Below are 229379 nucleotides of genomic sequence, written 5' to 3'. Positions count from 1 at the left end.
ACCCGGTGTCATGTTCCGTGACATCACGACCTTGCTCGGCAATGCACGTGCGTTTCGCCGTGCGGTCGACGAGCTTGTTCATCCCTATGCGGGGGGCAAGGTCGACAAGGTGGCCGGTATCGAAGCGCGCGGCTTTATCATTGGCGGCGCGATGGCTCATCAATTGTCTTCCGGCTTTGTGCCGATCCGCAAGAAGGGCAAGCTGCCGCACGATACGGTGCGGATCGCCTACAGCCTTGAATATGGCGTGGACGAGATGGAGATGCACCGTGATGCCATCATCCCGGGTGAGAAGGTTATTCTGGTTGATGATTTGATTGCCACGGGCGGCACAGCAGAAGGCGCAGTGAAGCTGTTGCAGCAGATGGGCGCGGATATTGTCGGGGCTTGCTTTATCATCGATCTGCCCGAGCTGGGTGGTCGCAAGAAGCTCGAAGCGCTCGGGGTGAATGTCCGGACGCTTATTTCCTTCGACGGCCACTGAGCGCCCGTTACGGCGCTCTATGCTGACAGCAGGATCAGTGCGGCGCTGTTGAACTCCAGAACCTTCTCGTTTTTCTGGTTATAGGCTGCCGATGACATCTGCATCATCGCCCAGCCGGGCCGTGACTGCAGTTCGCGAAACCCGTTCAAGGTGCGGGTAAAACGGATCGTATCGTTCACGTAGACGGGCTTCAGCCATTTCAGATCTTCAAAGCCGGGTGAGGGGCCAAATTGCGGTGGGGTCTCGCCTCGCTCCATAGCTGCACGGACCTGACGTTTCATGTCTTCCACATTCAGCCGCATCCACATCGCTGTCGTATGCCAACCGGAGGCGCAGAGCGCACCGAAATTACTCTTCTCAGCGGCTTCCGGGTCCACATGGAAACGCTGCGGATCGTATTTTTTAGCAAAGGTGACGATCTCGTCGGCGGTGAATGTGTGCGTGCCGAGATCGCGTTCGATCCCGATCAATGCGTCGAGTGCGGTGCTCATGCTGCTACAGGCTCCCGCAGGGTAAACATGCCGGTGTTCTGCAGCTCGCAGACAACCACGCCGTGCTGATTGTAGATTTCATGATGGAGCGTGACAAAGCCCAGAGAAGGCTTGGATTTTGACACGCGGCAGGCAAGCACCGTGCTCTTACCGGTCAGGGTATCACCGGCCAGAACAGGCTTTTTCCACTTGGCAAAATCGATGCCGGGTGCACCTTGCGATGTCGAGTCGAGAAGATAAGCGTCGCACATCATGCGCATGAACATGGAGACCGTATGCCAGCCGGAGGCGGCGAGGCCGCCGAGAATGCTGGCCTTTCCGGCAGCCTCATCCAGATGAAAGGGCTGCGGGTCAAACTGACTGGCGAAATCGATGATTTCGCTGGCTTCAACGGATTTCGCAGGCAGCGGCCATTCGCTACCGACTGTGAAATCCTCGTAAGCATATCGGGGGTTGTATTGGCTCATGCGCCCATAATAGGCATGAGCGGTTCTGGTTCAAGAGGTCGATTGCATCTGTCTTGTGCGTGGTTCGACAAGCTCACCATGAGGGAGATTGTTGGCTGCAAATCCAATTGGAAAGATTGCAGACCATAGATCCCTGCAATCCTCACTCTCCCTCATGGTGAGCTTGTCGAACCACGCACCATTTTGCTGCCAATTGGAACAGGACAGACCTAACGCAGCCTGCCGTTACGTATTGAACCTGAACAGCATGATATCGCCGTCCTGCACCACATATTCCTTGCCTTCGTCGCGCGCCTTGCCGGCTTCCTTTGCCGGCACTTCGCCGCCGAGGGTGACATAGTCATTATAGGCAATTGTCTGGGCGCGAATGAAACCGCGCTCGAAATCCGTATGAATGACGCCCGCTGCCTGCGGTGCCTTGGAACCGCGTTCAACTGTCCAGGCGCGTGCTTCCTTCGGGCCGACGGTGAAATAAGTGATAAGGTGCAGGAGCTTGTATCCGGCGCGGATCAGGCGGTCGAGGCCCGGCTCGTCCAGATTCATCGCATCCAGATATTCCTTGGCTTCCTCATCCGGCAGTTGCGCAACTTCAGCTTCAATCGCTGCTGAGATCGTTACGGTTTCCGCACCCTGTGCCGTCGCCATTTCTTCGACAGCTTCAGTGTGTTCATTGCCGGTTGCAGCATCGCTTTCTGCGACATTGCACACGTAAAGAACGGGCTTCGATGTCAGAAGATTGAGGTCCTGCAGGATCTGCAGCTCGTCGGCAGCAATTCCGTTGAGCAGGAAGCGAACAGGCTTGCCGTTCTGCAACAGAGTCAAAGCCTGTTCCATAACCGGAAGAACGGCCATGGCTTCCTTGTCCTTGACGCCGGCACGCTTGCGGAACTGCACGATGCGGCGCTCAAGACTATCAAGGTCGGAAAGCATCAGCTCGGTCTCGACCGTCTCCGCGTCGGAGACTGGATCGATGCGGCCTTCCACGTGGGTAATATCATCGTCTTCAAAGCAGCGCAGAACATGGACCACGGCGTCAACTTCGCGGATATTGGCCAGGAACTGATTGCCGAGGCCTTCGCCCTTGGACGCCCCGCGCACGAGACCGGCAATATCAACAAAGCTGATACGTGTTGGCACGATGTTGGCAGATTTGCCGATCTTGGCAATCGCCTGCAGGCGCGCGTCCGGCACCGCAACTTCACCGGTGTTTGGTTCAATGGTGCAGAACGGATAATTCGCAGCCTGCGCGGCAGCGGTTCTGGTCAGCGCGTTGAAGAGCGTCGATTTGCCGACGTTGGGCAAGCCAACGATGCCGCATTTGAAACCCATAATCTGCGATCCTTATTCTTTCTTGCCGAAGAGCTTGTTCAGCATGTCGGCCATCGGGCCGGATTTTGGAATATTGACGGTTGGCTTTGCCTGACGCGCCTGCCGGATATGGCTTTGGCCTGCCGGTTTTGCAACAGGATTCGCCTCGGCCTTTGCTTCGGTCCTGTTGCCGCTGCCGGTGACCAGAGCCACGCGATTCATGAAACCGGTATCGTCATGCTTGGCCAGATAGCCCGCATTGTCGGCAACAGCGCCAAGCAGAGGCTCAATCCACTCAGCATCCGCCTTGGCAAAATTGCCAAGTACGTAGCCTGTCACCAGTTCCTTGACGCCGGGATGACCGATGCCGATGCGAATGCGCCGGTAGTCCTTGCCGCTATGCGCGTCGATGGACTTGATACCGTTATGTCCGCCGGAGCCGCCGCCAGTCTTCACACGCAACTTGCCCGGAGGCAGATCAAGCTCGTCATAAATGACAACGAGATCGTCCAGTGCCAGTTTGTAGAAGCGCATGGCTTCGCCAACGGACTGACCCGACAGGTTCATGAAGGTCTGGGGTTTGATCAGGATGGTCTTTTCGCCGTCGATGATACCGTCAGCGATCAGTGCCTTGAATTTTTTGGCCCAGGGAGAAAAGCGATGGCGACGGTGTATTTCATCCGCCGCCATAAAACCGATATTATGCCGGTTTGCAGCATATTGGGAGCCCGGATTACCAAGACCTGCGATAAGCAGCACTTTGCCAAAGCTCCCAATAGAGACGATTACTCGCCTTCTTTTTCTGCCGTTTCAGTTGTCTCAGCAGCAGCTTCAACAGTCTCGTCTTCAGCAGCGAGAACAGCCGGAGCGGCAATCGTAGCAATGGTGAAGTCACGATCGTGGATAACCGATGTTACGCCCTTTGGCAGGGTAACAGCGGAAATGTGGATCGAGTCACCAATCTGCAAGCCGGTAAGATCGATTTCGATCGCATCCGGAATAGCATTTGCCGGGGCATGCAATTCAACATCGTGACGAACGATGTTGAGAACGCCGCCGCGCTTGATGCCTGGGGACAGTTCTTCGTTGAGGAAGTGAACAGGTACGTTCACATTCACAACCGACTTGGCCGACACGCGCAGGAAGTCCACATGGACAGGCTTGTCGCTGACCGGATCAAGCTGGTAGTCCTTTGGAAGGACCTGAATGGACTTGCCATCCAGCTGGATGTTCGCGATCGTCGTCTTGAAGCCGCCGCCGTGAATCTTGTAGTACAGTGTCTTGTAGTCGAGGGTAATCGAGATTGGCGCCTGCTTGTCACCATAGATGACTGCTGGCACTTTACCGTTGCGGCGAATTTCCCGGGAGGACCCCTTACCAACCCGTTCGCGCGCCTCGGCCTTGAGCTCGTATGCTTCGCTCATGGCATTTCCTTTCGAGGTTCAAATCTGGAGTGTTTTCCGGGTCACCAATATGGGTAGCCTAAAAAACATGAAGCGGTCGCATGGTCATCCGGAACCGGATGAAATGACCGCCCCATTCCGCGTTGCCTCCAAGGGTGTCTACGCGGATGGCGGCTCTATAACGGAAAGATAGCCAATGTGCAAGTTTGTTGCTTGACCAAAGCCGGGCGAAAGTCTGTCATCGCTCTGTCATGCCAGCTGTTTACCGCGGCAGAGCAAAACAAGAGGGAACAATGGCCGGGGCTATAGCATTGGACGGACAAAAAATCGAGGCCAGAGAGGCTTTCCAGACGTTTGGAAAGATAGGGCTTCTGTCTTTTGGCGGTCCCGCCGGACAGATCGCCATGATGCACCGCGTGCTGGTCGATGAAAAGAAATGGATCAGCGAGGAGCGTTTCCTGCATGCGCTGAATTTCTGCATGCTGTTGCCGGGTCCGGAGGCCATGCAGCTTGCGACCTACCTCGGCTGGCTTTTCCACGGGGTAAAGGGCGGGGTGATTGCTGGGCTCCTGTTCATCCTGCCGGGTGCTTGCGTCATGCTGGCGCTGTCGGCGCTTTATGTCAGCTTTGGGCAGGTTCCACTGGTTGAAGGGCTTCTGTTCGGGCTCAAGGCGGCTGTGCTGGCAATTGTGCTGGAAGCATTGATCAAAGTCAGCAAACGCGCGCTGACCGATCGCAGCGCCTATGGCATTGCCGTCTGTGCGTTTATCGCGATTGCCCTGTTGAAACTGCCATTTCCTCTGGTCATTCTGGTTGCGGGAATTTTCGGGTATCTGCGCTACAGAATTACACATGTGGTCCCGTTGGCACCGACGGACACGCTCGATGAGCCTGCGGAACGGGGCGCTCTGCAGTCTGCCGCAGTGTGGCTGGTGCTCTGGCTTGGACCCCTCGCTGTTCTGGTACTCGCCCTCGGACACGCCAATATCTTTGCCGCACAGGCCGAATTCTTTTCCAAGATGGCTGTGGTGACGTTCGGTGGAGCCTATGCCGTACTTGCCTATGTGGCGCAGCAGGCGGTCGATTATTATGGCTGGTTGAAACCTGATGAAATGTTGACCGGGCTCGGTCTGGCTGAAACGACGCCGGGATCGCTCATTCTGGTGCTGGCCTTCGTGGGCTTTGTCGGAGGCTCGCGCCTGTCCGGTTTCGACCCGATCACCGGCGGGCTGTTGGGCGGTCTGACGGCGTTGTGGTTCACGTTTGCGCCTTGCTTTTTATGGATCTTTGCCGGTGCGCCGTTCGTTGAACGTCTGCGTCACGTGGGCTGGCTCAAGGCGTCTCTTGCGGCAATTACCGCTGCCGTGGTCGGGGTGATCGCCAATCTGGCCGTCTGGTTCGGCCTGCACGTGCTGTTTGGGGCATTTCAGGAGACGCTGTTCGGGCCTGTGCATCTGCCAGTACTTGATCTCTCCGCCTTTGACTGGGCGGCAGCAATCATAGCCGTGAGCGCAGCAATTGCGCTCATCGGTTTGCGGATCAATATGCTGATCGTGCTTGGTCTGGCGGCGATAGCCGGAATTCTGCTGGGTTTGATTTAATCGAACAGGCTTGAAACAGATTCTTCCGAGGCCGTGCGCGAGATCGCTTCGCCGATCAGATCGGAAATCGACAGGACACGGATATTGTGCGCCGCCTCGATGGCAGCCGTCGGCTGAATGGAATCGGTAATCACGAGTTCCTTCAGCTTGGAACCTGTGATGCGGGCAACGGCGCCACCGGAGAGAACGCCATGTGTGATATAGGCGGTGACACTGGTTGCGCCCTTGGCGAGCAAGGCTTCGGCCGCATTGCACAGCGTGCCACCGGAATCGACGATATCGTCAAACAGCAGACAATCCTTACCGCTGACATCACCGATAACATTCATGACTTCAGACTCGCCTGGACGATCACGGCGCTTGTCGACGATTGCCAGCTGCGCGTCGATGCGTTTGGCCAGCGAGCGGGCGCGGACCACGCCGCCAACGTCCGGCGAGACAACCATCGTGTTCGATGTGCCGTAATGAGCGCGCACGTCACTGGCGATAACGGGAACGGCGTAGAGATTGTCGGTCGGAATATCGAAGAAGCCCTGGATCTGACCCGCATGCAGGTCAAGTGTCAGTACGCGGTTCGCACCGGCTTCGGTGATCAGATTGGCAACCAGCTTGGCAGAGATCGGGGTGCGTGGACCGGCCTTGCGGTCCTGACGGGCGTAACCGAAATAGGGAAGAACGGCGGTGATGCGTTTTGCCGAAGAACGACGGAATGCATCGATCATGATGAGCAGTTCCATCAGGTGATCGTTCGCCGGGAAAGATGTTGACTGCATGACGAAGACATCTTCGCCGCGAACATTTTCCTGAATCTCGACGAATATCTCCTGGTCGGCGAAGCGGCGGACGCTGGCCTTTCCGAGTGGAATGTTGAGATATTTGGCGACAGATTCAGCGAGAACGCGATTGGAATTGCCCGCGAATAGTTTCATGCCCGTATTTTCCCCGGTGCCAGCCAAGTGAAGGATATGGCGGGCCTTGTACTGTGCCTGACGCACATTGCAAGCGGGCAGGGCAGATTCATGCACAATTCCTCGCTAATATCGCGTCAAACGCGTAAATATGTCACGTCTTGGCGCCGGATACCCATTGCAGATAGCCATCGATAGCCTTGTCGGCGATTGATTCCATCACCTTGGGCGGGACGGTGCTCCATGGATCAGTACCATTGCCGGGCACCACTTCCTGCCCCTGTATGCGATGCAGCCGCGTACCTGCTGGATCCAAGACATCCCAAACATAGATGATGGTCGTCTTGTTGCCGTCGGGCAGGGCAGAAAAGTAGCCCTTCATGATGTGCGTGTTATCCGTGTCGGCGGCTGTTCCAAGAACGATGCCTTTGGCCTTGGCCAAGGCCGAGAGGCGCTGCGACAAAGGCGTGGCGGCTGCAATCGGTGCGCCGACGATGGGTGCGAACCGCAATTTTGCCGTCCGGGCAACGCCGGGCTGGGCGGCTCCTGACGCGACGGTCGCGCCTGCAGGTGCCGGGGTGCCAGGTTGTGCAGGTGTTGCCGGGCCGGTGGCAGTTGCGGTCGGTGTTGTTGTGGTGGCTGTTGCCGATGCGCCGGGAGCAACCGTTCCCGGCGTTGCGGGATTGGTTTGTGCCGCAGGCAGGTCCGACTTCGTCACTGCAATCGGCGTTTCCGCACTGTTGCAGGCGCTGAGGCCGAGAGCCGCCAGCGCCACGCAGGCATGGGTTAGTGATTTGCGAGATATCATTTTTGGTCGAACCCCATCATGAGCCATATTCGTGCCATCTCGAAAAAACGAAAGCTGACAAAAGTTTTATTTTACGATCAAGTCAAGAGGTTGGCGGGAAAGTGGCTCCGCAGCACCGTTGGTTGTCAGGTAAGTCCGGCCCAAGGTCATTGCTGTTCCGCTGTCGGAATCCATGATGATCATATGGGCAAACAGTGTCATGTCAGGCTGAATTCGCTCAGGATTGCCGGAATAGAACATCGGCATATCCATCCATGACGGTGTGAACCGTGCGCCTTGCGAATAACCACAGGCATTGAGCCGGTGGCGTGTCAGATCATGGGCTTCCATCACGCGGGAATGCGCATCGAAGACATCGCCGAATGTTGAAGCAGGTGTCATGGCCTCTTCGACGGCTTCCAGTGCTTCACGCGCGGCGTCATAAAGTTCCTGATGGCGCTTCGACGCCTTGCCGGTCAGCACGGTGCGCATCATTGCAGCATGGTAATGGCGGTAAACACCGGCCCATTCCAGCGTCAGTTGATCGTTCTTGGTCAGCTTGCGCCGTCCAGCCTTGTAACGGCATAGCAGCGCATCTTCACCCGAGCCGATAATGAACTCATTGGCCGGATAGTCGCCGCCGCCGGCAAAAATGGCACCTTGCATGGCGGCCAGGATCGCGCCTTCATCGGCTCCGGCCTTGATCAATTTCAGCGCCGCATCGAGCGCTTCGTCACCCAGTTCGGCGGCTTTGCGGCTGTAGACGATTTCCGCCGGGCTTTTCAGCACGCGCAGCTTGTCGACAAGTCCGGACGCATCGACGATTTGACCAAAGGCGGCCAATTGCTCATCAAGCTTGCGTCCGTTCGCGGCGGTCAAGCCGTGCGTCTGGTATTCGATGCCGATACGCTTGCCGAGCAGATCGAGATCGTTGAGCAGTTCGCGCAAATCCGCTGCCGGATTGGCGTTGTCGCGATCGGCCCAAACAATGATGTTCTCGATATTGGACGTCTGGCGCGCTTGCCGCAGATCGGCGGAGCGGGTCATCAAAACTTTGCTGCCATCGGATTTCACCACAAGGCACTGGAAGAAACAGAAGCCGAACGTGTCATAGCCCGTGAGCCAATACATGCTCTCCTGGGCGAAGAGCAGGATGGCGTCCAGTTTCTGCTCTGCCATCACCAGCATTAGCCGGTCCTGACGCGCGGCAAATTCCTCGGGCTCGAAATGAAGGGCCATAAATTAATCCTCTAGAATAGTGATCGCCGAAATCTGGCGGCCATAGTCTGGTTCTTTGCGATGGGTGGTGCGCCTGTAGGAGAAAAACTGATCTTCCTCGGCGTAGGTGCATTTTTCCAGTGCGGATGCATTGACGCCCGCCTGACTGAGCCGCTCGAGAATGAAGGCCCAAAGATTGAACATCTTGTGATTTTCATTGACCGAGTCGCGGAAGAAGCGGCTGTAGGACGGGTCCGCTCCCGTGAACTGGGCGTAGAATTCCGCGCCCACTTCGTAATTGTCCGGCCCGATTGTCGGTCCAAGCACCGCTTGAATGTTTCCGCGCTTTGCGCCAAGGGCGACCATGGCATCAATCGTGTTTTCCAGCACACCGCCAATTGCACCGCGCCAGCCGGCATGGGCAGAGCCGATCACTTTGGCTTCCGTGTCGGTAAAGAGGATAGGACCGCAATCGGCGGACAGGGCGCCAAGGACAATACCGGGCGTCGTGGTGACCATCGCATCCGCTTTCGGGCGGTCCCCGCTAAAAGGAGCAGTCACGGTGAGCACGTCGGGCGAATGCACCTGATGCACGGTGAGAAGCCGCGACAGCGGTGCGCCGAGTGATTGCGCCACACGGCGGCGATTTTCGGTCACATGATCCTGATTGTCATTGGATCCGCTGCCAACATTCAGCCCCTCGTAGATACCGGTCGAGACCCCGCCAATGCGGGTAAAGAACCCGTGGGCGATTCGATCTTTCTCGGGTGATCCCAGCAGAGAGGAATGCAGCGCTACTGGTTTTTCAGACGTGATCATGCCGGATTGCTCTTTCTCAAGGCTGCGGATGGTGGTTGAGCATCGACGCGAAGTCAATTGCCTGTTCATCTGTATTGAAATGGGAATGAATGTGTCGCGGGATCAGTGGCACATAGCACCTTGAAGAGGGTGCCCATCTGATCGGGACCTGCCAGCCTTTCAACATCGGCCCGAATTTGTTCCTGAAACTCGGCTGGTTTGCCGCTCCCCAAAGCTCCGGCACGGTCCAGCAATCCCATGGCGATCAGAAAATCGCCCTGGCTCATGGCGCTGGTTTGGCACCCTTCCGCATGGGCAGCTTTGGCCAGACTGTCAAAGTCCACATGTGTGGTCAGATCGGCTAGGCCCGGCTCCGCCAGAACATCCGCCGATTTATGGCGGCTGAGGGCTTGCAGCGTATCGCCCAAGCCTTGCTGCAGATGACCGTAATCGATCAGCAGGGCAGCGCCGCGCTCGCGGTTTATGCGTTCGGCAATGTCCTGCATCAGGGCACTGCGGGCAGGAGCGATCTCGAAAATACTGCCGTCGGGGGCTGTATCGTGTTCAGGCGGCAAGAGCGCGGTATCGATCGATCCCGTTCCAGCGGCAAATACCAAATTACCATTCGGATCGAGTGTGACCATGCGCTCAACAAACCGTCCGCCTGATTTGACATATTGGCGAACAGGAATTGCATCGAACAGTTCATTGGCAAAGAGGAGCAAAGGACCGGACGGAATATCGCTGAATTGTTCATGCCACTGGATAGGCAGGCCGCATGTGGCCAACTTCACTTTCTGAAGTTCGGCAAGCCTGCCGCTAATCTCAATCATGCGAATATCAGCTGCGGCTGCAAAATCCGGTGCGATTTTCACCAGCGTCCGCAGCACGTCTTTCATCAGAGTACCACGTCCCGGACCCATTTCGCACAGGATGAACTGTGCTGGTGACCCCATCGCCTGCCACGCGCCGACGCACCAGACGCCAATGAGCTCGCCGAACATCTGGCTGACCTCCGGCGCGGTGATGAAATCGCCGTCCCGGCCGAAGGGCTCGCGCGTTGTATAGTAACCATTCTCCGGGTCGAACAGGCACAGAGCCATGTAATCCGCGACACTGATCGGACCAGTCGCCTCAATCTGCCAGATAATGCGCTGTTTCAGCTTCATCGTCCGGTGGAAACTTCCGGATTGCGTGCTCTGAGAAGCACCAGCAGACCGATCACCACCATGGGAATCGACAAGATCATTCCCATTGTTAGCCAGCCGCCATAGAGGTAGCCAAGCTGGGCATCCGGCTCACGGAAAAACTCCACGAAAATACGGGACAGACCGTAACCGGTAATGAAGGCACCGCCGATAAAGCCGGGGCTTTTCAGCTTGCGGCCGTAGAAAATCAAAAGCGCCAGCACGGTGAAGAGGAGAATGCCCTCGAGCGCAGCTTCGTAAAGCTGGCTTGGATGGCGGACGAACGGTCCGCCAGTCGGGAAAATCATGCCCCATGGCACGTCGGTGATGCGGCCCCACAATTCGCCATTGATAAAATTGGCGACACGCACAAGGCCGAGACCGACGGGCACACCTGCCGCGATTGTATCAATCATGCTGAAAACTTTGATCTTGCGTGAGCGGGCGAACAGAATCATGGCGAGCGTAGTGCCGAGCAGGCCGCCATGGAACGACATACCGCCTTCCCAGACTTTAAAAATATCAAGGGGATGGTTGATGTAGCGGCCCAGATCGTAAAACAGGATATAGCCGATACGCCCGCCGAGAACGACACCAAGGGCAGCCCACAGCACGAAATCGTCGAGATCATTCGCCTTCATGGGCGGCGTATTGTTGGCCCAAAGGCGCGGCTTGCTGATCAGCTTTTTGCCATACCACCAGGCAAAGAGAATGCCGACGACGTAGCCCAGCCCATACCAGTGCACGGAGAATGGTCCGAGTGAAAAGATCACCGGATCAATGTCAGGGAAGGCAATAGCGGCCATCGCCGGGGCAAGAATTTCGCTCACAAGAAGCACTCCGTCGTCAGTATGGATTATCGGCGCGGACCATGCGCGAGGGCAGGAACAGCGTCAAGTCGCCTGTCCGGTAACATTTTTGCTTGTTCATCGGCTGCAGACTGGACGGTGCGTGGTTCGACGGGCTCACCATGAGGGAGATGGGTGGGCTGCTGGGAGCTATGTTCTGCAACGCCTCCGATTGGCTTTGCAATGCTTACTCTCCCTCACGATGAGCCCGTCGAACCACGCAAATTGGCGCTGCCATCCGCAGATAATACTCCTTTGCTTGCAATCGTCTGCTGTGGCGATTATTTGATGGGGAAAGCAACAGAGGTATCTGCCATGACCAATGGATCAAACCGCGTTCTTGATGAACTGGCCAAGCTCGTGACTGACGCTGCGGGAGCAGCACAGGGCCTACGCCGCGAAGTCGAAACGGCTTTCCGCGGGCAGGCCGAACGGCTGCTCAACACAATGGACGTTGTGCAGCGCGAAGATTTTGAAGCTGTGCGTGAAATGGCTATCCGGGCCCGTGCTGAAAACACGGCACTTCTCGCCCGCATCGAAGCGCTTGAAGCGCTGGTTGGCCAAAAGGGTAAAGATGCGGGTGATACGGCCAAGGCGGCAAAGCCGGCATCTGCCAGCACCCGAGCCAAGAAAGACTGATTGCCTTTGATCTGGAATTAAAAAAGCCCCGCCAAGTGCGGGGCTTTTTCATAGTTGTATATCCCTAGACTTCGTCGCTTTCAGCCAGTTCTTCTTCACCGGCTGCAATTGCTTCTTCTTCGGTTTCATAAGGGCCGACTTTGTCACCCGCTACGTCATCAATGGTGATGACATAAAACCATTGTCCGTCATCGTTCTTCTGGGTTGCGGTAACTGTCACGTTTGGCTCTGTGGACATTGCCGTCTCCTGTTGAGTGAAACACATTTGGCAGTCTAGGCAGGGAGCGTATCGGCAATATGACGTGGCTTTATCCCGTGTATATCGACTCGGTCCTGATCGCCTACCAGCCCCGGTTTCTTCATGCCGAATGAGGTGGCTTTTTGCACTGCTGACTCGGCTTTGCGAAATAAGGTGAGGGACGTCCTCATCCCGGAGGCAGTTTTTGCTGTATTTTTGTGTTCACAACAGCTGTCCCCAAAATAAATCTTAAGAAATTATCAACAGGTGGAAATCGCCGAAAATCGTTTTCTTAGAGTCAGTTAAAGGCTGCTCGTGAATCTTTTTCATAACATCTGTCCACACCCATTCTCGCCATTTAGCCAAAAGGGGACTGGCGCTCGGACTCAGCATCAATACACTGAAATTACAGCATGATTCGTTTCGACGGTCATGCAGCGGGTAACAAGTTCATATCCGTGGTCCGGCTGGTGCGTTCTGCCTGCCGGTGAGTTTTCAAGCGTTAAGTGTCCTTTGGGTGGGTGCGCTGTGCTCCCGCAGCGTCAGATGAGATTCGATTGAGCAGGAAATGGCGATGAGCCTTCTGGAAATAGAGATTGCGCGTGATTTGCATCCGGTTGATGTGATTGAACACGTTGCCCATGCCAACGAATGGGCTTTCGAGCGCACCGGGGAAGATGAAATCGCCATCACGGTCGAGGGAAACTGGACCGACTACCAGATATCCTTCTCGTGGATGGAAGACTTCGAGGCGCTGCATCTCGCCTGCGCCTTTGACATTGCGGTCAGCGAACCGCGCGTCAATGAAGTGATGCGTCTGCTGTCGCTGATCAACGAACAGCTCCTGATGGGCCATTTCGATCTGTGGCGGCAGGAAGGCGCGGTGATGTATCGCCAGTCGCTGCTGTTATCTGGCGGTGCGGAACCCACGAGCAAGCAGGTGGAAGTGCTTCTATCCAGTGCGCTCGATGCTTGCGAGACCTATTTTCAGGCATTCCAGTTCGTCGTCTGGTCCGGCTCGACAGCACGGGAATCGCTCGATAGCATCCTGTTCGAGACGGTCGGTTCGGCCTGATCCAAAAATTTGACTTGAGTTCAGGACGATGACGATCAGTTTTGATGATTTTGAGAAAGTGGAAATCCGTGTCGGTACGATTATCGAGGCGGAGACTTTCCCCGAGGCGCGTAAACCGGCCTTCAAACTGAAGATTGATTTCGGGCCTGACATCGGCATCAAGAAATCTTCCGCGCAGATCACCAAACATCACACGCTGGATGAGCTGAAGGGCCGTCAGGTCATGGCAGTGGTCAATTTTCCGCCACGACAAATCGGTCCGTTCATGTCGGAAGTGCTGACGCTGGGTTTCCCGGACGAAGAAGGCGGCGTTGTTCTTGCCGCTATCAGCAAGCCAGTGCCAAACGGCGGCAAGCTGTTCTAGGCGGCATGAAGAGCCTTCTCGACCGCTGCCGGAGATTCCTCGATAACTTTTAGAAGCAATCGCCCCGCCGGGTCAGGCTTGCGGCGGCCCTGTTCCCAGTTGTTCATGGTTGCAGCGGGGATACCAAAGCGGCGTTCAAAATCCTTTGTGGACTTTGAATAACGCTTGCGAATTTCCTTGATCCGTTCGGGCGGCATGGGGTCGATATTAACGGTTTCGAGGGCAATTTCGCCGCGCTTCCAAGCGAGGGCTTCTTCCAATCCCTGCAAAATGCCTTCACCAAACTCAGTCTTTTTATCAGTCATTTTTGAGCTCCCTTAGCATTATCAGCGCCGCCTTGCGTTGATCCGGTGTGAGGTCGGCCTGTTCCGATTTTCGATAGGCAAAAATCATGATGGCCAGATCATCCGAGATCATCAAATAATAGATGGCTCGCCCACCACCGCTTTTGCCCTTATTGCCAATGGAAAACCGTATTTTCCGCAAACCTTCAAGGCCTTGTATGACATCCCCCGCAAAGGGATCCACAGCGATTGAATGCTCCAACTTGTTGACGTCTGCATCGGAGACGCCAAGTCTTTTCAGATCTTTGAGATAGCGTTTGGTGCGAACGATTTTCATGTCCGTATATACGCCAATGGCGTAATTTCTGCAAGAGAAAATACGCCATTGGCAGTATGAGAATTCACCGTGCGATATGCTATGCCAGAATAATACTATGCCGGAATACGAACAACCGCGCGCAGGCCACCCATCGGGCTTTCATCCAGTGTGATATCGCCACCATGGCTGCGGGCGATGTCGAGCGCAATGGCGAGGCCAAGCCCTGTTCCACTCGCATCCTGATTGCGTGCTTCGTCCAGCCGGAAAAATGGCTTGAACACTTCGTCGCGCATATCTTTGGGGATGCCAGAGCCATCGTCATCGATTGTGATGCTCAGCCAACCTTCGCGGTGATCGGCAGCGACGGCGACGTTCCTGGCATAGCGGAATGAATTCGACACCAGATTGGAGACAAGTCGCGAAAACGCGTTGGGCCGGACCTGAATTTCCGGTTCGCCGCGAATGCTTGATTTGAAGCCGCGCTCCAGCAACAGGCCTTCTTCCTTCAGCTTGGCGAACAGACGTTCGAGATTGAACGTGCCGGTTTCTTCCTCCGCCTCGCTGCGGGCAAAGGCCAGATAGCCCTCCAGCATGGATTGCATGTCGTCAATGTCCTGCTCCATCGCATCCGTGTCCACCTTGTGGCCGACCAGTGCGAGCTGCAGCTTGAACCGGGTCAGAATGGTGCGCAGGTCATGACTGACGCCGCTGAGCATGGTCGTACGCTGTTCGATCTGACGCTCGATGCGTTCGCGCATGACAATGAAGGCGGCGCCTGCACGGCGCACTTCTTCGGCGCCACGCGGTTTAAAGTCTGGCGGCGGGGCACGGCCCTTGCCGAAACTGTCTGCTGCGGCAGCCAATTGCTGGATCGGCTTGATCTGGTTGCGTAGGAACAGAATCGCGATGGCAAGTAGGACCAGCGCGGAGCCAGACATCCAAACGAGCAGAATGAGGGTGTTCGAGGCATACGCCTGACTGCGCCGGGCAAACACCCGCAAGACTTTGCCCTCTAGCTGGATGCGGATTTCCAGCAAGTCGGAATCGCCGATTGTATCTATCCAGAACGGCCGGTTGATCTGCCGGGTGATCTCCGCACTCAAAGGTTCGTCCAGAACAGAGAAAAACGGTTTTGGTCCCGGGGCGGGCAGCGGATCAGGCGGTAGAATGGAAATGTTGAGGGACAACCGTTCGCGTGAAATGCGTATGAGGTTCTCGTAACCCGGATCCTGCGGATAGGTGTCCATCATGTCGATGATGCCGGAAATGTCCCGGACAACCGCCGTGGACAGGCGCTGGGTTACCGTCTGCCAGTACCGTTCCATGAAGACGAAGGCGATCACCGATTGCAGCAGCACCATCGGGGCGATGATGATAATCAGGGAGCGGGCATAAAGCCTTTTAGGCATCCGCTGGGCCAGCCAGCGGGAGAACTTGCGCCAGGGGCCGAGCAGCGTGCTTCGCCTGCGCCGCCAATGCCGCTGCCTGACTGCCAATGCGCGTTTTGCACTGTCGGTTTGTGCCATGTGATCAGTGCCCGCTCGCGCATCGTGGTTGCTGTCCGGTGCAGCGCCCGGATCAATGAATACCGAACGCTACTCCACGCTCAGTTTATAGCCGACGCCACGCACCGTCTGCAACCAAACCGGATTGGCCGGGTCGTTCTCGATCTTGCGGCGCAGTCGGTTGATCTGCACGTCGATGGTTCGCTCGCCAACATCGCCTTCCTGGCCGGTCAGTTCATGACGCGGCACGGTTTCACCGGCACGCGCGGCAAAGATAGCCATGATATCCTGCTCGCGGTCGGTCAGGCGAATAAGCTCGCCCGAACGCTTCAGTTCACGCTTGGCAATGACAAATGTATAGGGGCCAAAAACGATCTGTTCGATCTTGGCCTGTGTTGCCGGGGCGCCGCGCCGCAGAATGTTGTTGATACGCAGGATCAATTCACGCGGGTCGAACGGCTTGGGCAGATAATCATCGGCGCCAGCTTCGAGACCGGTAATGCGGCTGTCGGTTTCCGATAGCGCCGTCAGCATGAGGATAGGCACGTTCTTTTCCTGACGCAGCGACTGGGTCAGAGCCACGCCGCTTTCGCCGGGCATCATGACGTCAAGGATCAGAAGATCATAGTCAATGCCGGCAAGCTTGCGCCGTGCCTCGTCCGCATTGGCAGCCACCGTAATACGAAAACCGCTGCCCGTCAGATATTGCGACAGTAGATTGCGAATTCGGGTGTCGTCATCGACAATGAGCAGGTGTGGCGCATCGTCTGAAAGCGGAAGTTCTTCACTCACCAAAATCTTTCCTTCTCTCTCCGGGCATTTGCGCCCGCCCTAAAATATCCCCGGACGTCCCGATCCGTATGCGGCTAAAGTCTAGCCTGCCTGTGGCAGGCTGTCGATCTGTTGCCACTGGCCGGGATTGACCATCGCCTTGAGGAAACGTTCAATCATTGCCCGGTCAGCTGGACCGATTTGCTCCAATGCACTGCCAATGCGGCGTGATTGCGGTGCGGCAAGCTCAAGTGCAAGTTCGCGGCCTTTCATCGTGGGGTAGAGTTCGCGCTGCCGCCGGTCGCGCGGTCCGGGTATCTGTACCACGTGATCCGTATCGATCAATTGCTTGAGAACGCGCGCCAGGCTTTGCTTGGTGATCTGCAGCACGTCGAGAAGTTCCGCTACGGTCATCCCGGGTTTGCGGTTGATGAAATAGAGGACACGGTGGTGCGCCCGGCCAAAGGCAAGCTTTTCCAGAATCAGATCCGGATCGGCGGTGAAGTCGCGATAGGCAAAGAAAAACAGCTCGATGATGTCCAGTTCACGCGCGTCTTCCTTGGTCAGGGCTGTCTCAATGTGCCGATCTGGTGTATAAGATTTCATACAGGGCTCCCGCTCTCAAACATGTGTGCTGAAAATTATGTCAGCTTTGTTGACTTAATTTTAGACTGCTGATAATTTTTGGCAAGCTGTTGGCCACATTTTGAATGAAACGAAAAGCCAATAAGTGTTTCTGGGACATTTTTCCTCATTGAAACGCATATTGCCGTTCGCACAACTCCGCAAAGGGTTGGGCGTTTGTTCAGAATGTACAGCGTCTCTTGCACGTTCAGACGAAGGTGCGGCGCTGTAGCGGGCCATGGTCCACCAATTGTAAAACGGGAACAATTGGCGTCGTCTCAAACCCGTTCGAATTATCAGGAATCAAACGCCTGGAGGAAAACATGGCATCCGTTCCATTTGATCAGCTTGAAGGTTACATCTGGATGAACGGTGAATTCGTTCAATGGGCAGATGCGAAGGTTCACGTGCTGACTCATGGCCTGCATTATGCAAGCTCCGTCTTTGAAGGTGAGCGCGCCTATGGCGGCGAAATTTTCAAGCTCAACGAACATACGGAACGCCTGCACGAATCAGCACGCATTCTTGGCTTCACGGTGCCTTATTCGGTAGAAGAGCTGAATGATGCTTGCCGCAAGCTTTTGGCCAAGCAGGGCTTTCAGGATGCCTATGTGCGTCCGATCGCTTGGCGCGGCAGTGAATCGATGGGCGTTTCGGCCCAGAACAACAGGATCAATGTCGCCATCGCGATCTGGCAGTGGCCGAGTTATTTTGATCCTGCGCAAAAGCTCAAAGGTATTCGTCTCGATATGGCCGAGTATCGCCGTCCGGACCCGAAGACCGCTCCTTCCAAGTCGAAGGCCGCCGGACTTTATATGATCTGCACCATTTCCAAGCATGCAGCCGAAGCCAAGGGCTATGCGGATGCGCTGATGCTCGATTGGCGTGGTCAGGTTGCCGAAGCCACGGGTGCCAACGTGTTTTTCGTGAAAGATGGTGTCATTCACACACCGAAGCCGGATTGTTTCCTGGATGGTATCACACGCCGCACGGTTATCGATCTGGCCAAGCGCCGGGGCTATGAAGTCGTTGAACGCGTCATCATGCCGGAAGAGCTGGAAGGCTTCGAACAATGCTTCCTGACAGGTACAGCTGCTGAAGTGACGCCTGTTTCGGAGATCGGACCCTACCGCTTCACGGTTGGCGAGATCGCCATCAACTTGATGAATGACTATGCGTCCGAAGTAACTCCCAAGAAAGCGGCAGCTGAATAACTCCGGGCATTGGACAGCAAATAGAGCGCGTTCTGTCCGATACTCCAAGCTTGCCAATGAAAACAATCGGTTGATACCTCTTTATTGAGGTGTCAACTGGTTTGACATTGCCTAAAACTTAGTCAACATGCCAATGGTCAGGCATGAGTCTGGCGCGAAACGTTGACGGGGTGTCAATTATGGGTGCGCTTCTTCCTCTTATCATCCAACTTATATCAGGGGCTGTCGGCGGCAATATTGTCGGCGGTATTCTAAAAAACCTGACACTAGGCCCTACCGGCAATACAATTGCTGGCGGTGTTGGTGGACTAGTAGGTGGTTTCTTGTTGCCATATCTTGGCGCTACTGGCGCTACAGCTGTAACAGACGCGGTAAACTCATCAGGACTCGATATCGGTACGATCATCTCCAACGTTGCCGGTGGCGGTGTTGGCGGTCTCATCCTTACAGCGATTGTTGGTGCGATCAAAAACGCGCTGGCAAAGACCTGATCTGGACCTGATACACATGATTTCGAGGGCGGTCCCATTGGCCGCCCTTTTTATTTGGGTTAAAGCCTTATCCATATCACGTGACGAAAGCATAAGGTTTGAGTGAAATGGGACAATTGCAGGCCGGTATTATCCCCGTTACGGCCTTTCAGCAGAACTGCACAATCCTCTTTGACAGCGATGACAAGCACGGTGTGCTGATTGATCCCGGTGGGGACAATGAGCAGGTGCTCGGCGCAATCCGCACGAACGGCATCACCATTGATGCGATCTGGATTACACATGGCCATATCGACCATGCAGCCGGCGCCATGGATATGAAAGAGGCGCTTGGTGTCGATATTATCGGCCCGCATGAGGCTGATAAATTCCTGCTCGACAGCTTGGAAGCCAAGGCCGCGCAATATGGCATTGAAGGAAGTGGTGTTCGCAATTGTACGCCTGACCGCTGGTTGAAGGACGGCGATACGGTTTCCTTTGGCTCACATGTCTTTGAGGTCCTGCATTGTCCGGGCCATGCGCCGGGGCATGTGGTCTATTATAACCGCGCAGCCAAATTCGCGCATGTGGGTGATGTGTTGTTCAATGGCTCGGTCGGACGAACAGATTTACCCGGCGGCGATCACGAGACGCTTATGAACTCGATCAAAAACAAGCTTTTGCCGCTTGGTGACGATATCGGGTTCATCTGCGGGCATGGCCCGGGTGGCCGTTTCGGTGAAGAGCGCCGCACCAATCCGTTTCTCGAGGAATAAGGAAAAGGCCGCCGGATTACTCCGGCGGCCTTTTGAATTTGCAGATTGATCTCTGAAGATCAGTTGACGGTGCAGAAGTAGTCGCGTCCATCATAGCCACGGAATGTACCCGTGCCTGGATTGAACGAACGGTAGCGGTCAGCACAATAACGGTACCATCCCGGTGACCAGGGACGGGCGCCGCCATAATAGGCTGGCCGTACTTCGCGATAAACGCGAACCGGGGCGCGATAAACGGGGCGATCATCATAGTCGCGATAGATCACCTCGGGTTCGCGTGGCTGGGCCAATGCGCCGCCGATCAGAGCACCGGCAGCCAGACCAATGGCGCCTGCGGCCAGAGCGTCACCGCCGCCGCGCCGATGGTGGCGATAGTAGCCGCGATCGCCGCGATAACCGTCGTAATAGCCACCATGCCGGCGCCAGCCCCAGTCATCAGCCGATGCCGATGTAGCGAGTGGAACGGCAATCGTCGCAAAAGCGGCCGTTGCGAGAATGGCAATTTTCATACCTTTAATCATTTGTGCCTCCTTTGAAGCATCCTTGGCGAAACTTTATCGAACCGCCTGATCGTGTTGGGCTGGACTTTCAAGTGGGGGCGCCAGCCGTGAATGTAAATTTAAACTTCCCAGAATGAATGCAACCTGAACGAAACATATGCGGTTTCGTTCCCGCCATTCCGGCAAGAGACATCCACATTACAATATAAAATATCAGCAAATCAAAGGCAGGACGCAAGCGTAAGCGCGTCGGAAGGCGGTCATTTCAGGAAAAACGCCGCACAATATGGCAAAGTTGCGGAGAAGCGGCCTTTCAGGCAGCCGGTTCGTTTCGTATCGCCATGGAGAAACCCCCGATTTTGGCCGGGGGTTCTTGCTTATTCCGAAACCGTGATGTTGACGGCTTTCGGGCCCTTGCCGCGGCGGTCTGGCTCGGTATCGAAGGAAACCTTCTGATTGTCTGCGAGACCTGTGAGGCCAGATGCCTGGACTGCGGAAATATGGACAAAAATGTCCGCCGCGCCATCATCCGGTTTGATAAAGCCAAAGCCTTTTTCACTGTTGAAGAATTTGACCGTACCGGTCTGTGCCATGCTCCGTTCCTTTTCCTTACTTACCGCGTTCCCCTCCGGGTTTGCGGGATTGGTAGTACCGTCTTTTGTAAAATACATCCGACGGAAATCATGCAGGCAGTTCTCGAATTCAGGAAAGGAGCCGATCATTGCCGGGATTTCTCCCGACCCGGTATTCTTGCGGTTCCGGCGCGCCGTTCTTCCAGTCTTCCAGTGTTCGCAGATGCCCGAACGCATTGAGACTGCTAGAATAAGTGTTTTTTGGCAAGCAAAAGTTTTTCTATCATTTAGGCGACTATATCGAACAGCTGTGCAGCCGACATACTTGCCTGCGCAAATTTATTGCCGGACGCTCGTGTATTGGTTGTGTCAGACACTGCATATCGCGCCCGTCAGTTGTCCGAATCCGAGTAAAACTGTCCAAATGGTCAAATATCAACGGTTGCGCAGCACAATACATGCGCCGCCAGCGCCGTGCAGCTGGGCGCAGATGGTATTGGCTTCGCCGCGTGTATCGGCACCGATGCGTACCGCGTAGATGCCGCGCCGGCCCATGGGCGTGCGATAGCGGCTGATGACGGGCTCATGCTGGTTCAAAATAGCCGGAAAAGCCCGCCGCAGCCGTTCCATTTGATTGACGGCAGCAGAACGGCGGAAATTACCGGCAATCTGAATGCCCCAAGGTTTGGGCTTGATCTGGGCCATGGAAATGGTCGCCGAACGAATGATTGGCAGTTCGCGGCAGGCAGCGTCGAAACTCAGTTTGGCATTGAGCGGCGCTGCGGAAATCTCGGCTCCAGCGGCAAAGTCATCGGCGGGACGCCCCGTAATATCAAGGACATAGTCCTCGGTTTCGAGTGGCAGAAAGCCGCCACTCGACATCCATTTGGAGACACGGGTTGGACCGGCATTGTAGGCGGCCGCAGCCAATCCCCAATTGCCAAAGGCGGTGCGCAGGTCTTTGAGCAGCGCGGCAGAAGCGGGCAAGGCTTTGGCAAAATCGAACGGGTCGTCGAGTTGCCGCTCCTTGGCGGTGCCCGGCATAAACTGGGCGATGCCCTGAGCGCCAACGGGACTTAGTGCCTGATCATCGAACCGGCTTTCCTTCCAGATCAGCCGGGCGAAGAAGTCGCGGGGCACACCGTGGCCGTCGGCCTGGGTGGCGATGGCAGCGCAGATCTGGCTGATTGTTGGTGCAGGCGGTTTGACTGGAACGGAAACTGACGGGTTGTCAGCCGCCAGGGCTGGGGAGGCCAGCGCAAGGAATGATGCAATCAGACCGATCTTCCCCAACCAGTTCACTCAAGCCTCATTTTCCATTTTTGATACTGCGTGAGTAGCATAAAGCGCGCGGGAATTTTGCAGGAAAGTTATGCGGAAAATGGTGAATTCTCTGATTTCAGAGTCCGGCATCCGGAGCTCAGGTCGCTGCTTGGGCCGAACTTTTTACAGCGGCTGGCTTCGGCGCAAACACAGTAATCGCCTTTTCGCGGATACGAAAATGCGCTGGTGTCCACGTGGTGAGATCGCCGTCCGTATTTACGGCGCGAGGCTTATTGGTTTTGATGGTGACTTCCGTCGTCTGAAAGGCCCGCACATCATCCCATCGCCCCTGCGTTCCCTTGCGCAGGCTGGGCAAAAGACCCAGCAATCGCCACCAGTGATCTACTTCAAGGCTGTAGAAGTCGAGCCGCCCGTCGTCGGCAGTGGCGGTTTCCTCCACAGTCATGCCGCCGCCATAATGACGCCCATTGCCGACTGAAACCTGCATTGTCTTGATCTTTTCCACCGCGCCATCATGCTCGACATAGGCGGTGAACAGGCGCGAACGTGCCAGAAGCCGCGCTGCAACGATGGCATAGCCGAGCTTGCCCCACCGCTTTTTGGCTTTTTCGGTGAGCTCTGCTGCCAGTTCGGCGCTGAAGCCGATGCTGGCAACGTTGAAGAACAGGTTGCCGTTGACTTCACCCAGATCGATTGGTCGCGGCTTCGTTGAGAGGATCAATTCGGCGGCTTTGAGGGGAAGGGGCGGAATACCGATAGTGCGGGCAAAATCATTGGCGGTTCCCAAGGGCAGCACGCCGAGCGGTAGACCCGTCTCGACGAGGCCAGCCGCTGCCGAATTCAATGTACCGTCGCCGCCGCCGATAATCACGAGATCGCATTGGTCCTTCATGCGGCGGATCACGTCAGAAATGGATTCGTCCTTTGCCGGAGCCGCATCGACAAGGGTCAATCCGCCATTTTCGAGCACGCTGCGGATGGGATTGATTGGCTTTTTGCCGCTGCGCGCGTTGGGATTGACAATGAAGAGGGCGCGTTTCGGCTTTTTGGCTGCGGTCAATGCATCAGTACTCCGGGTTGTTCGTCCGCCGCAGGTGGGGTTCCGTTTGTGGCGAAACAAGACAAGCACGCATAACAGCGGGTGGATTTTGCCCGAAGGCGGAGTTACACAGGTCGCGACATCTGTTCAGCAAGCCATGAGTTCAGAGACATGCCAGATAAATCCTCCCTTACAACAATCGGTTTTGATGCAGACGATACTCTTTGGGAAAATGAACAGTTCTTCCGCCTTTCGGAAAAGCATTTCGAGGCGCTCCTTGCCCCTTATACGGATGTGCCTGACCTTTCCGACCGGCTCCTCGAAGTTGAAAAGCGCAATCTCGATCTTTACGGATTCGGCATCAAGGGATTTACACTGTCGCTGATCGAGACGGCGCTGGAAGTTACGAATGGCGATATACCATCAACCGTTCTTGGCGAGATTCTCGCGGCCGGCCGCGAAATGCTGACCCATCCCATCGAAACGTTGCCGCATGTACAGCAGACGCTGGAACAACTGGCAGACCGGTATCGGCTGGTGCTGATCACCAAGGGTGACCTGTTCGACCAGGAGCGCAAGCTGGCGCAATCCGGTCTTGGTGATTTCTTCGATGCGGTGGAAATCGTCAGCAACAAGGACAAGGCAACGTATGAGCGTATTTTCAGCCGTCATGGTGATGGCCCGGCGCAGAGCATGATGATCGGCAATTCGCTGAAATCTGATGTGGTTCCGGCGATCCAGGCTGGCGGGTGGGGCGTCTATATCCCGCACGGTTTGACATGGGTGTTCGAGCACGTGGATGCGCCTGTTGCCGAGCCGCGTTTCCGGGAGATCAAACATCTAGGCGAGCTGGCAGGGTTGCTGGCGGATATCGACTGACTATTCAGCAGCTTCCTGCGCGCCGTCGTCTGGCCCATTGGGATCACCGGCTGTTGTCTCACAGCCAAGGTCGGGGAAGGCAACCACGCGGTTGCCGGCAAAATCCGTACGCACGACAACCAATCCCTGTTCTTCGAAATAGGTCAGCAGCCGCCGCGCGCGGCGGGCAGAATGGGTGCCATAAGCGCGCGCCAGCGTTGCATCTGACGGGCATGGATTTCCGGTAACAGCCGCCTGCGCCACGATGAAGAACACGCCTTGCACATCGTCCGGCAGGCTCTTGGAAAGTTCGAGTGCCTGTTGCCACGGCTCGCTTTGCGCTGTCTCGCCATCGATGCCTGCACGGGCGACCGCGAGCTTGCGGCGGAAAGCGGGAAGCGACAGTGCTTCGCCTGGCACCCGCCGGATACGGCAGCGCACCAGAAAATCCTGATAGAGAACCGCATCCGTGCGGAAACCGGCATCGGGATCGCCGAGAATTTCCTGCATCACGCCGTCAATCAGACCATTGCGCTCGGCCTGATCGATTTCCGGAAACAATGACATCGCCGGAGCCTCTGCCTCGGACATTGTTTTGGCCTGGGTCAACTGCGCCAGAATATCTGCGGTCGGGGTTGGTTGCGGTGGCGGCGGCGTGCGGCGAACGACAGGGCGGCGTTCTTCTGGTGCGGGCGTAAAAATCAGATCGCGCGCATCATCCGCCTGTTGCGGCAGCGGTGTCAGCTTCGGGCTGGACGAGCGGGCGGATGTTTCCACAGCGCCGATTGTGACCGGCAGGGGACGGCGCGACAGGGCAGGTCCCAGCGCCACGAAATGCCCGCGCGCCAGATCGCGAAACTGTTCAGCCTGCCGCCGGTCCATACCAAGAAGATCAGAGGCGCGGGCCATATCAATATCGAGGAACGTACGACCCATCAGGAAGTTGGAAGCTTCAGCCGCAACGTTCTTGGCCAGTTTGGCGAGCCGCTGTGTGGCGATCACGCCTGCCAAGCCGCGTTTGCGGCCACGGCACATCAGGTTGGTCATGGCACCGAGCGATAGCTTGCGTGCCTCATCCGAGACTTCGCCCGCAACCGCTGGGGCAAAGAGCTGGGCTTCATCCACCACAACAAGCATCGGATACCAGTAATCGCGCTCCGCATCGAAAAGGCCGCCAAGAAACGCTGCGGCGCAGCGCATCTGCTGCTCGACATCGAGACCCTCAAGGTCAAGCACCACGGAAACCCTGTGCTGGCGAATGCGCGCAGCAATACGTGTCAGTTCATTTTCCGTGCGGGCGCCGTCAACAATCACATGGCCGTATTTATCAGCGAGCGTAACGAAATCGCCTTCGGGATCAATCACGCATTGCTGCACCCATTGGGCGCTCTGTTCGAGCAGGCGGCGAAGCAGGTGAGATTTCCCGGAGCCGGAATTGCCCTGTACCAGCAGACGGGTTGCCAGAAGCTCTTCCAGATCGAGCATGGCTTTTGCGCCTGCGGGCGCCGCTCCCATGTCGATATCGACCTTCATTGCTTCTCCAGACAGGTGGGTGATTCCGCGCGAGGATAGCGCGCGCGGAACTCCTTAGCATCCCTTTTCGCTTATGCGCGAGTGATATGTCGCTTCTCCCCGGAAACCCACAGATGGTTTGTTGCATTGTCCTGTTTGAACACCGTACCGAACTCTTTCATCCGGCCAATCACATAGTCCGCGTCGATCAGTGTGTCGGGGAAATAGAGGCCTGGAGCGACCTTTTCGCCCCCGGCAAGGCCAAGCAGACGCTCGATTCCAAGCGCCACGAGCAGTGCTGTAAGCGGGGCCTGGCCCTGCGGGTGCACAATATCGAGACGGGTTTTTGCCGGTTCGCCGGATTTCAGTTCACCGCTGATTTCAATGATGATCTCAGTTGAGAAAGCTTCGCCGCGGCGACGGCTCGCCGATTCACCATAGACCAGATCAAAGCGAATGGATTTTGCATCGGTGGCCACACCAAGGCCAAGCACGTCAAGCGGAGAATAGGCGCTGGCTTCCGCCTCAACGCCATCGATATCGATAATGCGACGATTGATTTCCTCGTCCTTGATCCAATGCCATTTGCCATTCTTGAATATAAGCGGGTTGGGCGCGGACTGGGTAAGCCGCTCAAAGTCGGCAAAGGCTGCTGGCCCGCCCATATCCTGTTCGTCCAGCACAACGGCGATGGAGATGTCATCAATGCTGCGAAATTCTTTGGCCGCATGCAGGGCGGGAAAAAGCGCCGCGCCGGAAAGCCATGTGCTGGCCATAAGAATGGGCGAACTCCCGGGATTGCGAATGTAATATGCCATTTCGGGACCCACTTCGAACACGCCGCTGGAAACGCTCAGGTAGGGCAGTTTGTATGCCTGCGCATATTTCAGGCTGTTCAGCGTCGCGTCTTTCACAAACAGGACGAGGGCGCTGTAGGCCTCGGCATCAGGCAGACCGAGATCAGCGCGGTCGAGATCAATCACCACCGCCTCGGCATTGCCAATGGCTGCGGCAACGCTTTTTGCCTTGTCGATATCACGCCCGCCAATGGCTATGGGTAAATCTGGATGCAACCGGCGTAATGTCTGTGCCGCTTGGGCACCGACGATCCCTGATCCGCCGATGATCAGGACCGGGTTTTTGATGGCTGTAGACATGGTCAATCTCCTCTATAAAGCTAGGCAACAGCGATCCCGAAAGGCGATTCCTTCGAAGATCAAATTTACTACTATTAGTAAGTTACTAATGGTAATATGATGATGCGAGATTGCAAGTCAAGGGCTGCCATTGCTATTCTTGACGAAAAGGAAAATGCCGCATGAGCCACGCCACAGCGAAGAAAATGCCGAAAGCCCAGCGGCGGGATCAGCTTATGGAAACTGCGCTCGGCATCATCCGTGAGCAGGGTACCGATGCGTTGACGCTGGGTTATCTGGCGGAACGGGCCGGGGTCAGCAAGCCGATAGCCTATGAACATTTTGGCACGCGCGCTGGCCTGCTCATCGCGCTCTACCAGCAATTGGATCAACGGCAGGTTGATGACCTGCTCGTGGCACTTGAGCAATCCCCTAAGCAATTGAGCACAGCAGCCAAGGTTGTCAGCGAGGCCTACATGGCCTGCTATCGGCTGATCGGGCAGGAATGGCATGCGATTTCGGCCGCGCTCAAGGGCGATGAAGAAATGGAAGCGTTTCAAAGGGGCTGATCGACAGCTATGTCGATCTTTATTGCAAGGCGCTGGCACCCTATTCAGCATTATCAGCTGATGATCTGAGATTGCGCTGTGTCGGTATCATTGGTGCGGCGGAAGCCATCTCGCGGGATATGACCTGCGGTTGCGTGGACGAGCAAACCGCTTCGGCTGCATTGGGCTCGCTGATTTTGAGATGGGTGGCTGATTGAGCATTACAGGCTAAACCTTGATCCTATCGAAAACGAACCATGTCTAGCGCCGCTACTATTGTAGCTGACTTCTCCCTCCGTCATCTTCGGGTCAAGCCCGAGGATGACGGAGAGGGAGGTGCCGGTGTTCTCCCCACAGGGGAATAACGCGTTCAAGCAATTAGCGTCCGTTCAAGAAATTCCCGCATTAGCTCCGCCACTTCCTCGGCATGATCTTCCAGCAGGAAATGCCCGCCATTGAAAACATGCAATTCGGCTTCGGGCAGTTGCTTGGCATAGGCGTTGGCACCAGCAAGAGCGAAGAATGGATCATGCTTGCCCCATGTGATCAGCATGGGTGGTTGATGCTTGGTGAAATAGGCCTGAAAATGCGGGTACTGCTTGAGGTTTGACTGATAATCATAAAGCAGGTCGATCTGGGCGTCGGCAATTCCCGGACGGTCTAGGCCATCTTGTGCGTGCGTCCACGCATCGGGGTTGATTCTTGCGGGATCTTTGGCACCGAACAGGTATTGACCCCTCGTGTCCTCAATCACGAGATGGCGGCGCATAGCGGCTTCGGTTTCCGCATTGCGGTTGGCCCACAGGCGCCGCGCAGTATCAAAGCCCTCGGACAGGCCTTCTTCATGCGCCACGGCATTCTGCACGAAAATCGCCGTCACCCGTTCCGGATGGCGGGTAGCGAGGCGGAATCCGACCGGACCGCCAAAATCCTGCGAATACAGCGCGTAGCGCTTAAGGCCGAGCTTTTGTGTGAAAGCGTCTATGATGTCGGCCAGATGGTCGAATGTGTATGCAAACTCCTTGTTCGACGGTGCGTCGCTATAACCGGAGCCGGGATAATCGGGCGAAACCACGTGATAGCGATCGGCCAACAGCGGAATCAGATCGCGAAACATATGCGATGACGTGGGAAATCCGTGCAGAAGCAGAAGCGTCGGCGCATCTTGAGGCCCGGCCTCGCGGTAAAAAATGTTTAATCCTTCGACTTCCTGCATCCGGTAGCTGATCACTGGACGTGCATGTCCGTTCGACTTTGACATCACTTTGACTCCTGGCTTGATTGTCTTTCACCGTCTAAATTACATTTTGATGGTTACTCGCATAGAAGTAACTTGTCAAATCGTATTTTGATGGTTACTTCTTAAGAAATGGAAGGAAGCACCATGTCGTTCATTTTTTTGGGCAATGCCCTGTGGCTGGATTTCGTCAACACGCAGATTATCGATGGCGAGCTTGTTGATCTGCTCGCTGGCGGCGACGCCTTTATGGATTGGGCAAGGGCGACTGATCTTCCGACTGGCGAAAGCGGCGCGAAGGCGTTTGACACAGCATTGATCGAGACGAGATCGTTTCGTGCGCAGTTGCGCGAGGCAGCAAACGGTCTTGCTGCGGGAACGGCGCTCAATCCTGATTTCATCGCCGATATCAACCGGCGGATGGCGGAGCATCCCGTTGCGACCATTCTGGAAAATTCAGGCAGCGGATGGGCCACCCGCGCCAAGCCGGTGACCACAGGACCGGATCGCGTTCTGGCGGATATCGCCCATGATTTTGCCCGGTTCGTTGCCACTGAAGGGACGAATGTTCGAAAATGCAGCAATGAACGCTGTTGCGTCGTGTTTTATGACACGAGCAAAAACCACACGCGCCGCTGGTGCAGTATGGAAGCGTGCGGCAACCGGGCAAAAGCTGCCGGCCGCCGCGCGCGTATCGCTCAATAGTTTACTCTCGCTGTTCCAGCCGCAGACGCTTTGCTGCCTCGACCAGGTTGATCAAAGCAGGTTTCACCTCATCCCATTTCAGTGAGCCAGAGCCGGTTCGCCCACGGCACCATCCTTGCTCTTTTTGGCTATGGTCAATGCGAGAAGCGCTCCAATCAGGCAAAGGATACCGGCGGTAAAGAATGCGGGCAGGTAGCTGGCATATTCGGTGCGGGCAAAGCCGCCGCCATAGGCTGCCGATGCGGCACCAAGCTGGTGACCGGCGAAGATCCAGCCAAACACCATGCCCGCCTTTTCACGGCCGAAACGGTCGGTTGCCAATTTGACTGTCGGCGGCACGGTGGCAATCCAGTCGAGGCCATAGAACATGGCAAACAACGACAGGCCATAGATGGAGAAATTGCTGTAGGGCAGGAAGAGCAGCGACGCACCCCGCAGGCCATAATACCAGAACAGGAGCCAGCGATTGTCGACACGATCGGACAGCCAGCCGGAGCCGATCGTACCGAAGAAATCAAAGAAGCCCATCATTGCCAGCACACTCGCAGCGGTAACAGCGGCCAGACCATAATCACCGCAGAGCGAAACGAAATGTGTCTGAATCAGTCCGTTCGTGCTGGCGCCGCATATATAAAACGTAGCGAACAGAACCCAGAACGTGCTGCTGCGGGAAATTTCCCTGAGAACCTGCAACGGCATGAGGATCAGTGTCAGGAGTCCGCCTGTCACTGGCGCGGTATTTGTAACCTCATCCTCGCCATAGGCTGGCAGGCCAACATCGGAAGGCCGGTCGCGCATCAAGAGAAAAACAGCAATGGCGGCAATGATCAGCAGACCGCACACCATCATTGTTGCCGCGCGCCAGCCAAAGTTTTCGCTGATCCAGGCCATGAGCGGCATGAAGGCCAGCTGTCCGGTTGCCGAGCTTGCCGTCAGCATACCGAGCACCAGTCCGCGTCGGTTGGTAAACCACCGGGTGGCGACGGTCGCACCGAGGACCATGGCAGTCAGTCCGGTACCAAAGCCGATCACGACGCCCCAGAGCAGGATAAGTTGCCATACCTGCGTCATTGCCAGCGATACAAAGGAACCACCCGCAATCAATGCCAGCGCCACGCAAACAACCTTGCGCACGCCGAAATAGTTCATGAAAGCCGCAGCAAACGGGCCCATGAGGCCAAAGAGCAACAGGCGGATGGAAAAGGCGGTGGCAATCTGTTCGGTGGTCCAGCCGAACTCTTTTTCCAGCGGGACGATAAGAACGCCGGGCGCACCAACCGCTGCGGCGGTGACCAGCATGGTTAGGAAGGTAACGGCAACGACGACCCAGCCGTAGTGCACATTGCGCCGGGCGAGGGCGGCGGCGAGAGGAGAAGAAATCATGTTCGTTTTCCGTGTAGGGCGGTTGAGTGAATCCGCCTCAGGCTGGCCGATAAGTGATTTAGATGACGATCATCATATTTGACTATTGATGACGATCATCATATAAATTGTCAACTCAGTTTTTTTGAAGGGATGTTTCATGCGCGTGAGCAGGGAGCAGGCAGCAGAAAACCGCACACGGATTATCGACATTGCCGGTCAGCAGTTTCGTGAGAAGGGCTTTGACGGCATCGGCGTTGCCGATGTCATGAAGAGCGCCGGTCTCACCCATGGTGGGTTTTACGGACATTTTGAGTCGAAGGAAGATTTGATTGCCGAGGCCTGCGCTGCCGCCATGGCTGTGTCCGTGCGCAGATGGACCAGCCTCGCCCAAGAGTTTCCCGACGATACGCTGGCAGCCATCACGAAGTCCTATTTGAGCGGCGATTCGCATGGCGAAGGTAAAATGAGCGGTTGCATGATGGCGGCGCTGGCACCGGATGTTGCACGGCGCGGTGGTGCGGTGCGGTCACGGTTCACCGAGGGTACAAAGTCGCTTCTGGGTATTCTGGTGAATGCTGTGACTGCCCGCTCGAAAGCCCGTCAGCGTGAAAAAGCGATTGCGATCATGGCCGGTCTGGTGGGGACGGTTGTCCTTTCGCGGGCTGTGGATGACCCGGAATTTTCTGCCGAGATTAAACGGGTGGGGCAGCAGGTGTTTGGAGAGCAGGAGGGGTAAGTGTTTTCGTATGCCTCAGCTTTCCCACGCCTGTGCGGGCGGGAAGAGAGCTGTCAAGATACACAAGGTCTGTGGTGATTAGTGTTTCACCCCCCTCTGCCCTGTCGGGCATCTCCCCCACAAGGGGGGAGATCACTTCGACATCAAGAATCTTGCTCAATTTTCAACATTGAAGGTTGTCTGAAACAGCCATGAAGGCTGATCTCCCCCTTGTGGGGGAGATGCCCGACAGGGCAGAAGGGGGTGAAAACAATCAACCTATTGCTTTCAAATACAATCCTCGCAATCCTCACTCTCCCTCATGGTACGACCCGGATTACCGCCCGGGTCGTCCTGTCTTGCCGGGCCGGCGCTTCTTGCGGGCATCGTTCGAATCTTCATACGATCCGATACCGCTGCGCTCCCGCCTGATGATCGTCTCATCGTTGCGGTTGGTGGCGGTTGAAGTGGGTTTATCCGGCAGGATGCCCGGAACCGGCTTTTCCGTCCGGCCCACCGTCATCTCGTCCAGCGTATTCTTGCGGAACTTGCCCGCACCCAACGGCCGCGTGGTATCGCCGCCCATCTCATCCAGATGCGGTTTGCGGAACAGCGGCGAATTCGGATCGCTGTTCTCGTCCGTCACCACGCGATGCATGGCGCGTCCTGCATTGTGCCTGCCCTTGGTGCGGCCGCTGACAGGACTTTCCAGTTCGACTTCGCGCGCCATCGGATCATCGGATATGGCCAGTTCCGTCTCGCGCAGCCGCTTGATTTCGTCGCGCAGTCTCGCGGCGACTTCGAAGTCGAGATCGTCGGCAGCCACCCGCATCTGCTTCTCCAGATGTTCGAGATGCGACTTGAGATTGTTGCCCATCATCGCGCCGGATTCGGCAAAGCCCGAAATATCCGCACGCACGTGATCGCGTTCATAATGGCTGTTGAGAATATCGCCGATATTCTTCTTGATACTGGCAGGCGTGATGCCGTGTGCGGTGTTGTAGGCCTCCTGCTTTTCACGGCGGCGGCTGGTTTCCGCCATCGCCCGTTCCATCGAACCGGTGATGTGATCGGCATAGAGAATGACCTTGCCGTCAATGTTACGCGCGGCACGGCCAATTGTCTGGATCAGCGATGTTTCCGAACGCAGGAACCCTTCCTTGTCCGCATCGAGAATGGCAACGAAACCGCATTCCGGAATATCCAGACCCTCGCGCAGCAGGTTAATGCCGACGAGCACATCAAACGCCCCAAGGCGCAGATCACGCAGGATCTCAATGCGCTCCAGCGTGTCGATATCCGAGTGCATGTAGCGCACGCGAATGCCCTGCTCATGCAGGTATTCGGTGAGATCTTCCGCCATGCGCTTCGTGAGCACCGTTACCAATGTGCGGTAACCCTTGGCCGATGTCTCGCGAATTTCGCCCAGAACATCATCCACCTGCGATTTGGCCGGGCGGACCTCGACCGGCGGGTCGATCAGACCGGTGGGGCGAATAACCTGTTCGGCAAAGACGCCGCCGGATTCTTCCATTTCCCAGTTGCTGGGCGTGGCGGATACCGCAACGGTTTGCGGACGCATGGCGTCCCATTCCTCGAAACGCAACGGGCGGTTGTCGAGGCAGGATGGCAAGCGGAAGCCATATTCGGCCAGCGTTGCCTTGCGGCGGAAATCGCCCTTGTACATCGCGCCGATCTGCGGAACGGTGACGTGGCTCTCGTCGATGAACACCAGCGCATTGTCCGGGATATATTCGAACAATGTGGGTGGCGGCTCGCCCGGTTTGCGGCCGGTGAGATAGCGCGAATAGTTTTCGATACCCGCGCAGGAGCCGGTGGCCTCGAGCATTTCGAGATCAAAGGTACAACGCTGTTCAAGCCGCTGGGCTTCAAGCAAACGGCCAGCCTCATTCAATTCGACCAGACGATGCTTCAGCTCTTCCTTGATCGACTTGATCGCCTGATTGAGCGTCGGACGCGGTGTCACATAGTGCGAATTGGCGTAAATCTTGACCTGACTGAGATCACCGGTTTTCTGGCCGGTCAGCGGATCAAACTCAGTGATCGTCTCTATCTCGTCGCCGAACATGGAGATGCGCCAGGCGCGGTCCTCAAGGTGGGCCGGAAACAGTTCGATCGTGTCACCACGTACCCGGAATGAGCCACGGGTAAAATCCATATCGCGGCGTTTGTACTGCTGTGCCACGAGATCGGCGAGCAGCGCCCGCTGGTCCAGCTTGTCACCGATCTTCATTTCGAAGGTCATGGCGGTATAGGTTTCGACCGAGCCGATACCGTAAATGCAGGACACCGATGCAACGATGATCACGTCATCGCGTTCGAGCAGCGAGCGGGTGGCCGAGTGGCGCATCCGGTCAATCTGTTCGTTGATCGACGATTCCTTTTCGATGAACGTATCCGAGCGCGGCACATAGGCTTCCGGCTGGTAATAATCGTAGTAGGAAACGAAGTACTCGACGGCATTGTTGGGGAAGAATGATTTGAATTCCCCGTAAAGCTGTGCTGCCAGCGTCTTGTTTGGTGCGAGGATCAGCGCCGGACGCTGGGTCTCCTCGATAACCTTGGCCATCGTGAATGTTTTACCGGAACCGGTAACACCAAGCAGAACCTGCGTCTTGTCATTGTCGCTGATGCCGGAAACAAGATCGCGAATAGCCGTTGGTTGGTCGCCGGATGGTGTAAACTCGGTTTCCATCTGGATGGCGATGCCGCCTTCGGATTTCGAAGGCCGGGCGGGGCGGTGCGGCTGCCACGCCATACCATTCTTGAATAGCGGATTGCCGCTTTCAATAAGTGCGGAAAGAGCGGCCACGGTCGCGGTTGCCCCGCCGGCAGGCAAACTGCCGACATCTTCCAGCGCAATGTCCATACCCGCTACCGGATTGAGACCTGCAGCTGCACGGGTTTTCGGATCGTTCGATCCGCCGATGGAGGTGCCGCGCGAGGTCCGCGAACTGCTGGTTTCCTTCGCGGCAGTTTTCTTCGGTTTAGCGGGTTTGGGCTGTGCTTTGGCCGTTTCCTCGGAAATCTGCTTGGCCCAATCGCTGATCGAGCCGGAAAGCGGTGCGCCTTCCAGTTCAGACTGCGGCGCTTCGCCGAAACCGTCCGCGTTATATTTGTCAGGAGATTTAACCATAGGTTGAATATGGTGGGAGTCAGGCAAAATGGAAAGAGCCAAGTCAGGAAAAGTCACGTTTCGCGGCAGGCTACTGACATAAGGTTGTCAGGAGCCTTGTCAGCATGGCAGCTATCTAAACCGTCTTGATCAGCGTTAGCGCTGTACAAAAATATGCGCCCGATGATAGCGCAGAAACTCCGGGCGAGGCTGGAAATCACGATTCTTCGGTACAGAAATATACCCGGATTTATGAAAGAGGGCATCGAGACCCCGGGCGCCGGTGTGTCTGGATTTCAAAATCTTGTAATCCTCTCCGATAGAGACGAGGCCATTGTCAAACATCCAATGCACGGAACGTGACAGTGCAATGCCGTTGCGCACGGAGTCCGGTCCCGCATGCACCACCGGCATGATATGTGCGCATTCAATCTCGTGCCGTCCGTCCGCAGTTCGCAAGGAAACGCCAGTCATGGCGCATCGCAGTCCATAGGCATTGCTGACCACATGCCGGAAGATGCGGTCGCGCAAAGGCCGTGACAACAGGATGCGTGTCCTTTCAGCGGAAGCTGGCGGGTCTTCGGCAAAACCGGATCCCCGCTCTTCATCCGGTATCCGGTTCCAGATATGGCCGCCGACACCCGCCTCCAGGATGCGTTGGTAGTTCAAGTCGGAAATAGCCCGCACCTCCTGCTGAACGCGGGAGGAGTTCACCGAGCCGTCGCTGTCCTGCATGCCGTCTTCAAAATAGCGGCTGGTTCCCGAGGCAGGGTCGTGCATGCCCAGCGGAACGGCAACGCGAAATTCGATGAACTGGTCGAGCTCTGCACAGGAATAGCCCTGCCGCTCCGGAAAGATGCCGGTAATCCGCGCTGCTGCGAAATAGCCGCTGCGACGGAACAGAACCGAGCCGGGCGGTGGCTTCGGCTGATAATAAATGATCCAGTCGTTCAGATTATCCCGGACAATATCGAGAAATTTGTTGCGGAAGGGAAAGCGGCGTTCAAGCAGTTCGGATTGATAAGCATATGCCTTGACATGAAATACCGCTGCCATCCCGTCCTAGCCCACCTGTTCTGGAGAAAGTCGGGTTTAGAATGCCTGCTGGAATATCGAAGGAAAACCTATGTAGAATTGTATTTTTAGCCAGCTGTTTCAATCTGCAATGGCAGGACGGCGCGTAGTCTCAGCCGAAGCGCAGCTTAAGCCCAAGAATGGTCAGTATGAGCAACAGCGTAACGCCATTTGCCGCCATGACCGGCCATGAGCTGATCATGATGCCGTAGAACAGCCAGAGCAGAACCCCAAGTGCCAGAGATACGTTGCTGATGAGCGAAATACTGCCAGTATCCCGATGCCGAACGATCTTGATGATCTGCGGAACCCAGCACAGGGTGGTGATCAGGGCAGCCAGGCTGCCGACAAGCTCGATATGGAGTGGCACGGAGTGATCTTTCAGAAAAAGAGACGATTGATATATGAGCGGATTCTTCCAAAAAATACAGCGGAATCATGACGTAAGTGTTGAACGGCGATAAATATTTATGTCGCTTCGCAGTGTTCTCGTGTGTGCGAAGCGCGTTCTTAGCGGATAGCGCCCAGAAGCCTGGAAGGCAGATAAATCACAAGGGATGCAGCGCCTGTTATAACGGATGAACCGTCAGCCAGAACGGACTGTCCGGCGGGTGTCTCGTCGCCATCCAGAACCTTCTGGGACAGTTGGCCGCTGCGGACCATGCTCATCAATGTCGGTGAACTGGCGAATACCCCATGGGAGCCGCCATCAAGATCCGATGCATCGAGAACGACAACCCCAAGCTTTTGCAACATGGCAATGCTGGTGCCATCGCCGACACGCGGATGGCCGCCGGTGATGCGCCCCGAGAAATTCAAAGCGGTATCGGCACGGGAAACAAGAATAGTGAACGGTTTTGGAAGTTGGCCAATATCGGCGACCTGTCCCTGAAAGACGTCAACATCGATATCAGGCGCTGCAAGCATCACGCCTGAAAAACGTTTGAAGACATCGCGATGTCCGGTCTGCGCCAGTTTGCTCAAGGCCTCCATCACAACGAATGACCCCATGGAGTGGCCGACAAGCAGGATCTTCGTCGCCTTGGTGGCTGCGACAAGTTCAAGCAGTTCCGCTAGCCCGTCACGGCCATAGGTTGCACTGTCACGATCATAGACATAAAGCCCCAAAGAACCGGCCGAGGGCCAGGAATAATGTACTGCAACGGCGGGAAGGCCGTAATCGTAGGCAAACTGGGCCTGGCGGAAAACACTGTCGGCGAAATTGTTGTTGTAGCCGTGGACGAAGACAAAGATTTCGCGCTTGTCGGCCGGACGCTTGGCCAGTTCCGCGTTGATCTTCTCAACAAAGATTTGCTTGTTGTCATAGGGCTGGAACGCTGTCGCAGCAAAATCTCGTGCCGGATTGGGCTTGCTGCTGCTCTTTTCTACCTCACCGCTTTTGTGATTGGGTGGAATGCCGACATCAACCCGGGCAAAATTCACGGTTGGAGACCGTTTGGCCGAATAGGGCAGGGACAGATTGTCCGAACGCTCGCGGCTGGTCGCTACGAAAATCGGAATGACAGCCTTTGGACCGGTTTTGTCGTTGAGAACCGGTGCAGGAACCGCCGCATTGGCCTTGATGACACCTTGTTGGGTGAGGCCGAGAACAGCCCGGCCGCCGCAGCCTGTCAGAACAAGCATAACCAACAGGAATGCTGACAAGCGGGAAACGGTCATGATCGTACTCCGAAATGCACTTCGAGAGTTAGAACCAGTATTCCGCACATACCGCAACCGAAAAGCGCGTGTCAGGCCGGTTTCGTGATGCTGATGACTGGCCGGCGTGACAATTTTCCAACAATTGTTTGGGCTGTTTTATCAGACGATCAGTGGATCACGCCCCATGTTCAGGTGCAGTTCGTTGCCGTGATAGGCATGTGCTTCGGCGACCTCTTCGTTCAATTCCACACCTAGCCCCGGCGCCGTAGGCGGAATGATGTAACCGTTCTCCCATTCAAGCGGCTTGTTGAGAAGTTCGGCATGAAAACCGCCAAACGCTTGAATGCACTCAAGAATGAGGAAATTCGGGCTGCACGTGGAAAGCTGGATATTGGCAGCACCGACAATTGGACCACAATAGAGATGAGGGGCGATCTGCGCATGAAAGGTTTCGGCCATTCCGGCAATTTTCTTGGCTTCAAGAATGCCGCCGACACGGCCAAGGTTCATTTGCAGGATGTTTGCGGCGCGATTCACCAGCAAGCGCTGAAATTCGTATTTTGTCGTCAGGCGTTCACCGGCGGCAACCGGGATGGATGTGTGCTGCTGCACATAGGCCATATTTTCGGGCATGTCTGGTGGGACCGGTTCTTCCAGCCAGAGCGGATCGTAGGGCTCGAGCCGTTTTGCCAGCCGCACGGCGCTGGTGGGCGTCATCTGACCATGGGTGCCAAAGAGAAGATCGGCCTTGGAGCCAACAGCCTCGCGGACAAGACGAACGAATTTCTCACCAAGATCGAGTTGTTCAAGCGAAAGCTGGCGCGGATCAAACGATGTATAGGGCGCAACCGGATCGAATTTAACCGCTGTATATCCCTGTGCCACATATTCGGCGGCGCGTTCTGCCGATGCTTCGGCATTCCAGTAAATCGCCGAGGTCTCGCCCAGCTCGGGTTTCGGGTAGAGATAGGTATAGCTGCGCAGGCGATCATGCACCCTGCCGCCCAGCAGTTCATAAACCGGTTTGTCGGCCTCTTTGCCGATAATATCCCAGCAGGCCATTTCCAGCGCAGAGACTGCGCCCATGATGGTCACATCAGGGCGCTGGGTGAAGCCGCCGGAATAGGCGCGGCGGAAAAAGCGCTCGATATGATGCGGGTCTTCACCGATCAGCCAGCGTTCCGCGACGTCTTCGACCACCTTGCGCATGATCTGCGGACTGACTGTAGAATTGTAGGCTTCACCATAACCGACCACGCCGGAATCAGTGGTGAGCCGGACAAAGAGGAACCACGTGCCGCCAAACGATGGGGGCGGATTGCCCACCACAAAGGTTTTTACATCGGTGATTTTCATGGCTCACTCCGGTCATGCATTGTGTGGCCGAGCCTACGGGACGGCAGGGCTTGAGCAAAAACCGTGCAACGACCCCCTATGTCGGCTTTCCGACAGTTCTTGCACAGAAGCCCTTTCCATTCCCGTTGTTGCACTGCATCATGGCATTGAAATGCAATGGACTATGGAGACCGGAATTGACTGAAGAGACAAAACCAATCGGCGAACTGACGCTGCGCACGCTTGCCATGCCCGCCGATGCCAACGCGGCTGGCGATATTTTTGGCGGCTGGGTTATGGCGCAGATGGATTTGTCCTGTGGTATCCGGGCGGCAGAACGGGCGCGTGGCCGTGTCGTGACTGCGGCGGTAAAGGAAATGGCCTTCGCCAAGCCGGTGAAGATTGGTGATACTTTGTGCGTCTATACGCATATCGAACATGTGGGCCGCACGTCGATCACATTGAAAGTTGAAGCATGGGCCCAGCGCTATCTGTCAGACCTGATGGAGCGCGTTACCCATGCCGATTTTGTCATGGTGGCACTCGACAAGGACGGTAAGCCCACGCCAGTGCCACCGGAAACCAGGGTTTAAGCCTGGCTGCCAATCATATATTTGTCCCAGAACCCGGCTTCCGGCTCGATCTGTTCGACAATGTCGATCCAGAGGTCTGACGGGTCGTGAAAGCCGAAACGGCGCTGGCCAAAAGGCTCGTCTGTCAGCGGATACTCGATCTGAAGACCGAGTGCGGACAGCTTTTCGAAGGCCGCTTTTGCATCATCGACCTGTAGCTCAAAGCACATGCCTTTGCCGCCGAAGCTCTCCGGGCCGGGAGGCGCCGATGGATGATCGGGTGTCATGAAGGCAATGGAGGCTGATTGATCCTCCCCCGAAAGCCAGCAAAACCATGTGCTGTCAAACCCGCTGGTGAAACCCAGATAGCGGATCCAGAAATCGCGGCACGCTTCTTTTCGTTCGGTCACGATAATCGGATAGCGGTCGGTAAAACGCATGGTAAGCCTTTCCTGACGGTGATGTATGCACCCATTAGAAGGATAGGCGGCATCGATGACAAGGGCATTTTGTCAGGAGTGTTTACCCGAGCACATCGGTTGCCCTGTGATCCGCTGAAGTCCCATCGATCAAGAAAATCGCGCCTTCGGAATTATCTGACCGGAACGACAGGATGTCCTGATAGGCGGGTGATTGATACCAATCACGCACCTGTTCCAGGCCCGGAAATTCGATAATGATCAGATCACCAGCCCATTGACCTTCTTTGACCTCAGGCGATCCGCCGTGAATGATGAAGCGCCCGCCAAATGGCGCGAGCGTGGCATCGATTCCCTTGAGATAGGCAACAATACCGGGACCCATAGTGACCGCGCGCAGATGGCCGATTGCGTAGGCTGACATTTTTTATTCTCCCCAAGAAACTGAATTCTGAGAGATGATGCCAATACTAAAGTCCCATGGCGATTACGTTGCAGGTAAGTAGAGTACGCTGGTCAGAATCCTGAGGGGCTTGGATTTGCGTTGTCAATGAGGCACCCTGATACTCGGATTTGATAGGGAAGGGCGGCGCATGGCATTATCTGGAGCGATCCGGAACTATTCACGTAAACGGAACGAAGGCGATAGCGCGAAAGTTGATTTCGTCGAGTTGTTTTTCGATCTCGTTTTCGTTTTCGCGATTACCCAGATTTCGCATTTTCTGCTGCATGATCTCAGTTTGAAAGGCCTTGGCGAAAGCACCCTTCTGCTCGCTGCCATCTGGTGGGTTTGGGTGTACACAGCCTGGGTCACCAACTGGCTCGATCCGACAAAACCGCCTGTGCGGACCATGTTGTTCGTGCTGATGCTGGCTGGGCTGGTTCTTTCCACATCCATACCAACGGCATTCGCCGGGCGCGGACTGGTCTTTGCCCTTGCCTTTGTCGCCATGCAACTCGGCCGGTCGCTGTTCATGATGTGGGCCATGCGCCACCATAATCCAGCGAATTACTGGAATTTCGTGCGTATTTCGATCTGGCTTTCCCTATCGGCAGTGTTCTGGATCAGCGGCGGATTAGCGGAACCGGAAAACCGCGTGTTCTTCTGGCTGATCGCTTTGCTGATCGAGCTTGCCGGTCCTGCGATGGGCTTCCGTACGCCGGGTCTTGGCGCATCAACCACGACAGATTGGGATGTTGACGGTGAGCATATGGCCGAGCGGGCGGCATTGTTCATCATCATAGCTCTGGGCGAATCCATCCTTGTATCCGGCGCAACATTTGCCGAGCAAGAGTGGACATTTATTTCATTTTCAGCATTCCTGACGACCTTCGTCGCTTCAGTTGCCATGTGGTTGATCTACTTCAATGTCGGGCAATCGAGAGCACACCACAAGATCGCTTCCACCGATGATCCGGGCAAGATCGCACGCGTGGCTTATACTTACATCCACGTGTTGCTCGTGGCGGGGATTATCGTTGTTGCCGTTTCCGACGAATTGATACTGGCGCATCCAACCGGTCATTCCAACTCCTCGGTGCTTTGGACATCAATTGGCGGAACGGCGCTTTATCTGATCGGAAATCTGCTGTTCAAGGGTTACGTTGAAGGCAGGCCGCCGCTTTCGCATATCGCTGGACTGGTTCTGTGTGCGGCGTTGGCATTCGGCGGCTCGGAATTGTCTCCGCTTATACTCGGCGCTGCCACAACCTTTATCCTGATTATCGTGACCGTCTGGGAATATATCGGTCGCGTCAAAGAACCCAACCATCATTAGAGCGAGTTTGTTCAAGCAGACCTGGCTCTATGTTGCCTAGCGGCAGGCGCGGTGACTGCTGCGCCGCTGCATCAGGTCGAAGTGAAAATGGTCCTTGTGGAAAATATCGTAGCCGGGCCCGAGAACCGTGGTGAAATAATCACAGGCGTCGGAGCGGACATTGTTGAGCAAACCGCGCTGACGGAAGGCAAAGAAGCCAGGCTTTTGAACTTTGATATCGGTACCGTTGTTCAGGGTGATCTTGGCGATATCCAGTGCATTGCCTTTGGAATGTTCTGACATGTTCGCACCGCGCCGGTTGCTCATGGTGCGGCAGGAATAGCTCGATGCCTGATGAATGGTGTTGACCCCGGAGAGATAGCGCAGGCGTGTTGACGGTGACAGATCGCCCTTGACCCAGCGGGCAAAGGCCAAAGTCATCTGGCAGTTGAGCGTCGCACTTGGTTTCAGCCTGATATTGCCGCTGGCAAAGCCGCTGACAGTCAACGGATTGTCGATGCGGCAAACACCGCCGTCGTTGATTGGTGCCCGCTCCTGAAAGACAACGCCAAGTTGCTTGAGTTGTGTCCGGCAAGCGATTTCGCTGCCGGGCATACCGTAGTTGCTTTGCCCGCGTGCAATGGGGTCGCTGATACCGACCGCATAGCCGTAGTTTTGTTCCTGCGTTGTCAGGCTGCGGCTTTCTTCTGTCACCACGGGCTGGCTCGCCTCGGGTGCTGCCGGTTCAACCGCGTCGTTCGTGGCGATCTGTTCTTCCTCACCTGCCAGCGAACTATCCGCCATGGACTGATCGACCGGAGGGTTTTCGGCTATGGGAGGGACGACAATGGTATTGTCAGCTACCGAGACGTTTGAGCCATTACCAACATCTGTCTGTGGGCGCCTGACGTCGCCCATGCCACAGGCGCTGAGCGTTGTTGAAGTGCACAGGATGACAACGGTAGATATGCGCCTCAAGGGCGCAGCGGTCGACAACGCAAAACTCATGTCACCACATCCTCTTTCGCTGGAAACCAAGCGCGGATGCTGGATAAACTAAAGCCAAAACGTAAAGGAAAGGTCAGCGGGCAGGTTAACGCCTGCGTCGAGAATAAGGCTCAGGACGTGGCGTCGGCGCGTTCGCGCATCGCCGGGATGACTTCAACGCTGATCATGGCCGCAAAGATCAGGGCACAGCCAATCATACCGTGGACAGTCATGCGCTCGCCAAGAAGGATTGCGCCGAACAAGGCCGCAAAGAGTGCTTCGGATGACAGCATGATCGCTGCCTGCGGCGCGCTTGTGTAGCGCTGTCCGACAGCCTGCAGAGTAAAGGCGATACCGCAGGAGAACACGCCGCCGAACAGGATCGCCGGCCACGAAAGCATGACCGTCGACCAGTTGAACGGTTCGGTGGCCAGCGCAACCGTAAAGCCGAAAACGGCGCATGTGAGAAACTGCACCAGCGAAAGCATATAGGGCCGGCCATTTTCCCGTGCGAGACGGTTGATGAAAATGATCTGCAAAGCCCAGAAGACGGCGCAGGCGATCGTCAGCCAGTCGCCAGTTGTCAGACTGTTAAGCTGTCCACCGGCCAGCAGATAAATACCGCCCAGCGCCGTAAGAGCACAGGGCCAGACAATGGGGCTCGGCCAATTGCGGAACAGGACGACGCCAAGAATGGGCACCATCACCACATAAAGGCCAGTCAAAAAGCCGGAATTTGTGACCGTCGTTGTGGCAAGGCCGATTTGCTGCAGAACTGATCCGATGGACAGGAACAGCCCGATAAAGATGAAGCCACTGTAGTCCTGAAAGGAAAGCTTGTGTCTGGCTTGCCGTGCTTCCCGCCAAGCAAGTGGTGCCACTGTGACGCTGGCGAGCAAAAACCGCAGTCCTATGAATAGAAATGCCCCGACATTCCCCACTGCACTTGCCTGCGCAACAAAGCCAAGGCCCCAGATGGCACCGGCAAACAGCAACAGGAGATTGGCACGACCGCGTGTCATAGGAAAATTCCGTAGAGTGATCTGCGGTCATCAACGGGCCGCACATTGCTCTACCGATAGCAATGTGCGGCCGCAAGAGTGTTCAAAGGGGTTTTTCATGCACGGGTTAGCCGGATGATCTTGCCATCGCTCTCATCGGTCAGGAGATAGATCGATCCATCCGGGGCGACGCGAACATCGCGAATACGGCCAAATTCACCATCGAACATGCGCTCTTCGCCTTTGATGGTACCTTTTTCGTCGCGGTCAACACGCACGAGCAATTGAAATTTTAGGGCACCGACGAGCAGGTCTCCCTGCCATTCCGGGAACATCGCACCCTGATAGACCGCCAGTCCCGATGGTGCGATGGATGGATCCCAGTAATATTCCGGCTGCTCGAAACCCGCCGCTTTGTTGCCTTTACCGATCTTCGCCCCGGTATAGTGCCTGCCAAAGGAAATGATTGGCCAGCCGTAATTCTTCCCGGCCTCCGGCCGGTTGATCTCATCGCCGCCCATTGCTCCATGTTCGACTGTAATCAGCGACTTGGTGACCGGGTCCCATGCAGCGCCTTGCGGATTACGGTGGCCCTTTGACCAGATTTCCGGAAGCGCTTTTGAGCCGTCGGCAAAGGGGTTTTCGCTGGGGATGCTGCCGTCAGCGTTGATGTGTAGGACGGAACCCGCATGATCCTGGAAGTCCTGCGCGCGGTCCTGTTCGCCGCGCTCTCCCATGGTGACGAAGAGTTTGCCATCCGGTGCAACGACAATCCTTGAGCCGAAATGCTGGCCTTTGGTGGTCTTTTTGTTCATCGACACGAGTATTTTGGTGTCTTCAAGTGTATTGCCGTTATCACTGCGTTTCAGCTTGGCGCTTGCCAGTGCCGTTCCTGCGCCGCCGCTGCCGGGCTGCGAAAACGTGAAGTAAATTGTGCTGCTCGTGGTGAAGTCGGGAGCAAGTGCGATATCGAGCAGGCCGCCTTGGCCGACAACGGCGACTTCTGGAACATTGGCAACCGGGTCGGATGTCTTGCCATCCTTGATGATGCGCAACGTTCCAGTGCGTTCGGTCACAAGCAAGGCTCCGTTAGGCAGAAAGGCCAGCGCCCAGGGATGCTCCAGGTTATCGGCGATGGTTTGCGCTGTAATCGTCACCTTGTCCGTTTTAAATTCAGCGGCGAATGACCAGGAGCCCATCGCAATCAGGCCAAACAGACTGGCCGATAGTAAACCAAATTGATGTCGCATCACTCGCTCCCTGTTTAAATTCGCGTTCCGGCTCGTTGCATAGTGGGTTATTCCACCGTCGCGGTCGTCTCACGCTGCATCACAGTCGCGTGATGGTCGTGTTTGCCTTTTTCTAGAGTTCACAAACGAAGGGTCTGCGACATTTTCCACTTTCTTCGTGAAATCGCCGGAAACAATGCTATATTAAACGACGAATGACTGAACGGTTCCGAAGTCTTGAGCTTCGGGGACCGTTTTCTTTTTGTGTCGCGCGGCCTTTGCGGGGCGCATTTGACACTGACTGCGAAAGGAGAGGGCATGGAAAAGGTCCCGATGACTCAAGGCGGATTTGACAAGCTCAAGGAAGAGCTGCGCTGGCGCCAGCAAGAAGAGCGGCCGCGTATCATTCTGGCAATTTCGGAAGCGCGCGCCCATGGCGACCTTTCGGAAAATGCCGAATATCATGCCGCCAAGGAAGCGCAGAGCCACAATGAAGGCCGCGTTGGTGAGCTCGAAGGCTATATTGGACATGCCGAAATCATCGATATTTCGAAGTTGTCAGGCGACAAGATCAAGTTTGGCGCTACGGTTCAGCTGATCGATGAAGATACGGAAGACAAGAAAATCTATCAGATCGTTGGCGATCAGGAAGCCGATCCCAAGGCTGGCCGGATTTCCATTTCTTCGCCTATTGCCCGTGCCTTGATCGGCAAAAGCGAAGGCGACACGATCGAGGTCAACGCACCGGGCGGTGCCCGTTCGTATGAAATCGTCGGATTCAAGTTCGCCTGATATCGTGCCAGACCCGGTAAGCAACGTTGAGGTGATCGCTCCGAATTTCAAGCGCAAGCTTTCCGGGGTCACCTCAACTATCGTGCAGCTCATTCCGCTGCAAAGAGCCAATGGCCTGAACATCGTTGCCATGGGACCGGGTCTGCCGGATAGCTTGCCAAAACTCGGCTGGTGTTCGCTGCCCGGTTTATGGCTCAAGCCCAGCACCAAACCCTTCCGAATCTGGCATGCCCGCCGCAACAACGAAATGGTTGCGGGTATTCTTATGCGCCATGTTCTGCGCATGAAGCTGCGGCTGCTGTTTACCTCGGCGGCGCAGCGTGACCACAAGCCCTTTACGAAATGGCTGATCCGGCAAATGAATGCCGTGATTGCCACCAGTGCCAAGTCCGGCAGCTATCTCAAGGTGCCGCATACGGTGATCATGCACGGTGTGGACACCGACATGTTTCATCCACCGGTGGATGAAAATGACAGGTTTGCCGCTTCCGGTTTGCCGGGCCAATATCTCGTTGGCTGTTCAGGTCGCATCAGACCGTCCAAAGGCACCGATCTTTTTGTCGATGCGATGATCAGTCTTCTGCCACGCTATCCGGAATGGACGGCTGTCATGACCGGCCGCACGACGGTTGAGTTTAAAAGCTTTGAACAGGCGTTGCGGGAAAAGATCGCCTTGGCAGGCTTGCAGGACCGTATTGTGTTTCTGGGCGAAGTGCCGGACGTGCGCCTTTGGTACCGCCGTATGACACTCTACGTGGCACCCTCGCGCAATGAAGGTTTCGGGCTCACCCCGCTTGAGGCTATGGCATCGCAGACTGCAGTCGTTACCAGCGATGCCGGCGCCTATGCGGAGATGGTGAACCGCGCTGCGGGAATGGTGGTGCCGGCCGGTGATGGTTTGGCGCTGGAACAGGCGATTGAACGCTATCTCGCCGACCCGCAGAAATGCGCAGAGGCGGGGAAGGCAGGCCTCGACCATGTGCGGGCAAACTTTCCCCTGCAAAATGAAGCGGCCAAAATTCTCAGCGTCTATGAACGCCTGTTTGCAACCGATGTCAGGACCAGGTCGTGAACGTCTCGGCTTTCATCATTCATCTGGCGCGTGCTGAAAAGCGCGGCGAACATGTCAGAGCGTTTATGCAGCGCTTGCCGGTCAAGGCAGAAATCCTTGATGCGGTTGATGCGCAGAATTTGACCCCATCGGATGCGGCGGTTGTGTACAGCCGCAAGCCGCTGCATTTTCCTCCCTATCCATTTGAGCTTCGGATCACGGAAATTGCCTGCTTTCTGTCACATCGAAAGGCGTGGCAGGCGATTGTTGATGGCGGCCTTGATGCGGGTCTGATCATTGAGGACGATGTTGATATCGATGATGCAGCTTTCGCCGTCCAGTTAAAGCTGGCGATGAGCGCCTTGCAGCCTGCAGATTACATTCGTTTCCCCCGGTGGTCTCGCGGCGAAGCAGGGCCAGAGATCGCCCGAAGCGAAGACATATCGATTATTCAACCCAAGCTGCCCGGCCTTGGCATGCAGATGCAGCTGGTCGGGCGTGAGGCCGCGATTGCGCTGCTTGCCGCCACAGCGAAATTTGACCGGCCGGTCGATACCACGCTGCAGATGCGCTGGTTGCATGCGGTTCGAGTGTTGTCCGCGCGCCCGATCACCATTCGCGAGATTGATTTCGATCTTGGCGGTACTGTTGTGCAGGGCAAGAAGACCCTGTCGGACAAGCTCAAGCGGGAAGTGCTGCGCCCTTACTATCGCGTCCTGCTGTTTCTCTATTCAAAAATCAGAGGCTAAAGCACCATTAAAGGTTCGTTCTTTACCGAGCGGATCGTCAATGACGTGCGGACGGAATCGACATTGGGTGTTGCCGTCAAATCCTCGATAACAAAATTCTGGAAAATGCTGATATCGCTGGCGACGCAGTGCAGCAGGAAATCGGACTCGCCCGAAACCATCCATGCACGGCGCACAATGGTCCAGCTTTTGGTCTTTTCAGCAAAGCTCTTCAGATCGGCATCGGACTGGCGATGCAGCCGGATCATACAGAAGGCAACAATATCCTGACCGAGAATCGAGCCATTCAAAATGGCGCGGTAGCCCTGAATGATGCCGCTCTCTTCGAGCTTGCGCACACGGCGCAGGCACGGTGGCGCGGATATGCCGACACGTTCGGCCAGTTCCACATTGGTAATGCGACCATTGTCCTGAAGCTGTTTCAGGATTTTCCAGTCGATCTCGTCCAAGTCCGCCTTCAAAGGCATGGTCTGATTCTATCCCTGTCAAAAAGGCTTACGCAGGACACCATAGGCGATTCCTGTCGCTGTGTAATGCATCCGCATCCGGTTACAAACAGCTTCGGTGTGTAGCATGGCTTACCGGCTCCAGAAACTGCGGGTGAACAGGATGACAACGGTGATGATTTCCAGTCGCCCGGCCAGCATCAGATAGCTGAGAACCATCAGGGAAGGATCGCCAAGGGTAGAGAAATTACCCACGGGGCCGATCGTGTCACCAAAGCCGGGTCCGACATTGGAGAGCGCGGTGAGGGCGCCGGTAATGGATGTTCCCAGATCATTGCCAAGCATTGCAAGGACGGTGGCGCCGGCGACCAGTGAGGACATATAAAGGAAAATGAACAGAAGCGCTGATTGTGCGACATCCTGGGTAATTTCCGAGCGGCCATAGCGCATTTTCACGATGGCATTCGGCAAAATCAGGCGGGTAAGGCTGGCCGATGCCAATTGCCAAAGAATAATCAGACGATTGAGCTTGATGCCGCCGGAGGTGGAACCTGCACAGCCGCCGATGAAGGTCACAATGAAAAAGATGCCAAGTGCTTCAGATCCCCAGCGCGTATAATCTTCCGTGGCGAAACCGGTCGTGGAAATGACTGATACGAGATTGAACGATGCGGCGATCAAGGCATCGCCAAAACCAAGGCCGGTTTCCAGCGTCAGCCCAACGGCCAGGAAAAAGCTCAAACCGATGACGATGATGAAGAACAACGTCACCTGCGGATCGGCGAGTGAGGTCAGGCGCTGCGGCATCACGGCTTTGATGTAGAGCACGAATGGCAATGCGCCAAGAATCATAAAAATCGTGGCGATGACAAGAATGGCACGGTTATGGGCATAAAAGCCCAGCGATGAATCATGGGTGGAAAAACCAGCCGTCGCGACGGTTGTCATGCCGTGATTGACTGCGTCGAATATGCCCATACCAGCAACAAAATAGAGCACGGTACATGCCACTGTCAGGCTGACATAGGCGATGATAATGCCCATGGCGATCTGGTGAATACGCGGCAGGATTTTTTCTGACTTATCCGAAGATTCCATGTGCAGAAGCTGAATGCCGCCGACGCGCAGGGATGGCAAAAGCAGCAATCCCAAACCGACGAAGCCGAAGCCGCCGAGCCAGCACAGCAAGGAGCGCCACATGAGGATGCCTCGAGGCATTGTATCGAGGCCGGTCAAAACCGTTGCGCCGGTTGAGGTGATGCCAGACATGGATTCGAAAAATGCTTTGGCAAAACTGATGGGCAACCGCGAAAAATACAAGGGCAACGAGCCCAGCAATGCCGCTGTGATCCAGACCGCGACAATCAGCAGAAAGCCAAGGCGGGGGGTAAACCGGATGTCGGGATTGTTTGTTGCCAGAGCGATCAACCCGCAAAGGACGCCGGTAAAGAGTGCCGATTGAACGAAAGTAACCCAGTCCTGGCTGCCCGCATGCAGGTCCACGGCGGCAGGAATCAGCATGGCAGCTGCCATAACCAGACCAAATCGCGCGCAAATATTGATGATGGTGCGAAAAATGGGGCAGACCTCAGCATTGCGATATGGACACCGGATGTTTCATAACCGGTTACCTCAGGCGGTACAATGCGCTGGAAACGGCAAATCACCACCTACAAGCTGTGGCTAACCCAGCTATATCAAGCTCAGACCTTGCAACAGAGGGGGCTGACCCACTACCTTATACCGATGAAGATAGGCGAAAGCCTGTTCTTAAGGTTTCTGGCTGAACTTCTGTTTTTATAGGTTTTATTATGACACAACGCCACGTGCCCGTTCTCATTATCGGTTCCGGTCCCGCCGGTTATACCGCGGCGATCTATGCTGCCCGTGCCAATCTTAAGCCTGTCATTGTTGCCGGTTTGCAGCAAGGCGGCCAGTTGATGATTACGACCGACGTCGAGAATTATCCTGGCTATGCTGATCCGGTGAAGGGCCCTTGGATGATGGACCAGATGCGTATTCAGGCAGAACATGTCGGCGCAGAGATCATCCATGACATTATCACAGAGGTTGATATCTCTGCCCGGCCATTCCGCCTTATCGGTGACGGAGGCACGCAGTACACATGCGATGCGCTGATCATTGCGACCGGTGCGCAGGCCAAATGGCTGGGTATTCCGACCGAACAGGCCTTCATGGGTTTTGGCGTTTCGGCATGCGCCACATGCGATGGCTTCTTCTATCGCAACAAGGACGTTGTGGTCGTCGGTGGCGGTAACACAGCCGTCGAGGAAGCGCTCTATCTTGCCAATCTGGCGAAGTCCGTCACGGTCGTGCATCGCCGCGATCATTTCCGTGCCGAAAAAATTCTGCAGGACCGGCTTTTTAACCGCGAAAATGTCAAAGTCATTTGGGACAACGTGATTGATGAGATTACCGGAACCGAAGCCAAGCCGCCAATGCCATCATCTGTATCAGGCGTGCGGCTGAAGAACGTGCAGACAGGCGAGACGACGGACATTGCGACAGATGGCGTTTTTGTTGCCATTGGCCACGCACCGGCTGTTGAACTGTTCAAGGGGAAACTAAAGCATAAGCCGAATGGCTATTTGTGGACTGCTGCGGATTCCACGGCGACCGACGTTCCCGGTGTTTTTGCTGCGGGCGATGTCACCGACGATATTTATCGTCAGGCGGTGACAGCGGCCGGCATGGGCTGCATGGCAGCGCTCGAGGCCGAGCGCTGGCTGGCCGCACAGGAACCAGTGCGTCAGGCAGCCGAATAGGGCGGTTGGTATAAGCCGGTTTCGATTTGCGGAGCCGGAATGGGGGAGAGACTGCGCCATGTCACTTGACTGGGACAAGTTGCGAATATTTCATGCTGCTGCAGAGGCGGGGTCGTTCACCCATGCCGCTGAGACGCTGCATCTATCGCAATCAGCCATATCCCGGCAGGTGAGCGCATTGGAGCAGGATGTCGGCGTTCCTCTGTTTCATCGCCATGCTCGCGGCCTGATCCTCACCGAACAGGGCGAAGTGCTGTATCGCACGGCGCATGAAGTGCTGATGAAGCTTGAGAATGTTCGTTCTCGCCTTACCGAAAGCAAGGACCGTCCATCCGGCAAGCTTCGTGTGACCACAACGGTTGGCCTTGGCTCCGGCTGGCTGATTGAGCGCGTGCAGGAATTCATTGAGCTTTATCCGGAAGTGCAGTTGCAGTTGCTGCTCGACAATGAAGAGCTAGATCTGACGATGCGCCATGCGGATTGCGCCATTCGTCTGCGGCAGCCGCAGCAGCCGGATCTGATCCAGCGCCGCCTGTTCACGGTGCACATGCATGTCTACGCTTCGCCAGGCTACATTGCCAAATATGGCAAGATTGAAAACATCGATGAGATCGACTCCCACCGTATTGTCAGCTTTGGTGAACCCGCGCCGTCATACCTGACCAATCTTAACTGGCTGGAAGGTATCGGGCGGTCTGACGGGAATTTGCGGCCGGCTGTTCTGCAGATCAACAACCTGCTGTCGATCAAGCGCGCTATCCAGAAAGGCGTTGGTCTTGGGGTGCTTCCTGACTACATGGTCGAGAAGGATTCAACGCTGGTGCGCCTTTTACCGGAGATGGAAATGCCATCTTTCGATACGTTCTTCTGTTATCCCGAGGGAATCAAGAACGCGGCCAAATTGCACGTATTTCGAGATTTCCTTTTCTCGAAAGCCCGTACTTGGTCTTATTGATCGGCTTTTCTGTCTTTTTCCGGAAAAATTTCTTTTTGAATGCTGACTGGTTTGGAGCATGGCATTGCCCGATTACGTGGTAAATGTCTGCTGTCATTTCAAAAATGCTGATAAATTGTCGCTATGCATCCGGCGCATGGGTGCAATGCACAATTGGGGGATTGCAACAAACGGTCAAAGGGCTCATATCCACACCACTAGCCGATGCGTCTCCTCCTCCCATTGCGCATCCGCTAGTGTTCCCCTCTGGAGGTTTTGCCAGAAATGGCATCCTTCAAAACTTAAGGCCGGGCAATTGTCCGGCCTCTTTTCTTTTCAGGGGCAAGTTTCTTAAAACTAACGATAGAGCGTTTCGCTCTCGAGGCCTTTGTAAAGTGAGGCGACCTGATCCCCATAGCCGTTGAACAGAAGCGTCGGCACCGTTTCGCTGGTGTGCAGCACGCGCTCCTGCGCTTGGCTCCAGCGCGGATGCGCCACCTCCGGGTTAACATTCGCCCAGAAGCCATATTCATTGGATGCCAGTTCTTCCCAGAAACTGACTGGCCTTTTGTCAGTGAACGTGATCTTGCGTATCGATTTTACCGACTTGAACCCGTATTTCCAAGGAAGCGCAAGACGGATCGGCGCGCCGAACTGGTTGAGCAGCGGCTTGCCATAGGCTCCAGTAACCATGAAGGCGAGCTCATTTGTCGCCTCGGCCATTGTGACGCCTTCCACATAGGGCCAAGTGTAGAGAAAGCCGTTCTGGCCGCTGGCCATCGACGGATCATTGAAGGTCTCGAAACGAATGTACTTGGCGGAACTGAGTGGCTTGGCGAGCTCGACCAGCTTCGACAGGGAAAAGCCGGTCCATGGGATGGTCATTGACCAGGCCTCGACGCAGCGGTGCCGGTATAACCGTTCCTCTAGCGGAATTTTGCTTTCAAGATCGGCAAACTCGATCGTGAAGGGCTTTTCAACCATTCCATCGATTTCAATCGCCCATGGATTGGTAATCAGGCTCTGCGCTTCCGTATAAATAGTCTTATCGCCGCCAAACTCGTAGAAATTATTGTATTTTGCATTGATCTCTTCCGGCGTCAGGCTGCGGTCGAGCTGATAGGCGTCGTTGCGTTTTGCCGGATAGAGCGCTGGATTGCCTGCAGGTTTGCGAGCTTCTTCGGCGCGGGCCATTTTTGGCAGCGCTAGGGTGGCTGCGCTTGCCAAAGCACCCAAACCCCATGCCTGCAAAATGGCCCGCCGGTTTAAAAAGACATCTTCTGGTGTTGCCAGAGTTTCGGCGATTGCCCAAGCGGGCTTGCGGTGGATCATGACCATCGTTGTTCTTTCATTCCGGCGGATTTTCATCGAGAATACGTCAGATTTTGCAGATCAGTTTCAACACAAAGCCGTGAGATGCTGATTGTGGTCAATAAAAAGGGGCCTCATGGGCCCCTTGATATCGTGAATTTGGCAGGTATCAGCGCAGGCTTGCGCAGAAACGCTGAATGCGCTTGCCCGCTTCTTCAAGATTGGCATCCGAAGTTGCATAGGAAATGCGGAAGTTTGGTCCCAGACCAAATGCCGAACCATGCACAGCAGCAACGGCTTCGCTCGACAGCAATTCGCTGACAAAATCCTCATCCGTCTCGATAACCTTGCCCGATGGTGCGGTCTTGCCAATGGCCGCGGCGCAGGATGGATAGACGTAGAATGCGCCTTCCGGCTTCGGGCATTCCAGGAGGCTGGTCTGGTTCAACATCGAAACGATGAGATCGCGCCGACCTTCAAAAGCCTTTTTGAAGATTGGCAAGTGTTCCTGGGTTCCGTCCAATGCTTCCACTGCAGCCCATTGCGAAATCGCGCTGGTACCCGATGTCTGCTGACCCTGCACCATGTCTATGCCGCTGATCAGCGCCTGCGGTCCAGCGGCATAGCCGATGCGCCAACCGGTCATGGCATAGGCTTTCGACACGCCGTTCATGGTCAGTGTACGGTCATAAAGATTCGGTTCAACCTGTGCCGGTGTGACGAATTTGAAATCGCCATAGGTCAGGTGCTCATACATGTCGTCGGTCAGAACCCAGACATGCGGATGACGCATCAGAACGTCGGTAATCTTCTTGAGTTCGTCCCAGCTATAGGCAGCGCCCGAAGGGTTGGACGGCGAGTTGAGGATGACCCATTTGGTCTTGGGCGTGATCGCACGTTCAAGATCTTCCGGCTGCAATTTGAATTCGTTCTTTTGCAGTGCCGAAACAATAACCGGCGTGCCACCGCACAGCGCGACCATTTCGGGATAGCTGACCCAGTAAGGCGCCACACAGATCACTTCATCGCCGGGGTTTAGTGTGGCGAGAAGTGCGTTATAGATTACATGCTTGCCGCCGGTGGAAACGATGGTCTGGCTTGCCTTGTAATCCAGTTCATTCTCGCGCTTGAACTTGCGCACGATTGCCTCACGCAGCGGCACGATACCGGAAACAGGCGTGTACTTGGTTTCGCCGCGACGGATGGCAGCGATGGCGGCTTCCTTGATATTGTTGGGCGTATCAAAATCCGGCTCGCCAACGGAGAGGGAAATCACATCACGGCCTTCGGCTTTCAGATCGCGCGCTTTCTGGGTGATCGCAATGGTTGCGGAAACTTTCACACGGGAAAGGGCGTCGGCGAGGAATGCCATGGTATCGTTCTCCTGAAGCGAGCGTTTGATGACCGGTAGCCGGTTTGCGGGTCTGCTATGTCGCAAGACCCAAGGAATCGCAAGCAAAAGCAGCGTTGAAGGCTTCACATAACGTTGTTTCTATGCAGGGTGTGACATGAAACGTTTAAACCATCACATATGCTTGTAAAACGCTTCAATCAAACTGATTAGACAGACCGGACACCAGCGGCGATATTCGCCCGCCACAGGAGGCCAGCCATGCCAAAACTCTATTCACAACTTAGCTCCGGAAATTGCTACAAACCCCGTCTTTTGATGGCCAAGCTCGGCTTGCCGTTTGAACATGTCGAGATTTCGTCGGCGGATGGTTCGACGCGAAAACCGGAGTTCACCGCGAAAAACCCGAATGGCAAGGTTCCGCTTCTTGAAATGGACGACGGCCGGTTTCTCGCAGAATCCAATGCAATCCTCCTGCATCTTGCCGAAGGCACCCGCTTCATCCCTGAGGATTCCTACGCCCGCGCCTTGGTGTATCAGTGGTTGTTCTTCGAGCAGTATACGCATGAGCCCAATATTGCGGTACGGCGCGCTTTGCTGCTTTATCCGGAGCGGGCAAAGGACGCGACCCCGGAACGGCTGGCTGCAACATTGGAGGGTGGCAACAAAGCTTTGCTCGTCATGGAGCAACAATTGCAAAAGACGCCTTACTTCGCCGGGGATGCCATCAGCATCGCCGATATTGCGCTTTATGCTTATACGCATGAAGCAAACCGCGGCGGCTATGACCTGTCAGCCTATCCATCGGTGGCAAAATGGCTAAGCCGTGTCGCCGGGGACGAGGGCCATGTTCCGATCACCTGGATTCCCGATGAGGTAACCAGCTGATTTGATTTCCCCGCCTGTCCCGGTCATTCCGGGCAGGCGGGAAGCCAGCGCATCGATAAGGACGCGGATGCGCGTGGGCATAAACGGCGCTCTTGGCCACACCGCATAGGTATCAAACACAAGCGGCTCGATGTCGGGCAAGACCCTGACAAGACTGCCGTTGTGTATACGGTCACGAATGAGCCAGCATGGCAGCCACGCGAGGCCCATTCCCGCCACTGCCGTATCAGCTGCTGCTTCAAGATCATCGAGGATCATGCGGCTACGTGCAGGAGCAGTGTAGCTGCCACCTTTCCCGTCCGGAAAAAGCCAGGGGCGGGTGTAGCCTTCGCGGCCATAAACGATGGAATCATGTTCGGCGATATCTTCCATCGTCGCCGGTGTCCCGCGCATTGCCAGATATGAGGGTGCTGCGCAAATGGTCATGCGCTGCCGCGCGATGCTGCGTGCCGCAAGAACAGTCGTATCCGGTAATACTGCGTTGCGCACTACGAGATCATAGCCTTCCTCGATCAGATCGACGGGACGATCCGTAAATGACACGTCGAAGCGCAGTTGCGTGTATTGGCGCGCCAGTTCCGCAACGACAGGGGCGACGCAATAACGGCCAAAAATCACGGGAACACTGATCCGCAGACGTCCGGCCGGTTCATCCTTGTCGTTCCGCATTGCATTCTCAGCGGTATCAAGTTCGGAGAGAATGCGCACGCAGTGTTCGTAAAACGTGTGACCATCGCTGGTCAGCTGGAATGCGCGTGTGGTGCGGTGGCAAAGCCGCACGCCGAGCCGTTCTTCCAGCCGCGCCACGGTTTTGCCAATGGCGGAGCGGGTGAGAGGCAACTTATGGGCGGCGGCAGAAAAGCCGCCAGCCTCCACCACTGCGACGAATTCTTCGATACCTGCAAGTCGCTTCATTTTCTGCTCCATTGTAGAATTCAAGGATACAATAATGCACGAAATGAGCGCAACTGCATCAACAATCGATCATATAATCTGAATTCCTCCATCCCGGCAGACGGGTAAAAACGAGGTATTTACAATGACAACGACAATGAAACGCTGGGCGCTGAGCGGTGCTGGCCGTGACAATCTCAAACTGGTCGACGCAGAAATTCCGACACCCGGTTCCAATGAAATCCTGATCAAGGTGGCTGCTGCCTCACTCAATTATCGTGACAAGCTGCTGGTGGATTCGGGTTTTGGCTTGCCAGATCCGCTGATCGAGCCCGTTAGCCCGCTTTCGGACCTGTCCGGAACCGTCGTTGCAATCGGCGCCGGTGTCACTCGATTTGGGAAAGATGATCGCGTTATCTCGACCTTTATTCCTGGCTGGATTGACGGCAGGGGCTTTGGCACAGCCCGTGATCCCAATAGCCGTTATCTCGGTTCTCCCCTACAAGGCGCTCTGGCGGAATATATCGTCCTGCACGAGGATTGGGCAGTTCGAGCCCCGAGCAAGCTCAACGACATCCAATCCAGCACCTTGTCCTGTGCTGGACTGACCGCGTGGACGGCTCTGGTCGAACGCGGAAACATTCGTGCAGGGGAAATCGTGGTCGTTCTGGGAACAGGCGGCGTTTCGATATTCGGCCTGCAGATTGCGTTGATGCATGGTGCACAAGTTATCGTCGTGTCTGGGGATGACAAGAAACTGGCTCGGGCAAAAGAGCTTGGCGCACACCATGGCATCAATCGCAAGAAAGAAGATTGGGTCGAGGCGGTTTATCGCCTGACCAATGATTACGGAGCGGACCATATTTTGGAGACGATCGGCGGTGCCCATCTGGATAAATCCCTGAACGCAACCGCTGTGGGGGGGCGAATTTCACTGATTGGGGTTATCGATGGTTTTGAGATTTCGGGTGGATTTAGCCCGTTTGGCCGCAAGCGGGTGGTCGTGGAGGGCATTCAAGTGGGCCACAGACGATCATTGGAAGAATTGGTCGCTGCTTATGATCTGACAGGGATCATCCCGGTCGTCGACGCCACCTACAAGATGGCAGACTTTGTTGCAGCGCTGGATCATCTCGAGCGCGGACCGTTCGGCAAGATCGTGGTCGAAGTTGGCTAGATTCTGAAGGCTGTAATGAGACTGCTGAAATGCAAAAAGGCGGGATAAAATCCCGCCTTTTCAAATTTGTGCGTGCGAAAATCAGACGATTTTCGCTTGCGGCGATTAGCCAGCAACGCTGAGGTTGTCAGCGGACGACTTGCCCGAACGACGATCTTGTACGATTTCGTAGTTGATCTTCTGGCCGTCATTGAGTCCGCGCAGACCTGCACGTTCAACAGCGGAGATGTGTACGAATACGTCTGCACCACCGGTGTCAGGCTGGATGAAACCGAAGCCCTTAGTGCTGTTGAACCATTTCACTGTTCCCGTAGCCATGGGAAATTCCTTTCAGAGATATAAGACAGGCAGCATACAGCTATGCTGCCCAGGGAATCGAACCTATGCAATGGAGTTCATCAGGAAGCGTAACGGGTTACGCGGGTCGCAAAGTCACTCGACCGATAAATCGATGCGAGATACATAAGACAGAATCGGAGCCGAAACAAGCCGCATTCAAATCGCCCAATTTCGGATGATAAGTTTCCGCCCTTGATATGGCAAAATTGAGCCTTACTTGAGCTGTTGGATTCCAGAGCTTTATCCAGTCTAAAGCAACCATTGATGATAAAGTGGACATGCCGAATCACGGTCGTCCACGGGGGCTAACTCATGGCGGAAGAGAAACAGAGCAAGACGTCCGCCACCGCCGTTGCCGGCGAAGTCCAGGTGGGGTTTCTTTCTCAGCTCCGCGTTATTATCGACGTCTACTGGATCTCACCCATCCGTAATCGGCTTATACTGCTGCTGCTCAGCCTGTTCGCTATCATTATCGTGACGTCCAATGGACAGGTTCGCCTCGTCCAATGGAATGGGCGCTTTCTCGATGCGCTTTCACATCGCGATTTTCCCGCGTTCCTTAATGAGCTGCTGGTATTTCTGGTTATTGCGAGCGTGCTTCTGGTTCTCGCTGTGGCGCAAGCCTGGTTTAACCAGATGACCCGCATGAAACTGCGCGAAGGCCTGACCCGCGATCTCATTGGTGAATGGCTGGTTCCGAGAAGGGCCTTCAAGCTTTCCAATTCGGGGCCAATTGGCGTTAATCCCGACCAGCGTCTGCATGAGGATGCGCGTCATCTTGCGGAAATGTCGACGGATCTCGGTCTTGGCCTTTTGCAGGCATCCATTTTGGTGCTCAGCTTTATCGGTGTGCTTTGGGGACTTTCCAGCGGCTTTGTCTTTAATGTCTATGGCTACAGTTTTTCCATTCCGGGCTACATGGTTTGGGCTGCGATCCTCTATGCCGGTTTGGCTTCCTGGATCAGCTGGTTCGTCGGCCGCAAACTGATCAAACTCAACGCTGACCGTTATCAGCGGGAGTCGGATTTGCGCTTTTCGTTGATGCGGGTAAACGAGCATATTGATGCCATTTCGCTCTATCGCGGCGAACCCGATGAAAAGGTCAGGCTTGGTCTCGACGTCGATGCGCTGCTCGCGGCAATCCGCAGGCTCGTATCAGCCTGGACACAGCTGGTCTGGGTAACCTCGGGTTATGGCTGGTTCACGAATATCGCGCCTTATCTGGTGGCCGCACCGGTTTATTTTACCGGAAATCTGTCCTTCGGCGGCATGATCATAGCGGTTGGCTCATTCAATCAGCTGCAGGCTTCGCTGAAATGGTTCGTCGATAATTTTGGGGCAATCGCTGATTGGCGTGCCACCCTTCTGCGCGTCACATCATTCCGGCAGGCAGTACAGTCGATGGATTCCCTCAACAGCGTCGAGCAAAGGATCAAGTTTTCAGAGTCAGACACAAACGAGCTGATTTTTGACTCGCTGAAGATTACAGCGCCCTTGGCAACTGTGCGCCTGAAAGAGAAGAAAGCCGTGGTCAAGGCGGGTGAACGCGTGCTGATCACCAGCGAGGCAGGCATTGACAGGACGCTGCTTTTCCGCGCGATTGCCGGTCTTTGGCCTTGGGGCGCGGGCAATATCTCCCTGCCGAAAGACACAGCAATCCTCTACATGCCGCGGTCTCCCTATTTTCCGCCGGGTAGCCTGCGGGAGGTCATGTCTTACCCGCTTGGGAAAGGTGCTTTTCCCGACGAACAGCTTATCTCTGCACTGCATGAATTGGGTCTCGACCGCCTCAAAACCATGCTCGATTTCCGCTCACGCTGGGATCGCGAGCTTAGCGATGACGAACAGCAATCCTTGGCATTTGCCCGCTTGATGCTGCATAAGCCGGACTGGGTTGTCATCGATGAAGCGCTGGATGCGATGGAAGCTAACGCGCATGACCGGGTTATGGCCGTGTTGCGCGATAAACTTGCCAAGTCTACCGTGGTGCACATCGGGCGTGAAGACACAAGCAATCACGTATTTTCCAAGGTGCTGCACTTTGTCAGCGATCCCAGCGGTCATGGGTTGGAGGGCGAGGGCATAAGCGGAGTTTAGATATTCTGCTGCCGCGCGTCATGGTGAGCTTGTCAGGCCACGCACCTACAGATGCAGCCTCTGCTATATTTCGCCTGCCATCGCTTAAGAGAAAAGCCTGGCATGCTCTTTGACCCAATGATTGAAGCTGCGCGGCGGTCTGCCGGTGATCTGTTCGACGCTGCGGTTTACTGTGCGGCCTTCTGGCGGCGGATTGCGATTCCACGCTACAACGTAGTCAATAACGTCATCTTCGATACCAAGTTCGCGCATGGATTGGCGCGTGTGCTCTTCGCTCACCTCGATATAGCGAATGGGCTTGCCGGTGGCTGCGCTGATGGCGCGAATTTTATCCGGGATGGTCAGAACCTCCGGCCCTGTGAGCTTCAATGTTTTGCGTGAATGGCCACCATCGCCAAGGATTTTCGCGGCAACTGCCGCAACGTCAGCTTCGTGAACGATGGTCTTGCCCAAGCTGCCATAGGGTTCTCGAACGGTGTTTGCCGATTTAATGCCTTTGATCCAGCCCAAAGTATTGGACATCAGATCGACCGGTTGCAGAATAGTCCAATCAAGATCGCTGTTCGTCACTGCTCTTTCGACGGTTCCCCGGCGCCCGTCGCTGAGAACGCAAACACGCTGAACGCCTTCCCAGCGGGCCAGCTGGACAATGTCATGGCCATTCTCGAGAGGCGCATAGTCATCTCCGCCGATGGTAATCAGATGAAGACCGGTAATGCCGGCAAGTGCACGCTCGAACGTTTCGGGTTTTGTCAGATCGCCCTCGATAACCTGAACGCATGCCGGTAGTCCGGCCTTCAGCGCATTGCGTGTCAGAGCCCTGACAAGATGACCATTTTCCAGCAATTCATTGACGATGTGTCTGCCGACATTTCCCGTTGCGCCTGTAACAAGAAACCGTTTTGCGCTGAAGAGCCGGAGAAATTGCGCGTCTGTAACGCGTTGAATATCGGTGACCATCGATTGCTCCTGGGTAATTCGAAATCAAACAAGGAGCGCACTCTATAAAACCTCCAGTGAGGTTGAGGTCAAATGGTTTTTCAAATGGATTTGAGGTTTATGGGAGATTCGCACGCAGATGTGTACGTGCTTTAAATACCTGATTCTTGACACCTATTGGGCACTGGAGTATCCCTTTCATATTATTTAACCTAAAGGTAATATAGCATATGACGCCTGATCGCCTCAGTGGCATCCTTGCAGCGCTCGCCGATCCGACACGGCGCGCTATTCTGGCACGTTTGGCCGAGGGCGAGACATCCGTGACCGAATTGGCAGAGCCCTTTAAGATGAGCATGCCAGCCGTTTCGAAGCACTTAAAGGTTTTGGAGAAGGCCGGGCTGATCGCGCGGGGTAGGGAAGCGCAGTGGCGGCCGTGCAGGCTCGAAGCGGCACCGTTGCGCGAGGTTTCCGATTGGCTGGAATTTTACCGGCGATTTTGGGATGAGAGTCTCGATCGGCTTGAAGATTACCTGCAAACATTGCAGAAGGGCGATCCTGACGGGACGCCGAACTAAGCTTTGAAACATGAGAGGGAGGGGTGAACGTGGCCAAGACGGTTGACGATTATATTGCGGGCCTTGGTGGCTGGCAGGCAGAAGCTCTGGTGGCGCTGCGGCGGGACATATTGAGTGTGGACGGAATTACGGAGACCTTCAAATGGGGCCATCCGGTTTATGAGTCCAATGGTCCAGTGTGCCTCTTCAAAGCGCACAAGTCGCATGTGGCGTTTGCGCTGTGGCGTGGCGCGGAAATGAAATCGCTTGAACCAAAACTTGAAGAGAACGGCAGCTTTTTGATGGCTTCGCTGAAACTGCAGGGTCCGGGTGAATTAAAAACAGCTGTGGTCACCAAGCTTGTCGCGGCCGGTGTGGCGCTCAACGCGGAAAAGGGCGATCCGACAAAGGAACCCAAGCGCACCTGACAATAAAATCTGGTCACGGCATGGGCCGTGACCAGATCAGGGCTTAGAAATAATCCTGTAGGGGACGCACTTCAAGCGAGCCAGCTTTGAGCGCTGCAATGGCCTCGGCCACGGCATCGGCTCCAGACAGGGTCGTGTAATATGGTACTTTCTGCATCAGCGTCGCGCGGCGCAGTGATTTCGAGTCCGAGATCGCCTTGGCACTATCTGTCGTGTTGAACACCAGCTGGACCTGCCGGTTGCGAATAGCATCTTCGACGTGCGGGCGACCTTCCTGAACCTTGTTGATCTTCTGTGCCGCAACGCCATTTTCCGCGAGGAAACGGGCCGTACCGCCAGTTGCAAGAACCTTGAAGCCAAGCTCGGCAAGCCGTTTGACCGGCGAGAGGATGCGTTGCTTGTCTTCGTCACGGACAGACACAAACAATGTTCCATCGCGCGGCAGGTCAACACCGGCACCAAGCTGTGCCTTGGCGAAGGCCAACGCATAGTCATAATCGAGCCCCATGACTTCGCCGGTCGAACGCATTTCTGGTCCGAGCAGGATATCGACACCGGGGAAGCGGGCGAATGGGAAGACAGCTTCCTTGACTGCAATGTGCTTGCGTCCGGTGCTGGATGGCTTGCCGCCGTAATTAGCCAAGGCCTCATCCAGTGTTTCGCCCGCCATGATGCGGGCTGCGATCTTGGCGATTGGCTTGCCGATGGTCTTGGCAACGAAGGGCACCGTACGCGACGCGCGCGGATTGACTTCCAGCACATAGATCGTGCCGTCCTTGATGGCGTATTGCACATTCATCAAGCCAACGACATTGAGCGATTTTGCCAGCGCCGCAGTTTCAGCTTCAAGCTGCGCGACGATCTCGGCAGAAAGCGAATGAACCGGCAGCGAGCAGGCACTGTCGCCCGAGTGAATGCCGGCTTCTTCGATATGTTCCATGATGCCGGAAACCCAGGTGTCCTTGCCGTCGCACAGACAATCCACATCGACTTCGATGGCTTCGCTGAGGTAGCGATCAAACAGCAACGGGTTCTTGCCAAGCAACGTGTTGATCTGACCGGTCTTGTCGTTCGGATATTTTTGTTTGATGTCTTCCGGGACGAGTTCCGGCACCGTGTCGAGCAGGTAGCTCTGCAACGCGCGCTCATCGTGGATGATCTGCATGGCGCGGCCGCCGAGAACGTAGGACGGGCGGACAACCAGCGGGAAGCCAAGCTCACCGGCGATGGTGCGCGCCTGCTCAACCGAATAAGCAATGCCATTCTTGGGCTGGGTCAGATCAAGCTTGATCAGCAGTTTCTGGAAACGGTCGCGGTCTTCAGCCAGATCGATAGCATCGGGCGACGTCCCGAGGATCGGGATGCCAGCCTTTTCGAGCGCTTCGGCGAGTTTCAGCGGTGTCTGTCCACCGAACTGAACGATGACGCCGTGCAATGTTCCGGCTGTCTGCTCGACGCGCAGGATTTCAAGCACGTCTTCTGCAGTCAATGGCTCAAAGTACAGACGATCTGATGTGTCGTAATCAGTCGATACCGTTTCCGGATTGCAGTTGATCATGATGGCTTCATAACCGGCATCGCGCAGGGCGAAGGCCGCATGGCAGCAGCAATAATCGAACTCGATGCCCTGACCGATACGATTGGGTCCGCCGCCAAGAATGACGACCTTCTTGCGATCAGAAACCTGCGCTTCGGACGCAACGGCGCCCGCAAATGGCACTTCGTAGGTGGAGTACATATAGGCTGTCGGTGAGGCGAATTCGGCCGCGCAGGTATCAATACGTTTGAAGACCGGATGAACATCCAGCTTGTTGCGCAGTTTGAGCACATCATTCGGCTCGATCTTGGCAAGGCTGGCAAGGCGCGCATCGGAGAAGCCCATGCCCTTCAGCATACGCAGGTTCTGTGCATCCTGTGGCAGACCGTGTTCGCGCACGCGTTCTTCGGTGGCGATGATTTCCGCCATCTGTTCGAGGAACCATGGATCGATCTTGCAACCCTCATGCACTTCTTCAACGCTCAGGCCCAACCGCAAGGCCTGTCCGACCATGCGCAGGCGGTCCGGCGTCGGTGTGCCGATGGCGGCGCGGATGGCATTGTTGTCGCTGCCTTCGCCGAGGCCGGGAATGGCGATCTCGTCGAGACCCGTGAGGCCGGTTTCGAGGCCGCGCAGGGCTTTCTGCAGCGATTCCTTGAACGTGCGGCCAATCGCCATGACTTCACCAACAGACTTCATCGCTGTTGTCAGTGTCGGCTCCGCTCCGGGGAATTTTTCGAAGGCAAAGCGTGGGATCTTGGTGACGACATAATCAATGGATGGTTCGAACGAAGCCGGGGTTGCACCACCGGTAATATCGTTTTCCAGCTCGTCCAACGTGTAGCCGACAGCAAGCTTCGCTGCGATCTTGGCAATCGGGAAGCCTGTTGCCTTGGAGGCAAGGGCCGAAGAACGGGATACGCGCGGGTTCATCTCGATGACGATCAGGCGGCCGTTTTCAGGATTGACGGCGAACTGCACATTGGAGCCGCCTGTCTCAACACCGATCTCACGCAATACAGCGATCGAGGCATTGCGCATGATCTGATATTCCTTGTCCGTCAGGGTCAAGGCCGGTGCTACGGTGATCGAGTCGCCTGTATGAACGCCCATCGGATCGATATTCTCGATGGAGCAGATGATAATGCAATTGTCCGCCTTGTCGCGGACGACTTCCATTTCATATTCCTTCCAGCCGAGAACCGATTCTTCGATCAGCACTTCTGTGGTCGGGGAAGCATCAAGGCCGCTGCCGATGATTTCGTAGAATTCGGTGCGATTGTAAGCTATGCCGCCGCCGGTTCCACCCATGGTAAATGACGGGCGGATGATCGCGGGAAGGCCGACATGGTCAAGCGCAGCACCGGCCATTCCAAGCGCGTGGGATACATAGCGCTGCTTGCGGTCGCCTTCACCGAGCTGCCATTCGGTTTCCAGCTTGTCGAGAGCCGCATCAAGCTCGGCACCGGAATACTGGCCTTTGACAACTTCGCGCTGTTCCTTGTGCAACTTGCGATCGAGATTCTTGACCTCTGTCGCATTGGCCAGCATGGACTTGGGGGTTTCAAGGCCGATCTTGGCCATGGCTTCGCGGAAAAGCGCGCGGTCTTCGGCCTTGTCGATTGCCTCGGCGTTGGCGCCGATCATTTCAACATTGTAGCGTTCCAGAACGCCCATGCGGCGCAGCGAAAGCGCTGTGTTCAGCGCAGTCTGACCACCCATGGTTGGCAGCAGAGCGTCAGGGCGTTCCTTGGCGATGATTTTGGCAACAACTTCCGGGGTGATCGGCTCGATGTAGGTCGCGTCGGCCAGTTCCGGATCGGTCATGATCGTTGCCGGATTGGAGTTCACAAGGATGACTCGGTAGCCTTCCTCTTTCAAAGCCTTGCAGGCCTGTGTACCGGAATAATCGAATTCGCATGCCTGACCGATGATAATCGGTCCTGCGCCGATGATCAGAATAGATTTGATGTCGGTGCGTTTTGGCATGGCTTCTTCCTATCAACAGCGTGCTGCACAAAAAACCGCACGGATTCGACCGTACGGGCAGACACAAAATTCCTAATGCGAGGCTAAGGCTGCCTTATAGGCAAAGCCATCGCATTACGTAACCCCAAAAAACGCGCAAATCCATGCTTTTTCGCCGCACTTTGCATGGATAACACAAGAGATGATCTCTCATATTGATCTGCTGCCCAAACATAAGGGTTCTGCTGCATTAATCGGTCACGAAAATTGATCATGAATAGATTGCAGCCAGCAGTTGAAAATAGCATCGTGCGTGGAACAAATAACGCACTATACTGTTGGAAGTGCAGCATATCGGCCGGTTCGGCCGAAGGCGATCAGGAGGTGGGAAATGCGTTGGCAGGGCGGTAGACAGAGTGACAATGTTGAGGACCGCCGCACCGAGGGCGATGACGGCGGTTCATCCGGCGGACTAGGCAATGGTGGCGGTTTTCGCTTTCCCAGTGGCGGCGGCATGCAATCCGTTCGAGGCGGCGGCATATCGGGCATCCTTATTCTCGCGGCTATTTTTCTGTTCCTGAAATTCTGCACCAATATTGACCCGATGCAGATTCTGGTTGACGGCGGTGGTCTCGATCAGCTGGCGCCGGGACAAAGCCAGACCCAGTCATCGGCTCCACGGACGTCTGCTCAAAGCAATGATCAGATGACCCAGTTCGTCAAAACCGTTTTGGCCGAGACAGAAGATGTCTGGAGCGGCATTTTCCAATCTGAAGGCAAGCAATATCCGCCGCCAACGATGGTTTTGTTCAATGGTCAGGTGCGTTCGGCATGCGGCTTTGCCAGTGCGGCCTCAGGACCATTCTACTGCCCGGGTGACAAGAAGCTCTACATCGACCTGAGCTTTTACGATGAGTTGGACAAAAAGTTCGGGGCGTCAGGTGATTTTGCGCAGGCTTATGTGCTGGCGCATGAAGTTGGACACCATGTGCAGAACCTGATTGGTGTCCTGCCGAAGTTCAATCAGATGCGTCAGAGCATGAGTGAGGGCGACGCCAACGCCATGTCTGTTCGTGTCGAGCTTCAGGCGGATTGTTTTGCCGGTATCTGGGGACATTTTACCCAGCAGAAGGGTATTCTTGAAGCAGGCGATCTGGAAGAAGCGCTGAATGCGGCCAAGCAGATCGGCGATGATACTTTGCAGCGCAAGATGCAGGGTTATGTGGTTCCTGAAAGCTTCAACCACGGAACATCTGCGCAGCGCAGTTCGTGGTTCAAACGCGGCTTTGACAGTGGCAAGCTCGATAGCTGCGATACATTCAGCGGCGCTATCTGATCAAACCGCCGCTGCACGATAAGTGGTGCGTGGTTCGACAAGCTCACCATGAGGGAGATTGCTGACTGCATTATCAGCCCGATCATTTGCAGAACACAGCTCCCGCAATCCACAATCTCCCTCATGGTGAGCTTGTCGAACCACGCACCGTGCTCATGCAAATTTCAGACCGCTAAATGGCGTTCTGCTTGCCCGCGAAATCCAGTCCCAATGCATGGGCGACAGCCGCATTGGAGTGGATTGTTGTTGAGTCGAATACGGGCAGGGCGACGTTATCGTCGGTGACCGACAGGCAGATTTCCGTGCAGCCGAGAATGACGCAATCAGCACCGGCTTCCTTGCCGCGCAGAATGATCTTTTCCAGAGCGTGGCGGGAATCTTCCTTCACGATACCGCAGCAGAGTTCATCGAAAATCACCGAATGAACTTTTGCGCGATCGATTTCATTGGGCACAACGACCTCGATGCCGAATTCATCGCGCATATAATCGGCATAAAACCCATGCTCCATCGTGTAACGCGTTGCCATAAGAAGCGGGCGCTTCTTGCCTGCGGCAGCCAGCACGAGGCCGGTTTCGCGGCGGATGTCGATCAAGGGCACATTGATCGATTTTGCTACATCGTCAGCAACGAGGTGCATGGTATTGGTGCAGATGAGAACGCTATCGGCACCGGCAGCTTCAAGGCGTTTGGCCGCATCGGATAGAAGTGCTGCTGCGTCATCCCATCGATTGCTCTTTTGCAGGGCGACGATTTCGGAGAAATCAAGCGATTGCATCGCGACCTTGGCGGAAGCCAGCCCACCCAGACGGGCGCGGACGGCCTCATTGATCTGCCGGTAATAGACAGCAGTGCTTTCCCAACTCATTCCGCCAATAAGTCCAATCGTCTGCATCACAAACTCCCTTGAAATCGATGCTGGAATCATAGTTCGAAGCGCGCGCGAAGGGTTCGCAAAGTTTGCAACGGAAATTTGTTTCCATGCAAATATTCGGCGTGTTATGATGATGCAGCGCTGAAAATTTGCCTGAGGATTGCCATGCTCGATGATCGTGACCGTAAGATTCTGGATTTGCTGCAACAGGATGCTTCTCTTGCAGTCTCTGATCTGGCTGACCGGGTCAACCTGTCCATATCGGCTTGTTCGCGCCGGATCCAGCGGCTTGAGGAGGAGAAATATATCGCGGGGCGCGTTGTATTACTCGACCGTCCTGTCATGGGACTGCCGACTACGATGTTTGTGATTGTGCGGACGGCACGGCACTCGGCCGATTGGCTGGAGCAGTTTCGAGCGGCGATCATCGATATCCCTGAAATTGTCGAGGTGCACCGAATGACAGGCACAATTGATTATATCCTGAAACTGGTTCTGCCGCGTGTCGAAGCCTATGACGGTATCTACAAAACGCTGGTTGAAAAGGTCGAGTTTTTTGACATATCCGCCTCGGTTTCGATGGAGACTTTGAAGGCGACGACGGCTTTGCCAACCCATTATGCGAGGTAAAGGGTGTTGTTGGGTTGAAGCGTTGCTAGTGGTACTTGGCAGGATCTTCTCTGCGTGGTTCGACAAGCTCACCATGAGGGAGATGGTTGGCTGCAAGGCTCGTCGGAAACATTGCAGACCTTAGCTCCCTGCAACCCATCCCTCTCCCTCATGGTGAGCTCCTGAGCTTGTCGAAGGGCGAACCACGCGCAACAGAGATGCAACGCCGGTACAGACCTCTTCATTTTTGAGTTTGTTTGGCAGTCCTTGTCAGGAGATTTTTGCTCAAGCACATAATTTGGAAGCTTTTCCCCGGATTTTCTGATCATGTTCACGTATTGTTTCGCTTGCAGAAATCGTTTAAGAGCATTTTCCGGGTTTATTTCGCTCCGGGATATCTAGCGCGAGTTTTTCGATGATTGATCCCGTCCTTGCCAAACGTGGGCTGACTCTCGTCTTTATCATGCTTCTGCTCGATGTTATCGGCATCGCGATTATCGTGCCGGTATTGCCAGCCTATCTCGAACAATTGACAGGCTCGGATGTCAGCCAGGCGGCAATTGATGGCGGGTGGCTGCTGTTTGTCTATGCCGCCATGCAGTTCATTTTCGCACCATTGATTGGCAATTTGAGCGACCGGTTCGGACGCCGTCCGGTGTTGCTCGCGTCTGTGTTTACATTTGCCATCGATAATCTGATCTGCGCATTGGCAACCAGCTTTGGCGTGCTGTTCATCGGCCGTGTCCTGGCCGGTATCAGCGGTGCGAGTTTCTCGACTGCGTCCGCCTACATCGCTGATGTGAGTACGGATGAGAACCGCGCCAAGAATTTTGGATTATTGGGAATCGCGTTTGGTGTCGGCTTCGTCCTTGGGCCTATCATCGGCGGATTGCTCGGAGAGTTTGGACCGCGCGTACCGTTCTACGGTGCCGCGCTGATAGCATTCCTCAATTTCATCGTGGCTTATTTCTTTCTGCCGGAAACACTGGAGGTCAAAAATCGCCGCACATTCGACTGGACGCGTGCTAACCCGCTCGGCGCCCTCAAGCAGATGCGCGGGCATAAAGGCATTCTCTGGATCGGGCTGGTGTTTTTCATGCTGACGCTTGGCCACATGGCTTACCCCTCGGTCTGGTCATTTGTCAGTGCCTACCGCTATGACTGGAACCAGCGGGATATCGGCCTGTCGCTGGGTGTGTTTGGCATGGGCGGCGCGATTGTCATGGGCTTTATCCTGCCTCGGGTGGTAGCCAGATTTGGCGAATGGCATACGGCTGTTATCGGGCTCGTTTTCACCGCGCTTGGTTTCTTTGGTTATGCCGCCGCATGGCAAGGCTGGATGGTCTATGCGGTGATTGTGGCGACCTGTCTTGAAAGCGTCGCTGACCCGGCAATGCGCAGCATTGCCTCCGCAAAAGTTCCGCCTTCCGAGCAGGGCGAGTTGCAGGGTGCCATGACGAGCCTGTTCAGTATCACCAACATTATTGGCCCGCTGATTTTCACTCAGATTTTCGCGATCTTCACCGCGCCAAATGCACTGATCACCTTTGGCGGTGCGCCCTATGTGCTTGGCGGTGTTTTCGTGGCAATTGCCGTGATGGTCTTTGTCTTGCGTGTGGAAAAAACCGCGCTGGCCAAGGCCGAACCTCTGGCACCGGGTGCACTTGTCTCCAACGAGGCATCATAGCAACCGGCGCTCGATCCTGAGCATTGCCCGCTCAAACACAGCGGGGTCATTCAATGCGCGGGCCAGCACCAGTGCCCCTTGGATGTTGGCGACTGCTTCCTCCGCAAGGTCGGCTGCCTCATCGGGCTTGTGACCTAACTTTTGCAAGGCTGCGGCCAGGGCGCTTTTCCAAGCTGTGAAGTAATCGACGATAGCGCTGGCAAAACGATCGCGGACATTGTCGAGGGCAAAGGCGCCAACGAGACAGACGCGGCATCCTGACCGGAAATAGTCTGATACGGCCCTGCACATCGCGCTGATCGAAGCGCGCGGGTTGTCGCTCTCGCGCAACGGGCGATAGATTTGATCCTCCAACCACGCATCGATCTGTTGCAGAACGACCGTTGCCATCTCTTCCTTCCCGCCGGGAAAGAAGTGATAAAGGCTGCCTTTTCCAAGACGCGTCTTCTCGGTGATGACAGCCAGGCTTGCGCCTTCGTAACCGTACTCCCGGAAAATTTCGCCGAGCATCGGGATAACATCGGGGCGCTCTGCCACCATCCTTGCCATGGTTTAAAGTCCCAGTTCTGAAAGGCTGGCGTGAGCAGACGGGCGTGGAGCGGACCGGTCCCAAAAGAACTTCCGTTCGGATTCCTTGATCGGAAGATCGTTGATACAGGCAAAGCGCGTGCGCATCAGACCGTTCTCGTCGAACTCCCAATTCTCATTGCCATAGGCGCGGAACCAATTGCCGGAATCATCGTGATATTCATAGGCAAAGCGCACGGCGATCCGGTTACCGGTAAAGGCCCAAAGTTCTTTGATCAGGCGATATTCCAGTTCCCGGTTCCACTTGCGCGTGAGAAACGCAACGATTGCATCGCGCCCCTGCACGAATTCAGCGCGATTACGCCAGTGGCTGTCCGCGGTATAGGCGAGCGACACCCGTTCCGGGTTGCGGCTGTTCCAGCCATCTTCCGCCGCCCGGACTTTCTGCGTGGCTGTTTCGTGTGTGAAGGGTGGAAGTGGTGGACGCTGCTCGGACATTTCGGGCTCCATTTCTATTGTTGTACCAAAAGGAAAACTCTTTACTGAGTGGTACAATATTGATTGCGAACTGTCAAAAGGCTGAATGTGATGGATATGTGCGCCGCCCTTTGATTGGCTGCCGCTTTGGGCTATGCAGCATGTTCGATTTGCGTGATGGAGGTGCCACGATGTCCTACGAAAAACGCATTGCGCTGAATTCTGACGGCCTGACGCTATCGCGGCTGGTGCTGGGTGCATGGCGCTTGCTCGATCAGGGTGCCAAGCCGACGGCAAGTGAAGTAGCGCGCCTGATCGATGAGGCGATTGATCTTGGCCTGACTAGTTTCGATCATGCGGATATCTACGGCAATTATGGTGTTGAGGCAGCGTTTGGCGCTGGGCTCGCCGGATGGAGTGGAAAGCGTTCCTCGATCGAGCTGATCACCAAATGCGATATCATGCTGACATCGGCCGAGCGGCCCGATAACCGGGTCAAACATTATGATACCAGCGCGGCTCATATCAAAGCGTCGGTGGATCGCTCGCTCAAAAACCTCCACACGGATTATCTCGACGTGCTGCTGTTGCATCGCCCGGATCCGTTGATGGATGCGGATGAAACCGCCGAAGGATTGCAGTCGGTTGTTAAGGCCGGAAAAGTGCGAGCTATTGGCGTGTCGAATTTTACACCCTCGCAGATTGATCTGCTTGCCTCGCGCTTGCCTTTCCCGGTTGTTACCAACCAGATCGAACTATCGGTGATGCATTCAGCACCCTTGACCGATGGCAGTCTCGATCATGCGCAGCGGCTGCGTTATGCGCCGATGATCTGGTCACCGCTTGGCGGCGGCAGCCTGTTTACCGGAACAGGCGAGCAGGACCAGCGTGTACGCAATGCGTTGCAAACTGTTGGTGATGAGATCGGCGTTGCTGATATTTCGGCAATCGCCATTGCCTGGCTGTTGCGGCATCCCGCGCGGCTTATCCCGGTGCTGGGCAGCCTCAAGCGTGATCGCTTGGCCAGGATGGTATCGGCGCTCGATATCAAACTCGAGCGCCAGCAGTGGTTTGCAATCCTGAAAGCCAGCACCGGCCAGGAAGTGGCCTAAGTTATAAGCTGCATTTCTTAGGTGCGTGGTTCGACAAGCTCACCATGAGGGAGTTGGTTTGGCTGCAAAGAGACCGAGAGTGTTGCAGAATATAGCTCCCTGCCATCCTCACTCTCCCTCATGGTGAGCTTGTCGAACCACGCACCCCAGGGATGCAGTATTTGTCTCAGGCAGCCTGATCGCGTTCGGGCAGGAGTTCACGGCCCTGACGGGTACGAATGAGGTTGGCGAACCGGCGGAAGAGATAATGTGAGTCCTGCGGGCCGGGCGATGCTTCCGGATGGTGCTGCACCGAGAAGATTGCCTTGCCGGTTACGCGCAGGCCGCAATTGCTGCCGTCGAACAGCGAGACGTGGGTTTCTTCTACACCGTCCGGCAATGATTCCGTGTCCACGGCAAAACCGTGATTCATCGAGACGATTTCCACCTTGCCGGTTGTGTCGTCGCGAACCGGGTGGTTGGCACCGTGATGGCCCTGATGCATCTTCTTGGTATCAGCACCAAGCGCCAGCGCCAGCATCTGGTGGCCAAGGCAGATGCCGAAAACAGGAATGTCGGTCTTGATCAATTCCTGAATGGCCGGAACCGCATATTTGCCGGTGGCTGCCGGATCGCCGGGACCGTTGGACAGGAAGATACCGTCAGGCTTGTGCGCCAGAACGTCTTCGGCTGTCGCGGTTGCCGGAACGATCGTCACCTTGGCGCCAAGACCTGCAATCAGACGCAGAATGTTGCGCTTGATACCGTAGTCGATGGCAACCACGTGAAATTCCGGCGTGGTCTGCTGGTCAAAACCTTCATCCCATACCCATGGCTTTTCAGTCCAGACCGAGCTCTGACCCGAGGTCACATCCTTGGCCAGATCAAGATCGAGCAAACCATGCCAGGCCGCTGCACGCTTGGTGAGCGCTGGAATGTCAAATTTGCCCTCGGGGTCATGGGCGATAACGCCATTCGGCATGCCCTTTTCGCGAATGAGAACTGTGAGTGCACGGGTATCGACACCAGCAAGCGCAATCACGCCGCGAGCTTTCAGCCAATCATCGAGATGCTCGGCCGCACGGTAACTGGATGGTGCAGTGATGTCGGCCTTGAAGATCGCACCCACGGCACCGGCCCGATTGGCCGGATTGAGGTCCTCGATGTCTTCCTTGTTGGTGCCGACATTGCCGATATGCGGGAAGGTGAACGTGACGATCTGGCCGGCATAGGAAGGATCGGTGAGGATTTCCTCGTAACCGGTGAGGGCCGTGTTGAAGCAGACTTCCGCTTCACAGGCGCCGGTCGCGCCAAGTCCCTTGCCCTCGATAACCGTTCCATCGGCCAGAACCAGAACCGCTGTCGGCTTGAACTCTGTCCAGGCTGCGGTTTTTGCACCTGCGTCTGTGGTTGTCGGGGCGGTCATGCGGCACTCCTGAGCGTGGGCTTGCGTCGTCGTTATTCATTGGGCATTGAAAAATGCCGTTCGATATTCCATATGACATGGCTGAACGCGGTGGTCGTTTGACCTTACCACCGCAGTAAAAACAAAAATGTCTGGCTAGGTCACGGACCATAAAGAAAACCGCGCTTCCGGTCAATTGCGACACGAAAACTCTTCGTGGAATTCGGTGCTGAGCCGTCCCGCCACGATGATTGATTTCGCTCGGACCCACCGGTACGGTGCGCGGACAACAGGAGAATGAAGCCATGCGCGATACAATCGCCGGGGCACTGACAACGGCAATCAAGGCACAGGACAGGAGCCGCGTTCCGACGCTGCGCCTGATCATGGCTGCCATCCAGGATCGGGATATTTTGAATCGCGGATCGGGCAAGGACCCGGTTTCGGGCGATGACATCAGCGCGATTCTGGCCAAGATGATCAAGCAGCGCGAGGAATCAGCGAAGCTTTACGAAGAAGGTAACCGGCTTGAACTGGCCGAACAGGAACGCGCGGAAATCGAGATTATCCGTGGCTTTCTGCCGAAGCAGCTTGACGAGGCGGATGTCCGTCTGGCCTGTTCTCAGGTTATCGAGGAAATCGGGGCAGGCGGCTTGCGCGACATGGGCAAATGCATGAACGCGCTCAAGGAAAAGTATGCCGGGCAGATGGATTTCAGCAAGGCCAGCGGCATTGTGAAAGAAATCCTGCAGTAGGCAATTGATGGTTGTTTAGAGTCGGCGGCTAAAAAGAGCATTCAGCCGCCGGCTCGTACCGCATCGATGAAAACCCGCAGCGCGGGCGCCATATGGCGCTGCTTGGGATAGCATAGAAACAACCCTGGAAACGCAGCACACCATGGATCGAGCAGGCTGACGAGCCTCCCTTTGGTAAGGTGGTCTTCCACGGTGTCTTCGATAGGAAATCCGATCCCGATTCCTTTGAGCGTTGCGCCCAGTGCCATTTCTTTGTCACTGAAGATCAGCGGACCTTCAACGGAGACGCTGAACCATGTGTCATTCTCAAAGAACTCCCAAGCGTAGGGCGTTGTCCGGCCCGGCCAGCGCCAGCGTATGCAACGATGGTTGACGAGATCACGCGGGTGTTCCGGACGTCCGTGGCGGGCGAGATAATCCGGGGTCGCTACCACCACCTGCCGAAGCTCTGATCCCAGACGAACGGCAATCATGTCGCGCTCGATTACCTCTCCTATACGCAACCCCACGTCGAAGCCGCCTGCGACGATGTCAATGACCTCATCATCCAGCGTGATGTCGAGCAGCACCTCCGGGTAGCGCTCCGTGAAGCTGGCAAGAATCGGTTCAATATGCTTTCGGGCCGCAGACCGGAACGAATGGACCTTTACCGTGCCAGCCGGTTTCTCCCCTGAACGGCGAGCCTGTGCGACAGCACTTCCCAGTTCGAATGCGGCAGGTCTGACCCGCTGGAGCAAATTTTCACCAGCTTCCGTCAGTGACACGTTGCGCGTTGTCCGGTGCAGAAGACGCATTTCCACCCGCTCCTCGAAACTACGCACCATCTGGCTGAGCGCTGAAGGCGAGACTCCAAGACTGTCGGCAGCCCGGCTGAAGCTCAGAAATTCGGCAACTGCAATGAAGGCGCGAAGCTGATTGTAATCGTGTCCGGCGAGCAAAATATCCATTCTATGGATTATACATTACTTAGTTTACCTAACAAGCGCTGTAATTTTTGGATGTATTATAAAGCCATCGTCTTTCTGTCATTTTCTCCTTGGTTCATTGAAGAGAGAGAAAAATGACAACTTGGTTTATCACAGGAATTTCACGTGGCCTTGGCAAGGCACTGGCGACAGCAGCTCTGGCAGAGGGCGATACGGTGATCGGGACGGTTCGGACTGGGCCGTTCGAACTTGATCATGATCGCGGCACATTGCATGTCTTGAATGTTGATCTCGTTGACGGCGACGCCGCAGCTGCATGCGTAACAAAGGCCTTTGAAACAGCAGGCCATATTGACGTCATCGTCAACAATGCCGGATACGGGCTGCTCGGTGCCTTGGAGAAGGCATCAGACACCGATGTCGAGCGGCTGTTTGCTGTCGATGTTTTTGCGCCGTTCCGGATCATTCGGACAGCATTGCCTTACCTTCGCGCGCAAGGCCATGGTCACATCATCAACATCACGTCGATTGCCGGGCGTGCGCCAACCACAGGATCGGCGCTTTATGCCGCCGCCAAATATGCGCTGGAAGGGCTTTCGTCGGCATTGGCACTGGAGATCGCACCGCTTGGTATCAAAATAACGGCCGTTGCCCCTGGTGCATTCCGCACGGACTTCCTTTCGTCTCACTCAATCCGCAAAAGTGATGCCGAAGATGCTGCTTATGCCGAGACTATCGGACGCAGCTCTGCCGCCTTCGATTCCGCTGGGGGCCTGCAACTGGGCAATCCCGATCTCGCGGCACAAGCGATTATCAACGTGGTCCGCTCTGACAATCCGCCGCTTCATTTGCTGCTCGGCAGCGATGCGCTGCGCCGCGCCCGGAGCAAACTGGATCAGATTGCCGATGAGATCGATGCGTGGGAAACCGTCACCCGCAGCACCGATTTTGAGAATCGTGGATAATATGGTGTGTGAACGGGTTTTGAAGATCGCTGGCATTGCCACGCCCGCTGATGCGTCTGGCTGTTGCAGGGATTTGTATTTGAAAACGATAGGTTGAATGTCTTCACCCCCCTCTGCCCTGTCGGGCATCTCCCCCACAAGGGGGGAGATCAGCCTTCATTGCCATTTCTCACAATTTGCAACAGCGAAGATTTTGCAACAACGAAGATTATGCAAAATCGTAAATGACGATGTGATCTCCCCCCTTGTGGGGGAGATGCCCGACAGGGCAGAGGGGGGTGAAGTACTTGCCGCCACTGACCACGTTCCCAAGCCCGTCACCACGGGCCGGGTGCTTCACTCACTCAATTATGCAGCGCGCGCAGACGGGTGGTGTTCAACAGACCCTGCTCTTCCAGAACCGGATAGGTCATGGCGGCGAGGAGCGAGTTGATTTGCTTCAGATCCCGGATCGTATCGAGATGGATCGAGCTGGTTTCCAGACTGCGCAGTGTGCCTTCGCGCAACCGGCTGAAGTGCCGCTGGCTGCTTTGCTTTTCCAGATCGCGCAGATGATCCTTCTCCAGAACCAACTGGTGGGCCATTTCGCGATCACGTGAGACGAGTACATTGAATGCCATACGGGCATTAATCAGAACTTTTGCATGGAAATTGCTGAGTTCCAGCCAGCCTTCGTCGGTAAATTTGAGCTTGCGGTCCATTTTCTTCTGCACCAGCGCCAGCATATTGCGAACGATGATATCGCCAACCTGTTCAAGTTTGACGCAGGCACCGAGCAATTCCTGGGCACGGCCGATTTCCTGTTCGGACAACGGGCGGGTCGTCAGTTTGGCCAGATAGAGTTTGATCTCCGCATGCTTGCGGTCAACTTTGTCATCCAGCCCGGACAATTCATCGATGCGGGCCTGTTCAGGATTTTCATAAAGGCCGATGACACGCTGCAGCATGATTTCGACGGTTTCGCAGACGCGCACGGTTTCGCGCGTGGCGTTGGCAAGTGCAAGGCTCGGCGTATCGAGAACGCTTTCATCGAGGGCGCTGAGCTCTGCCTGTCCCAGGGGCGCTACCTGCGGAGCGGGTGCATTCAGGGCAACAATGGCCTTGGTAACCTTGAGGACGAGACCCGACAGCGGCACGCCTGCAAGCAAAATAATGATGTTGAACAGGATGTGGGCATGAATGATCTGATCCTCAGGGGCCGAACCCAGAAAGGCAACCGATGGCTTGAAGGTCAGATAGGCAATGAGGATGATCAGCGAACCGGCACCGCGCATCAGCAAGTTGCCCATGGGGACAATGCGTGCCTGTGGCGCGGCATTGCGGGTGAGCAATGGTGCAATGAAAGATGAGCCGAGATTGACGCCAAACACCATGACAACACCGAGTTCAGGCTCAATCAGGCCGCGGGAAGCAAAGGTGACGAGCAGGAGTATGGCAGCAATGCTGGAATGGAACAGCCATGTCATCAGCGCGGCCAGCATGAAAGCGGTTATCGGATCCGTGCTGAGATAGCTGACGATAACGGGCAGAAGGTCACTGTTTCGCAGGGGCTCTGTCGCCTGTCCGGTCATTTCAAGCGAGAGAACGAGAAGGCCGATGCCGACGAGAATGCGGCCGATCTGCCGCCAGTCGCCACGCTCGGTCGACATGAAAATGACTGTGCCTGCCAAAAGACAAAGCGGCACCAACAGTGTTAGATCGAAGCTGAGAATGAGGACGACGAGAGCCGAGCCGACTTCTGCGCCGCGTACCGCCATAAGGCCGGAAATACCGCTGACAATGCCCGAACCGACAAAGGAGCCGACAAGCAGGCTGACCGCTGTCGAGCTTTGCAGGGCGATGGAAAGCATCGTTCCCCAGAGAACCGCCAGAATGGGATTGTGCAGGACACCGCGCAGGCTTTGGCGCATACGCTCGCCATAGGCGCGTTCCACGCCGGTGCGGACCATACGCGTGGCCCATAGCAAAGGGCCACTGCACCTGCAAGGTGCAATAAAACTGTCGAACCGTTCACTTGAGCCAATCCTAACGAGGTGGAAAAATGCGGTATACAACCAGACGAATTCTAGTCGCTATTTATTAAGATAACATATCAATCCAAAAGGGGAAAAAATATGTCCCGGCTAAGAATAATTCTGTCGTTTTTGACAAAGTGTAACAGTTTTATGACAGTTTTCAGGTGAATCGATAATTGTGAGCCGGCTTTCTATAAGGCGGCCCGATACATCAATAAGTTGATCTGATAATTAAAACAGAAAGATAGGATGAGTAGGGGATGATTGCCTTGCAGGTCTTTCCCGTCAGCACGATATGATGCAATATGAATCCGGTTCTGAAAATCCATGTCAGAGCCATCAAAATAATGTGGTTTTCCACCCTTCAAATGCAGTGAATGAAGAATAGCATGCGATTTCCGCCATCCTTTCTCGATGAGATCAGGGAGCGTGTACCGATTTCCAGTGTGATCGGCACGCGGGTGTCGTTCGACCGGAAAAAAACCAATGCGCCGAAAGGTGATTTCTGGGCGTGCTGCCCATTCCATGGGGAAAAGTCACCGAGTTTCCACTGCGAGGACCGCAAGGGCCGTTATCATTGTTTCGGTTGCGGTGTGACCGGCGATCATTTCAAATTCCTGACTGAGCTTGAGGGTCTGAGCTTTCCGGAAGCGGTGCAGCGCGTTGCCGATATGGCTGGTATTCCGATGCCGGCGCGCGATGCGGAAATGGAAATGCGCGAGGCCAAGCGCGCCACGCTTTATGACGTCATGGATATGGCGACGAAATTCTTTGAGGAACAGTTGCAGGCGGCAGGCGGTGCGAAAGCCCGGGCCTATTTGCGTGATCGCGGATTGTCGGCAGCAACGCAGCATTCCTACCGGCTGGGTTATTCGCCGGAGAGCCGTAACGCGCTGAAGGAACATCTGGCATCCAAGGGCGCGACCAGAGACCAGATCGAAGCCTGCGGTCTCGTGGTGTTCGGTGACGACAAGCCGGTCTCCTATGACCGGTTCCGTGACCGCATCATGTTTCCTATCGAGGATTTGCGCGGCCGGGTGATTGCTTTCGGCGGGCGGGCGCTGACCCCCAATGCGCCTGCCAAATATCTCAACTCCAATGAAACCGAGCTTTTCCACAAGGGCAAGGTTCTGTTCAATGCCCTGCGCGCCCGCAAGGCAGCGCAACCGCAAGCCGGACAGCCTGCCAAGGCTGTTATCGCGGTTGAAGGCTATATGGATGTCATCGCGCTGGCGCAGGCGGGCTTTGGTCACGCCGTTGCGCCGCTTGGTACCGCATTGACAGAAGACCAGCTTGATCTGCTCTGGCGCATGTCGCCGGAGCCGGTCCTGTGTTTTGATGGCGATCAGGCCGGGATCAAGGCGGCATACCGGGCGATTGATCTGGCACTGCCTGCATTGAAGCCGGGCCGGTCGCTGCGGTTTGCTGTGCTGCCGGAGGGCAAGGATCCGGATGATCTCGTCAAAGCCTCGGGCCCGCAGGCATTTCAGGCCGTGCTGGATGATGCACGCCCGCTGGCCGATATGCTGTGGACACGCGAAACCAGCGGCGGTGTTTTCGATACACCGGAACGCCGTGCCGAGCTTGAAGCGCGGCTGAAGCAGATGACGGCACTGATTGGCGATGAAAATGTGCGCCGTCATTATGCGCAGGACGTGCGCGAGCGCATCCAGCAGTTCTTTGGCTCCAATCAGCGCAGCAACAACCACCGCAACGGCGATCAGCGCGGCAATGGCCAGAATAATTACGGGCAAAGGGGCAGGGGAGCTGCGCCGGGCCGCCTTGCGGTTTCCGACAGTCTGGCCCGTTCGGTTCTTGTCAAAACCACATCGGCAGCGCCGCCGCTGCGTGAGACCGCCATATTAATGACATTGTTCAATCACCCGCGGCTAATTGAAGAGGATTTCGAAACGGTGGTGCGGCTGGAATTCAGCCATCCGGATCTGAAGCGCTTTCATTCAGCCATGCTCAATGCCATGGCCGAGCACCACGTTGCCGATGGCGCCCAGATGCGCAAGGCCATCGCTGAAGCCGGACATGGCACGCTGATCGAGGCGCTGGAGGCTCTGGCCCGGCGGGCGCGAATGTGGACAGCCACTGCAGAAGCTGCCGAAGAGGACGCGCTTGAAGCGTTACGACAAGCCGTTCACTTGCATCAGCGCGCAAGCACACTACATAAGGAGCTGAAAGTAGCTGAAACCGCCTTGGCCACGGACACTACCGATGAAAACCTTAATCGGCTTCTCGATATTCAGAACGATATCCGTAATGCGCAAGCGACGGAAGCGTTGATTGAAGGCTTTGGAATACCTTCCGGACGCTCCGGAAAGGGTTTTTGACGGAATTGATTCGCTTTTTTGTGCCGAATCAGTTGAGTCGGGGTTGACGTGGGTCAATAATGACGGAATCAGATTGCGCGGAATTGAAAATATTGAGCTGAGGTTTGCAGGTTTGGCTGAAAAGCCCGCGAATACGGCAAATATACAATGTGCTCGCCATCGAAATATCAAGGTTAATCCGGCATTAACGGGATTTCGGCTAGTCGAACATTTACTACCTTGACGCTGTAGGGGAACCGGTGCGCCACCGCACTCGTTGTTCCCATGCACGAACAAAGCGAAACGTCGCTTGGAGACATAGAATATGGCAACGAAAGCAAAGGAAAACGAAGAAGTAGAAGTCGAGCGCGAAGGCGCGCCGGACGGACCGCTTCTCGACCTTTCCGATGACGCTGTCAAGAAGATGATCAAGCTCGCCAAGAAGCGCGGCTATGTGACGATGGACGAGCTCAATGCTGTTCTGCCGTCTGAAGAGGTCACTTCCGAACAGATCGAAGACACGATGGCCATGCTCAGTGACATGGGCATCAATGTTGTCGAGGACGACGAACAGGACGCGGACGCTGAAGAGCCGGACAACAGTGCCGACGAGGAAAGCGATGCCCGCGAGCTCGCCGATTCCACTGGCACGGCTGTTGCACCGACAACGACCAAAAAAGAACCGACTGATCGTACCGATGATCCTGTCCGCATGTATTTGCGTGAAATGGGCACGGTCGAGCTTCTGTCGCGCGAAGGCGAAATCGCCATCGCCAAGCGTATCGAGGCTGGTCGCGAGACGATGATTTCCGGGCTGTGCGAAAGCCCGCTGACCTTCCAGGCCATCATCATCTGGCGTGAAGCGCTGAACGAGTCGCAAATTCTTCTGCGCGAAATCATCGATCTTGAAACCACCTATGCGGGCCCCGAGGCCAAGCAGGCTCCGGTTATCGAGCGCGTCGAAGAAGAAAAGCCTGCTGCCGGCAATGACCGTTCACGCAGCCGCCGCGACGACGACGATATTACCAATGTCGGCGGCGATACGCCGGTTGAAGATGATGACGATGAGGATGATGAAGCCAATCTGTCGCTCGCTGCGATGGAAGCTGAACTGCGTCCGCAGGTCATGGAAACGCTGGATGTTATCGCTGATACCTACAAGAAGCTGCGTAAGCTTCAGGATCAGCAGGTTGAAAACCGTCTTGCTGCTTCCGGCTCCCTGTCGCCAAGCCAGGAGCGCCGCTACAAGGAACTGAAGGATCAGCTGATCAAGGCAGTGAAGTCACTGTCGCTGAACCAGAACCGTATTGAAGCACTGGTCGCCCAGCTCTACGACATCAACAAGCGCCTCGTTCAGAACGAAGGCCGTTTGCTGCGTCTGGCTGAATCCTATGGCGTACGCCGTGAAGATTTCCTCAAGGAATATCAGGGCAACGAACTTGACCCGAACTGGCTGAAAGCCGTTTCCAACCTGACGACCCGTGGCTGGAAAGAGTTCACCAAGAACGAAAAAGATACGATCAAGAACCTGCGCACGGAAATCCAGAACATGGCGCAGGAAACTGCGATCTCGATTTCGGAATTCCGCCGCATCGTCAATCAGGTGCAGAAGGGCGAACGCGAAGCAGCGCTCGCCAAGAAGGAAATGGTCGAGGCAAACCTGCGTCTCGTTATTTCTATCGCAAAGAAATACACGAACCGTGGTCTGCAGTTCCTCGATCTTATTCAGGAAGGCAATATCGGCCTGATGAAGGCGGTGGATAAGTTTGAATACCGCCGTGGTTACAAGTTCTCGACCTATGCTACGTGGTGGATTCGTCAGGCGATCACCCGTTCGATCGCCGATCAGGCCCGCACCATCCGTATTCCGGTGCACATGATCGAAACGATCAACAAGATCGTCCGGACATCGCGCCAGATGTTGCATGAAATCGGCCGCGAGCCGACGCCGGAAGAACTGGCTGAAAAGCTGGCCATGCCACTTGAAAAAGTGCGCAAGGTCCTGAAGATCGCCAAGGAACCGATTTCGCTGGAAACACCGGTTGGTGACGAAGAAGATTCGCATCTCGGCGATTTCATCGAAGACAAGAATGCGCTGCTGCCTATCGATGCAGCCATTCAGGCTAACCTGCGTGACACGACAACCCGTGTTCTTGCTTCGCTGACCCCACGTGAAGAACGTGTTCTGCGCATGCGGTTCGGCATCGGCATGAACACGGACCATACGCTGGAAGAAGTCGGCCAGCAGTTCTCGGTTACGCGTGAACGTATCCGTCAGATCGAAGCCAAGGCATTGCGCAAGCTCAAGCATCCGAGCCGTTCGCGCAAGCTGCGCAGCTTCCTCGACAGTTAGGATATTGCGCGTCAAAGCGCTGGTGAAATTGAAAACGGGATGGGTGAAAACCCATCCCGTTTTGCTTTTTTGCAATGGTTGATATCAGCGCGTGGGCGGGTGACAGAGCCAGCCGACAAGCCACGACAGGCCCCATGCCATCATCCAGTTTTCCGGAGGTTCGAGCAAACGTGCCGCCCCGTTAATCCAGAATGACGGTGGCTTCCACTTCGAAGAGCATGGGGTCAATCGCAAGCTTGGGAACGGGAATCAGAGTCTGTGCGGGTAGCGTCGCACCGAACATTTCCGTGACGTTTCTCGTCAGTACCTCAAGCTTCGACATATCGTGATCAACCACGAAGACCGTGAGCTTGGCGACCTGATCGGGCTTGGCACCAAGCGCATCGAGAGCGCTGCGCAAATTGGCATAAGCCTGTTTAACCTGGACAGCGAAATCGGGTGACAAAGCCCCCGTGCTGTCCTGGCCGCCCTGTCCGGAGATATAGGCTATCCGGGCATTGCGAGGCGTGATCACCGCCGTGCTGTAGCCATTCGGCGATGGATCATAGAGGGTTTGTGGATTGACGATGGTGAGCTTGCGATCACTCTCATTGGCTGTGGTGGCAGCAGGAACACCCATGGTCATGATGATTAACCCTCCAATAAGCAGATGTTTGTTTGCGCGTGACATGATTTTCTCTTGGCTCTCCGGATCGCAAGCAACGTGTCCCCGCGATCATCAGGATTGAACTTTAAATCATTGCCGTATGAACGACTCGTACGGTGTACGATTTAATCGCATCGTACACCGTACGAGTCAATCGGTGAGGATCGACATTCGTCATGTTGTCGGCTTAAACTGGCATTCAAATCAGCAGGGTAGACGGATGGCAGCCAAACGCAGCGGCGCGCAAAGCAAACGATCCCAACAGAAGAGTGTGGCACTCCAGTCCGCGCAGGAACCGCCTCTTTCTCTGGAACGCATCGCGGTGACAGCGGTAGAACTGCTGGACACAAAAGGGCTGGACGGACTGACAATGCGCCGGTTGGCGGATCGTCTCGGCTCGGGCACGATGAGCCTGTATTGGCATGTCAAAAACAAAGAAGACGTCTTTGATCTGGCGCTCGACTTGGTGCTCGAATATCGCGGTGCGCCGCAAATAGTTGGATCTCAGGACTGGCGCGGGAACGTTGTTCATATGCTCGAAGACTGGCGCACCAATATGCTGCGCCATCCCTGGTCGGCATTGCTGCTGCCGCGCCGGGCGCTTGGCTCGAACATCCTCAATCGTCTGGAGCTACTGAGTAAGACCTTATCCGAAGCCGGGGTGGCTGACGCGGATTTGAACGTCGCGATATGGTCGCTCTGGAACTATGTGATGGGCGCGATCATTACCCGGGCGAGTTTCGTTCTCTCGGACGACGACAGAGCGGCTGCACAGCAGCGCCTTACCCGTCTCAGCGAACTATATCCGACAATCGAACGCTCTCGTCTGCTGCTGGATAACGATTGGGATGGCGCTTTCAGGAAAGGCCTCGACCTTCTGCTTGATGGCCTCGCCCCAAGACAAAGGACATTTCCTCGCCCAGGGTCAGATTAACAGGTCCTGACCCCGGATCTGTATCTCATTTCATTCAGATCGACGGCTCGTCTGATTTCTTGTCGCCTTTGTCCTTGGCCATGATCTTGTCGATATAGGCGAGGAACAGGGCAGAGAAGACGAAAGCCAGATGGATCACCGTGAACCACGTCAATTGTTCAGTCGAATATTTTGTCAGGTTGAGGAACACCTGCAGCAGGTGGATTGAGGAAATGGCGACGATGGTCGAGGCCACCTTGATCTTGAGCGAACCGGCATCAATCGTGCCGAGCCAATGCACATCATCGGCTTGATCAAAGCGGCTGACGAAGTTTTCGTAGCCGGAAATAATGACCATGACCACAAGGCTGGCGACCAGCGCCGCATCAATGAGGCCAAGCATTTTGAGAATGGTTTCAGTTTCGTCGAGGCTGGTAACTTTGCTGACGAAATCGAAGAGCTTTCCGGCAAACGAGAAAGCGTAGATGGCAAGCGCAATGGCGAGGCCAAGGTAGAAAACCACAAGCAGCCAGCGCGAGGCCAGAATGATGCTTTCGATGAAGACTTCAATGCGTTTCATAAACAGTAGGACCCAATTGGTTTCAGACATCAGATAGCGATGCGGGCGGTGAACTCAAGGAAAAACACATTTCAATCGCAAAAAACCCGGATCGAAATCCGGGTTTTTGTGGTTCCAGTTAGTTCTGGCTACTTGCTGGCAAGCGGTTGCACCAGCGCCGTGATGCGCCGAATGGCAACGCGGCGGTTCTGCTGCTCAGGACCATCAACCTTGATCTTGAGATAGCGTTCGCCGTAGCCCTGCGTGGCCATATTCTCCGGCGGAATACCAAAGACATTGGTCAACGCTTGCGCAACGGATTCAGCGCGCTTGTCCGAGAGAACAAGATTGGCCTGATCCGACCCTACAGCGTCCGTGTGGCCTTCAATAAGGAAGGTCTCAGCCGGGTTCTTCTTCAAAATCTCCGCCATCGCCTTGGCAACGCTATCGAGGCGCGGGATCTGATCTTCCGAGATATCGGCAGAACCGAACTTGAACGTGACCGTGTCCAGATCAATACGGCGAACCTTGTCGCGGATACGGGCTGAACGCTTGACTTCATCAATCGAATAAATCCGTTCGACGCGCTCGACAGGCGGGCGGGCGAAGAAATCATAGACTTCCCGTTCAGGTGCCTGATCGGCATCCAGAATATAGTCGCTCACCGGGATATCGAGAATCAATGGCGGCAAATCCAGACCCGGATCGCGCCACTGATAGCGCTCCTCGCGATCATAATCCGGCGTGTAGGTGAGAAGAACTTCGCGGCCGTCAGGCATGACGCGCGACCGCTGAATCACATCGCCATACCGATTGCGGATCGTGACAATCTGCACACCGTTGTCGCGCACGATGGTTTCGCGGGTGCGGTTGCGCGGCAGGTCTTCGTAGTACACGTCCTGTGCATCGCGCGACATGCGCGGACGATCGGAGCTTTCCACAAAGATGTTGTTGTTAACTTCGACGATGGTTCGGTTGTCGATCTGCTTGATCACCTGCACATCGGCCGGGCGTTCCTGACGCGGTGCCTGTTTGATGCGCGTGCCTTCCTCGGTGCGGATCGGCTCGATTTTGATCGGGACAAGCGCCTTTTGCACTTCCGCATCATTTTTTGGCGGCGGTGCGGGTGGTGTTGCGGGGACCTGGACGGCGGGTTGCTGGGCAACCGGCTGTTCGGCTGCCGGCTTGCCGGTGACCACTCCACCAGCACCCTTTACGGGCGGCGCAGGCTTGTCGCTGTCAAGAACCGGTGCTGCATTGGCCGGCAAGGGCGAGGGTTCCTTCGGCCCGGGCTTTCCGGCTTCGACAGGCGTGACAGGCTTTTCGCCTGCCGGTTTCTCACCAGCAGGTTTCTCCGCGGCTGGTTGACCAGTTGCAGGTTCTGTTCCCGGCTTCTGGCCATCGACGGGTTTGACTGGCTTTTCGCCGGTTGCCGGTTCCGTTGCAGGGGCAGGCTTTTCGCCCGCAGGTTTGCCTGTTGCAGGTTGACCAGCTGCAGGTTCAGCGCCAGGTTTTTGGCCTTCGATGGGCTTGGCTGGCTTTTCACCAGTTGCCGGTACCGTTGCAGGTGCGGGCTTTTCGCCCGCAGGTTTGCCTGCTGCAGGTTGACCAGTCGCAGGTTCAGTGCCGGGTTTTTGGCCCTCGATGGGCTTGGCTGGCTTTTCACCAGTTGCCGGTTCCGTTGCAGGAGCGGGCTTTTCACCGGCAGGCTTGCCTGTAACCGGCTGCTCAGCCGCAGGTTCTATTGCGGGTTTCGGTTTTTCAGCTTTGGCAGGCTCTGTCACAGGAGCAGGCTTCGGTACGGCAGGTTGTTCCGCTGCAGGCGCAGCGGGAGCGTCCTTTGTTGCCTTCTCAGTGGCTTTCTTGGCGTCTTCTGCCGCTTTTTCGGTTTGCTGTTCGGCGGCCTTCTGGGCACTGTCGGCCTTCTTGCGGGCTTCCTCTTCAGTGGCCTTCTGCGCAGCGGCTGCCTTGTTGGCTTCGTCCTCGGTTGCCTTTCTGGCTTTGTCAGCTTCCTGGGCCGCTGCTTTTTCCGCAGCTTTGGCAGCCTGCGCTTCTTCAGCAGCCTTCTGCTTGGCCTCTGCTTCGATAGCTTTTTGCTGTTCGGCCGCCTTCTGGGCTTCTGCCTGCGCTGCCTGTTTCGCTTCCTGAGCTGCAGCCTTTGCAGCTTGCGCTTCTTCTGCAGCTTTCTGCTTGGCTTCCTGCTCTACGGCCTTTTGCTGTTCGGCGGCTTTTTGTGCCTCTTCTTGAGCGGCACGTTTTGCCTCCTGAGCGCGCGCGGCAGCCTCATGCTCGGCTTGCTGTTGGGCCTGTTCCTGCTTTTTTTTCAGTTCTTCAGCAGCGGGATTGCCTGCGGGTGCTTCGGCTTGCGCCAATTCTTCCTCACCGGCCGAATTGTCTTCGACAGCCGTCGCTTCCACATCCGCCTGTGCAAGCAATTGCGGGGCGGTGTTCGAATTTGAGGAAATGAATGGGCGAGGAAGAGGGGATTGCTCGGCCATTGCCGAGGGCGAAGAGAACAAAATTGCTGTTGAAGCAAAAAAGAGAGCTGTGCGTTTCATTGTCATCCCTGTCCTGCGTTTCATTGCGGTGAAGCGCTTCAAAAGTTTGTGACCGCAGGTTGTGCCAGCTTTGTGGCAGCCAATTGTCCAATACGGCCTTCTCACCAGATTTATCGCGGATCACCTTCATTCAGATGCGATCCTGCCAGAATCCGATTACAGCCAGATTGCACGGGCCAGCCTGTATCCCATGTGAAGGCTTTGTTCATTTTGGGTTCATGCAGTAAAATAGGCCGCACTGGACGGGACGCTGCAGGAGATGTATTTCAGCGCATGCCCAAAGAACCATTCTGGAAAACCAAGACACTTGACGAGTTGAATCGCTCGGAATGGGAGAGCCTGTGCGACGGGTGCGGACGCTGTTGCCTGCACAAGCTGGAAGACGAAGACACCGACGAAATCTATTTTACCACAGTCGCCTGTAGCTTGCTCGACGCGGGGACATGCCAATGTTCGGACTATGTCAACCGCAAGAAGAAAGTACCTGATTGCATATTCCTGACACCTGAAATCGTGCGGGAGGTGGCCTGGCTGCCCGAGACATGCGGTTATCGTCTGGTTGACGAGGGCCAGGATCTCTATTGGTGGCACCCGCTGGTTTCCGGCACCATGGAAACCGTGCACGAGGCCGGGATCTCCGTGCGTGGCAAGGTGACAGCGCATGACCATGAGCTGGAAAATGAGGAAGATTACCTTGATCATATGATGGTGACGGAAAATCCGCACTGACTCATACTGAACTCAAGATGAACGCTGTGTTGAGGTTTTGTTCAGCCGCGCCGTGAAAAAAGAGGTTCTCGCCCCGATCTTCCAGTCCGGGTCAAACAAAATACAGGAGAACGCTCATGTCCGCTTTTTCGTTAAAGACACTCGCAATCACCGCAGCAATCGGCATCGGTACGATGCTGGGCGCCAATGCCGCATCGGCAGCTCCCGTCGCGCCAGCAGCAATTGTTGCAAATCATGGCAGCGCGTCATCGCTGGTTATCAAGGTTGATCATCGCCGTGGCCATTATGATCGCTATGATCATGGCTACCGTCCTGTGCGTGCCTGCAGTGTCAATCTCGCGCTGAACAAGGCGAGCCGCATGGGTCTTCGCAATCCACGCGCTGTGGTCAATCGCAATGTCGTGCGGGTCACCGGCTGGCGCTATGGCCATCGCACCGCCATCGTGTTTGCCCGTGCGCCCGGTTGCCCTGTCATCCGCTGAAGCCATTAGAATACGTAATGTTTCGGATAGGCGAAAGTTGTACCTTTCGCCCTATTCCGCCCATAATGAGCTGCGACGCAGCTGTGTCACTTACCCTTGGGGAGATATTCCATGACACCAAAACTTATCGCCGTGGCCTTTGCCGCAACCGCAATGATGGCCGTTCCTTTTGCTGCCATGGCGGAAGAGGCTCCACGTCCGCGCATCACCGTGACGGGAGAGGGCGAAGCCAGTGCAGCGCCGGATACGGCCGTACTGTCGCTGGTTGTTCTGCAAGAAAAGCCGACCGCGCGCGAGGCACTGACGGCCAACAATGACACTATGGCGAAGGTTCTCGATGCCATGAAGAAGGCCGGGATTGCCGAACGCGATTTGCAGACATCGGGTTTCAGCATTGATCCGCGCTATGTCTATCCTGAGAACAAGAACGGCCAGCAGCCGCAGGCACCAAAGATCGTCGGCTATGCCGTGTCGAACTCCCTATCCGTGCGCGTGCGTGACCTGAAGAAGGTGGGCGAGATTCTTGACCAGTCAGTCACGCTTGGTGTCAATCAGGGCGGCAACCTGACCTTCACCAATGACAAGCCGGACACAATCATTGAAGAAGCCCGCAAGAAGGCCGTGGCCAATGCAATCGCCAAGGCCAAGACTTTGACAGAGGCTGCCGGTGTTGAAGTGGGTAAGGTAATCGAGATCAGTGAACAGTCGTTCCAGCCTCGCCCGTACGCAGCAGGTGCGCCGCGCGTCAAGATGATGGCAGCGGAAGCTTCTGATTCTGTTCCGGTTGCAGCTGGCGAAAACAGCTACAATGTCACTGTGAACGTGACGTTCGAATTGAAAAACTGATGCTGACTGTCAGCTAAATGAAAAGGGTGCCTCGCGGCACCCTTTTTTGTTTCGCCAGTCAGTCGTTGGCTGCACGCATCCAGTAGCCAATGTCTTTCCATTCGCTGAAGACTGCGGCTGCGCCCTTGTCGAGCAACGTCTCTGTATGGGAAGCATAGGTATGTGCGCCGCCGGTATAGCCAATGGCCGTCATCCCTGCGGCAACAGCACCTTCAATGCCGAAAGGCGAATCCTCGATCACCACGCATGTGGATGGATCAAATGACATTTCTCTGGCTGCATGCAGGAAAAGATCCGGCGCGGGTTTGCCGCGCTTGACCATGGACGAGCTGTAGATTGCGTCGCCAAAGAACCCGGCAAGCCCGGTGGTCGCGAGGCTGAAATGGATGCGCTCAAGCGATGAGGACGACGCGACGCAGCGTGGCGTCTCGATCTGTCCCAGAAATGCTGCGATGTCAGGTGTGGGTTGCAAGAACTGGCCGAAGACACGTTTCGTTTCGGGCCAAAGCTCGGCTTCCCCGGCATCGGACAGTTGCAGGCCGGTCAATTCAGCGATTCGCTTGATAATATCCGCCTGTTTCATGCCGACGCATTGGGCGATGGTGCCTTCGGGCAGGTCCAAGCCCTGTTTGGCATAGACATTGTGATAAGCGAGCGCTGCCAGCGGCTCGCTGTCGACGAGTACCCCATCACAATCAAAAATCACCAGATCAAACCTGTTTTGCGGCATTTCCATCCCTCTTTGGCAGCGCCCTGTAGGGCCATCTGCATCGTTGTTATGTGATCATTGTTACGACTCTTATAATGCACATAGGTGTTGACTAAAATACAAATGTTCAATATTCGATGGATAGGATGAGATTGGTTCTGGACGCCGCATCCGGTGCCTTTTGAGGAGCGAATATTTTATGGCGAGCAATGTAGCATTGACGGGATTGGCGCGGGACATGCAGGCGCGGGCGGATGCGGGGCGTCCGATCCGGATCGGCCTGATCGGCTCGGGCGAGATGGGCACGGACATTGTCACGCGGGTGGCGCATATGCCGGGCGTGGAAATCGGTGCGATTTCCGAACTGAACCTGCCCAATGCGCTGAAGGCCGTCGATATCGCCTATCAGGAACCGGGACACTCGAAAGAGGTGAACACCGCTTCGGGCCTGACGGCGGCAATGGAAAGCGGCAGGATTGCTGTCACCAGCGATGCCAATCTGATCCTCGAGAATGATCTGATCGACGTGGTGATTGATGCCACCGGCGTTCCGGCTGTGGGAGCCGAGATCGGCCTTCGCGCCATGGAGCACGGCAAGCATCTGGTGATGATGAATGTCGAGGCTGACGTGACCATCGGCGCGTACCTGAAAAGCGAGGCGGATCGCCTTGGCGTTACCTATTCGCTGGGTGCGGGCGATGAGCCATCCTCATGTATGGAACTGATTGAATTCGTCTCGGCCATGGGTCATCCGATCGTGGCGGCGGGCAAGGGGAAGAACAATCCGCTCAACATCGATGCCATTCCCGATGATTATGAGGAAGAGGCAGCGCGCCGCCATATGAATGTGCGCATGCTGGTGGAATTCGTCGATGGCTCGAAGACCATGGTGGAAATGGCAGCCATTGCCAATGCCACCGGGCTTGTGCCTGATAAGGCGGGCATGCATGGCCCATCCGCCACGCTCGACCAGCTCAACAAGACGCTGATCCCGCAAAAGGATGGGGGACTTCTCTCGCGTGTCGGCGTGGTTGACTATTCCATCGGCAAGGGTGTGGCACCGGGTGTGTTCGTGGTGGCCGACATGTCGCATCCGCGCATTTCGGAGCGCATGGAAGACCTGAAGATGGGCAAGGGTCCTTACTTCACCTTCCACCGGCCCTATCACCTGACGTCCCTCGAAGTGCCGCTGACCTGCGCCCGCGTTGTGCTCTACGGCAAGGCCGACATGGTGCCGCTGGCCAAACCGGTTGCAGAAGTCTGTGCGGTGGCCAAGAAGGATCTGAAGCCCGGCGACAGGCTCGATGCCATTGGTGAATACTGCTACCGCGCCTGGATCATGACGGCGCCGGAAGCGCGTGCGGCCAAAGCCATCCCCTGCGGCCTGCTGCAGGGCGGCACGGTGACGGCACCGATTGCCAAGGGTGAACTCATCACCAGCGCCAATGCCGCACCCATCCCCGGTTCCAAGATCGTCGAACTCAGACAGCGCCAGGACAAACTCGTCTACGGCCAATGAGCGTCAAACAGTTAGAATGTAAAGCTCCAAGGAGTGCTGATCATGGCTTCCGCCATAAATGCCAAAATCGAGGATGATCGCAGCAATCTTCCCTTCGCGTTCCGGCATTATTCCCCGGATCAGTTGAAGGAAGCCCTGCGGAAAATGTATCTGATCCGCCGTTTCGAGGAAGGTGCGGAGGAATCCTATACACGCGGCCTGATCCACGGCACGATGCATCTTTCCATCGGGCAGGAAGCCAGCGCTGTCGGCATTTCCTTGCCGCTGAACGACGATGATATGATCACCTCGACCCATCGCGGTCATGGGCATTGCATCGCCAAGGGTGCGGAAGTGTCAAAGATGTTTGCCGAGTTTTTCGGCAAGGAGACCGGCTATTGCAAGGGCCGTGGCGGCTCCATGCATATTGCCGATGTGTCCAAGGGCAATCTTGGCGCCAATGGCATTGTCGGCGGCGGTATTCCGATTGCTGTCGGCGCCGCGCTTTCCGCCAAGAAGCAGAAGAATGGCAAAGTGGTCATTTCCTATTTCGGCGATGGCGCCAACAATGAAGGCGCATTTCACGAAGCCCTGAATATTGCCTCAATCTGGAAACTGCCGGTGGTTTTCGTTTGCGAGAACAATGGCTATGGTATGTCCACGTCGACCCAGCGTTCAACCGCTGTACCGAACGTGGCTGATCGTGCCGCGGGTTACAGCATGCCCGGTGTCATTGTTGACGGCAACAATCTGTCGGATGTGGCGGAAGCATCCTATGCGGCCGTTGAGCGCGCACGGCGCGGTGAGGGCCCAACGCTGATTGAGTGCAAGACCTATCGGCATCGCGGCCATTCCAAGAGCGACCGCAATCGCTACCGGACCAAGGAAGAGATCGAGGACTGGATTGCCAATCGCGATCCCATTGACCTTTTCGAGACGCAACTGAAGGAATTCGGCTTCGTGACCGATGCGGACATCAAGGCAATCTGCGCTGATGCGGAAAAGGAAATTGCCGAGGCGATTGAATTTGCCAGAAACAGTCCTTCGCCTGATCTGAACAATCTCACACGCGACGTGTACACGGACTAACATTGACATGAATGAGACAATTCGCGAACTGAGCTATTCGCAGGCTATTCAGGAAGCCATGGCGCTTGCCATGGAGGCTGATGACCGGGTGTTCCTCATGGGTGAGGATATCGGCGTCTATGGCGGTGCCTTTCAGGTGACGGGCGACCTCGTGCACCGCTTCGGTGAAGACCGGGTGATGGACACACCAATTTCCGAACTTGGCGGTGCCGGTGTGGCTGTGGGCGCGGCCCTGACCGGGATGCGGCCGATTTTCGAATTTCAGTTTTCTGACTTCGCCGCGCTCGCCATGGAGCAGATCGTCAATCAGGCGGCGAAAATCCGCTACATGCTTGGCGGCGCGGTTTCGGTGCCGCTGGTCATGCGTTTCCCCTCCGGGTCAGGCACTGGCGCTGCTGCGCAGCACAGCCAGAGCCTCGAAGCTTGGCTTGGTCATGTACCTGGGTTGAAAGTGATCCAGCCATCGACGCCGTATGATGCCAAGGGCATGCTGCTGGCGGCAATTGAAGACCCCGACCCGGTGATGATCTTTGAGCACAAGTTGCTCTACAAGATGAAAGGTCCGGTGCCTGTAGGCTATTACACTGTGCCGATCGGTAAAGCCGCTGTCGTGCGTGAAGGTACGGACCTGACCATCGTTGCCTCTGCGATCATGGTGCACAAAGCACTGGAGGCCGCGAAGGAACTGGAAAAAGAAGGCATCAACGTCGAAGTTGTGGATCTGCGGACCGTCCGTCCCATGGACAAGGATACGATCATTGCGAGTGTCAAGAAGACGTCGAAGCTGATGTGCGTCTATGAAGGCGTGAAGACGCTAGGTGTCGGCGCGGAAGTCAGCGCCATGATCGCCGAAAGTGAAGCGTTTGATTATCTCGATGCGCCGATTGTACGGCTTGGCGGCGCGGAAACACCAATCCCCTACAATCCCGAATTGGAAAAGGCCACTGTCCCACAGGTGCCCGGCATTTTGAATAGTGCCCGCGATCTTGTGAAAGGGGTGCGCTAGGTCATGCCTACCGAAGTCATCCTGCCCAAGGTCGACATGGATATGGAAACCGGTCAAATCTCGCGCTGGTACGCCAAGGAGGGCGACAGCGTCTCCAAGGGGCAACTCTTGTTCGAGATCGAAACCGATAAGGCAGCCATGGAAGTGGATGCACCGGTTTCCGGTATTTTACGCGATGTGAAGGCGCTGGAAGGTGCTGTTGTTCCCGTCGGCGAGTCTGTGGCCTGGATTTTTGCGGAAGGCGAAGCCTATGCGGCGGTGCCTGACAAAAAAGCAGATGCTGTGGAGGTGAGTGCGGTCCAAGAGGCAGAACCAGCAAAAGCCGCTGCTCAAAGCACGCCTGTTGAAGAAGCCACGCAATCAAGTGATATCCGCGCAACACCTCTGGCTCGCCGCATCGCACGGGAGGCGGGTGTTGATCTGGCGTCGGTTGCCGGCTCAGGTCCGAAAGGCCGTATTCAGCGCAAGGATGTTGAAGCGAATGTTGTTGTTTCGGCGCAGCCAGTTACCAAACCCGCCGCTACCAAACCTGTTGCTGTCAAATCTGGTGTCGCGCCACTGCATGCCGTGTGGCTGCGGCAGGGTAATGAAACTGGCCTTGCGCCATTGGTGCTCATCCATGGTTTTGGCTCGGACTTGAACAGCTGGCGGCCTATGCTTGCAGGCACAAATCTTGACAGTCCCATCCTTGCAATTGACCTGCCGGGCCACGGTGAATCAACGCGGGATATTCCGCCGGACTTGGATTCCATTGTCGCCGCCGTCGAGCAGACAATTGCCGCTCATCATTCGGGGCCTGTCATCCTTGCTGGTCATTCCTTTGGCGGCGCGATTGCCGCCAGGATCAGTGCGCGGGGCAATCTCGATATCCGTGCCTTGACGCTTATCGCACCTGCCGGGCTTGGACCTGAGATCAATGGTGCCTTCCTGTACGGATTTGTGCGGGCACGAGCAGAGGCCAGTCTCTTTGCATGGATGAAACTGCTGGTGCAGGACGAAAGTCTTTTGACCAAGTCTTTCGTCAAGGCGACACTTGTCCAGTCACAGGACGAGGGCCTGCGTGACGCACAGAAACTCGTCGCTGACCGCTTTTTCACCGACGGCACGCAAATCTTCGATATACGTGGAAATCTTGCAGGACTGGCTATTCCCGTTCGTGTGGTCTTTGGTGCTGTGGATCGAGTGATCCCTGCCACGCAGGCATCGGGGCTGCCGGGGGACATTGCGGTGCATATATTTGCCGGGACAGGTCACATGCCGCAGCTTGAGCAGCGGGAGAAAGTACTGCGGATATTACGCGAGGTCAGCCGTTCGGTTGCTTAGAACCGGTGAGGTGCGCGGCGGCCTTTGATGCGACAAGCGCCCGCTGGATGGCGCTGCGAGCGGAAGCCAGATTGGGCATAACCCAGTTTGGCTCGGCGCCGAGGAACTTGTCGAGAAATGAAATGGCATAGCCGGGTGTTTCGCCGACATTCTCGCGGTAAGACCACCATGTGCGCAGATCATTTGCACAGCTGGCAATCTGCGGCGCTGTGCCGAATTCCTGCTCATAGATAGCGGCAATCGTGCCAACACAGAAGTTTGTGTAGAGAAATCCTTCCGGCCAAAAGGCGATGATATCCGCCATTTCGCTGGCGTGGGGATTGTTTTGCGGGGTGTGCCCCTGAACTTTGGCCGGAGCCTGGCTGATAAGCTCCTTCAGCACCAGACCTGCTGCGAAAATGATGAAATCCTTGCGGTCAACATGAGCAAAGGATTTCTGCTGCTCGACAGTTTCGATCCAGTTGAGAAAGGCAGCCGTGAGTTTGGTTTCATCAATGGTAAAACGATAGCCATAGTGCTCGGCAATTACCGCAACATTCTTGCGAAAGGCCATACGAAACCATCGCAGCCGGCGTAGGCTGTGACGCAGATCAGGCATACTGATCAATTCATCCCGGAACAGAAAATCCATGCCGTCTCTCTCTGACATTTCCACACGTTGTCTTACGCTTCAATAGGAAAGAAGCCAAGTTTTCAATGTTACAGGAAATCATACATATTGACATTATAAAAAACAAATGTTCTATATTTTTCTGTTCGCGCTTCGCATATGTTTGCAGTCGAACAATGGGAGGTTGACGACATGGCGATGTGGCAATGGGGATTGCTTGCCCTTGGAATTCTGTGGGCTTTGCAGTCACTGGGCGTCTGGTATCAGATGCGCCACTATGGCGATGTGATGAAGGGCATTACGTCAAAATACAACGATGGCTATGTTGGTGCAGGCAATGTGCGCGGGCGGTTCGGCAAGGGTGTGATTGCACTCGTTGTGGTGACGCCTGATCTCGTGGTGCAGCGTTTTCTGGTGATGCGCGGTCGCTCGGTTTTTGCGAAGTTTGCTCGGCGCGAGGAGTTCGAGGGAATCACCCTGAATGCGCTGCGCTCAGATCCGCTTATCTCGGGTGTAGAAGATCCGGCATTGGCGAAAGCAGCAGAACGGGCCATCGAACAGATCGATCGCGCTCGAAGCGAGCCAAAAAAGCCGGGCCTTGCAGGGATCAAAACAGTGAATGCATAGGGGTGGCCGTACCCGAGCAAACGGCTGATAAGGAGGAGGGAACATGTCAATTCTAACAATGTTGGCACAGCATGCCGACGTCACCATGCAGCACCTTTCGGTGGCAGGGTCGATGGTCTCGGATGCTGCGCTGCACGGCAAACAGGCCGTCACCCATGCGGGCAACGATCTCGTGGTTCTTGCGCAATCCACCGGCGATATTTCCGTCGAGGAATTCAAGAAGAAGCTGCAGAACGTTCAACAGGAAGAGCAGCTTGGCTGGCTGACCAGCGCCGGTAAATATTTCATCGGTATTTTCCAGAAGGGCGGCGAGGTTTTTGCCGGTTTTGTCACTGGTATTATTCCGACTCTGGTCGTGCTGATGACCGCGTTCTATGCGCTGACGGAACTGGTCGGCGAAGAGCGCGTGCATGGGATTGCCCGTGGCGCTGGCCGCATTGCGCTGACACGTTATACGGTCCTGCCATTGCTGTCAGTGTTCTTCCTGACCAATCCAATGGCCTATACGTTCGGCTCGTTCCTGGAAGAAAAACACAAGCCAGCGTTTTATGACGCGGCCGTTTCCTATGTGCATCCGCCGCTCGGTCTGTTCCCGCATATCAATCCCGGCGAATATTTCGTCTGGGGCGGCATTCTGGTCGCGCTGCTCGAACTGGAGAAAAAGGGCCTCGTTCCTGCCGGGTATCACATCAGAGTGGCGATTTGGTACGCCATTGTTGGTCTCGTGGTCATCCTGCTCAAAGGCATGCTGACTGAACGCATCACCGCCATTATGGCGCGGCGTCAGGGCATCGAGCTTTAAGTCGGGGTGGGGAGCAAAAACAATGTCAAAAACATATAAGCCAATCAAAATTTCCAGAGGCTCCAATGGTTGGGGCGGTCCGCTGACGATCCAGTTGACGCCGCAGCGCAACAAGGTTGTCTCTGTCACCGGCGGCGGTATTCATCCGGTTGCACGCCGTATTGCCGAACTCACCGGCGGTGAGGCTGTCGATGGCTTCAAGGCGCCACCGGTTGAGGGTGAAATGGGTGTTGTCGTCGTCGATTGCGGCGGTACGGCCCGCTGCGGTGTTTATCCGCGCAAACGCATTCCAACCGTCAATCTGACACCTGTGGGCCAATCCGGTCCGCTGGCGCAATTCATTACCGAAGACATTTATGTTTCGGGTGTGAAGGAAGCCAACATCGAGCTCGCCGATGGGTCCGACGCTGCCACGGTTGCGGGGACATCAACGCCGACACCCGCTGAAGTGGCTGCAGCCATGTCCAGCAGAACGGCTGCGGCATCTGATGATGGTGAAGGCGGTCTTATCGGTTTGATCAGCACGGTTGGCCGTGTGATGGGCCGCGTCGTTGGTATTTTCTTCAATGCCGGCCGCCGCACCATCGATCAGGTTGTTCGCAACGTCCTGCCTTTCATGGCCTTTGTGACCATGCTCATCGGTTTCATCCTCTATACGGGGATTGGCGATGTGCTGGCACAGCCGATGGGTCCGCTTGCCAACAATATTGTCGGTTTGCTGATTATATCGGCCATTTGCGGTCTGCCGTTCCTGTCGCCCATTCTGGGGCCGGGTGCGGTCATTGCGCAGGTGATCGGCGTCGCCATTATCGGTCCGCAGATCGCCAATGGCACAATTTCACCGGCAATGGCCCTGCCGGCGTTGTTCGCCTATAATACGCAGGTTGGCTGTGACTTTGTTCCGGTCGGTCTGGCACTCGGTGAGGCCAAGCCCAAGACAATTGAAATCGGCGTTCCTGCAGTTCTGATCAGCCGTCAGATCATGGGGCCGGTCTCGGTGCTGATTGCCTGGGTTGTCAGCCTGATCGTATTCTAGAATATTCGAAAACAAGAAGAGGTTCGCCATTATGTCAGTACTTTTGAAGACACGGGTAACAGCCGTGGGTCCCGAGGTGGCGGACCTCGCAGAGGGTGGCGTTGTCATCCTGTTTGCAGATGGCGCGCCGCCGGAACTCGCCGAAGTTTCCATCCTGCATCTGGTGGATGGGGCACCCTCAGATATCACGCCGCCGGTCGGATCGGTCATCAGCATTGGCGATCTCACGGCGAAGATTACGGGAATCGGTGACTATGCGTGGCAAAAGGTCAGGGATATCGGCCATGTTGTCATCACATTCAACGGGTCCGATCATGTGGAACGCCCAGGCGAAATCTGTGCGTCGGAAGTGGATACCGGCGAGCTGGTTTCAACCCTGAAGGTGGGTGCGACAATAACCATCGGATAATCTTTAAGACCGAAACAGAACGAAATACCGAAGAGAGTAAAGCATGGAACGCTCGACGATCGTGCGGGTGCATGATGGATTGCACGCGCGGCCAGCCACCCGGTTTGTCAAACTCGCCAAGAGTTTCGAATCGGACATAGAGTTGGTCAAACGCGATAAATCGGCCAGCGCAAAAAGCTCGGTCAAGTTGATGCTGCTTGGCATCAAGGAGAATGAGGAAATCACGGTTCGGGCAACGGGTGCAGATGCCATCGAGGCTGTCGAAGCGCTGATTGGCTATCTTGAAAACCCGCATGCCGGAACCGACGAAGAGGACGGGGCGCAGCCGGAGAAAAAGTCTGGTGGCAAAGCTCAAGGCAAGGGCATTGGCAACAGCGAGCCAGCAGAAGGCAAGCTCCTTGGCGTCGCGGCCAGCGAAGGCGTCGCGATTGGCCCGGTCTATGGCTTCTTTCCAGCCGAGATTAAGCATGAGAACCGCACGCTCGCGGTCAATGACATTGCCGACGAAGTGCTGCGCCTGAAACAGGCCATTGCCACAGTGCAGAAGCGCATGGACGCCTCGCTGGCGGAAACAAGTCTGGCGGACAGCGATCGGGGTATCGTCGTTGCTCTCAAGGACATCGCCAACGATGATGAATTGATCGACAGCGCAACGGTCATTGTCGAAGGCGGCATTGATGCGGTTTCGGCGGTGATCGGTGCAGCGTCGAGGATTGCATCTGATTTCGCTGCCATGGACGATCCTTATCTCAACGCGCGCGGCGATGATGTGAATGCGGTCGGGCGGCAGATATGTCTGGCACTGCTAGGGCAGGAAGACGTCAATCTTGATGCGGTTGCGGAAGGGTCAATTCTAGTTGCTGACGATATAGGTGCCTGGGATTTGGCGCGTGCGCCACTGAAAAATATTGCTGGTGTGATCTGCGGCCATGGCGGGGCGACATCGCATGTTGCCATCATTGCCCGGGCGCATGGTATTCCTGCCGTGCTCGGTCTTGGGCGTTCCATCATGGATCTGAAGGACGTAAAGGCCGTGGCTCTCGATGGCGACAACGGAGAAGTCTTTGCCAATCCGGATGCTCTTATATCAAGCCATTTCGAGGTCAAAATCAGCGAGGCTGAGGCGGAAAAGCGGGCTCTGAAAATTTATAGAGACATTATACCGAAGCGCGCTGACGGCACTGTCATCGAAGTGGCGGCAAATATAGGCTCGCTCGAGGAAATCGATGCAGCCAAAGAAGCGGGCGCGATGGGTGTTGGCCTGTTCCGTACGGAACTTCTGTTCATGCGGCACATTCATCTGCCCTCGGAGGATTTGCAGACCGAAACCTATGCCACGCTGGCCAAGGCATTCGCTCCTTATCCCGTGATCGTCCGCACGCTGGATATTGGCGGCGACAAGCCGATTTCCGGTGTCGAATTTCCCGATGAAGAGAACCCGTTTCTTGGCTGGCGCGGTATCCGCATGTGCCTGGACCGGCCGGATGTGTTCAAGCCGCAATTGCGGGCGCTTCTGCGCGCGGCTGTGCATGGCAATATCAAAGTCATGCTGCCGATGATTTCAGGTATAGATGAAGTTCAGGCAACGCGCGCACTGATCGATGCATGTGCCGACGAACTGACCGAGGAAGGCAAAGCCTTTGCACATTTTGATCTAGGCGTGATGATTGAAACGCCGGCGGCCGTACTCGTCGCCCCAGCCTTGGCCAAAGAAGTCGCTTTCTTCTCCATCGGCACCAATGATCTGACGCAGTACATCATGGCCGCAGACCGGCTGAACCCGACCGTTGCCAAGCTGAATGATGTGACGCATCCAGCCGTGATGGCCGCGATCGAGCTGACGGCAAAAGCCGGTGTCGAGGCCGGGATTATGGTGGGCATGTGCGGCGAGGCCGCAGGCCGTCCCGATCTGATCCCGACCTTCATCCGGATGGGTCTGACTGAACTCTCAATGAGCCCTGCATCGATCCAACGCGCGAAGAAGTTCATCCAGGAGATGGCAAAAACAGCTTAGGGCAGCACCGGGATCAGAAATGCAAATAGACCGGACAGGGCAATCGTCCGGTCCTTGCTCTGCATGATTTCGGACAGGTTGCTCTGGCGCGCCTTCAGCGCGAGCAGGGCGCTGTCCACGAGCTTCTCGTCGCTGGGCTCATTGTCGCTATAGCTGGCGATGCCAATGGCAAGAGCGATTGCTGTAAAGCACAGGAACTGGGTTGCCCCGTCAGGCGCCGTTTCGCCATGCAGATGCGGTGGCACCGGCTGGCCTTGATGCGACGCCTGGAGCTCTGTTACGAGGGTTGCGCAGACCTTCGCAATCGCCGTCAAATCATTCGTCTGTGTCGCCACTTCAATCAAATTTGAATATTGGCGAATCATCGCCGTATGAACAGCGGCAAATGTTGCTTCATGCACGAGTGCGTTTTTCGCGCCCAAAATTGCAAACAGCCGCTTGGTCAAATAATATATGTCACGGCGAAACAAAGTCTCGCCCTTTGCAGCCTCTGCGGGAAAGTATGTATTGAGGCTACGCGCTTCGATTGTGGTCGAATGCACCTTCGGGTCCTGCGAAACCAGCGAAATGGAGATTGTTTCGGCCACAGTCAGGGCCTTATCGACAACGCGCGCGGCATGTCCAAGCAATATTTCCGGGCCGTCTGTTACATTTTGCTTGATATTATCGCTGCGGCTTGCCCGGATCATGTGCCGGACATCGCGCAGGCGATCCTTGAGATTGACAACAATCTCGTTTGAAATGTCCCTGATCATGTGGCAGACCTCGACTTGCAAAGTGGATAATGCTTTGTAACTGTTTTTGGTGGCTTGCTAAACAACATTCCGGTGGAGTGTAGTGTGCAAAGCACTCTGTTGCCAGTGCGCAATTGGGCACCGGCAGGGATGGATACAAGCAATAAGGGGAAGAGAATTGACCGATCGACGCAAACGAGCAACCAGCGCGACGAACAGTCCAAAGAAGGCCCCGCTGGATATCGGGCAGCCTGATACAAAAATCAGCCGTATGCGCATGCGTGCGGCGTGGATGTATTACATCGAGCAGATGACGCAAAACGAGATTGCCGAGGTTCTCGGCGTCGGTCGCGTGACCATTGTGCGGATGCTTGCCGAAGCGCGCGCGCGCAACGAGGTCAAGATTGGCATCCAGGGATATCTGTCCGATCTGATTGCGCTGGAACGGCAGGTTGAGCAGCAGTTCGGTCTCGATAAGGTAATTATTGCGCCGCTCTCACAGCCTGACAATGATCCAATCCCGGCCATCAGTGCCGCAACCGGTGATTATCTCTCCGGTGTGGTTTGCAACGGTATGCGCGTCGGCGTGGGCTGGGGGCGCACGCTATTGAGCACGCTGTCCTACCTTGAAGCGCGTGCACTTGAAGATTTCACAGTCATTTCGCTGCTTGGCGGGATCAGCCAGCCGCGGCGTTTCAACCCGGCGGAATTCGCCTGGCAGTTTGCCCAGCTTTTCCAGGGCAACGGCTATCTCATTCCGGCACCGGCTTTGGTGGACAGCATTCAGACCAAGACAGCGCTGATCGAGCGCTGCGGCTTGAAGAGCGTCTTCGAGATGGCGGAAGATCTCGATCTGGTGCTGCTCAGCGTCGGTGCGATCGAAACCGCATCCAGCACGCCATACCGTATCGGCTTCCTCAATGAGGAACATCAGTCGTCGCTGGCGGAGCGTGGTGCCGTGGGTGATCTTCTGTTTCACTTCTATGACCAGCAGGGACGTCTTGTCGATCACCCGATCCATGATCTGGTCATGTCGGTGGGTATTGAAACTCTGCAGAAGGTGCCTGTTCGTGTTTTGACATCCGGCGGCAAGGAAAAGATCAACGCCCTGCTGGGTGCAATGAAGCTGATCCGCCCGACGGTTTTCATCACCGATGAGGAAAGCGCACGGCAGTTGCTGCTTTTGGCGGAGCAGGAGAAGCGCTGATCTTCGATGTTTCTTCGGCATAGCTGATGGATTGGTGCTGCCAGTTCATCGGCGAAGCAGAAATCGTGATCTTCCGTCTATCCCAAGGCTATGAAAATCCTCAACAGTTGTGGATTTTTGCCCGGAAATCACGCTATCGGGTGATGAGATCAAATCGGGCATTGCATTCGTGATTTTTCCCGCTATTGATCGCGGGGATGACATGCAGGAACCATCTGGTTTGCTGTTCTCAGGTGGGGCCTGTAGCTCAATTGGTTAGAGCCGGCGGCTCATAACCGCTTGGTTGGGGGTTCGAGTCCCTCCGGGCCCACCATTTCAATTCCAGTCAACAAGATATAAGCGCGGTTAACCCAAAGGGTTGACTGGCGTTGAGCGATGGCAAGAGCCAATCGCGTTTTACGAGCACATCAAAAAACGGCGGACCAAAGGCCCGCCGTTCGTAGAAAATGACGTGACTGGAGATCTCATCATCGCAATTTGGCAATGCAGTCCTTCTCCATTACCAAACACAATTAATAACATGCTTGTTGGGCCGAAGGCCGTATAAGCCCGGGGGAAGAATGCCCCCGGGGTCTCTCCAAATCTACGTCGATTAGAAGTTGCGCTGGAAGCGGATCATACCGCCGAACGCATCATCATCGCCACGCTGTCCATCAAACTTGGTGTAGTTGACTTCTGGCGTGATGGTCAGGCCAGGAACCAGTTCGTACGCAACGTTCAGACCAGCAGCCCATGTGCCGTCTTCTTCGTAAGCGACCTGACCGTTGACGGTTGCCTTGTCGGAAACCTTGGCAGTCAAACCACCCCAAATCGCATAGTCGCCGTACCAAGTGCCAAACCAGTTACCATTGGCAGTTGTGGAGTCGTCCCAATCAGACTGGTAACCGCCCATGATGAATGCGGAAACGGTGTCTGTGAACTTCACGTCCAAACGCAGCTTGCCAGCCCATTCTTCAACACGGGAGTCATAGCCGACAACGCCGGAGATTGAACCCCAAGCCTGCTCAAACTTCGCACCAGCGAGAACATGGGGCATGTAGTCATCGATACGGTGATCGATTGTGCCGCCTGTCGGATAAGCTATGGACGAGCCCTGTTCAGCAGCGATGATCGCCGAGAAGCCGTTGCCGCCATTGAAGGTGTAGCTGACCTGGTTGGTCGTGGCCGACTGATAATTAATCACGTCGTCGTTGATGATGCCGCCAGCGTAATTGGTCCACGAACCGAAAATTTCGTCAGTTACACCGATGCGGAAGCCGCCGAGTTCAATGTAAGCGTGAGGAAGCTCGGTGGCATTGACGCCATTTGTGTACTGGAAGCGTGTTTCGATAAACGAACGTAAAGTGCCGAGTTCGGTTTCCGAACGGGCGTCAAAACGGACTGTTGCACGCGAGCGCTTCCACCATGTGCCAAGCTTACCGCCGGAATAAACGTCGTCGCCGCCAACAGCGTCATAACGCAGGTAACCACCGATCTTCAGGCAGGTTTCCGTGCCGGGAATGTAGAAGAAGCCTGCGCCGTATGCATCGCAAACGCGAACATATTCGACAGCTTCTGGTTCGGCGACAACAACTGCGTCAGCAGCGCGCGCGCCAGTTACTGCAACGAGGGCTGCAGCAGAGCCGAGTAGGATGCTCTTGATATTCATCTTGGTCCCCCAATAGTCATCATTGACATACATTGATTAGTTCAGTTTTGACTGAAACATCAATATCCAACCCACAGTTGAGTGTCAGTTGAGCTTGGAATGTTGCTGTTATGTCACAAAATGACGTTTTGAATGTTCGTTATCAACTTAACTATTTGATAAATATATGGAAAATAATGTGCACATTGATTGTATGGCGTTTATTCAGGCGAAGTTTTGGGAAAATTGCCGTTAAACTAGTGAATATTCACTAGTGTATTGTTAGCTTCTTGTATCCGTAATCATCCGAAGTGGGCGGATCAGAATAGATCTTTACTCTATATCAACGGCCGTCTCGACTCAGGTCGAATGTTTGGACAATTATGGGTATTTCCCAATTTTACTCATCACCACACCGCCAGCCGTTCAGCATGTCGAAGGGTTCAAGCCCATCCCACGCGTCGCCGTTTTTATAGCAAGCAGTGTTTTGAACCGTGCTGCCAAGCCCTGAAAAATCCATCCAGTAGCGTATGCGTTGCCACAATCCAGGCGCGGGTGAGGGCCGATAAGCCGCTTCGTAACGGGGTGAATCCAGTTCTGGCTGCGTGAGCATCGGCAATCTCCTTGATTGGCCGTACGTTGTATGGTGATTGCCATAGAACGTAGCACTAGACCGATCGCCATACAACATGCATAATGCGAATTATGCCACGTCCATCAGATGCCAAGACCCGCTTTATCGACACAGCCGTGATCCTGTTTCAGGCGCACGGTTATCACGGCGTGGGATTGACGGAGATCATCGCGCAGGCGAAAGCGCCGAAAGGCTCGTTCTATTTCCACTTTCCCGGTGGCAAGGAAGAACTCGCCGAACACGCGGTGCGCAGCGCTGGCAGCTACATCAACCATATTTTGAATAAGAGCTTTATGGATGCGCCAACCTTCCGGGCCGGTGCAGAAATCATGATCGCGCGCCTGTCGCAAGCCTTCGAAGCGTCCGGGTGGACGCTCGGCTGTCCCATCACCAGTGTGTTGCTGGATACGACGCCAAAATCCGAACGGCTGTCTGTTGCTATTCAAGAGGTCATGGAAACATGGATCGGCTGCCTCAGTGACCAGATCGTGCGGTTTCATCCGGAGCAAAATGGCCGGTCGCTGGCGATGAAGATTCTGGTTTCGCTGGAAGGTGCGTGGATTTTGGCCCGGATGCTGCGCTCGCGCGAACCTTTCGAGCAGGTCATGACCGTCATTGCAGAGAACGCGGATCGTATTGATCAGCCGAAGTAATATTTGGCTTTTCTGATCCCGTCAGGCTTTGATGATGGTCAAATCCATCTCCGTATAAGCTTGCAGGCTTTCCTGCGGTGTATCCCGTTCGACCACCAGACATTGCACGTCATTCATCGAAACCACGAGATAGGGTGATGCGGCGCCGAGTTTTTCGCGTGATGCCAGAACTACCGTTTCTGCCGCATGGTGGCACAGCATCCTTTTAACGGCAGCTTCCTCGGAATCACCTGTGGTAAGGCCGATTTCCGGGTGAATGCCGGTGGCACCCATGAAATAGATATCGGCTCTGTACCGCCCAATTGCCTCGATCGCCGAAGCGCCGACGGCAACAACGGAGTGTTTGAACAAGCGTCCGCCGATCAAGTCGACCGTGATGTTGGGATAGTTGACCAGTTCGACCGCGACGCTTGGACTATGTGTAACAATCGTGGCCACCAGATCGGGCGGCAACTGACGGGCAAGCTGGACCGCCGTTGTCCCGCCATCGATAAAGATCACTTGATTGGGACGGATCATAGCTGCCGCAGCCCGGCCAATTGCCTGTTTGCCGTCTGTGGCAATGGTTTGGCGGCCCGAGAAATCGGCAAGGGCAGGGGATGCAGGCAGGGCGCCGCCATGCACGCGTTGCAGCAGGCCGTCGGCTGCCAGTTCGCGCAAGTCGCGCCGGATCGTGTCTTCGGAAAGATCGAGCTCCTGACTCAGCTGCTTGGCAATGACTTGCCCCGTTTGTTTCAGTACGTGGAGAATGTGCGCCTTGCGCTGTTGCGTGAGCATAAAACCTTCCAAATCAATTTGCATGTTATTTCTTGACTCTGCACGAAATTGCACGTTTTATCAAGCCGCATCCACAATTCATGGTGAAATGAATGAAGCTCGCTGAACGTGTGCGTATCCAGAATGTGAAGACCCTTGCAGATGACTGGTTCGTGCTGAAGAAGACCACTTTCGACTATCTCAGACGTGATGGCGTATGGCAGACGCAGAACCGTGAAACTTATGACCGTGGCAATGGCGCAACGATCCTGCTGTATGATCTGGCGCGGCGCACAGTCATTCTGACCCGGCAGTTCCGGTTTCCGGCCTTCGTTAATGGCTATACTGATCTGCTGATCGAAACCCCTGCCGGATTGCTCGACAATGTCTCGCCGGAAGAACGTATTCGTGCTGAGACCGAGGAAGAGACCGGGTATCGCGTTCAGCACGTCCGTAAAGTGTTCGAGGCTTTCATGAGTCCGGGCTCGGTTACGGAAAAGCTCTATTTCTTCGTTGGTGAATACGTGTCTACCGACCGGATCACCGACGGTGGGGGCATCGAGGCTGAAGGCGAAGATATCGAAGTGCTGGAGCTGCGTATCGATGAAGCGCTGAATATGATCGCCACTGGCACCATTCAGGATGGCAAGACAATCATGCTGCTGCAGCATGCCGCGCTGCACGTTTTCGCAGCCTGACCCAATCAACACAATATTTTCGGGAGAGACAGATGCTTATTCTGATTGCGGGGCCATACCGGTCCGGTACGAACGACGATGCGGAAAAGATGGCTGCAAATTTGAAACGTCTGGAAGCGGTATCATGGCCATTGTTTCAGGCGGGACATTTGCCGATGATCGGCGAATGGGTTGCATTGCCGGTGTGGAATGCGGCGGGTGGGAGGCGGATTGGCGATGAACTCTATGATCAGATCTTTCATCCGGCAGCTGGCCGTCTGATCCAGCTCTGCGATGCGATTCTGCGTCTTCCCGGTGATTCAAAAGGGGCGGACAATGATGTCCGCCTTGCCAATGAACGCGGTATTCCGGTGTATTGCCGCCTGGAAGATGTGCCGGGTTGCGGGGCCGTTTGAGCCCCGCATTGTTCGTGTAACACCTATGTCGCTGGCACCAGTTCCGGGCGCTTTTCCGTGATGAAATAGAGAAGGCCTAAAGCCGGTAAGGCAAAGCCGAGCCACGAGGTGAGCCACCAGCCGCCATGGGCGAAGGCCCAGCCACCCACGGCGGAGCCGATAGCCCCGCCGGTAAAGAACGTTGCCATGTAAAGGCCATTCAACCGGCTGCGATATTCCGAACCGAGCGAAAAGATGGCGCGCTGTCCAAGCACGAGATTGGTGGTGACACCAAAATCAAGCAGAATGGCTGCGGCTGTCAGCAGACCAAGCGCCAAAGCAGAGCCGTGGGGCGCAAGATGAGTCATCAGAAATGATGCGGCCACCAGAAGCATGGCAAAGGCTGTTGCAGGGCGGGTCAAGCCACGGTCGGCCATACGTCCGGCAATGGGCGCGGCGATGGCGCCGGCCACACCAGCCAATGCAAACAGCGCAATGCCAGCCTGTGAGAGGCCGAATTCAGGCCCGGCTAGCAGCAGGGGTGTCGTCGTCCAGAACACGCTGAACGCGCCGAACATGCATGCCTGATACAGCGCGCGACGTTGCAGGATGGGTGTGCTCACGGCGAGACGGCCCATGGAAGACAGCAGGTCGCCATAGGTGAGCTTTGTGACCGGAACACGTTTGGGCAAAGTCAGAGCAAGGACGACCATGAGGGCAATCATGACCGCTGCCGACAGAAAGAACACCACGTGCCATGACGAAACCTGTGCAATCAAACTGGAAACGGGTCGTGCCAGCATAATGCCCAGCATCAGGCCGCTGATGACGTTGCCGACGACCTGCCCGCGCGCATGTTCGGGCGCCATGTGGGCGGCGTAGGGAACGAGAATCTGCACGGCAACCGAGCCAAGGCCGATAAACAGCGCTGCCGCAAGGAATGGCGCGGGATGGGTAACCAGCCCTGCGACGAGCAACGCAGCTGCTGCAGCGAGAATAACGGTGAGTATCAAACGGCGATTTTCGAAGAGATCGCCGAGGGGAACAATCAGAAGCAGGCCAAGGCCGTAGCCAATTTGCGTCAGGGTCACGATGAGACCGGCCGCTGCTGGCGACATTCCGAGCTCTGCGCTGATGGGTCCCGCCAGTGGCTGGCCATAATAAAGATTGGCAGCGATCAATCCGCATGCTGTCGCCAGCAGAAGCGTCAACCATGGCGAAATGGAATGGTGTTCAGACGAAGCGTCTGCATGGGGGGGATGTCATTGGGTACTCCATGGGAGAGGAAACGGGTATTTCCCCGCAAAACTAATCAGGTGAGGGTTTTCATTGCCACGCCGACCGCAGCCATCATTTCTTCGCGTGTCCGGCCAGTCTTGCCGACAACCCGCATGCCTTGCACAGCACATAACAACAGCCTAGCCGTAGCGGCAGCATCAATGTCGGGTGAGACCGAACCATCCGCCTGGCCTTGCCGGATCAAGTCCAGAATCAACGCCTCGTTCACATCCATGGCTGTCGCAACTTTCTGCGCAACTTCGGGATCGAAGGTTGCAAGCTCGCTGGCACAGCTGACGACGAGGCAACCCTGTTTGCCTTCCAGACCTTGCGAGGCATTGGCAAAAAAGCTGAGTGCTTCATGAAGGCACTCATAGCCTGTCTTACCCGCAGCAACGGCGACACGCAGCTTGCTGCTACGTACAGCGCGGTAGCGGTCGAAAGACGCGAGAAAGACGCCGCGCTTGTCCTTGAATGCCTTGTACACGCTGCCTGAGGCCAATTGCATGGCTTCGGTGAGGTTGCCGATCGACGTCGCATGGTATCCACGCTCGCTGAACACACGCAGCGCGTTATCCAGCGCTTGGTTCATATCGAATTCGCGCGGGCGGCCGCGGCTGCGTGCAGCTGATGCAATCATGTCTGACATACCCCAATATAGAGAACGGTCATTCCCTAAATCAAGTCACGATATGCGCATGCGACATTTCAACCCTTATTGCGTGCGGGCCTTGGCAACATCCGCAGGTGTGACGGCGGATTGCTTGCCGCCGAAATGCCCAAGAACGTAGTTGCTCAGCGCAGCAATTTCGACGTCCGAATAGGCATTGGCAAAAGCCGGCATGCCCTGTTTGCCTTCCGGTGTCGTCATATGTGCGCCTTTCAGAATGACCTGAATGAGATTGGTCCCGTCAGGATCATTGACTGTCCTGCTGCCGCGCAAGGATGCGTAGGGCGTTTGTATGCCTTCACCGTTCCAGCCATGGCAACTTGCGCAAGCGCCCTGGAAGAGTTTGAGACCTAGTCCGCCTTGGGCTGTTGCATCCGCTGCCGGAGCATAGGCAGTCGAGGCGGTCAGCGTTGCCGGTTCGGCTTCAACGATTGCCTTGTCAGACGAAGTTTGCGGCGGGACCGTTTTTACATAGGTGACAATTGCCTTGATATCTTCCGGCGTCAGGTGGCGCAGACTGAAATCGACCGCTTCGCCCATGCTTCCCGTTGCAGAACCACGACCTTCGGCGTGACCTTTTGAGAGGTAATTGGTCAACTGCTCATCAGTCCAGCTGCCGATGCCGGTCTTCTTGTCCGAGCTGATGTTGTAGGCTTTCCATCCCTGCAGCTCGGCACCACCGAATTTCTTGCCATTATCAACAGCGAATAACAGATTGCGCGGGGTGTGGCATTCGCCGCAATGCGCCATGGCCTCGACCAGATAGGCGCCGCGGTTCCATTCTGCGGTCTGCTTTTCATCGGGCTGCAATGGGCCGCTGGGAACGAACAGCAGATTCCAGAAGCGCATGACGTAACGCTGGTTGAACGGGAAACCGAGATCGTTCTTGGGCGCTTCAGCATGGATCGGAGCGAGACTGAACAGATAGGCTTTGATTGCCAATGCATCTTGCGTCGTCATCTGTGCATAGGCGGCATAGGAAAAGGCCGGATAAAGATTTTGGCCATCTTTGTCGATGCCCTGATGCAAGGCACGCACAAATTCCGCATCGCTCCAATTGCCAATGCCGGTTTCCTTGTCGGCGGTGATATTGGGCGAGTAAATTGTGCCGAATGGCAGCTTGAAGGCGAGGCCACCTGCATAGGGCTTGCCGCCAGCGATGGTGTGGCACGCGACACAATCGGCAGCACGTGTCAGATATTCACCACGATCAATCAGCGCCTGACCGGTTGGCAATTTTGCCGCCTCAGCAGAAACATCCGGCAGCGATGCCGGTTTGAACAGGAAGATTGCAACGCCTGCGGCGATGACAACCACAGCGGCGAGAAGTGACAGGCCTAGTCTTTTCATGATTAAGCCCTCACTGCTTTTCGAGTTCGGCGTCAGTCGGCTTCGTGCTTGCCAGAGCCGCCAGCAACGGTGCGACTATCGGCAGCACCATCGAAACGCTCTTCTTTTCGATACCTTCGGTTTTCAGCTCATCCCGGTTGAAAGGTAGCGTGCGCAGCCGTTTGCCGGTTGCCGAGAAAATAGCATTCGCCAGAACGGGGGCAGCGGAAACCGTTGCTGTCTCGCCGATACCGCCCGGAGATTCCAGACTCTTGACGTGATGAATCTCAATCTTCGGCGCTTCGTTGTTGCGCAGGATGCGGTAGTCGTGAAAATTACTCTGGTCCACACGGCCGTCGGTGAATGTGATGCCACTATAAAGCGCTGCCGAAAGACCGAAGATCAGGCCGCCTTCGATCTGGGCCTCGACTGTATTGGGATTGATGGTGATGCCGCAATCAACCGCCACCACCGCGCGATGCAGCGTGATCTCACCTGTCGGCGAAACCGAGATTTCCAGCACGGCCGCCATGTAGCTGCCGAAAGCATCATGCAGGGCAATACCGCGCCCCATGCCCTTGGCAAGCGGAGTACCCCATCCGGATTTTTCGGCAACAAGCTCAAGTACACCCGCCGCGCGGGGTTGGTTCTTGGTCAGCGCGCGGCGATATTCCACCGGGTCCTTACCAGCCGCATGGGCAAGCTCATCCATGAAACTTTCAACGACAAAAACATTGTGCGTGGGGCCGACGCCGCGCCACCATGTGATCGGCACGGGTGGATCTTCTCGCACCCAGTCCACCTGAATGACTGGCAGGTCGTAGGGCGGTTTCGCGGCGCCTTCAACCGCATCATCGTCGAGTTTGCCTTCCGGCCAGCCGCTTGGAAGGTAATTTCCAAGAACCGAGCCGCCAGCAATGCGTTCAACCCAAGCCGTAGGCAGGCCATCCGCTCCAAGTGCGGCTGAGATATGATCATAGTAGGCCGGGCGGTAAAGGTCGTGCTGGATATCCTCTTCGCGGGTCCAGATAACCTTGACGGGGTAGCTTACCTGCTTGGCGATTGCCACCGCCTGCGCCACTGATTCAGCCACAAGCCGGCGGCCAAAACCGCCGCCAATCAGGTGATTGTGCAGAATGATCTTATCGAGCGGAAAGCCGGTAACCTGCGCTGCCGCGCCCTGAGCCATTGTGGGAACCTGCGTTCCCACCCAGATTTCGCATTCGTCTGCCCGTACATGCACAACGCAATTGATGGGCTCCATCGGAGCATGCGCCAGGAAGGGCGAGTGATAGATGGCCTCCACCTTCTTGGAGGCGGCTTTCATCGTGCCTTCAACGTCGCCTTCCTGCCGCGCCATGATCGGCTTCTTGCGCTCTGATGCGGCTTTCAACGCAGCCATGATATTGGCGCTGGTGAGGTTGGCGTTAGCGCCTTCGTTCCAGGTGATGGTAAGCGCTTCAAGACCTTTTTTGGCTGCCCAAAAATGATCGCCGATTACGGCGACAGCATTATCCAGACGAACAATATCGCGCACGCCCGGGATAGCGCGTGCTGCTTTCTCGTCCACGTCGCCAAGCTTGCCGCCAATGACCGGGCAGGCGGCCACGGTTGCTACTTTCATATCCGGTACGCGCACATCGATGCCATAGACGACGGCGCCATTGACCTTGCCGGGTGTATCAAGCCTTCGGCTGGATTTGCCAATCAGCTGGAAGTCTTTCGGATCTTTCAATGTGACGCTCGCCGGAACAGGCTGCGTGGCAGCGGCTTGCGCCAATTCGCCATAGGCCAAACTCCGGCCGCTGGCCTGATGAGTAACGACACCGGCCTTGGCGCTGCATTCAGCAACCGGCACAGACCATTGCGCAGCGGCAGCTGAAACCAGCATCATACGGGCGGTAGCACCAGCCTTGCGCAGTGATTCCCACGTTGCGCGCATCGAGGTGGAACCGCCGGTAGCCTGTCCGCCCAGGGCGGCAGTGGCGTAGAGTTTGTCGTTGGGCGGAGCGTCCACGACCTTTACCTGATCAAGGCCAACTTCGAGTTCTTCGGCAATCAGCGTGGCTTCGCCCGTATGGGTGCCTTGCCCCATTTCGATGTTGGGAAGGATAAGGGTGATCTTGCCATCGCTGCCGATGCGAATGAACGCATCGGGGGAAAATGCGGCTGTGACATCACCGGCAACAGGTTGAGCTGTTGTTTCTGCGTGTGCCACTTTGGTGCCGGCACCAAACAGCGCAAAACCCAGAAGAAGTCCGCTGCCTTGAAGAAAGGTGCGGCGCGATGTGCTGGTTTTTTCGGAGAGGGAGGAGGATGGCTTGCTCATGCTGGCTATCTCCATTTTCTCAGGCCTTCGCGGCCTGTTTTATCGCCGCTCGTATCCGGGTATAGGTGCCGCATCGACAGATATTGCCGGACATTGCCGCATCGATATCACTATCGCTCGGATCTGGGGTGCGGTTCAGAAGCGCCGAGGCCGACATGATCTGTCCGGATTGACAATAGCCGCACTGGATAACTTCAAGATTGAGCCATGCATCCTGCACCTTCTTGCCGGCAGGCGTGGCGCCAATCGCTTCAATGGTTGTGATCTGACGCGTGCCAACCGAGGCAACCGGTAGAACGCAGGAGCGTACGGGTTTGCCGTCAAGCTGCACGGTACAGGCACCGCATTGGGCGATACCGCAACCGAACTTCGTGCCGGTCAGGCCGATGACGTCCCGCAACACCCAGAGCAGAGGCATATCCTCCGGCACATCCACATTGCGATTTTCGCCGTTTACATTCAGGGCAAACATGGGCCGCTCCTCGGTTATCCGCATCCCATAGGACAGGTGTTCAAAGTCAACGCAGCATGTGTGATTGATGCCACAGATATGCAGGGCTTACCAGTGGTTGTAACATTAAGGTGATCGCAGATAGCAAAGACAGAGGCGAAGGCAGGAAGGATATTATATGGGGATGCCCCGCCCGGATTTTTGTTGAGCAGGCTTTGTTTTCTGGCAATGAAATAAATCCGGGCTGCGCAGTCCGCGCGTCCGCTATGAAGTGTCAGGCATTCACAAGATGGTCAAACTGCAAAGACAACAGCAGCTACCATCAGTGCGCCGAATAAAATGACCGAGCAGGTCATCCAATTGGATATATCGCCATTCTGTTTAACGTGTCGCATCGCCTGTCTCCTGTTGAGCGTAACCGGACAAACCGGGCGTTCTCAAGGATCACGAACACTCGCCGCTGACTCCAAGTGGCCAGCGATCATTGTAAAGTGGAGTGATTCATGTCCTGCTGCCGGAGCGTGCGGAATTGGAATTCAGCCATCCGGAACACAGCAACAGGACTATAGCACTTTCCCTTGCCGGGCTCAATTTGCTGGCGGTCACAGAATCATCACATTTCGTATCGTGATGGTGAAGTTCCGTTAACTTTCCGCTTGAACAATTTTTGGAAAAACCATTCGAACGAGCGCTCCGCGACCGCCGTGAAAATCGATGGGCGCATCGTATAGCTCAAGCTGGCCGCCGTGGTCTTCGACAATCTTCTTGACGATGGCGAGACCAAGACCGGTGCCTTTCTCGCGTGTGGTCACATAGGGTTCCAGCAGTTGGTGGCGGTTTTCTGCGGGCAGGCCTTTACCATTATCGAGCACCTCGACAACGATGGATGTGCCAGCAGAATTTGCCCGCACAAGGATATGGCCTTCAGTGATTGTTGCCGATTGCAAAACGGCGTCGATCGATTCCGAGGCATTTTTGATAATGTTGCCGAAAGCCTGACCAAGAAGACGGCTGTCGAAATTGCCGATAAGCGGTTCGCTGGCAAATTCATGGTCGAACTTGATCTGGCTGTTGCTGATCTCGACGAGAAACGAGGCGTCGCGCAAGATGTCGCGAATGTCTGTCGCTGCCAGCTTTGGCTTTGGCATGCGCGCGAATTCGGAGAATTCATCGACCATACGGCCAATATCGCCAACCTGCCGGATAATGGTTTCCGTGCATTGATCGAAGACCTCACGGTCTTCGGTAATGACTTTGCCATAACGGCGGCGCAGCCGCTCGGCAGAAAGCTGGATCGGGGTCAATGGATTCTTGATTTCGTGGGCAATGCGTCTTGCCACGTCGGCCCAGGCCGACGAGCGGTGCGCGGCAACAAGATCGGTAATGTCATCGACAGTCACAACATAAGACGTATTCAACGTGTCTGCATCTTCCCGCGTGATCTGTACGTTGAAGGAGCGGGCGACGCCATTGCGCGTCATGGCAATTTGTTTGCGGCTGGATGAGCGTCCGCTGTCGCGCGCGGTTGTAAATATCTCCCCAAACTCCGGCAGCAGTTCGGTAAGGTTGCTCCCGATGGTTGAAACATTATCGTTCAAAAGCATGGATTCGGCCGGCCGGTTGATGACCGCGATATCGCCTTTTGTATTGACGCTGATGACACCGGCTGTGACGCCGGAAAGCACGGCTTCGGTGAAGCGGCGGCGTTCATCGATCTGCTCTTTCGCCGAAATCAGGTCGGTATGCTGAGTCTTCAACTGTTTGACCATGTTGTTGAAGGTCAGGGACAAAGACGCAATATCGCCATCGGAATTTCGTACGGGAACAGAAACGTCAAAATCGCCTGTTGCGACCTCTTCGGCTGCGCCGATGAGCAAGCGGATAGGCTGAACCACGCGATTGGCGACGGCAATGCCTGTCCAGACTGCCGTCAACAGCAGGAGAAGAGTCAATTCGATGTAAAGCAGCGCATAGGCGATCTGCGTATTCGTGCGGTTGCTCGCCAGCGACTGATATTCGCTGCTGTTGTTGGTCACAATCCGCATATTGTTCAGTGCCGAGGCATCGATGCTGCGAACAGTATAGAGGTAAAGATCGGGCAAAGCCTGTGTCTTGATAACCGCTCCGACAAGATTGGTCGCACCCGGGGGGATCAGTACCGGGCGGTCGCCGGCGGCGCCCCGCACGGCAGAGAGAGGAACGGGTGGCATCGTATGGTCGTTGAACAGGTTGGCGCTGACCACGATTTCGCCCGTAGACTTGACCAATGACGCGCCCAAAAGATTGTTGCGGCCTGCATCATAGGTCAACCAATCGGAAAACGCGCCGCGATCGAGGCTGAAAAGCTGGCGCCGCTGGTCCAGTTCAATGACCATGGAGAGTGTTGTTGTCAGAAGATTTTGCGCGTTGTCTTCCGTGTAAGTTTGCGCTGCCTTGATGGACATGTCGATGATTTTGTTATTATCGACACTGATCCACGAATTCAGGCGATTATCCAGAATGATCAGGGAGAAACAGGCAACGATGATCGATGGAATCGAGGCAATCAGCGCGAAGATGAAGGCGATATTGGTGTGCAGATCATTGTGCTTTTCCTTGTTCTTGAACAGGAAGAGTTTTCGCACCGTTGCATAGGACAGATAGACAAGCAGCAGAATCGAAATGACATTCACAGCAATGATAAGCTGCGTTACCTCTTTGGTCGGTGAAATGCTGGTGATGCCCATCATGACAACGAACGAGGCAATCGTAGTCACCAGCGCCAGAAGCGTCAGATAAAGTGCGCCCCTCGGCAAAATCTGTTGTTTGATCTCGATGTCGCTGGAGGACATGCATCAGCCTCGTTGGGTCATACCGTTTACTAACGAAGACCACAGTATTGCATTGTGGATTATCGGGCGTCGCATCGCTTGTAAAGCGAGCTTGCCTTCTGGCAGTGGATTGAGGCAACAGGGTGAATATGCGTTGCTGATCTGCCACGCACCACAGGCCGGAGTATTGAAATGGGCGTTCGCACGATTTTGAAGTTTCCGCATCCCGATCTGAGGGCGAAAGCGCAGCCTGTCACCGTTTTCGACGAAAGTCTGCGTGCCCTTGCGACTGATTTGCTCGATACAATGCGGGCGGCGCCGGGGATCGGTATTACCGCGCCGCATCTGGGTGTTCTGCAACGCCTTGTTGTGATCGAGCTCGACGATGGTCAGGGCGTGCACAATTACGTCAATCCATGGATTGAATGGACGTCGACTGAATTGGTTCGCCACACCGAGGGGAGTGTTTCAATGCTGGGTGTAAACGATGAGATTGAACGCCCCGCCACGGTTCGTGTGCGCTATCAGGATATGGCAGGCTTACCGCAAATTGCGGAGGCGGACGGCCTGCTTGCGGTGTGCCTGCAGCATGAAATCGATCAGCTTGATGGCATTTTTTGGATATACCGTCTGTCAAAACTCAAGCGTGACCGGCTGACCAAACGATTTGAGAAATTGCAGCGCGGCGCGAAGGATTAAGGCTCGCCAACACCTCAACGATGGATGGGATCTTTCCAGAGGACGCCTTCCGGCTTTTCCACCGGCTCGATATCAAGATTGACGACGACAGGCTCCTGACCAGAACGGACAAGAACGCATTCGAGCGGTTCGTCGGCACTGGCATTGATTTCCTGATGCGGCACGTAGGGCGGCACGAAAATAAAATCGCCTGGACCGGCCTCGGCAACATATTCCAGCTTGTTGCCCCAACGCATGCGCGCTTTGCCTTTCACCACGTAAATGATGCTTTCAAGATCGCCGTGATGGTGCGCGCCGGTTTTGGCATTGGCATGGATCACCACGGTGCCCGCCCATATCTTTTCGGCACCCGCCCGCGCATGGTTGATGGCTGCCGCCCGGTTCATGCCCGGTGTCTGGGCGGTATTCGGGTCGATTGAATTGCCGGGGATGACCTTCACGCCATGCTCACGCCAATCGACAGGTCATCGTGGTGGTGATGGTCTTCAGACATGATGCCTCCTGCTTGCATGGCGGATGTACCAGCCTAGCGGGCGCCTGAAAAAGACGCCACCTGAATTCTTCTCAGACTATACGGTCGATGTCAGCGCTGTTGATTGCCACGGATGGTTTTGCGCCAGATCATCGATGCGTGCAGGCTGACGAAGCGGCTTTGAAGTTCGGGCTCTTCAACAGGGTTGGTCAACCAGTTGACACTGTTCTCAACGATTGCGTCAACGGGCTGGACGAAGGTGGTGAGTGCATAGGACGACCATTCGGCCATGGGCACGTCGTCGAAACCAACGACACACAGGTCTTCGGGAATGTGCAGGCCGAAATCATGACGGGCGCTGTCCATCAAGCCGAATGCCATCAGATCGTTGACGCAGAAAACCGCATCCGGGCGGGAAGGTTGCGTCAAAAGCATATGGGCGATCTGCCGCCCGCTCTCATAGACCGTATTGCCGTGACGTATCACGCTGACGTCAAGGCCGAACTCGGCGGCTGCAGCTACGAAGCCGCGCTCGCGTGCCATCAAGCTTGGTGTCCCGACAGCCGAATTGGCAAAGGCAAGCCGCCGGCAGCCTGCGCGAATGAAGGCACTCACCGCAGCTCGCGCTGCACTCTTGTCGTCAAGATTAATGTGAAAAGGTCCTTCAATCTCATCATCGCGATTGATCAATACAATGCGCTGGCCACTGTCGAGGCAAAGTTTGGTGATTGCCTTGTCGGGCAGGCCGGATAGCAGGATCGAGGCGTCGGCCCGGTAATTGAGGGTTTGCCGCAAGGCTGCATCAACACTGCCGTCTGAATGATCAGTGTTGATGATCATGCAAATCTTGCCAGCTTTCTGCAGCGCATGGGACAATTTCCGCACCAGCCGCGCGCGGTAGGGCGTATCCATTTCCGATGCAATGAGGCAGACAATGCCACTCTCGCTGCGCATCAGTCCGCGTGCCAGCTGATTGACGTGATAGCCCAAGGCCTCCGCCGCTTCTGTCACGCGTTTGCGTGTTTCTTCGGAAACGCTCGCTCCGGGCGTGAAAGTGCGCGACACCGCTGAGCGGGAAACACCCGCCCGCTTGGCCACATCTTCGGCACTGATGAAAGACTTGTTCAACCGGATTCCCAAGATGCGATATTGCCTATGATCTTTACGTTGCACGCGTTTGCGCTCTTTCGCAATATTTTTGATTTCAAATATTCGTTGAATTGTAATGTTTGTAACAATAAGCCGGGTTGACAGAGTATGCTCGGCCGTGAAACTTTTGCACACGCTTGCAAAAATGAGCGACGGCATGGAGGTGCCGCTTTTTCAGGGAGGAGATACTCATGCGTTCTATATTCGCAATTGCCGCCGCTTTCACTGTTGGGTTTCAGATGATGCCAACGGAAGTGCGCGCTGCGGACAATCTCAATTTGATCTGCTCGGCCGATGTCGTCATCTGTGAATTGATGAAGGGTATGTTCGAAAAGGATACGGGTATTCAGGTGAATATGGTGCGCCTGTCATCCGGCGAAACCTATGCAAAAATTCGCGCCGAAGCTCGTAACCCGAAGACCGATATCTGGTGGGCGGGCACAGGTGATCCCCATTTGCAGGCCGCGTCGGAAGGTCTGACACAGGAATATAAATCGCCCTTGCTCGACCAGTTGCAGGATTGGGCGAAAAAGCAGGCGGAAAGTGCCGGTTACAAGACAGTCGGCGTTTATGCCGGTGCACTTGGCTGGGGTTACAACACTGATATCGTCCAGAAGAAGGGCTTGAAAGAAGCCAAGTGTTGGGCTGACCTGCTCGATCCGTCCTACAAGGGCGAAATCCAGATGGCCAATCCGAATTCGTCGGGTACAGCCTACACCGCGCTTGCATCGCTTGTGCAGATCATGGGCGAAGACAAGGCGTACGAATATCTGAAGAAACTCAACGCCAATGTCTCGCAATATACCAAATCCGGCTCTGCCCCGGTGAAGGCCGCGGCACGCGGCGAAACGGCCCTCGGCATTGTTTTCATGCATGATTCCGTGGCGCAGACTGTCGAAGGCTTCCCGGTCAAGACCGTCGCACCTTGCGAAGGCACTGGTTACGAAATCGGCTCCATGTCGATCGTCAAGGGCGCGCGCAATCTCGACGCCGCCAAGAAGTGGTATGATTGGGCGCTTTCGGCCGAGGTGCAATCGCACATGAAGGAAGCAAAATCCTTCCAGTTGCCATCCAATAAGTCTGCAATCGTTCCGCCAGAAGCGCCGAAGTTCGAAGACATCAAGCTCATCGACTATGACTTCAAGACCTATGGCGACCCGGCGAAGCGCAAGGAATTGCTCGAGCGCTGGGATAAGGAGATCGGCGCCAGCGCCAATTGATCTGATTTCCAAAACTCTGCGTGTCCGTCCAGATGGGTGCGGGCACGCGATGGGTATTTTCATGTTTGAAGACAGCATTGGGTAGCGCAATGGAACGTAGCGACCGGAGATTGAATATTGCTCTGGGTATTGGCTTGGCCGGGTTCACCCTCGTGCCTTGGTACAGGATCGAGAGCGGATTCTACAGCTTTGGCTGGCTTGGCAATTTCCTTTCAGGTTCGGCCGAAGCGCCCGGTCTTTTACAGATCGCCAGCCATGGACGCTGGACGCTGGCGATTATCGCCGTGCTCTTCGCGTTCGGGCTGATGGCGCGGGCATTCAAAGTTTCGCCGCTGCGGGCCAATCTGCTGATCGGCGCCGGTGCAGCCGGTATCGTGTTCCTTGTTCTGCAAGGGCTTGCCATTGGCTTTACTGGCTGGACATGGGCAATCAGCGAACATCTCTTCGGGCCGCTTGCCGATGGCCAACCCTCCATGGGGGCTGGGGCAGGGCTTGTCGCCCTGTCTTTCGTGCTGCTGTTTTCGTTCGGACTGGCAGAGCGCGGCGTGCTGCGCGGTGATGCCTTTGTTGTGGCTTCCATTGCTCTTTTGATTTTCCTTGTCAGTATTTTTGTATTTTACCCCGTCGGCAGCATGCTCATCGGCTCGGTGCAGAGCTTTGACGGCTCGTTCGACCCTTCCGGCTTTGTCCGTAATATTCAGGACCCATCGATCTGGAGCCTCGACTGTGTGGTTGGCGGTGCCCGGTGCGGCGTTGCCTGGCGTACATTGTTCCTCGCTATCATGGCTGCGTCAGGTTCAACCCTGCTTGGTCTGTGCTTTGCACTCGTGGCGACGCGCACGCGCTTTCCGTTCAAGAAGGGTTTGCGCCTGCTGACGATCCTGCCGATTATTACGCCACCGTTCGTTATCGGTCTGGCGCTCATCCTGCTGTTTGGCCGCGCTGGTGTCGTTACCCAGCAGCTGTCGCACTTTTTCGGAATTGAGCCCGGTCGCTGGCTCTACGGCTTGACCGGTATCTGGATCGCTCAGGTTCTGTCATTCACGCCGATATCGTTCCTCGTTCTTATCGGCGTTGTCGAAGGCGTCAGCCCGTCGATGGAAGAGGCATCGCAGACTTTGCGGGCAGATCGCTGGCGCACATTCTGGCGGATTTCGCTGCCATTGATGAAGCCCGGCCTCGCCAATGCGTTCCTGATCGGCTTTATCGAAAGCATGGCCGACTTCGGTAATCCGCTGGTGCTTGGCGGCAGCCACGGCGTATTATCGACGGAAATCTTCTTCGCTGTGGTCGGTTCACAGAACGACCCATCCCGCGCGGCAGTTCTGGCGATTATCCTGCTGTTCTTTACACTCTCAGCGTTTCTGGCGCAGCGTGTCTGGCTGGCCGGCAAGAGCTTTGCCACGGTCACCGGCAAAGGCGATTCCGGCGCGCATATTGCTTTGCCGAAATCCCTGTCGATTGGTGTTCATGCCATTGTGATACCGTGGATTCTGTTCACGCTGGTGATCTACGGTATGATCCTGTTCGGCGGCTTTGTCCGGACATGGGGTCTCGACAACACGCTGACTCTGGAACATTACCAGCGGGCATTCTCCTTCACGTTCAACAATGGTGTCATTGCCTGGACCGGGGTTGCATGGAATTCGTTCTGGACGACCATCAAGATCGCACTGATCTCGGCGCCGCTGACAGCTGCAGTTGGCCTGCTCACCGCTTATCTGATTGTTCGCCAGCGCTTTGTCGGCCGCAACGTGTTTGAATTTGCCCTGATGATGAGCTTTGCCATCCCCGGTACAGTCATCGGCATCAGCTACATCATGGCATTCAATCTGCCGCCGCTTGAAATGACGGGTACAGCATTGATCCTTATCGCCTGTTTCGTCTTCCGTAACATGCCGGTCGGCGTGCGTGGCGGCGTGGCGGCCATGAGCCAGCTGGACAAGAGTCTCGATGAGGCCTCGCTGACATTGCGCGCGACGAGTTTCCGTACCATTCGCAAGGTAATCCTGCCGCTCCTGCGTCCGGCGATTGTTGCAGCGCTGGTTTATTCCTTCGTCCGTGCGATCACATCGATCAGCGCTGTCATATTCCTTGTTAGTGCCGAGTATAATATGGCGACTTCCTACATTGTCGGGCTCGTCGAGAATGGCGAGTACGGCGTTGCCGTGGCCTATTCCTCCATGTTGATTGTCGTGATGATCGTCATCATCACCTGTTTCCAGCTTCTGGTGGGTGAACGAAAGCTGCGCCGCGAAAACCGCGTCGCGACAGCCTTCGTCCCGTCCGCCATACCTCAAGAAAAGGCCGCATCATGACCACGCACCGCACCGGCTCCGTCGTCTTCACCAATGTCAAAAAGCAGTTCGGTAATTTCACAGCCATTCACGATCTGTCACTCGATATCGAGCCCGGTACGCTTGTTACCCTGCTCGGACCGTCCGGTTGCGGCAAGACGACCACGTTGCGGATGCTGGCGGGGCTGGAACATCCTTCCTCCGGGAGGATTCTGATCGGCGGCAAGGATGTCACCATGCTGCCCGCCAACGAGCGGGATGTATCGATGGTGTTTCAGTCCTACGCGCTGTTTCCGCATATGACGGTGCTTGAGAACGTCGCTTACGGGCTTGAATCATCCAAGATAAAAAAATCAGATGCCAGAGAAAAGGCAGAGGAAGGCTTGAAGCAGGTTGGTCTGGCCGGATATGGCCAGCGCTTGCCCGCCGAACTCTCCGGCGGGCAGCAACAGCGCGTGGCCGTAGCCCGCGCGCTGGTTCTCGAACCTCAGGTGCTTTTGTTGGATGAACCATTGTCCAATCTGGACGCGCGCCTGCGCCGCCGGGTCCGTACAGAAATTCGCGAATTGCAGCAGCGGCTTGGCTTTACGGCCGTCTATGTGACGCATGATCAGGAAGAAGCGCTTGCCGTATCGGACAAGATCATCGTCATGCAAGATGGTGTGATTGCCCAACAGGGCTCGCCCCGTGAACTCTATGAAGCGCCGGCATCGTCATTCATTGCTGACTTTATCGGCGAAGCGAATGTTGTGCCATGCGAGGTCCTGCGCAGCGATGGCGGCAATGCCATTATCCGTGTCGGAACGCTGGAGCATCCGGTGCCGGGCCGCAACGCAAGGCCGGGACCGGCGAAGATCGCGGTTCGGCCCAATGCCATCACGCTCGAGCCGGGTGAGAATGGAGCATTCGCCGGAAGCATCAGGCACGCGGCCTATCTCGGCGATCACGTCGAATATGAAGTCGAAACCGCTTCCGGGACGCTGTTCGTCGTTGATGCCGCCGTGGATCGCAATTTGGCTCCGGCAACCAATGTCAGTATCGGCTTCCACAATCGCGGCATTGCCATCATCAACAACTGAAATCGCCTATCAAGCATCAAAGGACAATTATGACATCGCATGCCGAAGCCGAATTGCAGGGCCGTTTTGCTCTCGCCCAGAAGATGGCTATCGAAGCCGGAGCAGTCGCATTCGCGCATTTTAATGCACGGGAGCGGCTGGTGATTGAAACCAAGGCGGACCCGCAGGATGTGGTTTCAATCGCAGACCGGGAAGTTGAAGAGCTGATCCGTGCGCGTATTGCTGCTACCTATCCGGGGGATGCGGTTCTTGGTGAAGAATATGGAGTGAGCAAGGGAACGTCGGAATTCACCTGGGTGGTTGACCCGATCGACGGCACCAGCCCCTTTGTCAACGGCATGCCGACATGGTGCATTTCGATTGCGGCGATGCGGGGCGAGGAGATCGTCGTCGGCGTTATCTATGTGCCATGCAATGACGAGCTTTATGCCTCTGCGCTTGGAATGGGTGCGACGCTGAACGGCAAGAAACTGGCACTCGACGGCAGCCGCACCGTCCAGAATGCAGTGACAGGCATTGGGGCGAATAGCCATGTGACCCCCGCTGTTGTTGCAGCGATCGTCGAAAAACTACTGGAAGCTGGGGGCAATTTTATCCGCAACGGTTCGGGCGCCCTGATGCTGGCCTATGTCGCAGCGGGCCGGCTTGTCGGATACTATGAGCCCTATATGCATGCCTGGGATTGTATGGCTGGCTATTGCCTAGTCAAGGAAGCGGGCGGCTGGCACCAACCTTTTCCCGTCAAAGGCGACGGGCTGACAAAGGGAGCGCCGGTTCTGGCTGCCGCACCCGGCGCGGTTGTCGACCTGCGCAAGATCGCTGGCCTTTAACCTGACAGAGGACTGTGCGGGCTTGGGATCAAACCCGTGCAGTTCTGATTTCTAAAAAATGCTCTGAGTTACTTCTGCTCGACAGAGACGCCGCCTTCGCCGATCTTGAGCTCGATTCCCGTTGGCCTCGACTGTTTGTCGTAGATGTAGAAACCCAGGCCGAGTACAAGCACGATCAATCCGCCGATGATCAGGTAAAGCATGTTGCGGTTCATAAAAGAATATCCCTAAATCCAAGCATTGTCATGGGGTTAGACCATCGCAGCGGATATATGGCAACCCCGGAGCAGGCACTTTTGGGGATGGCTTGCTGATATGGAGCCGTCTTCGGCAACAGGGTATCACTAAACAGCACATATCGGCCGCGGCCGCCGATGCGTGAATTTCCGGTGGACACGTGGTAAGGTTGAATACGACTTGACCGTGAAGCTCGATGGAAGCCGCTTCCGCATGCAATCTGAGATAAAACAAAAATTGCAGATTCTTTGCGCAAGTGCGAAGCGCAGATCATTGACATATTACGACGAATAACGTGGACTAAAGCTGGTGTTGTCGATCACCGACTCTCGTAAAGCTGGATAGTTATGACGTTCGTGCGAAATCTTATGTGGGCGCCTACAATTGGTCTATCCTGGCTTTGGGGGTTGGGCTTTTTCTACTCCATTCACGTCACCTTGACGTATGGCTGGCTCGGTTTCTTCGGGTTTGCGATTTCCAATGTGGCTGGTCTTTGGCTGTTTGGCTTTATTCTTGGCCGCAGCAAACGAACGCCTGACCAGATCATGAAGGACATTGAAGGCCGTTATGTCGGTGTCTTCCTGCTGTTCCAGATGGCCGCTCTGGTCGTCACCATCTTCGGCTTTGTTGCCTATCTGTGGCAGCCGATTGTGGGTGAGGGCGCAACAGTCGGTGTTGCATTCCTGCTTCTGGCTTCCTGCGCCATAGGACATGCCTTTTCGCTGCAGCAACTGAAGCTGCTGCATATCGTTTATACAATTATCGGTGTTACAGCCGGACTTGTTTTGCTTTTTGGCCTGAAACAGACATCGGATTATCCGGGTGTGCCGCTTCAGCAGTTCGACTCGCGTTTCTACGGTCTGGTCATGCCAACCCTGATTGGCTTTTTGCTTGGTCCCTGGCTTGATATCCAGCATTGGCAGCGTGCCGCCTATATCAAACGCGAAGGCGGTTCAGTCGGCATGGCCTATGCCGGCGGAGCGCTGTTGTTCTTTGGTTTCCTGTTGCTCAATGCCTGTCTGGCCTCCGCGGTCGGGCCAATCGGCAGTATTCTTTCCATTGATGGTTTGCCGAGCGCGCAGGGATCAGTGTCTGCGGCCGTGGTATTGGCGACGGAAAACGGTGCGCCTTATCTGGCTATCGCTTTCGTCATCTGGACCATCGCGGCCCTCGCTTCAACAGTCGATAGTTTCTATTGCGCCACGAACTGGTATCTGCGCGGAAAGAATATGCGCAGCAACAGCCCGTTGCTGGCACTCATTCCGGATGGTATCGCGTCTTCGCCGCTGTGGCTTCTGCTCGGCGCTGCCTGGGTAGCCTATGCCGCTGTACCCGCGAATTTTTCCCTGATGTACTTCATGATGCCGTTTGCAACGCTGTTCGTCAGTGCTTCGGCCAATCTGGTCTGCGAAGCCTTGGGTGCGAAACCGAAATTTGATCCGGTCTTGAGCTTTATGATCGGTTGCGGGTCGTCGCTGATTTTTATTCTGGGATATGTCCAGCCGGTTCCGGGCTTCCTCTTTCTTTCGCCATTTATCGGCTTGATCGGCGCGTTGCCCGTCATTATCGAACTGATCGGCCCCCGTTCAAAAGCGATCCCGGTTGAAATCGTTGATCAGCCGATCCGCATGATGAGTTCAGCACCGTTGACCGGCATTGTAGGATCGGACGAAATCTCGCAATCGCATGGCTTTGATGGTGAGTGGTTTGTCATGCATCTGACGCCGACCTATGACGATACGAACTCGGTGGGTAACGTATATTTTGCCAATTATGTTCGCTGGGTTGGCAAGGCGCGCGAACTCTTCTTCAACGTATGCATGCCGGATTTCGATCTGGCCACGACCCGTTTTTATATTCTTACGCGCTCGTTCACCCATGACTACCGGCGGGAGTCGAAAGAATTCGAACAGATCAGCGTTCGTATCAAGATTGCCAAGCACAATCGCAAATTCGTAACGCTGCAGCACGAAATCCATAGCGGCGCGCAAGGCCTGCTTGGCCATGGCGAGCAGTCTCTGATGTTCGTGGACCGGGATCAATACAATCCTCTTGATATTCCGGGTGAGGTGATTAAGGGCTTCCTGGCCTATTGGCCAAAGGACTCTCGGCTTTCGCCACAGTATCGCCCAAGCGTGCAGGACAAGACGAAGCGCCAAGCCTGACGATTTTGGATTATCGGAAGTGTGGTTTGCTGGAAACTTAGAGCTAAACTCGCTTTAGCTGGCAACTTCGTAGCGGTCAGGGTCGAATGACATGAGACCGCCGGTCTTTTCGAAGGGCTCGGCAGGGCTGAACAAAAAGCCCTGAACCTGATCGCAGCCTTCCTTTTGCAGGCAGGCCAGCTGTTCGCGGGTTTCCACGCCCTCAGCCGTGATCTTCATACCCATACTGGCGCCAAGGCCCATCACAGCACGAATAATAGCCAGACTGCCGCGGTTGTGCGGCAGGTCGCGGACAAATGACTGATCGATCTTGATCTTGTCGAATGGCATTTTACGCAGATAGCTCAAGCTGGAATAGCCGGTGCCGAAATCATCAAGGGCAATGCTGACCCCCATGGCGCGGAACTGGCGGAGCAGCGAAATTGCCGCCACATTGGCTTCAAGAAATACCGATTCTGTAATCTCAAGTTCGAGGCGGTTTGGTTTCAGTTTGTTCGTGGTGAGCGCATTGCGAACAATCGATGCAAGGTCCGAATGCCGGAACTGGATCGCGGAAATATTGATGGCGACGTTGATATCCTCAGGCCATGACACGGCAGTGCGGCATGCTTCCTGAATAATCCATTCGCCCAGCGGTATAATGTTACCGGTTTCTTCGGCAATTGGGATGAATATCCCCGGTGAAATATAACCGTGTACCGGGTGCTTCCAGCGCAGCAATGTTTCAAATCCAACTGTTTTCAGCGTTACAGCGGAGACGATCGGCTGAAAGTGCAGAATGAACTCCTGACGGGCGAGGGCGCCACGCAAATCCATTGCCAGCGCCCGTTTGGCTTCGATACGGGCATCCATCTCGACTTCATAGAAGCGGTAGCTGTTCCGGCCTTCGTTCTTGGTGCGGTAGAGCGCAAGGTCGGCACAGCGCATGATGTCGTTGACGCTGTCTGTTGGTGCAAGTGCAATACCGATGCTGATGTGAATGTTGATCTGGATGCCGTCGATCCAGAATGGTTGCGAGACTGTTTGCACGAGATCTTCGGCCAATGCGGTTGCTTCGGCATGTCCTGCGCCTGGAGCCAGAATGGCGAACTCGTCACCGGATAAGCGTGCAACAACATAGGAATCAGGTGATGTGTCGCGCAGCCGCTGTGCCACCTGTTTCAGTAACTGGTCGCCGATACCATGACCGAAGCTGTCATTGACCGTCTTGAATTCATCAAGATCAATGCAAAAGACAGCAAAACTGGCAAGTCCCTCTTCGAGGTCCTTTGTTGTCGCCGCGAGCTGGTCGGTGAACAGAGTGCGGTTCGGCAAGTCCGTCAAAACATCATAACGCGCAAGATAGGAAAGCTGATCTTCCGACTGCTTGGCTGCGGTGACATCGGAACCAACGCCGCGATAACCACAAAATTCGCCGGCATTGTCAAAAATCGCCTTGCCCGTCAGCGACCACCAGCGTGTTTCGCCTTTGATGTTGATGGGTAGGATATGATTGCGGAAGGTCGTGCGGTTCTCGATGGCCTGCCAGATTGAGCCAACCTTGATGGCTTCCTCCGCATGGGATTGATCGACCTTAAAAAGTTGAGCAAACGGCATGCCCTGCAACTGTTTGGTTGTCTTCTCCGCAATCTGTGCAAGGCGGGGCGAGGTGTGCTGCAACTTCAAGTCAGCGTCAGTTTCCCAGATCCAGTCGCTGGCGTTCTCTTCAAAATCATACAGCAGCAGGCTGATAACTTCCTTCTGCTGCTCGACCTTGATCTGGTCCAGTGTACGCATGACAATAAGGTTGCTCATGTGCACGATCGTGAAAAGAATGAAGAGCGCGTAGATCGCCAGCAAAATCGCTATGAATAGAAAGAAGTCTTCGCCGGTAGAGGCCAGGGCAAAGAATGAGCCGGTTATAATCGCGCCAGAGAAGGCTATGGCAGCAAGAGGAACCACGGCGACGCCGATACCCGTGGCCATGAGGCCAGCGGCGGTGCAGGCAATCAAAAGCCTATGGTAAGGATCGGCTTCCAGAAAGAGCATCAGCGGAATGCTGGCAAGACAAACGCCGTAACACGATGAGATGATGATCAGATATTTGATGCCGTCGAAGCTGAGCTCTTTGATCTTGGGCACCTTGTACCATTGCCAGCAGGCGAAAAGGGAGCCTGCCGTCATCAAGGTCACAATGGTTGAAAGCGCGCCGAGATAGACGCTATGCCCTTGATCCCAAAAGACAAAAGCTACAACAAACACAACACTCATCGCCACGATGACTGTGAAGGGTGCAAGTCTGAGCGCCACATCCATCTGTTCAGCGTAAACACGCCGTTTGACAGCAGGGTTTATGGTTCCCCGCATGCCGAACATCGACCGGATAGCGTCAGGCGTATGGAAATTTGACAGTGGCACCCACGGACCTCAGCAAGGCGAGTTCATATTTCCCTATGCTATTTTTATTACGTTCGGCATTGGTTAATTTGCTTACCATTTTTTATAATAGTTACCAATGTCTTTATGGTTGTATGGTTTATGGCACGCGAATATTCAATTTGGGGCGCGATCTTTTTGAAAACTCCGTTTGTTTCAGCGGCAATTCAGCTACTTCACAAGTAAAAATACATACTCTGTGCACGTGAATAATAATAGAATTAAGTACAAATCATACTGTTACTTGTGTTGTGGTGGCGAACTATAGTGCTGGCGTGAGTTGGCTTGCTCAGCGCATTTCGGTTGCGTCTGAAATGAAGTCAATGTGTCAGTGTCTGCTCACAAAGATTATATGCAGCTTTTCTGCAAAGCCTATGCCGGGACCGCGAGAATAGCTGGGAGCAAGCCAGGAAAGACTTCGGCAAGTTCAGTTGTGCGCAATTCGTTTATCCTCGACGTCCCGTCATTGCGTGTCTTGATGATACCGGCCTCGCGCAGCACGCGAAAATGATGGGATACGCTGGATTTGGGATGGCCATTTTCGAGCGCCGCGCAGGTGGCTTCGCCTTCCCGTGCCAATTGGCGAACGATTGCCAAGCGGATGGGGTCGCTCAAAGCGTAAAGCACTGACCCAAGTTGCACTTCATTGATTTGTGGGTGGCGATATTCTCTCATGTTCGTTCTCTAGCACAAAATTTTGTGTATTGCTATTGTTCGAATTATATCGAACTATGGAAATATCAAGCGGGCGGATTGCCTGTACAATTTTTGATCTGGAGCAACAGTATGGCCTCTCTTTTCGAACCCTTCACTTTGAAGGACGTGACTTTGCGCAACCGAATCGCAGTGTCGCCCATGTGCCAATATTCGGCAAATGACGGTGTGATCAACAATTGGCATCATGTGCATCTTGGCGGATTGGCGCGGGGTGGATCCGGGCTGGTGATTGTCGAGGCAACAGCCGTGTCGCCGGAAGGGCGCATTACTCCTGGCGACGCGGGACTGTGGAATGACGAACAGGCCAAAGCGTTTGCGCCAGTCGTCCAGACAATCAAGGATGCTGGGGCCGTTCCGGGCATTCAGATCGCCCATGCCGGGCGCAAAGCGAGTGCCAACCGCCCATGGGAAGGCGATGATCACATTGCCGAGGACGATGCACGCGGTTGGGAAATCATTGCACCGTCAGCAATCGCTTACGGCGGAGGTCTGCCAAAAGTGCCTCGCGAAATGACCAAAGCCGATATCGAGCGTGTGCAGCAGGCATTCGTTGACAGCGCCAAGCGGGCACTTTCCGTCGGGTTCGAATGGCTGGAGCTGCATTTTGCCCATGGTTATCTCGCACAGAGCTTTCTGTCCGAACATTCAAACCAACGGACGGATGAATATGGCGGTAGTTTTGAAAACCGCAGCCGTTTCCTGATCGAAACGGTGCGTGCTGTTCGTGCCGTCTGGCCGGAGAACCTGCCACTTACGGCCCGTCTCGGCGTTATCGAATATGACGGCCAGGATGAGCAGACCTTGAGCGAAGCCATTGAGCTGATCAAGCAGCTGAAAGCCAATGGGCTTGATTTCATCGATGTCAGCATGGGCTTTTCCGGGGGCAAAGCCAATATTCCGTGGGGACCAGCCTTCCTCGGTTCCATCGCGGAACGTATTCGCAATGAAGCTGATCTTCCGGCTTCCACCTCCTGGTACATCAGCACACCGCAGCAAGCGGAAGCTTTGGTCCAGGAAGGCAAGGTTGATCTCGTTATGCTTGGTCGCCCCCTGCTTACCGACCCGCATTGGCCATTCCGTGCGGCCAAAGAACTCGGCGTTGAAAAGCCATCATGGGTTCTGCCGTCGCCCTATGCGCATTGGCTGGAACGTTATCGGGCCGCGTAATTGTAACCAGACCAACAGCAGGGAATGGATTGCTCCATTCCCTGTTTCGATACAATGGTGATCGTATAAACCGACCCTATTGGCCATATTTTTAGAATGGCGTTCTCACAAGCGGCTGAAATATAAAACAGCCTGCGTGGTCCCGTTTGGGAACACCTCCTAGTGTCTTGGATGATCATTCCCGTCATACCAACACAAGGATGAAACCTATGGCCGTCCATTTGCATCCCGAAACCATCGCCCTGCACGCCGGCTGGCGGGCTGATCCCGCTACGGGCGCTGTAGCAGTGCCGATTTATCAGACAACGTCCTATCAATTCCGTGATACCGAACACGCGGCCAATCTGTTTGCGCTGAAAGAGCTTGGCAATATTTACACGCGTATCGGCAATCCAACGACCGACGTTCTGGAGAAGCGCATTGCGGCGCTTGAGGGTGGTATTGCCGCTCTTGCTGTTTCATCAGGTCAGGCTGCTTCGGCCATTGCCATTCAGAATCTTGCCCGGGTTGGCGACAACATTGTCAGTTCCACAGATCTCTATGGCGGCACATGGAACCTCTTTGCCAACACATTGAAGGATCAGGGTATAGAAGTGCGCTTTGTTGATCCGCAGGATCCGGAAGCATTTCGCCGGGCTACGGACGAGCGAACCCGCGCGTACTATGCTGAAACGCTGCCCAATCCAAAACTCACCGTGTTCCCCATCGCGGAAGTCGCCGCTATCGGCCGTGAATATGGCATTCCGCTGATCGTGGACAATACAGCCGCGCCTTTGATTGCTCGCCCGTTGCAGCACGGTGCGGCGATTGTTGTGTACTCTACCACCAAATATTTGGGCGGGCACGGCACTTCCATTGGCGGCGTCATTGTTGATGGCGGGCATTTTGATTGGGAGAAATTCCCGGAACGCCAACCAGCACTCAACACGCCAGATCCCAGCTATCATGGCGCGGTCTGGACAGACGCTGTGAAGCCCATTGGTCCAGTTGCCTATATCATCAAGGCACGTGTGACACTCTTGCGTGACCTTGGCTCAGCCTTGTCGCCGTTTAACGCGTTCCAGACCATTCAGGGCATAGAGACACTCTCACTGCGCCTTGCACGCCATGCGGAAAATGCCCAGAAAGTCGCCGAATTCCTGGCAAAGCGGCCGGAAATTGCCAAGGTTATTCATCCGTCACAACAAACCGGTATTGATCGCGAACGCGCCGATAAATATCTGTCGGGCAGTTTTGGCGGTCTCGTCGGCTTCGAACTGAAGGGTGGCTTGCAGGCAGGGCGCAAATTTATCGAAGCGCTGGAATTGTTCTATCATGTTGCCAATATCGGTGATGTGCGCAGTCTGGCCATTCATCCGGCAACCACAACACACTCCCAGCTTTCGCCGGAGGAGCAGCGTGCGAGTGGTGTATCGGACGGATATATCAGGCTGTCGGTCGGTATCGAACATATCGACGATATTCTTGATGATCTCGAGCGTGGCCTGAATGCGTCAAAACTTGCACTCGCCGCTTGAAACCTGAGGTTGGTTGGAATTTGCCAGAAGATGTTGTAGATTTCTGGAGTGAGGGGCGGACTTTCGCCCACCCCTCTGGGACTAGATTGCGAAATGGACCCGGATTATCAGCTGCCAGCCGGTCCGGGTTCTTTTCACAACTAGCGTGACACCAAACGGTCTATACCGCATTGTTCACCTCCAGTTTTGAGAGCAAGGCCGTTGCCACGGTCGGGGAGGCCCATCTCCCCGATACACCGGCTGGCTCGGTGCGTGCTGCTTCACTCTCAAAACTGATGACACTTAAAAGCGCCTGTCTCGATTCATGGTGTTAGCTCTCGCACTTGACCAGAAACGCCGGGTTGAATCGCATGAGGTAAGCGGTTGTTTTAATTTGAAATTTCGACAATATGGCGTGGTGATTGTGCTTTCGTCTAACGAATTTCTTATTTGTCCGCCGACGAATTGAACGTTCCCACAATCGAAAATGTTCATCTACAGCGCAGCGCTCTATCGAAATCTCGACTGGATCAGTATAGACAGTCGCAAACAGACAACAGGGCGGCTGCAAATGCAGCGCAAGTGACTATGACAGTTGAAATATCAAAGATAGAAAAAGTGCGGCGTGCGGCTGTTGGAAATAAATTGACCGCAACTAACACCGCGACTCCCATGGTGGCTTTTGAAGGTGTTTCCAAACGCTTTGCGGCGGGCCGTACCAGCGCGGAAGTTGTGGCGCTTGACGGGATTGATCTGGCAGTTCCACGTGGCTCGGTGACGGGCATTATTGGGCGGTCCGGCGCTGGTAAATCCACGCTAATCCGACTGGTCAACGGGTTGGAAAAGCCAACCAGCGGCCGCGTCGTTGTGGATGGCATGAACATTGCGGAACTTGATGAGAAAAACCTGCGCGATGTGCGCCGCTCGATAGGGATGATTTTTCAGCACTTCAATCTGTTGTCATCGCGTACAGCCTTCGACAATATTGCCTTGCCACTGGAAATTGCAGGTATCGACAAGCAAACCATTGAAAAGCGTGTCACGCCACTGTTGGATCTCGTAGGCCTATCAGATAAACGTGACCGCTATCCTTCCGAACTTTCCGGTGGACAGAAACAGCGGATTGGCATCGCGCGGGCGCTGGCGACGGAACCGAAGCTCCTTTTATCCGATGAAGCGACGTCAGCACTCGATCCAGAAACAACGCGGTCGATTCTTGCTCTGCTGAAGACGATCAACAAGGAATTGGGTCTGACAGTTCTGCTGATCACCCATGAAATGGAAGTGATCAAAACCATAGCCGATCATGTTGCGGTTATTGACGGCGGACAGATCGTTGAACAGGGGCCAACCTTTGAGGTTTTCACCGGGCACACACACGCAACGACGCGATCGCTGCTGGGCGGGCTCGCCGGTCTGCATTTGCCGGAGTTTCTGACGCGGCAGATGGTTGAGGAGCCGGAGGCCGGGTTGCGGACGATACTTCGTATCATCTTCAAGGGCGAGAATGCGACGGAGCCCATGCTGGCACGGCTCGGCAGTGACCTTGGCATCGAAGTCAATATTATGGCTGGTGCGGTGGATGAAATCGCTGGACGCCCATTCGGCATGCTGGTCGTGTCGCTGCTCGCCGATGAGGCGAAAATCGCTCAAGCCCGCACGTTCCTTGCGGAACATGGCCTATCCTCGGAGGTTGTCGGTTATGTCCGCTGATATTTTTGCATTGCTGCTCAAATCCACGGGTCAGACGCTATACATGGTCGCTGTGGCGGGGTTGATTGGCTCGCTGTTCGGTATTCCGCTCGGAGTGTTTCTTGCCAACAGCGGCAAGCGTGAACTTTTTGCAGCGCCTGCAACCAACAAAGTACTTGGTCTGATCGTTAATGCCGCGCGTTCGACGCCTTTCATTATCCTTGTTGTCTCCATCATCCCGTTTACGCGGTTGATTGCAGGCACCTCGATTGGAACCAGCGCGGCGATTGTGCCTTTGACGATTGCCACTATTCCCTTTATCGCCCGACTGGTTGAAACGGCCATTCGCGAAGTCGATCCCGGTTTGACAGAGGCCGCACGCGCTATGGGTGCCAGCCCGATCCAGATTGTTTTCAAAGTGCTGCTGGCTGAGGCAAAGCCCGGCATTACGTCGGCGCTGACGCTGACGATTGTCAGCCTGATCGGTTATTCAGCCATGGTTGGGGCGGTGGGTGGCGGCGGTCTGGGCGACCTTGGTATCCGTTACGGTTATCAGCGCTTCATGCCTGATGTCATGGCCATTGTGGTTCTGGTGCTGATCGTGCTTGTCCAATTGGTCCAAAGCGCCGGTGATTGGCTGGCCCGGCGGTTCGACAAGCGCATTCGCCCGCGTTGAATCAATTTTGTTTAAACAGGAGAGTAAAATGTTGAAGAAAATCCTCGCCACCGTTGCGCTTGCGGCAATCCTGAGCGCAACCAGCGCACTGGCTGAAACCATCAAGGTTGGCGTGACGCCGGGCGAACACGCGCAGATTATGGAAAAGGTCAAAGAGATCGCCAAGCCCAAGGGGCTGGATATCGAGATTTTCGAATTTTCGGATTATGTCGTGCCAAACCAGGCGCTGAATGATGGAGAGCTTGATGCCAATTCTTTCCAGCACAAGCCTTATCTCGACAACCAGATTACTGACCGCAAATTCGCTCTTGTTGACGTTGCCTATACGGTCAATTTCCCGATGGGCGTCTATTCGAAAAAGGTGAAGAGCTTCGACGAGCTGGCTGATGGTGCAACCATCGCCATTCCCAACGATCCGACCAATGGCGGCCGTGCGCTGCTGATCCTGGCCGACAAGGGTGCGATCAAGTTGAAGGAAGGCTCGGGCCTGAAAGTAACGCTTGCTGACATCACCGAGAACAAGAAGAACTTCAAGTTTGTCGAGCTTGATGCTGCCCAGTTGCCGCGTTCGATCGATGACGTGGACGCTGCTGCTATCAACACCAATTATGCGCTTGAAGCTGGCCTTGATCCCATGAAAGACCCGATCCTGAAGGAAGGCGAAAAGGCACCTTACGTCAATCTGATCGCTGTGCGTATTGCTGACAAGGACAAGCCTTGGGTAAAGACGCTGATCGAATCCTACCATTCGGACCCGGTAAAGCAGTTCATCCTTGATAAGTACAAGGGCGCAGCTGTTCCAAGCTGGTAATTGCTAGAAATTGCAAGAGAGGGGGATTTGCTATTAGCCCCTCTCTTGGATTTTCTAAGGATTTAGCAAAGGGCTAAATCCAAGAAAATCCATGCTCTCCCGCAAGGGGAGAGAAAAACCTTCATCGATTTCGCGCCTTAAATACGCTTTCCGTCACCGCCGAATAGATGCAGCTTTTCCTTGGGGATGATCACCCGGAGATGATCATCCGGCTGCGAGACAGAGCGGCCGGCCACGCGAACAACAACCCGCTCACCGCCGATGATACCGTAGACATAGCTTTCCGCACCGACAGGCTCGACGCCAAGGACTTTCAAGTCGAGTGCCAGTCCGCCGGCATGGGTGTCGGTTCCAGCCGAAATTTCCAGATCTTCCGGGCGGAAGCCAATAACAGCATCTTTGTCCGAAACAGCGAGGCCTTGCGCACCAATGCGCGTACCGTCTTTCAGAACCAATCCGGAACCATCGGCCGTCACAGGTATGAGGTTCATCGGCGGTGCGCCGATAAAGCTTGCAACAAAGGTGCTTGCCGGTTTCTCGTAGATATCGAGGGGTGCTCCGATCTGTTCGACAGCCCCGGCATTCATCACCACAAGGATATCCGCAAGGGTCATGGCTTCGAGCTGGTCGTGGGTAACATAGACACTGGTCACGCCAAGCTGGCGCTGCAGGTTCTTGATTTCCACGCGCATCTGGCCGCGCAGCTTGGCATCGAGATTCGATAGCGGTTCATCGAAGAGAAAGACTTTGGGGTTGCGCACGATGGCGCGTCCCATCGCAACACGCTGGCGCTGGCCGCCGGACAGTTCGCGTGGGCGCCGCTCGAGCAGATGTGTCAGTTCCAATGTTGCTGCAGCCTCGCGCGCACGTTTGTCGATCTGGTCCTTGGGCATGCCGCGATTGCGCAAACCATAGGCCATGTTGTCATAGACTTTCATGTGCGGGTAAAGCGCGTAGTTCTGAAACACCATGGCGATGTCGCGCTCGGCGGGCCCGAGATCGTTCACGACTTTGTCCTCAATCTTGACGGTGCCGTCGGTAATGGACTCCAACCCGGCGATCATGCGCAACAGGGTAGATTTTCCGCAGCCCGATGGACCAACGAGGACACACAATGCACCGTCATTGATTGCGATGTTGACGCCCTTTACCGCCTCGACGGAACCGCCATAGACCTTGCGGACGCCTGTAAGCTCAACACTTGCCATATCATTTCTCCGTTTCGACCAGACCGCGCACGAACCAGCGTTGCATAAGGACAACGACGAGGATCGGGGGAGGATGGCCAGAATGCAGGTAACCATCACCAGATGCCATTCCGTATCGGCATCGGCGAAGGAGATCATTTTGCGCAGTCCGATGACGATGGTCGTCATGTCATTGCGGTTTGTCATCAGCAATGGCCAGAGATATTGGGTCCAGCCATAGATGAAGAGGATGACGAACAGCGCTGCGATATTGGTTTTGGACAGGGGCAACAGAATGTCCTTGAAAAAGCGCCATGGTCCCGCGCCATCAACGCGCGCCGCTTCGACGAGTTCGCCCGGAATGGTCATGAAGAACTGGCGGAACAGGAGCGTTGCTGTTGCCGATGCCATCAGGGGAACTGTAAGGCCCGTATAGGTATCGATGAGGCCGAGATCGACCATCACCTTGTAGGTTGGCAGAATACGCACTTCGACCGGCAGCATCAGTGTGATGAAGATGAGCCAGAAGAAGACCATGCGTCCGGGAAAGCGGAAGAAGACGATGGCATAGGCCGACAGGATCGAGATGATAATCTTGCCGACAGCAATGGCCAGCGCCATGATCGTGCTGTTGATGAGCAGGCGGCCGACACTCACGCCGCCGATGCGGCCAACCCCGCCAAAAAGTGCTGCGGTGTAGTTTTCCCAGAAATGCCCGCCGGGCAGCAGGGACAGTGGCGGGCGCATGATGTCCTGCAGCGACTGCGTCGATGCAACAAAGGCGTAATAGATCGGGAATGCCACGATCAAAATGCCGATAATCAGGATGATATGGGCGACAAAACGGCTGATGGGATTGTTCTGGATCATGATCTTTCCCCTTAGCCGTAGTGAACTTTGCGCTCGACATAACGGAACTGAATTGCCGTCAAGCCGATAACTATGACCATGAGGATCACGGATTGTGCTGCTGAGTCACCAAGGATCAGATTGACGAAGCCGTCATTGTAAACTTTATAGACCAACGTTTCCGTGGCTTTGCCGGGGCCGCCGCCGGTAACAGAATGGATGATGCCGAATGTATCGAAGAAGGCATACACCGTGTTGACGACCAGAAGGAAGAAGGTGGTCGGGGCGAGCAGCGGAAACACGATGGTCCAGAAACGCTTGGTCTCGCCAGCACCATCAATCGCTGCGGCCTCGATCAATGATTTCGGGATCGACTGCAGACCTGCAACGAAGAACAGGAAGTTGTAGCTGATCTGTTTCCACGCCGCCGCGGCAACAACAAGCACCATGGCCTGATCGCCATTGAGCAGCGGGTCCCAATTATACCCGGCGGAACGGATCATATAGGCAAATGTGCCCATCGACGGGTTGAAGAGGAAGAGCCAGAGCATGCCGGCAATAGCCGGTGCGACCGCATAGGGCCAAATCATCAGGGTGCGGTAGATGCCTTTGCCCCGGACAACCTTGTCAGCCATGACGGCAAAGAGCAGGGCAAAACCCATGGCGATCAGCGCGGTTGCAATAGAGAAAACAACCGTGACCTGAAGTGAGTTCAGGTAGTTGGGATCGCTCAGGACGCGCTTGAAATTGCCGAGACCGACAAACTTTGACGACAGACCAAACGGGTCTTCGCGCAGAACAGATTGGCGGATTGCCTGTGAGGCAGGCCAATAGAAAAAGACAATCGTGATGGCAACTTGCGGGGCCAGCAGTAGATAAGGCAGAAATTTGTTTGGAAACGTGACGCGCGTTGACGATGCCATGATTGCCCCTTTTGTAGAAAAGCCCCGCCCGCACAAGGTGCGGACAGGGCGTTCATGGACCGGTTTTTACTGGCCGTTGGCCTGCTTGATGGCAGCATTGCCGCGCTTGACGGCATTGTCGAGAGCCTGCTGGGCAGTCTGTTTGCCCGACAGCATGTTCTCGTATTCTTCATTCTCGATATCACGAACCTGTGGCAGGTTCGGCAGGCGGACACCCTTGGAGTTTTCCGTTGGTGCCTTGCCCATCATCTGCTTGATCGGAATTTCGCGGGCTGGGTTCTTGTCGTAGAAGCCGGACTTTTTGGTTTCTTCATATGCAGCAAGGGTAACAGGCAGATAGCCGGAAACCTGATGCAGGCGCGCCTGAATGTCGGTGCGCGAAAGGAATGTGAAGAAGGCTGCAACACCCTTGTATTCCGCATCGGACTTGCCGGCAAAAACCCAAAGGCTGGCGCCGCCCGGTGTTGTATTCTGCGGTGCGTCTTTTGCTTCAGGATCATAGGGCAGCTGGCCTGTTCCATAGTTCATGCCTGACTTCACCACATCGCCGAGACCACCGGAGGATTCGGTAAAGATGCCGCATTCGCCTGACAGGAACAGTGGCTTGGCTTCTGATGTGCGGCCGCCATAACGGAAGGTGCCATCCTTGGCGAGATCAGCCAGTTCCTGGAAGTGCTTTACGAACAGCGGAGCGTTGATTTTGAGCTCGACGTCGGTGCCTGCAATACCGTTTTCATTGGTACCGTAGGAAACATTGTTCCAGGCTGCAAAATTCTCGGTATGAATCCATGTCAGCCATGTCGAGGTGTAACCGCACTTGGCCGCGCCGCTGGTTTTGATCTTCTTGGCAGCGTCCCACACCTCAGGCCATGTCTTCGGCGGGTTGTTTTCGTCCAGCCCGGCTTTCTTGAAAATATCCTTGTTGTAGTAAAGGATTGGCGAGGAGCTGTTGTATGGGAAAGACAGCATTGTGCCATCTGGCTTGGAATAATAGGCGACAATACCTGGCAGGTAGAGGCTCTTGTCGAACTTGGAACCACCCATCGAGAGAATGTCGGCCACAGGTTTGATTGCGCCTTCGGCGCCCATCATGACACCGGTTCCGGCATCGAAAACCTGCATGATATGCGGCGCCTGTTTGGCACGGAACGCTGCGATACCAGCGTTCAAGGTTTCAGGGTAGGTGCCCTTGAACACCGGAACGACCTTGTAGTCGCTCTGGCTCTCATTGAATTCCTTGGACAGTGTTTCAACAACCTCGTTGTTGGCACCGGTCATGGCGTGCCACCAGCTGATTTCGGTGACAGCAAAAGATGAGGTGGAGGACGCGAGGATAAATCCGAACGCGAGGCTGAGCGAAGTGCCGCGAAATGTCATGTGTGTCTCCCATAATGAGGCGTCATCTAGAGTGCGCTTACGGGCACTATCCCCATTATGTGACAGAGAAACAACAGTTTTATAACTTTAGTCCAAAGTCTCGCACTCTGCCTGTGGAAAAAATGCGCAGCTGTTCACTTTTTCCCATCAGATCAGGGTGACACCGGCTTTGCGCATTGTCGCGAGCAAGGTGGCAAGCGATCCGCCCATGTCGATTGCGCGGCAGGCATCGAGCAGGACATCGGCGGCAAATCCGTGCGTAACGGCATCCAGTGCCGAGTACGCAACGCAATAATCCGTCGCGAGACCGGCAAAAGTAACATTGGTGATTTCGCGCTCACGCAGATACCCGGCAAGGCCGGTCGGTGTCTTGTGGTCATTTTCGAAAAACGCGGAATAACTATCGATATGTGGCCGGAAACCCTTGCGGACAATCAGCTCTGCCTTGGTCCAATGCAGGTCCGGGTGAAAGTCAGCTCCGGGCATCCCCTGAATACAATGATCCGGCCACAGGGTCTGTTCGCCATAGGGCATTTTGATTGTTTCAAACGGAGCCTTGCCGGGATGGGTCGAGGCAAAGCTTGAATGACCTGCGGGGTGCCAGTCCTGCGTGAGGATGACGTGATCGAAACGCATGATCAGTTTGTTGATAATCGGGATAATCTCATTGCCGCCATCAACCGCCAGTAAGCCGCCGGGGCAAAAATCGTTCTGCACGTCAATGACGATCAGTGCATCCTTCGCCATCCTATTTCTCCGATTATCCAAGACTGATCAGTATGATCAATCGGAGAATGCCGTCAACTCGGGTGGTGTTCTGTGAAATGAATTACATCAAATTCAGCACGTGGTTCGACAGGCTCACCATGAGGGAGATAGTTGGGTTGTAAAGCCAGCCGAGCAGCAGGGTAGAAGGTGACTCATTGCAGCACACCATCTCCCTCATGGTGAGCCTGTCGAACCACGCACAATAGCAGTGCCAATCACCCTCTTATTAGCTACGGGCGAAATGCAGATCGCCATCGATCCAAACCTGCGTGACGTCCAGAGCGTCATCGAGATGCACGATGTTGGCGACGTATCCTGAGCCAATCCGGCCGTATTGATGGTCGATGCGGATGCTCTCGGCAGGATAAAGCGAAGCCATGCGCAACGCTTCATCAAGATCAAGGCCCAGTTCGCGATGCACGAAACGCACGGCTGAGATCATGTCGAGATCAGCCCCTGCCAGCGTTCCGTCCTCGAGGGTGAGGCGGCCACCGGCACGCCGGATCGTTCTGCCATTAAGTGTGAAGGAGGTGATGTCTGTGCCAATAGTCGACATGGCGTCGGTTACAAGAAAGATTTTTGCCGGTCCTTTTTTGGCGCGCAGAGCAATGGCCATCGATGCTTTGGTGACATGGAACCCGTCGGCGATCAGTCCTGCGGACAATTCGCCGGATTCAAGCACAGCGCCCACCACACCAGGGCTGCGGTGGCCAAGCTGGCTCATGGCATTGAACAGGTGCGTTGCCATGGACGCACCGGCATCTTTTGCAGCAATCGCCACCTCGTAGGACGCACCGCTATGACCAATGCTGACCACAATACCGGCATCGACCATCGCTTTGATCTTGTCGGCAGGGACCGTCTCGGGTGCGACCGTTGTGAGCAGAACCGGCAATTCCTGCACCGCCTCGACAATGGCAATCAGATCGCTGTCTTCCATCGGGCGGATGAGTGCCGGGTCGTGGGTGCCCTTGTGCGATACCGAAAGATGCGGTCCCTCCAGATGCAGGCCGATAAATCCGGCGACTTTTTCCTGCGCAGCCGCTTTGCCTGCAGCAATGGCTGCATTGGTGATGGCAGGCGTATCCGTGATCAGTGTCGGCAACAGAGCGGTTGTGCCGAATGCGAAGTGCGCCTTGCAGATTGTCCGGATCGCGTCGACAGTCGGGCCGTCGTTGAGAAGGACGCCGCCCCCGCCATTGACCTGAAGGTCGATAAAACCCGGAACCAGCTTGCCGCCATTCAACTCAACCAGTCGGGTATCTGCGGGCACATCTGCTCTGGCAATGATGCCAGTGATCAAACCTTCATCCACCAGGATAGCGGAACCGGCGTGCCAGCTTTGTCCGTCGAAAATGTCGGCGCCGGTCAGTGCATAGGCAGTGCTCATATTGTTTCAGTCACTTTTCTCAAATGCGGTGGCTCATCCGGGTTCAGACCACGGCTGCGGGCAAAACCTTCCACGAAAGCGTAAAAAGAAACAAGGAGGGCGAGGGGATCCGTCAGCGGATGTGCCGTTGCAATGAACGGCAGCGCTGTTGCCTTGGATGGCTTCGTTGAGGTGAGAAACACTGAAGCACCCTGTTCGGCAAGCCGGTCTGCCGCTTCGACCAGCGAATCTTCCGCCGCATCGCGTGCAGCCAGAACTAATACCGGAAAGCCTGTGCCGACAATGGCCTTGGGGCCGTGCATGACTTCAGCGGCACTGTAGGATTCTGCATGCATTGCGCTGGTTTCCTTGAATTTCAGCGCGACTTCATTGGAGATTGCCAAAGACGGGCCACGACCCAGCACAAAGATTGAGTTCTCGTTTTTCATGGCTGCAGCAAAGGGCGACCAATCGCAGCGGATGGCTGCCGTCAGAGCCTTGGGAAGCGCATCAATCGCCGCAAGAAGCTCTTCATCCTGCGTCCAATGGCCGATCAGGGCGAGACCGGCAACGGCGGAGCTGACAAAGGTTTTCGTGGCAGCGACGCTGCGTTCCTGCCCGGCAAGGATGTCGATGGCAAAATCGCTGGCATAGGCAAGATCGGAATTGATTTCATTGGTGATCGCCAGCGTCAGCGCGCCGCTTTCGCGCGCAGCCTTGGTCATGCTGACAATATCCGGGCTCTTGCCGGACTGGGAAATGGAAAGCGTCGCAGCGCTGGCGAGTTTCAAGGTGATGCCATAGATCGAAGCAACCGACGGTCCGAGCGAAGCGACGGGAATTCCTGCGGTGAGCTCCGTTGCATATTTCAGATAGGCCGTAACGTGATCCGATGAACCACGGGCAATCGACGCCAGAAAGGGCGGATTTTTCTCGCGCAGCTTTGCCCCGGCCTTGGCCAGTGTATCGCGGGATGCATCGAGAAACCGTGCCGTCACATCCGGGATGGACTCGATTTCTTCGCGCATAAGGGTTCGATTGGTGGTCAAAGCACTGCTCCTGAAATTTCCGAAGAGTCGCCGAGCTTCAGTTCGGCGACGAATTCATAGGCGTCTGCCCGGTAAATAGACCGGGTAAATTCGATTACTTTTCCCGATTCGAGATAGGATATCCGCTCGATATTGAGGCTGGCGGAACCGGCTGGCACTTCGAGCAACTTGGCGTCATTCTCTTTGAGAATGGCTGCAGAAATGCGCTGAATGGCGCGCGCAGGCCGATTGCCGCCTTCGGCCAGAACCGCGTAGAGCGACAATGTGACCAGCTCGGGATTGGGCAGAACTGCAATTGACAGCGCTGCCCGCTCGATTGCCATCGGGGTATCGTTGGCTACGCGCAGACGGCTGATACGCGCGACTTTTTCCCCGGACGAAAGCCCGAGCGTCACCATCTCTTCCGGCGACGGTGCATAGATACCGCGATCAAGCCAGGTCGAACGAACGATCATGCCGCGCCGGGCCATGTCTTCGGTGAATGATGTTAGGTGTGACAGGGACTGCTCCACGCGCTCGGAGCGGGGCGCAACGAAGGTGCCGGAGCCATGCCGCTGCACAAGCAAGCCAGTCGTGACCAGCCCTTGAACCGCCTTGCGTACGGTGACACGCGAAATATCGGCAATGGTGGCGAGTTCACGTTCCGGCGGCAGGGCATCGCCGGGTTGCAGCATGCCGTCGCGAACGGCTGTTTCAATCAGTCGTTGCAGCTTGACATAAAGCGGGCCGCCACTGGCAGAGCCGTCATTGAGTGAAGGCAGGATATCGATCAGACCATCAGCCATGAACAGCCTCCTTGCGTGCGGATGCGAAGTTTTTCACCGCGAGCTGTACAGCACCCGTCAGCGCATCATTCAACGGTTTTTGCAACCTGGTTCGATAACGTGGTGAAATGCGCTTTTCATAAAGCGCGCCGAGTCCGCCAAGCAACGACAAACGTTCCTGTCCTGATGGCATAATTGCATCAAGACCTTCTTCGATCTGAGCGGCGGATTTCTGCAGGATTGCCAGTGCAACTGCATCACCCAGTTTTGCATATTCAAAAACCAATGGTGCGAATGTGCCGAAATCACTTGGCCGCGCCGAATGGGCAAACTCAACAATCTTGTGCGGATTGTTCTCGAACTGCTGCATGATCTTATCGGTCAGAGGCGAGCCCGGATGAAAGCGATCATAGGCAAGCAGAGTTTCTTCGAGAAGATCGCGGCCAACACGTGCACCGCCTGCGAGATCGCCGACCTTGAAACCCCAGCCGCCGGCAAAGCGAATGTCGTTGCCGTCGCGCGTGACAAACACAGAACCTGTTCCGATAATCACCACGGTGCCATCATTGTCGCCGAGTGCGCCCTGCAGGGCGATCACGCCATCCGAGGAGACCAGCGAGTGCTGAAAGGGCAGGGTAAGCTGCAGTTTTTGGCCATTGCCGCCGACATTGGCGCCGGCAAGTCCGAGAACGGCGGCGGTGCCGGGAATAGCTGACGGGTCAATTTTCGCATTATTGAAAGCCGAATGCGTGGCGTCGAGGATGTTGAGACGTGCAGTCTCCATATCGGTCATGATATTGGCCGAACCGCTTTTGCCGATGCCCAGAACGCAGCCGCTCATGTCGGCTACAGCGGCTCTGCAGCCGGTTCCACCACCATCAATTCCCAGGAGATATGTCACGTTTCATTGTCCTCCAAAAATAGAATACCAATAAAATACCAATAGCCAAGCGTTAATTCTCTGTTTTTTCCATTTTCGCATATACTATTGATTTTAAATAATAAATTTATTTGTATGAAAATCAATATGAGATTTTTTTAAGAACTACTGGACAAGTGGTATTTTTTTGGCATTAATTATCGCAACGAGGAGAGGCGAGTGGTGGTAACCCGTACCGAGCAACGCAATGACAAGGCATCCGGACTGGACGAGCGATCGCCAGAAGATGTCTTGCGTTTGCTGCACGACGCGCAAATCGAGGCTGCGGCTTCGGTGGCGCGTGCTACGGATTCCATCGCCAAGGCGGCAAAGCTGGCAGCTGAAACGCTGGCCGCTGGCGGTCGTATCGCCTATGCGGCAGCAGGCAGTTCCGGCTTGATGGCATTGGCCGATGCACTCGAATTGCCTGGCACTTATGGCATTGCTCCGGATCGGATCGTGATCCTGCTGGCCGGCGGTGTCGATAGTCTCAAACGCCTTGCTGGTACCTACGAAGATGATACCGATCAGGCAGCCAAAGATATTGCCAGCGCCGGGCTTGATAGCAGCGATTGCCTGATTTCGATCTCGGCCAGTGGCACAACGCCCTATGCGCTTGCGGCCATCGATGAGGCCAAGCGGCGCGGTCTCAAGATAATTGCTATTGCCAACAATCCCAATGTCCCGCTTTTCCAGAAAGCCGATGTAGCGGTTACGCTGGAAACTCCACCTGAAATTGTCGCGGGATCGACACGCATGGGGGCGGGGACCGCGCAAAAGATTGCGCTCAATCTACTTTCGACGCTGATGGCCGTGCATCTTGGTCACGTCCACGACGGCTATATGGTCAATCTCGTTGCCGACAATGAAAAACTGCGCGAACGCGCGGCGCTTATCGTGTCCGCTATCGGCGCATGCAACATCGTTGACGCTAAACAGCATCTGGCATCCACAGGCGGTTCGGTGAAGTCCGCAATTTTGCTGGCTGCCGGTGCGGAAAACGCAAAACAGGCATCACACATTCTCGAAAGCAATCAACAGAGGCTACGCCCGGCGCTTTCGGAACTCAAAGGGAGCCTCGGCTCTCGTTAACGGCACTGCTCAAAGGGTGCAACAGGAGACTAAAATGGGAAGCACGACTTTAAAAACACTGCTTATGGCAACGAGCGTCCTGGCTTCGGCTGGCTTCGCGCATGCTGCCGACACCACGCTGACAATCGAAAGCTGGCGTACCGACGATCTTGCCATCTGGCAGGAAAAGCTCATTCCGGCTTTTGAAGCCAAGAATCCTGGCATCAAGGTCAAGTTCGCACCAACACCGCCAACGGAATATGACGCGGCTCTCGGCGCACGTTTTGATGCGGGCAGCGCTGGCGATATCGTTACCTGCCGTCCGTTCGACAAGTCGCTGGAACAGTTCAAGCGCGGCAACATTGCCAGCCTGAAGAGCTTGCCTGGCATCGAAAACTTCTCGCCCGTGGCCAAGGCCGCATGGAGCACCGATGATGGTTCCGACACGTTCTGCGTGCCGATGGCTTCGGTTATCCATGGCTTCATCTACAACAAGGATGCTTTCGACAAGCTCGGCATCACTGTTCCGACCACGGAAGCCGAATTCTTTGCGGCGCTCGACAAGATCAAGAAGGACGGCACCTATATTCCGCTCGCCATGGGCACGAAAGATCTCTGGGAAGCCGCAACCATGGGCTACCAGAACATTGGACCGAACTACTGGAAGGGCGAAGAAGGCCGTCTGGCACTGATCAAGGGCACACAGAAGCTGACCGATGCCGACTGGGTTGCACCTTACAAGACACTTGCCAAGTGGAAGGATTATCTCGGCGACGGTTTCGAAGCTCAGACTTATCCGGATAGTCAGAACCTCTTTACGCTCGGCCGGGCTGCGATCTATCCTGCCGGTTCGTGGGAAATCTCGCTGTTCAACACACAGGCTCAGTTCAAGATGGGTGCATTCCTGCCACCAGTCCAGAAGGCTGGCGACACATGCTACATCTCTGACCATGCCGATCTTGGCGCAGCGATGAATGCCAAGAGCAAGAACCCGGAAGCTGCCAAGAAATTCCTGAGCTGGGTTGCTTCGCCTGAGTTCGCCGACATCTATGCCAATGCACTGCCGGGCTTCTTTAGCCTGTCATCGACACCGGTAAAGATGAAGGACCCGCTGGCACAGGAATTCGTGTCATGGCGCGAGAAGTGCAAGCCAACCATCCGCTCGACTTATCAGATTCTGTCGCGTGGCAAGCCCAACCTGGAAAACGAAACCTGGGTTGAATCGGCCAACGTCATCAACGGCACCGATACGCCTGATGTTGCGGCCAAGAAGCTGCAGGACGGTCTCGACAGCTGGTACAAGCCTGCGAAATAAGGAACTGAATGCCGGGGCGGTTTGGCCGCCCCGGCCTTTCTTTATGCTGAAGACAGCGATGATGATCGCTCCATCGTTCTTATGAGTACGGCAGTCGTGGACCGGTTTTCCATGACCAACAAATCAAAAAGCAGGGGTTTGCGATTTAATGAGCACGGCCGACTATTCCCAGTCTGACAAGGGTCAGGACAAACGCGCACGGCGCTGGCACATCCTTGTGTTCCTGTTGCCGGCGGTGATCGTCTATACGGCGATCATGATCCTGCCCCTGGCCGAGACGCTGCGCCTGTCACTGTTCAATGTTGTTGATGGCCAGAGCGTTTTTGTTGGCTTCGGTAATTTCCAGACATTGTTTGGCGAGCCGCGCTGGTCGGATAGTTTCTGGAATGCCCTGCGCAACAATTTCGTGTTCTTCGTGATCCATATGCTGGTGCAGAATCCGATCGGTGTTGCACTGGCGGCGCTGCTTTCCGTGCCAAAATTACGGTTCGGTGCGTTCTACAGAACAGCGCTGTTCCTGCCGACGCTCTTATCCTTCGTGATTGTCGGTTTCATCTGGAAGCTGATCCTGTCGCCGATCTGGGGCGTGTCGCCCTATCTGATGGATCTGGTGGGTTTGAAATCGATGTTCTCGCCTTGGCTGGGCAAGCCGAGTTCGGCACTGATCACCGTCTCGCTTATTTCGGTGTGGCAGAATATCGGCATTCCAACCATGCTGATCTATGCCTCGATGTTGAGTATTCCGGAGGAGGTTCTGGAAGCGGCCGAATGTGACGGCATCACCGGCTGGAGCCAGTTCTGGAAAATCAAGCTGCCGCTGATCCTGCCATCAATCGGTATCATTTCCATTTTGACGTTTGTGGGCAATTTCAACGCGTTCGATCTGATCTATACGGTGCAGGGAGCGCTTGCAGGGCCGGATGGGTCAACCGACATCCTTGGCACCTTGCTGTACCGCACGTTCTTCGGCTTCCAGCTGCAGATTGGCGATAAATCCATGGGCGCGACGATTGCCACAGTAATGTTCCTCATCATCCTGACTGGCGTCTGCATCTATCTGTTTGCCATCCAGCGGCGCATGCGCCGGTACCAGTTCTAGAATCGGAAAGGTTCACATCATGGCAAAAGCCCGTACATCACCTCTCCGTTCCAGTCTCGTTCATGCCGCGCTGATCATCTACACCGTTATCGCATTGTTCCCGGTATTCCTGACTGTTATCAACTCGTTCAAGGATCGGGCATCGATTTTCCGCAATCCGCTCGGTTTGCCCAACGAAACCAGTTTCAGTTTGATCGGCTATGAAACCGTTCTGAAGCAGGGCGATTTCACCCTGTATTTCCAGAACAGCCTGATCGTCACGTCCGTGTCGATTTTCTTTGTGCTGCTGTTTGGTGCCATGGCAGCCTTCGCCTTGTCTGAATACCGTTTTCGCGGCAACTCGCTGATGGGGCTTTATCTGGCGCTCGGCATCATGATCCCGATCCGTTTGGGGACCGTAGCAATTCTGCAGGGGATGGTTGCGACCGGCCTTGTGAATACGCTGACCGCGCTGATCCTCGTCTATACGGCGCAGGGCCTGCCACTCGCCGTGTTCATTTTGACGGAGTTCATGCGTACAGTGTCCGATGATCTGAAGAATGCCGGCCGCATTGACGGGCTTTCGGAATATTCGATCTTCTTCCGGCTTGTGCTGCCTTTGGTACGGCCTGCAATGGCGACCGTTGCCGTATTCACCATGATCCCGATCTGGAACGATCTGTGGTTCCCGCTGATTCTGGCGCCAAGCGACGCGACCAAGACTGTCACGCTCGGCTCGCAGGTGTTTATCGGTCAGTTCGTCACCAACTGGAATGCGGTTCTTGCCGCGCTGACGCTGGCGATCCTGCCAGTCCTCGCCCTCTACTTCCTCTTCTCGCGGCAATTGATCCGCGGCATTACATCAGGAGCAGTCAAATGAGTGCGAATGCGCAAAAGCCCATCCGGGTTCTTGTCGCCGGCCTCGGCAATATGGGCAGAAGCCACGCGCTCGCCTACCACAACAATCCCGGCTTCGAGATTGTCGGTCTGGTGAATCGCTCGGTCGTGCCGCTGGTTGAAGAGTTGCAAGGTTATACAATCCATCCGTCTTTCGATCAGGCATTGGCCGATTTGAAGCCGGAACTGGTGTCGATCAACACGTATTCTGATAGCCATGCGGATTATGCAGTAGCGGCGATGGCAGCAGGTGCCGACGTTTTTGTCGAAAAGCCTTTGGCAACAACGGTTGCCGACGCGGAGCGGGTGGTTGCTGCCGCCAAACAGCATGGCCGCAAGCTGGTGATCGGCTATATCTTGCGCCACCATCCCTCATGGGTGCGTCTGATTGAGGAAGCCCGCAAGCTCGGCGGCCCCTACGTCTTCCGCATGAACCTCAACCAGCAGTCCAGCGGCGCGACATGGGAAACCCACAAGGCCCTGATGCAGACCACATCGCCAATCGTTGATTGCGGCGTGCATTATCTTGACGTGATGTTGCAGATCACCGATGCCAAGCCGGTACAGGTGCGTGGCATGGGCGTTCGGCTTTCCGATGAAATCGATGCCAAGATGTACAATTACGGTCATCTGCAGGTGCTGTTCGATGACAATTCCGTCGGCTGGTATGAAGCGGGTTGGGGTCCGATGATGTCGGAAACGGCGTTCTTCGTGAAGGATGTGATCTCGCCCAATGGCTGCGTGTCCATCGTCATGGACCAAAATGCCAAATCAGACGATATCGACTCGCACACCAAGACGTCGACCATTCGATTGCATTCGGCCAAACGCGGTGACGATGGCCGTTTTGCCAAGCCGGATGATCTGCTCAACATGGCAGGGGAGCCCGGCCACCAGGAATTGTGCGATCTGGAACAGGCTTTCGTGCTCAAGGCTATCCGCGAAAATCTCGATCTTGGCCGCCACATGCAGGATGCCGTGCGCTCGCTCAGCGTTTGCCTCGCGGCCGACGAAAGCGTGCGGACCGGCAAGCCAATAGACCTATAATTAAGAAATTGAAGACGGGAACAAGACATTGGGTTCTTTGAAGATAGAAAATATTCGTAAGTCTTTTGGTCATGTGGACGTGCTCAAAGGCATCGACCTTGAGGTCGAGGACGGCGAATTTGTGATTTTTGTCGGACCTTCCGGCTGTGGCAAGTCCACCCTTCTGCGAGTCATCGCGGGGCTTGAGGATGCAACCTCTGGCGAGATTTTGATTGATGGCAAAAAGGTCAACAACACACCGCCCGCTAAGCGCGGTATTGCCATGGTGTTCCAGACCTATGCGCTCTATCCGCACCTGTCGGTGCGCGACAATATGGGCCTCGGCCTGAAACAGGCAGGCAAGCCGGCAGAAGAAATCAAGGAACGCACCAGGATCGCATCAGCCATGTTGTCGCTCGATGATTATCTGGAGCGTCGCCCTTCCGAACTGTCTGGTGGTCAGCGCCAGCGTGTAGCGATCGGCCGTGCGATTGTGCGTGAGCCGCAGCTCTTTTTGTTCGATGAACCCTTGTCGAACCTGGATGCGGCTTTGCGCGTCAACACACGGCTCGAGATTGCCCGTCTGCACCGCCAGCTGAAAGCCACCATGATCTATGTGACGCATGATCAGGTGGAAGCGATGACGCTTGCTGACAAAATCGTCGTGATGAATAAAGGGCAGATCGAGCAAGTTGGCTCGCCAATGGAGCTTTATAATTCACCGCAAACGCTGTTTGTTGCCGGGTTTATCGGCTCGCCGCAGATGAACCTGATTGAGGGTGCAAAGCTCGGCGATGCCACGGCCAAGAATGTTGGTATCAGGCCTGAACATATCCAGATTAGCAAGACATCCGGCACGTGGAAGGGTTCGGTCATCCATGTCGAGCATCTTGGTGCCGACACGATCATCTATCTGCAGACCGATTTCGGTCCGCTGACGGTGCGTCTGTTCGGCGAACACCAGTACAATGTCGATGATGTGCTTTATGCCACCCCGGATGCCGGGCGAACTTATCGCTTCGATGACAAGGATATGATCATCAAGGGTTGAATGCATATGAAGCCGCTTCAGAAGAGCGGCTTCGCTATTTCATGTCATGACATCATTATGACTTTCGTTCATAGTCCGGCGCGCTGAAACGGGATTCGTTCAGCGCGGCATGCAAAGACGACAGGGAAGAGATTGATCATGAGATGGACTGCAGACTCCAAACGTTACGACGCCATGAAGTACAATCGCTGCGGCAAAAGCGGTCTCAAATTGCCGGCAATTTCCCTAGGGTTGTGGCACAATTTCGGTCATGATACGCCGCATCAGGTGAAGCAGGCGATTTGCCATCAGGCTTTCGATCTCGGCATCACGCATTTTGATCTGGCCAACAATTACGGCCCGCCTCCAGGTTCGGCTGAAGAAGCATTCGGCGAAATCCTGCGCAATGATTTCAAGGGCTATCGCGACGAACTGATCATTTCGTCGAAGGCGGGTTATGGCATGTGGCCGGGCCCTTACGGCGAATGGGGCAGCCGCAAATATATGATTGCCAGCTGTGACCAGAGCCTGAAGCGGCTAGGCCTCGACTATGTCGATATTTTCTATTCGCATCGTTTTGATCCGGACACACCGCTGGAAGAGACGATGATGGCGCTGGATCATATCGTGCGCTCCGGCCGGGCCCAATATGTCGGCCTCTCCTCCTACAATTCGCAGCGCACCCGCGAAGCTGCGGCTATTCTGGAAGAATTGGGTACGCCTTGCCTGATCCATCAGCCAAGCTATTCGATGATCAACCGCTGGATTGAAGAAGACGGTCTTGTCGATACGCTGGAAGACCTCGGTATTGGCTCGATCGTGTTCTCGCCGCTCTCGCAGGGCATGCTCACCGACAAGTATTTGAAGGGTGTGCCGGACGAGAGTCGCGCGGCACAGGGCAAATCGCTCAACCCCGCATTCCTCAGTGAACAGAACATCGAGAACATTCGGGCGCTGAACGCGATTGCCAGCAAACGCGGCCAGACGCTGGCTCAGATGGCGCTGGCCTGGGTCTTGCGCGGCGGACGGATTACCACAGCGCTTATCGGTGCAAGCAAACCGCAACAGGTTATCGATTGTGTCAAGGCACTCGACAATCTGGAGTTCACAGCGGCTGAACTGGCTGAAATTGATATCTATGCAAACGATGCCGATATCAATCTCTGGGCTGCATCTGCCGAGCGCCGGGGTCCCCAGCGCACGCCGCCGAAACTGGCTTGAACCGGCGATCATGCGCCCTAAATAAGCAATACAAAAACGCCAGCCGCGCACTCGCAGCTGGCGTTTTGAATTGAGCATAATTCCCGCGATTGGCAGCGCCGCGCTAATGTGCGAAATGTCTGCGCCAAATTGAGCTTACGGATTGGATAGATGTGATGAAGATTGCGATGATCGGGACTGGCTATGTCGGTCTGGTTTCGGGTGTCTGTTTTGCCGAATTCGGTTTTCAGGTCACCTGCGTGGACAAAAATCCGGCGATCATCGAACGCTTGCAGGCGGGTGAAGTCACGATTTATGAGCCGGGTCTTGATGAGTTGCTGACACGCAATGCTCGCGACGGCCGCCTGATTTTTACCACTGAACTTGCCTCCACCGTAGCCGATGCCGACGTTATTTTCATTGCCGTTGGTACGCCTTCGCGCCGCGGTGATGGTGAAGCCGATTTGCAATATATCTATGCAGCCGCTGACGAGATTGCTGCGGCAATGAAGCCCGGTGCTGTGATTGTCATCAAGTCGACTGTCGTCGTTGGCACCAATGCTGATGTGCGCGCTCATATCGCCAAGGCACGGCCAGACGTTGCGTTTTCCATGGTATCGAACCCTGAGTTCCTGCGGGAGGGATCAGCAGTTGAAGATTTCCTGCGGCCGGACCGTGTTGTGGTCGGCGTGCATGATCAGCGCGGCTCCGACGCCATGAAGCGGGTTTATCGCCCGCTTTACCTGCGCGAAACGCCAATGATTGTCACGACACTGGAAAACGCCGAGATCATCAAATATGCGGCCAATGCATTTCTGGCGATGAAAGTGACCTTTATCAACGAGGTTGCCGATCTGTGTGAAAAGACCGGCGGTAATGTGCAGGATGTTGCCCGCGCCATCGGCATGGACAATCGCATTGGCTCGAAGTTCCTGCATGCGGGTCCGGGTTTTGGCGGTTCCTGCTTCCCCAAGGATACCCGGGCCTATGCGGCGACCGGCCGGAAGATGAATGCACCACAGACGCTGATCGAGCAGGTCGTTACGGTGAATGAGCAGCGCAAGCGCTCCATGGCGGAGCGGGTCATCGAAGCAGCCCGCAAGAGTGGTGCCAAGACTGTCGCAGCGCTGGGGATCGCTTTCAAACCCAATACGGATGATATTCGCGAGTCACCCTCGCTCGACATCATTCCCGCCCTCCAAAAGGCTGGTCTGACAGTGCGGGCGCATGACCCCGAAGCACGATCCGCTGCGGAAGCAGTGCTGCCGGGTGTTGTCTGGTGTAAATCCGCGTATGAAGCCATCGAGGGAGCGGAAATTACTGTACTGCTAACGGAATGGAACGCCTATCGGGCACTGGATCTGAAGAAAGTGGCAGGCCTGATGAAGGGCAATCTCCTGTTCGATCTGCGCAATGTCTATGGCGAGCAGGATCTCGAGGGCACAGGGCTGGAATATTACTCGCTCGGCCGTCCGCTGCTGGGCAAGAGCGCTTAAAACAACATCTGCATATCTATTTTGGGTGGTTCGACAAGCTCACCATGAGGGAGAGTGTCGCTGCAAAGCTAATCGGAAAGATTGCAGAATATGGCTCCCCGCAATCATCCATCTCCCTCATGGTGAGCTTGTCGAACCACGCACACTGCTGATGCAGCCGAATTTTTTACTGCACAGCTTTGTACAAAGTCACCGTGGTCTTGCGGCCTTTGCTGTAGTTGATACCCGAAGCGGTGCCGACGATGACAACTGATTTATCGCCCTGCGGCAGGTTCTGGTAAAAATCCGCCTGATTGCGTTCATCGACAGCTGCAATCGCACAGGATGGATTGCCGAGCAGGTGTTTTGCTGCGCCTGCACCGTCGGTCAGAACTGTTTTTGTCCCCGCCAGAAAGACAAGGCTCGGTTCAGCGTAACCAGCTGAGGCAAGAATGCTGTCCGGGCAAGGCTTGGCTTCATTGAAAGCTTGGTTGATCGCCGGGCTCATCCAGATCGGCGTGATTGCCGGGACAACGCCCCATGTGAGCAAGGCTAGTGTAACGATGGCAAAACCCGACGCCGCCTGAATGGCGAGTTTCAGATTGTGCTTGAGAAAAAAACCGCTGGCGAAAACGCCAGCTGCCGCTGCCGTGAAGAACGCAACAATTCCCCGAAGAGAAATGGTTTGCGCCATGACCCACGGCAAGATCGTGCCAGCACCCATCAATGCCAATGTGGCTACGGCAAGCCCGGCCAGCGTCAAGCGTTCAAGCCAAATCTGCCAGCGTCCGCTATAGGGCTTGCTCGCGATGCCCGTATCAATCGCCCATGCCATCATGAGAAGCAGCGCGGGGTAGGCAGGAAGGATATAATGCGGCAGCTTGGTTGGGATCAGCTCTGTGACCAGCCAGTAAGGGATGTACCAGGCGGTGAGAAAGGCCAGACGCGGATCGGTGCGGAAACGGCTCAGAGCCTGCAAACCGCCACGGATGGCCATGACACCGAATGGCCAGATGAAGACAACGAAGATCAGCGCGAAGTAGCCGGGGGGAGCGCCATGGCTTTCCTGTCCATCGCCTACCTTTGATAGAAGATCATTGCCGACCGACTCGGTAAAGAATGCGCCGCCGCTTTTCAGCGTGATCATAATGAGCCAAGGCAGAACAATGACGAGCAGAATGGCGAGGCCGCCGAGCGGTTTCAATCGCTTCAACCACTGCCATTCGCGGTAGAAGATGCAGAGTGTGGCGGCAGTCAAAACACTGACGAAGGGCGTGATAGGGCCTTTGATGAGAATTCCCACGGCTGTCGCAATCCAGAATATAAGCGCCGGGGCCCATTTCACCGGTGCTTTCTCGCGGCTTGCCATCCACATTGCCGCCAGCGCGCCTTGCGCGAAGACGACAGTCGCCAAAAGCGTTGCATCGGTTTTGGCGACGCGGGCTTCAAAACCGAGCATGACGATGGCTGCAAGGGCCATACCTGCCATCAACCCGGCGCTTTGACCAAACAGGAAAGCGCCCAGTGCTGCCGTAGCCAGCACGGCAAGTGTCGCACCGGCGACTGACACGAGCCGGTACGTCCAGACAGGCGCCTTGTCGTTGTAACCCGTCAGTTTCAGCGCAGCACTTTGCAGCCAGTAGATGCCGACAGGCTTCTTGTAGCGGGATGCTTCCTGAAAGCGGATATCAACGTAATCGCCGCTCTCGGCCATCTGATGCGTGGCCTGAATGTAGCGCGATTCATCCCTGTCGAGCGGCGGAATCGAGGCGATCCCCGGCACAAACGATACAAGGCAAATGAAAATCAACAGCAGATAATGGCTGATGCGGAGTTTTGCGCGAGCCGCAAAAGCAGGGTCAGGGTTGGTCATGATCGTGCCTTGCGGGTTGTCGTCCTCACGTATCCTGTGTCATCGCCTTTTTCTCATTGGCGATCAGCCAGAGATTGCGAATATACACAACAAGTCCCAGTCCTTGGCCGGCAATGAATACGGGATCCTTGCGGACAATGGCATAGACAAACAGCAAGACGCCGCCAAACAGCGAAAAGAACCAGAATGTTACGGGGACGACGCTGCGCTTGGCCCTTTCCGAGGCAATCCACTGCACGACAAAGCGCATGGTGAAACAGCCCTGGGCAAAGAAGCCGAGGAGGATCCAGGCATCGAACTGGGCGACAAAGACCGAGTGCAGCCAATTGGTAATTGCGTCAGCCATGGATGGTCTCCGTCGTTGCCGGAATAATATTAAGGTCTGTCTTTGTCCATTTCTCGTTCACGATCAGCCAGAGATTGCGAATATAAACAAACAGACCCAGCGCTTGTCCCACAATGTAGACCGGATCTCGACGAACCACTGAATATACAAGGAGTAAAACGCCGCCAAACAGCGAGAAGACCCAGAAGGCTACAGGCACAACGCTGCGTTTAACTTTCTCCGAGGCAAGCCACTGCACAAAAAAACGCATAGTGAAACAAGCCTGCCCAATAAGCCCGAATATCATCCAGGCATCCAACTGAGCGATAAAGACAGAGTGCAGCCAATTGGTGATTGCGTCAGCCATGGCTGATCTCCGTAATGGTAGGAACGGTCTTGCGGCGCTTTCTCAGCCACCACACGCCGTAAAGATCGAGAATACCGCGCAAGCCGCGGTCAAGAATACCGTAATTGGACTTGCCGTGACGGCGCTCGCGGTCAACCACGTCGACATGCGTTACGTCGTAACCCTCGCGAATAACCAGCGCCGGCAAATAGCGGTGCCAGCCATCGAAGAAGGGGAGCTCGCGAAAGAGCTGCGCATGCAGGGCTTTCAGTCCGCAGCCGGAATCGCGCGTCTTGTCCTTGAGGATTGCGCCGCGCAACTTGTTGGCCAATTTCGAGGAAATCTGTTTGAGCTTGGTATCGGTGCGCTTTAGTCGCTGCCCCGCAGCTATACCGAAGCCCGGACCAGCGGCTATCAATGCATCCGCAAGTTTCGGCAAATAAGCCGGATCATTCTGTCCATCGCCGTCCATGGTTACAACAATATCGCCCTTGGCGGCAAAAACACCCGAGCGCACTGCAGCGCTCTGACCAGCTGACTTATCGTGTCTGACGTGGCGGAGGGGTTTACCCGCACGGATACGTTCGCCCAATGCCTCGCCGGTCCCGTCGGTTGAACCATCATCCACAACGATGACTTCGTAGTTGCGGCCTTCCATGGCTGCATCTACCTCATCAAGCAGAAAGGCCAGATTGGCAGCCTCGTTTCGGCATGGAATGACGATTGTTATTGCCGGATTGCTCAAGTTGCGGACTTTCGTATTGGCGTGTCAGGCGCGCTCCTTAACACTGATGAAGCCGCCTTTCCATCCTCAATTCATTCAACTAAGAATGATCAACGCTTATTGCGAATGTCCGTCAAGGTCTTGGCGGGGGTGATTGCTTCGGGATCAAGGCGGATTTCGATGATAGACGGTTTTCCGCTTTGAACCGCCCGCTGCCATGCGCCCTCGAAATCAGCCGTCGCTTCCACTGTCTCGCCATGGCCTCCATAGGCGCGTGCCAGCATGGCAAAATCCGGATTTGTGAGGTCCGTTGCGGAAACACGGCCGGGATATTCCCGTTCCTGATGCATGCGGATGGTACCGTAAATATTGTTATTGATGACCAACACGATAATTGGCAGCTGATATTTGACCGCCGTGGCAAAATCCTGACCGTTCATCAGGAAACATCCATCACCGGCAAAGCAGACAACCATACGATCGGGATGAAGCTGTTTGGCAGCGACAGCGGCCGGGAGGCCGTAACCCATGGAACCGGATGTGGGCGCTGCCTGCGTGCCAAAGCGCCGGAACCGGTGAAAACGATGCAGCCATGTTGCATAATTGCCCGCGCCATTGGTCATGATGGCATCTTCAGGCAGAACCCTTTCCAGATAGGTCATGATCGGACCCATGGCGACATTGCCGGGTCCAGTCTGTGGGGGCGTTGACCATTTGAGATAGGAAGCATGAGCCAGCCCGGCTTCATCAGGCCAATTGATGTGGGATGGTGCAGCCAGATGTTCGACTGCCGCTGCAAAGGCATCGGGTGCGGAATTGATGGCAAGTGCAGGACGATAGACACGGCCGAGTTCATTCGCGTCAGGGTGGACGTGAATTAATGTCTGTTGCGGGTAGGGACTGTCCATCAGGGTATAGCCAGAGGATGGCATTTCACCGAACCGCCCGCCGACCAGCAGCAACACATCAGCCTCTTTGACACGGGTACCCAGCGCGGGATTGATGCCGATGCCGACGTCACCGGCATAATTTGCGTGCAGATTGTCGAACAGCATTTGCCTGCGGAATGAACAACCGACCGGCAAATGCCATTTTTCGGCAAAGCGGGCGATTGAGCGAACCGCCGCTTCGTCCCAACGCGAACCGCCGAGGATCATGAACGGTTTTTTCGCCCCTTGCAGAAGATCGGCAAGTTTTTCGATGCTTGCGGGTGAGGGACCAGTCTCGACAGGTTGCCAGCCCTGCGCCGCGACAGTCTCCACCGCGTCGGTCAGCATATCCTCCGGCAGAGCCAGAACCACCGGGCCGGGACGGCCTGAGGTTGCGACAGAAAAAGCGCGGGTGACAAATTCGGGAATGCGGCGCGCATCGTCAATTTCAGCCACCCATTTGGCAGTATCGGCAAAGAAGCGACGGTATTCGACTTCCTGAAACGCTTCGCGTTCGCGGGCATCGCGCTGGACCTGCCCGATGAACAGGATCAACGGCGTTGAATCCTGCATCGCAATGTGAATACCCGGCGAGGCATTGGTTGCGCCCGGACCGCGTGTGACGAAGCAGATGCCCGGCTTGCCGGTAAGCTTGCCCCAGGCTTCGGCCATCATCGTTGCGCCGCCTTCGGCACGACAGACTGTTACTCCGACATCGGCATCATAAAGCGCATCGAGCACGGCAAGATAGCTTTCGCCGGGAACACAGAACAGCCGTTCTGCGCCATTGGCCTTGAGGGCTTCAACGATCAATTCACCGCCGGTTTTCATCGGATGCGTCCTTCAATTCCTGGAGAATATCTGCACTGTGCTCGCCGAGACGGGGCGAGGGCCGGTCATAGGTCAAAGGCGTCTTCGACATGACGATAGGGGTGCGCACCGAGGGAATGCTGCTGCCATGTCTATCATCAAGATTGAGGCGCAACTGGCGCGAAATGATCTGCGGATCGTCGAACATTTCACCGATACGGTTGATGGGCCCGGCAGGAACCGCATTTTTGGCACAGGCGTCCAGCAGATCAGCGCGGGTGCGTTTTTGTGTTTCGGCCCGGATAATCGCAGTCAGTTCAGCGCGATTTTCCAATCGTGCGCGGTTGGTCAGAAAGCGCGGATCGGCGCTGAGGCCGTCCAGTCCCATGATCGAACAGAAGCGGGCAAACTGGCCGTCATTGCCGACCGCAAGGATCAGGTGACCGTCTGATGTCGGAACCACTTCGTAGGGGGAAATATTCGGATGCGCGTTGCCCATCCGGTGGGGGGCTTTGCCGGTGGCAAGATAGTTCATGGCCTGATTGGCCATAACGGCAGACTGTACGTCGAACAGGGCCATGTCCACCAACTGGCCTTCGCCGGTTTTGGCCGCATGGGCCAGTGCCGCCTGAATGGCGATGACCGAATAGAGACCGGTAAACACGTCGGCGACGGCCAGTCCGACCTTTTGCGGCTCACGGTCTGGCTCGCCTGTCACAGACATCAGCCCTGACATGCCCTGAATGATGAAATCGTAGCCGGCCTGACTGGCATAGGGCCCGGTCTGCCCAAAACCGGTGATCGAGCAATAGACCAGTTTTGGATTGTCAGCGCTCAAGCTCTCATAATCGAGGCCATATTTCCTGAGACCGCCGACCTTGAAGTTTTCGAGCACGACGTCGGCTGTCCGGCATAGGGCCTTCACAGTTTCCTGGCCTTCCGGCGAGGTGAAATCGACCGTTATCGAGCGCTTGCCGCGATTGCAGGAATGAAAATAGGCGGCGGAAAGATTTTCGCCTTCATTGCTGGTGATGAAGGGTGGTCCCCAGCCACGCGTTTCGTCTCCGCCTGCAGGGTTTTCCACCTTGATCACATCGGCGCCAAGGTCAGCAAGGATTTGCCCGGCCCAAGGGCCTGCCAGAACACGGGCAAGCTCGATGACGCGCACGCCTTTGAGGGGAGCTTCAGTCATGATTGTCAGGTGCGCTCCAAATTCAGTGCTTGTTTGTCGGCGATTCGAGCCGCCCACTCGACGAAGTTCCCCATAATCACGTCACGGTTGATTTCATTCAAGCCTTCGTGGCGGGTGTCTTCATAAACTTTGGTCGTGACATCGGCGAAGCCAAGTTTTTTCATCCGCTTGCTGAGGTCTTTCACAGCGCTGCCTTTTGCAGTGGCTGGGTCTTCTGCCCCGCCCACGAGATTGAACGGCAACTCGCGCCGCACCTTGGCGAGAAGGCTGTCATCGGCACCGGCAAAGGTAAAGCCAAAGACATCGCGCCACATGCTGACCGAGGCGTCCCATCCGCAGAGAGGGTCGTTGATATAAGCATCGACTTCGGCCGGATCGCGGGACAGCCAGTCAAATGGGGTGCGGGCGTTCTTGATGCCGCGTGCCCATGTTTGAAAGGTGAGTTTGGGCAGGAGCATGCTCGGAACGTCGGAGCCAAGGAACATCCGCTCCGCCCGCAAAATGCCTTGCGCCAATCGTCCGGCAAGCCCAGCGGAAAAGTTGGCGTTCCAGATGGCTGCTGCCTGCATCTTGTCCTGATAGCCCAAGACGTAATTGAGGCCTATCAATCCACCCATGGAATGGCCGAAGAGAACCAGAGGCAATGCGGGATGGCGGGCACGGGCGGTTGCATTGATCGCGTCCATATCATCGAGTATCAGACGCATGCCATCGCGCTCGGCAAAGCGGCCAAGCGGAGCGCCTTGGGCTTTTGTATATCCATGGCCGCGATGATCGTGGGCGTAGACGTGAAAGCCATGGCTGTTCAGAAGCTGCGCAAACCTGTCATACCGCAGGCAATGCTCGGCAAGTCCGTGGCTGATCTGGATGATGGCTTTGCCCGGGCCTGTTGCTGGCGAAAAGCGCATGGCAAGCAAGGCGCCTGTCGGTGACTGGACTGTTTCGATGTCTGCAAAGCTCATTCATGTCTCCCCGGTCAATTGAAAGCGTGGCGCGTGAATAGTCAATCCAGAATAAAATTTACAAAAATCAGGCCATATTTTCATACTTCTGCACAATAAATAATCAGAGTCGCATGGATGCAATTTTAATTTGCAAAACCACTTGCAAACAACAAAAACTTGCCGCAAAACTTCTTTCCGAAAGAGATTGGATCCTGTGTCTTCTCTCGATTGTCCCAGGCTTTCAGGCTGACAAAACGCTTTTATCGCTGCGTTGCGTGACAATTGATTGAGCCAGATATCCAGGCGCTTGCCAGTTACATGGCCGTTTAGGGGAGAAGAGGACGCTCCCCAAATGCGGTACCAGAGGGGAAACCGGGTGACGGAAATATCCGCGCCCGGTTTCGCTCGTTTTAGGGGTTGGTTTGCATTACCGGTTGTGCGTGGTTCGACAAGCTCACCATGAGGGGGATGGTAGCTGCAAGGCCAATCGCGAACATCGCAGAATATGGCTCCCTGCAATCCACCAATCCCCCTCATGGTGAGCTTGTCGAACCACGCATAACGGGTAATGCAAACTGCCTTGAACCGTTCTTTGACAAGCTCGTGATGCAGAAGGACTTGAGCACACAAAGATTTCCGATACATAGCTCGCAAAAACGCCCGCCCATTCCGAAATAAACACCGTGCGCATTGCCACCCGCGCCCCTTTCGCCTACATACGGCGCAAATTCATGTCCAAAAAATCCCGAACATCGGAGTGACGCGCGTTATGGCACGCCAATTCATTTATCATATGGCCGGCCTGAACAAGGCATACGGAACCAAGAAGGTTCTGGAAAACGTCCACCTTTCCTTCTACCCCGACGCCAAGATCGGTATCCTCGGCCCGAACGGCGCCGGTAAGTCGACCATTCTCAAGATCATGGCCGGACTTGACAAAGAATATACCGGCGAAGCATGGCTGGCCGATGGTGCCACTGTCGGTTACCTCGCGCAGGAGCCACATCTCGATCCAAACAAGGACGTGATGGGCAATGTCATGGATGGCGTTGCGGACAAGAAGGCGATTCTTGATCGCTACAACGAATTGATGATGAACTATTCCGACGAAACCGCTGACGAAGGCGCCAAGTTGCAGGATATCATCGACGCCAAGAACCTTTGGGATCTGGAGTCCCAGGTTGAAATGGCGATGGAAGCCTTGCGCTGCCCGCCCGGCGATTCCGAGGTAACCAAGCTCTCCGGTGGTGAACGCCGCCGTGTGGCGCTGTGCCGTCTGCTGCTGTCGCAGCCGGACCTGCTGCTGCTCGACGAACCGACCAACCATCTTGACGCCGAGACCACCGCCTGGCTGGAAAAGCACCTGCGTGAATATGCCGGCTCCGTCTTGCTGATCACGCACGATCGCTACTTCCTCGACAATGTCACCGGCTGGATTCTTGAGCTCGACCGTGGACGCGGCATTCCTTATGAAGGCAATTACTCCGCCTATCTCGGTGCCAAGTCCAAGCGCATGCTGCAGGAAGGCCGTGAGGACGATTCGCGCCAGAAAGCTCTGGAGCGCGAGCGTGAATGGATTTCCGCCAGCCCCAAGGCACGTCAGGCCAAGTCGAAGGCACGTATCAAGGCCTATGATGCGCTGGTTGATGCCGCAAACGATCAGCGTCCCGGCGATGCACAGATCATTATCCCAGCTGGTGAACGTCTGGGACAGGTTGTGATCGAGGCAGAAAACCTCACCAAGTCTTTCGGTGATCGTGTTCTCATTGAAAACCTCACCTTCAAACTGCCACCCGGCGGTATCGTGGGCATTATCGGTCCAAACGGCGCGGGTAAGACCACCCTGTTCAAGATGATCACCGGACAGGAAAAGCCGGATTCCGGTTCTATCCGGGTCGGTGAGACCGTGCATCTCGGTTATGTCGATCAGAGCCGCGATCATCTGGTCGCCGAGAAGAACGTTTGGGAAGAAATCTCCGGCGGCAATGAAATCATCAAGATAGGCAAGAACGAGATGAATTCGCGCGCCTATGTTTCGGCATTCAATTTCAAGGGCGGCGACCAGCAGCAGAAGGTTGGTAATCTCTCCGGTGGTCAGCGTAACCGCGTGCACCTTGCCAAGATGTTGCAGTCCGGCGGCAATGTCTTGCTCCTCGACGAACCGACCAACGATCTGGATACCGAAACGCTGGCGGCTTTGGAAGACGCCCTGGAAAAGTATGCTGGCTGCGCCGTTATCATCAGCCACGATCGCATGTTCCTCGACCGGTTGGCGACGCACATCCTTGCATTCGAAGGTGACAGCCACGTCGAATGGTTCGAAGGCAACTTCGAAGACTATGAAAATGACAAGATCCGCCGCCTCGGCCCGGACAGCGTCAATCCAAAGCGTCCAAGCTACAAGCCTTTGACGCGTTGAATGAAATGGGAGGGCTGCAACGCCCTCCCATCACCAATTTTGACCAATTCATCACTGTTATTGGCTGGTTTTAACAATCAATTTTTCTAAGATGCGGCAGATTTCACGGAGCGGCGTCATGGCAGACCTTTTCGGAACAACCCTTCAAATTCTTCCCTCCCGCAAGATTGTCGGCCGTGTGAGCAGCCTGTTTGCAGCACCGAAAGACAATTTTGTCACTGCCGATGTCGAGCAGTTGGACCTCACCTTCGAGGGTATTCGCGGCGACTATCACGCGGGCCTGACCCGCCGGTCCGGCGGGCGCGAGCCTTGGTATCCGCGTGGCACCGAAATGCGCAATGAACGGCATATTTCCATTCTGGCGGCGGATGAGCTGGAAACACTTGCTAAAGCCATGAGCCTTGCGGAAATTAGGCCGGAATGGATCGGCGCCAATATGGTGGTGGATGGCATTCCTTCGCTGTCCATGCTGCCGCCCCGCACGCTGCTTTTCTTTGAAGGCGGCGTGACACTGAAGGTCGATGGGCAAAACGCGCCGTGCAAGATTGCCGGACGGTCCATTGCCGAGCGGGCCGGAACGCGGGATCACACCGCAACTGCGCTCGATTTCGTCAAAGCGTCGAAGCGTTCACGCGGGATCGTTGCCTGGGTAGAAGTGCCGGGAATTATCCGCGCTGGCGAAAAAGTCGATGCGCGGTTGCCGGAGCAATGGATTTATCCGGGTTGAGGCTTGCGTGCCGCCGGTATTTATGGCGAATAGATCTAAGGTCCGGTGCCTGCTTGCAGGAGAATCGGGAAGCCGGTGAAAATCCGGCACGTGCCCAACGCTGTATAGGGGATGGATCGCGCAATCTGCCACGGAATTATCCGGAAGGCGCGCGGCTCAGATGAACCTCAGTCAGAAGACCGGCCGGACCAGATAGCCGAAACCGCACGGACAGCGGGCGAGGTGTATTCAAGCATTGTCAGGAGCAAGCAATGCACGGTTTCACGTCCGGTCCAGTAACCGCCGCTGATTTTTCCGATGAAGAACGCGACGCCGTCTACAAGGCAATTTACACGCGGCGCGATGTGCGCGATCAGTTTCTCCCCGACCCGATAGAAGATGATGTGCTGATGCGCCTGCTTGATGCTGCTCATCACGCGCCATCAGTGGGTTTCATGCAGCCGTGGAATTTTATCCTTATCCGGGATGATGTGCGCAAAGCGGAAGTGCGCCGGGCATTTACCCGTGCGAATGCGGAGGCAACGGCAATGTTCCCCGATGAGCGGCAGGCTCTGTATGCCTCATTGAAACTCGAAGGGATCGTCAAAGCTCCAATCAATCTGTGCATCACCTGTGACCGGACACGCGGCGGTGACGTCGTGCTGGGGCGTACACATAACCGGCAGATGGATGTTTACAGCACTGTCTGTGCCGTACAGAACCTATGGCTGGCAGCGCGTGCTGAAGGCATAGGCGTTGGTTGGGTGAGTATCTATCACGATCAGGACATGCGCCGCATTCTGGGTATTCCCGATCACGTCGAGATCATTGCCTATTTATGTATCGGCTATGTCGATCAACTCTATGATGCGCCAGAACTTGAAAAGCGCGGATGGCGCAAACGTCTGCCATTGGCAGAACTCATCCACGACAACCAATGGCAGGGCGAAAACCCTCTTAGCTCGGGTCTTCCTCGTCGGGATCCAATAGCCGGGTTGCCCGCCACTCCGTCAGCTTCCGATTGATGGCGGCAAGGACAAAGAAGCGGGCAGATTCCTTGTCATAACCTTCATCGCGCAACGCATCGTAATCCGTATGCTGGTGCCTGACATGGGCGACTGTTGCCAGCCAAATTGCAATGGGCGGCGGCAGTGACCTCATATGCGGAGCCTTTGCAGCAGCTCGGATCGGCTCGGAATCCGAATAGGGGACGGCTGGCAAAAGCAGCGTCAATGCTTTGTCGATGGCCCGCTGGCGGTTTGTTCCTGAACTCATACGGGCGCCCCTTCAACAGATTCGTTTGCCTATTTCAGACGCGACAAAAATTGCCGTCAACGGAAAAACAAACTTGCCAAACGCTTATTTCTCACATAAACATATCTTTATATCTTTTAAGGATAGACTGATGGATAAACGTGATCTCAATCTGGACCTGATGGTCGATACGCTGAAAGCCGCTGCGGAGCCAAGCCGTTTGCGTATTCTGGCGCTTCTGTCGCGCGGTGATTTGACGGTTTCGGACCTGACCTCCATCCTCGGACAGTCGCAGCCACGCGTATCACGTCACCTCAAGCTGCTGTTTGAAGCCAATCTGATCAACCGCTATCAGGAAGGTTCCTGGGCTTATTTCCGCCTCGCAGAATCCCTGATCGTTGGTGATATTGCCCGCACGCTGCTTGATCGCCTTGATACATCCGATCCTTTGCTGGAGCGCGACATCGAGCGTTTGGGCTCGGTGAAGCTGCAACGGCGTGAGCGCGCTGCCGCTTATTTCAGTGCCAATGCAACCAGCTGGGATGTAATCCGCTCGCTGCACGTGCCGGACGGCGCCGTAGAGGCTGCTCTGACAAAGATTGTCGGCCGCACGCCCTTCCAGTCGATGCTTGATGTCGGAACGGGGACAGGCCGCCTGCTGGAGCTGTTTGCACCGCTTTACGTGCGCGGCGTCGGGATTGATATCAATCGTGACATGCTGACCATTGCGCGGTCCAACCTCGACCGCTCGGGTATTGCCAATGCACAGGTTCGTCAGGGCGATGTTTATTCATTGCCGGTGGATCGCGAGTCGTTTGATCTGGTGACAGTTCACCAGGTTCTGCACTTTCTTGACAATCCTGCCGAAGCCATTCGCGAGGCAGCGCGTGCCCTGCGGGCAGGCGGGCGTATGCTGATTGTCGATTTCGCGCCGCATGATCTTGAGTTCCTGCGCGACAGCCATGCGCATCTGCGTCTTGGTTTTACTGATGCCCAGATGCGTGACTGGCAGACAGAGGCTGGTCTGGCGCTGGAAGACAGCATTGAACTTGAGCCCAAGGACAAGGACAAACTGACCGTCAAATTGTGGCTGGCACGCGACCCACGCTTGCTGATCGCTGATCCCACTTTAACCTCCCGCGTAACGGAGAGTGTCTGATGAGTTTTTTCCGCCAATCCCGCCGTGCTGACCTTGGCACAAATATCAAGGTTTCGTTCGAGTTCTTTCCCCCGAAGACGGAAGTCATGGAAGAACGGCTTTGGGAAACGGTCACGCGTCTTGCGCCGCTCAACCCCGAATTCGTCTCGGTTACCTATGGCGCCGGCGGTTCCACGCGCGAACGTACAGCCCGTACGATCAAGCGCATCCTGACGGAAACCGATGTCAATGCTGCTGCCCACCTGACCTGCGTCGACGCGACAAAGGAAGAAGTGGATACAGTGGTGCGCGAGTTTGCTGCCATGGGCGTGAAGCGCTTTGTCGCTTTGCGCGGTGATCCGGCTGGCGGTCTTGGTGCGCATTACAAGCCCACTCCCGGCGGTTATGAGAATGGTGCTGACCTTGTCGCTGGTCTCAAAGCCTTTGCCGATTTCGACATTTCCGTTTCTGCTTATCCGGAAAAGCATCCGGAGAGCCCGGATTATGCGACGGATATCGACATGCTCAAGCGCAAGGTCGATAATGGTGCGACACGGGCAATCACGCAGTTTTTCTTCGAGAACGATCTCTATGAGCGTTACGTGGAAAAGGTTCGCCGCGCCGGTATTTACATTCCAATTCTGCCGGGCATTTTGCCGATCCATAATTTCACGCAGGTGACCAATTTCTGCTCGAAGTCGGGAACCCATATTCCTTCCTGGCTGGCAGAGCGGTTCGAGGGTCTCGAAAATGATCCGCAAACCCATGCACTGGTGTCGTCAGCAGTTGCTGCGGAGCAGGTTCTGGACCTTGTGGAGCGTGGTGTGCAGGATTTCCATTTCTACACGATGAACCGTGCCGATCTTGCTTTTGCGATCTGCCACCTGATCGGTATCCGCCCGGGCAATGGAACACTGGAGCCCGCATTGGCTGGAGCCGCCTGATCGGAACACGGTAGTTTCAATAGAAAATGGCCCGGTTGCTATAACCGGGCCATCCTGTTTTATTTCACCTTTTAACGGTCAGAGACCATCTCCACGGCGCTCTTATTCTCAATCAGGGTATGAGTCCTACGACCATTGCACCGATAAATGCGAACGCTGCACAGATCATAAGGACGTTCATCGAACGAGTAAGTCCCATTGGTTGTCTCCTGCAGTTAACCCACTCAGCATAACGGAAAATTGCCACAGAAAAAGCGGAAATATTGCTGTTGTGTGACATGAACTGTAGAAATTTTTTGCCTAATATTGATAAGTTTCTGAAATGAAACGTATTTAACGGAATAAAAAATCGTGAATTCACGATAAAATTACCGGAAAACGGGTTTAATTTTGCATTGCACCAAAATCTGCATCGGGCCGATTTTCCAAAAATTGTGACACAATTATGCCGTAATTTCGACAGGAATATTGAGCCGTCGCGACTTGAATTTATTGAAAACTTTAGGCTTTTTGCGATTTTCGAAGTGCCGCAAAGACCCTGCCGTCGATGGTCAAAAGACCCAGCGCAATGAGTGTCATCCCGAGGAAGTCTTTAAGACCCAACTGTTCACCGAGAAAAATTGTTCCAAGCAGGATTGCGCTCACAGGAACGACGAGCGTTACGAGCGATGCGTTGGTCGCACCACCCGCGCGGACGATTGAAAAGAATAGGATATAGGCGAAGGCGGTGGATAAAAGTCCGAGCGCGAAGATTGCCGCCCAAACGCCGCCGCTTGGTGCCGTCAGGTCGGGAACGCCGTTGTAGAAGGCGACAACGGGAATCATGATGAGAGTCGAGGCTGTCATCTGTCCTGTTGCCGTGACCGTTGGCGGAATACCTTTGAACCGCTTGGCGAGAATGCTGGCAAAAGCATAGGACAGCGTGGCGCAAAGCACGGCAATTTCTGCCCAGAGCGGACCGCCGAGGCCGGTCAACACACCCGGTCCGATCATGACGATGGTGCCAACGACGCCGAGCAGAATGCCGCAAATTTTGTTCGCGGTTATCTTTTCATCGGTGGTCAGAAAGGTTGCGATGATTACCGTCCAGATGGGCGTTGTTGCGTTCAGGATCGATTCGAGCCCGGCACCCAGTGCAGTCTGGCCAATGAAGAGCAGGGAGAAGGGGATTACATTGTTCAAAAGCCCGAGCCCGGCAAAGCCAAGGGCATGCTGCCGGTAATCCCAAAACCGGATGCCCCGGCTGAGCAGGTAAATATGCAGGGCAAACGCTGCGATGACGACGCGGAACAGAACCAGCGTCAAGGGTGGAACGACAGCAACCGCAATCTTGGCGAAGAAGAACGAACCGCCCCAGATTGCGCCGAGCAATAACAATTGCAGCCAGATCACGCCGGACATGGCGAGCGGATTGGGCGATGTTGTCTGATTTGCGGTCACGAGCAGTTGCCTTTCATTGCGGATAGATCAAAACTTTTATGCAGGCCTATGTAAATTGCCACCCGTTTTCTGCTGCAAGAAGCGACTTTCGTCCGTCATCTGCTCTTGCTAAGAGTCCTGCATGGAGCAGAACATCAAGATGCAACGATTCGCCTCGGCCCGCGATGCAGCACTTACCCTGCGGCCCGATCAACCCGTCTATTGCTTCCGGCCAAAGGTTCTGGTCGATGATGCGCATCAGTTCATGAAGATGTTCCCGGGCGAGACTGCCTATGCGGTCAAGACGAACGGTGAAAATCTCGTTCTGGAAACGCTGGCCCGCAATGGCATCAACACCTTCGATGTGGCGTCGCCCGGCGAATTTGCAGCGGTGCGCAAGGTCGCGCCGAATGCGCATATGCTGTATATGCATCCGATCAAGGCACAGTCCGATATCAGGCTTGCGCTGGAAACCTACGGTATCCGTATTCTGGCGGTGGATCATGAAGATGAGATCGCCAAGGTCACGCGCATCGTACGCGCGCTCGATATCGATCCGGGCAGCGTCACGCTTTATGTCCGTTTGCAGACCAAGGGCCACGCGGCTTACGAACTCTCGAAGAAATTTGGCGCCACGCCAGCGCATGCTGTCGAGCTTCTGCAGCGCCTGCACAAGATCGGCTACAAGGTCGGCATCTGTTTCCATGTCGGCAGCCAGATCGAAGATCCGGATACGTATGAGCGTGCCTTGCGCTCGGCCGACTGGGTGCGCAATCGTGCCGGGGTGCCACTTGCCGGACTGGACGTGGGCGGCGGCTTCCCCGCCGAATATGGTCATGATCCGAAGCGTAAACATGTGGAAATGCCTTCGCTTGGCCAATTGATGTCGCGCTTGCGCGGTGACATCAAGGAGTGGGGTTTTGGCGACATGCCGCTGGTGGCAGAGCCGGGCCGTGTGATTGTCGCCAGAGCATTTTCGCTGATCGTACGCGTGCTTTTGCGCAAGGGCAGGCGGCTCTATATCAATGATGGTATCTGGGCGTCGCTCTCCGACTCGTGGACCGGCAAGATCACATTGCCAGCGCGTTTCATTCCTGATCCTGCCATCAAGCATCGCAGCGGCAATGTGAAGGAAATCGTGCCCTTCCGGGTTTGCGGTGCGACCTGCGATTCCGTCGATATTCTGTCACGGCCGTTCTGGCTGCCGGAAACCGTCACCACAGGTGACTGGATCGAAATCGGCAATATCGGTGCCTATTCGCTGTCATTGCGCACGCGCTTTAACGGCTTTTACCCCGATACGTTTGTCGAGGTGGAAACGACGTTTGACGAAGGTGACCGGCCGGAAGGCTTTGCCTCACTGGAGACGATGGCGCACGTGGAATAAGCACTTATTTTTAGTATTATTTTTCCGAAAACTGCTTGCTGAGAACGGGATTATATCTCGAACATCAATTGCTTGATGTTGAAAATAGCGTGTTTTTAAATGTTGTTTTCAATGAGGATATTGCAGTTATGCAAAGGAAAAGTCTGACAAGGCGTGCCTTGTTGCAGAGCGCAGCCGCTGGTGCCGTTTTGATAACGGCGGGCAATCAAAAGGTCCGCGCCAACCTGGACAAGAAGCCCAATATTCTATTCATCCTCGCTGATGATCTGGGTTATGCTGATCTTTCGTCCTACGGACATCCAACGATCCAGACGCCCAATATCGATGGAATAGCGGAAAACGGTGTACGGTTTTTGCAGGCTTATGCCAATTCCGCAGTCTGTTCAGCTACGCGCACCGCATTGATTACAGGACGTTATCAATATCGTTTGGCGTTGGGACTGGAGGAGCCTTTGGCCGGACGAGACGTTGGTCTCCCGCCTGAGCACCCGACCCTACCGTCATTGCTCAAGAAACTTAGTTATAAAACAACCCTGATCGGGAAATGGCACTTGGGCGCCTTTCCAAAATTCGGTCCGCTCAAGAGCGGCTATGACCACTTCTTCGGATTTAGCGGCGGTGCGCTCGATTATTATTCCCACGATACCGGTGCCAACAAAGATCTTTGGGAGGATGAGGTCGAAGTGGACAAGGCAGGGTATCTTACTGATCTTCTCGGGGAGCGTGCTGTCAAGACGGTCAACGAACACGCAAAATGTGAAGCTCCATTCTTTATCAGCCTGCATTTCAACGCGCCGCATTGGCCATGGGAAACACCGGGATATGATGGCAAAAAGGAATCTGAGCGGCTCAAGAAGGGCCACTTGCCGCTCTCTATTTTTGATGCGGGAACACAGGATATATATCGTCAAATTGTCGAACGGTTGGACTATCAGGTTGGACAAGTCCTGCAGGCATTGAAAGATAATGGCCTTGAAGACAATACGATCGTGATCTTCACGAGTGACAATGGCGGAGAACGGTTTTCGGATACGTGGCCTTTTTCCGGAAAGAAGTCTGAGTTGCTGGAAGGCGGAATAAGAATTCCCGCGCTCATTCGTTGGCCAGCCAAAATCGCTGGAGGCAGGACAACAGACCAGATTGCGATGAGCATGGACTGGCTGCCAACCTTGCTGGAAGCTGCGGGCGGGGTTGCTGATTCAACTTATCCGTCGGATGGTGTTTCTTTGTTGCCCGGCCTTATCGATGAAAAGCTTGTGGTGAACCCGCGCAGTGTTTTTTGGCGCTATAAGGGCAACAAGCAACGCGCTGCCCGTATTGGCGACTATAAGTATCTTAAAATTCTCGACAATACGTTTTTATTCAATGTGGTTGACGACCCACTGGAACGTGCCAATTTGCAGGACAGGTATCGGGATACTTTCAAACAACTTTTTGATGAATGGATTGTTTGGAATAAGGATATGTTGCCGGAAACGGACGAAAGTGGCACCTACGGTTTCTCCGGACGGCAATTTGCTGATCATATTGGTACAGGAGCCCCGACAACCAAAGCAGATAATCCCCTATGACGTCTGCCGCTCCTTGCGTGTTTGGCACAAAGAGCGGCAAAAGTTTTGTCTACAGCTTTTCGAGAAGTTCGGGCGTTGGCCAGGAATCGGCGGGAAGGCCCAAACGGATTTGTTCGTCGCGGACGGCGTCACGTGTCAGGATGCCGAACACGCCGTCGATCTTCGGGCCCATGTCGTGGCCCCGCGCTGCGAGTTTGTTCTGCAGTTCCTTCATCTGGTCCATAGTGAGGCCAGTTGCAGGCGTGGTTGGCTCCAGTGGACCTGCGCCGGCCAGACGCGTAGCAAAATAGGCGGCTGTGGTCGCATAGATAATGGACTTGTTCCATTCGACAAAAATATCGAAATTTGCATAGGACAGGAATGCCGGGCCCTTGCGGCCCATGGGCAGCAGCAGGGACGCGTCGCCGTCGTCAGGACCGAGAGGACCCTTCATGCCTGTCACACCCCATTCAGACCATTTGGAATGGGGAAGACGGTTTGTCCGTAATGCATTTTCCCAAGGCAGGTCGCGCGTGAGCTTGACTTCCTCAAGCCATGGCTGCCCTTTGCGCCAGCCGAGATCATGCAGAAAGCGGGCAGTCGTCATGATAACGTCCGGCGCGCTGTTTTTCAGATCTACCTTGCCGTCGCCGTCGCCGTCGACACCACTTTCGAGATAAACAGATGGCAGCAACTGTGTTTGGCCAATTTCGCCAGCCCATGCACCTGTGGTCTTCGAGTCGACGACGCCCTTGTCGAAAAGCTTAAGGAGGGCGATCAGCTGCGGACGGAACAGTTCCGGGCGGCGGCAATCGAAAGACAGCGTCAACAGGGAGTTCAGTGTGTCGAAATCACCTTGAACGGCTCCGAAATCGGTTTCCAGCCCCCAGAATGCTGCGATAACTGGGCCCTGCACGCCATATTCGGCTTCGGCCTTGGCAAATGTATCGGCGTATTTCTTGAGGTTGGCTGCGCCCTGCTTGAGGCGGTAGTCCGATACCATCCGGGAAGAGAAAGTCAAAAATGTCTGGCTGAATACGCCCTGTGCACGGTCGCGCTCCAGAACCTTGTCATCCATGGAAGCCTTGAGCAGCTCGTTGAGGCCCCTTTCTCCAACGCCAGCAGCCTTTGCTTCAGCGATCACACCGTTGAACCATGGTTCTACTTCTCCGCCGCAGGCAGGCTTTGCTGTTACGGGCTGCTGCGGGTCCACTTGATCCAATGCATAGGCAGTGGTGGTCGCAGAAAGAAGTGCGGCGGCAAGAGTAATCGACAATTTGTTCATCAGGAAAATCTCGTTAACAACGGGAGGCACCCAAGGTGCTCAAGCTTTTCCTGCTAATGCACGATTATGACCGTGGCGTGAAGTCACGGAATTGCGAGAAAATGCCGAGTGTGACTTTATCGCACCTTGTTGCGTACCAGCCACTGTTTCCAGGCGGTTTCGTTGCCGGCAAAGACGTTGATATCGGCGTCACCGCGAATTCCGGGGATCGATCCGGTTCCGGTATATTGCCAGAAGGTCCAGGGATGCGGACCGTATTTCTCATCAGGATGACCGGCGACGGAGCGCAGCCAGAACGGATATCCGGCAAGCTGACGCAGATCGTTGTCATCGAAAAAGTCGACGGTCGTGTAGATGATGGGCCGTTTACCGTAATGGCGTTCCAGCATGTCCATAAAGGTGCGCATTTCGCTGCGTACTACGGCAGCGTTGGGCCGCAACTTGCAGGTCGGCGACGCGGCATTCCACTCCATATCAAGAACCGGCGGCATAGCGCCGGGATCATTGGGGACGTTGCGGATAAACCACCGTGCCTGCTCTTCGGCGGTGCGGCAGAAATAATAGAAATGGTAAGCGCCGCGCGGTATGCCTGCGGCGCGTGCCGCCTGCCAGTTATCCGCCAGCTTGTCGTCGACGCGGTCGGCGCCTTCGGTCGCCTTGATGAAGACGAAGGAAATACGGCTGGCGCGTACAGCTGCCCAGTCGATTGTTGACTGGTATTTGGAAATGTCAGTTCCGTGCACCGGGTAACGCCAAGGGCTTTTGCCGGTCCAGTCGTGTGGTTTGCGATCGTCGAAACGCGGAGCGTTGACGTTACCTGTCGGTGCCGCAATCTGCTGTAGCGCTGCCGGGCGTTTAGCGTTCGAAAAATCGTAATCGACCGTCGTACAGCCAGTCAGAAGCAGCGTCAGCAAACCGGCAGCAAGGCGTTTCATAAAAGACAGTCCATGTTCGAATCATAGCGATGTTTTTTGGAATTTACACTGATGCGGCATTATACTTAACAGATCATGACCGCTGGACATCCAGGGTGATGTTTCGTGCCTTCTGTTTGTCATGATTATACTATGTGCTAGCTGTAAGGGACTGTTGGGGCATGATAGGCTGCCGTGCCATATTCTATATGGTAGATGGCGCGCGTGTTGATGGCACAGCCATTCGACCGTTGTGGGGATGGAAATGATCAGGAAACTCGGCTGGGTTGCGCTTGTTCTGTGCGTTGTTGGCCTTGCCAATGCGGCGCTTGCGGCATGGGTGACAATTGACCGGTCGGAACTCGGTATCGGCAACAGTCATGCTGAAAACTGTGTGCGGCCAACTGTTCCAAGCTTTTGGCGCAATTATCGTGGCTTCCCGAACTATAATAACGAGCTGATAGCTGACTATTTCGGCCTTTATGCCGCCTATGCATCCAATGTCTATAAGCCAATTGCCCGGCACCATTTCGATCTGAAAGCAGAGGATTTTGGCTGGGAGCGAATGGGTGAGCCGATTGCCAGGGCTGGCGGGTTTTACGCGGAGACGTATCGCCGGCGCAGTTCAGACCGCGTGTCCGTTATGATCGTATTTCGTGGCGCGGACGGACTTGCAAGCGTTCCGGGTTTTGTCAGCGAGATGAGCTATTTCACACAAATTATCAATCCGTGGGATCAGTACCGTACCGCACGTATTGAATTTGCAAAGGTGCGGGCCGAGGCTCAAAAAACCGCCGAAGGTTTACCGATCGAGTATCTTGCCGTTGGTCATGCGCTTGGCGGCGGTCTTGCCCGCCATATGGCTGCAGCATTTCCATGTACTGCCGCCATTGTTTTTAATTCTACCTTCGTGTCGAACAACTTTCGGCTGACGGAGCCTTATGATGGTCAGGTTGTCGATCTTTTTGCCGAGAATGACCTGCTGTCGCGACTGACCATTCTACCCAACCCGCGTTCGTTCTATAAGATAACGCGGATGCATCAATGGTATCGTGTTCGCAATGCAGGCCCGTTCGACGGCAAGCGCGGCATGTTCAAAGCGGCAACAGCGATGGCCCGGATCCCGGTCATCTGCCTTCTGCGGAGCGACTGCGAGTTGCTTCAGAGTGAAAGTGGCGACGAACTCGAGTCCAGCCCGCAGAGCGGCCGGACGGCTGCCAATATTTCCAAACTTTACTGTCAGGCAGCGCCGAGTTCCGTGGTTGCCAAAGGCGATCTTTGTAAATAATTGCCCAATGGATATCACGAATTCCGGCGACGAATGATCGTTATCCAGGCAAATCCGCGATACAATCTCTGGGCTTCCGCATGGGAGCCGGTTTCAGCGGCGATATCGTTCGCAACGTCAAACAGATCGTTGCGGGGGGTCACATGATACCATTCAAGCCATTTGTAGAGACTGGACCGCGCCGCCCCCGGCAAATCTTTCAGGTCACCGAAATCAACGATGTGCAACTCGCCGCCCATGCTTAAGTGATTGACCGCTTCACGTATGACACTTTGCCATTGCGGAATCATGGAGACTGCATAGGAGATGAAAATCCGGTCGAATTGTTCACGGCCGAACAATGCGGGCGGATCGAATTTTGCTGCGTCCGCATAGGCAAGTTGGGTGCGCTCACCAAGCCCGGCGGCCATGACTTTCTGGCGTGCGGTGCTGAGCATTTCATTGGAAATATCGATGCCGAACAGTGTGGTGCCGGGATAAGCGCCACCTGCCATGATCAGGTTACGTCCGGTACCACAACCAATCTCCAGAATACTGCCTTTCGCAGGCGGTTTCAGGTCAGCAATCATGGGATCCCGGCCCAACAGATAATATTTGCGAGTTGCATCGTAGAAATGACGCTGGTGCCGGTAAACCCGATCCATAAGCGGACCATGCTCGATCTTGCTAAACATCAGCATCAGTCCTTGAGCAGATAGAGATGGAAGCCGCCATAGATTGACGACCGGTCGCGGGCATGCAGATCGAGAGATTGCTCTTCCTGATACTCCCAGCGTGCCAGCAATTCGTCGTCGATACGGCCCGGCAGGATTGTGGGCTCGGCTGCAGTCCGGAAAATGACGCGTGCTCCGGGTGCCGCAGTGCGGCTGATCTCGTGCCAAAGTTCATTCAGCTGTTTGTCGTTCATCCAGTCCTGAGCGTCGAGCAGGATGAACCGATCGACCGAATCTGCAGGTTTGGCCGCCAGAAACTCGGTCAGAGAGGCGTTGACGACACTCATGCGTTCCGCACGGTCGCGCACGTTCTCGAAGTTGCTGCGGGAGAGGTAGGGTGGCAGCGGGCCTGTTTCGGCATTGTCACTATAGCCGCGCCCGAAAGCCTGCCATGCGAAATAGTTTTCCGACAGAGGAAAACCGCATGCGAGCTTCTCAAGACGGCGGCGCAGCACGAGCGCCATGTTTCCGTCGCCTGCTGTCGCCAGCGCGTCATATTGCTGGGGCGGGATGCCAAGGCCAAACAGCGATGATTTGCGTTTGGTTGCCCAGCGGATCATGCGCTTGTCGAAAAGCGGAGCGAGGGACCGGTCAAAGTAAGCACGCTGTTCTTCGATGGTTTCTGCCTTGAGAATATCGCGCGGATCAATGCCGTAGAGTTTGGCAAGGCGATGCCCCATGCCGATGAATAGGCCGAGTAGGCCGTGACGATAAAGATCACGGGAAAAAATAGTAATGCGGCGGCGACCCGACAACATCCGCTTTTCCCAATAGGCGCGGCTTGTTACATCCAGATGCGGCTGGATGAAGCGTTCATAGGCTGTAAGGTTCGCCTTGTCATCGGCAGTCCCGTAAAAACGATAAAAAGCATCGTAGTTGGGCAGATGTGAAACGGCCGCCAGTTTCAGGCGATTGAAGGCAACGTGCGCCGTGTTGAGATCAACTGCTTCAACGCTGGCGGGATCCGCTGTGAGGTAGGACATGGCGTTGCAACCGCCGGAGGCGATGGTGACGATCCGGTGACCGGAATGGATTTGCAGCGCCTCCATATCCACTTCGGGATCTTCCCAAATCTGCGGGTAGACAAGGCCCTTGAAGACGTGGGCAAAAAGCCGCTCGGATATGCCAGCTTTGGAGAGGAGCCTGTTCTGACGAACGGCATTCTGAACTTTTTCATGCCGCGGCGCGGGTGCGCTGTCGGGCTGTTTCGCAAACGGCATCGGATCGAATCCCCTTCGTTGGAAATTCCTCTCCGCCTACCATTTCGATGTAACAGAGCCGTGACGATTTTGAATCAAGTCCTTGCCGGATTGATTCAGATTTCCCGGCTAAGCCGTTGGTCTATCGTGGTTTGCGAGAAATCAAATGCGGTTGTATCTGCACACAACATCGTCCAACCCATTGAGTTTGCTTATTTTTCCCAAATGAAGGGAATGACGGCGACTTTCATCGGACATTTCGTAAATGCGTTGTGGAATAGACAGTGCAACCAGTGCATTGGTTACGAAATGTCATGGCGAACCGGCTACCAAACAAGGCGCATGTGACGCGTGCATTTCTCATTTTTGCAATTCCGTGCGAACCACGACCGACATGCCGGGTGCGAGATACTTTGACAGATCCTGACCGGGATCGACGGATATACGCACCGAAATACGCTGGGCAACCTTGGTGAAATTCCCCGTGGCATTGTCGGGTTTCAGCACGCTGAATTCCGAACCTGCGGCCGGTGCAAAACGCTCGACGTGACCCTTCAGGCGTTTGCGGTTGAGTGCATCCACGGTAAACGTTACCGGCTGGCCAATGGTGATGTCGCTGAGCTGGGTTTCTTTGAAATTGGCAATGACCCAGACATCCGCTGGCACGACAGCCATGAGTTGTGTTCCTGCGGTGACGTATTGGCCAAGTTTGGCACCCACTTCGCCGATTGTGCCATCGCGCGGCGCTACGACTCTGGTATTGGTCATGTCGATTTCGGCCAGATTGACAGCGGCAACAGCGCCTGCAACCGCTGCTTCGAGGGAACCGCGACCCACCTTGATTGTTTCGAGATCTTGCCTTGAAACTTCAAGCGCAGCCTTGGCTTGCGTTACCGAGGAAAGCGCTTGTTCCAGTGTAGTTTCGCTAAGATCGGAATCGCTCTTGGTCATGACACCCTGACGGGTCAGTGGTTCGATACGAGCCCAATTTGCCTGGGCGCGGCGCAGGCCCGAATTGGCGCTGTCGAGCTGTGCCTGGCTGGAGCCGATACGTGCCTCTGCGGCGCGTTCCTGCTGCGTCGAATTGTTGAGGGCTGCTTGCTGGCTGGCAAGTGTCGCCTTCGCCTGATCGAGCTTCTGGGCATAGATGCGATCGTCAATCCGCACCAGCAACTGACCTTCCTTGACCTGTTGATAATCCTGTACAGGCACTTCAACGATGTAGCCGCTCAATTGCGGACTTATGAGCGTGACGTAGCCTTTGACATAGGCATTCTCGGTAATCTCGACATCGCTGTTAAAAGGGGGGAGCCGCCACGCATAGAGAACCAGCACAAGGCCGAGGACGCCGAGCAGGACTGCGATCAGGGTTGCGGTGTTACGAAAAAATTTGGACATGGCTTTACATACTTGGTTGAGCAATTTCGGCCGTCATGCGAGGCGGCATGCGCCTTAAGACGTAGCGGAAACTGACGTGGGAAAGAAGGGCGAGAAGCGCAAAGAACGAGATGCCCGCAATCAGGAAAAAAGCATCATTATAGGCGAGAATGTTGGCCTCGCGTGTGGCCTGCTGTGACAGGAGAGCTACTCCTTCGGCGTTGAGCAAAACCTTGTCGGTGATGACCCTGCCGTAACCACTGGCCAGTTGGGCGACACGCTGAGCCACCAAGGGATCAGACATGACGATATGTTCGGCAATGACGTTCGAATGGAATTTTTCCCGGATTGTGATGAAACTGCCAAAGACTGCAGTTCCAAGCAGACCGCCGAGGCTTTGTGTTGCGAGGAACACAACGAAGAAATTGAGGATATAGACTGGCCCGCGTTTGAGGGCGGACGTCAGGCCGGCGGACATGGCGGGCGGCAGGAAAATAACCGTTGCCGCTGCGATGAGCGCCTGGCTGATATACATATTTTCCGGGCGGGTAAGATTGGTTGCCTGACTATCCATGTAGGAGCCGATGATCAGGAAGATCAAAGCGACCACATGGATGATAGGGCCGCGTTCCGGTTTCATCACAGCGGCACAGCAGAGACCCGCCACGACCATGGACACTATCATCACCACATAGAGTGTGGCAATCTGTTCGTTGAGCAGACCCAGATTCTGGAAGAAATTGGTGGCGACGGTGGCCTGTTCGGAAACAATCAGCCGGAACAAAAGGATGGTTCCGGCAAGATGCAGTATTTCCTTGCTCATGATCCAGCGGATATCAAGCAACGGTTTTGTCCGGTTGAGCTCAATCACAACAGCCAGCGTGACCGTGACAACGGCGATGGCGAGGAGGATGCCCAGCCATGGCACTTCCATCCACCAGTAGAGGCGCCCGGTTGCGAGGACGACAGCCGTACAGCCAAAACCGATAGCGATAAGCAGATAGCTCAGAATATCGAGTTTTTCGATGACCTTGGCACGGGGCGGGGGTGTCAGCGGCAAGAGATAAATGATGGCAAAGGCAATGAAGGCCAGCGAAACCTCAAACATATAAAGACCGCGCCATTGACCGAATTCCAGCAGCGCTGGTGACAGAAACCGCGCAAGCGGCGATGCCAGTGAAATATTGGTCAGGACGAGACAGACCGCGACGGTCAGTTTGCGTGCAGGCGGAAAGGCTTCGAGCATATAGAGAAAGGCAAGGGTAGACATGGGCGAGGCGGCGATACCGCTGAAGAAGCGGATGATGATGGCCGATTGCAGATCGGTGACGAAGAGATGCATGAGTGAGATAAGAACGAACCCGGCAATGCTGAGTTCGGCAAAACTTCGCAGGCCATATTGGCTGCGGATTTTGACCAAAGCGATGGAGAGGCTGACATTGGGCGCCATATAGGCAGCAATCAGCCAAGTGGTTTCGGTCGTGGTTGCGCCGAGATAACCCTGAATTTGCGCTACGTTGGTTGCAATCAGATTCTGCCCCAACCCTTGTGTCAGGGAGAGGAGCGTCGAGGCCGCGATATAGGTAGCTGCACGGCGTGGGCTCATGGACAAAGGTGGGGCAGGTGGAGTTGCAGCCGGCAATGCGGATTCATCCGGAGCTTTCGGCTCGTCTCTCAGCGGGTTGTACCCAACGAACTCAGCTTCCGGAATCATTGGAACTAGTCCTGTCCATTTTGCCGACATTGCGATTGATCACACGGATCACTTCAAGTGCGATTGTCAGTTCGTTGTCACCTACCCCTTGGAGAAACTCGGAACGCAGCTCTTGTGCAATATGACTGACTTCGCTGGCGAGGCCAGCCCCAAGTGGCGTCAGTACGATTTGTTTGGCACGCCGGTCGCCATCAACGGAACGGCGCTGAATGAAGCCTTGCTTTTCCAGGCCATCCAGCAGCCGCACCATTGTTGGTGTTTCGATCTCGAGCTCCTCCGCTAATTCTTTCTGATTGAGCACTTCCAACCGGTCGAGCAGCATCATTGTCCGTGCCCGCGCAAAGGTAAGGCCGCGCTCTTTCACCCGCGCGTCGAAGAGCGTGCGGATCTTGCGGCTGACTTTCGACAGCTCGTCTATATAGGTGTCGCGGGGCATCAATGGGGACATTTCATAGCCATATAATAAGTAGTGTGCTAATTGTTATATGGCGATATAACTCTCTTCCAAATATTTTTCAAGATATCAGAGAGGGAAACATGTCAGGTCGGCCTGATCTAGCGAAGATCAAGCCTCAGCAATTCGTCATCAAAGGATTGACCGCCGATACGCAAAGCGTCCTTTTCAAAACCGAAGATCTCGAATCCCAATCCAAGATAAAGTTTGCGGGCCGGCAAATTGGCGGCCATGACGGTGGCGTGTAGCGTATCGACATATTGGCGCGCATGCTCAATGACTGCCAGTGTCAATTGCCTGCCAAGATCGTGGCCGCGCCAGTCTGAGTGAACAAAGACACCCCAAAGCACACCCTTGTGCTTCTGTTTGGTTTTTGTGGTTGTGGCAAAGCCCGCCATCCCGACAAGATCATCTTCAGCAAACGCGCCAAAAACCGTGTTTGGACGCGCGCCGAGCATCTTCTTGATATCATCGAGGTTCCGGTCCACCTCGTCTTCGTGGCTTGAACCGAAATTTTCCGGTGCCACCTTAAGCGCGTGAAGCCGCAGATGCTGAAAGGATTTTGCATCTTCTGATGTAAGCGGGCGAATCAGAGGAGAGATGGGCATGCGGCTTGTTTCCTGACAAAATTACTCAGTGAGCAACAGAATAAGCAACACCGCGTTCGGAGCAACGATGGCGAACTGCCCGTTCTATTGGCAGTTTTACGAATGTCAGCGGGAAAGTTAACCCAAATTTAAAACAAGGCCCAACTTTGCCTTATTTCAGGTAAGATAAATGATGAGGGACGCACTTATCTGAAACGGAGAGGGTATACTCATGAACAGCAAGCTTCTTATTTCTCTTGGTATGGTTTCACTTCTTGCACTGACCGCATGCGGCAAGGAAGAAGAGAAAAAGGCTCCAGCGGCAACTGAACAGCCAGCCCCCGCACCGGCTACTCCGGCTGCGCCGACAACAACGCAAACACCGGCCGCACCAGCGACGCCGATGAATGCGCAGGACACCTTGAAGAAACTCAAGGAACAGGCTGCTACGATGACCGCAGAGCAGAAACAGGCTGCGATTGCCACTGCGCGCAAGGCTGCTGAAGATGCTGCCAAGGCTGCCGGACAGACGGCTGACCAGATCAAAGCCGCAGCGGATGCTGCCGAAAAAGTTATCAAGGATACACTCGGCGTTCAGTAATGAACCCATTTCTTTGATGAAACGGCCAGCTATCAAGCTGGCCGTTTTGCATTTGGAGGGGTTTAATAGGTGCGTCAACCGGTCCAGCCAAACTTCATTTGCGACATCAGATCGCTCTCGCAATTGCGAAAGAATTTGAATAAAACAAAGACATGTCGATTTGGCGCCGTATCAGCGACTTCATTACCACCACTGCGATCGATGCCTTCTCCAGCATCATTGAGGCCGTGCGCACTGCATTTGAGGGCGATCCCGAAACCCGCAGACGTGTAGCATTCTCGATTGCGATGATCGCTCTCTCGGCCAAGATGGCCAAGGCTGATGGTGTTGTCACCGAAGTGGAGGTCAAGGCATTCCATGAGATTTTCCATGTTCCGCCGAAATATCAGGATCAGGTAACCCGGCTTTACAATCTCGCGAAACAGGATGTGGCCGGTTATGAGACCTATGCGGCGCAACTGGCTTCGCTCTGCGGTTCCGGGCAGCCGAACTGCAAGATGCTGGAAGATATTCTCGATGGCTTGTTTCACATTGCCAAGGCCGACGGCGCGCTGCATGACAAGGAATTGATTTTTCTTGGGACGGTTGCGGAGATTTTCGCTCTGGATGAAGATCAGTTTGACAGCATTCTTGAGCGGCATGTCGGGCGCGGGCAAGCGGATCCGTTTGTGGTGCTAGGTCTTTCGCGTGGCGTCAGTTTCGAGGAAGCCCGCAAGCGCTATCGGGCCCTTGTGCGTGAAAACCATCCGGATATGCTGATGGCGCGCGGTGTGCCGGAAGAATTTGTTGCCATCGCCAATCAGCGTGTCGCTGCCATCAATGCGGCGTGGGAAAAAGTCGAAAAAGATTTGAAGGCATATGAGCGCGTTTAAACCGGACCATTTGCGCGCAGAAGTGCATCCATCTCCCAATTTTGGTCCTCGCAAAGAGGGAAGACATCCCTCTATCCTGGTTTTGCATTATACGGGCATGGCGACGGGTGAAGCTGCCGAGAGTTGGCTCACCAATCCAGAGAGTGAAGTCTCGGCCCATTATGTGGTGCACGAGGACGGGCGCATTGTTCAGCTTGTTCCGGAAAGTGAGCGTGCTTGGCATGCGGGCCAAAGCTTCTGGAAGGGCGAGACAGATATCAACTCCCGCTCCATCGGTATCGAGATCGTCAATGGCGGTCCACTGCTCGATTTTCCGGACTTTGCCGAAGCGCAAATCGATGCGGTGATCGATCTCTGCAAAGGCATTATCTCGCGTCACAAAATACGTCCCGAGAACGTTCTTGCCCATTCGGATATTGCTTCCGCCCGCAAGATTGATCCGGGTGAAAAATTCCCGTGGCCTGTTCTCTACAATTCCGGCGTCGGACACTGGGTACCGCCGTCTCCGATCCGCGGAGGCCGGTTCTTTTCGCTTGGGGATCAGGGTCAACCAGTGGAGGCGCTGCAAAGCATGCTGGCGCTTTACGGCTATGATGTGCCCATCGACAGTGTGTTCGGAAAGACGACAGAATTAGGCATTTTAGCGTTCCAGCGCCACTTTCGGCCTGAAAAGGTGGATGGAGTCGCTGATATGTCAACCATCGAAACCCTGCATCGGGTGCTTTCTGCGCTTCCGGTACTCACTGTATAACTTACTGTAAAAAAACGCTTTATTGCCTGTGTTTTGTGCAACGCAACATATATATTTCAATATGTTATACAAAGTTATTTGGCCGGACCATATTCGGCTGCATTGGACCGTCACATCCTTAGCCATTGTTCCAGTTGTGCCCTTTTAGATTTTTGGCGCGGAACGGGTCTGGCAGATACGCTCGTACTGCCCAAGCGATTTAGACGGAAAACGATGACAAATAAAATTGGCATGATTCTCGCCCTTACCGGGGCGATGGCCCTCTTTGGCTCAAATTCAGCATTCAGCAGCCCGGCGGAGCCGACTAACCTGATGGACTACCTCAAGGCCAAGCGGGCCGGGAATGAAAAAGAGAAGGCAGGCAGCAAATCGACCAAGGCCGTGGACACGAAAGGCAAAGGCAAACATGCCGGCACAAAAGTCCATGCAAGCAAGACAAAGCTGACATCCAGCAAGCACCCGATTGTCGAGACGAAGGTTCGGCTCAAGGTCAGGGTCCGCAATCGCAATCTTGCGAAAGTTGACACGATGACGACCGGCAGCATTCCTTCCGCCGTAAGTTCGATGAAGTACTCGACGATCATCAGTTCCTACGCCGCTTCCTATGGCGTACCTGTGGCGCTGGCCAACGCGGTTGTGCGGGTCGAGAGCAACTATCGCGCCGATATGACTGGGAGTGCCGGAGAGATTGGTCTGATGCAGATCAAACTCGAAACGGCTCGTGGCCTCGGTTACACGGGTTCCCGTCAGGCGCTCTATAATCCCGACACCAATATCCGCTGGGGCATGATGTATCTTGCCGGCGCACACAAGCTCGGCAATGGCACGACGTGCGGTACGATTCTGCGCTACAATGCCGGTCACGGCGCCACGCGGATGAACCCCGTCTCGGCCAATTATTGCGCCAAGGTGAAAATGCAGATGGCGTCCAACTAAGTTTTCGCGGGACAAGTCGCCCAAGACAAAGGCCGGATAAACCAATCCGGCCTTTTTCATTTGCGTTTTGCATCCGAAACCCTTTTATACGCATCGTCAGCTGGCCGGGCAGCCGCGCGTGTCAAAAGCCGAAAGGCGGCACGTGAGGAAAGTCCGGGCTCCAGGGAAACACGGTGCCGGATAACGTCCGGCGGGGGCGACCCTAGGGAAAGTGCCACAGAAAGGAAACCGCCCCGTCTTTCGTTGTGCCGGATCATTCGCGATTGGACACAAGGAATGACGGGGTAAGGGTGAAAGGGTGGGGTAAGAGCCCACCGCGTTGCTGGTAACAGGAGCGGCATGGCAAACCCCACCGGGAGCAAAACCGAATAGGGACGGCGTGCCAGGCGAAAGTCTGGCGATCAGTTTCCGGGTTAGTCGTCCGGGTGGGTTGCAGGAGGCGGGTGGCAACATCCGTCCAAGATGAATGGCTGCCGCGTTGGACGAAAGTCCAGCCATACAGAACCCGGCTTACAGGCCAGCTGACACTTCATTTCTTTTTATAGCGATGTGCTCACGCTTATGCGCGTGGTTCGACAAGCTCACCATGAGGGAGAGTAGTGCTGCAGGATGTCAAACCCGCGATCTTTGCGATTGGCTTTGCAGTCAACCTTCGTCCCTCATGGTGAGCTTGTCGAACCACGCACAAGGCCTTTGCAGAGGTGCCAATCTTATTGCTCAATCCAATTCCTAACCCTTCATTAAGCTTAATGAGCCATAAATTCAGAATCGCCGGAAGTGCGCCCAAGTCAGGCTTGCTCCCACCATGTGTTCTCTAATCCCATTGACGCCCATAGTGCCCCATGATATCGATTGGTTTCATCAGTAGCGTTCAGTCGACACGGTGTTTCCCGACATTGGATTTGGCATGCCAGGGCCTGCATTCGGCCCGTTTGGCCAATGCCGCCATAACTATTGATGAGGCTCCAAGGGGTGGAGCAGGGGTAGAAATGAAACAGGCTCTCGTGGCGGAAACGGCGGTGTTGCTTTTTGAACCGGTTCCTCGGACATGTGACGAACAGGATCGATGCGAAGGGACGAGTATCCGTTCCGGCGCATTTTCGTTCGATCATCCAGCTGGCCGGTCACACGGAACTCTACGCTCTGCGTTCGCTGCACCTGCCTGCCCTCGATGCGGGCGGACCGGATCTTCTGACTCGCTTCGACAAGAGGCTGGAGAACGAGGACCCCTTCGCCGAAATGGCAGACGATATATCTTTTTATCTTCACGCGGACGGAGGCTTTTTGAAGCTGGACGCGGATGGCCGGATTACGGTGACGGATTTTCTGCGCGAGCATACGGGGATTACCACGGATGTGACCTTTGCGGGGGCCAACACGCATTTTCAGATGTGGCAGCCGGAACAGTTCGAAGCGCATCGGGCCAAGGTCCGTCGGCGTCTGATGGAAAGACGCCGTCTGGAAAATCTGGACGAACAGGTGAAAAGCAGATGATGGCGAGTTCAGGCAACGAAGCTACGCCGAACGACTACGCCCGTCACATACCGGTTTTGCTTGATGAGGTCATCACGGCTCTCAATCCGGGTGCTGGTCAGCGGATTATCGATGGTACATTTGGTGCCGGCGGTTATACCAAACGCATCCTTGAAACCGGAGCGTCAGTCACGGCGATTGACCGTGATCCCTCGGCAATTGAAGCCGGCCGGGCGTTGGAAAAGCTGTCTGACGGCAGGCTGACGCTGGTGCAGGGGACATTCTCGACGCTGGATCAGCTTGTATTGCTGGGCGCGCCTGACGGGATCGTCCTCGATATCGGCGTGTCGTCGATGCAAATCGATGAAGCAGAGCGTGGATTCTCTTTCCAGAAAGATGGCCCGCTTGACATGCGTATGTCGAGCTCGGGTCCAAGTGCGGCGGATGTTGTCAACCGGCTGAAGACAGGTGATCTCGCTCGTATATTCAATTTCCTGGGCGAAGAACGTCATGCGGGGCGTATTGCACGTATGATCGACAAGCGCCGTACCGCCGAGCCTTTCCACCGCACGCGTGATCTGGCCAATGCCATTGAAGCGCTGGTGGGCCGTAATCCGAAAATTCCGATTCATCCCGCAACACGGGTGTTTCAGGCCCTGCGCATTTTCGTCAATGATGAATTGGGCGAACTGGTCCGTGCGCTGCATGCTGCAGAGCGTGCGCTCAAGCCCGGTGGCCGTCTTGTGGTCGTGACCTTCCACTCGCTCGAAGATCGTATCGTTAAACGTTTTTTCAACGACCGCGCTGGTTCGAGCGGTGGTTCACGCCACTTACCGCAAGTGCAGGTGCGGTTGCCGAGCTTTACGCCGATTGGCAAAGGCGTTGTCGCGCCAAGCGATGCCGAAGCCGAGCGCAATCCACGTGCACGCTCCGCGAAGTTGCGCGCAGCGATCCGCACAGACAACCCGCCGCTTGCCGAAGATCACGCGATCTATGGTCTGCCCAATCTTCCGCATTTTCATGAAACGGCGAGGAGCTGATCCATGCTGCGTACTTTCGACATCATATTGATCGGGCTGATGATCGCGGCGGCTGCCGTGACCTATAAGATCAAGCACGATGCTGAAAAGCAGATGGCGGAAGTGCACAAGATTGAACGCATGATCACCGATGAGAAAGATACGATTGATCTTTTGAAAGCCGACTGGAGCTTGCTGACACAGCCGAGCCGCCTGCAGAACCTTGTGGCTTCTTTCCAGACCCAGTTGAATCTGCAACCGGTTGATGCGCAGCAGATCGCCAATATCAACGAAATCCCCAAGGCGAAGCCGCCTGCTGAAAAGGTCGATGACGTTGCCAACCTCATCACCGAAGCAGATGCGGGCAAAGCGATCAAGAAGACCGATACGATCAAGACCGGCAGCGTAAGCAAGGCAACCAATTTGGCCGCCCCTGGTGCAAAACCAAAGGGAGCTGCGCATTAACATGGCCGGGATCTGGATCAAACGGAAGACAGCGCAGTTGGAAGCCGGGACCGTCCCGGCCTTTGCCATGGACGCAAAGAAGAAAAAGTCGGGAAACCGCGCACGCAACCGCGTGATGATGGCGATGTTCGGTTTCATCGGCATCTACGCGGTGATCAGCGGACGCCTTATATTTTACGGCATGCAGGAAGATACGACCGGATACAATGGACCAACGGGCTCTGTCCTCGCCTCGCGTCCTGATATTCTTGATCGTAATGGTGAAGTGCTGGCGACGGACATCAAGACCGCGTCGCTCTTTGCCGAGCCCCGCAAGATCATTGATCCTGATGAAGCTTACGAGTTGCTTTCCACGGTTCTGCCCGATCTCAATTTTGAACAGACCTATAGCCGCCTGAAGAGCAATGCGGGTTTTGCCTGGCTCAAGCGCGGACTGACGCCGCAGCAGAAAAGCCAGATCATGGCGCTGGGTATTCCGGGCATTGGGTTTCGCACCGAGAAGTCGCGCTTCTATCCGGGTGGGCCCACTGCGTCGCATATTCTCGGCCTCGTGAATATCGACAATCAAGGCATTGCCGGTATGGAGAAATATATCGACTCGCAGGGCCTGTCTGATCTGCGCGACGTCGGTCTTGCCGACGGGCGTTCATTGGAGCCCGTTCGTCTGTCGATTGATCTGCGTGTCCAGCACGTTGTCCGCGACGTTGTGGTCAATGCGATGCAGAAATATCGCGCCATTGCAGCCGGCGCCGTGGTGCTGAACGTAAATACGGGCGAAGTGCTGGCTATGGCATCAGCGCCGGATTTTGATCCAAACAACCCCTTCAATGCGCTCGATAAAGATCACCTCAACCGCATGTCGGCGGGTCTTTATGAAATGGGTTCGACGATCAAGACATTTACGACCGCGATGTCGCTTGAGCACGGAGCAACACTCAACAGCACCTATGATGCAACCCATCCGATCACCATTGGCCGCCAGACGATCCACGATTTCCACGGCAAGAGCCGGGTTCTGACCCTGCCTGAAGTGTTTGTTTATTCATCCAATATCGGTTCTGCCAGAGAAGCGGATGCGGTGGGTATTGAAAATCATCGTGCATTTTTAACCCGGCTCGGTCTGCTTGATGCGATGAAAACCGAACTGCCGGAAGTTGCGAAGCCCTATTCTCCAAAGGTCTGGAAAAAGGTGAATTCGATCACGATTTCTTTCGGTCACGGTATGGCGACAACGCCGCTGCAAACGGCTGTGGGTGCGGCGGCCCTGATGAACGGCGGCAAGCTGATCGAACCCACGTTCCTGCCACGAACAGTCGAGCAGGCCAATGCCATCGCACAGCAGGTTGTGAAGCCCAAGACCAGCGATGACATGCGCTATCTGTATAAGCTGAACGGCGAAACGGGCTCCGGCCGAAATGCGGCCGTCAAGGGTTACCGGGTTGGCGGTAAGACCGGAACGGCCGACAAGGTCGTCAATGGCAGATATGCGCACGATCTTCGATTCAATGCGTTTGTGGCATCTTTCCCGATCGAAAAACCCGAATATGTCGTCCTGACGATTATTGACGAGCCAAAGGCTGCCGAAGGGCAAAGCAGCGGTATCGCAGCGTTCAATGCTGCGCCCATGGTTCATGACATCATTCGCAGGTCGGCTTCATTTCTGGGTGTAAAGCCCGATTTCGGCCAAGAAGTAGCGCCATTGCAGGTTTCCTACGACAGTGATGAGTAAAGCAGATTCGGTCATGAAACTGAAAGAATTGAACGGCATACCGGCCTTGGCAAGCTCCGAATTCGGAGAAACGACGATCAATGGCCTGACTTCAGATTCCCGGCAGGTCAAGCCTGGGTTCCTGTTTGCTGCCTTGAAGGGGTCGAAGGCAGATGGAAGCGTCTATGCGGCTGACGCCGCAAAACGCGGTGCCGCGATTATTGTTGCCGCCAGCGATTCCAAGCTGAGCAATGTGTCCGCACCCATTATCTATGTGGATGATCCGCGCCGGGCACTCGCTCTTGCAGCAGCCAGTTTTTACCGCGTGCAGCCTGATGTGATGGTGGCAATCACCGGTACCAGCGGTAAGACGTCGGTTGCCTCGTTCACACGGCAAATCTGGGCGAACGCTGGCTTCGCTTCTGCCAGCATTGGCACGACAGGCGTCGTTTCGCCGACACGTAATGATTATGGCTCGCTGACGACGCCGGATCCTGTTGAGCTGCACAAATTGCTCAGCGAACTGGTTGAAGAGGGCGTGACGCATGCAGCGATGGAAGCCTCTTCGCATGGTCTTGATCAGCGCCGTCTCGATGGTGTCAAACTGACAGCAGGGGCTTTTACCAATCTTGGCCGCGACCATATGGATTACCATCCTACGGTCGAAGAATATCATGCGGCCAAGCTGCGTTTGTTCAGGGACTTGCTGCCCAAGGGAGCCCCGGTGGTTATTTTTGCCGACGATCCGTTTTCCAAGCCAACCATTGCTGCCGCCACCGAGGCAGGGTGCAAGGTTCTCACTGTTGGCCGTAAGGGCGAGTTCATCACGCTGAAGCGTGTCGAGCATGAGCGCTTCCGTCAGCATGTGGAAGTGCAGATTGCGGGTGAAATTTTCGAAATAACCTTGCCATTGGCGGGTGACTTTCAGGTTGCCAACGGTCTCGTGGCAGCTGGTCTGGCGATTGCAACCGGCGTTCCGGCTGCAGCTGCTATGCGTGGCCTTGAGCGTCTCAAGGGCGCTCCCGGCCGCCTCGATCTTGTCGGTGCAACAGAAGAAGGTGCACCAGCCTATGTCGATTATGCTCATAAGCCTGATGCACTTGAAAATGTTCTGACCTCCGTTCGCCCGTTCACGACGGGCCGTGTGATCGTGGTTTTCGGTTGCGGTGGTGATCGCGACAAGGGCAAGCGCCCGATGATGGGTGAAATCGCTACCCGCCTGGCTGATATTGTCATCGTGACTGATGACAACCCGCGCTCTGAAGTAGCGGCAACCGTTCGTTCGGAGATTCTGGCCGCTGCACCCGGCGCCCGGGAAATCGCTGACCGGCGCGAAGCCATACGCACAGCTGTGGCCATGATGAAATCCGGTGATACGCTCATTGTGGCTGGCAAGGGCCATGAAGAAGGTCAGACTGTCGGCGATGTTGTGTTGCCATTCTCTGATCACACGGAAGTTGCGCAAGCGCTCAAGGATCGGCTGTCCGGGGAGCACAATCTATGAGTTTGCTCTGGACCTCGGAAGCTATGATCGAGGCCATGAATGGCAGGCCGGTTGGCACGCTGCCGGAAGGCATTACCGGAATTTCCATTGACACGCGCACATTGCGCAAGGGCGAAGCCTTTTTTGCCATCAAGGGGGGTGCGCTGGATGGTCATGATTATGCGACGGCGGCGGTGGCTGCCGGTGCATCGCTGCTTGTGGTGGCGGAAGTAAAGTTGCCCGCACTTGGCAAGCTGAAAACGCCGATGATCGTTGTAGACGACGTTTTGGCGGCGATGACACGGCTTGGCCTTGCTGCACGCGAACGGTCACATGCGCAAATCATCGCGGTGACCGGGTCCGTGGGAAAAACGACGACCAAGGAAGCGTTGCGGCATGTGTTGACAAATGTCGGCAAGGTTCATGCATCCGTCGCTTCGTTCAACAATCACTGGGGTGTGCCGCTGACGCTTGCCCGCATGCCGGAAGATACAGATTACGGTGTCTTTGAAATCGGCATGAATCATCCGGATGAAATCCGGCCTTTGGTCAAGATGGTCCGCCCGCATGTGGCGATTGTTACCCTGATCGCACCGGCGCATCTTGGTCATTTCAAGAATCTCCAGGAAATTGCGGTGGCGAAGGCCGAGATTTTCGAAGGTCTTGTGCCAGGCGGATATGCGCTGCTTAACCGGGATGACAAACATTACAAACTACTCGAAAAACTGGCACGGGACGCGGGTGTCGAGCATATCAAGAGTTTCGGTGAAAATGCCCGAGCTGATTATCGTCTGCGCGCGTTGAAGCTGCATGGCGAATGCTCCTGCATGACGGCGCGGCTTGCCGGTTCTGAGGTTGTCGCCAAGGTCGGCGCTCCGGGCAGGCACATCGTGCAGAATGTTCTGGCAGTTCTGGGCGCAGCGCATCTGACCGGTGCTGACATGGCGAAAGTTACACTAGCGCTGGCGTCTTTACGGCCTGAAAGCGGGCGTGGTGAGCGTCATACGCTTGAAATCGGCAGGGGCACGTTCACGCTGATTGATGAGAGCTACAATGCCAACCCGGCATCGATGCAGGCTGCAATCGAATTGCTCGCGGCGGCGGTGCCGACTGGCAAAGGCCGCCGGATTGCGGTGCTTGGCGATATGCTGGAACTGGGCAAGCAAGCGCCCAAACTGCATGCGGAGATTGCACCGGCAATCAAAGCCAACAATATCAACATGGTTTTTCTGGGCGGGCCCGAGATGGCGGCGCTTAAAGCCGCCTTGCCGGTTGAAATCCATGCCGAATACGGGCAGAGCGTGGACGAATTGCAATCCAATCTGCTGAATACGATCAGAGCCGGTGATGTGATCATGATCAAATCATCGAAAGGAACCGGGTTTGTCCGGATCGTCAAAGCAATCTTGCAGAAGTACAACACCGTTGAGCCCGTCGGCCCTGCCGAATGAGCTTATGGGGATGGGGACATAGTACATGCTTTATTATCTGGCCGGTCTGGCGGAACATATCCAATTTCTGAACGTGTTCCGTTACATCACGTTCAGGACCGGCGGTGCGCTGATTACTTCGGCGCTTATCGTGTTTCTGTTTGGTCCCCGCATCATTGACTCCTTGCGTGTCCGTCAAGGGCGGGGTCAGCCCATTCGTGCTGATGGTCCGCAAACCCACTTCAAAAAAGCCGGTACGCCGACCATGGGCGGCCTGATGATCATGACGGGCATTTTGATCTCGTCACTGCTCTGGGCAAACTGGTCCAACATCTATGTCTGGGTTGTGCTGCTCGTTGCCGTTTGCTTCGGCGCGATCGGCTTTTATGACGATTACCTCAAGGTCAGCAAACAGTCGTTCAAGGGTTTTTCCGCACGGGCGCGGCTTGGCATTGAGTTTCTGGTTGCTGCGCTTGCCGGTCTCGCCATCATGTGGGCAGGGCAGGAGCCATTCTCATCATCCCTAACTTTCCCATTTGCCAAGCAACTCATCATCAATCTTGGAATTTTCTTCGTTCCGTTCGCTGCTTTTGTCATGGTTGGCGCGGGGAATGCGGTTAATTTTACCGATGGACTCGATGGGCTTGCCACAGTTCCGGTGATGATTGCCGCCGCATCGTTCGGTGTGATCGCCTATCTCGCAGGTAACGCGATTTTTGCCGATTATTTGCAGATCCATTTCACGCCGGGTACCGGCGAACTTGCTGTCGTGCTGGGCGCGGTGATCGGCGCTGGTCTTGGCTTCCTCTGGTTCAATGCGCCCCCCGCCGCAATCTTCATGGGCGATACCGGTTCACTGGCACTTGGCGGCCTTATCGGTGCCGTTGCAGTTGCGACCAAGCATGAAATCGTTCTGGCCATCATCGGCGGTGTCTTTGTCATGGAGGCCATGTCGGTGATCATTCAGGTCACGTCGTTCAAGCTCACCGGCAAACGCGTGTTCCTGATGGCACCGATTCACCACCATTTCGAAAAGAAGGGCTGGACCGAGAGTCAGGTTGTTATCCGTTTCTGGATCATTGCCGTCATCCTCGCATTGATCGGTCTTTCCACACTCAAGCTCAGATAAGGCGCCTTGCATGATCGCTGCCCACTCCATGAAGGACAAGACCGTCGCGCTCTTCGGGCTCGGCGGTTCGGGCATTGCAACGGCAAAAGCCATCGTTGCGGGCGGTGCCAGTATTGTTGCATGGGATGACAATCCGGACAGTGTTGCGCGGGCGCGGGATGCAGGGATTGCGACCGGTGATTTGCGTCAGGCCGACTGGAAACAATTCTCTTCCTTTGTTCTGTCTCCCGGCGTGCCGCTCACTCACCCGCGTCCGCACTGGACCGTGGATTTGGCCCGCGCTGCAGGCGTTGAAATCATCGGGGATGTCGAATTGTTCGTTCGCGAGCGCAATCTCGCTGGCAAGGACAGTCCATTTATCGCGATCACCGGTACCAACGGCAAGTCAACGACAACAGCGCTGATTGCCCACATCATCAGGGCTTCAGGCCGCGATATGCAGCTTGGCGGCAATATCGGTACGGCCGTGATGACGCTGGAGCCACCCGCGGACGGTCGCCACTACGTCGTCGAGTGTTCCTCTTATCAGATTGATCTGGCGCCTTCGCTCAACCCGACGGCTGGTATTCTTCTCAATCTGACACCTGACCATCTCGACCGGCACGGCACCATGCAGCACTATGCCGAGATCAAGGAACGCCTGGTCGCGGGAAGTGATACGGCAATTGTCGGCGTCGATGACAGTTTCTGTGTTGCGATCGCTGACCGGCTTGAGCGCGCAGGAAAACGGGTGATCCGCATCTCCAAGCGCATGCCGATCCAAAACGGATATTTTGCCGAGGGCTCCACGCTCTATCGGGCCGAGAATGGCTCCAGAGCATCGGTGGCTTCGTTGCAAGGTATTGGTTCCCTGCGCGGCGAGCACAACGCCCAGAACGCGCTGGCGGCCTTTGCGGCCTGCCGTGCAGTCGGCCTGTCAGTTGACGAGATCAATGCCGGCTTCAAAACATTTCCGGGACTGGCGCACCGCATGGAACAGGTTGCGCGGCAGGGCAGAACGCTTTTCGTGAATGATTCAAAAGCAACCAATGCGGATGCTGCAGCGCCTGCTTTGTCGTCTTTCCCGCGCATTTACTGGATTGCAGGTGGACTGCCCAAGGAAGGCGGCATTGCTTCCTTATCAGGCTTTTTCCCGCGCATCGCCAAAGCCTATCTGATTGGCGAGGCAGCCCCGCAATTTGCTGCAACACTGGGTGAAGCGGCTCCGTTTGAAATATCCGGCACGATCAACGCTGCGGTGGAACATGCCGCGCGCGATGCGGCAAAGGACGGAGCACAGGAAGCTGTGGTGCTGCTGTCGCCAGCCTGTGCCAGCTTTGACCAATTTCAGAATTTCGAGAAGCGCGGCGAAGCATTCCGCACCGCCGTGCTAGCGCTTGCAGGCGCAGCACCTATCGAGGGAGCGAATTGATGGTTAGTCGCATTGACCGTGGACCCGTAGCCGACTGGTGGTGGACAATCGACCGCTTTCTGCTGGCAGCCTGTCTCACCCTGATGGGATTGGGTATCCTGCTCTCGTTCGCTGCGAGCCCTGCCGTTGCCGAGCGCATCGGTCTGGAAAGCTTTTACTTCGTCAAGCACCAGTCGATGTTCATGGTTCCCGCCGTGTTCGTCATGTTTGCCGTTTCCTTCATGGCGCCGCGAACCATCCGACGTTTTGCAATCATTCTGCTGGGTATCTCGATGGTCGCGATGGTGGGCGCACTGTTCTTCGGTATCGAGGTCAAAGGTGCACGCCGATGGGTGTCATTGGCTGGTATCTCCATTCAGCCGTCAGAATTCATGAAGCCAGCCTTTGTCATTGTTTGCGCATGGCTTTTTTCCGAAAATGAACGCCGGAAAGACATTCCCGGAAATTTCTTCTCGATGATGCTTTTTGGTGTTGTTGCCGCATTGCTGGTGGCTCAGCCTGACCTTGGCCAGACGATTCTGACAGCCATCACGTGGGGTGCGATGTTCTTTATGGCCGGTGTGCCATGGCTGTGGATTATCAGCCTCGGCGTTCTGGGCGTCGCCGGGTTCTTCGGTGCCTATACGGTTTTCCCGCACGTTGCCGGCCGTATCGACCGGTTCATGACGGGCGAAGGTGATACATTTCAGGTGGATGCGGGGCGTGAAGCTATTATCCGGGGTGGTTGGCTGGGTCAGGGGCCGGGCGAGGGAACGATCAAGCGTATCATCCCGGATAGCCACACGGACTTTATTTTCTCCGTCACTGCGGAGGAATACGGCATTGTTCTCTGTTTGCTGATCGTGGCGATCTTCGCGTTTATCGTCATCCGTGGTTTGTCGATTGCGCTGAAGGAACGTGATGATTTCACCCGCCTTGCCGTCTCGGGTCTCGTGATCCTGTTTGGCTTCCAGTCGATCATCAACATATCGGTCAATCTGCACCTGATGCCCGCCAAGGGGATGACCCTGCCATTTATTTCCTATGGCGGCTCGTCGCTGATTTCGGTAGCAATCTCGACAGGGCTTCTTCTGGCTCTGACGCGGCGCAGACCGGAGGGACGGCGCTCGGCGACGCTGGCAAATTCAAAAACGCCGTCACTGGCCAGCGCAATCTGAGGGGCTGATGTCTAAAGGAATTATTTTTCTGTGCGCCGGAGGCACAGGCGGGCACTTGTTTCCGGCTGAGGCTCTGGCGCATGAACTGATCGAACGCGGATGGGAAATCCATCTTGCCACCGATGACCGCGCTGAACGGTTTGCGGGCAGCTTTCCCGCTAAAGAAATTCACGTGGTCCGTTCGGCAACCATCGCTGGCCGCAACCCGATCTCACTGGCTCGCACGTTCCTCACGCTTTGGCGGGGCAATCTTGATTCCCGCAAACTGTTCCGGCGTTTGAAGCCAAAGCTTGTTGCTGGCTTTGGTGGTTATCCAACCCTGCCGCCGCTTTATGCGGCAACAGCGCTCAAAATTCCGACGCTTGTGCATGAGCAGAATGCGGTGATGGGCCGTGCCAACAAAGCACTGGCGGCGCGGGTCAATGCAATTGCCGGAGGCTTCCTTCCGCAAGGTGAAGGCCCCTTTGCCGACAAGATCGTTGTGACTGGCAACCCCGTGCGCCCCGCCGTATTGGCGGAAGTGGGCAAGGCTTACAAGGCATCACAGGCGCACCAGCCGTTTCATTTTCTGGTTTTCGGGGGCAGTCAGGGCGCGTCCTATTTTTCCAGTGCGATCCCCGCAGCCGTCGGACTGTTGTCACCGGATGATCGCGCCCGTCTCGTTATTACCCAGCAGGCCCGGACCGAGGACGAAGCGCAGGTGCGCTCAGCCTATCAGGCGCTCGGCGTGAAGGCCGATGTTGCGCCGTTCTTCCGGGATATGCCGCACCGCATTGCTGATGCCCATTTCGTCATGTCGCGCTCCGGCGCTTCGACGGTGTCAGAAATCGCTGCGATTGGCCGCCCGGCCATTCTCGTGCCGTTTCCACATGCGCTTGATCATGATCAGGCCGCCAATGCCGCTGCCTTGCAGGCGGCAGGTGGAGCGGATGTGATCAAGCAGTCGGATTTTTCACCTGAACGGATTGCAGAAATCCTCACAAAAGCGATGCATGAGCCGACGCGATTGGCATTTATTGCGGAAAAAGCCCGTAGTACCGGCAAGCCTGATGCCACGAGGTTGCTTGCGGACGTTACAGAGGCTATTGCATCCGGCCAATCCATGACAGATTTCAAAAAAGGAGTGCGTCCATGAAGATGCCGCTCAACATCGGCCTTGTTCATTTTATCGGTATCGGCGGTATCGGCATGAGCGGCATTGCCGAAGTCCTGCATAATCTCGGCTACAAGGTTCAAGGGTCCGATCAGTCAGACAGCGCCAATGTGCAGCGTCTGCGCGAAAAGGGTATCGAGGTCTTCGTTGGGCACGATGCCGGTAATCTTGGCGATGCCGAAGTTATCGTTGTTTCGACAGCGATCAAGAAGACCAATCCCGAACTGGTTGCTGCGCGCGAAAAGCTGCTGCCAATTGTGCGCCGTGCTGAAATGCTGGCGGAATTGATGCGCTTCCGGCAAGCGGTCGCCATTGGCGGCACGCACGGCAAGACGACGACCACCTCGATGGTCGCCACGCTGCTTGATGCGGGCAATCTCGATCCAACTGTCATCAATGGCGGTATCATCAACGCCTATGGCACCAATGCCCGTATGGGCGCGGGTGAATGGATGGTGGTTGAGGCTGATGAAAGTGATGGCACCTTCCTGAAATTGCCGGCGGATATTGCCGTTGTCACCAATATCGATCCGGAACATCTTGACCATTACGGCACGTTTGACCGTGTGCGCGAAGCTTTCCGGCAGTTCGTCGAGAACGTGCCATTCTATGGCTTCGGCGTTATGTGCCTCGATCATCCGGAAGTACAGTCGCTGGTCTCCCGCATCGAGGATCGCCGCGTCATTACCTATGGTGAAAACCCGCAGGCAGATGTGCGGTTCGTCAACCTTGTGGTTGATGGACCAACGTCGCAATTTGACGTGCAAATTTCCAAACGCAAAACTGGCGAAACCACTGAAATTAAAGGCTTGCGGCTGCCAATGCCGGGCCGGCACAATGTATCAAACGCGACTGCCGCCATTGCGGTCGCCCATGAGCTTGGGATTTCGTCCGAGGACATCAAAAAAGGCCTCTCGTCGTTTGGCGGCGTGAAGCGGCGCTTTACCCATACGGGATCATGGAAGGGCGTCGATATATTCGACGACTATGGACATCATCCGGTCGAGATCAAGGCTGTGCTGAAAGCAGCGCGTGACTCGGCAAAAGGCCGCGTCATTGCCGTGGTTCAGCCGCACCGCTTTACGCGTTTGGCGAGCTTGTTTGACGAGTTTGCCGCGTGTTTCAACGATGCGGACACAGTTGTGGTTGCTCCGGTCTATACGGCGGGTGAGGACGCAATTGAGGGCGTCACGTCAGAAGCGCTAGTTTCCCGTATCAAGACCGCGGCACACCGTGATGCGCGCTATATCTCCGGTCCTCAGGAAATAGCGCCGCTGATTGCGTCAATCGCGAAGCCCGATGATTTCGTCATTTTTCTGGGTGCGGGAAGTATCACTCAATGGGCTTATGCCTTGCCAAAAGAGCTGGTTGCGCTTTAGATTTTGCGGTTGCGTGAGGCCACGACGCCTCACGCTTTAACTGCTGGAAGGATATTATGTCTTCAAGGATTGATGGCGAAGCCCTGCTTGCTGAGCTGGGGGATCGTTTCTCGGGACTGCGCGGACGCCTGACACCCAATATGGGAATGGAAAAGGTGACCTGGTTTCGTGCCGGAGGCCCGGCGGAAGTAATGTTCCAGCCGGCTGACGAAGAAGACCTTGCTGCTTTCCTGCAAGCGGTTCCTGAGGAATATCCAATCCTTGTTGTCGGCATCGGTTCCAATCTTCTGGTGCGTGATGGTGGTGTGCCGGGTTTTGTCGTCCGCTTGTCCGCCAAGGGCTTTGGCGAGGTCGAGCGGGTCGGTGATACGCAATTGCGCGCCGGTGCTGCCACGCCCGACAAGCGGCTGGCTGCAACGGCACTGGAAGCAAAGATTGCCGGGTTCCATTTTTATCACGGCATTCCCGGTGGTGTTGGCGGTGCGTTGCGCATGAACGCCGGTGCCAATGGCGTGGAGACCCGGGAGAGGGTTGTCGAAGTGCGGGCCCTTGACCGGAAGGGTAATGTCCATGTCCTGTCTAACGCGGATATGGGTTATGCGTATCGCCATTCGGGCGCAGCCGCTGATCTGATTTTCACGTCCGCCCTGTTCGAAGGTACGCCCGGCGAAACTTACGAGATTCAAGCGGCGATGAATGCCGTGCAACAGCACCGCGAGACCGTTCAGCCTATTCGGGAAAAGACCGGCGGTTCGACCTTTAAAAATCCCGAAGGCACCTCCGCCTGGAAGGAAATTGATGCCGCAGGCGGACGGGGCCTGATGATCGGCAGCGCGCAGATGTCACCGATGCATTGCAATTTTATGATCAACACGGGCACTGCCTCAGGACATGATCTTGAAACGCTTGGCGAGACTATCCGGGCCCGTGTGGTGGAAAATTCCGGCATCCGGCTGCACTGGGAAATCAAGCGTTTGGGACTTTTCCGCCCCGGACAGGAAGTTCAGGAGTTCATGGGGCAGCTTCTGTAGGAAAAATTGAAATTTTTTTGCAATGAATCAGAGGCGCTTTTGCCTCTGATTTTGTTTTCGAAATTGATTCGCGAACACTTTTTTTACGCGAAATTTCATTGTTGAATCAAAGGGGACTTGTCACGGAATCAACTCTCTGATTCTTTAGGGGCAAGCGTTAACTGATTTGAGTCGGCTGATTTTATCAGCCTCGGGTGCCTGCGGTCTTGATCGCCGGGCTTGCGGAAACTCATGTCTTTTTTCGGCCGCGCAGAACCCCAAAAATCTCTTCGAATTTTTGAAGGGGTTATGTGCCGGTAAGGGATGCTGCTGCGTCCTTTGTGTGTCCGATGGGGATGCTTGATGCAGTAGTGATGGGGATGCGTTCAAGGGGTTGCCTTCATGGCGAAAAAGCATGTTGCGATGCTAATGGGTGGATTTTCATCGGAGCGGCCGGTGAGTATCTCCTCAGGCAATGCCTGCGCTGAAGCCCTGGAGGCTGAAGGCTATCAGGTTACGCGTGTTGATGTGACCCGCGATATCGCAAGTGCCCTTGTTGAGCTGCGCCCGGATGTTGCGTTCAATGCGCTGCACGGTCCCTTTGGTGAGGACGGTACAATTCAGGGCATCCTCGAATATCTGGAAATTCCCTATACACATTCAGGCGTGCTTGCGTCGGCTTTGGCCATGAACAAGGAGCAGGCCAAGATTGTTGCCAAGGCGGCAGGTATTCCTGTTGCTGAAGCCAAGGTGATGAACCGTTTCGATTTTACCACCAAGCATCCGATGAAGCCGCCTTATGTGGTGAAGCCCGTCAATGAAGGGTCAAGCTTTGGCGTTGTCATCGTCAAGGAGGATCAGTCGCATCCACCGCAGGTCATCACCTCTGCCGAATGGAAATATGGCAGCACGGTTATGGTCGAGCGGTACATCCATGGGCGTGAGTTGACATGCGCGGTCATGGGCGATGTGGCAATCGGGGTGTGCGAAATCATCCCCGTGGGTCATCAATTCTACGATTATGATTCAAAATATGTTGCAGGCGGATCAAATCATGTGTGTCCGGCTAAAATTTCACTAAAAATTTACCAAAAAATACAAACACTAGCACTCAAGGCGCATCAGGCAATTGGATGTAAAGGGATTAGCCGGTCGGACTTCCGTTACGACGACCGTTTTTCCGAAGATGGTGAACTGATTTGGCTGGAGGTAAACACCCAGCCGGGCATGACTCCAACATCTCTTGTACCTGATATCGCCAAAGCTGCGGGGCATACCTTCGGTGAATTGTTGAGTTGGATGGTGGAGGACGCATCGTGTTTGCGTTGAAGGGCAAAAAAGTACACCCACGAGGTGCTGCGCCGGTGTCTTCGGACAGGCCGTCGTATACCTATGGGGCTTTTGGCCGCTTCCGTTTCGTCCTGCCGAAATTTCTGCGCAAGCCTGTGCGCGTCTTCACCCGCATGGTCGAAGGTGAGGTTCATATCCCGAATCACACCGGTACGCTCGGTGCTGTGGTCTTTCTGGCTTTGACAGGTGCCTATGGCGCCATTCTCGGTGGTCATGCCCCCGAGGTGGTCAAAGTAACGACTTCGACGTTCGGTTTCGCCATCGAAGACGTAAAGGTGGTTGGTAACAAGGAAACCTCCGAGATCGACGTGCTGGGCGCGCTTGGTCTGGACGGCGAGACATCGCTGGTCGGTCTGAGTGCGGCTGATGCACAAAAGGCGGTGGCAACTTTGCCTTGGGTGGAATCCGTCGATGTGTTCAAGGTTTATCCGAACACGATCCAGATTTCGATTCATGAGCGCACTGCCATGGCCGTTTGGCAGAATGGCGACGACCTGTCGATCATCGATGCTGATGGCCGTGTGATTGTACCTTACACGGCGGGCCGCGGCTCGACCCTGCCGCTGATCATGGGTGTGGGTGCCGACAAGCAGGCAAAGATATTGTTTGCTCAGCTCGCTGCGTTTCCACAGATCGTCTCTGAGGTGAAGGCTTATTCGCGCGTGGCTGACCGGCGCTGGGACCTGATCTTGAAGAATGGCGTGAACCTGATGCTGCCCGAATATCGCATTGATCAGGCACTTGCCGATGTGGTGCGGATGGACCGGAAGGATGGGTTGCTGTCCCGCGCAATCGCTTCGGTCGATATGCGTCTTCCGGACCGGGTGGTTTTGAAGCTGACACCAGACGCGATGGTTCAGCGCGTAGAGTTTTTGAAGGCGCGTGATAAGGCGCCAAAGCGTTCGGAGAAGCGTATATGAGTATTCTGAACGGGAAGGGCGCGTCGACTGGACCTGCTTCCGCAAAACGGACGCGGTCTTTGACAGTTCTTGACATTGGTTCAAGCAAGGTCTGCTGCATTATCGCCCGGTTGCGTCCGCGCGAAGAGAGCGCACATCTGCCGGGCCGTACCCATCGCATTGAAGTGCTTGGCATCGGTCACCAGAAGTCACGCGGCATCAAGTCAGGTGTCATCGTCAATCTGGACGCGGCCGAGCAGGCCATTCGCCTTGCTGTTGATGCAGCCGAGCGCATGGCTGGCCTGACCGTCGATTCAATGATTGTCAACATTTCTGCCGGACGCCTGAAGAGCGAAAGCTTTTCCGCGAGCATCAATCTGGGCGGCCATGAAGTCGATCAGTCGGACATTCGCCGTGTGCTGGGTGCCGGTGCCAAACAGGCACTCGCTACTGAACGTCATCTCGTCCATTCGCTTCCCATTGGTTATGCCTTGGATGGCGAAAAAGGCATCCGTGATCCGCTCGGCATGATCGGCGACAGCCTTGGTGTCGAGATGCATGTGCTGACCGCCGATGCTGCACCGTTGCGCAATCTCGAACTCTGCGTCAACCGCTGCCATTTGTCCGTCGAGGCAATGATCGCGACACCCTATGCAAGTGGTCTTTCGGCGCTTGTGGATGATGAAGCGGAAATGGGTGCTGCCTGTATCGACATGGGCGGCGGCACCACGACGATTTCTGTTTTCTCCGAAGGCAAATTCATTCACGCCGATGCAATCGCCATTGGCGGCAATCATGTGACCATGGACGTGGCGCGTGGATTGTCAGCGCATATGGACGATGCCGAACGTCTGAAGGTGATGCACGGTTCAACATTGCCGAGCGCCGCTGATGACCGGGATCTGATCAGCGTTTCTCCGCTTGGGAATGACGGACGTGATGTCCCCAATCAATATCCGCGTGCCGTCCTGACACGCATTATTCGAGCTCGCGTTGAAGAAACGCTGGAATTGGCACGTGATCGCCTGAACCAGTCCGGTTACGGCCAGATTGTCGGCAAACGTGTTGTCCTGACAGGTGGAGCCAGCCAGTTGGCGGGCTTGCCTGAAGTGGCGCGCCGCATCCTGGCCCGCAACGTACGTATTGGCCGTCCTCTGGGTGTTACGGGACTTCCCGAAGCAGCCAAGGGGCCAGCTTTCTCCGCAGCGGTCGGTCTGTTGATCTATCCGCAGGTGGCAGGAATTGAGGAGCGTTCTGTAAAGGCCGGTTCATCATCGCTGATGACAGGTACGGGTGGGCGTTTTCAGCGTATCGGCCAGTGGCTGAAAGAGAGTTTTTAATCAATCCGGGGAAACCCAAAAAGATACCGCGGCGGCGACGCGGTAAAGGAAAAAGGAACAAACAAATGAGCATCAATCTGCAAAAGCCGGACATTACCGAGCTTAAGCCCCGGATCACCGTTTTCGGTGTTGGCGGTGGCGGTGGCAACGCGGTCAATAACATGATCAATGCCGGTTTGCGCGGTGTTGAGTTCGTTGTTGCCAATACTGACGCACAGGCACTGTCGCAATCGAAGGCTGAACGTCTGATTCAGCTGGGCGCGGCAGTCACCGAGGGCCTCGGCGCAGGTTCGCAGCCGGAAGTTGGCCGCGCAGCCGCTGAAGAATGCATCGATGAGATCAATGACCACCTGCAGGGCACGCATATGTGCTTTGTCACGGCAGGTATGGGTGGTGGTACCGGCACCGGTGCAGCGCCTGTTGTTGCCCGCGCCGCACGCGAAAAGGGCATCCTGACTGTCGGTGTTGTCACCAAGCCTTTCCATTTCGAAGGGCAGCGCCGCATGCGCACCGCCGATATGGGCATTGAAGACCTGCAGAAGAATGTCGATACTCTGATCGTCATTCCGAACCAGAACCTTTTCCGCATCGCCAACGACAAGACGACCTTTGCCGATGCATTCGCAATGGCCGATCAGGTTCTTTATTCCGGTGTTGCCTGCATCACCGATCTGATGGTCAAGGAAGGCCTGATCAACCTCGACTTTGCCGACGTTCGTTCGGTCATGCGCGAGATGGGCAAGGCGATGATGGGAACCGGTGAGGCTTCCGGTGATGGCCGCGCAATGGCTGCTGCTGAAGCTGCTATCGCCAACCCGCTGCTTGACGAAACATCCATGCGCGGTGCCAAGGGTCTGCTGATTTCGATCACCGGCGGCCGTGATATGACGCTGTTTGAAGTGGACGAAGCTGCAACACGTATTCGCGAAGAAGTTGACCAGGATGCCAACATCATCCTCGGTGCAACATTTGATGAAAGCCTTGAAGGCATCATCCGCGTTTCGGTCGTGGCAACAGGCATCGACAAGCAGTTGGGAGAGTCGGCCCCAGCGCCGATCGAATTTCGCCAGCCGATGAAGCCAATTGCCAAGCCGGTACAGCAGCCTGCTGCGCGCGTTGAAACTGCCGCACCACGTCCAGTCGTGCAGCAGCCAGCCGCCCGCGTCGCTGATCCGGTAGGAGACGCGATGCGCGCTGCTGAACTCGAAATGCCACAGCGTGCACCGCAGCCTGCTGAACAGGAATTCCGCCCGCAGAGCCGCATTTTCCAGGCTCCTGCACCGGAAGTATTTGATGCACCGATTGCTGCAGCGCCGCAGCAGCCTGTACATCAGCCAGCACCGCAGCCACAGGTTCAGATGCATGCCGCGCCGGTTGCGCAGCCAGCACCGGCTCCCCGCATGCCCAATGTTGCCGACTTCCCGCCGGTTGTTCAGGCTGAATTCAATGCCCGCGACCATGGCCGCGATCAGGCATCGCATGACAGCCACGAAGACCGTGGCCCGATGGGTCTCCTGAAGCGTCTGACCGCTGGTCTGACACGCCGTGAAGATGAAACGGCCCGGCTTGAGCCAGCACAGCCACGTGAACCGGCTATGCGTCCGGCAGAGCCACGCCGTCCATTGTCACAGGATGCGTCGATTTATGCGCCGCGTCGCGGACAGCTCGATGAGCAGGGCCGTGTTCAGCCACAGTCACGTCAGGCTTCTGAGGACGATCAGTTGGAAATTCCGGCTTTCCTGCGCCGTCAAGCCAACTGATCCGATCACGCAATATTAAAAACTAAAAAACCCGCCATTGTTTCAATGGCGGGTTTTTTCATTCAAGCTATTGAAAAATTGGAAGAACGACTTAGTTCTGGCCTTGGTGTGTTCGTTACGCGACTGTTGAAACCGTGATTTTGTTTGGTGCGACAGCAATTGTATCTTGCGGCGCAAAATTGATTGGAGCGGATTGATTCCTAGGGATAACGCTCCAAGAATAACGAATGTATGGCAGGGCATGGGGTTTCAGTTGCGCGACTATCAAACGACCATAGCAGAACGCGTATCGCTATCCGGCGTTGGCGTGCATAGCGGCACACCGGTGACCATGACGTTCCTGCCGGCAGAACCGGATACTGGAATTGTGTTCCACAGGGTGGATGTGTCCGGAGCTAGCCATGCCATCAGGGCACTGATTTCTGAAGTCGGGACGACAGATCTAAGCACCACACTTACCAATGGATCTGGCATCACCCTTAGCACCGTTGAGCATGTCATGGCGGCAATTGCCGGGGCAGGGATCGATAACCTGAATATTGAGATTGACGGGCCGGAAGTGCCGATTGCTGATGGTACGTCGGCCGCGTTTCTTGCGGCCTTTGAGCAGGCGGGCCAGCTTCAGCAAACGGCCAAACGACGCTATATCCGGGTTCTCAAAACATCCCGTATTGAAGCTGGAACGTCGTGGGCGGAGTTTTCTCCATATGATGGCACGCGGTATGAAGTGGAAATCGATTTCGAGACGCCTGCTATTGGTAGACAATCCTTTGCCGGTAACATGGACGCGACAGTTTTCCGCGAAGAGATTTCGCGGGCCAGAACCTTCGGTTTCATGCGCGATGTTGAAAAGCTTTGGGCCGCAGGGCTCGCTCTTGGCTCGTCGCTCGATAATTCTCTCGTGATTGGTGACGACCATACGATCATCAATCCCGGCGGTCTGCGCTATCCGGATGAGTTCGTCCGGCACAAGACGCTCGATGCGGTTGGCGACCTTGCTCTGGCCGGAGCACCGTTTATCGGTTGTTTCAAATCGTATCGCGGCGGACACCGGTTGAATGCCATGGCCTTACGCGCTTTGTTGTCGGACCCAGATGCCTTTGAATTTGTTGAGATTGCAACGCATCCCAATAATGGTGCATCGCTTGTTACAATAGATGCACCTCTGCTTGCGCCTTCGGTAGTTTAGATATCCTCGTCCTTCGACAGGTAAGGGTTGCTCATCCCATCAGTGCGTGGTTGGACAGGCTCACCATGAGGGAGATGGGTGGGTTGCAGGGAGCTTTATTCTGCGAAGATTGCCGATAATTTTGCAATCAACAATCTTCCTCATGGTGAGCCTGTCCAACCACGCACCATGGTTTCTGCAATGTTCAACATACCCCAACCCTCCTAAGCTGCCTTTGCATCTGCCGGCAGAATGTCCTGCAAAGCCTGGAGAATGATTGCTGCGAGCTTCGCAGTGACAGGTGCAGGCTCCGCATCGGCACGGTGAAGATCCAGTCCAAGCATTGGCAAAGCCGGAAGCCCATTAATCTCCCGGCCAATTGGTCGAACGCTCTTTGGCAGGCCAATCGGCGTGCGGATTGTCACGCCAAGACCGGCTGCTGTCGCGGCCCATAATCCGCCAAGGCTTGGGCTGATAAAGGCAAGCCGCCACGGAATGCCGGCTTTATCCAACGCAGCGGTCGCAGCAGTACGCAGCAGGCAAGGTGCTTCCAATGCTGCCAAAGGCAAGGGTTCGCCGCTTGATAATTCCCAAACCTCGTTCTGGCTGGAAGAACCAACCCAGCACATCGGCACATCCAGAACGCGCTGGCTATTCTGTGGAGGTGCGCTTGTGTTCCACGCAAGCGCGAGATCAAGTTTTCCCGACGTGACGCGATCAACAAGTTCGGCATTGCGTGCCACACGCGCTTCTATGCGTACCTTGGGATGGGCCCGCGCGAATTGACCAAGAATGTTGGGCAGGAGTGTCTCGCCAAAATCTTCCTGCAAACCAAGCCGCACCCAGCCCTCCAGCTCAATACCATGGACTGCCGAGGCAGCTTCGTCGTTAAGATCAATCAACCGGCGTGCATAGGCCAACATGGTTTCGCCTGCATCGGTCAAAACAAGACCACGTCCGGCTTTTTGAAAAATCGGTATTCCTGTTTGCTGCTCGAGTTTTTTCAATTGAGCACTGACTGCCGATGTTGACCGGCCAAGCCTGTCCGCAGCCTTGGCGAAATTACCCATATCGACGCCCGTGATGAAAGTGCGCAGCACGTCCAGATCAAAGGTCAGTTGGCGCATTGTCGTTAATCCACTTTTTTGGGATCGTTTGTTTCATATTATCTGATTATCAGGATGATTGTGAAGTGTTAAAACCAATTCGTCAAGTTTACCGCGCTCCTTTCACTTCGTTCGGAACGCCAAACAAAAGGATCAATCCATGCCTTTCGCTCGCATTACCCTTATTGAGGGCAAATCACCCGAATACCTGAAGGCCGTATCCGACAGCCTGCATCAGGCGATGGTGGAAACTTTCAACGTGCCAGCTGACGACCGTTTTCAGGCCATTCATCAGCTTCGTCCAAATGAGCTGATCTTTGACCGCAACTATCTTGGCGGCCCGCGTTCCGACGATTTCATCATCTTCGCCATCACTATTGGCAAGCCACGCGATACGGCGACGAAGAAGGCATTTTACGAGCGACTTGTGGAGAGGCTTGCAGATGCGCCTGGAGTGCGGCCTGAAGATGTCATGATCATCATCAGCGCATCTGCCCGGGAAGAATGGTCATTCAGCAATGGTGGCATGCAGATGCTTGGCGTCGCCTGACTTCAACCGACTTTCCGTAAGCAATCTTTTCCATGAGCGATGATATGATGACCAAGGTAAAAACCTGCCCGCCTGAAATGACAATCCGCCGCAATGGCGCCGCGATAGGTCGCGCTCCGGATGGTATCTCTACGGCACCGTTCTGGGCGGAGATACTGCTCGAAAGTGAGCACGAGGGTGAGAACACTGTGATGCGTGCGATGGTTGATCCCGATGTGATCACCCATTGGCATACCCACCCGCGCGGCCAGTTCCTTTATGTCCTGTCGGGCGTTGGGCTGGCGCAGCGCGATGGTGGCCCTGTCGAAGAAATCCGGGCGGGCGATTGTGTCTGGTTCGCTCCCGATGAGCGCCATTGGCACGGTGCGACGCCCACCAGTACGTTTTCCTATGTCAGTATTCAGGCGGTGCACAATGGCAAATCCGTGCATTGGCTCGAACCGATTGAACGTGAAGGAGCACGATCATGATTGCCATGCAGTATAGTTTTGTTCTGCCTGCCGATTACGACATGGGGATCATTGACCGGCGCATTGCGGATAAGGGTCATCTGCTCGACAATTATCCCGACTTGAAGTTCAAAGCCTATCTGACGGCCCGTCCCGGGGATGAAACGCGTAGCCGCGAAAATCTCTATGCGCCATTCTATGTCTGGAAACAGGTGGAAGGTCTCAACAACTTCATTGGCGGCGAGGGCTTTGCGGGCGTGTCACAGGCATTCGGACGGCCCCAGGTCAAAAGCTGGTTTGTCTGGCAAGCACTTTTATCAGACAATGTTGCGCAAGCGGCTTTTGCGACGCGTGAGATTTTGCCGGTCGAAGCCCATACATCAGTGGGTGAATTGCGAAAATGGGGCAGTGCAGAAGCGCTTGACGATGTCCAAAATGGTGGTGTTCTGGCATCCGTTTCCGCTTTCGAACCGACCACATGGACCCGCGTCCGGTTTCGTTTATGGAATGCAGACGGGCCGCAAGCAATCAGCGAAACGACCCAGATTTACAAGGTGGGACATCTTTCACTGCCAAAAACGAAGGAATAGTTCTATTTCACAGCTGATTTCTGTCTCCGCCACAAAATTGGACGATTACATGGCAATAAGATTGCTGATTCTGTTGGCTTGTGGTTTAAGAACGCGCAACTGACGGTTAGTTTGACTGTATCTAGAGCATGATGCGCAAACGTGATATCGATTTGCGCAGATTGCTCTAATTTCTTGAATGGGGCCTAAGACAGAATGGCGAGTTGCAGAATGTCGATGAGTGCAGGATTTGGCAGCAAGGCCCGTTTGGCCCTTCTTCTGGTTTCGGTTGCTGGTGCAACGGCTATTTCAGGTTGTGCATCCAAGGATGACGATCTCGATCTGACAAAATATGTCGAAACGATCGAACCCGCTGACGTTCTGTATAATCAGGCTTTGGCCAACTTGAACGCTGGTCGTCTTGATGAAGCCGCGAAGAAATTCGATGCAGTAGACCGCCAGCATCCCTATTCGGAATTTGCCCGCAAGTCGCTTGTCATGGGTGCATTCGCCAATTATCGCGCCGGCAAGTATGATGACGCTCTGGCCATGACGAAGCGCTATATCGCGCTTTATCCGACACAGCCGGAAGCCGCTTACGCCTATTACATCACCGGCCTTTGCTACTATCGCCAGATTCCTGACGTTACCCGCGAGCAGAGCATGACCCGCCGCTCAATTGCCGCGTTTAATGAAGTGGTCGAACGTTTCCCGCAGTCCGAGTATATCGATGACTCCAAGGAAAAGATTCGCTTTGCCCGCGATCAGCTCGCCGGCAAGGAAATGCAGGTTGGACGCTATTATCTTGAGCGCAAAGAATATCTTGCATCAATCAAGCGCTTCCGTGGTGTTGTCGAGCAGTATTCCAATACGCGTCACATCGAGGAAGCCTTGGCCCGTCTGACCGAAGCCTATTATGCACTTGGCCTGACGAGCGAAGCGCAGGCGGCAGCTGCTGTTCTTGGGCAGAATTATCCGGATAGCCAATGGTATAAGGACAGCTACAAGCTGCTGCAGAGCGGCGGACTTGAGCCCCGCCAGAATGCCGGTTCCTGGTTGTCCAAGGCCGCGTCGACAATCGTCGGCGGCAAAGATGGCGCCTAATAGATTAACCTGAGCGATTCATGCTTTCGCACCTGTCGATCCGCGATATTGTTCTGATTGAGCGGCTCGACATTGAGTTTCGCGATGGCTTGTCGGTGCTTACCGGTGAAACCGGCGCCGGAAAATCCATTCTTCTTGATGCATTGTCGCTCGCCCTTGGCGCGCGCGGCGATGCTTCGCTTGTGCGTCATGGCGCTGACCAGGGCCAGGTGACGGCCGTGTTCAACGTGGCGGCGGGCCATTCCGCGCGCGCATTGCTGCGCGAAAACGATATTGAAGATGACGGGGACATTATTCTGCGCCGGGTGCAAACATCCGATGGACGCAGCCGTGTCTTTATCAATGATCAGGCTGCAAGTGTTACTCTGCTGAAGGAACTCGGGCGTCGATTGGTGGAAATCCATGGTCAGCATGACGACCGTGCCCTGATCGATATCGATATTCACCGCTCCTTGCTGGATGCTTTCGGATCACTGGAAACCAAGGCCTCAATCGTTCGCGCGCTGCACAAGACATGGCGCGATGCGGAAAATACGCTGGTTCGCCATCGCGCCAAGGTGGAAGCTGCAACACGGGAGGCTGATTACCTCCGTGCGTCGGTAGAAGAGCTATCCAAGCTTGATCCAGAGCCACAGGAAGAAGAAGCGCTCGCTATCAAGCGCACCGAAATGATGCGGTCCGAGAAGATCGCGGGCGACGTGAATGATGCCAACGAGGTGCTTTCAGGTGGTTCTTCGCCGGTACCATCGCTGGCCAGTCTTGTCAGGCGGCTTGAACGTAAGGTGCCGGAAGCGCCGCATCTGCTTGAACCGGTGGTCAAGGCCATTGATGAAGCACTGAACGCATTGGCGGAAGCACAGAACGGCATTGAACAGGCTATCCGTGCGATCGATTTCGACCCGCGTATTCTGGAGCAAACGGAAGAGCGCCTTTTTGCTCTGCGTGGTGCTGCCCGCAAATATTCTGTTCCTGTCGATGACCTCGCAGCCTTGCGTGACAAGATGGATGGCGATCTCGCGGATATTGACGCCGGAGCCGAGCGGCTGACTGCTTTGGAAAAAGAGGCCGTTGCAGCGCGCGCTGCCTATGATGAAGCCGCATCCAGCCTGTCAACGGAGCGCCATGAAACCGCTGCTCATCTCAAGGCTGCCGTTATGGCCGAGTTGCCGGCCCTGAAATTGGAGCGGGCTGAATTCATCGTGGAAATGTCCGCTAATCCGGAGAACCGCGCGCCCGAGGGTATTGATACAGTTGAATACTGGGTGCGAACCAACCCCGGCACGCGTGCAGGACCGATGATGAAGGTTGCATCGGGCGGCGAGCTTTCACGCTTCCTGCTGGCGCTGAAAGTGGCGCTTGCAGATCGCGGCTCTGCGCCGACACTGGTCTTCGACGAAATCGATACGGGCGTGGGCGGTGCCGTCGCCGATGCCATTGGCCAGCGCCTGCGCCGTTTGTCGGACAGGGTACAGGTCCTTTCCGTCACCCATGCGCCGCAAGTTGCAGCACGCGCGCTGACGCATTTCCTCATCGCCAAATCGGCTTCCGGCAATGATCGCGTCGCGACATCAATCCATGCCATGGAAACCGGTGACCGGCAGGAAGAAATTGCCCGGATGCTGGCTGGCGCCAGCGTGACGGACGAGGCGCGCGCAGCGGCGGTGCGGCTTCTGCGCGAGAATAGCACAGCTGCACCTTAAGTTTGAGTTGCACGAAAATGGTGCGTGGTTCGACAAGCTCACCATGAGGGAGAGTGAGGACTGCAGGGAGCCATATTTTGTGAAGTTAGCACAGATCGCGAAGCCTCCTGTTGATCTTGCAGCCAACAATCCCCTCATGGTGAGCTTGTCGAACCACGCACCATTTTCGTGCAGGACGTCTTGTGGCAGTAGTTGATCGCAACCTCCGAGGTCTACTGATTTTGAACGATGCTTTTCCAAGTCTCTTCAGTTAATCTCCCGCACGAATCCGTATTTTTAGCGTCGGACAGGCCATGGCAGATATTTCCGTAGAACAATTGAGCGAAGCAGAAGCGGTAGAGGAACTCGGACGTCTGGCCGCAGAAATTGCCCAGCACGATTACCGCTACAACACAGAAGATGCCCCCACCATTTCGGATGGCGAATACGATGCCTTGAGGCGCAGGAACCTTGCCATTGAGCAGCGCTTTCCGCACCTGAAGCGTGATGATTCACCCTCCAACAAGGTGGGCGCAACAGTTTCGGAAAAATTTGGCAAGGTCGCGCATGCCATACCGATGCTGTCGCTCGATAATGCGTTCTCCGATCAGGATGTGCAGGATTTTGTTGATCGGATCCGGCGCTTTCTCAAGCTGGGTGCCAGCGCGCCCGTTGCCATCACGGCAGAACCCAAGATCGACGGGTTGTCGCTATCCCTGCGTTATGAATTGGGGCGGCTGGTCACAGCGGCGACGCGAGGGGACGGTGCCACTGGTGAAAACGTCACGCTCAATGCGCGCACTGTGGCCAGCATCCCGAACGTTCTGAGCGGCAATCCGCCGGAAGTGCTTGAGGTGCGCGGTGAAGTCTATATGAGCCATGCGGATTTTGCCGCCATGAACGAGCGGCAGGTACAGGATGGCAAGCCGGTTTTCGCCAATCCGCGCAATGCGGCTGCGGGTTCGCTGCGCCAGCTCGATGCAACGATTACCGCATCGCGGCCTCTGCAGTTTTTTGCCTATGCCTGGGGTGAGGTGAGTGACATGCCCGCGACAACCCAGATGGGCATGGTGGAAGCATTCAAATCCTACGGTTTCCGGGTCAATCCGTTAATGCAGAAGTTTGACACTGTCGAAGGTCTTGTCAAACATTACCACCAGATCGAAGAGCAGCGGGCGACGCTTGGCTATGACATCGATGGTGTCGTCTACAAAGTTGATGATCTGGCTTTGCAGCAGAGGCTGGGTTTTGTGTCCCGCAGTCCGCGCTGGGCCATTGCCCACAAGTTCCCGGCAGAACGCGCAATAACAATCCTGAGGGGCATTGATATTCAGGTTGGCCGTACCGGTGCTCTGACGCCGGTGGCGCGGCTTGAGCCAGTCACGGTCGGCGGTGTGGTTGTGACCAACGTAACGCTGCATAATGAGGATTATATCAAGGGTATCGGCCAGAATGGACAGCCGGTCCGCGAAGGACGCGATCTTCGCGTTGGTGATACGGTGGTCGTGCAGCGGGCAGGCGATGTCATTCCGCAGATCGTCGATATTGTTGAAGACAAGCCGCGCGGTGCCTCGCCCTATGTTTTCCCGGATACATGTCCGGCTTGCGGCTCGCATGCGGTGCGCGAGGAGGGTGAGGTTGTTCGGCGCTGCACAGGTGGACTGATCTGCCCGGCGCAGGCAGTCGAGCGTATCCGCCACTTCGTATCGCGAAATGCCTTTGACATCGAAGGCCTTGGCGAAAAGCAGGTTGAGTTCTTCTTCAAATCGGATGATCCAGCCCTGCATATCGGTACGCCGGCGGATATTTTCACCCTGAAGAAACGGCAGGCGGCATCACTCGCCAAACTTGAGAATATTGACGGGTTTGGTGCAGTCTCGGTCAAGAAGCTTTATGATGCGATTGATGACCGGCGCGAGGTCACACTCAGCCGTTTCATTTATGGGTTGGGCATCCGCCACGTCGGCGAGGTCAACGCCAAGCGTCTGGCTAAAGCCTATCGGTCATACGATGCTCTTGCAGCCGTGGCCGAAGCTGCAGCCTTGCCGGTGGACAAATCGGACAAGGGTAATGATGCATGGCGTGAACTCAACGATGTTGAAGGCATTGGCAGTATCGTCGCTGAAGCGCTGGTGGATTTTTATGCCGAAGAGCACAACCGGCAAGCTTTGGCCGCCTTGCTTGCAGAAGTGACGCCGCTCGATGAAGAGGTGCGGGCCGTCAGCAATTCGCCGGTTGCGGGTAAGACGATTGTCTTCACCGGTTCGCTGGAACGTATGTCACGGGATGAAGCCAAAGCCATGGCCGAACGGTATGGCGCCAAGACCGCTGGGTCGGTTTCCAAGAAAACCGATCTTGTCGTCGCCGGACCCGGCGCTGGTTCCAAACTGACACAAGCGCAAACATTGGGCATTGAAGTCATTGACGAGGATTCCTGGTTCACATTGGTGGGTGCATGAGCGAGACAGTTTTCAAGGGTTTCGGCGAGAAGGCTTTGCCTTTTCTCAAAGCCCTGGATTTTCATCAGAACAGGGAATGGTTCCTTGAAAATAAGGATCTATTTGAATCGCACCTGCTCGAACCGCTGGGTGATCTGATTGACGATCTTCTTGCGCGGTTTGAAAAGGCTGGACTGCCGTTCAAAGGCGACAGGAAAAAATCACAGTTCCGTATCAAGCGCGATACGCGATTTGCCAAGGATAAGAGCCCTTATAACCGGCATTTGTCCGCTTTGCTTTCGCCGGATGGGAACAAATGGGCCGAATCAGGCTGTTTCTATGTATCTATTGGCCTTGAAGAATATCGGGGTTGTTATGCCTCGGTTGCCTTTTGGCAGCAGAAACCGGAATTGCTTCTGGCAATGCGCAAGGCGATTGTCGAAAAACCGGAGAATTACCGCGCCATGGTGGCTGCCTTGAAGAAGGGCGGGTTGACCCTTAGCGACTATGACCGCTTGAAGCGCACCCCGCGCGGCTTTGAGGCGGTAACCGATGCAGATCTCATTGAGGCATTGCGCAACCGGCACTTTGTCGTGCGCCACGCTATAGACCCGGATCGCATTACATCGCCTGACTTGGTCGATGAGTTGTTCAAATTCGCGATGAAGGCAAAGCCGCTCATCGACTGGGGCAAAAAGATCGAAGGCACGCTTGTTTCCTGAGCATTTCTGCACAGCGGGTCTGTTTCCATTCCACAGGAATTCACGCCAGCGGAGAGTCAAAGCGTGTCGTCGTGGCAACACCGTTTCGGCCAATAAATCTGTGCGGTGCGATCTTCCGGATTAATGTTGACTTTTATAGTTATGTTTTTGTACTGAACAAAAGTACAGCGTGAATACACGCGCTATTTTCAGCTCAGCAAGCCATCAACACGGCGCAGCAACCATGCTGCACGTTAAGCCAGCCAAGCATTCTCTCGGGGGTTTGGATATGGCTTTGACACGGAATCTGCTTGCGCGCCTGATGTGCGGTAGCGCTGGTACTTTATTGGTTGTTGGGTTGGGTACGGGCGCTGCGTTCGCGCAAACTGCCCCTGCATCGGGCGAGAATATCGAGCTTGCGCCGATCGTTCTGAAAAGAAATCAAAGTGGCACAGAGGCGACGCCGCTGACGAGGACCACAGATCGGGAAACCATCCAGAAACGGATGGTGGAGAGTTTTCAGGATTTGGGTCGCCGCGTCGATGCGGGCGTGAATGTCAACTCGACTTCAAGAAGCATCAATCTGCGCGGTCTGGACCAGAATCGGGTGCTGACGACAATCGATGGCATTCGCGTGCCATGGTTGCGGGACCCGCGCGGCACGCAGGGCGGTCTTGATAGTTTTGATTTCGACGGACTTGCCAAGGTGGATATCACGAAGGGTACCGATTCAAGCCGCTATGGTTCCGGCGCGCTTGGCGGTGTCATTCAACTGCGCACACTCGATCCCTCCGATATTATCGACGAAGGCCGCAGCTGGGGTGTTGTGACCAAGGGCGGCTATGACAGTGGCGATCGCAGCTGGCGCACCAATGCAGCCGCTGCCGTCCGCGCAGGCAACACGGAGTTTCTGGTGCAGGGCGGTTATCGTCAAGGTCATGAGAAAGACATTCCCGGCGACGTCGGTGGCTATGGTGCATTGAGAACAGAACAGAATCCTCTCGACTTTGATCAGGGCAATGTACTGGTAAAGCTCTACCAGAATGTCGAGGGTGGTCATCGCTTTGGTCTGACCGGTGAAATCACCAAGCGCGACACCGATTATGACAACATGGTTGGTACGACGTCTGCCTATGAACCGGGTAGCTTCAAATCCGGCGAGGAATTCGAACGCAAACGCATATCAGGCAGCTATGACTTCATCTCACCGGATAAAAGCGGCTGGCTCGATGAGGCACATGTTACCGGTTATTGGATGCAGCAGACCCTCGGCAATACGACGGATGCCGTCCGTCTGCCGGACGCACGCGCACGTATCATCCGGGGCGACCCGTTCCGCTACGGCTTTCCCTCAGGCGTGTACAAGCGCGACAACGAGCTGAAGCTCGATTCCTATGGCTTGACCGGTTACGCGGTCAAAGAAGCAGAGATTGGCGGGGTCAACCACAAGTTCCGCATCGGCGGCGAAGTCCACCGGCAGGACATGACTCAGTATGTGTCGGGCGTGGATAATTGCCCCAATGTGGACTGGACAAAGATCGCGCAGCCTTTTGGCCCGCAGACCTGCCGGATGCTGCATGCAAATGGCTCCGATATGCCTGATGTTCAATCAACCGGCTTTGGTATCTATGCTGAAGACGATATCGAGCTGTTCAATGGCCGTCTTACCCTGACGCCCGGTGGCCGGTTCGACTGGTATGAGCATAACCCGCAAATGACCGCGGCCTATCAACAGGGCGGGAACTATAATGGCTCCCTGCCGGCATCCGACAGCGATTCCCGCTTCACGCCGAAATTGCGGGCCACCTATCACGCGACCAGTGAGCTTGATTTCTACGCGCAGTGGGCACAGGGCTTCCGCGCGCCTTCAGCTCGGGAATTGTACGAAAACTATGGTGCACCCGGTTCCTATGCCAGCGTCGGCAATGCGAATTTGAAGTCGGAGACCAGCAACGGCTTCGAGGTCGGCGCCAAATATGAGAGCGAGAAGTACGCGCTGTCGGCCAGCGTCTTTAACAACTACTATCGCAACTTCATTGACAACGTCACCATTGCGCCCCCCGGCGGTGAATATCCCGTTGGCGGTATTACAGGTTATGCAAATCTCAATCGTGTGCAGATTTACGGTGCCGAACTCAATGGCCGTGTGAATTTCGCCGACAACTGGGTGACCTGGGCTTCCGTTGCCTTTTCGCAGGGAAAAAATACCGAAACAGACAAATATCTGAACTCAATTCCGCCCATCCGCGCGATTGTCGGGCTTGGCTACAACGCAGACAGTTGGGGTGCCGATGTTTCGCTCACCATGGCTGCGGCCCGCGATAAAGTCAGCGGTACTGGGTTCGTTGCCCCAGGTTACGGCATTGTCGACACAACGGCCTATTGGGAACCCAAATTTGCCAAGGGCATGAAAATTCAGGCTGGTGTGTTCAATGTGTTCGACAAGAAATACTGGAATGCCACGGATGTTCCTGACGGTATCAATCTTGCGGCCAGTGACCGCTATGCCGAAATAGGCCGCAGCTTCCGCATTTCTCTGACCCAGAAGTTTTAAGGTTGGTTGAATTTGGGGTTGCAATACTAGCCACATTATCTCCCCCCTTGTGGGGGAGAAAGCGATTTCAGCATCTTAGCCGCTTGGCTAAGTGCTAGAAATCGCAAGAGAGGGGACTGGAGATTGACCACTATCCCCTCTCTTGGATTTTCTAAGGATTTAGCAAAGAAGCTAAATCCAAGAAAATCCTTTCTCTCCCGCAAGGGGAGAGATAACAGAACTCTATTCTGCAATTGGCTTTGTACCTATTCAAGCCACTCGGTGATGAAAACATCATTGGCATGGATATCAATGGTTTCCAGCAGATCGGGACCAAGATTCTTGAATTTATGCGGGATGTTGGCCGGAGCGATGACGATCTGCCCGGCATGGGCGTCAATCACTTCGTCTCCTACGGTAAAGCGGGCATTGCCCGAGCGGATAATGAAGGTTTCCGGATAGGGATGTGTGTGCAGGTCCGGCCCACCACCTATCTTGTGCGTGCTGTAAAAGATCACCGAAACATTGGTGCCGCAGGACTTGCCGGTGAATTCGCCCTTCCATAATTCGGCGCTTTCAGCCCAGTCTTCGCGGTTGATGATGTATGCCATGCGTCTCCTCCCGGTAGGCTTTGCTGGAGCCTACGCCTCCTGTCACGCTGCTGACAAGGACCGGATATCGCAACAACATTGATGATAGCGATCAAGAATTCTCACGTGACAGGCTGCCCAACCTGCCTTAGACCACCCGCATGAGCGAACAAACATATCAAGATGAAACTGCCGTCCCGCGGCGGGCGGATTACCGAGTCGAGTTCTGGCAAGGCTTTCGCCGTGGTATTCCCGTGATGATCGCGTCAGCGCCGTTTGGCCTGCTGTTCGGTGCCTTGGCTATCGACAATGGCTTCACGGTTTTCGAAGCTGTCCTGATGAGCGCTGCGATCTTTGGCGGCGCCAGCCAGATGGTCGGTATCGAGCTGTTCGGCCACAATATTCCGGCGTGGCTGATTGTCTTTTCCATCTTTGCGGTGAATTTCCGCCATGTGCTGTATTCAGCCGCTGTCGGACGCCGTATCGGGCATTTTACGCTGAGTCAAAGTTTTTTGAGCTACTTCCTGCTCACCGATCCGCAATATGCGGAGACGGAAAAGCGGGCGGAATCCGGCGTTCGCGTAACGTTTGCATGGTATCTGGGGGTTGCCACGCCGATCTACGTGATGTGGGTCATTGAGGCGTGGATTGGCGGTCTTTTCGGCAACCTGATCAAGGATCCGCATGCGCTGGGCATCGATATGCTGCTGCCGATCTATTTTCTCGGACTGGTCATGGGCTTTCGCAAACGCTCCAATTGGGCGCCGATTGTGATCGCCAGCGGTATTGCTTCTATCCTCGCTGCCAAGACCATCGGTTCGCCCTGGCACGTGAGCATTGGCGCTCTGGCAGGCATTCTGACCGCTGTTATCGTTGCGAAACCGGGCAAAACGGACGGGGAGAACTGAGATGTCGTCGATCTTCTGGATTATCCTCGCCGGTGCCGTGCTGACATTCCTGACGCGTATTGGCGGCCATCTCGTGTTGTCACGCTTTGATCACATCCATCCGCGTGTCGAAGTGGCGCTCAATGCCGTACCCGCAGCTGTTCTGACCACGCTGGTTGCCCCAGCCATTGCCACGGCCGACTGGCGCGGTGTGGTGGCGCTGGTCTTTGCCGGGCTCGTATCCCTGCGTTTCAACGCCTTGACGATGTTTCTGGCCGGCGCAGCCATGATTATTCTGCTGCGCCAACTCCCGGTTTAATTCTACTTAGGGCAGCTGCCCGAAAGGTTCGGTCGCGGTGATAAGCCAGTCGCGATCGGCAGATTTGGTATGCGGCAGCAACACTTCCCGAACGCGGGCGTGATAGGCATCGAGCCAAACCAGCTCTTCCTTTACCAGCAGGCTGGTATCGATCAGGCGCTTGTCAATCGGACAGAATGTGATTGTTTCGAAGCCCATCATCGGCAGATCGCCGCCTTCCGGCACTTCCAGTTCCGTGACAATCAGCAGATTTTCGATGCGGATGCCATAACCGCCCGGCTTGTAGTATCCCGGTTCGTTGGACAGGATCATGCCCGGCAGAAGCTCGTGTACACCGCGCTTGGAAATGCTCTGCGGTCCTTCGTGCACGGACAGGAATGAGCCGACGCCGTGGCCTGTACCATGCCCGTAGTCATAGCCTTGCTTCCACAGAGCTATGCGGGCAAGAACATCAATGTCCATGCCGCGCGTGCCCTTGGGGAACTTGGCGGTGGTGATGGCAATCACGCCCTTCAGCACCAGCGTAAACTTGCGTTTCATGTCGTCGGTTGGCGTGCCGACAGGCAGCGTGCGGGTGATATCCGTCGTGCCGTCGCGGTATTGGCCGCCACTGTCGATCAGATAAAGCTCGCCGTCCTGCAACTTGCGGTTTGACTGGGTGTTGACGCGGTAATGCGCAAAAGCGCCATTGGGGCCCGCACCGGAAATGCTGTCAAAGGAGAGGTTTTCGAGCGGCATCTGAAAGCCCTCGGCGACGCTGCTGCGGGTTTCCTCCAGCTTCTTTGCCGCATCAATCTCATCGATTGAGCCAGGCGCCTGTGCATCAATCCAGGCCAGGAACGACACCATGGCAACGCCGTCGCGCTCATGGGATTTGCGGGCACCTTCCAGCTCTGCGGCATTTTTCAAGGCGCGGGGCAGGCGTGCGGGGTCAAGTCCCTCAACGATCTTACCGCCCGCATGTTCAACAATGAGACGCAGCTTTTCGGCTGCCAAAGCCGGATCAAGCATCAGCGTTTTGCCCTGAGCGCCAAGGACTGCCACATCTGCCTCAAGGGCTGACGGCGGGCGCAAGGTGGCCAACTGTGTCAGGTAAGCCTCGGTCTCCATCGGCAGTTTGCGCTTGTCGATGAAGAGCAGCGGTTCGCCGGATACGGGGATGATTGCAAATGCGAGGGGCAGGGGCGTGTTGCTGACGTCGTTGCCGCGAATGTTGAAAGCCCAGGCAATCGATGAAGGATCGGTCAGTACGGTTGCATCTGCCTTGGCTTTCTCGACTGCTTCGGCGAGTTCCTTCAGCTTGTCGCTGGCCAGTTTCCCGGCATATTTTTCCGGCTGGATCGTCACAGCCTCAAGCGGCGGGGCAGGCTGGTTTTCCCAGACCAGATCAACCAGATTGTCCTTGACCGCAACCAGCTTGCCGCCATTGGCCTCAAGCGCTTCGCGCAGGGCCTTTGTCTCGGCAATGGTGTGCAGCCACGGATCGAAACCAATGGTCAGCTTTCGTCCACTGTTGCGCAGCCAGACGGGTGGCGGCGTTTCCACAAGGCTTTCAACGGTGAACACTGCCGGATCGGTTTGATCCGCTGCCTGGAGTGTGTAGCGTCCGTCAACAAAGAGATGCGCTTTGTTCTTCAGAACGAGCACGACGCCGGCTGAACCAGTGAAGCCGGTGAGCCAGGCAAGGCGCTGAGCCCGTGGCGGGACATATTCCCCCTGATGTTCGTCGGCACGGGGAACAAGAAAGCCGTCTAGACCAAGGGTTTCGAGTTCGGCGCGCAGCTTGGCGACGCGCGGTGCGCCGGTGGCCGGATTGCTGACGACCTCAAACGACTGGAACATGGGATGCAAACCTCTGTTGTTGGGTGATGGAACCTATCTTCCCGACAAAGCCGAGGCAATGGAGCAGTGCTGTTTGCACCGGTTTTTGCCTGGTTCGGTGGCCGGTGAACTATGTGTGCATTGCACAATTATGACTTCGCATATGCACAATAGACATGCCTGCCATGCAGAGGAACGACTGGTTCAAGACGGGGCGAGTCGGGTACTGTCTGAAAACGGGAGGATCGGTTGCCACCATATGATCATGGAGATGCAAGATGGCACAAAAGGTCCGTGGGTTTTTCAAGACAGCGCTCGAAAATCTGATCGCTTACCGCACGGCTCAAATGGAACGGTATGTTGTCCGTTCCATCGATGGCACGCGCGAAAAGACCAAGCATATCGCGTATTACGTTTAAGCAGTGACGCAAGAATGAAGGGCAACTTTGAGCTGCCCTTTTGATTCAGTAGGTGGATTTGGCTTTCAGGTGCAGGGTAACCCAGCCTTCGCGCCGCAGGGTTTTTTGATGATACAGGCCCTGCACACGATAGGCGGCAAGCACCTTGTCGCGCTGGGTTTCCAATATTCCTGACAGGATGAGCGATCCACCCCAGGCAAGATGTTTGCGCATTTGTGGTGCCAGCTGCATGAGCGGGCGGGCCAGAATGTTGGCGACGATCAGATCGAAGGGGGCAGCGAAGCGCATAGCCGGATGATGAAACCCGATCGCAGTTTCCGTCTGCACCCGCGACGCCACACCGTTTTTCACCACATTGTCCTGCGCAACTGCAACAGCAATCGGATCGATATCCGTTGCCAGAACCGGGATAGGCGCAAGCTTGGCAATGCCAATGGCGAGCACGGCACTTCCGGTGCCGAGATCCAGCGCATTGCGCGGATGTTCCCGGCGGATCACTTCGCCGATCATATCAAGACAGCCTGATGTGGTGCCGTGATGGCCGGTACCGAATGCCAAACCGGCGTCAATCTCGATACCGAGATCATTGATGCGGCGCTTGTCGCGGTCATGCGAGCCATGCACGAAAAACCGCCCGGCGCGAACGGGCGAGAGGCCTTCCAATGAATGCGCGACCCAGTCGATATCAGGAACCTGTTCGCGTTCGATCACAAAGTTAAAGCCATTGCTTCCGAGAATTTCTTTGATCCGCGGCTCGATCTCGTCCGGCTCGAATGAATAGACCGAGACCTGAAAAATTTCCGCGTCCTCATCGACTTCGAAAGCGGAAATCGGCAGGCCATCCTCTTCAAAGGCAAGCTGCAGCAGATCAAATATGCGGTCAGCTTCGGTCTTGCCGGCGGTGAGAAACAGGCGGGTCTGAGTGGTCATCAGGTCGTATCTTTCGAAGTGGCGGTGGCGGTTTGCCGTAGTGCGTGGTTTGACAAGTTCACCATGAGGGAGATTGGAGATGGAGGGGCGCCTCATTCTGCAATCTTACGATCGCCACCTTGGCTATCCATCTCCCATGATGGCTGTTGCAGCAGCCCATACCCTTCACGGTGAGCTTGTCGAACCACGCACCATTAGATATTGCATCAGCTCTTGGCTAGGCGTTTCAATTTTTCCACAGCCGTATCAGGATTTTCGCCATAGGCAATGGTGCCGAAGAAACGGCCCTTGCTGTCCAGAAGAAAAATCGAGGCCGTGTGGTCCATGGTATAATCGCCGCCATCGACCGGAACCTTGCGCGCAAAGACGCTGTAACCCTTGAGCATGGCCGCCACTTTGCCGGAATCGCCGGTGATGCCAATGATACGATCCGAGACGTTGCTGACATAGGTTTTCATCACGTCTGCCGTATCGCGCTCCGGATCAACGGTGACAAAATACGCGCCGAGATTCTGGCCTTCGGGGCCAAGCTGCTTGAGCCAGCCATTGAGTTCAAACAAAGTGGTCGGGCAGACTTCCGGGCAATGGGTGAAACCGAAGAAAATGGCCGAAGGCTTTTGCCGGAACGCAGTTTCGGTGATGGGCTCACCATTCATGGTGATGAGCTGAAAGGGTGTGCCGAAGGGTCCGGCATTGGCGCTACCCGGCTGCTGGCGGGCCGATTGGAATGTGATCCAGCCAGCGGCGGCCGCAAGGAGTGCAATGGCCACGACAATGAGCGGCAGCAGGCGTCTGTTCATGCGAAGATTTCCTTTGGAGGCGGTGTGCGTGCCGCTACATGCACCACGAAAGACCGGCCTGGATCAGCGACAGGAAGATGGCGTCACCATGGTTGACCCATCCGGCAAAGGCGAGGCCTGTTGCCGCGCAAGCTGCAAGTGCCAGCGTTGCATAGAGCATCATTCTCGGTGCACTGAGGGAATATGATGATTTCATAAGGAGATTATAGGATTTCGACGGCATTTATGCAAAAGAATTGCCGCAACCTTATTTGAGAAAACATGATGGCTGAACCCGACGAACTGCGTTTCCAGAACTCCGAGCCGCGTATACATCAGACCGCAAAGCTCAAAGGCGTTAAGCTCGGCCGGTTTGCCGAAGTGGGTGAGCGGGTGATCCTGCGCGATGTCACGATGGGTGATTTCTCCTATCTGGAGCGCAACAGCGAAGGCATCTATGCCGATATCGGCAAGTTCTGCTCCATTGCCTCCAACGTGCGCATCAACGCGCTTGAACATCCGATGGAGCGCGTGACGACGCACAAGGTCAGTTACCGGCCGAACGAGTTCTTTCGGTTCCAGGGTGTGGATTTCGACTTCCGCGCGCGGCGTCAGGCCAAGCGGGTCAGCATTGGCCACGATGTTTGGATTGGCCACGGCGCTGTGATCATGCCGGGGATCAGCATTGGCAACGGCGCAGTTATTGGCGCCAATGCTGTCGTGACCAAGAACGTTGCGCCCTACATGATCGTAGCGGGCAATCCGGCGCGGGTCATCCGCCCGCGTTTCAGCGCAGATATTGCCGAGCGGCTGATGGCGCTTGCCTGGTGGGACTGGCCCGCGACGACAATCTTTGATGCCATTTCTGATATCCAGTCACTGAGCATCGAAGATTTTCTGGTGAAGTGGGAACGATAGAAGCCGCAAGCCGTTCTGCTTGCAATTCAAGGATACGGTACCCAACTGTGTCTCGCACTTCTAATCAACTTTCAGGAGAATATCGATGAAGCGTGCTCTTGCTGCTCTGGCCCTTCTGGGCGCCGCCGTCCTGCCGGTACAAGCTGAGGAAGTCGGCAAAGTCGGCGTGGACTGGCTGGGCAATGACATTGTCATCGATGCTGTGGTTGACCCGAAAATACAGGGCGTTACCTGTCATCTCGCCTCATTTTCGCGCGGTGTGATCGATCGGTTGCAGAAGGGCAAGTGGTTCGAGGATCCGTCCAACGCATCGATTTCCTGTCAGCAGACCGGACCGATTGTCATTGGCGATATTGAGCTTGGCGAAGGCGGCGAGCGGGTGTTCTCCGAGCGCACGAGCTTGATCTGGAAGAAGCTGAATATTACCCGAATTTACGACAAGAAGAACAACACGCTGATTTACCTCGCCCATGCCAGCCAGGTGCAGGATGGTTCGGCCAAGACATCGATATCGACAATTCCATTGTTCGCCGGGAATGTGAACTGGACCAAAGGCAAGCCTGAGTAAGCTCGCCATGAGGGAGAGAGGTGGGCTGCAGTAATTGTATTTGAAACGATAGTTGAATGTTTTCACCCCCCTCTGCCCTGTCGGGCATCTCCCCCCACAAGGGGGGAGATCACATCGTCATCTGTAATGTCATTTAACTTTCACCTTTGAAGATTAGCTGAAACGATCACGAAGGCTGATCTCCCCCCTTGTGGGGGAGATGCCCGACAGGGCAGAGGGGGGGTGAAGTAATAATCAGCACCGCATTCAGAACCAGAACGGCTTTTTCCTCCAGATTCTTAAGCCCCCGGACCTTACGGTCCGACCCTCTCCACAGCTGGGAGGGTAGTTGAAGGTGCCTTCTGCCGGCTCAAATCTGCTTTACAAAACTATCCAGCACGCGTTTTTGACCGGCCTTGTCGAAATCAATCGTCAGCTTGTTGCCTTCAATTGACGAGACATTGCCGTTGCCGAATTTGATGTGAAAAACCCGGTCACCGACATCAAAATTCGATGGGGTTTCACTGACGGATTTGGCCACCAGCTCGCCATCGATCATGCGGCCCTTGACCGAGCCGCGTCCAGCACCATGGCCGGAATCAGTTTCGCCATAACCGATACGCTCGACCTTGGAGCCGGAGCGGGAGCCCCAATTGTTGCGTGTGGCATCGGAACGGTTCTGCTGCGCGCGCTGCCAGCCGGGTGTCGAATAGGTGTTTTCGAACGGATCAGCGCGGTCAAAGCGTGACTGCCCGTAGCCGCCGCCGGACCCGTAGCCACCATAGGAATTACCCGTAGCAATAACTTCCACGTGTGCTTCCGGCAGTTCTTCAAGGAAACGCGATGGAATCGTCGACTGCCACAGGCCATGAATGCGCCGGTTGGAGACGAACCAGATATGCAGGTTCTTCTTGGCGCGGGTCAGTCCGACATAGGCAAGACGGCGCTCTTCTTCGAGGCCGGAACGTCCGCCTTCATCCAGCGCCCGCTGGTGTGGAAACAGGCCTTCTTCCCAGCCGGGAAGGAAAACGGTCTCGAATTCAAGACCCTTGGCCGAATGCAGCGTCATGATGTTAACGGCATCCAGATTTTCGTTCTGCTCGGCATCCATGACCAGAGCCACATGCTCGAGGAACGAACGCAAGGACTCGTATTCCTCCATGGAGCGAATAAGTTCTTTCAGGTTTTCCAGCCGTCCCGGTGCTTCCGCCGAACGGTCGGCCTGCCACATCGCGGTATAACCTGATTCATCGAGGATCATTTCGGCCAGCTGTGTATGTGGCGTGGAATCAATCAACGATTGCCAGCGGTGGAAATTTTCAACCACCTCGCGCAGGGCCGAGCGGGGTTTCGGCTTCAGCTCTTCCGTCTGCACCAGATCGGTAGCGGCATCGAGCATGGGAATATCGCGGGCACGGGCATAGTCATGCACCTGCCGGATGGCAGCCTCACCAAGACCGCGCTTGGGTGTATTGACGATGCGCTCCAGCGCAAGATCATCGGATCCCTGCGCAACAACGCGGAAATAGGCGAGGGCGTCGCGGATTTCGAGGCGCTCATAAAACCGTGGGCCGCCAACAACGCGGTAATTCAACCCGAGGGTGACGAAACGGTCTTCGAATTCGCGCATCTGAAACGAGGCACGCACGAGGATCGACATATCATTGAGGTTGTGGCCCTTGCGCTGCGCCTGTTCGATTTCTTCGCCGACTGCGCGGGCTTCCTCTTCGGAATCCCATGCCGCGTGGACATTGACCTTGGCGTCTTCCAAATTTGGCGCATCGGTGAACAGCGTTTTGCCCAAACGTCCCTCATTGTGGGAAATGAGGAACGATGCGGCTCCGAGAATATGTGCGGTCGAGCGATAGTTGCGCTCCAGCCGGATCACCACGGCGCCGGGGAAATCTTTTTCGAAACGCAGGATATTATCGACTTCCGCACCACGCCAGCCGTAGATCGACTGATCGTCATCGCCCACGCAGCAAACATTCTTTGAACCCTGCGAAATCAGCCGCAGCCACATATATTGGGCGGTGTTGGTGTCCTGATACTCGTCGACGAGAATGTAACGGAATTTTGCGTGATATTCCTTCAGCACATCCGGATAAGCCCGGAACATGCGGATCGGATGGCAGAGAAGGTCGCCGAAATCGCAAGCATTGAGGGTTTTCAGGCGATTCTGATAGGCAGTGTAGAGTTCGCGGCCTTTGCCATTGGCAAAAGCGCGGGCATCACCCTCAGCAATTTCCTCGGGACCCAGGCCCTTGTTCTTCCAACCGTCGATCATCAGCGCGAACTGCTTGGCAGGCCAGCGCTTGTCGTCCAGCCCTTCGGCTTGAATGATCTGTTTGATCAGGCGAATGACATCATCCGTGTCGAGGATGGTGAAATCCGAACGCAGACCCACGAGCTCCGCATGGCGGCGCAGCAGCTTGACGCCGATCGAGTGGAATGTACCGAGCCATGGCATACCTTCGACAGCGCCGCCGACGAGAACGCCGATGCGCTCCTTCATCTCGCGGGCTGCCTTGTTGGTGAAGGTCACCGCAAGGATCTGGCTGGGATAGGCTTTGCCGAGCGACAGAATATGGGCAATACGCGAAGTCAGCACACGGGTCTTGCCGGTGCCGGCCCCGGCCAGAACAAGCACAGGGCCTTCCGTGGTTTCAACTGCAAGTCGCTGTTCGGGATTGAGACCATTGAGATATGGCGGTGCGCCGCGCGCCTGCATGGCGCGTGCGGCTATGCCCTGAGGCTGGCGTGGCGCATCAGGTTCGTCGAAAAACGGAATATCGTCGGGCAATCCAGACATTTGTCTCCAATGTAGTGATTCGGTACTGAAAAACCAGACCAATAGGATACAAAGCAAGAACGAACTGTATTTAACAGCCGGTTTCCCCTGAAACTTACGATTGAAAAATTCAATCGTCGATATTGCACCGCGTTAAATTAAGGCATACGCATTCAGGCAGAGAGGAATCTGGCAGCCGAAGGCCCGTTCGCAGCCTCATGTCAGGACCATTCGATCTTGATTGAGCTTGGAAAGGACCCCTACCATGGCAATCACTCTGACGGCTCTCCTTTTTCTTATTATTGCGGCTGCTCTTGGTGCGGGTGGCGTCTGGCTCGCCGTTCTCGGCGGCAGCTGGTACTATATTATCGCCGCACTGGCGTTTCTTCTGACATCGATTCTTTTGTTCCGTAGGCGGCCCTCAGCCTTGCTGGTCTACGCCATACTGATTGTTGGCACGCTTGGCTGGGCCATTTGGGAAACCGGTTTTGACTGGTGGCAGCTTGCGCCGCGTGGCGGCGTCATCATTCTTCTGGCCCTGTGGATGCTCACTCCCTGGGTGCGTGGCAGGCTTGCCCGCGCGGGTGGTGAATCGTCTGCCGCAGGGACGGGCGCCTTGTGGGTGGCAGTTCTGGTGGCACTGGGTGTCGCCGGTTATTCCATGGCGCAGGACCCGCAGGATATTTCCGGTCAGTTGAGCAAGGAAGTGATTGCATCAGCGCCGGATCTCGGCGGTGTGCCGAATGACGACTGGCATTTCTATGGCCGCAGCCTTTACGGACAGCGCTATTCGCCGCTGAAACAGATCACGCCTGACAATGTCAGCAAATTGCAGGTCGCGTGGACTTTCCAGACAGGTGATGTGCGCCGATCGACGGATGTGCCGGAGACGACCTATCAGGTGACGCCGCTGAAAGTACGCGACACACTTTTCCTCTGCACCCCCCACAATTTCGTCATTGCGCTGGATGCAGCGAGCGGCAAGGAAAAATGGCGGTTTGATCCGCAGGTCAAGGATAACGATGACCGTCAGCATCAAACCTGCCGTGGTGTGTCCTATTATGCCGATGCAGCTATCACTGCCGGCCAGCCCTGCGCCGAGCGGGTCTATATGCCGACGGCGGACGCACGGCTGATTGCCCTTGATGCTGCCAATGGTCAGGTTTGCTCAGCCTTTGGCGACAAGGGTACCGTACATCTGGAAGCAGGCATGCCCTATGATCCGGCAGGCTATTATTACTCGACATCGCCACCGGTTATTGCTGCGGGCAAGATCATTGTCGGTGGTGCCGTGAACGACAATTACTCGATCCACGAACAATCAGGCGTTATCCGCGCGTTCGATATCAACACCGGTGCACTGGTGTGGAACTGGGATTCCGGCAATCCGGATGTGACGACACCGCTGCCAGAAGGGCAGAAATACACGGCGAATTCGCCTAATAGCTGGTCGATTTCCAGTGCCGATGAAAAACTCGGGCTGCTCTATGTGCCCTTGGGCAACCAGACACCGGATCAGCTCGGAGCGGGACGTTCGGCCAATGTGGAGAAATTCTCCTCGTCCATCGTGGCGCTGGACCTGAATACCGGGCAGATGCGCTGGGTCAGGCAGACCGTGCACCACGATCTCTGGGACATGGACGTGCCATCGCAGCCGAGCCTTGTCGATGTGAACACTGCTGGCGGCGTTGTTCCGGCACTGGTGGGGCCAACGAAACAGGGTGATATCTATGTGCTGGATCGCCGCTCGGGTGAACCGATCATCCCTGTCAAAGAAGTGCCTGCGCCGGGCGGGGCCATTGAAGGTGATCACACGTCGCCAACCCAGCCGGTTTCGGGCCTGACATTCATGCCGGAACCGCTGAAGGGCAAGGATATGTGGGGCGTTTCGCTGTTTGATCAGCTGGCGTGCCGCATTGAGTTCCAGAAACTGCGTTATGAGGGGCGGTATACACCGCCATCTCTGCAGGGCTCGTTGATCTATCCCGGCAATTTCGGTGTGTTCAACTGGGGCGGCGTTGCGGTCGATCCGGAGCGGCAGATCATGTTTGGCATGCCGACCTATCTGGCATTCACCTCAAGGCTCGTTCCCCGTGCGGATGTGCCTGCACCCGGCAAGGGAACCAAAGGCAGTGAGCAGGGTCTCAACCGCAATGAGGGTGCGCCCTATGCCGTTGTCATGGGGCCGTTTGTTTCGCCGCTCGGGCTGCCATGCCAATCGCCGCCATGGGGCTATGTGGCCGGTGCCGATCTTCGCACAGGCAAAATCGCCTGGAAGCACCGGAACGGTACGGTTCGCGATTCTTCGCCGCTGCCGCTGCCATTCAAGGTGGGTGTGCCCGGACTTGGCGGGCCGGTCATCACCGCTGGCGGTGTTGCGTTTCTCGGTGCGGCCGTTGACGATTATATCCGCGCCTATGATGTGACCACAGGCACGCAATTGTGGGAAGCACGTTTGCCCGCTGGTGGCCAGTCGACGCCGATGTCCTATGCGCTGCCGGATGGACGGCAATATGTGGTTATCGTCGCGGGCGGTCATGGTTCGATCAACACCAAGCCGGGTGATTATGTGATCGCTTACACATTGCCGAAGTAGGGCAGGCTGAAATAACGGTTCGAATATGCCTTCCGGGCTTTATGTCCGGTAGGCTTTTTATTGCTTGTGCTGTCCAGTTGACGGCAAAACAAACTGATTATATCCATGGATATGGCTGGTACGGCCAGCCGCTCGCGGCCCTCAGGGGCACGGTGAATGTATCCAACAAAGCTTCGTTTCATCCTTTGAATGGTGAACGGGTCGGCAATGCGGGCACTGACTTTCCTCGTTCGCCAAACGCGAAGGATTGAACATGCGTACATTTCATGACGCCAAGGCTATGGCCAAATCGCTGCGGCAGGCGCTGGCTGCCAGGAACATCGATATTTCCCACAGTGACGGACTGGAATTGGTTGCGGCCGGGTTTGGCCTCGACAACTGGAACGTGCTTGCTGCCAGGATTGCCGCAGAGGGTCCGGCCGAGCAGGCTGCTATTTCCTTTGGCCCGGCCAATCCGATCCTGCGGATATTTGACGTGGACAAGGCGCGGGAATTTTATCTCGACTATCTGGGCTTCACACTCGATTGGGAACACCGGTTCGAGCCGAATACGCCGCTCTATTGTCAGGTCTCACGCTCCGGTCTGACATTGCATCTGAGTGAGCATTCCGGCGATGCCAGCCCCGGCGCGCGGGTTTTTGTGCGGATGAACGGGATTGAGGCGTTTCACAAGGAGCTTCATGCGAAGGAGTACCGCTTTTTGAAGCCGGGTCTGGAAGATGCACCATGGGGCCGGGAAGTTCACGTGACTGATCCATTCAGTAATCGGATCAGCTTTTGCGAAGATAAATAGAGTTTGAGTTGCGGGCAGCGCTGGAGAAATTCGGTGCTGCTCGCG

211 protein-coding genes, 1 tRNA gene, 1 other RNA gene, 3 pseudogenes and 1 riboswitch (1 of these 217 cut by a window edge) are annotated in these 229379 nt (G+C 55.5%); of the genes and pseudogenes, 114 read left to right on the top strand and 102 right to left on the bottom strand.

Annotated elements, in window-relative coordinates:
• Nucleotides 1-484 carry the 3' portion of an adenine phosphoribosyltransferase gene (locus HB779_RS19375; RefSeq protein ID WP_188343860.1) on the top strand. Its footprint begins 62 nt before the window's first position, so 484 of the gene's 546 nt are visible here — the last part of the coding sequence; the start codon falls outside the window, past its left edge; its stop codon occupies nt 482-484.
• Nucleotides 485-501: 17 nt separating this feature from the next.
• Here the strand turns inward: HB779_RS19375 and HB779_RS19370 are convergent, their stop codons facing one another.
• From HB779_RS19370 to HB779_RS19350, 5 genes are all read right to left on the bottom strand, one after another.
• A complete protein-coding gene (locus HB779_RS19370; protein WP_188343859.1) occupies nt 502-975 on the bottom strand; it encodes a MaoC family dehydratase in 474 nt (157 codons plus the stop codon).
• Nucleotides 972-1442 (bottom strand): MaoC family dehydratase, encoded by a 471-nt coding sequence (locus HB779_RS19365; RefSeq protein ID WP_188343858.1) that lies wholly within the window; start codon nt 1440-1442, stop codon nt 972-974. The genes HB779_RS19370 and HB779_RS19365 overlap by 4 nt, the downstream gene beginning before the upstream one ends.
• A 225-nt stretch (nt 1443-1667) precedes the next feature.
• Complete coding sequence (gene ychF, locus HB779_RS19360; protein ID WP_188343857.1) at nt 1668-2771, bottom strand: redox-regulated ATPase YchF; 1104 nt, start codon at nt 2769-2771, stop codon at nt 1668-1670.
• A gap of 12 nt (nt 2772-2783) precedes the next feature.
• Nucleotides 2784-3509: an aminoacyl-tRNA hydrolase gene (gene pth, locus HB779_RS19355; RefSeq protein ID WP_188343856.1), complete on the bottom strand. Its 726-nt coding sequence runs from the start codon at nt 3507-3509 to the stop codon at nt 2784-2786.
• Between the two features lie 26 nt (nt 3510-3535).
• A complete protein-coding gene (locus HB779_RS19350; RefSeq protein WP_188343855.1) occupies nt 3536-4174 on the bottom strand; it encodes a 50S ribosomal protein L25/general stress protein Ctc in 639 nt (212 codons plus the stop codon).
• Nucleotides 4175-4446: 272 nt separating this feature from the next.
• Here HB779_RS19350 and chrA point away from each other — a divergent pair, with 272 nt between their 5' ends.
• Nucleotides 4447-5754 carry a chromate efflux transporter gene (chrA, locus tag HB779_RS19345; RefSeq protein WP_188343854.1) on the top strand — a complete coding sequence of 436 codons (1308 nt, stop codon included), beginning with the start codon at nt 4447-4449 and terminating at the stop codon, nt 5752-5754.
• Here the strand turns inward: chrA and HB779_RS19340 are convergent.
• The 6 genes from HB779_RS19340 to lgt all read right to left on the bottom strand — a co-directional run bounded on the left by HB779_RS19340 (nt 5751) and on the right by lgt (nt 11458).
• On the bottom strand, nt 5751-6683 hold the full coding sequence (locus HB779_RS19340) for a ribose-phosphate pyrophosphokinase (RefSeq protein ID WP_188343853.1): 933 nt from the start codon (nt 6681-6683) through the stop codon (nt 5751-5753). The genes chrA and HB779_RS19340 overlap by 4 nt on opposite strands.
• Nucleotides 6684-6816: 133 nt before the next feature.
• Nucleotides 6817-7470, bottom strand: a complete 654-nt coding sequence (locus tag HB779_RS19335) for a hypothetical protein (RefSeq protein ID WP_188343852.1) — start codon at nt 7468-7470, stop codon at nt 6817-6819.
• A 66-nt stretch (nt 7471-7536) separates the two neighbouring features.
• Complete coding sequence (locus HB779_RS19330) at nt 7537-8688, bottom strand: Xaa-Pro peptidase family protein (protein WP_188343851.1); 1152 nt, start codon at nt 8686-8688, stop codon at nt 7537-7539.
• Between the two features lie 3 nt (nt 8689-8691).
• Entirely contained in the window at nt 8692-9486 is a 795-nt protein-coding gene (gene pgeF / locus HB779_RS19325; protein WP_188343850.1) for a peptidoglycan editing factor PgeF, read from the bottom strand.
• A 65-nt stretch (nt 9487-9551) separates the two neighbouring features.
• Nucleotides 9552-10634 (bottom strand): class I SAM-dependent methyltransferase, encoded by a 1083-nt coding sequence (locus HB779_RS19320; RefSeq protein ID WP_188343849.1) that lies wholly within the window; start codon nt 10632-10634, stop codon nt 9552-9554.
• A complete protein-coding gene (gene lgt / locus HB779_RS19315) occupies nt 10631-11458 on the bottom strand; it encodes a prolipoprotein diacylglyceryl transferase (protein WP_371823941.1) in 828 nt (275 codons plus the stop codon). Before lgt ends, HB779_RS19320 begins: the two co-directional genes overlap by 4 nt.
• A gap of 357 nt (nt 11459-11815) precedes the next feature.
• On the opposite strand from lgt, the gene HB779_RS19310 reads away from it, so the two are divergent.
• Nucleotides 11816-12139, top strand: coding sequence for an accessory factor UbiK family protein (locus HB779_RS19310; protein WP_188343847.1), 324 nt, complete (start codon nt 11816-11818; stop codon nt 12137-12139).
• A gap of 64 nt (nt 12140-12203) precedes the next feature.
• Here HB779_RS19310 and HB779_RS19305 read toward each other — a convergent pair whose 3' ends face one another.
• Nucleotides 12204-12377, bottom strand: a complete 174-nt coding sequence (locus HB779_RS19305) for a hypothetical protein (protein WP_188343846.1) — start codon at nt 12375-12377, stop codon at nt 12204-12206.
• Nucleotides 12378-12951: 574 nt separating this feature from the next.
• On the opposite strand from HB779_RS19305, the gene HB779_RS19300 reads away from it, so the two are divergent.
• Together HB779_RS19300 and HB779_RS19295 are read left to right on the top strand one after the other, a co-directional pair.
• Nucleotides 12952-13452 (top strand): YbjN domain-containing protein, encoded by a 501-nt coding sequence (locus HB779_RS19300; protein WP_188343845.1) that lies wholly within the window; start codon nt 12952-12954, stop codon nt 13450-13452.
• Nucleotides 13453-13480: 28 nt separating this feature from the next.
• Nucleotides 13481-13816: a tRNA-binding protein gene (locus HB779_RS19295; protein ID WP_188343844.1), complete on the top strand. Its 336-nt coding sequence runs from the start codon at nt 13481-13483 to the stop codon at nt 13814-13816.
• Here the strand turns inward: HB779_RS19295 and HB779_RS19290 are convergent.
• The 5 genes from HB779_RS19290 to HB779_RS19270 all read right to left on the bottom strand — a co-directional run bounded on the left by HB779_RS19290 (nt 13813) and on the right by HB779_RS19270 (nt 17301).
• Nucleotides 13813-14121 (bottom strand): DNA-binding transcriptional regulator, encoded by a 309-nt coding sequence (locus HB779_RS19290; RefSeq protein WP_188343843.1) that lies wholly within the window; start codon nt 14119-14121, stop codon nt 13813-13815. The genes HB779_RS19295 and HB779_RS19290 overlap by 4 nt on opposite strands.
• Nucleotides 14114-14437: a type II toxin-antitoxin system RelE/ParE family toxin gene (locus HB779_RS19285; protein ID WP_188343842.1), complete on the bottom strand. Its 324-nt coding sequence runs from the start codon at nt 14435-14437 to the stop codon at nt 14114-14116. The genes HB779_RS19290 and HB779_RS19285 overlap by 8 nt, the downstream gene beginning before the upstream one ends.
• A 95-nt stretch (nt 14438-14532) precedes the next feature.
• Nucleotides 14533-15828, bottom strand: coding sequence for an ATP-binding protein (locus HB779_RS19280; RefSeq protein ID WP_371823940.1), 1296 nt, complete (start codon nt 15826-15828; stop codon nt 14533-14535).
• 186 nt (nt 15829-16014) lie between these two features.
• Nucleotides 16015-16722 (bottom strand): response regulator, encoded by a 708-nt coding sequence (locus HB779_RS19275; protein WP_188346013.1) that lies wholly within the window; start codon nt 16720-16722, stop codon nt 16015-16017.
• A gap of 75 nt (nt 16723-16797) precedes the next feature.
• Nucleotides 16798-17301 carry a MarR family winged helix-turn-helix transcriptional regulator gene (locus tag HB779_RS19270; RefSeq protein ID WP_188343841.1) on the bottom strand — a complete coding sequence of 168 codons (504 nt, stop codon included), beginning with the start codon at nt 17299-17301 and terminating at the stop codon, nt 16798-16800.
• 341 nt (nt 17302-17642) lie between these two features.
• On the opposite strand from HB779_RS19270, the gene HB779_RS19265 reads away from it, so the two are divergent.
• From HB779_RS19265 to HB779_RS19255, 3 genes are all read left to right on the top strand, one after another.
• Nucleotides 17643-18533 (top strand): branched-chain amino acid aminotransferase, encoded by an 891-nt coding sequence (locus tag HB779_RS19265; RefSeq protein WP_188343840.1) that lies wholly within the window; start codon nt 17643-17645, stop codon nt 18531-18533.
• Nucleotides 18534-18712: 179 nt separating this feature from the next.
• Nucleotides 18713-19024, top strand: a complete 312-nt coding sequence (locus HB779_RS19260) for a hypothetical protein (protein WP_188343839.1) — start codon at nt 18713-18715, stop codon at nt 19022-19024.
• A 107-nt stretch (nt 19025-19131) separates the two neighbouring features.
• Nucleotides 19132-19779, top strand: coding sequence for an MBL fold metallo-hydrolase (locus tag HB779_RS19255; protein ID WP_188343838.1), 648 nt, complete (start codon nt 19132-19134; stop codon nt 19777-19779).
• Between the two features lie 59 nt (nt 19780-19838).
• On the opposite strand, the gene HB779_RS19250 is transcribed toward HB779_RS19255, so the two are convergent.
• The 4 genes from HB779_RS19250 to HB779_RS19235 form a co-directional block, all read right to left on the bottom strand.
• On the bottom strand, nt 19839-20300 hold the full coding sequence (locus HB779_RS19250; protein WP_188343837.1) for a BA14K family protein: 462 nt from the start codon (nt 20298-20300) through the stop codon (nt 19839-19841).
• A 356-nt stretch (nt 20301-20656) separates the two neighbouring features.
• Nucleotides 20657-20872: a cold-shock protein gene (locus tag HB779_RS19245; protein ID WP_091877989.1), complete on the bottom strand. Its 216-nt coding sequence runs from the start codon at nt 20870-20872 to the stop codon at nt 20657-20659.
• A 414-nt stretch (nt 20873-21286) separates the two neighbouring features.
• A complete protein-coding gene (locus HB779_RS19240; RefSeq protein ID WP_188343836.1) occupies nt 21287-22153 on the bottom strand; it encodes a lytic transglycosylase domain-containing protein in 867 nt (288 codons plus the stop codon).
• A gap of 118 nt (nt 22154-22271) precedes the next feature.
• Nucleotides 22272-23195, bottom strand: coding sequence for a lipid kinase (locus HB779_RS19235; protein WP_188343835.1), 924 nt, complete (start codon nt 23193-23195; stop codon nt 22272-22274).
• Between the two features lie 150 nt (nt 23196-23345).
• Between HB779_RS19235 and HB779_RS19230 the strand changes: the two genes are divergently transcribed.
• Nucleotides 23346-24053, top strand: coding sequence for an HAD family hydrolase (locus tag HB779_RS19230; protein WP_188343834.1), 708 nt, complete (start codon nt 23346-23348; stop codon nt 24051-24053).
• Here HB779_RS19230 and HB779_RS19225 read toward each other — a convergent pair whose 3' ends face one another.
• Both HB779_RS19225 and HB779_RS19220 read right to left on the bottom strand, forming a co-directional pair.
• Nucleotides 24054-25565 carry an ATP-binding protein gene (locus HB779_RS19225; protein WP_188343833.1) on the bottom strand — a complete coding sequence of 504 codons (1512 nt, stop codon included), beginning with the start codon at nt 25563-25565 and terminating at the stop codon, nt 24054-24056.
• A 71-nt stretch (nt 25566-25636) separates the two neighbouring features.
• Nucleotides 25637-26701, bottom strand: coding sequence for an NAD(P)-dependent oxidoreductase (locus HB779_RS19220; protein WP_188343832.1), 1065 nt, complete (start codon nt 26699-26701; stop codon nt 25637-25639).
• Nucleotides 26702-26862: 161 nt separating this feature from the next.
• Here HB779_RS19220 and HB779_RS19215 point away from each other — a divergent pair, with 161 nt between their 5' ends.
• Nucleotides 26863-27249 (top strand): TetR/AcrR family transcriptional regulator, encoded by a 387-nt coding sequence (locus HB779_RS19215; protein ID WP_244642425.1) that lies wholly within the window; start codon nt 26863-26865, stop codon nt 27247-27249.
• Between the two features lie 349 nt (nt 27250-27598).
• Here the strand turns inward: HB779_RS19215 and HB779_RS19210 are convergent, their stop codons facing one another.
• On the bottom strand, nt 27599-28489 hold the full coding sequence (locus HB779_RS19210; RefSeq protein ID WP_188343831.1) for an alpha/beta fold hydrolase: 891 nt from the start codon (nt 28487-28489) through the stop codon (nt 27599-27601).
• A gap of 123 nt (nt 28490-28612) precedes the next feature.
• On the opposite strand from HB779_RS19210, the gene HB779_RS19205 reads away from it, so the two are divergent.
• Entirely contained in the window at nt 28613-29170 is a 558-nt protein-coding gene (locus HB779_RS19205; RefSeq protein ID WP_188343830.1) for an ABATE domain-containing protein, read from the top strand.
• A gap of 78 nt (nt 29171-29248) precedes the next feature.
• On the opposite strand, the gene HB779_RS19200 is transcribed toward HB779_RS19205, so the two are convergent.
• A complete protein-coding gene (locus tag HB779_RS19200; protein ID WP_188343829.1) occupies nt 29249-30553 on the bottom strand; it encodes an MFS transporter in 1305 nt (434 codons plus the stop codon).
• Between the two features lie 139 nt (nt 30554-30692).
• Between HB779_RS19200 and HB779_RS19195 the strand changes: the two genes are divergently transcribed.
• Nucleotides 30693-31271, top strand: a complete 579-nt coding sequence (locus tag HB779_RS19195) for a TetR/AcrR family transcriptional regulator (protein ID WP_188343828.1) — start codon at nt 30693-30695, stop codon at nt 31269-31271.
• Nucleotides 31272-31587: 316 nt separating this feature from the next.
• Here HB779_RS19195 and uvrB read toward each other — a convergent pair whose 3' ends face one another.
• The 5 genes from uvrB to HB779_RS19170 form a co-directional block, all read right to left on the bottom strand.
• Nucleotides 31588-34407 carry an excinuclease ABC subunit UvrB gene (uvrB, locus tag HB779_RS19190; protein WP_188343827.1) on the bottom strand — a complete coding sequence of 940 codons (2820 nt, stop codon included), beginning with the start codon at nt 34405-34407 and terminating at the stop codon, nt 31588-31590.
• Between the two features lie 135 nt (nt 34408-34542).
• Nucleotides 34543-35442, bottom strand: coding sequence for an HNH endonuclease (locus HB779_RS19185; RefSeq protein WP_188343826.1), 900 nt, complete (start codon nt 35440-35442; stop codon nt 34543-34545).
• Nucleotides 35443-35572: 130 nt separating this feature from the next.
• Complete coding sequence (locus HB779_RS19180) at nt 35573-35830, bottom strand: SemiSWEET family sugar transporter (RefSeq protein ID WP_188343825.1); 258 nt, start codon at nt 35828-35830, stop codon at nt 35573-35575.
• Between the two features lie 140 nt (nt 35831-35970).
• Nucleotides 35971-37140: an alpha/beta hydrolase gene (locus HB779_RS19175; RefSeq protein ID WP_188343824.1), complete on the bottom strand. Its 1170-nt coding sequence runs from the start codon at nt 37138-37140 to the stop codon at nt 35971-35973.
• Nucleotides 37141-37281: 141 nt separating this feature from the next.
• Nucleotides 37282-38478, bottom strand: coding sequence for a mandelate racemase/muconate lactonizing enzyme family protein (locus HB779_RS19170; protein ID WP_188343823.1), 1197 nt, complete (start codon nt 38476-38478; stop codon nt 37282-37284).
• A gap of 227 nt (nt 38479-38705) precedes the next feature.
• Between HB779_RS19170 and HB779_RS19165 the strand changes: the two genes are divergently transcribed.
• Complete coding sequence (locus tag HB779_RS19165) at nt 38706-39050, top strand: acyl-CoA thioesterase (protein ID WP_244642703.1); 345 nt, start codon at nt 38706-38708, stop codon at nt 39048-39050.
• Here HB779_RS19165 and HB779_RS19160 read toward each other — a convergent pair.
• Both HB779_RS19160 and HB779_RS19155 read right to left on the bottom strand, forming a co-directional pair.
• Complete coding sequence (locus HB779_RS19160) at nt 39047-39469, bottom strand: VOC family protein (RefSeq protein ID WP_188343822.1); 423 nt, start codon at nt 39467-39469, stop codon at nt 39047-39049. The genes HB779_RS19165 and HB779_RS19160 overlap by 4 nt on opposite strands.
• A gap of 82 nt (nt 39470-39551) precedes the next feature.
• Nucleotides 39552-39872 carry a DUF1330 domain-containing protein gene (locus tag HB779_RS19155; protein ID WP_188343821.1) on the bottom strand — a complete coding sequence of 107 codons (321 nt, stop codon included), beginning with the start codon at nt 39870-39872 and terminating at the stop codon, nt 39552-39554.
• A 169-nt stretch (nt 39873-40041) separates the two neighbouring features.
• Here HB779_RS19155 and HB779_RS19150 point away from each other — a divergent pair, with 169 nt between their 5' ends.
• The gene (locus tag HB779_RS19150; protein ID WP_188343820.1) at nt 40042-41226 is read left to right on the top strand and encodes a low temperature requirement protein A; all 1185 of its coding nucleotides are present in this window, start codon (nt 40042-40044) and stop codon (nt 41224-41226) included.
• 36 nt (nt 41227-41262) lie between these two features.
• On the opposite strand, the gene HB779_RS19145 is transcribed toward HB779_RS19150, so the two are convergent.
• The 3 genes from HB779_RS19145 to HB779_RS19135 form a co-directional block, all read right to left on the bottom strand.
• Nucleotides 41263-42213, bottom strand: coding sequence for an extensin family protein (locus HB779_RS19145; protein ID WP_188343819.1), 951 nt, complete (start codon nt 42211-42213; stop codon nt 41263-41265).
• 110 nt (nt 42214-42323) lie between these two features.
• On the bottom strand, nt 42324-43214 hold the full coding sequence (locus HB779_RS19140; protein WP_188343818.1) for a DMT family transporter: 891 nt from the start codon (nt 43212-43214) through the stop codon (nt 42324-42326).
• Nucleotides 43215-43309: 95 nt separating this feature from the next.
• Nucleotides 43310-44443, bottom strand: coding sequence for a PQQ-dependent sugar dehydrogenase (locus tag HB779_RS19135; RefSeq protein ID WP_188343817.1), 1134 nt, complete (start codon nt 44441-44443; stop codon nt 43310-43312).
• 297 nt (nt 44444-44740) lie between these two features.
• Here HB779_RS19135 and greA point away from each other — a divergent pair, with 297 nt between their 5' ends.
• The 3 genes from greA to HB779_RS19120 are packed head-to-tail and all read left to right on the top strand — an operon-like array spanning nt 44741 to nt 47014.
• Nucleotides 44741-45214 (top strand): transcription elongation factor GreA, encoded by a 474-nt coding sequence (gene greA / locus HB779_RS19130; protein ID WP_091878512.1) that lies wholly within the window; start codon nt 44741-44743, stop codon nt 45212-45214.
• Entirely contained in the window at nt 45186-46286 is a 1101-nt protein-coding gene (locus tag HB779_RS19125; protein ID WP_188343816.1) for a glycosyltransferase family 4 protein, read from the top strand. The genes greA and HB779_RS19125 overlap by 29 nt, the downstream gene beginning before the upstream one ends.
• Nucleotides 46283-47014, top strand: coding sequence for a glycosyltransferase family 25 protein (locus HB779_RS19120; RefSeq protein WP_188343815.1), 732 nt, complete (start codon nt 46283-46285; stop codon nt 47012-47014). The genes HB779_RS19125 and HB779_RS19120 overlap by 4 nt, the downstream gene beginning before the upstream one ends.
• On the opposite strand, the gene HB779_RS19115 is transcribed toward HB779_RS19120, so the two are convergent.
• Complete coding sequence (locus HB779_RS19115; protein WP_188343814.1) at nt 47011-47481, bottom strand: Lrp/AsnC family transcriptional regulator; 471 nt, start codon at nt 47479-47481, stop codon at nt 47011-47013. The two genes, HB779_RS19120 and HB779_RS19115, sit on opposite strands and share 4 nt — an antisense overlap.
• A gap of 111 nt (nt 47482-47592) precedes the next feature.
• Nucleotides 47593-48993, bottom strand: a complete 1401-nt coding sequence (locus tag HB779_RS19110) for a TrkH family potassium uptake protein (protein WP_188343813.1) — start codon at nt 48991-48993, stop codon at nt 47593-47595.
• A gap of 278 nt (nt 48994-49271) precedes the next feature.
• Between HB779_RS19110 and trxB the strand changes: the two genes are divergently transcribed.
• The gene (gene trxB, locus HB779_RS19105) at nt 49272-50246 is read left to right on the top strand and encodes a thioredoxin-disulfide reductase (protein ID WP_188343812.1); all 975 of its coding nucleotides are present in this window, start codon (nt 49272-49274) and stop codon (nt 50244-50246) included.
• A gap of 58 nt (nt 50247-50304) precedes the next feature.
• Entirely contained in the window at nt 50305-51201 is an 897-nt protein-coding gene (locus tag HB779_RS19100) for a LysR family transcriptional regulator (RefSeq protein ID WP_188343811.1), read from the top strand.
• A 336-nt stretch (nt 51202-51537) separates the two neighbouring features.
• On the opposite strand, the gene msrP is transcribed toward HB779_RS19100, so the two are convergent.
• Together msrP and HB779_RS19090 are read right to left on the bottom strand one after the other, a co-directional pair.
• On the bottom strand, nt 51538-52518 hold the full coding sequence (gene msrP, locus HB779_RS19095; RefSeq protein ID WP_188346011.1) for a protein-methionine-sulfoxide reductase catalytic subunit MsrP: 981 nt from the start codon (nt 52516-52518) through the stop codon (nt 51538-51540).
• Nucleotides 52519-52660: 142 nt separating this feature from the next.
• Complete coding sequence (locus tag HB779_RS19090) at nt 52661-53863, bottom strand: pyridoxal phosphate-dependent aminotransferase (RefSeq protein ID WP_188343810.1); 1203 nt, start codon at nt 53861-53863, stop codon at nt 52661-52663.
• A gap of 240 nt (nt 53864-54103) precedes the next feature.
• Here HB779_RS19090 and HB779_RS19085 point away from each other — a divergent pair, with 240 nt between their 5' ends.
• On the top strand, nt 54104-54730 hold the full coding sequence (locus HB779_RS19085) for a glutathione S-transferase family protein (RefSeq protein WP_188343809.1): 627 nt from the start codon (nt 54104-54106) through the stop codon (nt 54728-54730).
• Here HB779_RS19085 and HB779_RS19080 read toward each other — a convergent pair.
• Nucleotides 54662-55645, bottom strand: a complete 984-nt coding sequence (locus HB779_RS19080; protein ID WP_188343808.1) for a LysR family transcriptional regulator — start codon at nt 55643-55645, stop codon at nt 54662-54664. The genes HB779_RS19085 and HB779_RS19080 overlap by 69 nt on opposite strands.
• A 124-nt stretch (nt 55646-55769) precedes the next feature.
• On the opposite strand from HB779_RS19080, the gene HB779_RS19075 reads away from it, so the two are divergent.
• Nucleotides 55770-56801, top strand: a complete 1032-nt coding sequence (locus tag HB779_RS19075; RefSeq protein ID WP_188343807.1) for an NAD(P)-dependent alcohol dehydrogenase — start codon at nt 55770-55772, stop codon at nt 56799-56801.
• Nucleotides 56802-56906: 105 nt separating this feature from the next.
• Here HB779_RS19075 and HB779_RS19070 read toward each other — a convergent pair whose 3' ends face one another.
• A complete protein-coding gene (locus tag HB779_RS19070) occupies nt 56907-57119 on the bottom strand; it encodes a cold-shock protein (RefSeq protein ID WP_091877960.1) in 213 nt (70 codons plus the stop codon).
• A gap of 333 nt (nt 57120-57452) precedes the next feature.
• Between HB779_RS19070 and HB779_RS19065 the strand changes: the two genes are divergently transcribed.
• On the top strand, nt 57453-59237 hold the full coding sequence (locus tag HB779_RS19065; protein ID WP_188343806.1) for an ABC transporter ATP-binding protein/permease: 1785 nt from the start codon (nt 57453-57455) through the stop codon (nt 59235-59237).
• Between the two features lie 84 nt (nt 59238-59321).
• Here HB779_RS19065 and HB779_RS19060 read toward each other — a convergent pair whose 3' ends face one another.
• Entirely contained in the window at nt 59322-60197 is an 876-nt protein-coding gene (locus tag HB779_RS19060) for an NAD(P)H-binding protein (RefSeq protein WP_188343805.1), read from the bottom strand.
• Nucleotides 60198-60406: 209 nt separating this feature from the next.
• Here HB779_RS19060 and HB779_RS19055 point away from each other — a divergent pair, with 209 nt between their 5' ends.
• Nucleotides 60407-60754, top strand: a complete 348-nt coding sequence (locus HB779_RS19055) for a helix-turn-helix transcriptional regulator (RefSeq protein ID WP_188343804.1) — start codon at nt 60407-60409, stop codon at nt 60752-60754.
• Between the two features lie 29 nt (nt 60755-60783).
• Nucleotides 60784-61161, top strand: coding sequence for a DUF1801 domain-containing protein (locus HB779_RS19050; RefSeq protein WP_188343803.1), 378 nt, complete (start codon nt 60784-60786; stop codon nt 61159-61161).
• Nucleotides 61162-61204: 43 nt separating this feature from the next.
• On the opposite strand, the gene carB is transcribed toward HB779_RS19050, so the two are convergent.
• Nucleotides 61205-64687, bottom strand: coding sequence for a carbamoyl-phosphate synthase large subunit (gene carB, locus HB779_RS19045; RefSeq protein WP_188343802.1), 3483 nt, complete (start codon nt 64685-64687; stop codon nt 61205-61207).
• A gap of 370 nt (nt 64688-65057) precedes the next feature.
• Here carB and HB779_RS19040 point away from each other — a divergent pair, with 370 nt between their 5' ends.
• Nucleotides 65058-66002, top strand: coding sequence for a neutral zinc metallopeptidase (locus HB779_RS19040; protein WP_188343801.1), 945 nt, complete (start codon nt 65058-65060; stop codon nt 66000-66002).
• 172 nt (nt 66003-66174) lie between these two features.
• Here HB779_RS19040 and HB779_RS19035 read toward each other — a convergent pair whose 3' ends face one another.
• Nucleotides 66175-66897, bottom strand: coding sequence for an aspartate/glutamate racemase family protein (locus HB779_RS19035; RefSeq protein WP_188343800.1), 723 nt, complete (start codon nt 66895-66897; stop codon nt 66175-66177).
• A gap of 144 nt (nt 66898-67041) precedes the next feature.
• On the opposite strand from HB779_RS19035, the gene HB779_RS19030 reads away from it, so the two are divergent.
• Both HB779_RS19030 and HB779_RS19025 read left to right on the top strand, forming a co-directional pair.
• On the top strand, nt 67042-67506 hold the full coding sequence (locus HB779_RS19030) for an Lrp/AsnC family transcriptional regulator (RefSeq protein WP_188343799.1): 465 nt from the start codon (nt 67042-67044) through the stop codon (nt 67504-67506).
• Nucleotides 67507-67900: 394 nt separating this feature from the next.
• Nucleotides 67901-69172, top strand: coding sequence for a TCR/Tet family MFS transporter (locus tag HB779_RS19025; RefSeq protein ID WP_188343798.1), 1272 nt, complete (start codon nt 67901-67903; stop codon nt 69170-69172).
• On the opposite strand, the gene HB779_RS19020 is transcribed toward HB779_RS19025, so the two are convergent.
• On the bottom strand, nt 69167-69721 hold the full coding sequence (locus HB779_RS19020; protein ID WP_188343797.1) for a TetR/AcrR family transcriptional regulator: 555 nt from the start codon (nt 69719-69721) through the stop codon (nt 69167-69169). The genes HB779_RS19025 and HB779_RS19020 overlap by 6 nt on opposite strands.
• 3 nt (nt 69722-69724) lie before the next feature.
• A complete protein-coding gene (locus tag HB779_RS19015; RefSeq protein WP_188343796.1) occupies nt 69725-70198 on the bottom strand; it encodes a nuclear transport factor 2 family protein in 474 nt (157 codons plus the stop codon).
• A 170-nt stretch (nt 70199-70368) separates the two neighbouring features.
• Between HB779_RS19015 and HB779_RS19010 the strand changes: the two genes are divergently transcribed.
• Nucleotides 70369-71289 (top strand): aldo/keto reductase family oxidoreductase, encoded by a 921-nt coding sequence (locus tag HB779_RS19010; protein ID WP_188343795.1) that lies wholly within the window; start codon nt 70369-70371, stop codon nt 71287-71289.
• 166 nt (nt 71290-71455) lie between these two features.
• On the opposite strand, the gene carA is transcribed toward HB779_RS19010, so the two are convergent.
• Complete coding sequence (gene carA / locus HB779_RS19005; RefSeq protein WP_188343794.1) at nt 71456-72694, bottom strand: glutamine-hydrolyzing carbamoyl-phosphate synthase small subunit; 1239 nt, start codon at nt 72692-72694, stop codon at nt 71456-71458.
• A gap of 284 nt (nt 72695-72978) precedes the next feature.
• On the opposite strand from carA, the gene HB779_RS19000 reads away from it, so the two are divergent.
• Nucleotides 72979-73428, top strand: coding sequence for a GatB/YqeY domain-containing protein (locus tag HB779_RS19000; RefSeq protein WP_188343793.1), 450 nt, complete (start codon nt 72979-72981; stop codon nt 73426-73428).
• A gap of 41 nt (nt 73429-73469) precedes the next feature.
• Here the strand turns inward: HB779_RS19000 and HB779_RS18995 are convergent, their stop codons facing one another.
• Entirely contained in the window at nt 73470-74375 is a 906-nt protein-coding gene (locus tag HB779_RS18995; RefSeq protein WP_188343792.1) for a LysR family transcriptional regulator, read from the bottom strand.
• 113 nt (nt 74376-74488) lie between these two features.
• Between HB779_RS18995 and HB779_RS18990 the strand changes: the two genes are divergently transcribed.
• Entirely contained in the window at nt 74489-75319 is an 831-nt protein-coding gene (locus HB779_RS18990) for an SDR family NAD(P)-dependent oxidoreductase (RefSeq protein ID WP_188343791.1), read from the top strand.
• 344 nt (nt 75320-75663) lie between these two features.
• Here the strand turns inward: HB779_RS18990 and HB779_RS18985 are convergent.
• Nucleotides 75664-77333 (bottom strand): annotated as a pseudogene (locus HB779_RS18985) (Na/Pi cotransporter family protein).
• A 390-nt stretch (nt 77334-77723) separates the two neighbouring features.
• Between HB779_RS18985 and dnaG the strand changes: the two are divergent.
• Complete coding sequence (gene dnaG, locus HB779_RS18980; protein ID WP_188343790.1) at nt 77724-79673, top strand: DNA primase; 1950 nt, start codon at nt 77724-77726, stop codon at nt 79671-79673.
• 304 nt (nt 79674-79977) lie between these two features.
• On the top strand, nt 79978-82005 hold the full coding sequence (rpoD, locus tag HB779_RS18975) for an RNA polymerase sigma factor RpoD (protein WP_188343789.1): 2028 nt from the start codon (nt 79978-79980) through the stop codon (nt 82003-82005).
• Nucleotides 82006-82186: 181 nt separating this feature from the next.
• On the opposite strand, the gene HB779_RS18970 is transcribed toward rpoD, so the two are convergent.
• A complete protein-coding gene (locus HB779_RS18970; RefSeq protein ID WP_188343788.1) occupies nt 82187-82675 on the bottom strand; it encodes a RidA family protein in 489 nt (162 codons plus the stop codon).
• Between the two features lie 196 nt (nt 82676-82871).
• Here HB779_RS18970 and HB779_RS18965 point away from each other — a divergent pair, with 196 nt between their 5' ends.
• On the top strand, nt 82872-83585 hold the full coding sequence (locus HB779_RS18965; protein ID WP_188343787.1) for a TetR/AcrR family transcriptional regulator: 714 nt from the start codon (nt 82872-82874) through the stop codon (nt 83583-83585).
• 34 nt (nt 83586-83619) lie between these two features.
• Here HB779_RS18965 and HB779_RS18960 read toward each other — a convergent pair whose 3' ends face one another.
• Nucleotides 83620-84144, bottom strand: coding sequence for a TIGR00645 family protein (locus HB779_RS18960; protein WP_188343786.1), 525 nt, complete (start codon nt 84142-84144; stop codon nt 83620-83622).
• Between the two features lie 128 nt (nt 84145-84272).
• The gene (locus HB779_RS18955) at nt 84273-86681 is read right to left on the bottom strand and encodes an OmpA family protein (RefSeq protein ID WP_188343785.1); all 2409 of its coding nucleotides are present in this window, start codon (nt 86679-86681) and stop codon (nt 84273-84275) included.
• Nucleotides 86682-86954: 273 nt separating this feature from the next.
• Between HB779_RS18955 and HB779_RS18950 the strand changes: the two genes are divergently transcribed.
• The 3 genes from HB779_RS18950 (at nt 86955) to HB779_RS18940 (ending at nt 88738) form a co-directional block, all read left to right on the top strand.
• On the top strand, nt 86955-87410 hold the full coding sequence (locus HB779_RS18950; RefSeq protein WP_188343784.1) for a YcgN family cysteine cluster protein: 456 nt from the start codon (nt 86955-86957) through the stop codon (nt 87408-87410).
• Between the two features lie 116 nt (nt 87411-87526).
• Nucleotides 87527-87892: an antifreeze protein gene (locus tag HB779_RS18945; RefSeq protein WP_188343783.1), complete on the top strand. Its 366-nt coding sequence runs from the start codon at nt 87527-87529 to the stop codon at nt 87890-87892.
• Nucleotides 87893-88003: 111 nt separating this feature from the next.
• Nucleotides 88004-88738, top strand: a complete 735-nt coding sequence (locus HB779_RS18940; protein ID WP_188343782.1) for an SIMPL domain-containing protein — start codon at nt 88004-88006, stop codon at nt 88736-88738.
• A gap of 58 nt (nt 88739-88796) precedes the next feature.
• On the opposite strand, the gene HB779_RS18935 is transcribed toward HB779_RS18940, so the two are convergent.
• The gene (locus tag HB779_RS18935) at nt 88797-89468 is read right to left on the bottom strand and encodes an HAD family phosphatase (RefSeq protein ID WP_188343781.1); all 672 of its coding nucleotides are present in this window, start codon (nt 89466-89468) and stop codon (nt 88797-88799) included.
• A 178-nt stretch (nt 89469-89646) separates the two neighbouring features.
• Here HB779_RS18935 and HB779_RS18930 point away from each other — a divergent pair, with 178 nt between their 5' ends.
• Genes HB779_RS18930 through HB779_RS18915 form a run of 4 tightly spaced genes read left to right on the top strand, consistent with a single transcriptional unit; the run spans nt 89647 to nt 94363 of the window.
• Nucleotides 89647-90966 carry an NAD(P)H-dependent oxidoreductase gene (locus HB779_RS18930; RefSeq protein WP_188343780.1) on the top strand — a complete coding sequence of 440 codons (1320 nt, stop codon included), beginning with the start codon at nt 89647-89649 and terminating at the stop codon, nt 90964-90966.
• Nucleotides 90967-91008: 42 nt separating this feature from the next.
• Nucleotides 91009-92034, top strand: coding sequence for a thiamine pyrophosphate-dependent dehydrogenase E1 component subunit alpha (locus HB779_RS18925; RefSeq protein ID WP_188343779.1), 1026 nt, complete (start codon nt 91009-91011; stop codon nt 92032-92034).
• A gap of 7 nt (nt 92035-92041) precedes the next feature.
• On the top strand, nt 92042-93040 hold the full coding sequence (locus HB779_RS18920; protein ID WP_188343778.1) for an alpha-ketoacid dehydrogenase subunit beta: 999 nt from the start codon (nt 92042-92044) through the stop codon (nt 93038-93040).
• Between the two features lie 3 nt (nt 93041-93043).
• Complete coding sequence (locus tag HB779_RS18915) at nt 93044-94363, top strand: acetoin dehydrogenase dihydrolipoyllysine-residue acetyltransferase subunit (protein WP_188343777.1); 1320 nt, start codon at nt 93044-93046, stop codon at nt 94361-94363.
• Here HB779_RS18915 and HB779_RS18910 read toward each other — a convergent pair.
• Nucleotides 94344-94994 (bottom strand): hypothetical protein, encoded by a 651-nt coding sequence (locus tag HB779_RS18910; RefSeq protein WP_188343776.1) that lies wholly within the window; start codon nt 94992-94994, stop codon nt 94344-94346. The two genes, HB779_RS18915 and HB779_RS18910, sit on opposite strands and share 20 nt — an antisense overlap.
• Nucleotides 94995-95165: 171 nt before the next feature.
• Here HB779_RS18910 and HB779_RS18905 point away from each other — a divergent pair, with 171 nt between their 5' ends.
• Genes HB779_RS18905 through ptsP form a run of 5 tightly spaced genes read left to right on the top strand, consistent with a single transcriptional unit; the run spans nt 95166 to nt 99861 of the window.
• Entirely contained in the window at nt 95166-95600 is a 435-nt protein-coding gene (locus HB779_RS18905) for a transcriptional regulator GutM (RefSeq protein ID WP_188343775.1), read from the top strand.
• A 43-nt stretch (nt 95601-95643) separates the two neighbouring features.
• Nucleotides 95644-96402, top strand: a complete 759-nt coding sequence (locus tag HB779_RS18900) for a PTS glucitol/sorbitol transporter subunit IIC (RefSeq protein ID WP_188343774.1) — start codon at nt 95644-95646, stop codon at nt 96400-96402.
• 22 nt (nt 96403-96424) lie between these two features.
• The gene (locus tag HB779_RS18895; RefSeq protein WP_188343773.1) at nt 96425-97438 is read left to right on the top strand and encodes a PTS glucitol/sorbitol transporter subunit IIB; all 1014 of its coding nucleotides are present in this window, start codon (nt 96425-96427) and stop codon (nt 97436-97438) included.
• Between the two features lie 31 nt (nt 97439-97469).
• On the top strand, nt 97470-97847 hold the full coding sequence (locus HB779_RS18890) for a PTS glucitol/sorbitol transporter subunit IIA (RefSeq protein WP_188343772.1): 378 nt from the start codon (nt 97470-97472) through the stop codon (nt 97845-97847).
• Nucleotides 97848-97890: 43 nt separating this feature from the next.
• Complete coding sequence (ptsP, locus tag HB779_RS18885; RefSeq protein WP_188343771.1) at nt 97891-99861, top strand: phosphoenolpyruvate--protein phosphotransferase; 1971 nt, start codon at nt 97891-97893, stop codon at nt 99859-99861.
• On the opposite strand, the gene HB779_RS18880 is transcribed toward ptsP, so the two are convergent.
• On the bottom strand, nt 99858-100616 hold the full coding sequence (locus tag HB779_RS18880; RefSeq protein ID WP_188343770.1) for a hypothetical protein: 759 nt from the start codon (nt 100614-100616) through the stop codon (nt 99858-99860). The two genes, ptsP and HB779_RS18880, sit on opposite strands and share 4 nt — an antisense overlap.
• Before the next feature lie 157 nt (nt 100617-100773).
• Between HB779_RS18880 and HB779_RS18875 the strand changes: the two genes are divergently transcribed.
• Both HB779_RS18875 and HB779_RS18870 read left to right on the top strand, forming a co-directional pair.
• The gene (locus HB779_RS18875; protein ID WP_371823874.1) at nt 100774-101802 is read left to right on the top strand and encodes a sugar-binding transcriptional regulator; all 1029 of its coding nucleotides are present in this window, start codon (nt 100774-100776) and stop codon (nt 101800-101802) included.
• 236 nt (nt 101803-102038) lie between these two features.
• A tRNA-Ile gene (locus HB779_RS18870) sits at nt 102039-102115 on the top strand.
• Nucleotides 102116-102394: 279 nt separating this feature from the next.
• Here the strand turns inward: HB779_RS18870 and HB779_RS18865 are convergent.
• Nucleotides 102395-103450, bottom strand: coding sequence for a porin (locus tag HB779_RS18865; RefSeq protein ID WP_188343769.1), 1056 nt, complete (start codon nt 103448-103450; stop codon nt 102395-102397).
• 379 nt (nt 103451-103829) lie between these two features.
• The gene (locus tag HB779_RS18860; RefSeq protein WP_188343768.1) at nt 103830-104042 is read right to left on the bottom strand and encodes a hypothetical protein; all 213 of its coding nucleotides are present in this window, start codon (nt 104040-104042) and stop codon (nt 103830-103832) included.
• A 92-nt stretch (nt 104043-104134) separates the two neighbouring features.
• Between HB779_RS18860 and HB779_RS18855 the strand changes: the two genes are divergently transcribed.
• Entirely contained in the window at nt 104135-104716 is a 582-nt protein-coding gene (locus HB779_RS18855; protein ID WP_188343767.1) for a TetR/AcrR family transcriptional regulator, read from the top strand.
• Between the two features lie 21 nt (nt 104717-104737).
• On the opposite strand, the gene HB779_RS18850 is transcribed toward HB779_RS18855, so the two are convergent.
• Entirely contained in the window at nt 104738-105493 is a 756-nt protein-coding gene (locus HB779_RS18850) for a DeoR/GlpR family DNA-binding transcription regulator (RefSeq protein WP_188343766.1), read from the bottom strand.
• Nucleotides 105494-105585: 92 nt separating this feature from the next.
• On the opposite strand from HB779_RS18850, the gene HB779_RS18845 reads away from it, so the two are divergent.
• On the top strand, nt 105586-106170 hold the full coding sequence (locus HB779_RS18845) for an NUDIX domain-containing protein (protein WP_188343765.1): 585 nt from the start codon (nt 105586-105588) through the stop codon (nt 106168-106170).
• Between the two features lie 32 nt (nt 106171-106202).
• Nucleotides 106203-106565 carry a DUF4406 domain-containing protein gene (locus HB779_RS18840; RefSeq protein WP_188343764.1) on the top strand — a complete coding sequence of 121 codons (363 nt, stop codon included), beginning with the start codon at nt 106203-106205 and terminating at the stop codon, nt 106563-106565.
• Nucleotides 106566-106588: 23 nt separating this feature from the next.
• On the opposite strand, the gene HB779_RS18835 is transcribed toward HB779_RS18840, so the two are convergent.
• From HB779_RS18835 to HB779_RS18810, 6 genes are all read right to left on the bottom strand, one after another.
• On the bottom strand, nt 106589-107767 hold the full coding sequence (locus HB779_RS18835) for an MFS transporter (RefSeq protein ID WP_188346009.1): 1179 nt from the start codon (nt 107765-107767) through the stop codon (nt 106589-106591).
• Nucleotides 107768-107856: 89 nt separating this feature from the next.
• On the bottom strand, nt 107857-108462 hold the full coding sequence (locus tag HB779_RS18830) for a TetR/AcrR family transcriptional regulator (RefSeq protein ID WP_244642424.1): 606 nt from the start codon (nt 108460-108462) through the stop codon (nt 107857-107859).
• A gap of 75 nt (nt 108463-108537) precedes the next feature.
• On the bottom strand, nt 108538-109842 hold the full coding sequence (locus HB779_RS18825) for a cytochrome c (protein WP_188343762.1): 1305 nt from the start codon (nt 109840-109842) through the stop codon (nt 108538-108540).
• 10 nt (nt 109843-109852) lie between these two features.
• A complete protein-coding gene (locus HB779_RS18820) occupies nt 109853-112150 on the bottom strand; it encodes a xanthine dehydrogenase family protein molybdopterin-binding subunit (RefSeq protein ID WP_188343761.1) in 2298 nt (765 codons plus the stop codon).
• 19 nt (nt 112151-112169) lie between these two features.
• Nucleotides 112170-112622, bottom strand: coding sequence for a (2Fe-2S)-binding protein (locus HB779_RS18815; RefSeq protein ID WP_188343760.1), 453 nt, complete (start codon nt 112620-112622; stop codon nt 112170-112172).
• A 623-nt stretch (nt 112623-113245) separates the two neighbouring features.
• The gene (locus tag HB779_RS18810; protein WP_188343759.1) at nt 113246-115432 is read right to left on the bottom strand and encodes a PAS domain-containing sensor histidine kinase; all 2187 of its coding nucleotides are present in this window, start codon (nt 115430-115432) and stop codon (nt 113246-113248) included.
• A 171-nt stretch (nt 115433-115603) separates the two neighbouring features.
• Here HB779_RS18810 and HB779_RS18805 point away from each other — a divergent pair, with 171 nt between their 5' ends.
• Complete coding sequence (locus HB779_RS18805) at nt 115604-116110, top strand: peptide deformylase (RefSeq protein WP_188343758.1); 507 nt, start codon at nt 115604-115606, stop codon at nt 116108-116110.
• A gap of 14 nt (nt 116111-116124) precedes the next feature.
• On the opposite strand, the pseudogene HB779_RS18800 reads toward HB779_RS18805, so the two are convergent.
• Nucleotides 116125-116603 (bottom strand): annotated as a pseudogene (locus tag HB779_RS18800) (cupin domain-containing protein).
• 90 nt (nt 116604-116693) lie between these two features.
• Nucleotides 116694-117710 carry a substrate-binding domain-containing protein gene (locus HB779_RS18795; protein WP_244642423.1) on the bottom strand — a complete coding sequence of 339 codons (1017 nt, stop codon included), beginning with the start codon at nt 117708-117710 and terminating at the stop codon, nt 116694-116696.
• A gap of 212 nt (nt 117711-117922) precedes the next feature.
• On the opposite strand from HB779_RS18795, the gene HB779_RS18790 reads away from it, so the two are divergent.
• The 4 genes from HB779_RS18790 to HB779_RS18775 all read left to right on the top strand — a co-directional run bounded on the left by HB779_RS18790 (nt 117923) and on the right by HB779_RS18775 (nt 123157).
• Complete coding sequence (locus tag HB779_RS18790) at nt 117923-118951, top strand: ABC transporter substrate-binding protein (RefSeq protein WP_188343756.1); 1029 nt, start codon at nt 117923-117925, stop codon at nt 118949-118951.
• 89 nt (nt 118952-119040) lie between these two features.
• Nucleotides 119041-121269, top strand: a complete 2229-nt coding sequence (locus HB779_RS18785) for an iron ABC transporter permease (protein WP_188343755.1) — start codon at nt 119041-119043, stop codon at nt 121267-121269.
• On the top strand, nt 121266-122327 hold the full coding sequence (locus HB779_RS18780; RefSeq protein WP_188343754.1) for an ABC transporter ATP-binding protein: 1062 nt from the start codon (nt 121266-121268) through the stop codon (nt 122325-122327). Before HB779_RS18785 ends, HB779_RS18780 begins: the two co-directional genes overlap by 4 nt.
• A gap of 29 nt (nt 122328-122356) precedes the next feature.
• Nucleotides 122357-123157 carry an inositol monophosphatase family protein gene (locus tag HB779_RS18775; protein WP_188343753.1) on the top strand — a complete coding sequence of 267 codons (801 nt, stop codon included), beginning with the start codon at nt 122357-122359 and terminating at the stop codon, nt 123155-123157.
• Between the two features lie 68 nt (nt 123158-123225).
• Here the strand turns inward: HB779_RS18775 and HB779_RS18770 are convergent, their stop codons facing one another.
• Complete coding sequence (locus HB779_RS18770; RefSeq protein WP_188343752.1) at nt 123226-123372, bottom strand: hypothetical protein; 147 nt, start codon at nt 123370-123372, stop codon at nt 123226-123228.
• Between the two features lie 390 nt (nt 123373-123762).
• Here HB779_RS18770 and HB779_RS18765 point away from each other — a divergent pair, with 390 nt between their 5' ends.
• Nucleotides 123763-125559: a thioesterase family protein gene (locus tag HB779_RS18765; protein ID WP_244642422.1), complete on the top strand. Its 1797-nt coding sequence runs from the start codon at nt 123763-123765 to the stop codon at nt 125557-125559.
• 54 nt (nt 125560-125613) lie between these two features.
• On the opposite strand, the gene HB779_RS18760 is transcribed toward HB779_RS18765, so the two are convergent.
• Together HB779_RS18760 and HB779_RS18755 are read right to left on the bottom strand one after the other, a co-directional pair.
• Nucleotides 125614-127956: a bifunctional diguanylate cyclase/phosphodiesterase gene (locus tag HB779_RS18760; RefSeq protein ID WP_188343750.1), complete on the bottom strand. Its 2343-nt coding sequence runs from the start codon at nt 127954-127956 to the stop codon at nt 125614-125616.
• A gap of 390 nt (nt 127957-128346) precedes the next feature.
• Complete coding sequence (locus HB779_RS18755; RefSeq protein ID WP_188343749.1) at nt 128347-128649, bottom strand: helix-turn-helix transcriptional regulator; 303 nt, start codon at nt 128647-128649, stop codon at nt 128347-128349.
• 111 nt (nt 128650-128760) lie between these two features.
• On the opposite strand from HB779_RS18755, the gene HB779_RS18750 reads away from it, so the two are divergent.
• The 5 genes from HB779_RS18750 to HB779_RS18730 all read left to right on the top strand — a co-directional run bounded on the left by HB779_RS18750 (nt 128761) and on the right by HB779_RS18730 (nt 134533).
• Complete coding sequence (locus HB779_RS18750) at nt 128761-129858, top strand: NADH:flavin oxidoreductase/NADH oxidase (protein ID WP_188343748.1); 1098 nt, start codon at nt 128761-128763, stop codon at nt 129856-129858.
• Between the two features lie 209 nt (nt 129859-130067).
• Complete coding sequence (locus tag HB779_RS18745) at nt 130068-131375, top strand: O-acetylhomoserine aminocarboxypropyltransferase/cysteine synthase family protein (protein ID WP_188343747.1); 1308 nt, start codon at nt 130068-130070, stop codon at nt 131373-131375.
• 651 nt (nt 131376-132026) lie between these two features.
• Nucleotides 132027-133067, top strand: coding sequence for a methionine ABC transporter ATP-binding protein (locus HB779_RS18740; protein WP_188346008.1), 1041 nt, complete (start codon nt 132027-132029; stop codon nt 133065-133067).
• Nucleotides 133057-133722 carry a methionine ABC transporter permease gene (locus HB779_RS18735; RefSeq protein ID WP_188343746.1) on the top strand — a complete coding sequence of 222 codons (666 nt, stop codon included), beginning with the start codon at nt 133057-133059 and terminating at the stop codon, nt 133720-133722. The genes HB779_RS18740 and HB779_RS18735 overlap by 11 nt, the downstream gene beginning before the upstream one ends.
• A gap of 28 nt (nt 133723-133750) precedes the next feature.
• Entirely contained in the window at nt 133751-134533 is a 783-nt protein-coding gene (locus HB779_RS18730) for a MetQ/NlpA family ABC transporter substrate-binding protein (RefSeq protein ID WP_371823873.1), read from the top strand.
• A 137-nt stretch (nt 134534-134670) separates the two neighbouring features.
• Here the strand turns inward: HB779_RS18730 and ugpC are convergent, their stop codons facing one another.
• The 9 genes and pseudogenes from ugpC to HB779_RS18685 all read right to left on the bottom strand — a co-directional run bounded on the left by ugpC (nt 134671) and on the right by HB779_RS18685 (nt 143720).
• Nucleotides 134671-135741 (bottom strand): sn-glycerol-3-phosphate ABC transporter ATP-binding protein UgpC, encoded by a 1071-nt coding sequence (gene ugpC / locus HB779_RS18725; RefSeq protein ID WP_188343745.1) that lies wholly within the window; start codon nt 135739-135741, stop codon nt 134671-134673.
• Between the two features lies 1 nt (nt 135742).
• Nucleotides 135743-136590, bottom strand: a pseudogene (gene ugpE, locus HB779_RS18720) (sn-glycerol-3-phosphate ABC transporter permease UgpE).
• Nucleotides 136591-136601: 11 nt separating this feature from the next.
• The gene (gene ugpA / locus HB779_RS18715) at nt 136602-137492 is read right to left on the bottom strand and encodes a sn-glycerol-3-phosphate ABC transporter permease UgpA (protein WP_188343744.1); all 891 of its coding nucleotides are present in this window, start codon (nt 137490-137492) and stop codon (nt 136602-136604) included.
• Between the two features lie 66 nt (nt 137493-137558).
• Entirely contained in the window at nt 137559-138869 is a 1311-nt protein-coding gene (ugpB, locus tag HB779_RS18710; protein ID WP_188343743.1) for a sn-glycerol-3-phosphate ABC transporter substrate-binding protein UgpB, read from the bottom strand.
• 147 nt (nt 138870-139016) lie between these two features.
• Nucleotides 139017-139616, bottom strand: coding sequence for a bifunctional nicotinamidase/pyrazinamidase (gene pncA / locus HB779_RS18705; protein ID WP_188343742.1), 600 nt, complete (start codon nt 139614-139616; stop codon nt 139017-139019).
• A gap of 247 nt (nt 139617-139863) precedes the next feature.
• Entirely contained in the window at nt 139864-141027 is a 1164-nt protein-coding gene (gene nagA, locus HB779_RS18700) for an N-acetylglucosamine-6-phosphate deacetylase (protein WP_188343741.1), read from the bottom strand.
• Nucleotides 141024-142034, bottom strand: coding sequence for an SIS domain-containing protein (locus tag HB779_RS18695; RefSeq protein ID WP_188346006.1), 1011 nt, complete (start codon nt 142032-142034; stop codon nt 141024-141026). The genes nagA and HB779_RS18695 overlap by 4 nt, the downstream gene beginning before the upstream one ends.
• Before the next feature lie 17 nt (nt 142035-142051).
• Nucleotides 142052-142840: a GntR family transcriptional regulator gene (locus tag HB779_RS18690; protein WP_188343740.1), complete on the bottom strand. Its 789-nt coding sequence runs from the start codon at nt 142838-142840 to the stop codon at nt 142052-142054.
• Nucleotides 142833-143720 carry an N-acetylglucosamine kinase gene (locus HB779_RS18685; protein WP_188343739.1) on the bottom strand — a complete coding sequence of 296 codons (888 nt, stop codon included), beginning with the start codon at nt 143718-143720 and terminating at the stop codon, nt 142833-142835. The genes HB779_RS18690 and HB779_RS18685 overlap by 8 nt, the downstream gene beginning before the upstream one ends.
• A 198-nt stretch (nt 143721-143918) precedes the next feature.
• Here HB779_RS18685 and HB779_RS18680 point away from each other — a divergent pair, with 198 nt between their 5' ends.
• The 8 genes from HB779_RS18680 to HB779_RS18645 all read left to right on the top strand — a co-directional run bounded on the left by HB779_RS18680 (nt 143919) and on the right by HB779_RS18645 (nt 152851).
• Nucleotides 143919-144830 (top strand): N-acetylmuramic acid 6-phosphate etherase, encoded by a 912-nt coding sequence (locus HB779_RS18680; RefSeq protein ID WP_188343738.1) that lies wholly within the window; start codon nt 143919-143921, stop codon nt 144828-144830.
• A gap of 34 nt (nt 144831-144864) precedes the next feature.
• Nucleotides 144865-146124: an ABC transporter substrate-binding protein gene (locus HB779_RS18675; protein WP_188343737.1), complete on the top strand. Its 1260-nt coding sequence runs from the start codon at nt 144865-144867 to the stop codon at nt 146122-146124.
• Nucleotides 146125-146272: 148 nt separating this feature from the next.
• Nucleotides 146273-147223: a carbohydrate ABC transporter permease gene (locus HB779_RS18670; RefSeq protein ID WP_188343736.1), complete on the top strand. Its 951-nt coding sequence runs from the start codon at nt 146273-146275 to the stop codon at nt 147221-147223.
• A 19-nt stretch (nt 147224-147242) separates the two neighbouring features.
• On the top strand, nt 147243-148082 hold the full coding sequence (locus HB779_RS18665) for a carbohydrate ABC transporter permease (RefSeq protein ID WP_188343735.1): 840 nt from the start codon (nt 147243-147245) through the stop codon (nt 148080-148082).
• A complete protein-coding gene (locus HB779_RS18660; RefSeq protein WP_188343734.1) occupies nt 148079-149146 on the top strand; it encodes a Gfo/Idh/MocA family protein in 1068 nt (355 codons plus the stop codon). The genes HB779_RS18665 and HB779_RS18660 overlap by 4 nt, the downstream gene beginning before the upstream one ends.
• A 28-nt stretch (nt 149147-149174) precedes the next feature.
• Nucleotides 149175-150176 (top strand): ABC transporter ATP-binding protein, encoded by a 1002-nt coding sequence (locus tag HB779_RS18655; protein WP_188343733.1) that lies wholly within the window; start codon nt 149175-149177, stop codon nt 150174-150176.
• A gap of 138 nt (nt 150177-150314) precedes the next feature.
• A complete protein-coding gene (mgrA, locus tag HB779_RS18650; RefSeq protein ID WP_188343732.1) occupies nt 150315-151376 on the top strand; it encodes an L-glyceraldehyde 3-phosphate reductase in 1062 nt (353 codons plus the stop codon).
• A gap of 155 nt (nt 151377-151531) precedes the next feature.
• A complete protein-coding gene (locus HB779_RS18645; protein WP_188343731.1) occupies nt 151532-152851 on the top strand; it encodes a UDP-glucose/GDP-mannose dehydrogenase family protein in 1320 nt (439 codons plus the stop codon).
• Between the two features lie 166 nt (nt 152852-153017).
• Here the strand turns inward: HB779_RS18645 and HB779_RS18640 are convergent, their stop codons facing one another.
• The 7 genes from HB779_RS18640 to HB779_RS18610 form a co-directional block, all read right to left on the bottom strand.
• The gene (locus HB779_RS18640) at nt 153018-154703 is read right to left on the bottom strand and encodes a glycosyltransferase family 39 protein (RefSeq protein WP_188343730.1); all 1686 of its coding nucleotides are present in this window, start codon (nt 154701-154703) and stop codon (nt 153018-153020) included.
• 25 nt (nt 154704-154728) lie between these two features.
• Nucleotides 154729-155049, bottom strand: a complete 321-nt coding sequence (locus HB779_RS18635) for a lipid-A-disaccharide synthase N-terminal domain-containing protein (RefSeq protein WP_188343729.1) — start codon at nt 155047-155049, stop codon at nt 154729-154731.
• Nucleotides 155042-155395: a lipid-A-disaccharide synthase N-terminal domain-containing protein gene (locus HB779_RS18630; RefSeq protein WP_188343728.1), complete on the bottom strand. Its 354-nt coding sequence runs from the start codon at nt 155393-155395 to the stop codon at nt 155042-155044. The genes HB779_RS18635 and HB779_RS18630 overlap by 8 nt, the downstream gene beginning before the upstream one ends.
• Nucleotides 155388-156119, bottom strand: a complete 732-nt coding sequence (locus tag HB779_RS18625; protein ID WP_188343727.1) for a glycosyltransferase family 2 protein — start codon at nt 156117-156119, stop codon at nt 155388-155390. Before HB779_RS18625 ends, HB779_RS18630 begins: the two co-directional genes overlap by 8 nt.
• Nucleotides 156120-156208: 89 nt before the next feature.
• Nucleotides 156209-157858 (bottom strand): thiamine pyrophosphate-binding protein, encoded by a 1650-nt coding sequence (locus HB779_RS18620; protein WP_188343726.1) that lies wholly within the window; start codon nt 157856-157858, stop codon nt 156209-156211.
• Nucleotides 157842-159029, bottom strand: coding sequence for a CaiB/BaiF CoA-transferase family protein (locus HB779_RS18615; protein WP_188343725.1), 1188 nt, complete (start codon nt 159027-159029; stop codon nt 157842-157844). Before HB779_RS18615 ends, HB779_RS18620 begins: the two co-directional genes overlap by 17 nt.
• Nucleotides 159030-159034: 5 nt before the next feature.
• Nucleotides 159035-159991 carry an alpha/beta fold hydrolase gene (locus HB779_RS18610; protein WP_188343724.1) on the bottom strand — a complete coding sequence of 319 codons (957 nt, stop codon included), beginning with the start codon at nt 159989-159991 and terminating at the stop codon, nt 159035-159037.
• Nucleotides 159992-160742: 751 nt separating this feature from the next.
• On the opposite strand from HB779_RS18610, the gene ettA reads away from it, so the two are divergent.
• From ettA to bluB, 3 genes are all read left to right on the top strand, one after another.
• Nucleotides 160743-162392 (top strand): energy-dependent translational throttle protein EttA, encoded by a 1650-nt coding sequence (gene ettA, locus HB779_RS18605; RefSeq protein WP_188343723.1) that lies wholly within the window; start codon nt 160743-160745, stop codon nt 162390-162392.
• A 118-nt stretch (nt 162393-162510) separates the two neighbouring features.
• Entirely contained in the window at nt 162511-163119 is a 609-nt protein-coding gene (locus HB779_RS18600) for an MOSC domain-containing protein (protein WP_188343722.1), read from the top strand.
• Nucleotides 163120-163145: 26 nt separating this feature from the next.
• A riboswitch (cobalamin riboswitch) is annotated at nt 163146-163322 on the top strand.
• 48 nt (nt 163323-163370) lie between these two features.
• Nucleotides 163371-164123, top strand: coding sequence for a 5,6-dimethylbenzimidazole synthase (gene bluB, locus HB779_RS18595; protein ID WP_188343721.1), 753 nt, complete (start codon nt 163371-163373; stop codon nt 164121-164123).
• Here the strand turns inward: bluB and HB779_RS18590 are convergent.
• Complete coding sequence (locus tag HB779_RS18590; RefSeq protein ID WP_188343720.1) at nt 164056-164373, bottom strand: DUF2293 domain-containing protein; 318 nt, start codon at nt 164371-164373, stop codon at nt 164056-164058. The genes bluB and HB779_RS18590 overlap by 68 nt on opposite strands.
• A gap of 130 nt (nt 164374-164503) precedes the next feature.
• On the opposite strand from HB779_RS18590, the gene HB779_RS18585 reads away from it, so the two are divergent.
• Complete coding sequence (locus tag HB779_RS18585; RefSeq protein ID WP_188343719.1) at nt 164504-165511, top strand: metalloregulator ArsR/SmtB family transcription factor; 1008 nt, start codon at nt 164504-164506, stop codon at nt 165509-165511.
• Nucleotides 165511-166434, top strand: coding sequence for a methylenetetrahydrofolate reductase [NAD(P)H] (metF, locus tag HB779_RS18580; RefSeq protein ID WP_188343718.1), 924 nt, complete (start codon nt 165511-165513; stop codon nt 166432-166434). Before HB779_RS18585 ends, metF begins: the two co-directional genes overlap by 1 nt.
• A gap of 501 nt (nt 166435-166935) precedes the next feature.
• Here the strand turns inward: metF and HB779_RS18575 are convergent.
• Complete coding sequence (locus tag HB779_RS18575; RefSeq protein ID WP_188346005.1) at nt 166936-167835, bottom strand: DMT family transporter; 900 nt, start codon at nt 167833-167835, stop codon at nt 166936-166938.
• Between the two features lie 178 nt (nt 167836-168013).
• On the opposite strand from HB779_RS18575, the gene HB779_RS18570 reads away from it, so the two are divergent.
• Together HB779_RS18570 and HB779_RS18565 are read left to right on the top strand one after the other, a co-directional pair.
• On the top strand, nt 168014-169240 hold the full coding sequence (locus HB779_RS18570) for an alanine racemase (RefSeq protein WP_188346004.1): 1227 nt from the start codon (nt 168014-168016) through the stop codon (nt 169238-169240).
• A gap of 68 nt (nt 169241-169308) precedes the next feature.
• Nucleotides 169309-170811: a sulfatase gene (locus tag HB779_RS18565; RefSeq protein ID WP_244642421.1), complete on the top strand. Its 1503-nt coding sequence runs from the start codon at nt 169309-169311 to the stop codon at nt 170809-170811.
• Nucleotides 170812-170860: 49 nt separating this feature from the next.
• Here HB779_RS18565 and HB779_RS18560 read toward each other — a convergent pair whose 3' ends face one another.
• Together HB779_RS18560 and HB779_RS18555 are read right to left on the bottom strand one after the other, a co-directional pair.
• Nucleotides 170861-172075, bottom strand: a complete 1215-nt coding sequence (locus HB779_RS18560) for a lytic murein transglycosylase (RefSeq protein WP_188343717.1) — start codon at nt 172073-172075, stop codon at nt 170861-170863.
• 116 nt (nt 172076-172191) lie between these two features.
• Entirely contained in the window at nt 172192-173010 is an 819-nt protein-coding gene (locus HB779_RS18555; protein WP_188343716.1) for a GH25 family lysozyme, read from the bottom strand.
• A gap of 244 nt (nt 173011-173254) precedes the next feature.
• Between HB779_RS18555 and HB779_RS18550 the strand changes: the two genes are divergently transcribed.
• Nucleotides 173255-174277, top strand: coding sequence for a hypothetical protein (locus HB779_RS18550; RefSeq protein WP_188343715.1), 1023 nt, complete (start codon nt 173255-173257; stop codon nt 174275-174277).
• Nucleotides 174278-174291: 14 nt separating this feature from the next.
• On the opposite strand, the gene HB779_RS18545 is transcribed toward HB779_RS18550, so the two are convergent.
• From HB779_RS18545 to HB779_RS18520, 6 genes are all read right to left on the bottom strand, one after another.
• On the bottom strand, nt 174292-174951 hold the full coding sequence (locus HB779_RS18545; protein WP_188343714.1) for a class I SAM-dependent methyltransferase: 660 nt from the start codon (nt 174949-174951) through the stop codon (nt 174292-174294).
• A gap of 5 nt (nt 174952-174956) precedes the next feature.
• Nucleotides 174957-176210 carry a DUF3419 family protein gene (locus tag HB779_RS18540; protein ID WP_188343713.1) on the bottom strand — a complete coding sequence of 418 codons (1254 nt, stop codon included), beginning with the start codon at nt 176208-176210 and terminating at the stop codon, nt 174957-174959.
• Nucleotides 176211-176549: 339 nt separating this feature from the next.
• Complete coding sequence (locus HB779_RS18535; protein WP_188343712.1) at nt 176550-177587, bottom strand: HlyD family secretion protein; 1038 nt, start codon at nt 177585-177587, stop codon at nt 176550-176552.
• A gap of 4 nt (nt 177588-177591) precedes the next feature.
• The gene (locus tag HB779_RS18530; protein ID WP_244642691.1) at nt 177592-179172 is read right to left on the bottom strand and encodes an MFS transporter; all 1581 of its coding nucleotides are present in this window, start codon (nt 179170-179172) and stop codon (nt 177592-177594) included.
• 91 nt (nt 179173-179263) lie between these two features.
• Complete coding sequence (locus HB779_RS18525) at nt 179264-179716, bottom strand: MarR family winged helix-turn-helix transcriptional regulator (protein WP_244642420.1); 453 nt, start codon at nt 179714-179716, stop codon at nt 179264-179266.
• A 119-nt stretch (nt 179717-179835) separates the two neighbouring features.
• Nucleotides 179836-180342 carry a GNAT family N-acetyltransferase gene (locus HB779_RS18520; protein WP_188343709.1) on the bottom strand — a complete coding sequence of 169 codons (507 nt, stop codon included), beginning with the start codon at nt 180340-180342 and terminating at the stop codon, nt 179836-179838.
• A 211-nt stretch (nt 180343-180553) separates the two neighbouring features.
• Between HB779_RS18520 and HB779_RS18515 the strand changes: the two genes are divergently transcribed.
• From HB779_RS18515 to lpxC, 22 genes are all read left to right on the top strand, one after another.
• A complete protein-coding gene (locus HB779_RS18515; RefSeq protein WP_188343708.1) occupies nt 180554-180922 on the top strand; it encodes a hypothetical protein in 369 nt (122 codons plus the stop codon).
• A gap of 152 nt (nt 180923-181074) precedes the next feature.
• Nucleotides 181075-181794 carry a DnaJ family molecular chaperone gene (locus HB779_RS18510; protein ID WP_188343707.1) on the top strand — a complete coding sequence of 240 codons (720 nt, stop codon included), beginning with the start codon at nt 181075-181077 and terminating at the stop codon, nt 181792-181794.
• Nucleotides 181781-182545 carry an N-acetylmuramoyl-L-alanine amidase gene (locus HB779_RS18505; protein WP_188343706.1) on the top strand — a complete coding sequence of 255 codons (765 nt, stop codon included), beginning with the start codon at nt 181781-181783 and terminating at the stop codon, nt 182543-182545. Before HB779_RS18510 ends, HB779_RS18505 begins: the two co-directional genes overlap by 14 nt.
• A gap of 213 nt (nt 182546-182758) precedes the next feature.
• Nucleotides 182759-183481, top strand: coding sequence for a lytic transglycosylase domain-containing protein (locus HB779_RS18500; protein ID WP_188343705.1), 723 nt, complete (start codon nt 182759-182761; stop codon nt 183479-183481).
• Nucleotides 183482-183577: 96 nt separating this feature from the next.
• An RNA gene (gene rnpB / locus HB779_RS18495) (RNase P RNA component class A) lies at nt 183578-184010 on the top strand.
• Nucleotides 184011-184510: 500 nt separating this feature from the next.
• A complete protein-coding gene (mraZ, locus tag HB779_RS18490) occupies nt 184511-184975 on the top strand; it encodes a division/cell wall cluster transcriptional repressor MraZ (protein WP_188343704.1) in 465 nt (154 codons plus the stop codon).
• Entirely contained in the window at nt 184972-185994 is a 1023-nt protein-coding gene (gene rsmH / locus HB779_RS18485; protein WP_371823872.1) for a 16S rRNA (cytosine(1402)-N(4))-methyltransferase RsmH, read from the top strand. Before mraZ ends, rsmH begins: the two co-directional genes overlap by 4 nt.
• Before the next feature lie 3 nt (nt 185995-185997).
• Nucleotides 185998-186438 (top strand): hypothetical protein, encoded by a 441-nt coding sequence (locus tag HB779_RS18480; RefSeq protein ID WP_188343703.1) that lies wholly within the window; start codon nt 185998-186000, stop codon nt 186436-186438.
• Nucleotides 186439-186505: 67 nt separating this feature from the next.
• On the top strand, nt 186506-188167 hold the full coding sequence (locus tag HB779_RS18475; RefSeq protein WP_244642689.1) for a penicillin-binding protein 2: 1662 nt from the start codon (nt 186506-186508) through the stop codon (nt 188165-188167).
• 13 nt (nt 188168-188180) lie between these two features.
• Entirely contained in the window at nt 188181-189650 is a 1470-nt protein-coding gene (locus tag HB779_RS18470) for a UDP-N-acetylmuramoyl-L-alanyl-D-glutamate--2,6-diaminopimelate ligase (RefSeq protein WP_188343701.1), read from the top strand.
• On the top strand, nt 189647-191080 hold the full coding sequence (locus HB779_RS18465; RefSeq protein ID WP_188343700.1) for a UDP-N-acetylmuramoylalanyl-D-glutamyl-2,6-diaminopimelate--D-alanyl-D-alanine ligase: 1434 nt from the start codon (nt 189647-189649) through the stop codon (nt 191078-191080). The genes HB779_RS18470 and HB779_RS18465 overlap by 4 nt, the downstream gene beginning before the upstream one ends.
• A gap of 25 nt (nt 191081-191105) precedes the next feature.
• Entirely contained in the window at nt 191106-192188 is a 1083-nt protein-coding gene (gene mraY, locus HB779_RS18460; protein WP_188343699.1) for a phospho-N-acetylmuramoyl-pentapeptide-transferase, read from the top strand.
• A gap of 10 nt (nt 192189-192198) precedes the next feature.
• Nucleotides 192199-193599 (top strand): UDP-N-acetylmuramoyl-L-alanine--D-glutamate ligase, encoded by a 1401-nt coding sequence (gene murD / locus HB779_RS18455; RefSeq protein WP_188343698.1) that lies wholly within the window; start codon nt 192199-192201, stop codon nt 193597-193599.
• Complete coding sequence (gene ftsW, locus HB779_RS18450) at nt 193599-194756, top strand: putative lipid II flippase FtsW (RefSeq protein ID WP_188343697.1); 1158 nt, start codon at nt 193599-193601, stop codon at nt 194754-194756. Before murD ends, ftsW begins: the two co-directional genes overlap by 1 nt.
• A 7-nt stretch (nt 194757-194763) precedes the next feature.
• Entirely contained in the window at nt 194764-195891 is a 1128-nt protein-coding gene (gene murG, locus HB779_RS18445) for an undecaprenyldiphospho-muramoylpentapeptide beta-N-acetylglucosaminyltransferase (RefSeq protein ID WP_188343696.1), read from the top strand.
• The gene (gene murC / locus HB779_RS18440) at nt 195888-197288 is read left to right on the top strand and encodes a UDP-N-acetylmuramate--L-alanine ligase (RefSeq protein WP_188343695.1); all 1401 of its coding nucleotides are present in this window, start codon (nt 195888-195890) and stop codon (nt 197286-197288) included. Before murG ends, murC begins: the two co-directional genes overlap by 4 nt.
• Before the next feature lie 56 nt (nt 197289-197344).
• Entirely contained in the window at nt 197345-198319 is a 975-nt protein-coding gene (gene murB / locus HB779_RS18435) for a UDP-N-acetylmuramate dehydrogenase (RefSeq protein WP_188343694.1), read from the top strand.
• Nucleotides 198320-198700: 381 nt separating this feature from the next.
• Nucleotides 198701-199627, top strand: a complete 927-nt coding sequence (locus tag HB779_RS18430) for a D-alanine--D-alanine ligase (protein ID WP_188343693.1) — start codon at nt 198701-198703, stop codon at nt 199625-199627.
• Complete coding sequence (locus HB779_RS18425; protein ID WP_188343692.1) at nt 199615-200568, top strand: cell division protein FtsQ/DivIB; 954 nt, start codon at nt 199615-199617, stop codon at nt 200566-200568. Before HB779_RS18430 ends, HB779_RS18425 begins: the two co-directional genes overlap by 13 nt.
• On the top strand, nt 200565-201887 hold the full coding sequence (gene ftsA, locus HB779_RS18420; protein ID WP_188343691.1) for a cell division protein FtsA: 1323 nt from the start codon (nt 200565-200567) through the stop codon (nt 201885-201887). Before HB779_RS18425 ends, ftsA begins: the two co-directional genes overlap by 4 nt.
• A gap of 65 nt (nt 201888-201952) precedes the next feature.
• The gene (ftsZ, locus tag HB779_RS18415) at nt 201953-203647 is read left to right on the top strand and encodes a cell division protein FtsZ (RefSeq protein WP_188343690.1); all 1695 of its coding nucleotides are present in this window, start codon (nt 201953-201955) and stop codon (nt 203645-203647) included.
• Nucleotides 203648-203888: 241 nt separating this feature from the next.
• Complete coding sequence (lpxC, locus tag HB779_RS18410) at nt 203889-204836, top strand: UDP-3-O-acyl-N-acetylglucosamine deacetylase (protein WP_188343689.1); 948 nt, start codon at nt 203889-203891, stop codon at nt 204834-204836.
• Between the two features lie 203 nt (nt 204837-205039).
• Here the strand turns inward: lpxC and HB779_RS18405 are convergent, their stop codons facing one another.
• Entirely contained in the window at nt 205040-205942 is a 903-nt protein-coding gene (locus tag HB779_RS18405) for a LysR substrate-binding domain-containing protein (protein ID WP_188343688.1), read from the bottom strand.
• 139 nt (nt 205943-206081) lie between these two features.
• On the opposite strand from HB779_RS18405, the gene HB779_RS18400 reads away from it, so the two are divergent.
• From HB779_RS18400 to HB779_RS18365, 8 genes are all read left to right on the top strand, one after another.
• Nucleotides 206082-206471 (top strand): tautomerase family protein, encoded by a 390-nt coding sequence (locus tag HB779_RS18400; protein WP_188343687.1) that lies wholly within the window; start codon nt 206082-206084, stop codon nt 206469-206471.
• Nucleotides 206472-206503: 32 nt separating this feature from the next.
• On the top strand, nt 206504-206941 hold the full coding sequence (locus HB779_RS18395) for a cupin domain-containing protein (protein ID WP_244642419.1): 438 nt from the start codon (nt 206504-206506) through the stop codon (nt 206939-206941).
• Nucleotides 206938-207510: a DUF4865 family protein gene (locus HB779_RS18390; protein WP_188343686.1), complete on the top strand. Its 573-nt coding sequence runs from the start codon at nt 206938-206940 to the stop codon at nt 207508-207510. The genes HB779_RS18395 and HB779_RS18390 overlap by 4 nt, the downstream gene beginning before the upstream one ends.
• A gap of 210 nt (nt 207511-207720) precedes the next feature.
• The gene (locus tag HB779_RS18385; RefSeq protein WP_371823871.1) at nt 207721-208593 is read left to right on the top strand and encodes an outer membrane protein assembly factor BamD; all 873 of its coding nucleotides are present in this window, start codon (nt 207721-207723) and stop codon (nt 208591-208593) included.
• 20 nt (nt 208594-208613) lie between these two features.
• Nucleotides 208614-210293 carry a DNA repair protein RecN gene (gene recN / locus HB779_RS18380; protein WP_188343684.1) on the top strand — a complete coding sequence of 560 codons (1680 nt, stop codon included), beginning with the start codon at nt 208614-208616 and terminating at the stop codon, nt 210291-210293.
• 293 nt (nt 210294-210586) lie between these two features.
• Nucleotides 210587-212731, top strand: coding sequence for an NAD-dependent DNA ligase LigA (gene ligA / locus HB779_RS18375; RefSeq protein WP_188343683.1), 2145 nt, complete (start codon nt 210587-210589; stop codon nt 212729-212731).
• Complete coding sequence (locus HB779_RS18370) at nt 212728-213432, top strand: DUF2461 domain-containing protein (protein ID WP_188343682.1); 705 nt, start codon at nt 212728-212730, stop codon at nt 213430-213432. Before ligA ends, HB779_RS18370 begins: the two co-directional genes overlap by 4 nt.
• Nucleotides 213433-213700: 268 nt before the next feature.
• Entirely contained in the window at nt 213701-215965 is a 2265-nt protein-coding gene (locus tag HB779_RS18365) for a TonB-dependent hemoglobin/transferrin/lactoferrin family receptor (RefSeq protein WP_188343681.1), read from the top strand.
• Nucleotides 215966-216210: 245 nt separating this feature from the next.
• Here the strand turns inward: HB779_RS18365 and HB779_RS18360 are convergent, their stop codons facing one another.
• Nucleotides 216211-216555, bottom strand: a complete 345-nt coding sequence (locus HB779_RS18360) for a cupin domain-containing protein (RefSeq protein WP_188343680.1) — start codon at nt 216553-216555, stop codon at nt 216211-216213.
• Nucleotides 216556-216695: 140 nt separating this feature from the next.
• On the opposite strand from HB779_RS18360, the gene HB779_RS18355 reads away from it, so the two are divergent.
• Nucleotides 216696-217442, top strand: coding sequence for an AzlC family ABC transporter permease (locus HB779_RS18355; RefSeq protein ID WP_188343679.1), 747 nt, complete (start codon nt 216696-216698; stop codon nt 217440-217442).
• A 1-nt stretch (nt 217443) separates the two neighbouring features.
• Entirely contained in the window at nt 217444-217740 is a 297-nt protein-coding gene (locus HB779_RS18350; RefSeq protein ID WP_188343678.1) for an AzlD family protein, read from the top strand.
• A 6-nt stretch (nt 217741-217746) separates the two neighbouring features.
• On the opposite strand, the gene HB779_RS18345 is transcribed toward HB779_RS18350, so the two are convergent.
• The gene (locus tag HB779_RS18345; RefSeq protein ID WP_188343677.1) at nt 217747-219582 is read right to left on the bottom strand and encodes an aminopeptidase P family protein; all 1836 of its coding nucleotides are present in this window, start codon (nt 219580-219582) and stop codon (nt 217747-217749) included.
• Between the two features lie 257 nt (nt 219583-219839).
• On the opposite strand from HB779_RS18345, the gene HB779_RS18340 reads away from it, so the two are divergent.
• A complete protein-coding gene (locus HB779_RS18340; protein ID WP_188343676.1) occupies nt 219840-219980 on the top strand; it encodes a hypothetical protein in 141 nt (46 codons plus the stop codon).
• Between the two features lie 45 nt (nt 219981-220025).
• Here the strand turns inward: HB779_RS18340 and HB779_RS18335 are convergent, their stop codons facing one another.
• The 3 genes from HB779_RS18335 to HB779_RS25625 all read right to left on the bottom strand — a co-directional run bounded on the left by HB779_RS18335 (nt 220026) and on the right by HB779_RS25625 (nt 221873).
• Entirely contained in the window at nt 220026-220910 is an 885-nt protein-coding gene (locus HB779_RS18335) for a 50S ribosomal protein L11 methyltransferase (RefSeq protein ID WP_188343675.1), read from the bottom strand.
• Between the two features lie 206 nt (nt 220911-221116).
• Complete coding sequence (locus HB779_RS18330; protein WP_188343674.1) at nt 221117-221710, bottom strand: SCO family protein; 594 nt, start codon at nt 221708-221710, stop codon at nt 221117-221119.
• A 34-nt stretch (nt 221711-221744) separates the two neighbouring features.
• Nucleotides 221745-221873, bottom strand: a complete 129-nt coding sequence (locus HB779_RS25625) for a hypothetical protein (RefSeq protein WP_256440616.1) — start codon at nt 221871-221873, stop codon at nt 221745-221747.
• Nucleotides 221874-221974: 101 nt separating this feature from the next.
• On the opposite strand from HB779_RS25625, the gene HB779_RS18325 reads away from it, so the two are divergent.
• The gene (locus HB779_RS18325; RefSeq protein ID WP_188346000.1) at nt 221975-222607 is read left to right on the top strand and encodes a DapH/DapD/GlmU-related protein; all 633 of its coding nucleotides are present in this window, start codon (nt 221975-221977) and stop codon (nt 222605-222607) included.
• Nucleotides 222608-222692: 85 nt separating this feature from the next.
• On the top strand, nt 222693-223175 hold the full coding sequence (locus HB779_RS18320; protein ID WP_188343673.1) for a CreA family protein: 483 nt from the start codon (nt 222693-222695) through the stop codon (nt 223173-223175).
• A gap of 349 nt (nt 223176-223524) precedes the next feature.
• Here the strand turns inward: HB779_RS18320 and HB779_RS18315 are convergent, their stop codons facing one another.
• A complete protein-coding gene (locus tag HB779_RS18315; protein ID WP_188343672.1) occupies nt 223525-225966 on the bottom strand; it encodes an ATP-dependent helicase in 2442 nt (813 codons plus the stop codon).
• Nucleotides 225967-226210: 244 nt separating this feature from the next.
• On the opposite strand from HB779_RS18315, the gene HB779_RS18310 reads away from it, so the two are divergent.
• Both HB779_RS18310 and HB779_RS18305 read left to right on the top strand, forming a co-directional pair.
• On the top strand, nt 226211-228541 hold the full coding sequence (locus HB779_RS18310; RefSeq protein ID WP_188343671.1) for a glucose/quinate/shikimate family membrane-bound PQQ-dependent dehydrogenase: 2331 nt from the start codon (nt 226211-226213) through the stop codon (nt 228539-228541).
• A gap of 253 nt (nt 228542-228794) precedes the next feature.
• Nucleotides 228795-229334 (top strand): glyoxalase superfamily protein, encoded by a 540-nt coding sequence (locus HB779_RS18305; protein ID WP_188343670.1) that lies wholly within the window; start codon nt 228795-228797, stop codon nt 229332-229334.
• The last annotated feature ends 45 nt before the right edge of the window (nt 229335-229379 follow it).

This window comes from Phyllobacterium sp. 628, assembly GCF_014189505.1.
Taxonomy (GTDB): Bacteria; Pseudomonadota; Alphaproteobacteria; order Rhizobiales; family Rhizobiaceae; genus Phyllobacterium.
This window is presented reverse-complemented; position numbering and strand designations above follow the sequence as displayed.

What these genes read in the sequence shown, in the direction of transcription:
- HB779_RS19370 (WP_188343859.1), bottom strand. Translation starts at nt 975, where the DNA reads ATGAGCACCGCACTCGACGCATTGATCGGGATCGAACGCGATCTCGGC.
- HB779_RS19365 (WP_188343858.1), bottom strand. Translation starts at nt 1,442, where the DNA reads ATGAGCCAATACAACCCCCGATATGCTTACGAGGATTTCACAGTCGGT.
- ychF (WP_188343857.1), bottom strand. Translation starts at nt 2,771, where the DNA reads ATGGGTTTCAAATGCGGCATCGTTGGCTTGCCCAACGTCGGCAAATCG.
- HB779_RS19350 (WP_188343855.1), bottom strand. Translation starts at nt 4,174, where the DNA reads ATGAGCGAAGCATACGAGCTCAAGGCCGAGGCGCGCGAACGGGTTGGT.
- chrA (WP_188343854.1), top strand. Translation starts at nt 4,447, where the DNA reads ATGGCCGGGGCTATAGCATTGGACGGACAAAAAATCGAGGCCAGAGAG.
- HB779_RS19340 (WP_188343853.1), bottom strand. Translation starts at nt 6,683, where the DNA reads ATGAAACTATTCGCGGGCAATTCCAATCGCGTTCTCGCTGAATCTGTC.
- HB779_RS19335 (WP_188343852.1), bottom strand. Translation starts at nt 7,470, where the DNA reads ATGATATCTCGCAAATCACTAACCCATGCCTGCGTGGCGCTGGCGGCT.
- HB779_RS19330 (WP_188343851.1), bottom strand. Translation starts at nt 8,688, where the DNA reads ATGGCCCTTCATTTCGAGCCCGAGGAATTTGCCGCGCGTCAGGACCGG.
- pgeF (WP_188343850.1), bottom strand. Translation starts at nt 9,486, where the DNA reads ATGATCACGTCTGAAAAACCAGTAGCGCTGCATTCCTCTCTGCTGGGA.
- HB779_RS19320 (WP_188343849.1), bottom strand. Translation starts at nt 10,634, where the DNA reads ATGAAGCTGAAACAGCGCATTATCTGGCAGATTGAGGCGACTGGTCCG.
- lgt (WP_371823941.1), bottom strand. Translation starts at nt 11,458, where the DNA reads ATGGCCGCTATTGCCTTCCCTGACATTGATCCGGTGATCTTTTCACTC.
- HB779_RS19310 (WP_188343847.1), top strand. Translation starts at nt 11,816, where the DNA reads ATGACCAATGGATCAAACCGCGTTCTTGATGAACTGGCCAAGCTCGTG.
- HB779_RS19305 (WP_188343846.1), bottom strand. Translation starts at nt 12,377, where the DNA reads ATGTCCACAGAGCCAAACGTGACAGTTACCGCAACCCAGAAGAACGAT.
- HB779_RS19300 (WP_188343845.1), top strand. Translation starts at nt 12,952, where the DNA reads ATGAGCCTTCTGGAAATAGAGATTGCGCGTGATTTGCATCCGGTTGAT.
- HB779_RS19295 (WP_188343844.1), top strand. Translation starts at nt 13,481, where the DNA reads ATGACGATCAGTTTTGATGATTTTGAGAAAGTGGAAATCCGTGTCGGT.
- HB779_RS19290 (WP_188343843.1), bottom strand. Translation starts at nt 14,121, where the DNA reads ATGACTGATAAAAAGACTGAGTTTGGTGAAGGCATTTTGCAGGGATTG.
- HB779_RS19285 (WP_188343842.1), bottom strand. Translation starts at nt 14,437, where the DNA reads ATGAAAATCGTTCGCACCAAACGCTATCTCAAAGATCTGAAAAGACTT.
- HB779_RS19280 (WP_371823940.1), bottom strand. Translation starts at nt 15,828, where the DNA reads ATGCCTAAAAGGCTTTATGCCCGCTCCCTGATTATCATCATCGCCCCG.
- HB779_RS19270 (WP_188343841.1), bottom strand. Translation starts at nt 17,301, where the DNA reads ATGAAATCTTATACACCAGATCGGCACATTGAGACAGCCCTGACCAAG.
- HB779_RS19265 (WP_188343840.1), top strand. Translation starts at nt 17,643, where the DNA reads ATGGCATCCGTTCCATTTGATCAGCTTGAAGGTTACATCTGGATGAAC.
- HB779_RS19260 (WP_188343839.1), top strand. Translation starts at nt 18,713, where the DNA reads ATGGGTGCGCTTCTTCCTCTTATCATCCAACTTATATCAGGGGCTGTC.
- HB779_RS19255 (WP_188343838.1), top strand. Translation starts at nt 19,132, where the DNA reads ATGGGACAATTGCAGGCCGGTATTATCCCCGTTACGGCCTTTCAGCAG.
- HB779_RS19250 (WP_188343837.1), bottom strand. Translation starts at nt 20,300, where the DNA reads ATGATTAAAGGTATGAAAATTGCCATTCTCGCAACGGCCGCTTTTGCG.
- HB779_RS19245 (WP_091877989.1), bottom strand. Translation starts at nt 20,872, where the DNA reads ATGGCACAGACCGGTACGGTCAAATTCTTCAACAGTGAAAAAGGCTTT.
- HB779_RS19230 (WP_188343834.1), top strand. Translation starts at nt 23,346, where the DNA reads ATGCCAGATAAATCCTCCCTTACAACAATCGGTTTTGATGCAGACGAT.
- HB779_RS19225 (WP_188343833.1), bottom strand. Translation starts at nt 25,565, where the DNA reads ATGAAGGTCGATATCGACATGGGAGCGGCGCCCGCAGGCGCAAAAGCC.
- HB779_RS19220 (WP_188343832.1), bottom strand. Translation starts at nt 26,701, where the DNA reads ATGTCTACAGCCATCAAAAACCCGGTCCTGATCATCGGCGGATCAGGG.
- HB779_RS19215 (WP_244642425.1), top strand. Translation starts at nt 26,863, where the DNA reads ATGAGCCACGCCACAGCGAAGAAAATGCCGAAAGCCCAGCGGCGGGAT.
- HB779_RS19210 (WP_188343831.1), bottom strand. Translation starts at nt 28,489, where the DNA reads ATGTCAAAGTCGAACGGACATGCACGTCCAGTGATCAGCTACCGGATG.
- HB779_RS19205 (WP_188343830.1), top strand. Translation starts at nt 28,613, where the DNA reads ATGTCGTTCATTTTTTTGGGCAATGCCCTGTGGCTGGATTTCGTCAAC.
- HB779_RS19200 (WP_188343829.1), bottom strand. Translation starts at nt 30,553, where the DNA reads ATGATTTCTTCTCCTCTCGCCGCCGCCCTCGCCCGGCGCAATGTGCAC.
- HB779_RS19195 (WP_188343828.1), top strand. Translation starts at nt 30,693, where the DNA reads ATGCGCGTGAGCAGGGAGCAGGCAGCAGAAAACCGCACACGGATTATC.
- uvrB (WP_188343827.1), bottom strand. Translation starts at nt 34,407, where the DNA reads ATGGTTAAATCTCCTGACAAATATAACGCGGACGGTTTCGGCGAAGCG.
- HB779_RS19185 (WP_188343826.1), bottom strand. Translation starts at nt 35,442, where the DNA reads ATGGCAGCGGTATTTCATGTCAAGGCATATGCTTATCAATCCGAACTG.
- HB779_RS19175 (WP_188343824.1), bottom strand. Translation starts at nt 37,140, where the DNA reads ATGACCGTTTCCCGCTTGTCAGCATTCCTGTTGGTTATGCTTGTTCTG.
- HB779_RS19170 (WP_188343823.1), bottom strand. Translation starts at nt 38,478, where the DNA reads ATGAAAATCACCGATGTAAAAACCTTTGTGGTGGGCAATCCGCCCCCA.
- HB779_RS19165 (WP_244642703.1), top strand. Translation starts at nt 38,706, where the DNA reads ATGCCCGCCGATGCCAACGCGGCTGGCGATATTTTTGGCGGCTGGGTT.
- HB779_RS19160 (WP_188343822.1), bottom strand. Translation starts at nt 39,469, where the DNA reads ATGCGTTTTACCGACCGCTATCCGATTATCGTGACCGAACGAAAAGAA.
- HB779_RS19155 (WP_188343821.1), bottom strand. Translation starts at nt 39,872, where the DNA reads ATGTCAGCCTACGCAATCGGCCATCTGCGCGCGGTCACTATGGGTCCC.
- HB779_RS19150 (WP_188343820.1), top strand. Translation starts at nt 40,042, where the DNA reads ATGGCATTATCTGGAGCGATCCGGAACTATTCACGTAAACGGAACGAA.
- HB779_RS19145 (WP_188343819.1), bottom strand. Translation starts at nt 42,213, where the DNA reads ATGAGTTTTGCGTTGTCGACCGCTGCGCCCTTGAGGCGCATATCTACC.
- HB779_RS19140 (WP_188343818.1), bottom strand. Translation starts at nt 43,214, where the DNA reads ATGACACGCGGTCGTGCCAATCTCCTGTTGCTGTTTGCCGGTGCCATC.
- HB779_RS19135 (WP_188343817.1), bottom strand. Translation starts at nt 44,443, where the DNA reads ATGCGACATCAATTTGGTTTACTATCGGCCAGTCTGTTTGGCCTGATT.
- greA (WP_091878512.1), top strand. Translation starts at nt 44,741, where the DNA reads ATGGAAAAGGTCCCGATGACTCAAGGCGGATTTGACAAGCTCAAGGAA.
- HB779_RS19125 (WP_188343816.1), top strand. Translation starts at nt 45,186, where the DNA reads ATGAAATCGTCGGATTCAAGTTCGCCTGATATCGTGCCAGACCCGGTA.
- HB779_RS19115 (WP_188343814.1), bottom strand. Translation starts at nt 47,481, where the DNA reads ATGCCTTTGAAGGCGGACTTGGACGAGATCGACTGGAAAATCCTGAAA.
- HB779_RS19110 (WP_188343813.1), bottom strand. Translation starts at nt 48,993, where the DNA reads ATGGCAGCTGCCATGCTGATTCCTGCCGCCGTGGACCTGCATGCGGGC.
- trxB (WP_188343812.1), top strand. Translation starts at nt 49,272, where the DNA reads ATGACACAACGCCACGTGCCCGTTCTCATTATCGGTTCCGGTCCCGCC.
- HB779_RS19100 (WP_188343811.1), top strand. Translation starts at nt 50,305, where the DNA reads ATGTCACTTGACTGGGACAAGTTGCGAATATTTCATGCTGCTGCAGAG.
- msrP (WP_188346011.1), bottom strand. Translation starts at nt 52,518, where the DNA reads ATGGTCATGATCCACCGCAAGCCCGCTTGGGCAATCGCCGAAACTCTG.
- HB779_RS19090 (WP_188343810.1), bottom strand. Translation starts at nt 53,863, where the DNA reads ATGGCATTCCTCGCCGACGCCCTTTCCCGTGTGAAAGTTTCCGCAACC.
- HB779_RS19085 (WP_188343809.1), top strand. Translation starts at nt 54,104, where the DNA reads ATGCCAAAACTCTATTCACAACTTAGCTCCGGAAATTGCTACAAACCC.
- HB779_RS19080 (WP_188343808.1), bottom strand. Translation starts at nt 55,645, where the DNA reads ATGAAGCGACTTGCAGGTATCGAAGAATTCGTCGCAGTGGTGGAGGCT.
- HB779_RS19075 (WP_188343807.1), top strand. Translation starts at nt 55,770, where the DNA reads ATGACAACGACAATGAAACGCTGGGCGCTGAGCGGTGCTGGCCGTGAC.
- HB779_RS19070 (WP_091877960.1), bottom strand. Translation starts at nt 57,119, where the DNA reads ATGGCTACGGGAACAGTGAAATGGTTCAACAGCACTAAGGGCTTCGGT.
- HB779_RS19065 (WP_188343806.1), top strand. Translation starts at nt 57,453, where the DNA reads ATGGCGGAAGAGAAACAGAGCAAGACGTCCGCCACCGCCGTTGCCGGC.
- HB779_RS19060 (WP_188343805.1), bottom strand. Translation starts at nt 60,197, where the DNA reads ATGGTCACCGATATTCAACGCGTTACAGACGCGCAATTTCTCCGGCTC.
- HB779_RS19055 (WP_188343804.1), top strand. Translation starts at nt 60,407, where the DNA reads ATGACGCCTGATCGCCTCAGTGGCATCCTTGCAGCGCTCGCCGATCCG.
- carB (WP_188343802.1), bottom strand. Translation starts at nt 64,687, where the DNA reads ATGCCAAAACGCACCGACATCAAATCTATTCTGATCATCGGCGCAGGA.
- HB779_RS19040 (WP_188343801.1), top strand. Translation starts at nt 65,058, where the DNA reads ATGCGTTGGCAGGGCGGTAGACAGAGTGACAATGTTGAGGACCGCCGC.
- HB779_RS19035 (WP_188343800.1), bottom strand. Translation starts at nt 66,897, where the DNA reads ATGCAGACGATTGGACTTATTGGCGGAATGAGTTGGGAAAGCACTGCT.
- HB779_RS19030 (WP_188343799.1), top strand. Translation starts at nt 67,042, where the DNA reads ATGCTCGATGATCGTGACCGTAAGATTCTGGATTTGCTGCAACAGGAT.
- HB779_RS19025 (WP_188343798.1), top strand. Translation starts at nt 67,901, where the DNA reads ATGATTGATCCCGTCCTTGCCAAACGTGGGCTGACTCTCGTCTTTATC.
- HB779_RS19020 (WP_188343797.1), bottom strand. Translation starts at nt 69,721, where the DNA reads ATGGCAAGGATGGTGGCAGAGCGCCCCGATGTTATCCCGATGCTCGGC.
- HB779_RS19015 (WP_188343796.1), bottom strand. Translation starts at nt 70,198, where the DNA reads ATGTCCGAGCAGCGTCCACCACTTCCACCCTTCACACACGAAACAGCC.
- HB779_RS19010 (WP_188343795.1), top strand. Translation starts at nt 70,369, where the DNA reads ATGTCCTACGAAAAACGCATTGCGCTGAATTCTGACGGCCTGACGCTA.
- carA (WP_188343794.1), bottom strand. Translation starts at nt 72,694, where the DNA reads ATGACCGCCCCGACAACCACAGACGCAGGTGCAAAAACCGCAGCCTGG.
- HB779_RS19000 (WP_188343793.1), top strand. Translation starts at nt 72,979, where the DNA reads ATGCGCGATACAATCGCCGGGGCACTGACAACGGCAATCAAGGCACAG.
- HB779_RS18995 (WP_188343792.1), bottom strand. Translation starts at nt 74,375, where the DNA reads ATGGATATTTTGCTCGCCGGACACGATTACAATCAGCTTCGCGCCTTC.
- HB779_RS18990 (WP_188343791.1), top strand. Translation starts at nt 74,489, where the DNA reads ATGACAACTTGGTTTATCACAGGAATTTCACGTGGCCTTGGCAAGGCA.
- dnaG (WP_188343790.1), top strand. Translation starts at nt 77,724, where the DNA reads ATGCGATTTCCGCCATCCTTTCTCGATGAGATCAGGGAGCGTGTACCG.
- rpoD (WP_188343789.1), top strand. Translation starts at nt 79,978, where the DNA reads ATGGCAACGAAAGCAAAGGAAAACGAAGAAGTAGAAGTCGAGCGCGAA.
- HB779_RS18970 (WP_188343788.1), bottom strand. Translation starts at nt 82,675, where the DNA reads ATGTCACGCGCAAACAAACATCTGCTTATTGGAGGGTTAATCATCATG.
- HB779_RS18965 (WP_188343787.1), top strand. Translation starts at nt 82,872, where the DNA reads ATGGCAGCCAAACGCAGCGGCGCGCAAAGCAAACGATCCCAACAGAAG.
- HB779_RS18960 (WP_188343786.1), bottom strand. Translation starts at nt 84,144, where the DNA reads ATGAAACGCATTGAAGTCTTCATCGAAAGCATCATTCTGGCCTCGCGC.
- HB779_RS18955 (WP_188343785.1), bottom strand. Translation starts at nt 86,681, where the DNA reads ATGAAACGCACAGCTCTCTTTTTTGCTTCAACAGCAATTTTGTTCTCT.
- HB779_RS18950 (WP_188343784.1), top strand. Translation starts at nt 86,955, where the DNA reads ATGCCCAAAGAACCATTCTGGAAAACCAAGACACTTGACGAGTTGAAT.
- HB779_RS18945 (WP_188343783.1), top strand. Translation starts at nt 87,527, where the DNA reads ATGTCCGCTTTTTCGTTAAAGACACTCGCAATCACCGCAGCAATCGGC.
- HB779_RS18940 (WP_188343782.1), top strand. Translation starts at nt 88,004, where the DNA reads ATGACACCAAAACTTATCGCCGTGGCCTTTGCCGCAACCGCAATGATG.
- HB779_RS18935 (WP_188343781.1), bottom strand. Translation starts at nt 89,468, where the DNA reads ATGCCGCAAAACAGGTTTGATCTGGTGATTTTTGATTGTGATGGGGTA.
- HB779_RS18930 (WP_188343780.1), top strand. Translation starts at nt 89,647, where the DNA reads ATGGCGAGCAATGTAGCATTGACGGGATTGGCGCGGGACATGCAGGCG.
- HB779_RS18925 (WP_188343779.1), top strand. Translation starts at nt 91,009, where the DNA reads ATGGCTTCCGCCATAAATGCCAAAATCGAGGATGATCGCAGCAATCTT.
- HB779_RS18920 (WP_188343778.1), top strand. Translation starts at nt 92,042, where the DNA reads ATGAATGAGACAATTCGCGAACTGAGCTATTCGCAGGCTATTCAGGAA.
- HB779_RS18915 (WP_188343777.1), top strand. Translation starts at nt 93,044, where the DNA reads ATGCCTACCGAAGTCATCCTGCCCAAGGTCGACATGGATATGGAAACC.
- HB779_RS18910 (WP_188343776.1), bottom strand. Translation starts at nt 94,994, where the DNA reads ATGGATTTTCTGTTCCGGGATGAATTGATCAGTATGCCTGATCTGCGT.
- HB779_RS18905 (WP_188343775.1), top strand. Translation starts at nt 95,166, where the DNA reads ATGGCGATGTGGCAATGGGGATTGCTTGCCCTTGGAATTCTGTGGGCT.
- HB779_RS18900 (WP_188343774.1), top strand. Translation starts at nt 95,644, where the DNA reads ATGTCAATTCTAACAATGTTGGCACAGCATGCCGACGTCACCATGCAG.
- HB779_RS18895 (WP_188343773.1), top strand. Translation starts at nt 96,425, where the DNA reads ATGTCAAAAACATATAAGCCAATCAAAATTTCCAGAGGCTCCAATGGT.
- HB779_RS18890 (WP_188343772.1), top strand. Translation starts at nt 97,470, where the DNA reads ATGTCAGTACTTTTGAAGACACGGGTAACAGCCGTGGGTCCCGAGGTG.
- ptsP (WP_188343771.1), top strand. Translation starts at nt 97,891, where the DNA reads ATGGAACGCTCGACGATCGTGCGGGTGCATGATGGATTGCACGCGCGG.
- HB779_RS18880 (WP_188343770.1), bottom strand. Translation starts at nt 100,616, where the DNA reads ATGATCAGGGACATTTCAAACGAGATTGTTGTCAATCTCAAGGATCGC.
- HB779_RS18865 (WP_188343769.1), bottom strand. Translation starts at nt 103,450, where the DNA reads ATGAATATCAAGAGCATCCTACTCGGCTCTGCTGCAGCCCTCGTTGCA.
- HB779_RS18860 (WP_188343768.1), bottom strand. Translation starts at nt 104,042, where the DNA reads ATGCTCACGCAGCCAGAACTGGATTCACCCCGTTACGAAGCGGCTTAT.
- HB779_RS18855 (WP_188343767.1), top strand. Translation starts at nt 104,135, where the DNA reads ATGCCACGTCCATCAGATGCCAAGACCCGCTTTATCGACACAGCCGTG.
- HB779_RS18850 (WP_188343766.1), bottom strand. Translation starts at nt 105,493, where the DNA reads ATGCTCACGCAACAGCGCAAGGCGCACATTCTCCACGTACTGAAACAA.
- HB779_RS18845 (WP_188343765.1), top strand. Translation starts at nt 105,586, where the DNA reads ATGAAGCTCGCTGAACGTGTGCGTATCCAGAATGTGAAGACCCTTGCA.
- HB779_RS18840 (WP_188343764.1), top strand. Translation starts at nt 106,203, where the DNA reads ATGCTTATTCTGATTGCGGGGCCATACCGGTCCGGTACGAACGACGAT.
- HB779_RS18830 (WP_244642424.1), bottom strand. Translation starts at nt 108,462, where the DNA reads ATGATTGCATCAGCTGCACGCAGCCGCGGCCGCCCGCGCGAATTCGAT.
- HB779_RS18825 (WP_188343762.1), bottom strand. Translation starts at nt 109,842, where the DNA reads ATGAAAAGACTAGGCCTGTCACTTCTCGCCGCTGTGGTTGTCATCGCC.
- HB779_RS18820 (WP_188343761.1), bottom strand. Translation starts at nt 112,150, where the DNA reads ATGAGCAAGCCATCCTCCTCCCTCTCCGAAAAAACCAGCACATCGCGC.
- HB779_RS18815 (WP_188343760.1), bottom strand. Translation starts at nt 112,622, where the DNA reads ATGTTTGCCCTGAATGTAAACGGCGAAAATCGCAATGTGGATGTGCCG.
- HB779_RS18810 (WP_188343759.1), bottom strand. Translation starts at nt 115,432, where the DNA reads ATGTCCTCCAGCGACATCGAGATCAAACAACAGATTTTGCCGAGGGGC.
- HB779_RS18805 (WP_188343758.1), top strand. Translation starts at nt 115,604, where the DNA reads ATGGGCGTTCGCACGATTTTGAAGTTTCCGCATCCCGATCTGAGGGCG.
- HB779_RS18790 (WP_188343756.1), top strand. Translation starts at nt 117,923, where the DNA reads ATGCGTTCTATATTCGCAATTGCCGCCGCTTTCACTGTTGGGTTTCAG.
- HB779_RS18785 (WP_188343755.1), top strand. Translation starts at nt 119,041, where the DNA reads ATGGAACGTAGCGACCGGAGATTGAATATTGCTCTGGGTATTGGCTTG.
- HB779_RS18780 (WP_188343754.1), top strand. Translation starts at nt 121,266, where the DNA reads ATGACCACGCACCGCACCGGCTCCGTCGTCTTCACCAATGTCAAAAAG.
- HB779_RS18775 (WP_188343753.1), top strand. Translation starts at nt 122,357, where the DNA reads ATGACATCGCATGCCGAAGCCGAATTGCAGGGCCGTTTTGCTCTCGCC.
- HB779_RS18770 (WP_188343752.1), bottom strand. Translation starts at nt 123,372, where the DNA reads ATGAACCGCAACATGCTTTACCTGATCATCGGCGGATTGATCGTGCTT.
- HB779_RS18765 (WP_244642422.1), top strand. Translation starts at nt 123,763, where the DNA reads ATGTGGGCGCCTACAATTGGTCTATCCTGGCTTTGGGGGTTGGGCTTT.
- HB779_RS18755 (WP_188343749.1), bottom strand. Translation starts at nt 128,649, where the DNA reads ATGAGAGAATATCGCCACCCACAAATCAATGAAGTGCAACTTGGGTCA.
- HB779_RS18750 (WP_188343748.1), top strand. Translation starts at nt 128,761, where the DNA reads ATGGCCTCTCTTTTCGAACCCTTCACTTTGAAGGACGTGACTTTGCGC.
- HB779_RS18745 (WP_188343747.1), top strand. Translation starts at nt 130,068, where the DNA reads ATGGCCGTCCATTTGCATCCCGAAACCATCGCCCTGCACGCCGGCTGG.
- HB779_RS18740 (WP_188346008.1), top strand. Translation starts at nt 132,027, where the DNA reads ATGGTGGCTTTTGAAGGTGTTTCCAAACGCTTTGCGGCGGGCCGTACC.
- HB779_RS18735 (WP_188343746.1), top strand. Translation starts at nt 133,057, where the DNA reads ATGTCCGCTGATATTTTTGCATTGCTGCTCAAATCCACGGGTCAGACG.
- HB779_RS18730 (WP_371823873.1), top strand. Translation starts at nt 133,751, where the DNA reads ATGTTGAAGAAAATCCTCGCCACCGTTGCGCTTGCGGCAATCCTGAGC.
- ugpC (WP_188343745.1), bottom strand. Translation starts at nt 135,741, where the DNA reads ATGGCAAGTGTTGAGCTTACAGGCGTCCGCAAGGTCTATGGCGGTTCC.
- ugpA (WP_188343744.1), bottom strand. Translation starts at nt 137,492, where the DNA reads ATGGCATCGTCAACGCGCGTCACGTTTCCAAACAAATTTCTGCCTTAT.
- ugpB (WP_188343743.1), bottom strand. Translation starts at nt 138,869, where the DNA reads ATGACATTTCGCGGCACTTCGCTCAGCCTCGCGTTCGGATTTATCCTC.
- pncA (WP_188343742.1), bottom strand. Translation starts at nt 139,616, where the DNA reads ATGGCGAAGGATGCACTGATCGTCATTGACGTGCAGAACGATTTTTGC.
- nagA (WP_188343741.1), bottom strand. Translation starts at nt 141,027, where the DNA reads ATGAGCACTGCCTATGCACTGACCGGCGCCGACATTTTCGACGGACAA.
- HB779_RS18695 (WP_188346006.1), bottom strand. Translation starts at nt 142,034, where the DNA reads ATGCGCGAAGAAATCGAGTCCATCCCGGATGTGACGGCACGGTTTCTC.
- HB779_RS18690 (WP_188343740.1), bottom strand. Translation starts at nt 142,840, where the DNA reads ATGGCTGATGGTCTGATCGATATCCTGCCTTCACTCAATGACGGCTCT.
- HB779_RS18675 (WP_188343737.1), top strand. Translation starts at nt 144,865, where the DNA reads ATGGGAAGCACGACTTTAAAAACACTGCTTATGGCAACGAGCGTCCTG.
- HB779_RS18670 (WP_188343736.1), top strand. Translation starts at nt 146,273, where the DNA reads ATGAGCACGGCCGACTATTCCCAGTCTGACAAGGGTCAGGACAAACGC.
- HB779_RS18665 (WP_188343735.1), top strand. Translation starts at nt 147,243, where the DNA reads ATGGCAAAAGCCCGTACATCACCTCTCCGTTCCAGTCTCGTTCATGCC.
- HB779_RS18660 (WP_188343734.1), top strand. Translation starts at nt 148,079, where the DNA reads ATGAGTGCGAATGCGCAAAAGCCCATCCGGGTTCTTGTCGCCGGCCTC.
- mgrA (WP_188343732.1), top strand. Translation starts at nt 150,315, where the DNA reads ATGAGATGGACTGCAGACTCCAAACGTTACGACGCCATGAAGTACAAT.
- HB779_RS18645 (WP_188343731.1), top strand. Translation starts at nt 151,532, where the DNA reads ATGAAGATTGCGATGATCGGGACTGGCTATGTCGGTCTGGTTTCGGGT.
- HB779_RS18640 (WP_188343730.1), bottom strand. Translation starts at nt 154,703, where the DNA reads ATGACCAACCCTGACCCTGCTTTTGCGGCTCGCGCAAAACTCCGCATC.
- HB779_RS18635 (WP_188343729.1), bottom strand. Translation starts at nt 155,049, where the DNA reads ATGGCTGACGCAATTACCAATTGGCTGCACTCGGTCTTTGTCGCCCAG.
- HB779_RS18630 (WP_188343728.1), bottom strand. Translation starts at nt 155,395, where the DNA reads ATGGCTGACGCAATCACCAATTGGCTGCACTCTGTCTTTATCGCTCAG.
- HB779_RS18620 (WP_188343726.1), bottom strand. Translation starts at nt 157,858, where the DNA reads ATGAAAACCGGCGGTGAATTGATCGTTGAAGCCCTCAAGGCCAATGGC.
- HB779_RS18615 (WP_188343725.1), bottom strand. Translation starts at nt 159,029, where the DNA reads ATGACTGAAGCTCCCCTCAAAGGCGTGCGCGTCATCGAGCTTGCCCGT.
- HB779_RS18610 (WP_188343724.1), bottom strand. Translation starts at nt 159,991, where the DNA reads ATGAGCTTTGCAGACATCGAAACAGTCCAGTCACCGACAGGCGCCTTG.
- ettA (WP_188343723.1), top strand. Translation starts at nt 160,743, where the DNA reads ATGGCACGCCAATTCATTTATCATATGGCCGGCCTGAACAAGGCATAC.
- HB779_RS18600 (WP_188343722.1), top strand. Translation starts at nt 162,511, where the DNA reads ATGGCAGACCTTTTCGGAACAACCCTTCAAATTCTTCCCTCCCGCAAG.
- bluB (WP_188343721.1), top strand. Translation starts at nt 163,371, where the DNA reads ATGCACGGTTTCACGTCCGGTCCAGTAACCGCCGCTGATTTTTCCGAT.
- HB779_RS18590 (WP_188343720.1), bottom strand. Translation starts at nt 164,373, where the DNA reads ATGAGTTCAGGAACAAACCGCCAGCGGGCCATCGACAAAGCATTGACG.
- HB779_RS18585 (WP_188343719.1), top strand. Translation starts at nt 164,504, where the DNA reads ATGGATAAACGTGATCTCAATCTGGACCTGATGGTCGATACGCTGAAA.
- metF (WP_188343718.1), top strand. Translation starts at nt 165,511, where the DNA reads ATGAGTTTTTTCCGCCAATCCCGCCGTGCTGACCTTGGCACAAATATC.
- HB779_RS18575 (WP_188346005.1), bottom strand. Translation starts at nt 167,835, where the DNA reads ATGTCCGGCGTGATCTGGCTGCAATTGTTATTGCTCGGCGCAATCTGG.
- HB779_RS18570 (WP_188346004.1), top strand. Translation starts at nt 168,014, where the DNA reads ATGCAACGATTCGCCTCGGCCCGCGATGCAGCACTTACCCTGCGGCCC.
- HB779_RS18560 (WP_188343717.1), bottom strand. Translation starts at nt 172,075, where the DNA reads ATGAACAAATTGTCGATTACTCTTGCCGCCGCACTTCTTTCTGCGACC.
- HB779_RS18555 (WP_188343716.1), bottom strand. Translation starts at nt 173,010, where the DNA reads ATGAAACGCCTTGCTGCCGGTTTGCTGACGCTGCTTCTGACTGGCTGT.
- HB779_RS18550 (WP_188343715.1), top strand. Translation starts at nt 173,255, where the DNA reads ATGATCAGGAAACTCGGCTGGGTTGCGCTTGTTCTGTGCGTTGTTGGC.
- HB779_RS18545 (WP_188343714.1), bottom strand. Translation starts at nt 174,951, where the DNA reads ATGTTTAGCAAGATCGAGCATGGTCCGCTTATGGATCGGGTTTACCGG.
- HB779_RS18540 (WP_188343713.1), bottom strand. Translation starts at nt 176,210, where the DNA reads ATGCCGTTTGCGAAACAGCCCGACAGCGCACCCGCGCCGCGGCATGAA.
- HB779_RS18535 (WP_188343712.1), bottom strand. Translation starts at nt 177,587, where the DNA reads ATGTCCAAATTTTTTCGTAACACCGCAACCCTGATCGCAGTCCTGCTC.
- HB779_RS18530 (WP_244642691.1), bottom strand. Translation starts at nt 179,172, where the DNA reads ATGAGCCCACGCCGTGCAGCTACCTATATCGCGGCCTCGACGCTCCTC.
- HB779_RS18525 (WP_244642420.1), bottom strand. Translation starts at nt 179,716, where the DNA reads ATGCCCCGCGACACCTATATAGACGAGCTGTCGAAAGTCAGCCGCAAG.
- HB779_RS18520 (WP_188343709.1), bottom strand. Translation starts at nt 180,342, where the DNA reads ATGCCCATCTCTCCTCTGATTCGCCCGCTTACATCAGAAGATGCAAAA.
- HB779_RS18515 (WP_188343708.1), top strand. Translation starts at nt 180,554, where the DNA reads ATGAACAGCAAGCTTCTTATTTCTCTTGGTATGGTTTCACTTCTTGCA.
- HB779_RS18510 (WP_188343707.1), top strand. Translation starts at nt 181,075, where the DNA reads ATGTCGATTTGGCGCCGTATCAGCGACTTCATTACCACCACTGCGATC.
- HB779_RS18505 (WP_188343706.1), top strand. Translation starts at nt 181,781, where the DNA reads ATGAGCGCGTTTAAACCGGACCATTTGCGCGCAGAAGTGCATCCATCT.
- HB779_RS18500 (WP_188343705.1), top strand. Translation starts at nt 182,759, where the DNA reads ATGACAAATAAAATTGGCATGATTCTCGCCCTTACCGGGGCGATGGCC.
- rsmH (WP_371823872.1), top strand. Translation starts at nt 184,972, where the DNA reads ATGATGGCGAGTTCAGGCAACGAAGCTACGCCGAACGACTACGCCCGT.
- HB779_RS18480 (WP_188343703.1), top strand. Translation starts at nt 185,998, where the DNA reads ATGCTGCGTACTTTCGACATCATATTGATCGGGCTGATGATCGCGGCG.
- HB779_RS18475 (WP_244642689.1), top strand. Translation starts at nt 186,506, where the DNA reads ATGGACGCAAAGAAGAAAAAGTCGGGAAACCGCGCACGCAACCGCGTG.
- HB779_RS18470 (WP_188343701.1), top strand. Translation starts at nt 188,181, where the DNA reads ATGAAACTGAAAGAATTGAACGGCATACCGGCCTTGGCAAGCTCCGAA.
- HB779_RS18465 (WP_188343700.1), top strand. Translation starts at nt 189,647, where the DNA reads ATGAGTTTGCTCTGGACCTCGGAAGCTATGATCGAGGCCATGAATGGC.
- mraY (WP_188343699.1), top strand. Translation starts at nt 191,106, where the DNA reads ATGCTTTATTATCTGGCCGGTCTGGCGGAACATATCCAATTTCTGAAC.
- murD (WP_188343698.1), top strand. Translation starts at nt 192,199, where the DNA reads ATGATCGCTGCCCACTCCATGAAGGACAAGACCGTCGCGCTCTTCGGG.
- ftsW (WP_188343697.1), top strand. Translation starts at nt 193,599, where the DNA reads ATGGTTAGTCGCATTGACCGTGGACCCGTAGCCGACTGGTGGTGGACA.
- murG (WP_188343696.1), top strand. Translation starts at nt 194,764, where the DNA reads ATGTCTAAAGGAATTATTTTTCTGTGCGCCGGAGGCACAGGCGGGCAC.
- murC (WP_188343695.1), top strand. Translation starts at nt 195,888, where the DNA reads ATGAAGATGCCGCTCAACATCGGCCTTGTTCATTTTATCGGTATCGGC.
- murB (WP_188343694.1), top strand. Translation starts at nt 197,345, where the DNA reads ATGTCTTCAAGGATTGATGGCGAAGCCCTGCTTGCTGAGCTGGGGGAT.
- HB779_RS18430 (WP_188343693.1), top strand. Translation starts at nt 198,701, where the DNA reads ATGGCGAAAAAGCATGTTGCGATGCTAATGGGTGGATTTTCATCGGAG.
- ftsA (WP_188343691.1), top strand. Translation starts at nt 200,565, where the DNA reads ATGAGTATTCTGAACGGGAAGGGCGCGTCGACTGGACCTGCTTCCGCA.
- ftsZ (WP_188343690.1), top strand. Translation starts at nt 201,953, where the DNA reads ATGAGCATCAATCTGCAAAAGCCGGACATTACCGAGCTTAAGCCCCGG.
- lpxC (WP_188343689.1), top strand. Translation starts at nt 203,889, where the DNA reads ATGGGGTTTCAGTTGCGCGACTATCAAACGACCATAGCAGAACGCGTA.
- HB779_RS18405 (WP_188343688.1), bottom strand. Translation starts at nt 205,942, where the DNA reads ATGCGCCAACTGACCTTTGATCTGGACGTGCTGCGCACTTTCATCACG.
- HB779_RS18400 (WP_188343687.1), top strand. Translation starts at nt 206,082, where the DNA reads ATGCCTTTCGCTCGCATTACCCTTATTGAGGGCAAATCACCCGAATAC.
- HB779_RS18395 (WP_244642419.1), top strand. Translation starts at nt 206,504, where the DNA reads ATGAGCGATGATATGATGACCAAGGTAAAAACCTGCCCGCCTGAAATG.
- HB779_RS18390 (WP_188343686.1), top strand. Translation starts at nt 206,938, where the DNA reads ATGATTGCCATGCAGTATAGTTTTGTTCTGCCTGCCGATTACGACATG.
- HB779_RS18385 (WP_371823871.1), top strand. Translation starts at nt 207,721, where the DNA reads ATGTCGATGAGTGCAGGATTTGGCAGCAAGGCCCGTTTGGCCCTTCTT.
- recN (WP_188343684.1), top strand. Translation starts at nt 208,614, where the DNA reads ATGCTTTCGCACCTGTCGATCCGCGATATTGTTCTGATTGAGCGGCTC.
- ligA (WP_188343683.1), top strand. Translation starts at nt 210,587, where the DNA reads ATGGCAGATATTTCCGTAGAACAATTGAGCGAAGCAGAAGCGGTAGAG.
- HB779_RS18370 (WP_188343682.1), top strand. Translation starts at nt 212,728, where the DNA reads ATGAGCGAGACAGTTTTCAAGGGTTTCGGCGAGAAGGCTTTGCCTTTT.
- HB779_RS18365 (WP_188343681.1), top strand. Translation starts at nt 213,701, where the DNA reads ATGGCTTTGACACGGAATCTGCTTGCGCGCCTGATGTGCGGTAGCGCT.
- HB779_RS18360 (WP_188343680.1), bottom strand. Translation starts at nt 216,555, where the DNA reads ATGGCATACATCATCAACCGCGAAGACTGGGCTGAAAGCGCCGAATTA.
- HB779_RS18355 (WP_188343679.1), top strand. Translation starts at nt 216,696, where the DNA reads ATGAGCGAACAAACATATCAAGATGAAACTGCCGTCCCGCGGCGGGCG.
- HB779_RS18350 (WP_188343678.1), top strand. Translation starts at nt 217,444, where the DNA reads ATGTCGTCGATCTTCTGGATTATCCTCGCCGGTGCCGTGCTGACATTC.
- HB779_RS18345 (WP_188343677.1), bottom strand. Translation starts at nt 219,582, where the DNA reads ATGTTCCAGTCGTTTGAGGTCGTCAGCAATCCGGCCACCGGCGCACCG.
- HB779_RS18340 (WP_188343676.1), top strand. Translation starts at nt 219,840, where the DNA reads ATGGCACAAAAGGTCCGTGGGTTTTTCAAGACAGCGCTCGAAAATCTG.
- HB779_RS18335 (WP_188343675.1), bottom strand. Translation starts at nt 220,910, where the DNA reads ATGACCACTCAGACCCGCCTGTTTCTCACCGCCGGCAAGACCGAAGCT.
- HB779_RS18330 (WP_188343674.1), bottom strand. Translation starts at nt 221,710, where the DNA reads ATGAACAGACGCCTGCTGCCGCTCATTGTCGTGGCCATTGCACTCCTT.
- HB779_RS25625 (WP_256440616.1), bottom strand. Translation starts at nt 221,873, where the DNA reads ATGATGCTCTATGCAACGCTGGCACTTGCAGCTTGCGCGGCAACAGGC.
- HB779_RS18325 (WP_188346000.1), top strand. Translation starts at nt 221,975, where the DNA reads ATGGCTGAACCCGACGAACTGCGTTTCCAGAACTCCGAGCCGCGTATA.
- HB779_RS18320 (WP_188343673.1), top strand. Translation starts at nt 222,693, where the DNA reads ATGAAGCGTGCTCTTGCTGCTCTGGCCCTTCTGGGCGCCGCCGTCCTG.
- HB779_RS18315 (WP_188343672.1), bottom strand. Translation starts at nt 225,966, where the DNA reads ATGTCTGGATTGCCCGACGATATTCCGTTTTTCGACGAACCTGATGCG.
- HB779_RS18310 (WP_188343671.1), top strand. Translation starts at nt 226,211, where the DNA reads ATGGCAATCACTCTGACGGCTCTCCTTTTTCTTATTATTGCGGCTGCT.
- HB779_RS18305 (WP_188343670.1), top strand. Translation starts at nt 228,795, where the DNA reads ATGCGTACATTTCATGACGCCAAGGCTATGGCCAAATCGCTGCGGCAG.